A 230,686-nucleotide genomic window follows, 5' to 3' on the forward strand; every position below is an offset into this window, starting at 1 on the left:
GGCTCGAATTCGCAGAAGTCTTCGTAACCGGCCAGCAGATCCGTCAACGCGCGCGACGCATCGCCGCGTTCGCCCGGCAGGAGCAGCCACAAGTCCTGCACCGCGGGCCCCATGCGGCTGTCGTCGAAATCGACGAAATGCGGGCCTCGATCGGTCCACAGCACGTTGCTCGGATGGCAATCGCCGTGCATGCGCAACGCGGCGATATCGCCCGCACGCTCGAACGCACGTTCGACGCCTTCGAGCGAGAGATTCACAACCGTGAGCCACGCTTCGCGCACATCGCTGGGCACAAAGTTCTGCTCGAGCAAAAAGTCGCGCGACTCGTAACCGAACGTGCGGATATCGAGTGTCGGCCGCTCCGTGTAGCGTTGCGTGCGGCCCACGGCATGGATGCGTCCGATAAAGCGCCCGAGCCATTCCAGCGTGTCGCGCTGCTCGAGTTCGGGCGCGCGGCCGCCGCGCCGCTCGAACAGCGCGAAGCGGAAACCGTCGAACGCATGCAGCGTGCGGCCTTCGAACGCGCGTGCCGGCACCGCGGGAATCTCGCGCGCGGCGAGTTCGGCGACAAACGCGTGTTCTTCGAGAATGGCCGCATCGCTCCAGCGTTCCGGCCGATAGAACTTCGCGACGATCGGCGCGCCGTCTTCGACGCCGATCTGATAGACGCGGTTCTCGTAGCTGTTGAGCGGTAGCATGCGCCCGTCGGTGCGCGCGCCCGTGCTTGCCAGCACGCTGTCGATCGCGTCGAGCACGCGTTCCGGCGTGAGCCGGGCGAAGGGGACGGCGGCGCCGTCTCCGATGTCCTGAGTGTCTTCGTTCATGCCCGCATTGTGCGCCGTGCCGCCGTCAAACACGAGTGTTTGCAGCGCAGCATGCGGGCATGAGAACCGCTGGGAACGGGCGAAACCGCGCCGTGTTCAGTGCAGCGGCGCGCCCGACGGACGCACGAGTTCGCCCGTATCGATCAGGTCTTCAAGGAAAAAGGGTTCAGTGTTGAGCTGCTGCGTCGTGCCGGGCTCGCCGGCGTACCACGCCACCATGGCCATGTCGCCCAGAATGCGCATGACGATCCCGCGTGCGCCCGCGGGCACCGCGATATGAACGGATCGGACAATAGAACCGACTTGCATGATATTTCCCCGTTCTGCGTCTGCCGGCTTGGGAGGATTGCGCCGGTCAATGTGACGATTGAAAAACGTCGCTTCGACAGAAAAAGTTGCGTACGCACCTGATCTTCACCAGCGACGTACACATGACTACCACGCCATTGTTACCACATCGAGTACGCAGGCAATAGCAGAAAAAGAGGTACATGTACCGCTGTTTCTATCGATTTGACTTACGAAACGCTAACTGTAACGTGCAGTAAACAGCCCATCATAAACCGTTCGGCGACGAACCCTCGAAAATGGACATGTAGACTACGATACGCGTTATATTCCTGTCGCGCGCGACGCTTACCATTCAGGTTTCAGCCGGGTTTGTGTAGGGTTCAAGCCGGGTCTAAGCCAGATTTCAGCCGGGTTCAAGTGTCACGCATGCGCGCACGCCCGCTGCTTCGGCGGCGCCGTCCCTTTCGGCCCTCATCGGACCGCACCGTAAATGTGGATTGTTCGCCTCGCGCTGCGGCGCCCATACACTTTTGTCGTTTTAGCTCTGCTGCTGCTAATCGTTGGGCCGCTGACGATCCTGCGCACTCCGACAGATATCTTCCCGAACATCGATATTCCGGTGCTGTCGGTTATCTGGACCTTCCAGGGTTTGCCCGCCGACGAGATGGAGAAGCGCATCGTGCTCAACTACGAGCGCGGGCTCTCGACCACCGTCAACGATATCGAGCACATCGAATCGACTTCGCTGTACGGCGTCGCGGTGGTCAAGATCTTTTTCCAGCCGCACGCGAACATTCAGGAAGCGCTCGCGCAGGTCACCGCGCTCTCGCAATCGCAATTGCGCTCGCTGCCGCCGAGCATCACGCCGCCGAGCATCCTGCGCTACAACGCGTCGACGGTGCCGATTCTGCGGCTCGCGCTATCGTCGCCGTCGCTCACCGAGCAGGAGCTGTACGACTTCGGTAATAACTTCCTGAAGACACAGCTCGCCACGGTGCCCGGCGCGTCGGTGCCGCTGCCTTATGGCGGCAAGCAGCGCCAGATCATGATCGATATCGATACGCGCAAGCTGCAGGAGCGCAATCTGTCGCCGACCGATGTGGTGAATGCGATCACCGCGCAAAACCTGATCGTGCCGACCGGCACCGCAAAAATCGGCTCGACCGAGTACGCGGTGGAAATGAACGCGAGCCCCGATTCGCTCGCAGGCCTGAACAACATCCCCGTCAAGACCACCGCCAACGGCACGATCTATATTCGCGATGTCGCGCACGTGCGCGACGGCTTCCAGCCGCAGACCAACATCGTGCGCGTGAACGGCCAGCGCGCGTCGCTGCTCACCATCAACAAGAGCGGCAACACGTCGACGCTCGAGATTGTCAACGACATCAAGAACATGATGCCGACGCTGCGCAACCTCGTGCCGGCGTCGCTGAAGATCGATCCGGTCGCGGACCAGTCGCTGTTCGTGCGCGCCTCCGTGCAGGGCGTGCTGCGCGAGGCGCTAATCGCCGCGTGCCTGACGGGCCTGATGATCCTGCTGTTTCTCGGCAACTGGCGCGCCACGCTGATCATCGCGGTATCGATTCCGCTCTCGATGATCACGTCGATCATCGCGCTATCGGCGCTCGGCGAGACGATCAACATCATGACGCTCGGCGGCCTCGCGCTCGCGGTCGGCATATTGGTGGACGATGCGACCGTCGCGATCGAAAACATCAGCCATCAGCTCGAGCAGGGCAAGAATCTCGAGCAGGCGATTCTCGACGGCGCGCAACAGATCGCCGTGCCGACGCTGGTATCGACGCTGTCGATCTGTATCGTGTTCGTGCCGATGTTCCTGCTGTCCGGCGTCGCACACTATCTGTTCATTCCGCTGGCCGAAGCGGTCGTGTTCGCGATGCTCGCGTCGTACTTCTTCTCGCGTACGCTCGTGCCGACGCTCGCGAAGTATCTGTTGCGGGATCACCATAAGGCAGCGGATTCGCATCACGCGCAGACGCACACGCGCAATCCGTTCATGCGTGTGCATTTCGCGTTCGAACGCGGCTTTGCGAGCCTGCGCGAGCGCTACCGCCGGTTTCTCGTTGCGCGCGTCGCCAAACCCGGCCTGTTCTCGGCGGGCTTTCTTGTGTGCTGCCTGCTGTCGCTGCTGTTGATGCCGTTCCTCGGACGCGACTTCTTCCCGTCGGTCGACGCGGGCACGATCGCGCTGCACCTGCGCGCCAAAACAGGCACGCGCGTCGAGGAAACGGCCGTCATCACCGACCGCGTCGATGCGAAAATCCGCCAGCTGATTCCGCCCGACGAACTGCATTCGATCATCGACAACATCGGCCTGCCGGTGTCGGGTATCAACCTGTCGTACAGCAACACGGGCACGATCGGCACCTCGGATGCGGATGTGCTGATCACACTCAATGAAGACCATCGTCCGACCGCCGACTACGTGCGCAAACTGCGCCGCACGCTAAGCGACGAATTCCCCGGCGTCCAGTTCTCGTTCCTGCCCGCCGATATCGTGAGCCAGACGCTGAACTTCGGCATGCCGTCGCCGATCGATATCCAGATTGTCGGGCGCAACGTGCAGGCGAACCGGATCTATGCGGCGCAGCTGCTGAGCAAGCTGCGCAGCGTGCCGGGACTGGCCGACGCGCGCATCCAGCAGCCGGCGGACCTGCCGCGCATCTTTATCGACGTCGACCGCACGCGCGCGCAGCAGGCCGGCTTCACACAAAGCGACGTCGCGCGCAACCTGCTAATCACGCTGTCCGGCAGCCAGCAAACCACGCCGACGTTCTGGCTCAATCCGCGCAACGGCGTGAGCTACAACGTGATTACCGAAGCGCCGCAGTACACGATGGACTCGCTGCAGTCGCTCGCCAACATTCCGCTCAACGCGAACGGTCATACGAACATTCTCGGCGCGCTGTCGACGATGCACCGCGAAGCCGGCAACGCCGTGCTCACGCACTACAACGCGCAGACCACGATCGACATCTACGGCACGGCCGACGGCCGCGATCTCGGCGCCGTCTCCGACGACATCAACAAAATCATCGAGGAATCGAAAGCCGACCTGCCGCAGGCATCGACCGTCAAGGTGCGCGGCCAGGTGCAGACGATGAACGACTCGTTCAGCGGCCTGTTCGCAGGCCTGATCTTTGCGATCGTGCTGGTGTATCTGCTGATTGTCGTGAACTTCCAGTCGTGGCTCGATCCGTTCATCATCATTACCGCGCTGCCCGGCGCGCTTGCCGGCATCGTCTGGATACTGTTCCTCACGCATACGACGCTGTCGATTCCGGCGCTCACGGGCGCGATCATGTGTATCGGCATCGCGACCGCGAACTCGATTCTCGTCGTGAGCTTCGCGCGCGAGCAGTTGCTCGAGCACGGCGACCCGGTGCGCGCGGCGATCGAAGCGGGCTTTACGCGTTTCCGCCCGGTGCTGATGACGGCGCTCGCCATGGTGATCGGCATGGTGCCGATGGCGATCGGCCTCGGCGAAGGCGGCGAACAGAACGCACCGCTCGGCCGCGCGGTGATCGGCGGTCTGATGATCGGCACGCTTGCCACGCTGGTGTTCGTGCCGGTGCTGTTCTCGATGATTTACCGGCGGCTTGCCGACCGGCGGCAGAGAGCCGCCGAACATGTCGTATCCAGGCCGTAGTGACACGAAGCGCGTTGCGCGCAAGGTCGTTCGATATGGAGCGTTGATGGAAGGGAAGCCTCTTGATGAATCCGCGGTCAGCCGCGGCGCCCCGTCCGCGGCAGCCACGAAGCGCGGGCGCTGGATTGCCGTGCTCGCGGTCATCGTCGTGCTGGCGCTGGCGGCGCAAGGCATCTGGTCGCGCCGCGACGCGCATGCGACGCTCGAGCGCGAAGCCGAGCACACGGCGCAACTCAGCGTCGAGGTCGTGCATCCGCAAAAATCGGATGCCGCGCTCGATCTCGTGCTGCCCGGCAACGTGCAGGCGTACCTCGATACGCCGATCTACGCGCGCACGAATGGCTACCTGAAGAAGTGGTACGCCGATATCGGCAGCCATGTGAAGTCCGGTCAGCTGCTCGCCGAAATCGATACGCCGGAAGTCGACGATCAGCTTCGCGCGGCACGCGCGGACGTCACCAACGCACAGGCGAACTACGAGCTCGCGAAAACCACTGCGGACCGCTGGACCGACATGCTGAAGAACAAGTCGGTATCGAAGCAGGAAACCGACGAGAAGGTCGGCGACATGCTCGCGAAGAAGGGCACGCTCGACGCGGCGCGTTTCAACGTCGCGCGGCTCGAAAAGATGCAGTCGTTCCAGAAGGTCTATGCGCCGTTCGACGGCATCGTCACGGCGCGCAATGTCGACGTCGGCGCGCTGATCGACGCGGGCAGCTCGGGCGGCCCCGCGAAGGAACTGTTCCACGTCGCGCAGGCCGACCGGCTGCGCGTCTACGTGAATGTGCCGCAGGCGTACTCGCAGCAGATTCACGCGAACGAAGCCGCGTATCTGACGCTGACCGAAACGCCGGGCAAGCACTATCCGGGCACCGTCGCACGCACGTCGGGCGCCGTCGATCCGACGCAGCGCACGATGCTCGTCGAGGTCGCGGTCGACAACCGCAACGGCAACCTGCTGCCGGGCGCGTATGCGCAGGTGCATTTCGCGCTGAGCTCGCAAGGCGCGCCGTACACGCTGCCCGGCAACGCGCTGCTGTTCCGTCCGAACGGTGTGAACGTCGCGACCGTGGACGACCAGCAACGCGTGAAGCTCGTGAAGGTGCAGCTCGGCACGGACTACGGCACGCGTGTCGCGATCGCGTCCGGGCTGAACGGCAACGAGCAGGTCATTCTGAATCCGCAGGATTCGATCGTCGATGGCGCGCCGGTGCGCGTCGTGCAAACGAAGGCGGGCGCTACGAAGCCTGCCAGCGGCCCGGATGGCGCGAGCGGGACAAGTGGAACAAGCGGTGGCACAAACGGCGGCACGGCAAACGCGCAAGCCGCGGGAGCGGGCTAGTGCGGATGCGTCATCACGCTCGTATGCACCGGGGCGCGCTTTCTTCCGTCGCGCTGACTTCCGTCCCGCCGTCTTCCGTCGCGCTTTCCCGCGCGCTCGCCGCCGCAGCGGCGACGGCGCTCCTTGCCGCGTGCACGGTCGGGCCCGACTATGTGCGGCCTGCCGCGCCAACGCCCGCGACCTACAAGGAACTCGAGGGTTCGGGCTGGAAAACCGCCCAACCCGCCGACGAAAAATTGCGCGGCGCCTGGTGGGAGGTTTATCAGGATCCCGCACTGAATGGGCTCGAAGAGCAGGTCGCAACCGCGAACCAGAACGTGAAAGCGGCCGAAGCGCGCTTCCGCTCGGCGCGCGCGACCGTGGCACAGTTCCGTTCGCAATTCTTCCCGCTCATCACCTATTCGGGCGGCTACTCGCGTGCGCGCTCGTCGCGCAACATCGAATTCCGCTCGACCGCGGGCAAGACGCTCAACGACTATTCGATCGGCGCGGACGCAACGTGGGAGCCGGACCTGTGGGGCCGCATATCGCGGTCCGTCGAGGGCGCGAAGGCGAACGCGCAGGCAAGCGCGGCCGACGAGCAAAGCGTGTTGCTGTCGATGCAGGCCGAGCTTGCGACGGATTACTTCGAACTGCGCGGCATCGATCGCGAGCAGCAGCTGCTCGACGACACGATCCGTGCGTACAAGGACGCCGTCGAGCTGACGCAGAACCGGCTCAACGGCGGCATCGCAACCGACGCCGACGTGGCACAGGCGCAAACGCAATTGCGCACGACCGAGGCGCAGCAGATCGATCTCGGCGTGCAGCGCGCGCAACTCGAACACGCGATCGCGATCCTGACGGGCCAGCCGCCCGCCGGCTTCTCGCTGCCCGTCATTCCGCTGAACGCGGTGGCGGTCGTCGCGCCGGCAGGCGTGCCTTCGACACTGCTCGAGCGGCGCCCCGATATCGCGTCGGCCGAACGGCAGATGGTCAATACCAATGCGCAGATCGGCGTTGCGACGGCGGCCTTTTTCCCGGACCTGATCCTGTCCGTGACGGGCGGCCTCGAAGCGACCAACTACAGCCAGTGGCTGCTCGCGCCGAGCCGGTTCTGGTCGCTCGGGCCGTCGCTCGCGGGCACGCTGCTCGACTTCGGCGGCCGCTCCGCGCAGAAGGAAGAGGCGCAGGCGAACTACGACGAGAGCGTCGCGCAGTATCGGCAAACGGTGCTGGACGCATTTGGCCAGGTCGAAGACAACCTCGCCGCGCTGCGCGTGCTCGAACATGAAGCGAAGGCGCAGGACGAAGCGGTGTCCGCCGCCGAGCGTTCGCTCGCGATCCTGAACGACCGGTACAAGAACGGCGCGATCACCTATCTCGACGTCGTCGTCGCGCAAACCACGGCGTTGAACAACGAAGTGCAGGCGGTCTCGATCGCGCGCCGCCGGATGGCCGCGAGCGTCGCGTTGATCAAGGCGCTTGGCGGCGGCTGGGATGTATCGCAGCTGCCGACCGGAGATCAGATCGTTCACCCTCCCGAGGGCGACGACAAGCCGGCGAGCGCGGTGCAAGCGCCAAGTGCCGCGCGGTAACAGCTAACGGCTGGCGGCAACGGATCGCGCCGCTTTTCTCTTTTCTGCCTTTTCCCGGACTCGCGCGGCGGTGCATACGATGCATCACAGCGCGGGCCGAGCACGCCGATTGCGCACCGGGTTACGCACATCTCCGTACATCCCGGCGACGCCGTACATAGGATCGGCGTATCGTTTAGACCCAGCTGATTTTCAGGGAGATTCTGTTCGTGACTGCACCGCCGGAACGCAAGCGGGGCGCAGCTTCGGCTGCGCCTTCTCCGTCCGCGTCCTCCACCGCATCCGCCCCGTCCACCCCGTCGTTCAAGCCCGACATTCCGTTCCTCGAACGCGGCACACGCGCTTACTGGCGAGCCAGTCTCGCGTTGCTATTCGCCGGCTACGCCACGTTTTCCCTGCTCTATTGCGTGCAACCGTTGCTGCCGGCGTTTTCGGCAAGCTTCGGCGTGAGCCCTGCGCAAAGCAGTCTGTCGCTGTCGCTCTCCACCGCCGCGCTTGCCTTCGCGATTTTCGCAGCAGGCTTCGCCTCTGAAGGATGGAGCCGTCACAAGCTGATGACGGCGTCGCTCACCGTGTCTTCCGTGCTTACCGTTGCGGTCGCGTTTACGTCGCATTGGGGCACGCTGCTGCTGTTGCGCGCGCTCGAAGGCATCGCGCTCGGCGGCGTGCCCGCAGTTGCGATGGCCTATCTCGCCGAGGAAGTGCATCCCGACGGTCTCGGGCTCGCCATGGGCCTCTATGTCGGCGGCACGGCGATCGGCGGCATGGCCGGGCGCGTGATTACCGGCATCGTCGCGGACCTGTTCTCGTGGCGCGTGTCGATCGGCACGATCGGCGTGCTCGGCATCCTGTCGATGCTCGCGTTTCGCTCGCTGTTGCCGCCGTCGCGCCATTTCGTGCCGCGCCGCGGCCTGAGCTTCGCGCATCATCGCCGCGCGCTGTTCGGGCATCTGAAGCGGCCGGGCTTGCGCCTGCTGTTTCTGATGGGCTTCGTGCTGATGGGCAGCTTCGTCACGCTGTACAACTACATCGGCTACCGGCTGCTCGCGCCGCCGTTCAACCTGAGCCAGACCGCGATCGGCAGCATCTTCGTCGTCTATCTGACGGGCGTGGTCGCGTCGCCGTGGTCGGGACGCATGGCCGATACCTTCGGTCGCGCGCGCGTGCTGAGCGGCGGTCTCGCGATCATGCTGATCGGCGTCGCGCTCACGCTGTTCCATTCGTACGTCGCAATCGCTGCCGGTATCGCGTGCTTCACGTTCGGTTTCTTCGCCGGGCACTCGGTCGCGAGCGGCTGGGTCGGGCGCCTCGCCAAAGAAGCGAAAGGGCAAGCCGCCGCGCTTTATCTGCTTGCGTACTACCTCGGATCGAGCATCATCGGCTCGTACGGCGGGCACGTGTGGGCCGCGCATGCATGGAACGGCGTCGCTGGGCTCGTCGCCGCCCTGCTGCTGATCGGCATTGCCGGCGCATCGTGGCTGCGCGGCCGCGAGCGTGTCGGCGCGGCGTAAGGGACGTCACCCTGAACGGGCAACAAGGGCTTCGACACGCATAATCAGAAAGGTAGGCGTAAGTATTCAACATACTTTTCAAAAGTTGCCTACAACCGCGAGGATCGCGGAAAGCCCCGTCCGGTGGGGCTTCAGTGGCAACACCGCGATGCATTCGATGCGACGTCACCCACTTTGGCATCCGCAACGTCACCTATACTCAAATCGAGCGTTGCAGCCGCATCATAAGAAACAGAACGACCGCGCGGCCGCTCGACACAAGTAATAGAGAAGGAGACGAACATGGGCTACTTCACCATCAGCGACTTCATCCTGGTCATTCCGATGGCGCTGGCCGGCGCGCTTTTTCTGAGCGCCCTACCGTGCAACACGGCTCTGAAGCGCAACTCACTACGCGTCATGGGCGCGCTACTCGGCGTCGTATTCGCGGTGGCGCTCGTCGAGGGACTGCCCGCGCTTGTGTAGCGGTGCAAACCTTCGTTGTCCGCAGCAGCGGTCGATAAAAAAGCCGCCGTGCATCGAGATGCATTGCGGCGGCTCCGATGGTCCGACGGGTCTTGCGATCGCTACGACAGATATCGTTCAGACTTGCTGATCGGTCGACGGCTTCTCCCACAGATTGACCCCGCCTTCGGTCGCATGGCGATCGATTTCTGCCAGCTCATCCTTCGTGAACGACAGATTGCGCAGTGCGCCGACGTTTTCGCGCACCTGCTCGGGCTTGCTCGCACCGATCAGCACCGACGTCACGCGCGGATCGCGCAGCGCCCATGCGAGCGCCATTTGCGCGAGGCTTTGACCGCGACGCTGGGCGATGTCGTTGAGCTTGCGCACGTGATCGATGTTTTGCGCACTCAGATGTTCCGACGTGAACGAATCGCCGCCCGCCTTGTTCATGCGCGCATCCGCCGGGACGCCGTTCAGATACTTGCCGGTTAGCAGCCCTTGCGCGAGCGGCGTGAACGCGATCGTGCCGGCGCCCGCTTCTTCGAGCGCATCGAGCAGCTCATGCTCGATCCAGCGGTTCAGCATGTTGTACGCCGGTTGATGGATCAGCAGCGGCACGTTCAATTCGCGCAGCAGCTTGACCATCTCGCGCGTCTTGCCGGCCGAATACGACGAAATGCCGATATAGAGCGCCTTGCCTTGCTGCACTGCCGTCGCGAGCGCGCCGGCCGTTTCTTCGAGCGGCGTGTCCGGGTCGAAGCGGTGCGAATAGAAGATATCGACGTAGTCGAGGCCCATGCGCTTGAGGCTCTGATCGAGACTTGCAAGCACGTACTTGCGCGAGCCGCCGCCCTGGCCGTACGGCCCCGGCCACATGTCGTAGCCGGCCTTCGACGAGATCAGCAGTTCGTCGCGGTATGGCTTGAAGTCTTCCTTGAAGAGACGGCCGAAGTTGGTTTCGGCGCTGCCGTACGGCGGCCCGTAGTTGTTCGCGAGGTCGAAGTGCGTGATGCCGAGGTCGAACGCCGAGCGCAGGATTTCACGCTGCGTGGAAATCGGCGTCGTGTCGCCGAAGTTGTGCCACAGACCGAGCGACAGCGCCGGCAGCTTGAGGCCGGTCTTGCCGCAAACGCGGTACTGCATGTCGGAATAGCGTGCTGAAGCTGCTTCGTAAGCCATGGCTCGAATCCTTGATTCTCGATGGAAACCGCGGGGGGACTACTGGGAAGAGAACGCGGCACCGCATTTGCGATGCGCTACAGGTATTCGTACGAAAGTTCGTACGACGAATGCGTTATGGTAGCCAATCGGCGTGTACGCTGCACGGGCATCCCGCGGCGGCCCACACTGCGGGATCAGGCAGAATGGCGCGTTTGCTGCAGCCATCAAATCGACATCAAGGAGGATTGTGTAATGACCAAGGCGGTTTCCATTGCATTGCTCGTCGGCGGCATCGTGTTGCTGTATTTCGGCGGACAGTCATTTCATTCGTTCAGCAATGACGTGTCGCGCGTCTTCACCGGCGCGCCGACGAACAAGACGATCTATCTGCTCGCGGGTGGCGCAATTGCGACGATTGCAGGGTTGATCGGACTGACGCTGGGCGGTAGGCGCTAGGCCGCGCAGGCGGCGTATTCGCCGCCGCTTCAAAGCGCAACGTCAGAACGCCACTTCAAAACGCCACTTCGGGCTTCGACGCCGAACGCGAGCCCGGCAGCGGCACATTGCTCGCGCCGTGATACGTGAACACGAGTGAGAACTTCACGTCGTTCGTCAGATTCTTGCCGGCCGAATGCAGCGTGTTGCAGTGGAAAAAGACGACGTCGCCGGCATTCAATTCCGGCGACACCGCGGTTTGAATCAACGCCTGGTTTTCCGGCAGATCGGAGCGGAAGAATTTCGCGTCGTCGAAACGCTCGGAGGTGAGCGCCGCCGTATGCGAGCCCGGCACGAGCCACAACGCGCCGTTATCGACGGTCTCGCGGCCCAGCGCGAACCACACGGAAACCAGGTCGTCGCGCTCGAACGACCAGTAACGCACGTCGCGATGCCAGCCTGTCAGGCTGCCGTACGCGGGATGCTTGGTCATCATGCAGTTGTGGTGCGCACGCGAAAGACGCGGCTCTTCGCCGAAGTACAGTTCCATCCAGCTGCGAATCTCGGATGACGTGGCGGCTTCGCGAAACAACGCGTGACGCGCATAGGCATCGAGCAGGCGCCGCACCGTATGTCCGCCCGGCGCATGCTTCGAGTCCGGTGCGCCCGGATATTTCAGGTCCGCCTCGAATTCGAGCGGCGCGGCCGCTTCGTGCAGCTGCTGTTGCGCGATCTGCTTCAGTTCGCCGCAGCGAGCGGGCGACATCAAACCCGGCACGATGACAAAGCCCTGCTCGCGCAACACCTCGACCTGCTCTTTCTTCGAATGGACGGACATGGACATTTCCGATGGCGTTCGACGGCTAAACCACGATTGTAAAACGCAGCCGATCACATGGGGCAGTATCGGATGAGGGCACGCCGCACGTCGCCGATGCAACAATGCACATCGTTCGAGCCCGGCTTGAAACCTGACAGACGGAAAGGGCGCAATCGATATGCAGCATGCCGTATCAACAGCCGCTTTCGCATCGTACAAACGATGGCCGCAAGGGTAAAAACCCGACTTCCTCGCGTCATCGATCGCGTGTAGCCTGCATGCATGTCGATTTCGACCATCCGTTGTTTCTTGCGCGCGCGGCCCTCTGCGGCACTCTGCGCGGACTTTCACGATTCGTCAGGCTTTTGCAACCGGCGCGCCGGTGCTGTTTACGCGCACCATGCCCGCGGGTCTTATGCGCACACTTATGCGCATATTTACGCGCTCATTTACACACCTGTTCGCAAGCGCATTGTCCAGCACGTTTCCGAATCCAAGCTGGCACGGTTGGTGCACTTCTCGTGCGCGCATCACGCTGCCTGAAAAAACACACGCCATGCATACCTTCCTGAGTACTGGTCTCACTCGCGCCGCATTCAATGCGGCGCGCCCCGCGCGCCGACGTGTCGTGGGCGCGCTGCGTCATCATTCCGCGCGCACGCGCGCGCTCGCCGAACAGTGGCGCGATGCAAGCCCTGTCGATAGCGTGCGCATGTGGTTTCGTACGTTCTTTTCGACGCTGAAAATGCAACGCACGTCGCGTCATTTTTCGCTGCGCACGCTGCTGCTGCGCCGTCCGACGCCGTTGCGCGTCGCGGGCATCGCCGGCGGACTCAATGTCGTGCGTGGCTTGAACGCCGCTGCACGCGCCAGGATGGGCACGAGCCGCAGCCCGCGCCGCACGTCGACGACGAGCACCGGCTGGTTCGTGTTCGCCCGCTAGTTCCCTCGCTCGCACGCCGCTTTCCGGCCGCGCAATGAAAAACACCCTGCAAGCGCGTCGCGCTTGCAGGGTGCGAGAACTACCTTCTACCGGTTCTACTTACGCGATCGCGACGACCGGCTCCGTGCCGGCCGCTTCAGCGAGCGCAAGCGCCTTGTCCGTCGCTTCCCACGTGAATTCCGGCTCTTCGCGGCCGAAGTGGCCATACGCAGCCGTCTTCTCGTAGATCGGACGCAGCAGGTCGAGCATCTGGACGATGCCCTTCGGACGCAGATCGAAGTGCTCGAGCACGAGACGCTGGATCGTCGCATCCGACACCCGGCCCGTGCCGTACGTGTTGACCATCACGGAAGTGGGTTGCGCCACGCCGATCGCGTAGGAAACCTGAATCAGCGCACGCGACGCGAGGCCTGCCGCGACGATGTTCTTCGCCACATAGCGACCCGCATAGGCAGCCGAGCGGTCGACCTTCGACGGATCCTTGCCCGAGAACGCGCCGCCGCCGTGCGGAGCCGCGCCGCCGTACGTATCGACGATGATCTTGCGGCCCGTCAGACCGCAATCGCCCTGCGGACCGCCAATCACGAAACGACCGGTCGGGTTCACGAGGAACTTGATGTCGCCTTTGATCAGATCGGCCGGCAGCGTCGGCTTGATGATCTCTTCGATCACCGCTTCGCGCAGCGTGGACAGTTCGATTTCCGGCGCATGCTGCGTGGACAGCACAACGGTATCGATCGAATGCGGCTTGCCGTCAACGTAACGGATCGTGACCTGCGACTTCGCGTCGGGACGCAGCCACGGCAGACGGCCGTCGCGGCGCAGATTCGCCTGGCGCTCGACGAGGCGATGCGACAGGTGGATCGGCAGCGGCATCAGTTCCGGCGTTTCGTCGCACGCATAGCCGAACATCAGGCCCTGGTCGCCGGCGCCCTGATCGAGGTTGTTGTCGTGTGCGCGATCGACGCCTTGCGCGATGTCCGGCGACTGCTTGTCGTAGGCGACGAGCACCGCGCAGCCGCGATAGTCGATACCGTAATCGGTGTTGTCGTAGCCGATGCGCTTGATGGTTTCACGCGCGACCTGGATGTAGTCGACGTTGGCCGTGGTGGTGATTTCACCTGCCAGCACGACGAGACCCGTGTTACACAGCGTTTCAGCCGCTACGCGTGAGTATTTGTCCTGCGTGAAGATCGCATCGAGAATTGCGTCGGAGATTTGGTCCGCGACTTTGTCCGGATGGCCTTCGGAAACGGATTCGGAGGTGAAAAGAAAGTCGTTTGCCACGTTGCAGACTCCTTGTTATGTGGTTACGGGTTTGAGTTTCACGTAGCCAACTTCTAGAGCCTGAAGCGGCGACGCTTTAGCGGATTTCCTAACCGGCTGCGCCCCTCGAAAACCATTAATGGCCTTTTCAGCCATATTGGTTGACGAAAACAGAACGCTTTCGGCTTCGCCCCGCAAGTTGTCTATTAACTCGGCGAAGCCCTTATTATAGCGACTTCTTCTAATCGTCACAGAGTAACCACGCGTGCTGCATTCCTATCCGCCCCTGGTCCACCCGCGCGCCCGCTTATGCGCAGAGCCGCGCCGCGCGCGCTTTTCCGTCAATTCGAGTCGAGTGTTTGCATGCTGAGCCGCTTCGGGCCGAAGCTGGCCATCGGGCTGCTCAAATTCTTCGCGATCTTGCCCTACGGGTTCGTGGCACGGCTCGGCGACGGACTCGGCTGGCTGCTTTACCAGATTCCGAGCCGGCGCCGCCGCATCGTCCATATCAACCTGAAACTGTGCTTTCCCGAATGGAGTGACGAGGTGCGCGAAGACGTCGCACAGAAGCACTTCCGGCATGCGATCCGCAGCTATCTGGAGCGCAGCGTCCAATGGTTCGGCTCGGCGAAAAAGCTCGAAAAGCTCGTGCAGCTCGAAAGCGACATCGATCTGACCGATCCGAACCTGCCGCCCACGCTGTTTCTCGGCTTTCATTTCGTCGGTATCGAGGCGGGCTCGATCTTCCTCAATTACTCGCTGCGGCGGCCGTGCGGGTCGCTTTATCAGCCGATGTCGAATCCGGAACTCGAAGCCGTTGCAAAAGCGGCGCGCGGCCGTTTCGATGCCGAAATGGCCAGCCGCGCGGACAGCGCGCGTATCGTGCTGCGCTGGCTGCGCGATCGCAAGCCCGTGATGCTCGGCGCCGATATGGACTACGGCATGCGCAACTCGACCTTCGTGCCGTTTTTCGGCGTGCCGACCTGCACGCTGACGGCCGTCGGGCGTCTCGCGAAGGTCGGGCATGCGCAGGTGGTGCCGTTTATCGGCGAAGTGCTGCCGAACTACAAGGGTTACAAGCTTCGGGTCTTCAAGCCGTGGGACAACTACCCGACCGGCGACGACGAAGCCGACGCGCGCCGCATGAACGCATTTCTCGAAGAACAGATTCCGCGCATCCCCGAGCAGTATTACTGGGTGCACAAGCGGTTCAAGACGCGCCCGCCGGGTCAGCCGGGGTTTTATTGACGCGCACACGACACACGGCAGCGGTTCCGCGTCACTTACAATAGCGGCATGAAACTCAAATTCACCAAGATGCATGGCGCGGGCAACGATTTTGTCGTGCTCGACGGCTTTACGCGGCCCGTCAACCTGACGGCCGCGCACGTGCGCGCGCTCGCGAACCGGCATTTCGGCATTGGCGCGGACCAGTTGCTGCTTGTCGAAAAGCCGACCGTCGACGGCGTCGATTTCCGCTATCGCATCTTTAACTGCGACGGCGGTGAGGTCGAGCATTGCGGCAACGGCGCGCGCTGCTTCGTCAAGTTCGTGCGCGACACGGGTCTGACCGACGCACGCAGCGTGCGCGTGCAGGTGCCGAACGGGGTCATCACGCTGACGATGCAGGAAAACGGCGAGGTGACCGTCGATATGGGCACGCCGATATTCGAGCCGGCACGTGTGCCATTCGACGCGAGCGGCCTTGACGGTGAACATCAGCCGCGCCGCGAAGGCGCCGACACGCTCTGGCCGATCGACGTGAACGGCGCGACGCGCTGGGTGTCGGTGGTGTCGATGGGCAATCCGCACGCGGTGCAGGTCGTCGACGATGTCGAGGCTTTTCCGGTTACCACCGACGGTCCCGTCATCGAATCGCATCCGCGCTTTCCGCAGCGCGTGAACGCGGGGTTCATGCAGATCGTCGCGCGCAACGAGATCAGGCTGCGCGTCTACGAACGCGGCGCCGGCGAGACGCTCGCGTGCGGCACGGGCGCGTGCGCGGCGGTGGCCGCGGGCGTGCGGCGCGGCTTGCTGGACTCGCCCGTCACTGTGCACACTCACGGCGGCGTGCTGACCATCTCGTGGGCCGGCGGCGATGCGGCGCTGCTGATGGCGGGCCCGGCTGCAACGGTGTTCGAGGGCGAGATCGAGCTCGCCGACTGATTACCTTGACTGCCGCGCGGCGGGATCGCCTGCGCGGCCTTATGGCTGAAAACATGAACGATCGCGAAGTCGCCGACTACCTGCTCGCCAACCCCGAATTCTTCGCAGACCACGCGGAACTGCTCGCGACCATCCGTCTCGCGAACCCGCATGGCAAAGCCGCGGTGTCGCTGCAGGAAAGGCAGATGGAAATGCTGCGCGAGAAGAACAAGCTGCTCGAGCGGCGCCTCGCCGAACTGCTGCGCTACGGCCACGAGAACGACAGCATCTCGGCGAAGTTCAACCGCTGGACCGCTCGCGTGATGGCGGAGCGCGATCCGTATGCGCTGCCGCGCACGATCTCGCACGGCCTGCGCGAAGTGTTCGATGTGCCGCAAACCGCGCTGCGCGTGTGGGATGTCGCCGAGCCGTATCTGCAAGCAGACTTCACGCGTCAGGTCGGCGAGGAAGTGCGCATTTTCGCGGGCAGCCTCGCTACGCCGTATTGCGGCGCGAACACCGGGTTCGAAGCCGCGCAATGGCTCGGGCCGGCCGGGCCGGCCGTTTTGGCCGCGCCGCCGGGTGAAGGGTCGAGCGCGCCCGACGCCGTGAATGGGGCAAACGGGACGAACGGAGCCCACGGCGCGAACGGCGCGGGCAGCGACGCGATCGAATCGATCTCGCTGATCGCGCTGCGCGACCCGGAGCGCGACGAAACCGGCAACGTGTTCGGCCTGCTCGTGATGGGCTCGGCCGACCCGCGACGCTTTCACGACGGCATGGCGACCGACTTCCTCACGCAGATCGGCACGCTCGCCAGCGCCGCATTGAGCCGGCTGCTGCCGCGCTGATCATGCACCGTCGCTCCGTTCGCCGGGCACGCATCACCGGCCGCTCGCGCGCTAACGGAACACGCTCATCGTGACGCTCGCCGACCCGGTCGCCGCCTATCTGTCGAGTCTCGAACACGAGCGGCGGCTGTCCGCGCATACGCTGCGCGGCTACACGCACGAACTCGACGAGCTGAAGAAGCTCGCGAACGGCCGGCCTCTGGAAAGCCTGACGGCGACCGACATCCGCGGCGCCGTCGCGCGTGCGTACGCGGGCGGTCTCACCGCGCGCTCGATAGCGCACCGGCTGTCGGCATGGCGCGCGTTTTATCGATGGCTCGCGGGGCGCGTCGAACTGCCGGCCAATCCGGTCGCGACGGTGCGCGCGCCGAAGCAGCCGAAAACGCTGCCGAAGGCGCTGTCGGTCGACGATACGCACAAGCTCATGGAAGCGCCCGTCGCCGGCAACACCGAAGGCCTGCGCGATCACGCGATGCTCGAGCTGTTCTATTCGTCCGGCTTGCGGCTCGCGGAACTGGTCGGCCTCGACGTCCATTTCGCCGATGACGACGGTTATCGCTCGGCCGGCTGGCTCAAGCTCGATGCGGCAGAAGTCGAAGTGCTCGGCAAGGGCAATCGCCGGCGCGTCGTGCCGGTCGGCAGCAAGGCACTCGTTGCGTTACGCGCGTGGCTCGCCGTGCGCGGCGAGTTCGTCAAGCTCGATCCGCATCCGCTGTTTCTCAGCGCGCGCGGCAAGCGGATGTCGCCCAATGCCGTGCGCGAGCGCGTCAAGCGCATGGCGCTGCTGGCCGGCATTCCTGCTAATGTGCACCCGCACGTGCTGCGCCATTCGTTCGCGACGCACGTGCTGCAATCGAGCGGAGATCTGCGCGCAGTGCAGGAGCTGCTCGGCCACGCGAGCATCACGGCGACGCAGGTCTATACCGCGCTCGATTTTCAACACCTCGCGCAGGTCTACGATCAGGCGCATCCGCGCGCGAAAAAACGCGAATAGCGAAGGATGCGCGAAGCGCGCCGTGCCGCAAGGCGCGACCGACCGCTTAACCGCCAATCACCGCTGATGGCCGCGAGCTAGCCGCGAACTGGCTTCATCAGGCGCACGGGACGCAAGGCGCGCAGCGCTTCCCGTCATCCGCCCCAACGCACATTGTTCTGCTGAATACACCTAACACTCATGAATACCGTCACGCTCAAACCGTCGAAGGAAAAGTCGCTGTTGCGCCGCCACCCATGGGTCTACGCGAACGCGATCGATCGGGTCGACGGCAAGCCGGGCATCGGCGCGACCGTGCTCGTGCGCGCCCACGACGGCCGCTTTCTCGCGCGCGCCGCGTGGAGCCCGCATTCGCAGATTCGCGCACGCGTCTGGAGCTTCGACGAAGCCGAGCCGATCGACCACGCCTTCTTCAAGCGCCGCGTGCAGCGCGCGCGCGCGCACCGGCAGGCGATGGTGCGCGACACAGGCGCCGTGCGGCTGATTTTCGGCGAAGCGGACGGCTTGCCTGGCCTGATCGTCGACTACTACATCGCCGACGATGAAACCGCGCGCGGCCAGCTCGTCTGCCAGTTCATGGCGGCCGGCGTCGAGGCATGGAAAGACGCGATCGTCGCCGCGCTGACGGGCACGACCGGCTGCCCGAACGTGTACGAGCGGTCGGACGTATCGATTCGCGACAAGGAAGGACTCGAGCCCATCACCGGCGTGATGGCCGGCGACGCTCCGCCCGACACGCTGATTGCGAGCGAAAACGGCGTGAGATATCACGTCGACGTGCGCAATGGCCACAAAACCGGCTTTTATGTCGACCAGCGCGACAACCGCGCGCTCGTTCAGCAGTACGCGCACGATCGCGACGTGCTGAACTGCTTCTGCTACACGGGCGGCTTTTCGCTGGCGGCGCTCAAAGGCGGCGCGAAGCGCGTCGTATCGATCGATTCGTCGGGCGAAGCACTCGCGCTTGCGCAGCAAAACGTCGTAGCAAACGGCTTCGACCCCGCTCGCGCCACATGGCTCGACGCCGATGCGTTCAAGACGCTGCGACGCCTGGCCGACGAAGGCGAGCGCTTCGACCTCATCGTGCTGGACCCGCCGAAGTTCGCGCCCTCGCGCGAGCATGTCGACCGGGCCGCGCGCGCGTACAAGGACATCAACCTGAGCGGTTTCAGGCTGCTGCGTCCGGGCGGCCTGTTGTTCACGTATTCGTGCTCGGGCGCGATCGATGCTGATCTGTTTCAGAAGATCGTCGCGGGCGCGGCAGCGGATGCGCGTGTCGATGCCCGAATCCTCAAGCGCCTCGGCGCCGGCGTCGACCATCCGCTGCTGACGGCCTTCCCGGAAGGGGAATACCTGAAAGGCCTATTGTTGCAAATCACGTGATCGCCCATAGTTCTGACTGTTTCACGAGGGCGAACGGCGCCGGTATGACTTAGCCGAAACCGGGCGTTCGGCAGCGCCCCCGCAGATATGTTTCAATATCCGGCTCGATCCGCCGGGGCAGGGCTTGAATAAAGCTCAACAAGCCGGCGGTTCCCGCCCCCGATTCACACGTGGGTCTTATTTAGTCCGCTCATTGAGCCTATGAGATTCACCCCATACAGGACAGGCGACACGATATGGCGACCAACATGATTCCCGTGACCATCCTCACCGGCTTTCTGGGCAGCGGCAAAACCACGCTGCTCAAGCGCATCCTGACCGAGCAGCACGGCATGAAGATCGCCGTGATCGAAAACGAGTTCGGCGAAGAGAACATCGACAACGAGATCCTCGTGCAGGAGTCCGATGAGCAGATCATCCAGATGAGCAACGGCTGCATCTGCTGCACGATCCGCGGCGACCTCGCGCGCGTGCTGGCCGATCTCGCCGCGCAGAAGCAGGCGGGCAAGCTCGATTTCGAGCGCGTCGTGATCGAGACCACGGGTCTCGCGAACCCGGGCCCGGTCGCGCAGACGTTCTTCATGGACGACAGCATCGCCGACGAATTCCTGCTCGACGCGATCATCACGCTCGTCGATGCGAAGCACGCGAACCATCAGCTCGATGAACACGAAGTCGTGCAGCGCCAGGTCGGCTTCGCGGATCGGCTGTTCGTCACGAAATCGGATCTGGTCGACGAAGCGGCGCTCGGCGACCTGCGGCATCGTCTGATGCATATGAACCCGAAGGCGGCGATCAGGGTCGTGAACTTCGGCGACGCCGAGATCAAGGAAATTTTCGACCTGCGCGGCTTCAACCTCAACGCGAAGCTCGAGATCGACCCCGACTTCCTTGCCGAAGACGAGCACGATCACGACCACGCGCATGATCACGATCACGACCATGCCAGCTGCGATCACGAGCATGGCCATTGCGATCACGAAGGTCACGACCACGCGCATCACCACCACCATCACGCGCATCACGACGACAAGATCAAATCGTTCGTGTATCGCAGCGACAAACCGTTCGATCCGAACAGGCTCGAAGACTTCCTCGGCGGTATTCTGCAGATCTACGGCGAGCGGCTGTTGCGCTACAAGGGCGTGCTGTACATGAAGGGCGTCGATCGCAAGGTGGTGTTCCAGGGCGTCCATCAGATGATGGGCAGCGATCTCGCAGCCAAGTGGCTACCTGCCGAGAAGAAGACCAACAAGATGGTCTTTATCGGCATTGAGCTGCCGCAGGATCTGATCACCGACGGCCTCGACGCGTGTCTTGTCTGAGTTCGCGGCTTGAACTCGCGGCTTGAGTTCGCGGCCTGAATTCGCTGCCGCGCGGCAGGCGATCGTAACGGCCGTTGCGATCGCGCGAAACACGGGGAATTCCTGCGGTCTAACGTACGCAGGACCATCGCTTTTTAACAGTTGCCGCGTTATATTTTGTCGATATCCGGGGTCGTGACAGGGATTGCCCCGGATTGCGGGGCTGCATTGTGATTCAGTTACAATACAGCCCCGCTGGAGAATGAGAACGAATCGCCCGGTCAGCGCGCAACCGTGCCGGGCAAGCAAAGGCGCCGGAAAACCTGATCCGGGGAATACGCCGATATGCCGGCAGGCACGCCGGCTCATTACGCGCGCTGCCAGGGAAGCATTGCCTCAGGAGTAGCTGTATCTGTAGATCGGTTTCCAGAGGAGTTCGGCCCCGCATCGGCGCTTCGGCGTCACGACAGCCCACCGTCCGTGTTCGCCGGCGCGAGAATTGAGCGTCTTCAAAGCGACTTTGAAGCGCCTATGCGGGCAACACGAAAGTGCGGGCAAATCTCACCGTTTGCCTCACATTGAAGAAGCAAGCCAGATGACGACGAAACGACTCTTGACTGAAGCCGAAATCCTGAAGATGAGCGACAAGGATTACATGAACGAGGATCAGCTCGCTTTCTTCAAGAACCGGCTCGAGCAGCTGCAAGCGGAGATTCTCCGCAATGCCGGCCAAACCACCGAAAATCTGCGCGAAACCGTGATCGTGCCGGACCCGGCCGATCGCGCGACGATCGAGGAAGAGCATGCACTCGAACTGCGCACGCGCGATCGCGAGCGCAAGCTGCTGAAGAAAGTGCAGCAGTCGCTCGCGCGGATCGAATCGGGTGAGTACGGCTGGTGCGAAGAAACCGGCGAGCCGATCGGCATTCCGCGCCTTATCGCGCGGCCGACCGCCACGCTGTCGCTCGAAGCGCAGGAGCGCCGCGAGCTGCGCCAGAAGCTGTTCGGCGACTGAACGTCTGTCAGGCGCGGCGCGGGGTCCGCGTCCTTATCGCTGCTTCCTCGTGAGGCGCACGGGTTCGTGCGCCTCTTTTGTTTTCAGTTTCGTCTCCCGTCTCGATCGCAACCGCGTTGCAACCGCAACGACAGGTAAGCTTCACCGTCATCGGCGTTTGAAATCACGCACGATTTACCGGTCATTTCAGATTCTTCTGTCGAAATTCTCGGCAATTGCGCACGCCATTTCTGACGCGCTCATCACCACGGCCCCCTTGATATGGGCTCGTAAGCCCTAAAATAAACCGGATGCGTAGAACGCGCGCGCGTTGAAGAAACGTCGCGCGCCGTCCGCTGTCACGGATTTTCGCGGTGACGCAGCGCCGGCACCGCGTACCACCTGTTTTGCACAAGGAAGGAACGCATATGGAGCAATTTCACGGCACGACGATCGTCTCCGTGCGCCGCGGCGATAAGGTCGCGCTTGGCGGAGACGGCCAGGTCACGCTCGGCAATATCGTCATGAAGGGCGGCGCGAAGAAAGTCCGGCGCATCTATAACGGCAAGGTGCTGGTCGGATTCGCCGGCGGCACGGCCGACGCCTTTTCGCTGCTCGATCGCTTCGAAGCAAAGCTGGAAAAGCACCAGGGCAACCTCACCCGCGCGGCCGTCGAGCTCGCGAAAGACTGGCGCACCGACCGCATGCTGCGCCGGCTCGAGGCCATGCTGATCACTGCCGACGCGCAGACCACACTGGTCATCACCGGCAACGGCGACGTGCTCGATCCTGAAGGCGGCATCTGCGCGATCGGCTCCGGCGGCGCGTATGCGCAGGCCGCGGCCCGAGCGCTCACGGACAACACCGAGCTGTCGCCGCGCGAAATCGTCGAAAAGTCGCTCGAGATTGCCGGCGACATGTGCATCTATACGAACCACAATCGCGTCATCGAGACGATCGAGTAAGGACCCACGATGAGCACCATGACTCCCGCCGAGATCGTCTCGGAACTCGACAAACACATCATCGGTCAGGACCGCGCGAAGAAGGCCGTCGCCGTCGCGCTGCGCAATCGCTGGCGCCGTCAGCAGGTCGCCGACCCACTCAGGCAGGAAATCACGCCGAAGAACATTCTGATGATCGGACCGACCGGCGTCGGCAAGACCGAGATCGCACGGCGTCTCGCGAAGCTCGCGGACGCACCGTTCATCAAGATCGAAGCGACCAAATTCACCGAAGTCGGTTACGTGGGCCGCGACGTCGACAGCATCGTGCGCGACCTGATGGAGATTTCGGTCAAGCAGACGCGCGAGACGGAAATGCGCAAAGTGCGCACGAAAGCGCAGGACCAGGCCGAAGACCGCATCCTCGATATCCTGCTGCCGGGCGCGCGCCCGGTCGGCTTCGGCTCGGGCGGCGCCGAGCATCACGACGAACCGAGCTCGACGCGCCAGACATTCCGCAAGCGCCTGCGCGAGGGCCAGCTCGACGATAAGGAAATCGAACTGGACATCGAGGCGCCCGCAAGCGGCATGGACATCATGGGTCCGCCCGGAATGGAAGACATGACCGAGCAGATCCGTTCGATGTTCGCGAATCTGGGCGGCGGCAAGAAGACGCGCCGCAAGCTCAAGGTGAAGGAAGCGTTGAAGCTGCTGACCGATGAGGAAGCGGGCAAGATGCTCAACGACGAGGAAATCAAGACGCGCTCGGTACAGAACGTCGAGCAGAACGGCATCGTGTTCCTTGACGAAATCGACAAGATCGCGTCGCGCAACGAAGCGGGCGGCGGCGAGGTGTCGCGTCAGGGCGTGCAGCGCGATCTGCTGCCGCTCGTCGAAGGCACGACGATCAACACGAAGTACGGGATGGTGAAGACCGATCACATCCTGTTTATCGCTAGCGGCGCATTCCATCTGGCCAAGCCGAGCGATCTGATTCCGGAACTGCAAGGGCGCTTTCCGATTCGCGTCGAGCTTGATTCGCTGTCGGTGAAGGACTTCGAAGCGATTCTGGTCGCCACCGACGCGAGCCTCGTCAAGCAATACCAGGCATTGCTCGAAACCGAAGACGTGCACCTCGAATTCGCCGACGACGGCATCCGGCGTCTTGCGGAAATCGCGTTCTCCGTGAACGAGAAGACCGAGAATATCGGTGCGCGGCGGCTTTATACGGTGATCGAAAAGCTGCTCGAGGAAGTGTCGTTCTCGGCCGGCAACCATGCGGGCACGAATGTCGTGATCGACGGCGCGTATGTCGACCGCGCGCTCAACGAAGTGGCCGACGACGAAGATCTTTCGCGCTACGTGCTGTAATTCTCAGCGCGCGTTACGCTGCGTGGTCCGTATGTAGTTTGGCGAAATTGAAACGGGCGGCTTCGTGAGAAGCCGCCCGTTTTTCTTTGCCGCTCGCGGCATCCATGACGCTTGTGCGCGCCACGTCGCGCCGACGCCAGCCGAACGCTATTGCTTGACCGGCCGCTTCGCGAGCTTGCGCTGCAAGGTGCGTCGATGCATGTTCAACGCGCGCGCGGTCGCCGAAATATTGCCGCTGTTTTCCGCCAGCACGCGCTGGATATGTTCCCACTCGAGCCGCGCGACCGACAGCGGCGTCGGATGCTCGATCGCCTCTTCCGCCTGCACCGCGCTCGCTTCGCTTTGCAGCGCCGCGAGTATCGTCTCCACATTGGCCGGCTTCGCCAGATAGTTGTCCGCACCGTCCTTCACCGCCTGCACCGCGGTCGCGATGCTCGCGTAGCCGGTCAGCACAAGCATGCGCGCGTTCGGCTGCAGCTCGCGCAACGGCGCGACAAGATTGAGGCCCGAGTCCTTGCCCAGATGCAGATCGACGGTGATCTGGCCGAACTTCTGCTGGTTCGCGAGGCGAATCGCGTCGTCCGCGTTGTGTGCCTCGGCCACCGTGTAGCCACGCCGCGTCAGACCGCGCGCGAGAATGCCGGAGAACACCTCGTCATCGTCGATCACGAGGAAATTCATGTCGCTCATGCTTGTTTCTCCTTGTTGGACGACGCCAGGCCTTTATCGGCCGCGCCGGATGAATCGTAAGCCGCGACCGGCAGCCGCAGCACCGCGCGCGTGCCGCGCGGCGTGACTTCGCGCGGCCTCGTGTCGCGCGCATCGGTGAGCTCGATCGAGCCGCCCAGGCGCGCCGCCGCCGAAAACGCGAGATACAGGCCGACGCCGTGGCCGCCCTGCGTGCTGTCGACCGGCGCCGTGCCGAGCGACGCGCGCAGCGAGGCGGGAATGCCGGGCCCGGCGTCGCACACTTCGAATTCGATCGCGCTGCCGTGTTCGACCAGCGACGCTTTCAGCGTGACGTGATCGCGGCTCGCGCGCGCGGCATTGTCGAGCAGGATGGTCAGGATCTGGCTGACGGCGACCGTGTCGTCGACCACGGCGCCGGCCGGGGCCGCGGCAAGCGTATCGAGCTCGACATGCGGGTGACGCAGCCGCCATTGCTGCACGAACGAATCGAGCCACTCGCCGACCGACTGGCGGCTGCCCGGCGCCGACGCCCGGCTGCGCAGACGCGCGAGCGCTGAAGTGCACATCGACATCTGCTGCTCGAGCAGATCGATATCGGCTGCATACGGTTTGAGCCCCGTGTCGGTGCGCGCCGCGTCGCGCAATTCTTCGGTGAGCATCGCAATCGTGGACAACGGCGTACCGATTTCGTGCGCGACGGTCGCCGCCTGCACGCCGAGCGCGACCGCGCGCTCGTCGCGCAACAGCCGCTGCTGCGCGTCGCCGAGCGCCGCATCGCGCTGGCGCAGCGCCTGCGACATCCGCGCGACGAACCACGCGATCAACCCGACGCTGACCGTGAAGTTCACCCACATGCCGGCGCGGTAGTAGTCGAACAGGTTCGCCGGGTTATCCAGATTGAGCGGCACCGATTCGAAACCGAGCACTGCGTAGCATGCGACCGCGAACGCGGCGAGCCAGATCATCAGGTGCCACGGCAGCACGGCTGCCGCGATCGCGAGCGATGGCAGGTACAGCGAAACGAATGGATTGGTTGTGCCGCCGGACAGGAACAGCAGCGCCGATAGCGCACCGAGATCGACCCACAGTTGCCCGAACAGCTCGAGGTTCGACTCGGGCCGCTGCATCGAGACGCGCAGCCACGTAAAGCCGTTGAAGATCACCTCGAGACCGATCACGAGCAGCATCGCGGGCAAAGGCAGCGTGACGCCGACGAAAGTCTGGACGAACGCGATGGTCAGCAACTGGCCGATGATGGCGAGGCTGCGCAGCCAGAAAAGATGCTCGAGATTGACCCGGCCGGTGTTCATGATGCGGTGCATCGTGTCAGTTTAACCGCTCAAAGGGCCGGTTCGGGCTACGCAGGGTGCGCCGCGTCATTGTGTCACTGACGCAACACGTGGGGCTGCTGAGAGCCTGGCCCGGCCTGGCCCGACCGGACCGCGGCGTCCCGCTTCGGTCAATCGTCCGCGGCCGCGGCTGCCGCCGGATCGTTCTGCGCGCGTGCAATTTCCTCGGCGAGGCACTCGGGGCACAGGCAGCGGCTGCCCGCTCTGAGCTTGTCGGCGGGAAGCGGCGGCATCGCGCGGCACCAGCAGTCGGTGGTTCGCGCTTCCTGTCCGCAGTCGAATGCACGGCCGCAGCGCGGGCAGCGGCCGCTTTTCGGGTCGCGCGCGCTTTTCGGGTCGCGCAATCCGGCCGCGCGGGACGAGGCTGTCGATCGGGGAGCAGACGGATTCATAAACGGCGCGATGAAACCGGTGGGGGACGAGGAAATGATGCCACGTCTGGCCGGTCAGCAGAACCGGCGGCGCCACCGCAGTGTCGATTTCATATGAACGCGCGACGCACGCGGAATGGCGACCGGCGCACGCGTTTTTGCGCTGCAACCGGACCGCGTGCCGAGGCATCGAAACGACCGCGGTAAAGCGCATCGCGCGCCATGAAACGCGCGCTGCCGGCACGCTGCGCACGCCGCAACAACGCTTGCCAAAAACGCTGTTGCAGCGCGCCACGCGTGTACAATTCGCCCTTGTTTTCACTTGTCCCCGCCGAGCCGCCGCCATGTCCGAGCTTTCCGACCTGTCCCAGATCGCGCCCACACTGAAGGCCGAAATTCTGGCCGAAGCGTTGCCGTACATCCGCCAGTACCACGGCAAGACCGTGGTCATCAAATACGGCGGCAACGCGATGACCGAAGAGCGTCTGAAGCAGGGCTTCGCGCGCGACGTGATTCTGCTGAAGCTGGTCGGCATCAACCCGGTGATCGTGCACGGCGGCGGCCCGCAGATCGACCAGGCGCTGAAGAAAATCGGCAAGCAGGGCACCTTTATCCAGGGCATGCGCGTCACCGACGAAGAAACGATGGAAGTCGTCGAATGGGTGCTCGGCGGCGAAGTGCAGCAGGATATCGTCACGCTGATCAATCATTTCGGCGGCCACGCGGTGGGCCTGACGGGCAAGGACGGCGGCCTCATCCATGCGCGCAAGCTGATGATGCCGGATCGGGACAATCCGGGGCAGTACATCGACATCGGCCAGGTCGGCGAAGTGGAATCGATCAATCCGGCGGTCGTCAAGGCATTGCAGGACGATGCGTTCATTCCGGTTATCTCGCCGATCGGCTTCGGCGAAGACGGCCTTTCGTACAACATCAATGCCGACCTCGTCGCGGGCAAGCTCGCGGTCGTGCTGAACGCCGAGAAGCTCGTCATGATGACGAATATCCCCGGCGTGATGGACAAGGAAGGCACGCTGCTCACCGATCTCTCCGCGCGCGAAATCGACGCGCTGTTCGCGGACGGCACGATTTCGGGCGGCATGCTGCCGAAAATCTCGTCGGCGCTCGACGCAGCGAAGAGCGGCGTGCGCTCGGTGCACATCATCGACGGGCGCATCGAGCACTCGGTGCTGCTCGAAATCCTGACCGAGCAGCCGTTCGGCACGATGATCCGCTCGCATTGAGCGAAGGCTGCGCATCTCGCGGTAAATCGGCAGTAGACCCGCAGTAGATCTTTCGGCGGCAAGCAAACCCCGCCGCCGGCCCGGGCGGTTCTCGCCCGGGCAGCATCACCCACCGATACACCACCAGCAAACCTGGACATGCCCCGTGCCGCAATGCGCACAATAAGGGGCATACTGATGACTTCGGTCATCTGACCTTGTTTAACGGCGCAATCGATCGCGTGTTCGTCTCCGCGACCGGCCGGCGCCGACCGCCCGTCCGCCCCACCTATTCCAACAATGCGCCACGCTCACAAGAGACGCCGCCCGAAGATCGAAGCCGGCAACCCGGTCTGGCTGTTCGACCTCGACAACACCTTGCACCGTGCGTCGCACGCCATCTTCCCCGCCATCAACACCGCGATGACGCAGTACATCATCGATGCGCTGCAAGTCGAACACGAAGAAGCCGACCGGCTGCGTGTCGGCTACACGCAACGTTATGGCGCGACGCTGCTCGGTCTTGCACGTCATCACCCGATCGATCCTCACGATTTTCTGAAAGTTGTCCACACGTTCCCCGGCGATCTGCGCTCGATGCTGCGCAGCGAACGCGGCCTCGCGCGGCTGATCGCCGCGCTGCCGGGCCGCAAGATCGTGCTGACAAACGGCCCGCAAGCCTACGCGCACGCGGTGCTCGCCGAATTGCGCATCGGGCGTCTGTTCGAGCGCGTGATCGCCGTCGAGCATATGCGCGACCGGCGCGGCTGGCGCGCGAAGCCCGACCCGGCGATGCTGCGCAAGGCGCTGCGCGATGCACACGTGCGCGCAGCGGACGCGATTCTCGTCGAAGACACGCGCGGCCACCTCAAAAGCTATAAGCGGCTTGGCCTGGGCACGGTCTGGATTGTCGGGCACCTGCCGCGCCGTACCGGCGCGGACGGCGTTCCGGCGCGGTTGCCGGGCACGGGGCGCCCGCATTATGTCGACCGCCGCATTCGTTCGTTAAAATCGCTACGACTGGGCAACCGCTCGGCGCGACTGAAGGGACGACAGACATGCAGCCGATCCGCAAGCATGACGAGGCCGTAACCGAAGACCAGCCCGACCAACCTGGAACGCACAGCATCGCCGCCGACGGCAACGGCCAGGGCGGCCGCGCCACACGCCTGAAGCCGGGCGAGCGCCGCGTGCACATTCTGCAAACGCTAGCGGCGATGCTCGAGGCGCCGAAAAACGAAAAGATCACCACCGCCGCGCTGGCCGCGCGGCTAGGCGTCTCCGAAGCGGCGCTGTACCGGCACTTTGCAAGCAAGGCGCAGATGTTCGAGGGGCTGATCGAATTTATCGAGCAGTCGCTCTTCGGCCTGATCAACCAGATCGTCGCGAAGGAGCCGAACGGCGTGCTGCAGGCGCGCGCGATCGCGCTCACGCTGCTCAATTTCTCCGCGAAGAATCCCGGCATGACGCGCGTGCTGACCTGCGAGGCGCTCGTCGGCGAGCACGAGCGGCTGACCGAGCGCGTCAACCAGATACTCGAGCGGATCGAGACGTCGCTGAAGCAATGCCTGCGCGTGGGATTGACGGAAGCGAACGCGCAGCAGAACGGCGACAGCACGCATGCGGCGCAAGCTGTGCAAACGGCGAGCGCGGTAAGCGTGATCGAAGAAGAAAGTGTCGATGGCGTAGACGGCGAGCGCGCCGCACCGCTCGAGCCGCAAGCCATCGCGCCGGATACCGCGACCGCGGCAGCACCTGAAATAACCGTGCCGCTGCCCGCCGGCTACGACCCGGCCGTGCGCGCCAATCTGCTGCTCAGCTATATCATCGGCCGCTGGCACCGCTATGTGCGAAGCGGCTTCGCACGCACACCCGGCGAGCATGCGGACGCGCAGCTGCTTCTGATCCTGCAATGAGCCGCATGCCATGACCGGGCGGTGCCGATGCACCCCCGTCGACGCTGCCGCTACAGTTTTTCCGCTATACTCATCGCCTGATTGTTGCAGCGGCCGACGCGTCGACGTTGCAACGAAACCACCTGCATTACCCTGAAAACTTGTTGTAGCGCGCCGATTTGCTGACTCGATTGCGGGCGCGCGAACCTGCCGGACTCATGGTCTGCGGTTCACATAAATGCGGCTAAAGAGGTCGTCAGCGCGAAATCGCCTCTCTTGCGCGTCGCCGACACCATTTAGCCGCCCAGCAATCGTCACAGGCGGACATAAATGGAATCGATCGGGATCGTCGCTCCACAAAAAATGCATTTCAACGAGCCGCTGCCACTGCAAAGCGGCAGCTCGCTCGCCGACTACGACCTCATGGTCGAAACCTACGGCACGCTTAATAGCGAGCGCAGCAACGCGGTGCTCGTCTGCCACGCGCTGAACGCGTCGCATCATGTGGCGGGCGTCTATGCCGACAATCCGAAGGACGTCGGCTGGTGGGACAACATGGTCGGGCCCGGCAAGCCGCTCGATACGAACCGCTTCTTCGTGATCGGCGTGAATAACCTCGGCTCGTGCTTCGGCTCGACCGGACCGATGAGCATCGACCCGTCGACAGGCCGCCCGTACGGCGCGAGCTTTCCCGTCGTCACGGTCGAAGACTGGGTGAACGCGCAGGCGCGCGTGGCCGACGCATTCGGCATCGAGCGCTTCGCCGCGGTGATGGGCGGCAGCCTCGGCGGCATGCAGGCGCTCGCGTGGAGCACGATGTACCCGGACCGCGTCGCGCACTGCATCGTGGTGGCGTCGACGCCGAAGCTGTCCGCACAGAACATCGCGTTCAACGAAGTCGCGCGCTCGGCGATCCTGTCGGATCCGGATTTCCATGGCGGCGACTACTACGCGCACGGCGTGAAGCCGAAGCGGGGCTTGCGCGTCGCACGGATGATCGGCCACATCACATATCTGTCGGACGACGATATGGCGGCGAAATTCGGCCGTGCGCTACGACGTGCCGAAGGCGCGCTCGACGTCTACAACTTCAGCTTCGACGTCGAATTCGAAGTGGAGTCCTATCTGCGCTACCAGGGCGACAAGTTCGCCGACTACTTCGACGCGAACACCTATTTGCTGATCACACGCGCGCTCGACTACTTCGATCCGGCCAAAGCCTTCGACGGCGACCTGACCGCGGCGCTCGCGCACACCAAGGCGAAATACCTGATCGCGAGCTTCACGACTGACTGGCGCTTTGCGCCCGCGCGCTCGCGCGAGCTCGTGAAGGCGCTGCTCGATCACAAGCGCCACGTGACGTATGGCGAAATCGACGCGCCGCACGGCCACGACGCATTTCTGCTCGACGACGCGCGCTATCACAACCTGATGCGCGCCTACTACGAACGCATCGCGGCAGAGGTGAACGCATGAACCAGCAAGCCTTCGAATTCCTCTCGTCGCGCGCAGACTTCCGCGCGATCGCGCGCTGGGTCGAGCCGCGCGCGACAGTGCTGGACCTCGGCTGCGGCGACGGCTCGCTGCTCTCGCTGCTGGCCGAAGAACTCGAGGTGCAGGGGTACGGCATCGAGATCAACGACGCGGGCGTGCTGGCCGCCACGAAAAACGGCGTCAACGTAATCCAGCAGAATCTCGAAGACGGCTTGCGCCTCTTCGAGGACGGCAGCTTCGATTTCGCGATCCTGTCGCAGACGCTGCAGACCATTCATCAGACCGCGGCGATCCTGCGCGAGACGGTGCGCGTCGGCAAGGAGTGCATCGTGTCGTTCCCGAACTTCGGCTACTGGTCGCATCGGCTGGCCGTCGTACAGGGTCGGATGCCGGTATCGAAATCGCTGCCTTATCAATGGCACAACACGCCGAACGTGCGTGTGCTGACCATTAAAGATTTCGAAGCGCTCGCACCCGAAGTGGGCATTGAAATTCTCGATCGCGTCGTGCTGCACGGTGGCCAGACCGTACGTTGGGGCGTGAACTGGCGTGGTAGTCTTGCGGTCTATCGCGTCAAGAAAATCTAACGCCACCGCACATGTCGAACCCGCCACACGAGGCGCCCGCACTTAACGCTCACGAAGAACATACCGGCTGGCGCGCGTTCCTGAACACGCGCATGCTGATCTGCGTGTTTCTCGGCTTTACGTCGGGTCTGCCGCTTTTCACGCTCGTCTATCTGGTGCAGGCGTGGCTGCGCTCCGAAGGCGTCAATCTGAAGGAAATCGGCCTCTTTGCGCTGATTCAATTTCCGTATACGTGGAAATTCGTCTGGGCACCGCTGATGGACCGCTTTATCCCGCGTCTGCCGGGATGGCGGCCGGGACGGCGGCGCGGCTGGATGCTCGTCACGCAGATTCTCGTGGCCGGCGCTATCGCATCGCTGGGCATCGTGTCGCCGCGCGATTCGATCTGGACCGTCGCCGCGCTCACGGCCCTCGTTGCGTTCTTCGGCGCGAGCCAGGACATCGTGATCGATGCATACCGGCGCGAACTGCTGCACGACACGGAACAAGGGCTCGGCAACGCGGTGCATGTGAACGCCTACAAGATCGCGGCGCTCGTGCCCGGTTCGCTGGCGCTGATTCTGTCCGACCATCTGCCGTGGGCCACCGTGTTCGCGTTTACCGCGGCATTCATGCTGCCGGGCATGATCATGACGCTCGTCGTACGCGAACCTGAAGTGCACGGCACGCCGCCAAAGAATCTGCGCGAGGCGATCGTCGAGCCGTTCCGCGAATTCATTCTGCGCGACGGCTGGCTCGGCGCGCTGTTCGTGCTCGGCTTTATCTTTCTCTACAAGCTCGGCGATGTGATGGCGACCACGCTGTCCACTTCGTTCTTCCTCGACATCGGTTTTTCGCGCACCGAAATCGGCGTGATCGCGAAAACGACCGCCTTCGGCGCGAGTCTCGCGGGCGGCATTATCGGCGGCATCTGGCTGATGAAGATCGGCATCGGCCGCGGGCTATGGATCTTCGGATTCCTGCAGATGGTGTCGACGCTCGGCTTCGCGTGGCTTGCACAGTTCGGCCATGGCGCAGCCGAAGCGCCGATGTATCAGTTCGTGGCGTCGATCAGCCAGACGGTGACGCAGCTGATGTCGTCGCTTGGCATGAGCGGGAGCGTGCAGCTCGATCCGAAGCTTTTTGCGCTCGCAATCGTCTATGGGTTCGAGACCTTCGCGACCGGGCTGACGCTCGCGGCATTCACCGCGTATATCGCAAGCACGACCGACCCGCGTTATACGGCCACGCAGTTCGCGCTCTTTACGAGTCTGTCTTCGGTGCCGCGCACGCTCGCGTCGGCGGCGAGCGGCTACGTTGTCGCACAGTTCGGCTGGTTCCATTACTTCATTGCATGCACCGTTCTCGCCGTGCCCGGTATGCTACTTTTGTTCCGGATAGCGCCGTGGAGGAGACCGTCGTGACGGAAAACGTTCGGCGACGCACGAAGGGCCGGCTGCATCGGCCCGATGGGCTGCATGGATTTGTGAAGCCCCGGACTGTCGCGCGCCGAAGCTGTTTTCGTCTGATGCAAGTGGTGCGTTTGATGCTCGCGCTGGGATGCGCGAGTGGGGCTTGTGCGGTTTCGTTGGGCGCGGGTGCCGCCGAAACCGGCAGCGCAGGGTCTGCTGTGAACGTGGGTGCAAGTCCGGGGGCTGGCGCGGCGCCTGCTAACGCGGCTCCGAATGCGGCGGCTCCTGGCAATGCAGCACCTAAAACGCCGCCTGCTACGGCACCTAACGCCGCTCCAGGCGCGGCCGGATCGGCACCGAATGCAACTTCAGGTTCGACCACCGCGAAGCCGGCGAATGCGCCGACCAGTCCTGCTACAAGCGCCGCCGGCAGCGCGACGGGCGATACCCCGGGCAGTCCGCCCGCGAATTCAACGAGCACCGCGCCCACCGGCGCCAATGCTCCCGCCACACCGAAATCCGAAGCCGCCGCAGCGAGCTCAGGCGCATCGGCCCCCGCGAGCGCCGCTTCAGTTCCAGCGGCTTCCAGCGCGATCGCCATGTCGACGCCTTTCCAGCCGAGCCAGCAGCTGCGCTACGGCAATTCCGCGGTATTTCGCAATCTGATTCCGTCGTCGATGCTCGAGGGCCAGGCCGCCGAGGAGTTCGATCAGATCGTGCGCGGCGCCGACCACGCACATCGTCTGTATCCGCCGACCGACCCGCACGTGGAACGCGTCCGTACGATCACCGACAAGCTGATCCCATACTCGCTCAAGTGGAGCGACCGCACGAAACACTGGAAGTGGGACGTCGCGGTGATCCGCTCGCCCGATATTCGGATTTACGGCCTGCCGGGCGGAAAGATCATCGTGTATAGCGGGATGCTCGACCGCGTCAAACTCAACGACAACGAACTCGGCATGCTGATCGGCCATGAAATCGCGCACGCGCTGCGCGAGCATGCGCGCGAACGCCTTGGCGAACAGCAGGCCGCGCAACTGGGCTCGGGCCCGATCCCGCAGCTGTTCGGACTCGCTGATCTCGGCGCCTCGCCGCTTGGCATCGGCTCGCAACTGCTCGAGATGAAATACGAACGCGCCGATGAAACCGAAGCGGACGTGATCGGCAGCGAAATCGCCTCGCGCGGCGGATACGATCCGCGCGCCGCCGTCACGCTGTGGGACAAGCTCGCGATCGCGACGCGCAATAATCGCGATCAGGGCTTTATCTACGTGCACCCGTACACGACCGCGCGCCGCCAGGACATCATCAAGCGGCTGTCCGACATGCTGCCGCTGTACGCCAAGGCGATCGGCAAGACGGTCGATACCTTGCCCGAGTATCAGGGCGCCGGCCGTTCGCGCCGGACGGCGGCGCGGGAATAGCGGGCGAGACAGGCACCGGCTGCATGCGCGTGGGCGAGTAGTGCGGTCGGGTCGCCGCGCGGGGCGATGGTCGACGCGTCGCGATGCGATGCGATGCGATGCGTCAACAAACCATGCGTGATCAGCTCGCGAGCGTGTGATCGTAGTCGATCGTCAGCGGCGCATGATCGCTGAACTTGATGTCGCGGAAAATATCGACGCGCTTCGCCTTCGATGCGATCTCCGGCGTCGCGATCTGATAATCGATGCGCCACCCGACGTTCTTCGCATACGCCTGGCCACGATTACTCCACCATGTGTACTGCTCGGGCCGCTGGTCGAGCGTGCGAAACACGTCGACATAACCGACCTCGTCGAACAGCTTCGTGAGCCACGCGCGTTCCTCGGGCAGGCAGCCCGAGTTCTTCTGGTTGCTCTTCCAGTTCTTGATGTCGATCTCTTTGTGCACGATGTTCACGTCGCCGCACAAGATCACTTCGCGCTTTTTACGCAGCGCGGCGAGGTGCGGCATGAAGAGATCCATGAAGCGATACTTCGCCTGCTGCCGGTCCTCGCCGCTCGACCCCGACGGCACATAGACCGACACCACCGACAATTTGCCGAACCGCAGTTCGACGTAACGCCCTTCCGCGTCGAACTCTTCGCTGCCGAAGCCGATCACGACTTCATCGGGCTCATGCCGCGTATAGACGCCGGCGCCGCTGTAACCCTTTTTCACGGCATGCTGGAAATAGCCGGTGAAATCGTGCGGCGCGAGGAATTCGGGCGTCATATCGTCCTGCGAGCATTTGATTTCCTGCACGCACAGCACGTCGGCATTCTGCTCGCCGAACCAGTTGAAAAAGCCTTTGGTTGACGCAGAGCGGATGCCGTTCAGATTGGCGGTGATCACGCGCAACATGTCATTCCTTTATTGTCGATTCAGTGTATGTTTTTGTGGCGTCGATCATGCGACGCTCATTCCACGTTCATTCCACGCTTATTCCACGTTCATTCCACCACTACGCCCTTCAGCGAATCCTTAGGCGGCGGAAATTCCAGCTTCAGCGACTCCATCGTGCGCGCCAGCAAGGCAGCCACCATCACATTCCGATGCGTCTTCGAATTCGCGGGAATCACGTACCACGGCGCGTAGTCGGTCGACGTCGCGGCGAGCGCATCGCTATACGCGTCCTGATACTTGTCCCAGAGCTTGCGTGCGTCGAGATCGGACACGTCGAACTTCCAGTGCTTCGACGGATCGTCGATGCGCGCCTGGAGCCGCTCGCGCTGCTCGTCCTTCGAAATGTGCAACATGCATTTGATGATGGTCGTGCCGGAGTCGGCAAGCATCGCTTCGAAATCGCGAATATGGCGGTAACGGCGTTCGCGCTGCGTTTTGCTCAGTTCGCCGAGCACGGTCGGCACAAGCACGTCTTCGTAGTGGCTGCGGTTGAAGATCGTCAGTTCGCCCGCCATCGGCGCCTGGGCATGCACGCGCCAAAGAAAATCGTGCGCCGCCTCGGTTAGCGTCGGCGCCTTGAATGGCACGATACGCAGCCCGAGCGGATCAACTTCGTGAAACACCGCGCGAATCGTGCCGTCCTTGCCGCTCGTGTCCATACCCTGCAGAACCAGCAACACGCGTTGCAGGCGCTGCGCATGCAGACACTCCTGCTGCGCATCGAGTTTCGTGCCGAACTCGAGCAGAAGCTCGCGATCGGATTCCTTCGAGCCGCTCGAGAACGGCTTCGCGCCCGCATCGAAATCGGACAGCTTGAATGCGCTCTTCTTGCCTTCTTCAAAAAAGGGCACGCGAAAATCGTCGAGTTCCGGCTTCTTTGCCATAAGGTCCGTCTCCTCGTTAGGCACTGGCCAGAACGCGAGCGTCCCGCACCAATGAAAAAGGCTGTTGCCCAGTCCTTTCGATCCGGCAACAGCCCATCATGACCGAAGCGCGCCGTTTGTGCAGCGCTGCTTCGCGCGTCCTCAGGACAGCTTCTTCTTCAGCAACTCGTTGACCTGCTGCGGATTCGCCTTGCCCTTGGTCGCCTTCATCGCCTGGCCGATCAGCGCGTTGAACGCCTTTTCCTTGCCCGCGCGATATTCGTCGACCGACTTCTGGTTCGCCGCGAGCACTTCGTCGATGATCGCTTCGAGCGCGCCAGTGTCCGAGATCTGCTTGAGGCCCTTCGCTTCGATGATGCGATCGGCGGCCGCTTCGTCGGTGGCTTTCTCTTCCCAGATCGCGAGGAAGATTTCCTTCGCGATCTTGTTCGAGATCGTGCCGTCGGCAATGCGCTGCAGGACCAGCGCCAGCTGTGCCGCGCTGACCGGGCTGGCGTCGATGGTGAGGTCTTCGCGATTCAGTTGCGACGACACCTCGCCCATCAGCCAGTTTGCCGCGACCTTCGCCTGCGCGGCGCCCGCTTTCGCGACGACTGCCTCGTAGTAAGCGGCCATCGCCTTGCTCGAGGCGACGACACCCGCGTCATAGCGCGTGAGCCCGTACTGCTCGACAAAGCGCTGCTGCATCGCTTCCGGCAGTTCCGGCATCTCGCCCTTCACGCGCTCGACCCACGCCGGTTCGATCACAAGTGGCATGAGGTCCGGATCGGGGAAGTAGCGGTAGTCGTGCGCGTCTTCCTTCGAGCGCATCGACCGCGTCTCGCGCTTGTCCGGATCGTACAGACGCGTTTCCTGCACCACCGTGCCGCCGTCTTCGATGAGTTCGATCTGGCGGCGCACTTCGTACTGGATCGCTTCTTCAAGGAAGCGGAACGAGTTCAGGTTCTTGATCTCGGCACGCGTGCCAAATTCCTTCTGCCCGACCGGCCGCACCGACACGTTCGCATCGCAGCGGAACGAGCCTTCCTGCATGTTGCCGTCGCAGATGCCGAGCCATACGACGAGGCTGTGCAGCGTCTTTGCATACGCGACCGCTTCGGCCGCGCTGCGCATTTCCGGCTCGGTGACGATTTCGAGCAGCGGCGTGCCGGCGCGATTCAGATCGATGCCGGTCATGCCCGCGAAGTCTTCGTGCAGCGACTTGCCGGCATCTTCTTCGAGATGCGCGCGCGTCAGGTTGATGGTCTTTTCGTACGCGTCCTTGCCGGCCTTTTCATTGGCGGGCACCTGAATCGTGACCTTGCCGCCCTGCACGACCGGAATCTCGTACTGGCTGATCTGGTAGCCCTTCGGCAGATCCGGATAAAAGTAGTTCTTGCGCGCGAAGATGCTGCGCGGCGCGATCGTTGCGCCGATCGCAAGACCGAAGCGGATCGCACGCTCGACGGCGCCGCGGTTCGCAACCGGCAGCACGCCCGGCAACGCGAGGTCGACCGGGCACGCTTGCGTGTTTGGCTCAGCGCCAAACTGCGTCGCAGCGCCCGAGAAGATTTTCGAGACCGTCGACAGTTGCGCGTGCGTCTCGAGGCCGATAACGACTTCCCACTCTTTTGCCATGACTTACACTCCCGCCGGCGACTTGCGATGCCAGTCGGTCACGCGTTGGAACGCGTCCGCAACCTGCAGCATGCGTGCTTCGTTGAAATAGTTGCCGACGATCTGCAAGCCGACCGGCCGCTTCGCATTCGCGCCCGCGCCGAAACCGCACGGCACGCTCATGCCCGGCAAACCCGCCAGGCTCACCGACAGCGTATAGATATCGGCCAGATACATTTGCACAGGATCGTCGCCCTTCGCGCCGATATCCCACGCGACCGTCGGCGAAACCGGCCCCATGATGACGTCGCACTGCTTGAACGCTTCCTGGAAATCTTGCGCGATGATGCGGCGGATTTTCTGCGCCTGCAGGTAGTACGCGTCGTAGTAGCCGTGCGACAGCACGTAGGTGCCGACCAGAATGCGGCGCTTCACTTCGGGCCCGAAGCCTTCGGCGCGCGATTTCTTGTACATGTCGAGCAGATCGCCGTATTGCGCCGCGCGATGACCGTAGCGCACGCCGTCGAAACGCGACAGGTTCGACGAGGCTTCGGCCGGTGCGATCACGTAATAGACCGGAATCGACAGCTCGGTTTTCGGCAGCGATACGCTGACAAGCGTCGCGCCGAGCGACTCGTAGGTTTTGAGCGCGGCGTCGATCGAGGCGCGCACATCGTCGGCGAGACCGTCGCCGAAGTATTCCTTCGGCAAACCGATGCGCAAGCCCGCGAGCGGCTTGTCCGCCGCGCCGGCAGCGCTTGCCGGACCTTGCCATGCTTGTCCAACATGGCGCGTGAAGTCTTCGTCGTCGCGCGTGAGACTCGTCGAATCGCGTTCGTCGAAACCGGCCATGGCGTTGAGCAGCAGCGCGCAATCGGCCGCGCTTTGCGCGAACGGACCGCCCTGGTCAAGCGAAGAAGCGAACGCGATCATCCCGTAACGCGACACGCGGCCGTACGTCGGTTTGATACCGGTGATGCCCGAAAACGACGCCGGCTGACGGATCGAACCGCCGGTGTCAGTGCCCGTGGCAGCGGGTGCAAGGCGCGCGGCGACGGCCGCGGCCGAGCCGCCCGACGAGCCGCCGGGCACCGCCGCGGTATCCCACGGGTTATGCACCGGGCCGAAATGGGAGTTCTCGTTGGACGAACCCATCGCGAATTCGTCCATGTTCGTCTTGCCGACGCACACCATGCCCGCGCGCGCCAGACGGTCGACGACCGTCGCATCGAACGGGCTCGTGTAGTTCTCGAGCATCTTCGAGCCGGCCGTCGCGCGCCAGCCGCGCGTGACGAACACGTCCTTGTGCGCGATCGGCAGGCCCGTCAAGGGGCCTGCATTGCCGCTCGCGAGGCGCGCGTCGGCGGCCTGCGCCTGTTCGCGCGTGCGCGCTTCGTCGACGTGCACGAACGCATTGAGGCTTTCGCTTGCGGCAATTCGCTTCAGATACAGGTCCGCGAGTTCGACCGCGGAGCATTGCTTCGCGTCGAGTGCGGCACGCAGTTCAGTCAGGCTTTTCTCATGCATTGCGGTGTTCCTGTACGGACAATTACTCGATAACCTTCGGCACCAGATACAGGCCGTCCTGCACAGCGGGCGCGGGGCGCTGGAAGTCTTCGCGGCGTACCGTTTCGGTCACCGCGTCGGGGCGCAAACGCAACGCGACGTCTTCGATCTGCTCGATCGGGTGTGCGAGCGGCGCGACGCCGGTGGTGTCGACCGCCTGCATCTGCTCGACGAGACCGAAGAATTCATTGAGCTGCGCAAGCGTATGTTCGGCATCGGCATCGGGTAACTCGAGCCGCGCAAGATGTGCGATGCGTTTCACATCGGTCAGGGTCAAAGCCATACGTTTCACCGGAATGGGAGGCGGCCTGCCGCAACGAGGAAAAACGATGCTGCGGCAGCGGGTTAAATCATTGGAGCGGCCCCTCGAAAAAGGGGCGCGCGGCAGCAAAAAGTGCCGCTCGTTTCCTTCAAATACAGCAAAATTATAAGGTATCATTACGCGTTCGACCGAAACCCGGACCGACTTACCAAGGCCTTTCTGGGCATGCGCTGAGGCAAAGCGCAGAAGTGAAGCTGAAACAGCCTTGTGATCTGGTCTCCGGCAGTGACCGGTTCGTTGCACAGTAGATTCCCCAGCCGCTTCAGTTTTCCGCGTGATTTCCGGTGGTTTCCGTACGTCCGATGTCCTTCGTCTGTCGGTGTCAATGCGAAGCCCGGTTGTGTCACCCCGAATGTGAAGCTGTTAATTTTTCCGCTGCCGCCCTCCCGCGTACGGTGCGAGGCCCGGCCCCAAGCGAGACAGGATTTTGAATGTTTGGTTTTTTGCGCAGCTATTTCTCCAACGACCTGGCCATTGACCTCGGCACCGCGAACACGCTGATCTACATGCGCGGCAAAGGTATCGTTCTCGACGAACCCTCCGTTGTCTCGATCCGCCAGGAAGGCGGTCCGAACGGCAAGAAAACCATTCAGGCCGTCGGCCGCGAAGCAAAGCAGATGCTCGGCAAGGTGCCAGGCAACATCGAAGCGATCCGCCCGATGAAGGACGGCGTGATCGCCGACTTCACCGTCACCGAGCAGATGATCAAGCAGTTCATCAAGACTGCACACGAATCGCGCATGTTCTCGCCGTCGCCGCGCATCATCATCTGCGTGCCGTGCGGTTCGACCCAGGTCGAGCGCCGCGCGATCAAGGAAGCCGCGCACGGCGCTGGCGCCTCGCAGGTCTACCTGATCGAAGAACCGATGGCCGCTGCCATCGGCGCGGGTCTGCCGGTGTCGGAAGCAACGGGCTCGATGGTCGTCGATATCGGCGGCGGCACGACGGAAGTCGGCGTTATTTCGCTGGGCGGCATCGTTTATAAGGGCTCGGTGCGCGTCGGCGGCGACAAGTTCGATGAAGCGATCGTCAACTACATCCGCCGCAACTACGGCATGTTGATCGGCGAGCAAACGGCCGAAGCGATCAAGAAGGAAATCGGCTCCGCGTTCCCGGGCTCCGAAGTCAAGGAAATGGAAGTGAAGGGGCGTAACCTGTCGGAAGGCATCCCGCGCAGCTTCACGATCTCGAGCAACGAAATCCTCGAAGCGCTGACCGATCCGCTGAACCAGATCGTGTCGTCGGTGAAAATCGCGCTCGAGCAAACGCCGCCGGAACTCGGCGCCGACATCGCCGAACGCGGCATGATGCTCACGGGCGGCGGCGCATTGCTGCGCGACCTCGATCGCCTGCTCGCGGAAGAAACCGGCCTGCCGGTGCTCGTCGCCGAAGACCCGCTTACGTGCGTCGTGCGCGGATCGGGCATGGCGCTCGAGCGCATGGACAAGCTCGGCAGCATCTTCTCTTACGAGTAAGCGGGGCTCCATGTCAGTGGCGCGGATCGTACGGCTGGCTTCTCCAGCCGCCGCGCGCTGGGTGTGCGGCCTGTTTGGCCGCACCGCGCGCCCTGTGGCGCGTCCAGGTTTCATCTAACCGCTCACGTCCACGGCGCCGACCATGGAATACAGTCCGCCGCCCCTGTTCAAGCAAGGCCCGTCGGCGCTTGCACGGCTCATCATGTTTGTCGTGCTTGCGCTCGCGCTGCTGATCTCCGACGCGCGCTTCAGGACGCTTGAAATCGTTCGCGGCGTGCTCGGCGCGGGGCTTTATCCGCTGCAGCGCGCGGCCCTCGTGCCGCGCGACCTCTTTATGGGCGCCGCCGATCTCGCGGTGACGAGCGCCACGTTGCGCAACGACAACGCGCAACTGCGCTCACGCAACCTGCGGCTTTCGCAGCAGGCGAACGAATCGGCGCAACTCGCGGCGGAAAACGCGCATCTGCGTGCGCTGCTGCAACTGTCGCAACGCTCGACCATTCAATCGACGCCCGCCGAAATCCAGTACGACACGCGCGATCCGTTCACGCAGAAGGTGGTGATCGGCCGCGGTTCGCAGCAGGACATCCAGGACGGCTCGCCGGTCGTCAATGAAGATGGCGTGGTCGGTCAGGTCACGCGCGTGTTCCCGATGCAAGCGGAAGTCACGCTGCTCACCGATAAAGACCAGGCCGTGCCCGTGCAGATCGTGCGGACCGGCTTGCGCAGCGTGATCTACGGCACGCCGAAGGGCGATACGCTCGACTTGCGCTTCGTGCCGATCAGCGCGGACGTTCTGGCGGGCGACGAACTCGTCACGAGCGGACTCGACGGCGTCTATCCGCCGGGGCTGCCGGTCGCGAAGGTCGTGCGCGTCGACAAGCAGGCCGATACCGCGTTCGCGCACGTCGTCTGCCTGCCGATTGCGCAGGTGCGCGGCGCGCGGCAACTGCTCGTGCTGCACTATCAGAACGAAGTGCCGCCGCGGCCCGCCGACGAGCCCGATGCGGCGAGCGCGGCGAAAGACGCGAAGAAGAAGGGCGCGAAGGCAGCGGATAAAGCGGCTGCGTCCGAGAAGGACAAGGCCGGGGCGAAATCCGATGACCGCAATGCGACCGGTGCTGCGTCAGCGAAAGCGCCGGCTTCGGCTTCGGCATCGGCCACAGCAACCGCAGCAGCCACCGCAAACGCGGCGGCCACGAAGCAACCGTCGTCAACTGAAAAGAAACCGGCCGCGGGATCGGCAAACGAGCCGACCACCAAGCCTGCAACGAAACCGGCTGCCAAGCCGCAAGCGGCCCAGGGGACCCGACAGTGAACCGTCCGCAATACATTCTGCAGCCGGTCAATCCGTACTTCATCGCGTTCAGCCTCGCGGCCGCGTTCCTGTTGAACATGATGCCGTGGGGGCGTCTGGCCGGCGTGCCCGACTTCGTCGCGCTCGTGCTGCTGTTCTGGAACGTCCATCAGCCGCGCAAGGTCGGCATGGGCATCGCGTTCATGCTCGGTCTGTTGATGGACGTGCACAACGCAAGCCTGCTCGGCGAACACGCGCTCGCTTATACGCTGCTGTCGTACGGCGCGATCACGATTCACCGCCGCGTGCTGTGGATGACGCTGCCCGTGCAGATCTTCGCGGTCATGCCGTTGCTGGTGGTCGCGCAGGTCGTGCCGTTCGTGATCCGCTTGCTGACCGGCGCGGCCTTCCCCGGTTGGGGTTATCTGATCGACGGTTTCGTCGAAGCCGCGCTGTGGCCGCTCGCGAGCGTGCTGCTGTTGATGCCGCAGCGCCGCCCGGCCGATCCGGACGACACCCGGCCCATCTGATGTCGAGGCCATCTGATGTCGAGGCCGCCGGCATGACCCAGGGCCGACGCAAAACCGCATGACCGAATTTAAAGACACCCAGCAGCAACTGACCAGGTTCCGTTTGCGCGTCGCCGCAGCGGGCCTGTTCGTGTTCGTCTGCTTCGGGCTGATCGCATTCCGCTTCCTGTTTTTGCAGGTGTGGCACTACAGCAAGTATTCACTGCAGGCGGACGAAAACCGCATCTCGGTCGCGCCAATCGTGCCGAACCGCGGCATCATCACCGATCGCAACGGCGTGGTGCTCGCGAAAAACTACTCGGCGTACACGCTCGAAATCACGCCGTCGAAGCTCAACGACACGCTCGAAAACGTGATCGACAAACTGTCGACGGTGATCACGATCGATGCGCGCGACCGCCGCCGCTTCAAGAAGCTGCAGGAGGACTCGAAGAACTTCGAGAGCCTGCCGATCCGCACGCGCCTGACCGACGACGAAGTCGCGCGCTTTACCGCGCAGCGTTTCCGCTTTCCGGGCGTCGAAGTGCGCGCGCGGCTGTTTCGCCAATATCCGCTCGGGCCGACCGCCGCGCACGTGATCGGCTATATCGGCCGCATTTCACAGCGCGACCAGGAGCGCATCGACGACATCTCCGACCAGAACGACAGCGACCCCGATCACTACGACCCGCGCCTCGACGCGAACAACTACAAGGGCACCGACTACATCGGCAAGATCGGCGTCGAACAGAGCTACGAAACCGAATTGCACGGCCTGACCGGCTTCGAGGAAGTCGAGGTCACCGCGGGCGGCCGGCCGGTGCGCACGCTGTCGCGCACCCAGGCGACGCCGGGCAACAACCTCGTGCTGTCGCTCGATATCGGCTTGCAGCAGGTCGCCGAGCAGGCGTTCGCGGGCCGGCGCGGCGCGCTCGTCGCAATCGAACCGTCGACCGGCGACGTGCTCGCGTTCGTCTCCGCGCCGAGCTTCGACCCGAATTCGTTTGTCGACGGCATCGACCAGCAGACGTGGGACGAGCTCAATAATTCGCCCGATCACCCGCTGCTGAACCGGCCGCTGCACGGCACCTATCCGCCGGGCTCGACCTACAAGCCGTTCATGGCGCTCGCCGCGCTGACGCTGCACAAGCGCACGCCGCAATGGGGCTTCCAGGATCCGGGCTCGTACACGTTCGGCGGCCACACGTTCCGCAACGACGTGCCGCAGGGTCAGGGCTGGATCGACATGAACCGCGCGATCATGGTGTCGAACGACACCTACTTCTACATGCTCGCGCACGATCTCGGCGTGAACGCGATCGCGAACTTCATGAAGCCGTGGGGCTTCGGGCAGATTACGGGCATCGATATCGCGGGCGAGGCGCGCGGCATCCTGCCGTCAACTGACTGGAAGCGCAAGGCGTACCGCAAGCCCGAGCAGCAGAAGTGGTACGAGGGCGAGACGATCAGCCTCGGCATCGGCCAGGGCTATAACTCGTTCACGATCCTGCAGCTCGCGCACGCGACCGCGACGCTCGCGAACAACGGCGTGCTGATGAAGCCGCACCTGGTGAAGGAAATCGAAAACCCGATTTCGCACCAGATGCGGCTGACCGTGCCGAGCGACGAAGGGCACATCAACGTCTCGCAGACCGATATCGATGTGGTCAAGCGCGGCATGGAAAACGTCACGTCGAATCCGTCGGGCACTGCGTATCAGATCTTCCGCAACTCGACGTATCTCGTCGCGGGCAAGACCGGTACCGCGCAGGTGTTTTCGCTGCAGGGACAGAAGTATCACGGCCATGCGCTCGCCGAGAAACTGCGCGACCACGCGCTCTTTATCGCGTTCGCGCCGGCGGAGAATCCGAAGATCGCGGTCGCGCTGATCGTCGAAAACGGCGGCTGGGGCGCGCAGGCGGCCGGCCCGATCGCGAAGCGCGTGCTCGACTACTATCTGATCGACCGCCTCAAGCCCGGCGTCCAGGAAGCCGCGGTGAGCGCGGCGGCTTCGGCAACCGAAGGGGCGTCGGAGCCGGCGATCAGCGATGTGCCGGCGTCGTCCGCGACCGGCATGGCGTCGGCGCCTGTCGGCGTGAGTGCGCCGGACGCCGTGCAGCCCGTGACCATCGCGGCCGGCTATACGCCGTTGCCGCCGCCGCCCGGGGCGGCGAAGCCGGCTGCCGCGCCGGACGCGGCGTCGGATCCGCAGGCGGCGAGTGGGGCTGCGGGTGCGTCCGCGGCGGTGCCCGCTGCGCCAGCCAAGACCCAGCGTCCCGCCAACCCGCATCCGCGGCGCCCGGCCAGCGACGCCGCACCGGTCGCTGTGGCGCCGTCGCGAGAAGATGGCGCGGCGCCCGCGCCGCCTCGCGTGCCCGCCACCGGCGGCATCGACGAATAAAGGAGAGAGGCATGCAAAACGACAAGCGCGCCTGGCTCGACCGCATCAAGAAAATGTTCGCGGGCTTCGACAAGCCGCTCGCACTGATCGTGTTCCTGCTGCTGTGCGTCGGCATCGTCACGCTGTACAGCGCGAGCCTAGACGTGCCCGGACGCGTCGAGGATCAACTGCGCAACATCATGCTGACCTTCGTGCTGATGTGGATTCTCGCGAACGTGCCGCCGAATACGCTGATGCGCTTCGCGGTGCCGGCCTATACCTTCGGCGTCGCGTTACTGATCGCGGTCGCGCTATTCGGGCTCACGCGCAAGGGCGCGAAGCGCTGGATCAACGTCGGTGTGGTGATCCAGCCATCCGAGATCCTGAAGATCGCGACACCGCTGATGCTCGCGTGGTACTACCAGCGGCGCGAAGGCGTGATGCGCTGGTACGACTACCTCGTCGGCCTTGTGATTCTCGCGATCCCGGTCGGGCTGATCGCGAAGCAGCCGGACCTCGGCACCGCCGTGCTCGTGTTCGCGTCGGGTCTTTTCGTGATCTATTTCGCGGGCTTGAGCTTCAAGCTGATCGTGCCGGTGCTGATCGCGGGCGTGATCGCGGTCGCATCGATTGCGACGTTTCAGGACAAGATCTGCCAGCCCGACGTGCAGTGGCCGTTGATGCACGATTATCAGAAGCACCGCATCTGCACGCTGCTCGATCCGACGTCCGACCCGCTCGGCAAGGGCTTCCACACCATTCAGGCGGTCATCGCAATCGGCTCGGGCGGGCCGCTCGGCAAAGGCTGGCTGAAGGGCACGCAGGCGCACCTCGAGTTCATTCCGGAGAAGCACACAGACTTTATCTTCGCGGTATTCGCCGAGGAATTCGGCCTCGCCGGCGGGCTTGTGCTGCTCACGCTCTATATGGCGCTGATCGCACGCGGGCTCTTTATCGCCGCGAACGGCGCGACGCTGTTTGGACGCTTGCTAGCCGGCTCGTTGACGATGGCGTTCTTCACCTACGCCTTCGTCAACATCGGGATGGTGAGCGGGATTCTGCCGGTGGTCGGCGTGCCGCTGCCGTTCATGAGTTATGGCGGCACCGCGCTGACGACGCTCGGCGTCGCGATCGGGCTCATCATGAGCGTGTCGCGACAGAAACGGTTGATGCAAAGCTAGGCGCGCACGACGCTTATTGCGGCTTCGCCTCGTGCGACTCGCGCAACTGCGTGGTCAACTGCTGATACTTGAGCCGCGCCGCCGGATCGCCCTGCGCCGCGGCGGCCGCATAGTACGCGCGCGCAACGTTCAGGTTCTGCTTGACGCCATCGCCGCCGCGCTCATAAAACGAGCCCGTCACATATTGCGCGGTCATATCGCCGCCTTCGGCTGCCTTCTTGTACCAGACGAACGCCTGCTGGTTGTCGCGCGTCGTGCCGCGGCCATCGAGAAACTGATTCGCCAGCGCGAGTTCCGCCTGCACATGCCCTTGCTTCGCGGCCTTCATAAACCACTGATGCGCTTCTGCGGGATCGCGGCCCACGAATTCGCCATCGTCGTACATCTTGCCGTACACGTACTGCGCATGCGACATATTCGCGTCCGCGGCCTTGCGCAGCCATTTCTTCCCTTCGTCGACGTTGGCCGGGCCGCCTTCGCCGTTCAGCAGCATCATCGCGTAGTTGAATTCGGCGAGACGGTTGCCGCGCTGCGCGGCCTTGCGGAATTCAGCAAGCGCCGAGGTCAGATTGCCGGCGTTGTAGTCGGCGACCGCGGTCTGCGTTTCCGCGTCCGCAGGCTTCGGATCGAACGCCTGGGCATCGGCCGCGCGTGCGTCGGTTGCCGTCAGGCCCGTGGCTGCCACGAGCGCGGCTGACGCAGTCAGCGCAAACAGGACACCGGTGCGCGTCACAGCGCGCGCCCAGTGCGGCGAAATCTTCTTCATGACCTGACCTCCTGCAACGACTGCCGCGTCACGCGCAACAGCCACATCACGTCGGCAGCGAGCGAAATAAAGCGAAAACCCGCTTCGCGAGACTGCCGCGCATTCACGACGTCCATCGCGAAGATGCCCGCGGCGATATGCGCATTCTTTGCAACTTGCACGATATGTGCCATTGCTTCCTGCACTTCGGGATGCTTCGGATCGCCGAGATGTCCGAGGCTTGCCGCGAGATCAGCCGGGCCGACGAACAGGCAATCGATGCCCGGCACCGCCGCAATCTGCTCGACCTGCGCGAGCGCGCGCGCCGATTCGATCTGCACGATCGTCGCGATCTGCGCGTTCGCATTCTGCAGATAATCGCGGCGCATGCCATAAGCGGCCGCACGCACCGCGCCGGCCACGCCGCGCAAGCCGTCGGACGATTCCGCCGTCGGGTATTGCGTGAGCCGCACCGCATACGCGGCTTCTTCGGCGGATTCGATATTCGGGAACATCAGCGTGCGCGCGCCCGCATCGAGCACGCGCTTGACGAGCCACGGCTCGGCCGCCGGCACGCGCACGACCGGCTCGCTCGGCAGGTGCGCGGCCGCAATCGCGCGCAACTGCTCGGTGACGTCGACGCTATCGTTCGGCGAATGCTCCATGTCGATCAGCAGCCAGTCGAAGCCCGCGTGCGCGAGCGCTTCGGCGGCACTCGAGCTGCCTAACGACAGCCACAGGCCATACAGCGGATCGGGGTCTTTGAGGCGCAGTTTGAGCGGATTCGTGAACGTGCTCATCAGCGCGTCTCCGCGCGGCACGTTGCGCCGCAAGATGACCGGAAAACCGCGAGGGAACGGCGCGAACGACGAGCGTCGTCGCAAATCTGCTGCGCGGTGAAGGGTGCTGCGGACACTGCGATAGTGGGCGTCGTGGCGGCCGGCATGGTCTCGCTCCGGTGGCTACTGCAATGTGATGGCACGCAATGGGCGCACATAGTGGGCGCACTTGAAGAGGCGCACGTATCTGGCACGCGCTCAGCACGTGCCGGCACGATCATACCGTGACAATAACGCTTGTATCGTCTACAAAGCGCACGCTATTCGCGTACGAAATCGGACCAGCAATTCGGCGTTTCGTACAGACGCACGCGCTGCAGCCGCACGTTCACGCCGTAGTGCGCGTCGTAGACGTTCGCGAGTATGCCGAACGCCACCGCCGCAAGATTTTCGACGGTCGGAATGCGGTCGAGCACGACCGTCTTGTGGCCCGGCATCGAGTCGAGGAAGCGGCGCAACTGCGTGTCGCCTTCGTAGACGATAAACGCGTGGTCCCACTTTTCGACGAGATGCTCCATCGCGAGCGACTTCACGTCGGCGAAATCCATCACCATGCCGCGGTCCGGCGCGCCTTCCGTTTCGACCAGATCACCCTGCAGCGTGATCTCGAGCACATAGCGATGCCCATGCAGATTGCGGCACTGGCTGCGGTGGTCGGGAATGCGGTGGCCCGCATCGAATTCGAGTTTTCGGGTAATGGTCAGCACGGCGATCAGGGGATGTTCAGGTACTTATGGGTTTGCATCGACAGACGCCAGCGCGGATGGCGCTTGCACCAGTCGATGGCGAGCTTCGTATTGATATCGCGCGACGGGCCGTCCATCGGCTGCACGAGGAAATAGTCGAAGTCGAGTTTCTCGTAGTCGGACAGACGCTGATTATCCTGCGGGACCACGACCTTGAGCTCATTGCCCCTGGTCACGACGAGCGGCGCATCGGCCTTCGGACTCACGCAGATCCAGTCGATGGTTTCAAGCACCGGTAGCGAGCCGTTCGTTTCGATCGCGATCTCGAAGCCGGCTGCGTGCAACGCATCGACGAACGGCTGGTCGATCTGCAGCATCGGCTCGCCGCCCGTGCAGACCACGAAGCGCTGGCCTTCGCCTGCGGGCCACAGCGATGCGATCATCGCGACGAGTTCGTCAGCGCTGCGATACTTGCCGCCGTTTTCGCCATCGGTGCCGACGAAGTCGGTGTCGCAGAAACGGCAAACGGCATCGGCGCGGTCTTCTTCCCGGCCGGACCACAGGTTGCAGCCGGCGAACCGGCAGAACACGGCCGGGCGCCCGGCATTCGCGCCTTCGCCTTGCAACGTGTAGAAGATTTCCTTGACCGCGTACGTCATGCTGGTTCTGCCTGATGCGCTGTAATGAAGGTTGCCGCCAAAGCCTCGCTCACACGAGCTCGCTGACCTGCTCGCCCGCGAGATACGCCTCGTATCCACGCTTGCGCAAACGGCATGCGGGGCACTCGCCGCAACCGAAGCCCCACGCGTGCAGTTCCGCGCGCTCGCCGAGGTAGCACGTATGCGTCTCGACGCGAATCAGTTCGACGAGCGGGTCGCCGCCGAGCTCGTGCGCAAGACGCCACGTATCGGCCTTATCGAGCCACATCAACGGCGTCTCGACGACGAAGCGGCTGTCCATGCCGAGATTCAGCGCGACCTGCAGCGACTTCATCGTGTCGTCGCGGCAATCGGGGTAACCGGAGAAATCCGTCTCGCACATGCCGCCGACGAGCACCTGCAAACCGCGCCGGTATGCAATCGCCGCGGCGATCGTCATAAACATCAGATTGCGGCCCGGCACGAACGTATTCGGCAATCCGCTCGCGGCCGTTTCGATTTCGATTTCGCGCGTCATGGCGGTGTCGCTGATCGCGCCGAGCACCGAGAGGTCGATCATGTGATCGTCGCCCAAACGCGCGGCCCACTCGGGGAACGCACCGGCAATCGCCGTGCGAAAGCCATCGCGGCATTCGAGTTCGACGCGGTGCCGCTGCCCATAATCAAAGCCGAGCGTTTCGACTGTGTCATAGCGATCGAGCGCCCAGGCAAGGCACGTGGCCGAATCCTGGCCGCCGGAAAACAGCACCAGCGCGCTGCGCTTCGCGTGTTGACGGGTCACCGTGTTACTCCGTGAGGGCTCGAATGATCAACTGCGGATCGACTGCGGATCGACTTCAGATCAACTTCGGCCTTATTCGCGCCGGCGCGGACGCCGGCTCAAGCAGTATAGGCATGTGTGTCGCTGCGCGAAGCGGACCTCGCCAAGCGGGCCTGCATTATTCCGACTTTCGCCCAGCGATCGGCGCACAAACAAAAAAGGACTTGCGACCGGACAGTGCAAGTCCTTGAATATGTGAAATTTTATCACGCGGCACCGTGCACTGCCGACGGCGCCCCGCTCGCTCGACGACGAGCATGACCGCGTTACGCGTGGCCGCATCGAACAACAGACAGCGGCACATACGCTATAGGGGCAAAAACAACAAGCCCCAGGAATCTTGCGATGTCCTGGGGCCCAAATTCTGGTGGCCTGGGGCGGAATCGAACCACCGACACGCGGATTTTCAATCCGCTGCTCTACCAACTGAGCTACCGGGCCAACGAAGAAGCGAGAGTATAACAAAGCATGACGACCGCCTCAAGCCCCCCGCTGAAATTAGCCGCGGGGCGCTTATTCGTCGCTTATTCGATGGTTCGTCAGTCACTCGCCCTTGTTCTTGCCGAGATCGACGCCGAGCTGCTTGAGCTTGCGATACAGGTGCGTGCGCTCGAGCCCGGTCTTTTCCGCGACACGCGTCATGCTGCCGTTCTCGCGCGCGAGGTGGTACTCGAAGTACGCGCGCTCGAATGCATCGCGTGCATCGCGCAGCGGAATGTCGAACGAGATCGACGTGGTTTGCGCGGGTGCCGTGCCGCCGGCCGCGTTATCGACCGCCAGCATCGGCAACGCCGCAGCCGACGCGACCGCCGACGCATTCGCGGGCAACGCGGGCTTGGCCGCTGCGCCGCCCGGCGCCGGCGCCGCGCTGCCGCGCGCCAGCCCCTGCTCGACGGCCTTCAGCAGCTTTTGCAGCGCGATCGGTTTTTCGAGGAAGTTCAGCGCGCCGATCTTCGTCGCTTCGACCGCGGTGTCGATCGTCGCGTGGCCCGACATCATGATGACGGGCATCGACAGCAGCCCTTGCGCAGCCCACTCTTTCAGCAGGGTGACGCCATCGGTGTCGGGCATCCAGATGTCGAGCAGCACCAGGTCAGGTGCCGCACGTAAGCGGAATTCGCGCGCGTCCTGCGCGTTCTCCGCGGTTTCGACAACGTGCCCTTCGTCGCTGAGGATCTCCGAGAGCAATTCCCGGATGCCCATTTCATCATCTACCACCAGGATGGTTGCCATTTACGCTGCCCTTGTCTGCACTGTTGCTTTTGTCGTTCCCTGCGACGCACTGTTGCGCGCCGTCTGCGATCCGGTCGCCGGTCCTGCATGGGTTCCACTGCCGGGCGCCGCATTGTCTGCGAGCTGAAGAAACAGAATCGAGATCTGCGCGCCTTCGATCACATCGCCCGCCTTGAGGCGGTTGCGAATGTCGATACGCGCGCCGTGTTCATCGACGATCTTCTTGACCATCGCCAGCCCAAGCCCTGTTCCTTTGGCTTTGGTCGTCACATAAGGTTCGAACGCGCGCGTGAGGATGCGCGCGGGAAAGCCGGGGCCATTGTCCGATACAGTGAGGCGCACGGCGATACGTGTTTTACCTTCCGCATCGGGATCGCCATATTCTACTGTCCGCGTCTCGAGCAGCACCCGCGGATGCGGCGCTTCGGAGACCGCGTCCTGCGCATTCTGCAGCAGGTTGTGGATCACCTGGCGAAGTTGCGTCGCATCGCCGCGAATCACGGGCAAATCGCCCATCTCGACGGCGATCGCGCTCTTGCCTTCCTCGATGCCGTACAACGTCAGCACTTCGCTTACGAGTTCATTAAGCTGCAAATTGGCGAGCACCGCGGGCGGCGTGCGCGCATAGTCGCGGAAATCGTCGACCATCTGCTTCATCGCCGCAACCTGATTGACGATGGTCGTCGCGCCGCGTTTCAACACATCGGCGTCGTGCGGCGAGAGCTTGTCGGAGAGCTTCATCTGCAGGCGCTCGGCCGAAAGCTGGATCGGCGTGAGCGGATTCTTGATCTCGTGCGCGAGGCGCCGCGCCACTTCGCCCCACGCGATCGAGCGCTGCGCCGAGATCACGTCGGAGATGTCGTCGAACACGACGACATAGCCGGCCGTCTGCGGATCGTCGATATCCTCCGAGGTGCTGGCCGAAAGCAGCCGTGCGCCGCGCACGAGCAATGTAAGCGGGTCTGCTTCGCCCGGCACCTGCATCGAGAACTGCTGCTGCCAGTGACCATCGTCGTGCTGGTTGTCGCTGCTCGCCGCCTCGCGGTCCGCGAACGCCTTGCGGATCATCACGCCAAACTCGCTCAATACGGCGATGCGGTCGAGCGGCGAACCGAGGGCCGTCACGAACGGCTGGCGGAAGATACGCTCGGCGCCGCGGTTCGCCGTGGTGAGCCTGAACTGCCGGTCGAACACGAAGACGCCCGCCGTGAGGTTCGCGAGAATGCTCTCGAGGTACGTCTTCGAATGCTCGAGTGCGATGCGGTTGTTTTCGACCGCCGCGCGCGCTTCCGAAAGCTGTCGCGTCATCGCGTTGAATGACTGCGTGAGGAAGCCCAGTTCATCGCGCGACTTGATTTCGCGCTTCGGCGTGTAGTCGCCCTCAGTCACTTCCTTTGTGCCCTGCGCAAGCAGGAACAGCGGCCGCGCGAGCTGGTTGCCGAGCGCGAGCGCCAGCATCATCGCAATAAAAGTGGCGAGGAACAGCGCGAGCGTCAACGTGCCGATGTACATCTTGCGCAAGCCCGTGCGGCCGAGCGCCTTCTCCTGGTACTCGCGGTATGCGCGCTGCACCGCATCGGCATTGCGCGCGAGCGACGCCGACACCGGTTGCGTAAGCTGCAGGAAGCGGTCGGACGGTTGCAGCTGCGTCGAGTTGGCATCGGGAATGCGCTGCACGACGCGCAGACGCAGCACGCCCTTGCTGCCTTGCACGCGCGGATCGCCATCCACTTCGCCTTCGATTGCCGCAAAGCCGCGGCCGCGCGCCTGCTCGATCATCAGCGGCGTGGGCAGATCGTTCGGCACGAGCGACGCGTAATTGCCGGTCGCCTGCGCCACGACGTGCATCTCGGGCGACGCGCCCGACATGCTGCGCACGGGCTCGACGATCGTCGCGTCCTGCACGCCGAACTGGTCGCGCAGACGCAAAAGCGTAAGCGTCGTTCCGGCCGAATCCGCGTTCGCGAGCTGCTCGGCCATGAGCCGGCCCTTCGTCTGCAAATCGGATAACGACGCATCGAGCATGCCGCGGCCGAGACTCAGGCCCGACGTCAGCGCGGTCTCGACATTGACGTCGAACCACGATTCGATGCTGCGCGACACAAACTGATACGACACGATGTAGATAATGCCGCCCGGCACGACGCCGACGAGCGCAAAGAAGAACGCGAGCTTGGCGAGCAGCCGTGTGCCGAACTTGCCCCTGCGCAAGCGCGTGATGATCACGACCACGAGCACCGCCACGATGCCCATGAAGATCAGCGCGACCGCGATGTTGGCCGTGTAGAGCCACTGATAATAGCGGTCGAAGAATTCGGTATTCGCGCTCGCGGCTGCAAGCAGCACGAGCAGCAGGACGGCCGTGACCGCCACCGTCGACACCAGCAAACGAACGACGATGCTGCTGACACTGGTGGCGCGGCGCACTTTATTTAGCACGATCGCTCACCGTGAAGGTAAAACGCTTCCAGTCGGAAGCAAGATTCCAGTCGCGGTTATTGACCGCGTCGATCTGGAACGGCTTGGGCATCAGTGCAATATCGAGCTGCATGCGCACCGATGCGGTGTACGTCTCCCCGGTGTGAACCTGATTGCGATCGATCACATGCCATGACGTCACGTGCTTGATCACCGACAGCGCCTCGTTCAGCGAGCTGAAACCCAGTTGCAGGCCGCCCGTCGAGACGCGGTATTCGCGCGTGAGCGGCTGGAACGACAGGCGAATGCTCTGCGACACACTGACCGGCTGCTCGTCGAACCAGTACCAGCGCGGACGGCTCAACTCGAAGTCGGTCGTGAAGTAGAGCGGAATGCCTTTATTGACTGCGTCCTCCAGGTTGCTGTTCAGGTCGAACTCGAACCGTGCATCGAGGCTCCACCCATTGCTATCCGATTGCAGCGACGCTCGCTGGACCGCGATCGAATCGGCGCGCGCCGGCCCGGCTGCGGTCAGGCAAAGGGCCAGCGCCATCCAGAGCGCGACCGCGAGCCGTAGCGGAAATAGGCGTTTGATGATCACCGTTTCTGGAAGCGCGCGTAGAAGAATCCGTCGTGGTCTGGGTTCGCGCCGGTGGTCCCTCCGGCGCGAAAACCGGCCGATGCTTCGGCGGGCGCGCGAGCGACTGCGGGCAGCAGTTGCCCCGGCGCGTCCAATCGTACCGCATCCTGATGGTTGTTTCCAAACCACAGTGCCTGCAACTCGCCCTCATCCGGCAGGATTGAGCATGTGACGTACAGCAATTCGCCGCCGGGTTTCACGAGCGGCCACAGCGCGGCAAGAATGCGCCGCTGCTCGGCGACGAGCGCGGCGATGTCGCCTGCGCGGCGCAACCAGCGGATGTCCGGATGGCGGCGCACGATGCCGGACGCGGAACACGGCACGTCCGCGAGAATACGGTCGAAGAGCGGCTCGTTCGCGTCATGCCATGCGGATGGGTTGCCTGCATCGCCGATGCGGACGTCCGCGGTGAGACCGAGGCGCTGCAGGTTTTCGCCGATGCGCTGTGCACGGGAACGGTCGCTTTCGAGCGCGACGAGGTCGAGGTCGGCAAGCTCGAGCAGGTGGCCCGTTTTACCGCCGGGCGCCGCGCAGGCGTCGAGCACGCGCATGCCGCTCTCGACGCGAAGCGATGGCGCGGCGAGTTGCGCGCCGGCGTCCTGCACCGAGACGACGCCGTCGCGAAAACCGGGGATGCGGTCGACATGCATCGCCGTATCGAGACGCACGGCTTGCGGGCCGATCTGCGTCGCGGCGATCTCGCGGTCGTGTAACGTTTGCACATAAGCGTCGACGGTCGAGCGGCGGCTGTTCACGCGCAAGGTCAACGGGCCTTGCGTGTTGCCGGCTTCGAGCATGCCTTGCCACGTATCGGGCCATGCTTTTCGCACAGCCTCGATCCACCATTTCGGGTAGTTCCAGCGTGCGACTTCGTCGTGCTTCGATTCGGCCAGCAGCGCGCTGCGTTCGCGCAGGAACGTGCGCAATACGGCATTGGTTAGCCCCTTCGCGAATTCGAACTCGCGGCGTGCGCCTATTGCGCCGACAGCCTGGTCGACGACGGTGAAGGGCGTATAGGCAGCTGTTTCTTCTTCGTCGACCAGCAGCGCGAATGCGCAGGCGAGCAGATGCGCGACATGCGGTGGAGGCGGCTTGCGGACCAGCTTAGCGACGAGCCACTCGGCGAGCCCAAGACGCCGCATCGTGCGATAGGCGATGTCCTGCACAGCGCCATGCGATGCGGCGGCGCTACCTTCGGGCAAGGACGCGAAGACCGTGCCGAGCGCGGCCGGCAACGCGGCGCCAAGGCGCACTGCGCCGACCGCTTGCGCAGCGCAGTCGAGCGCGAAACCAAGCGACTCGGGGGCAAGCGGCAGCGTGGAAAGGCGCGGCTCATGAGCGCGCGCGGCAGGTTGAACGGCGCGCGGGGACGGCTTTCGGGTCATGAACAGGGGCTGAGCAGCACATGGCGTGCAAGCAGTCTAAACGGCACATTGTAGCGTGGCATGGTCGGTGGACTGACCGGTGGCCGTGCAGGTGTGCGGGATCAGCAACAGTGGGGGTTGTGCGGCTTGCGTTGTGTTCACGGGGTTAACGGCGGGCCAACGACGGACTAAAGCGGGCTGAGTGCGAAAGCGGAATGTGGAAGCGGAATGCAAATCGGGCGAGCCTTTGGTGGGGCTCGCCCGATCTTATTCACATCGGTATCAGTATCAGCAGCAGCATCGGCATCGGCATCGGCATCGGCATCGACAGCGGTTACAGCAGGGCTGACGCGCTTCGCGGCACGCTAGTTCCGATTCTGCGCGGACGCTATCAGTCGAAGCGGCCCGTGCGCGCCATCTCCATCAGGCGCGCGATGCGCTCTTCGGTCGACGGGTGTGTCGAGAACAGATTCGCGATGCCGCCACCGGACAGCGGATTCATGATCATCATCTGCGCCGTGGACGGATGCGCTTCCGCAGTGGGAAACGGAATGCCGCTCGCGTAACGATGGATCTTGTCGAGCGCTGCCGCGAGCGCTTGCGGGTCGCCCGAAATCTGCGCGCCGCCGCGATCCGCTTCGAATTCCCGTGCGCGCGAGATGGCCATCTGGATCAACGCGCCGGCGATCGGCGCGAGCAGCGCGACAGCGATGCTCGCGATCGGATTCGACGGACGGCCATTTTCGTCACGGCCGCCAAAGAACATCGCGAAGTTCGCCAAAGCGGAAATCGCGCCTGCCATGGTTGCCGAGATGGTCGAGATCAGGATGTCGCGATGCTTCACGTGCGCCAGTTCGTGCGCCATCACGCCGCGCATTTCGCGCTCCGACAGCGCGCGCAGAATGCCGGTGGTTGCCGCGACCGCCGCGTGCTCGGGATTGCGGCCCGTGGCGAACGCGTTCGGCTGGTCTTCGTCGATCAGGTAGACGCGCGGCATCGGCAGGCTCGCGCGCGTGGCAAGCTCGCGCACCATGCGATAGAACTGCGGCGCGGTGGTTTCGTCGACTTCCTGCGCGTTGTACATGCGCAGAACCATCTTGTCCGAGAACCAATACGAAAAGAAGTTCATGCCGAGCGCGAACAGCAGCGCGATAAACATGCCGCGCTGCCCGCCGATCATGCCCCCGATCACGATGAAGAGCGCCGTGATCGCAGCCATCAACATCGCGGTTTTAACCCAGTTGAACATATCCAGTACTCCTTGCCCGGAACGCGGGCCTTTGCGAGACCCATTTCATGCCGTCAATAACGGCGAATGATTGTAAGCGAACTGTTAGATTTGGGCATACCGGAAAAATTCAATCAGCGCGACGCCGTGGCGAGCTTCACGCCAAGTCCGACAAATGCGCTGCCGACAACACGGTCGAGCCACTTCTTAACGCCCGGCTTGCCGGAAAAGCGGCGCGTGACGCTGCCGGCCACCCACGCGACAAAGCTGTTCCACACCGTGCTCATCAGCACGAAGACGACGCCGAGCGCGAGAAATGCGAGGGCTTTCTGATCGGTGCCGGCGCTGACGAACTGCGGAAAGAACGACACGAAGAACAGCACGACTTTCGGGTTCAGCACGTTGGTCATGAAGCCTTGCAGGAACAGCTGGCGCATCGATTTTTCCGCAACGGCTGAGGTGCGCTGCGTGCCGGCGGCATCCGCTGCCGCGCCCGCTGCCGGTTCGGCCGCTGAATGCTTCGCGAAGATCAGCCGCACGCCGAGATAAATCAGATAGATCGCGCCGATGAACTTGATCACCGTGAACGCAGTGGCCGATGCGGCGAGCACCGCCGTCAGGCCAAATGCACACGCAAGCGCATGCACGCAGCAACCAGCCGAAATACCCAGTGCCGACATCAGCCCCGCCGCGCGACCCTGCGCGACACTGCGGCCGACGATGTACGCCGTGTCGGGACCCGGCGTGACATTCAGCAGGAATACGGCAACAAGGAAGAATCCGAAGTGGGTAATGCCGAACATGAAAGCCTCGAAAATTGCACGTTGCGTCGACGATTCTAACGCGCGGCAATCGCGCCGCGCGAGTCGGCCAAACGGACGATGGCGGCGCTCGTCGCCGCCTGTTAGGGTTGGCCAAATTCGCGTTGGCCCGGTTCGCGTTGGCCCGGTTCGCGTTGGCCAAATTCGCGTTGCCCCGATTCGCCGGCCTCGCCCCGCTACTCGAAGCGCTGGCCGACGGCGAGCGTGGAACCCGTCAGGAATTCGCGGGCCGGTAACCGTTTGCCGCCCGGCTTCTGCAGTTGCGTGACGCGCAAAGCACCGTCACCGCATGCGACGACAACGCCGTCCGGCGAGACGTCGATGATCGTGCCCGGCTGCTCGCCAGCGCGCGGGGAAGGCACCGCCGTGGCAGACCAGATCTTGAGTTGCGCGCCGTCGAGTGTCGCCGCGCCGCCGGGGAATGGATCGAACGCGCGCACTTGCCGCGCGAGCTCGGCAGCGGTGCGCCGCCAGTCGAGTGCGGCTTCCTGCTTGCCGATTTTTTCGGCGTAGGTGGTGCCGTCTTCGGGCTGCGGCGTCGCCGGCAACTTGCCATCGCGCTCGAGCTTGACGAGCGCTTCGACGATCAATTGCGCGCCCGCGTCGGCGAGCTTGTCGTGCAGCGTCGCGGTGGTGTCGTCGTCGCGAATCGCGGTGCGCGCTTCGGCGATCATCGCGCCGGTGTCGAGGCCCGCGTCCATCTGCATCAGCGTGATGCCGGTTTCCGTGTCGCCGGCTTCGATCGCGCGATGAATCGGTGCGGCGCCGCGCCAGCGCGGCAATAGCGAAGCGTGAATGTTGATGCAGCCGTGCGGCGGGATGTCCAGCACTTCCTGCGGCAGCAAAAGCCCGTATGCGGCCACCACCATGACATCGTGCGGCGTCTCGCGCAGCAGATCGATCGCGGCCGCCGCTTCGGCGGGAAACTTGCCGTTACGGCGCAGCGACGGCGGCTGCGCCACCGCGAGACCGTGCTCCTGCGCATAGCGCTTCACCGGACTCGCCTGCAGTTTCATGCCGCGCCCGGCAGGCCGGTCCGGCTGCGTCAACACGAGCGGCACAGCAAAGCCGGCCTCGTGGATCGCAGCCAGCGCCGCAGCCGCGAACTCGGGCGTGCCGGCAAAAATAACGCGCAACGAATGGCTCATGAGCGAAAGGGTCCTGACGAAACTGCGCGAAGCAAGCGAAACGGCAAAGTCGAAACGATCGAACCAGGCACGCGCGTTACATCGCGTGCGCGAGCTTCTTCATCTTCGACTTGATGCGCGTCTGCTTGAGCGGCGACAGATACTCGACGAACACGCGTCCCATCAGGTGATCCATCTCGTGCTGGATGCAGACCGCGAGCAGATCCTCGCAGTCGACTTCGTACGTTTCGCCCTTTTCGTTGAGCGCACGCACGCGCACTTTCTCAGCGCGCTCGACGGTGTCGTAAATACCGGGCACCGACAGGCAGCCTTCTTCGGAAATCTTCCTTTCGTTGCTCGACCAGACGATTTCCGGGTTGATGAAGACGCGCAGTTCGTCGTGCGTATCCGACACGTCGATCACGATCACGCGCTCATGCACGTCGACTTGCGTCGCCGCGAGGCCGACGCCGGGCGCGGCGTACATTGTTTCGGCCATGTCGGCGACCAGCTTGCGAATGCGGTCGTTCACGACCTCCACGGGCTTCGCGACCTTGTGCAAGCGCTTGTCCGGGTAATTGAGGATGTTCAGTAAAGCCATGGTCATCAGGTTCAGTGAAGCGCCGCCACGGACGCGGAAGTCGCGCAATTGGCCGTTTGGCTAGCTTGTCAGCCTCCCGGCATGCGCAGAGGATAGATAGCGACAGAAGCCTTTCGATTCAACGAGCGAGGGGCCGAAACGACAAGCGAACGACAGCCGAAATGCGGGCCCGAATCGACAGGTTCATGCGCGAAAACGCGGCGTCACCGTTTGTTTGCGTCGAATTATTTCGGATCATGAAAATTTTAGCATGGCGACCGCGCCCGGTGGCCGCGCTGGAGGTTTGACGTTTCAATGCAATCCATAGTGAAAGCCGATCGCGAAATCGCGGCCTGGCTGCGGCTGACGATGGCGCCGGGCCTGAAGCCCACGGCGCTGCGCACGTTGCTCGCGAGCTTCGGCCTACCCGAGGCGGTACTCGGGCAGTCGTTCGAGTCGCTTGCGCGCGTGACAAACGAAGCGTCAGCGCGCGCCGTGCTCGCCGCGCCCGGCGCGGACTTCACCGCGCAGCTGGATGCCGTGCTTGCGTGGCGCGACGTGCCCGGCAACGCACTGCTCGCGCTCGACGACCCAGCCTATCCGCCTTTGCTGCTGACGATGCCCGACCCGCCGCCGCTGCTATATGTAAAGGGACAACTCGCGCTGCTGCATACGCGCAGCGTCGCCGTCGTCGGCAGCCGCAGCGCGACGCCGCAAGGCGCCGAGGACGCGAAGCGCTTTTCCCGCGCGTTTTCGGATGCGGGCCTCACCGTCGTGTCCGGGCTTGCGCTCGGCATCGACGCGGCCGCGCATCGCGGTGCGTTGTCGGGCCGCACCGGTACGGTTGCCGTGATCGGAACGGGCGCGGATGTCGTTTATCCGCCCGCTCACGAACCGCTCACACGGGAAATCGCGGCAAACGGCGCAATTTTGTCTGAATGGCCGCTGGGCACGCCGGCCCGCCCCGCGCATTTCCCGCAACGTAACCGGCTGATTGCGGGGCTCGTAAACGGCGTGCTGATCGTGGAGGCCGCGATGCGGTCCGGTTCGCTGATTACGGCACGACTGGCAAACGAAATGGGGCGAGATGTGTTCGCGCTGCCCGGGTCGATCCATGCGCCGTTGTCGCGCGGCTGTCACCGGATGATCAAACAGGGCGCGAAGCTTGTTGAGACGCCGGAAGACGTGCTCGAGGAACTGGGTATGCCGACGACGCAGGCGCCGGCCGAAGCGGTCGACGCGGCCAAACGCGCCAGCAGGCCGGCAAAAGCGGGCTCCGTCAAGCAGCCCCGCCAGGCCAGCCTCCCGTTACCACTGCTGGCGCAAGACACCGCGACGCCACCGCTTGCGCCACGTCCCCCGCTGCCGCCCGACGCACAACGGTTACTCGATGCGCTCGGTCACGCGCCCACCACGCTTGAAATCCTCGCCGCGCGCACCGAAATGGACGATTCGGCGCTCCAAAGCGCACTGCTGCGGCTGGAACTGTCGGGGCATCTGACGGCGCTGCCAGGCGGGCGGTACGTCCGCGCGAGCCTCAGCCAGGCCGACGACCGGTAACGCGCCATGCTACATTCGCGCCAAATCACTGACGAAAACACGAGCCTCAAGGAATACCCATGCCCGCGCTGAACCTCGACACCGACTCGGACCGGATCGCAGAGCGTGTCACCGACCGCGAAACATTGTTCGTTGCGTGTCTGTGCGCGCAATGGTGCGGCACGTGCCGGGACTATCAGGTGGCCTTCGACGCGATCGCGGACCGGCATCCCGACATCTGTTTCGCATGGATCGACATCGAAACGCATGCGGACCGCTTCGACGATCTCGACGTGGAGAATTTCCCGACCATCCTGATCGAAGACTCGGTGACGACGCGCTTTTTCGGGACCGTGTTGCCGCAACCGGCCATCGTCGAGCGGATGCTCGTCGATCTGACGGCGCTGCCGGGCGTGACCGGCGCGCCGAAGCTGAGGCCCGCGCTCGCCACTGCGTAAGCGCAGCGCGGCATGCGAATTGCGAAAGGCGCGGGACCGGCTTGTGCGACGCTTGCCCAGTGCCCGGGCACGCAATTATGATGGGCCGCTTTTTTCAGGCTCTGGTTGCCACCGCGTCGGCGTGTGCTATAAAGCGGTCGTTAATCGGTACACAAGCAGGTACACAAGCAGGCCCGCAACCGCCGATACGTAACCGAGAAAGCGAACGAGCGTCAAAAAACAGCGTGCGCTGAAGTTGCACCCGAATTCATTCACTCACAATAGTCATGTCCAAAGCACTGATCATCGCCGAAAAGCCATCCGTCGCGAACGATATCGCGCGCGCTTTGGGCGGTTTTACCAAGCATGACGAGTATTTCGAAAACGACGACTACGTCATTTCGTCGGCGGTCGGCCACCTGGTCGAGATCGCCGCGCCCGAAGAATACGAAGTGAAGCGAGGCAAGTGGAGCTTCGCTCACCTGCCCGTCATCCCGCCGCATTTCGATCTGAATCCGATCGTTAAAAGCGAATCGCGGCTCAAGGTGCTCACGCGGCTGCTCAAGCGCAAAGACGTCGACCGCCTGATCAACGCATGCGACGCGGGGCGCGAAGGCGAGCTGATTTTCCGCCTGATCACGCAGTACGCGAAAGCGAAGCAGCCCGTGCAGCGCCTGTGGCTGCAATCGATGACGCCCGCAGCGATCCGCGACGGCTTCGCGCATCTGCGCAGCGACAACGATATGCAACCGCTCGCCGACGCCGCGCGCTGCCGCTCGGAAGCGGACTGGCTGGTCGGCATCAACGGCACGCGTGCGATGACCGCGTTCAACAGCAAGGGCGGCGGCTTCTTCCTGACTACGGTCGGACGCGTGCAAACGCCTACGCTGTCGATCGTCGTCGAGCGTGAAGAGAAAATTCGTCGCTTCGTGCCGCGCGACTACTGGGAAGTGAAGGCGGAGTTCGTCTGCGCGTCGGGCTTTTATGAAGGACGCTGGTTCGACCCGAAGTTCAAGCGCGACGAATTCGATCCGGAAAAGCGCGACTCGCGGCTCTGGAGCCTGCCGGCGGCTGAAACGATCGTCGCCGCATGCCGCGGCCAGATCGGCGTGGTCAGCGAAGAATCGAAGCCGTCGACGCAGCTTTCGCCCGCACTCTTCGATTTGACAAGCCTGCAACGCGAGGCGAACGGCCGCTTCGGCTTCTCCGCGAAAAACACGCTCGGGCTGGCGCAAGCACTGTACGAACGGCACAAGGTGCTGACCTACCCCCGTACCGACGCGCGCGCACTGCCCGAAGACTATCTGGAGACGGTCAAAAGCACGCTCGACATGCTCAAGGAGAGCAACAACTATCTGCCGTTCGCCAAGCAGGTGCTCGACAAGGGCTGGGTGAAGCCGAACAAGCGCATCTTCGACAACTCGAAGATCAGCGATCACTTCGCCATCATCCCAACGCTGCAAGCGCCGAAGTCGCTGTCGGAGCCCGAACAGAAGCTGTACGACCTCGTCGTCAAGCGCTTCCTCGCCGTGTTCTTCCCGGCCGCCGAATACAAGGTCACGACGCGTATCACGGAAGTTGTCGGCCATCATTTCAAGACCGAAGGCAAGGTGCTCGTCGAACCGGGCTGGCTGCAGGTCTACGGCAAGGAAACGTCCGGCGAAGACGCCAACCTCGTCCCGGTGCAGAAAGACGAGAAGGTGAAGACGGACAAGATCGCCGCCCAGCAACTCGTCACGAAACCGCCCGCGCGCTACAACGAAGCGACGCTGCTGTCGGCGATGGAAGGCGCGGGCAAGCTCGTCGAAGACGACGAATTGCGCGAAGCGATGGCCGCGAAGGGCCTCGGCACGCCGGCCACGCGCGCCGCGATCATCGAAGGTCTGCTCGGCGAAAAGTATCTGGTCCGCGAAGGCCGCGAGCTGATTCCGACTGCGAAGGCGTTCCAGCTCATGACCTTGCTGCGCGGCCTCGACGTCAAGGAACTGACCGCGCCCGAGCTGACCGGCGAATGGGAATACAAGCTGTCGCAGATGGAGCGCGGCAATCTGCAGCGCGACGCGTTCATGCAGGAAATCGCGCGCATGACGCAGACCATCGTCAAGCGTGCGAAGGAATACGATTCGGACACGATCCCCGGCGACTACGCGACACTCGAGACGCCGTGCCCGCATTGCGGCGGCCAGGTCAAGGAAAACTACCGGCGCTTTGCCTGCACGAAGTGCGAGTTCTCGATCTCGAAGATTCCGGGTGGCCGCCAGTTCGAGATTCCGGAAGTCGAAGAACTGCTGCAGAAGAAGCAGATCGGACCGCTGTCAGGATTCCGCAGCAAGATGGGCCGTCCGTTCTCGGCCATTCTCAAGCTGTCGTTCGATGACGAGATCAAGAACTTCAAGCTCGAGTTCGACTTCGGCCAGGATCAGGGCGGCGAAGACGGCGAAGCGCCGGACTTCTCCACGCAGGAACCGGTCGGCGCGTGTCCGAAGTGTCATGCGCGCGTGTACGAGCACGGCATGAGCTACGTCTGCGAGAACTCGGTCGCGAATCCGAAGACCTGCGACTTCCGCTCGGGCAAGGTGATCCTGCAGCAGGAGATCGCGCGCGAACAGATGGCGAAGCTCCTCGAAGGCGGCCGCACCGATCTGCTGACGAACTTCAAGTCGTCGCGCACGGGCCGCAATTTCAAGGCGTTCCTCGTCAAGCAGAGCGACGGCAAGATCGGCTTCGAGTTCGAGAAGAAGGAGCCTAAGGAGCCGAAGGAGCCGTCGGCAAAGGCTGCGGCGAAGTCGGCGAGCGCCAGGGCCGCTGCGGGCGGTGGTGCCGACGCGGCAAACGACGAAGGCGGAGACACTGAAGTCGCAACGGCCGAGAAGCCGCCGGCAAAGACCGCCGCGAAGGGCGCCGCGCTCAAGACGGCTGCAGCCAAGAAGGCTCCAGCGAAGAAGACCGCGACGAAGCCGGCTGCGAAATCGACGACACGGAAGACCGGATCGTAAGCTTAGGTCGCCGGGCCCAGGCGACCATCGAGCGACAAACCTTCATTCGTCGCCCAATCGCACCGCAACAAAAAAGCGCAGCCCGTTCATTCCGGCTGCGCTTTTTCATACAACTACCCTACAAAATCCCACATGCTGGGTGCGTCAACATGTCGCACCCAGCAGGCACCGCTTGCGCTCGATTACCGCACCAACCGCGACGGCAATGCCCCGCGAGCGCGGTGATGTACGCCCGGCGGCTGCTTCTTCGGACCGAGCTCACCGTCGAGCAGCGCGGACAACGGCTCCGCACCGTCAAACGCTTCCGGCGCTACAACCGTCGCGCCGGCGTCATGCATCGCCGACGATAGCGGCACCGGCTCGAGCCCGTCCTTGATCCATTGCTCGCCGAGCAGGCTGTTCGGCGTCTGGCTGAAGTGCTCGACGAGGTGGTCGATAAACGTACGCACCTTGGCCGGCAGATGGCGGCGGCTCGGATACGCGATATTGATCTCGACCTGCGGCAGCCGGTAGTCGCTCAACAGGCGCACGAGCTTGCCGCGCGTCGTGTCGCGGCCGATCAGGTAGCTCGGCAGGATCGCGATGCCCATACCCAGCAGCGCAAACTGCCGCAGCATTTCCGTGTTGTTCGCCACGATCACATTGGTCGGGCGCACACGCACTTCACCGTCCGGGCCCGTGAACACGCGCTCGTCGCCCCAGTACTCGGATGGCAGCGACAGACACGGGTGCTCGAGCAGTTGCTCCGGGCGCGTCGGCGTGCCGTGCTTTTCCAGATACGCGGGCGTCGCGCAGACGGTCATGCAGCCGGTGGTCAGGCGCCGCGTCACGATGCTCGCGCTGCGCAGATTGCGCGCGATCACGACGCCGACATCGAAGCCTTCTTCGACGAGATCGACCTGGCGGTCGACCAGCGTCACGTCCGGGATTACCTTCGGGTACCGTTCCGCGTAGGTTTGCAGCACCGGCGCGAGGTTATGCAGCCCGAATACAACCGGCGCGACGATCCTGAGTGTGCCGACCGGCTCGTGGTTACGCGCGACGACCATCTGCTCGACGTCTTCGAGCTCGTCCAGAATCTGGCGGGCGCGCTCCAGGTACACCTGACCGGACTCGGTCAGCGACAGGCTGCGCGTGGTGCGGTTGAGCAGCCGGGTGCCTAGACGGCCTTCGAGATCCGCGACGTGACGGGTGGCGACTGCGTTCGAAATATCCATCGCGCTGGCTGCGCGAGCGAAACTGCCGAGATCCGCCACTCTGACGAATACTCTCATCGACTGCAAATGATCCATTGACGACTCTCCTGCTGTGTTGCCGCTTCCATCCGAAGGTGAGGCCGGAAGCACATTTGGAATTCTCCTACGACTAGGGAAAACGTGCAGAAGTTGCCCAACTTCGACCATTTTTAATGAAAATTCGCACCATCTTATTCGTAAGCGGAATGCAGGGTGACCAATTGTTCCGCAACTCGAAACAATGTGCTGCGATGCATCGAAGCGGGTTGTATACACGTGAACAGCGAAAGCGGTCGCTTTGTTCCACGAAAGCGCAAAGAAAACAGAGAAATTTCGCAAAGACGAAAAAAAGCCGCCCGAAGGCGGCTTTTGGGTCTGCTTTGGTGACGTAAGTCACGGGTCATGCACCAAAACAGTCATGCCCTATGCCGCAAATTTTCGCTCGAGCGCCGAACGCGTGTCTTTCAATGCGGCCGGCAACCCATGTTGCAGCGTGTCAAAGAGGTCCGAGTGCAGCGCGAGCTCGGCTTTCCACGCCGCGTCGTCGACTGAGATGACCTGGTCGAACTGCTCGCGGGTGAAATCGAGGCCGCTCCAGTCGATGTCCTCATAACGCGGCGAAACGCCGAACGCATGCTCGACGCCGGCCGCCGTGCCTTCGATGCGCCCCACCATCCACTGCAGCACCCGCATGTTTTCGCCGAAGCCCGGCCAGACGAACTTGCCGTCCGCTCCCTTGCGGAACCAGTTCACGCAGAAGAACTTCGGCATCGGCGTATTGAGCTTCGCGAGGCGCGCGCCGGTTTTGAGCCAGTGGCCGAAGTAGTCGCTCATGTTGTAGCCGCAGAACGGCAGCATCGCGAACGGATCGCGCCGCACGACGCCTTGCTTGCCCGCCGCGGCCGCCGTCGTTTCGGAGCCCATCGTCGCGGCCATATAGACGCCTTCGACCCAGTCACGCGCTTCCGTCACGAGCGGCACCGTCGTCGAACGCCGACCGCCGAACACGAACGCGTCGATCGGCACGCCAGCAGGATTCTCCCAATCGGCATCGACCGACGGACACTGAGATGCGGGCGCGGTAAATCGCGCATTCGGATGCGCGGCTTTGCGGCCGGTTTCCTTTGCGATTTCAGGTGTCCAGTCGTTGCCTTGCCAATCGATCAGATGCGCGGGGGGCGTGTCGGTCATGCCTTCCCACCAGACATCGCCGTCGTCGGTCAGCGCGACGTTCGTGAAAATCACGTTCTCCTTGAGCGTCGCCATCGCATTGAAATTCGTCTTCTCGCTCGTGCCCGGCGCAACGCCGAAATAGCCGGCTTCAGGGTTGATCGCGTACAGACGTCCATCGTTGCCCGGCTTGATCCACGCGATGTCGTCGCCGATCGTCGAGATCTTCCAGCCGTCGAGGCCTTCAGGCGGAATCAGCATCGCGAAGTTGGTCTTGCCGCACGCGGACGGAAACGCGGCCGCGACGTAATGCTTGCGGCCTTCCGGCGACGTGACGCCGAGGATCAGCATGTGTTCGGCGAGCCAGCCTTCGTCGCGGCCCATCGTCGAAGCGATGCGCAATGCAAAACATTTCTTGCCAAGCAACGCGTTGCCGCCGTAACCGGAGCCATAGCTCCAGATCTCGCGTGCTTCGGGAAAATGCACGATGTACTTCGTATCGTTGCAGGGCCAGCGCACGTCTTTCGCGCCATCGGCGAGCGGCGCGCCGACCGAGTGCACGCACGGCACGAAGTCGCCGTCTTCGCCGAGCACGTCGTGAACCTTGCGCCCCATGCGCGTCATGATGCGCATATTGGTTACCACGTACGGGCTATCACTGAGCTCGACGCCGATGTGTGCGATCGGCGACCCGAGCGGTCCCATCGAAAACGGCACGACGTACATCGTGCGGCCGCGCATCGCGCCATCGAACAGACCGTCCAGCGTCGTGCGCATCTCGCCGGGGTCGATCCAGTTGTTGGTCGGGCCCGCATCGTCGCGACGCTTCGAGCAGATAAACGTGCGATCTTCGACACGCGCGACATCCGACGGGTCGGAGCACGCGAGATAGGAGTTCGGGCGTTTCTCGGGATTGAGCTTGCGCAGCATGCCCGCTTCGACCATCTGCGCGCACAGCCGGTCGTTTTCCTGCTGCGAGCCGTCGCACCATTCGATGCGCGCGGGCTTCGTCAGCGCGGCGACGCGCTGCACCCATTCGATCAGTTTGCGATTCTTGACCCATGCAGGCGCATGCACGTCGATGTTGCTGGGTTGGCCTGCCTTGAACGCGGGATGATTCATCGAGCTGTCTCCGTTTTAGAAAAGTAGTTGAAAACGGTACAAGCCCAGCGACGCTGCATTCCGCCATGTTCGACACGGCGCAATACCGCAATACCGAACGGAGCGCGATCGACGCATCGGCGACGCATGAAAACCAGCGCATCAGCGCGTCATGCGCGGCGAGCGATCCCGCAGGTCGCGAAGGCCATCAGCGTGTTGCGCCGCATGCGGTCCACCGTCGATCCGTTATCGCGCCGGCGCGATGAAACGGGTTGTAAAGCGGCTTGCGCGGACATGCAACAAACTGTTAAAAACGAGGTCAGTTATGTTTTCCGTCGTATCTAGCCACCACTTGCATCGCATTTGCGTACACCGTTTTCGTAGCTCACTTGCGTACACGATGAACGACGCGCGCGATACGTTTCTGCAAAGGGCGGCTTCTGTACGGTAAAGCATCTAACAAGCCCGGCATGTTCCCTACAGCACATGTGGGACATGCAAGCGCCGGTTTACGTTCCGCACCCCGATGGTGCGCCGCAAAACACTCTCGCCATGAAGATTGCCATCCTCGACGATTACCAGGACGCCGTCCGCAAACTCGATTGCTTTCAATTGCTCGCCGACCACGATGTCAAGGTCTTCAACAACACCGTGCGTGGGCTCGGTCAACTCGCCAGCCGTCTTACGGAAGTCGATGCGCTTGTGCTGATTCGCGAACGCACGCGCATCAACTCGCAACTGCTCGACAAGCTGCCGCATCTGCGCATGATCAGCCAGACCGGCAAGGCGTCGAGCCATATCGATCTCGATGCGTGTACGGAACGCGGCATCGCGGTGCTCGAAGGCGTCGGTTCGCCGATCGCGCCCGCTGAACTGACATGGGCGCTCATCATGGCGGCGCAGCGGCGCATTCCGCAGTACGTCGCCAATCTGAAGCAGGGTGCATGGCAGCAGTCGGGCCTGAAGACGTCGGCGATGCCGCCGAACTTCGGCCTGGGCCAGGTGCTGCGCGGCCAGACGCTCGGTATCTGGGGCTATGGAAAGATCGGACGCCTCGTTGCCGGTTACGGCAAGGCGTTCGGCATGAACGTGCTGATCTGGGGCCGCGAGCATACGCTCGAGGCTGCCAAAGCCGATGGCTACAACGTCGCGGAAAGCCGCGAAGCATTCTTCGAGCAAAGCGACGTGCTGTCGTTGCATCTGCGTCTGCATGACGAGACGCGCGGCATCGTCAAGCAGGAAGATTTGATGCGGATGAAGCCGACGTCGCTGCTCGTCAACACGAGCCGTTCCGAACTGCTCGAAGAAAACGCGCTCCTGAGCGCGCTGGCGCATAACCGGCCGGGGATGGTTGCGATCGACGTATATGAAAGCGAGCCCATTTTGCAGGGCTATAGCCTGCTGCGAATGGAGAACGTGATCTGCTCGCCGCACATCGGCTACGTGGAACGCGAGAGCTATGAGCTGTACTTCAGCGCGGCTTTCAAGAACATTCTCGCGTTCGATCAGGGCGACACGTCGAGTGTCGCGAATCCGGAAGCGTTGCAGCTCGTGCGGCGCAAGTAAGCGCCGTTATCCATCGCGCGCGGCTGCGTCGAGCAGGTCCGGCATGTGTTGCAGGAACTGCTCGCCATCCGCGCGCCCGAGGTTGTACGCGTGCTGCATCTGCGACGGGCTCGTGTAATCCCAACTCGAAATCGGCACCTTGCGCGACGGCTGCACATAGAGGCGCCGCTGGTTGTCCCGCTGGTTGCGGTGCCGCACGACGAACATTTGCGGCCGCGGATACAGGCGCGTGACCATCACGAGCACATCGCCGGGCGTCGCGTCCAGCGCGCCGACCGGCACGTTGTCGACCATGCCGCCGTCGAGCACCGGACGCCCATTGCGCCGCAAAACCGGCGTGAACGGCGGCGTGCATGACGATTGCAGAATCAGGTCGGCCAGATCTTCGACGGTCGCGCAGTCTTGCACGCGCACAAATTCCGGATGAAAGCCGAGTGTCTGACCGAGCGTCGGGTGCAACGTCTTGCGCACGTACTTCTCGATGTTGTACGCGATGAGTCCCGCTGCGACAGCGCTACGCGCGCCAAGCCAACGCGGCAGATGCGACACGCCGACGCGAATCTCCGGCGCATGCGCGAGCTTGCCGAATTTCTCGCCGTAGATGTCGAGCAGCGCCTGCCGATAGATGCGGTAGTGAGGGAACACCGACTCGCCGCGCAGCAGATTGCCCCAATAGGCGTTCTTCGTGTTATCGCGCAGCGCGTGTTCGTAGTAGCGCATGACCCAGTCGGCGTCGCGCGTGTACAGCATGCACGCGGTGGCGGCGCCCGCGGAAATGCCCGCGATCACGCGCGGACGGATGTTCAGCTCGGGTTGAACGATGTCCCAGAATCCGGCTTGCCACCAGCAGCGATTGCCGCCGCCCGCGAATACGACTTGATCGAACATCGGTTGGGTTATTGCGCTGTGCGTGGAATCAATCGAGCAACGCGTAGGTCGTCGTTGCGTGGACCGCCATTTTGCCGTCTTCGTCGGCGAGTTCGACTTCACCGAACACGAGGCTGCGGCCAAGTTTAATCACGCGCGCAGTGACGAGCACATCGCCTTTGCGGACTGCGCGCATGAAGCTGATGTTGAGCGACACGGTGGTCATCGGTTTGAAGCCGCCGAGCGCGGCTGAAATGGCAACCACCATCGCGGTATCGGCGGCCGCCATGAAAACCTGCCCGCAAATGACGCCGCCGCTGTGACGCAATTCCCCGGAGAACGGCAAGCGCAGCGTTGCGCTTTCGTCATCGGCCTTTACCGGAGAGAGGCCGAGCGCGCGCACCCAAGGCGCGAGCACGCGGTTGAGCAATTCCTGAACGGCGCTTTCGTCCATCTTTCGTCCTTGGTCGGGCCCTCGGGATACGCAGTGCAAGCCGCGCGGCGCAAAGCGAGTGGCAAATGATACCGGGACGATTCTGGACGCGCGTTTTTAAGGGCTGACGCCGCTTCGCGCGGGCTTGTAGTGGGTTTGAAGCGCGATGAAGCTGCGCTTAGCGGTTTTTTTGTGTTCGTTCGCGGTAAGGGCTAGGCAAGCGCAGAAAATTCCTGCATAATCTCGCTCTTCGTTGGGGCGTTAGCTCAGTTGGTAGAGCAGCGGACTCTTAATCCGTAGGTCGAGTGTTCGAGTCACTCACGCCCCACCAGTGAATTCAAGCAAAAAGCCCGGTCTATTGGCCGGGCTTTTTGCTTTGTGCGGCTTGGGTGCGGGTCGATATCGCCACTGCACGCGTCGTGCGGTGCGCGCAAACGCACCGCACGTCCAACACGCCTTAGCGGATGGTCTCCTGCGCGGGCATCTCAATTACCCGCTGACCGTTCGGCGTCGCAATGCTGCTCGATGCCTGAGGCTTGAGCGTCGCAGAACCGACCGTAACGGGAATCGAGACCGCATTGCTGCCACGCCCCGTCTTCACAAATACATTCAGAAACGAGGCACCCGCCGAGCCCGCCTTCATGACAACCGTATCGTGCGAAATACCGTTGCTATCGGGAAGCAGTCGCCTGCGTGCCGGACTTTTTAGCGTCAGACTTCCTTCGGTCGCGTAGGAGACGTCGATGTCGCCGCCAAAGCGTGGCACGACGTAGTCGATCCGAACTTCAACGGGTGCATCGGGCGCGCCTCGCACGGACGACGGCGCGCGCACCTCGACGCCTGAATAACTCTTGCCGAAGCTGGAAACCGTGTCAGCCAAAGCATGCTGGACACACAGCGCCAAGGCGGCGCCAAACATAAGCGAAGTCAGTTTCACCAGATGCTCCTTTACTGATTGAGGGCTTGAATCGACAACGCGGCGCATTGGGGAGCCGAGACGGGCTCGGTCTCAGCGCGAGTCGCCGCGCTCGGCGCAACCACGACCACGTAGTCGCCCGGTGCATCGAATTCAAAGTCGTTTGTGTCGGTTGTGCCTGGTATTTCGGGCACTGACTTACCGAAACGATAGACGTTCATCCCATAGCTGCTCGGGTGCACGCCACCCTCAGGCGCGACAGCGATTCCATATCTTCCAGCCGACGGGACCGCAACACGCAAATAACTGTAGTTCCCGAGTTTGTTGCCCGCTCCAAACTGCGTCGTCGAGCACGCTCTTGCACTTACACCTACGGTCAGCGGCACATAAATCGGGAACACCGCCGGGTTGTCGTTCGCCGGATCCTCGGCGCGCGTATGCGTGCCCCACGCGTCCAGTTCAGGGCCAGCCTGCACCTTGATCTGCGTCAGCAACTGATCGAGCGTCGCCTTGCCCACATCGCCCAAGCCTGCACGCAGCGCGGTTGCAAATGAGAAGACACTGGTCAGTGCCGGCGTGCGCTTCTGGCCGTCGAGCATCGCCCGATAGATGGGGTCGAAGCCGATGTCGGGCGACAGGTAGAGCGAATACAGAAAACGCCCGAGGGCGGATTCATCGAACCACGCTTCACTCGCACCGTTGCCGAGTTCGCTGAGGTCCATGATGGCCCCGGCTCGAGCCTGTTGAGGCCCCAGCGTGTCCGTGTAGTCGGGCGTATCACGCATCATCGATGAAAATGCGTTGCCCCACGCCTCGGCGAACGCGGTCCGCATATCAAGCTTATCCCCGATGGAATGGTTACCGCCGATGGTGTCCGAGCGTGAAACCTTGTCTTCGACGTAGTGCCCGAACTCGTGAACGATGACGCTCGAGTCATACTCGTCTGTGTCGACGTCCTGAGCGCCGAGAATGTAGAGGCCGTTAAGAGCGGCGGCCGGCTGGTAATGACTCGTGCTGATCATCCCGTTCCCAATCTCGCCCTCGGCGGGTCGGTTACGGGTGCTCCAGAACACGTTGAGCGCCGGAAGTTTCACGTCCGGCGCCGCGCGATGAAGCTTTTGAGCCGCGGTAACGATTTGATCGAGTATGGCGAAAGGCGCGGCAGCGCGCCGTGCGCCATAACTGCTGCCGGTCCATCCGGAACCAGCGTTCATGTCTATCCGCGTACCGGTTGCCTTCGTCACGAAAACGCTGCCGCGCATCGCGTAAAGCGGAGCGGAGTCCGGCGACTTCTGGAACTCCAGTTCAGTATTGTCCCGCACACGCACTGAATAATCCGGCACATCGGCAGGCCCTTCGGAAACCTGCGACATCACGCGCATATAGACCCGTGCATTCGCCGGCAGACTGATCGAGTACGCACCGGCGTCATCGGTCACACCCGTGCCGAGCACCGATCGGCCATCTTCCGAAACGGCTTCGACGGTCGCGTGACGTACCGGACGTTTTTCCGTCTTCGCGTAGTCAAGACGTGCCGAGCGTGTTCCGTCGGCATTCACGCTCAACGCAGTCGGCACATAGTCGTACGTCACCTTGCCCGAAACGCCTGGCTGTCCGCCCTGCGCGTCGCCGCCGCCACTACCATTCGAATTTTCGCTACCGGCACTGCCACCGCTCTTAAGATCCGTGCTTCCGTCTCCGCCACATGCCGCGAGTAACGCGACAGATGCCGTACAGAGTGCCATGCCAAGAATCTTTAGCGATCCGTATTGATATTTTTTGTTGCGCACGATTTGCTTTTCACCCTTACAGAATAAGGGCGCAATGCTAATGGCCGTCCGCTTTATCAAATATCGGAAAATTCCGAATCGCCCTTCATGTCCGGATTTGCAAGCGCGCGCCAGATGCGGACGCAGTAAAGCAACGGAATTTCAACTGCGTTTGAGATGGCCCCGTCTCGATGTAAAAGCGGGTAAGGTTCATCACCCGTTGTTTCCGTGATGAACAAGAAGGACACCCACCATGCGTACTCTGGCTTCTGCTGTTGTCGTGACGTTGCTGCTCACTGCCCACACTGCCTTCGCCGCGCAACCCGATTGCGCGAACGCAACGGACCAGGCCACGCTAACCCAATGTGCGAACAACAGCCTCAAGGCTTCAGACGCGAAGCTCAACCAGACCTTCCGCGCTTTGCAGGCGAAGGTCAGCAAGCCGGGTAAGGACAAACTGCAGAAAGCGCAGCGTGCGTGGATCGCATGGCGCGATGCGCAGTGCGCGTTCGACTCGTCGGGCTCGAGCGATGGCAGCGTTCACGGCATGGTCCTCGCGTCATGTCTCGACGACCTCACGAAGGCCCAGACGAAACTGCTCGATAGCCAGTTGCACTGTCAGGAAGGCGACACCGCGTGCGGTGGACAATGAAGCTGAAGCGGACCAGCCGTAAGGCCGGTCCGCAAAAGTCGCCGGTCAAACAATCAAGCTTTACTGATCAATCGGCAACGGCGCATTCGCCGCCACCAGCTTCTCCTGCCGCATTTCACGCCAGAAATCCGCCGGAATGACTTCATTCACGGCGGCCTGATCTTCGGCAATCCGCTCGGGCTTGCTCGCACCCGGAATCACCGCGGCCACCGCGGGATTCGCCAGCGCAAACTGCACCGCGGCCGCCTTCACGCTAACGCCATGACGTTTCGCAAGCGCCTTGATCTTCTCGACCTTCGCGATAATTTCCGGCGACGCCTTCTGATATTCGAAGTGGGCGCCACCCGCGAGAATGCCCGAGCTATACGGACCGCCGACCACGATCTCCGCGCCATGCTTCACCGCGGACGACATTAACCGCTGCAACGCACGCTCGTGATCAAGCAGCGTATAACGCCCGGCGAGCAGAAAACCATCGGGCTTCGTTTCGCTCAGATCGAGCGCAAGCTCGCACGGCTCGACGCGATTCACGCCGATGCCCCACGCCTTGATCACGCCTTCCTCGCGCAACTTTGTGAGCGTACGGAACGCGCCCTTGCGCGCCGTTTCGAAAACCGACAGCCACTCGTCGCCGTAAAAATCCTGCGCGATGTCGTGCACCCACACGATCTCGATGTGATCGGTCTTGAGCCGCTTCAGACTATCTTCGATCGAACGCATCGTGCCGTCGGCCGTATAGTCGTTGACGATCTTGTTCGGACGCCCATGCGCGAACACGCCGCCCTTTTCGCCCTGATCGCGCGCGTTGACGTCTTCGATTTCATCGAGAATCACGCGGCCCACCTTCGAGCTCAGCACATACTCGCTGCGCTTATGCTTCGCGAGAATATCGCCAAGGCGGATCTCGGCGAGCCCCGCGCCATAGAACGGCGCGGTATCGAAGTAGCGGATGCCGTGCTGCCATGCCGCATCGACAGTCGCGGCCGCCTCCTCTTCAGGAATCGCACGAAACATGTTGCCAAGCGGCGCGGTGCCAAAACCAAGCTTCGTTCCGGCCGGCAGTTTGTCCTTGATGCTCATCGTTTGCTCCAATCGGTAAAGGTCGTTGACACGCAGCGTAGGACGCCGGGTTGAGGCCGTCCAAGACGGGATCCGACATGGACCGGTCGCTGAAGGTCTGATGCTATCAGCACGCTGGAGCACGCGCTGGCGCTTACCCCGCACTAAACAAGCATATGTCCGCCGTCGACGATGATGACCTGCCCCGTGCTATATCCCTGCTGCATCAGATACAGATACGCTTTGGCGGCCTCGCTCGCTTCACCGACCCGCTCCACCAGCAGCTTGTTCCCCACGTCTTCGTACAGGCTGTTGCGGTCGTCCTCGGTCATGTTGCTCCACAGGTTCGTGCGCAACACGCCAGGTTTCACCGCGTTCACGCGCAGCGGCGCGAGCTCGACGGCGAGCGCGCGCGTCAGCGACTCCATCGCGCCCAGAATGCTCGACGGAATCGCCCACGTCGATAACGGCCGCGACGACGCCACGCCGCTCGTCAGCGTAATCGAGCCGCCCGTACGCAAATAGGGTGCCGCGTATTTGACGGTGGTCACTGCGCCCCAGTAGCGCACGTCGAATGCCTTACGCGCTTCCTCGATACTCAATTCCGCGAGTGTCTGCAGAAACAGCGACTCGCCTGCCGTATAGACGAGATGGTCGAACGCGCCGACGCGCTCGAAGAATGCCTTGACGCGTGTTTCGTCGGTGAAGTCGACGGCTTCGCCGCGCGTGCCCTTCGGCAGCAGTTCGAGCGCATCCTGCACGCGCCGCAGGTTGCTCGATGCAATCGTCACTTCCGCGCCGGCGCGCGCCGCCGCCTGCGCCACCGCCAGGCCAACGCCCGACGTGCCGCCGGCCACGACGACGCGGCTATTCTGCAGAGAGATATCCATACCTTGAGTGGTCTTCATGGCTAATCCGTGAGTGTGTTATGGAAGAACGCTTAATCAGATAAAGCGAGAGGCTCGCGAGTGTACCCGGAGAATATTTTCTTTTTTTCGCAATAAGCTATTACCCGTTTTTCGACGCGCAGCTGATATTGTTCGCCCGATAATTTCTTTTTGATCGGCACGCGTTCATGTCGATGAATGGCGAGTAACTAGAACGAAAAAGGCCGACCGGCTCACGCCAATCGGCCTTACATCGACAAGCAGGCAATCTCTCGAATTACATACAGCCTGCGTATTTAACCCGCCGTCGATCCCGTCAATTGCGCATAAACATCATGCGCAAGCTGCAGCATCACATTGCGATCGAGCCCACCCGACACGGCATATCCGAAATTGCCGTCCACCCAATAAAACACATTCACGGGGCCGTCCTGATACAGCTTGAACGCGGTCGTATTCGAGCTCGTATTCCGATGCGAGATGACGAGCGTCACGCGCTCGCCCTGCGCATTGCGGTACATAAACTGCGCCATCGGGCCGTCCTTACCCGGCAGCATGCGGCCGCCGTCGAGCTGGAAGCCGCTTTTCGTCAACATCGGCGGATGCACGTCGGTACCGAGCCGGCTCGCGAGGATCTGGACGAAGTCTTCCTCGTGGTTTTGACCCATCATCTCCGACGGCCGCGTCACCGCGGGCATGTACACGACATGCGCCACCGCCACCTTGCGCGCGAACATTTCCGTGCTGTCCGCGCTGACCGGCCGCGTATCCGAGGTCGACGCGCCCATCCCCATCCAGCCGCCGCCGGGAACGCTCCGTCCCATATTCGTACCAACGCCGATCCCGACGCCCAGCACGAGCGCCGCCGCCATGCCGGCGAATTGCGGCCAGTTCATCGCGTCGCGCCAGTTGCGCGTCTTGCGCGGACGCAGACGCGCCGGTACCGGCTCGTTGAGCACGCGGTCATAACGATCGTGGAACATGCTGTTCAGCGAGAAGTAATCGCTAACCTTCGACGCGAGCGCCGGATTCTGCTCGAGCGCACGTTCCACCTGGTCGCGGCGCTCTTCGGACAGCGCGCCGTCCACGTAGGCGTGGAGATCCTCTTCGCTGATCGGAGTTTGTTGTTCGCTCATCGCACCACCTGTAATTTCGCGCCGGGCTGTGCGCCCGCCATCAACGCCCTGAGCCGCTCGCGGCCGCGCGACAAGCGCGACATCACGGTACCGATCGGAATGTCCAGCGCAAGCGCGACCTCCGTATAACTCATCTCCTCCAGACCGACCAGCAGCACGACTTCGCGCTGGTCCGCCGGCAAACGCTGCAGCGCATAGTCGAGGTCACGCACCTCGAGGGACTGCGTCTGGTTGGCCGACACCGCAAACTCGCTTTCGACCACGCTTTCGTCATCGACCGACACGTGCACAGCCTTGGTCGACGCCTTGCGAACCTGGTTGATAAACACGTTGTGCATGATCGTGAAGAGCCATGCGCGCAGGTCGCTGCCTTCCTTGAACTTCTCGGTCCGCGACAGCGCGCGTTCGAGCGTGTCCTGGACGAGGTCGTCCGAAAAATCCCGGTTGTTGACCAACGCCCGCGCATAGCGGCGCAGACGCGGTACGTGTTCCATCAGCTCGTCACGGATGTCCATTGTTTATACCCGTCAGGAATCGCGGGCCGCGCACCTGCCAGGCGCACGACGGTTCTACCACTGCGAACAATATTCAAGCGATTCTATTCCCGCGACGATGTAATTTTCGTAAAAGGGAAGGATTCGTGCCAGAGATTGGGGCGGACGATGGACATAAACGGCTCGCAAGGGCCGTGATGCGATGCAATGCGTGCTCACATCCGGCGTCCGGCATCCCACATCAGGTCAGGGCATAACGCTTAGCGGAACGTCGCCGCGTCGGCCGCCCGCATCAGGCCGTGCGTATCGGCGCGGCCCGCCAGCACGTAGCGCATGCCGTTTTCGGTCCACGTGAGCAGCCGCCATTCGCCGACGCGGTGGCCCATCCAGCGCGGCCGGTCGAAGACGAGCGGCGCACTGGTGGTCAGCAGCACGACCGGCTGGCCATCCGCGTTGCGGTAGTCGAATTCCTGCGCCTCCGCGATCAGGCCGAGCCGCAACGTTTTCACCGATTCGAGCCGCCAGCCCAGTTGCGCGAACTCGGTCGAGAACGGATCGCGGTTCGCCGGAACCGGCGGCTGCGCGGTGCTTTGCGCCGATGCCGACGCCCACTGCGCATAGCTCATCACAGCGGCCGCATTCAACTGATGATCGGAGACGAACGCAGTGCCCGCCCAGCCGCACAAGGCCAGCACGATTAAGGCGATGCGCTGCGCGACCGAGCCCGACATGACCCGCCACACACGCTGCAGCCTGCCGCGCCACCCAGGCGGCGCACTGTGGCGCCGCCCGAACTCCATCGAATTCCCGGCGGCAGTCGAAGCGGAAGCGGACGCGGACGCGGATGCGTGCTGCGGCAAGAACGAGCGCTGCATCTGCCCGTTGAGCCGGCGATAGAACGCGATCCGGCTTGCCTCGCCCGGCATCGCGCCCAGGTAGCGTTGCACACGCGCGGCGCGCTCGGGCGACAGCGACCCATCGGCAAACGCCTGGATGTCCGCTTCGGTCAGCGGCGAGTCGGTGGTGAAATCGCTGTGCGCCATGATGTCGACGTGGAAAAAGTTGCCTCTTCCCTTGGGCAAACACCGTCGCGCCCCGCTTTATTCCCGATCCTGACGATTGGCGAACGCCACTGTTGCGGACGGCGGCGCGCACGGGCGGGCACGGGGCACGAGCACAGGCGCACGCACAGGCACGGGCACCACCCAACCCGAACCTATTTCGCCGACACGTCGATATTCCCGAAGTACTTCCGCGCAAGCGCCTTCACCGTGCCATCCGCCTGGATTTTCCCGATGGCGGCATTCAGCTGTTCGCGCAACGCGTCGTCGCCCTTGCGAATGCCGAAGGCAATGCCGCTGCCGAGAATCTTGTCGTCGCGAACCGGCTCGCCAACGAACGCGAAATCCTTGCCTTCGTGACGCGCCAGAAAGCCCGTCAGTCCGGCCGGCGCGAGCACGAGCGTGCCATCGAGGCGCCCCGAGCGCAGGTCCGCATACACCTGGTTCTGATCCTGATACGGCACGATCATCACCCCGGCGGGCTCCCAGTGCACCTTCGCGTACGTCTCCTGAATCGACGCCTGCAGCACGCCGACGCGCTTGCCCTTCAGCGATTCGGGCGTTGGCAGCAGGCCGCTGTCCTTGCGCGCGATCAGCGAGCTCGGCACGCGGTAGATGATGTCCGTGAAGTCGATCGCCTCGCGGCGCTTCTCGGTCGCGTTCATCGCCGAATTGATCGCATCGAACTTGCGGCCCTGCAGCGCGGGAATCAGACCGTCGAACGACGTCTCGACCCAGCTGCACCTGAGCTTCGCGACCTTGCAGACGGCGTCGCCGATTTCGATATCGAAGCCCTGCAGTTCGCCGTTCGGCCCCTTCGATTCGAACGGCGGATACTGCGCTTCGAGACCGTAGCGCAGCGTCTTCGCGTCGGCGGCTTGCGCCGGCGGCGGTGCGAACGCCACGCTTAGCAATGCGAATGCGCACGCCAGCATCAACCCGCCCGGCAACCCGTTTTTAAGCAGCTTCATTTCGATCTCCTCCGTGTTGATATGACTTATTCAGACGAGACTGCTGAAGTTGATGCGACAGATCAGATCGAGCACAAACGGCGAGCGCCTTCGAGCAGCGTCGCGTCGTCTTTCGAGAAGCTTAGGCGGATCAGGCCGGAATCGGTACCGTCCGTATAGAACGCGGACAGCGGAATCGTTGCAACCTTGGCATCGCGAATCAGGCGCAGCACGAAGTCGCTATCGCTTTCGTCGGAGAAATCGCGGAAGCGCGCGAGCATAAAGAAGCTGCCTTCGCTCGGCAGCAGTTCGAAACGCGAATCGCGCAGCGCGTTTGCGAGCAGATCGCGCTTTTGCTGATAGAAGGCGGCCAGGCCGAGATAGCTTTGCGGTTGCGCCAGCGCGGCGGCAAACGCGTATTGCATCGGCGTATCGGCCGAAAACATCATGAACTGGTGCACCTTGCGAATTTCGTCCATCAGCGCAGCGGGCGCGACGCAGTAGCCGACGCGCCAGCCCGTCACGTGATACGACTTGCCGAACGACGACACGATGACGCTGCGTTCCGCGAGCTCCTGATCGCGCGCCATGCTCAGATGCTTCGCGCCGTCGAATATGACGTGTTCGTAGACTTCGTCGGACAGGATCACGATGTCCGTATTGCGCGTGACGGCCTTCAGGCGCTCCATGTCGTGGTCCTTGAACACCGTAGCCGTCGGATTGTGCGGTGTATTGACGATGATCATCCGCGTCTTCGGCGTGATGGCCGCGGACACCTCATCCCAGTTCACGCGAAAATCGGGCAGCGACAGCTTGATCGGCACCGGCGTCGCGCCTTGCAGGCGGACGATCGGCGCGTAGCTGTCGAACGACGGCTCGAAGTAGATCACTTCGTCGCCGGCATGCACGAGCGCGCTGATCGTCGAATAGAGGCCTTCGCTCGCGCTGGCGATCACGGTGACTTCCGACGATGTGTCGTATCGCACGCCGTACAGTGTCTCGACCTTTTGCGCGAGCGCTTCGCGCAAGGTGGCAATGCCGGTCATCGGCGCGTACTGGTTGTGACCGTCGCGCATCGCTTGCGCGACGTCTTCGATCAGCGTCGCGTCCGGCATAAAGTTGGGCGCGCCCTGCGACAGGTTCAATGCGTCGTGTTCGGCGGCCAGCCGGGCGATGACCGTGAAGATCGTCGTGCCGACATCGGGCAGTTTCGAACGGGTTTGCAGCGCGCTTTGCATGGGGTGTCTCCGCTTGAATGGTCCGCTTTTATTCGTCGGCGTTTATTCGTTCCTTATTGGCCCCCTTAATGGCCCCCTTGTTGGCTCCGTTTATTCGTCCATCAGCCGGACCTTCACCTTCTTGCCCTTCAGCTTACCGGCATTGAGCTTGCGCAGCGCCTCGCGCGCGATGCCGCGCTCCACCGCGACATACGTCGAGAACTCGGTCACGTTGATCTTGCCGATCTGCGTGCCGTCGAAGCCGGCGTCGCCCGTCAGCGCGCCGAGCACGTCGCCGGGACGGATTTTCTCCTTGCGTCCGCCGAGAATCTGCAGCGTTTCCATCGGCGGCAACAAGTGCTCGCCGTTCGCGCCGGTCGACTTCAACTCCGCCAGCGGATGCCATTCGACATCACGCCCCTGCGCTTTCTCGATGCTGCCCACCCGGCCCATCTCGTCCATGCTCGCGAGGCTCAATGCCCAGCCGTCCTGATCGGCGCGGCCCGTGCGGCCGATCCGGTGCACGTGCACTTCGGGGTCCGGCGTCACGTCGACGTTGATCACGGCTTCGAGCTGCGCGATATCGAGCCCACGCGCGGCGACATCGGTTGCGACAAGCACCGAGCAGCTGCGGTTCGCGAACTGGATCAGCACCTGATCGCGTTCGCGCTGATCGAGCTCGCCGTGCAGCGCGAGCGCATGAAAACCTTGTGCGCGCAGCACGTCGAGCAGATCGCGGCACTGCTGCTTCGTGTTGCAGAACGCAAGCGTACTGACGGGCCGATAGTGATCGAGCAACAGGCCGACCGCGTGCAGGCGCTCGTCTTCGGTCACTTCATAGAAACGCTGGCGGATCTTGCTGTCGTCGTGGCGCTCTTCGAGCGTCACCTGCTTCGGGTTGCGCAGAAACTGCTGGCTCAGCTTCGCGATACCTTCAGGATAGGTCGCCGAAAACAGCAGCGTCTGGCGTTCCTTCGGGCATTGGCGCGCGACGGTCGCGATGTCGTCGAAAAAGCCCATGTCGAGCATGCGATCGGCTTCGTCGAGCACGAGCGTGTTCAGCGCCTGCAAAGGCAGGCTGCCGCGCTCGAGATGGTCCATGATGCGCCCCGGCGTACCGACCACAATATGCGCGCCATGCTCGAGGCTCGCGGTCTGCGGACGCATCGGCGTGCCGCCGCACAGCGTCAGCACCTTGATGTTTTCTTCCGCGCGCGCAAGGCGCCGGATTTCCTGCGCGACCTGGTCGGCGAGTTCGCGTGTCGGGCACAGCACCATCGCCTGCACGTCGAACTTGCGCGCGTCGAGCCGCGCGAGCAGCGCGAGCGCGAATGCCGCGGTCTTGCCGCTGCCGGTTTTCGCCTGCGCGATCAGGTCGTGGCCGGCCAGCGCAAGCGGCAAGCTGGCCGCCTGGATCGGCGTCATGTCGACGTAGCCCAGTTGGGCGAGATTCGCGAGCGCGGAAGGCGACAGCGGCAGCGTGCTGAAGGAGGCGGAGGGCGTCGGGCTATTCATATGGATGGTTCGGTCCCTTCAATCCTGGTATGGACGGCCATCGAGCTGCTCGTAGACGACGGCGCCGTCGTCCGCCTCGAAGCGTTCGACGTAATTGCGCGCGCCGCACATCGGACAGCGGAACAGCAGCCCCTGGCCTTCATTCTTGATGACAACGTCGGACAGCTCCCACTCGGTGCCGCAGGACTGGTTTCTGCAGGTAAACACGGTGATTCCTTTGGTGAATGCGTTTAATGACGGGAGATTTTAGCGGATGGGAGGCCGCAAACCGTGCGCATCGTGCGTACGGTGAGGAAAAAGTCCCCGCAATCACGCCTGGCGACAGCCAGGAACCGCCGCCCTTCAGGGCAGCGCGAAGTTGACGTGGCGTCAGTGCGCGAGGCGGAATTCGCCGCGAACCGTCTGCGCGGCCTTGAGCGTATCCGACGGTCGCACGCCGAACAGCTTTTTGTAGTCGGTCGCAAACTGGCTCAAATGCCAGAAGCCCCACGCGGCCGCGACGTCCTGCACGGAATGCGCGCTGCCGCGCGACGCATCGCAGAGGTCGCGGCGCGCGCCGTTGAGCCGGATCACGCGCAGATAGCTCGCGGGCGCCATGCCGAGCACGTCTTCGAAGCAATATTGCAGCGTGCGCCGGCTCACATGCAGATGCTCGCAGAGTTCCGGCACGCTCACCGGACGGTCGCGGTTCGCCAGCACATAATCGCGCGACTCGCTGACGACGCGGCGCCGGCGCGGCCGCGACGACGGCGCCTGCAACGGCTCGGCATCCATCGTCGTGCCGCATGCGTCGAGCAGCACATCGAGCACCGACGCATGGAGCTGAGGCCGCGCGCATGTCGCCAGCGCGGCATCGCCCTCGGCCAGAATATGCGCGAGGCGCGCGCAAAGCTGCGCCTTGCGAGCCGGATCGATCTGCAGCACACCCGCGAGCGACGCGCGATCGATCAGCGCATCACCATCACCGTGTCCGGCCAGCGCCGCATGTCGACGCAAGATGCCGCCATGCACGACCACGCCCAGGATTTCATAGCCGGCCGGCGTCACCAGTTCGAACTCGATACCGCCGGGTCTCAACGCAACGGTATCGACGTCGATCAGGCAGCCGTCGATACGCCCCGTCGCACCGCGATTCACAGGAACGCCGAACCAGTATGCGTCCGATTGCACTTCGCATGTCTGGCGCAACGTCTCGCTCGTCGTTTCGCGGAACACGTGCATGTCGTCTACATGCAGGCCCGTGAGCTGGCCGATAAAGCGGCCCGACGTCAGTTGGTCATAGGTCTGCCGCCAGCCGTGCAGATTGCGCGCCTGTTCGTCGGCATCGTGCGCGATGCGTGTTTGCACGCGATATAGCTCGTGCCGCGGCAATGGCGTGGCTGTTTGGCTCGCGGCGGCATCGGGAAGGTCGGTGTCGGTCGTCATGGGGATCACCGGGGAGCAAAGGTCGTGCGATGGATGCCCTCCACACTCTAGCTGCTCAAAAAAGCGCTGTGCACAAGTCGTCGCGGCCGGCGCGTGCGCAACCGTTGTTCAGTTCATGAACAGCGGCCGTGACACTGTTCAGTATCGACGCGCCTCGCGAAGCAGAAGTCTAGGTATGCGAAACGACTATGCAATGCGACGGTGCCGGATGCACCGCGTGCAAACATGATTCGCCGCAATTGGCATGGTTCTGGCGTAACGAGCGCGCGGCTAATGCAGTAAAGCTGCCGACCCAAACGACCGACACATGTGAGGAGCATTCAGATGAATCATGCGGAAATGCAGTTTCTAAGCACCGATTACCCGTACAAGAAGCAGTACGCGAATTTTATCGGCGGCGAATGGGTGAAGCCAGCCGGCGGCGAGTACTTCGACAATATTTCGCCGATCACCGGCGAAGCGTTCACATCGATTCCGCGCTCACGTGAAGCAGACATTGAACTCGCGCTGGACGCCGCGCATCGCGCCAAAGCGAGCTGGGGCAAAACTTCCGCCACCGAGCGCGCGAACATCCTCGCGAAAATCGCCGACCGCATGGAAGCGAATCTGGCCCGTCTCGCGGTAGCCGAAACGATCGACAACGGCAAGCCGCTGCGCGAATCGACGGCCGCCGATATCCCGCTCGCGATCGACCACTTCCGCTATTTCGCGAGCTGCATCCGCGCGCAGGAAGGCTCGATCTCGCAGATCGATGAAGACACGGTCGCGTATCACTTTCACGAGCCGCTTGGCGTGGTCGGGCAGATCATCCCGTGGAATTTCCCGATCCTGATGGCCGTGTGGAAGCTCGCGCCCGCCCTCGCCGCCGGCAATTGCGTCGTGCTGAAGCCCGCGGAACAAACGCCTGCTTCCATCCTCGTGCTGATGGAACTGATTCAGGGCCTGCTGCCGCCCGGCGTGATCAATGTGGTGAACGGCTTCGGCCTCGAAGCGGGCAAGCCGCTCGCATCGAACAAGCGCATCGCGAAGATCGCGTTCACCGGCGAGACGACGACCGGCCGCCTCATCATGCAGTACGCGAGCCAGAACATTATTCCGGTTACGCTGGAATTGGGCGGCAAGAGCCCGAATATCTTCTTCGCCGATGTGATGGATCGCGACGACAGCTTCTTCGATAAAGCGCTCGAGGGCTTCGCGATGTTCGCGCTGAATCAGGGCGAGGTGTGCACGTGCCCGTCGCGCGTGCTGATCGAAGAGAAGATCTACGACAAATTCATCGAGCGCGCGATCAAGCGCGTCGCCGCCATTTCGCAAGGGCACCCGCTCGATTCGAAGACGATGATCGGCGCGCAGGCATCGCAGGAACAGCTCGAAAAGATCCTGTCGTATATCGACCTCGGCAAGCAGGAAGGCGCGCAATGCCTGATCGGCGGCGAGCGCAACACGCTCAACGGCGAACTGAGCAAAGGCTATTACGTGAAGCCGACCGTGTTCCGCGGCAACAACAAAATGCGCATCTTCCAGGAGGAGATCTTCGGGCCGGTCGTTTCGGTCACGACGTTCAAGAACGAAGAAGAAGCGCTCGATATCGCGAACGACACGCTGTACGGACTCGGCGCTGGCGTGTGGACGCGCGACGGCACGCGTGCATATCGCTTTGGGCGGCAGATTCAGGCCGGGCGTGTCTGGACCAATTGCTATCACGCGTATCCGGCGCACGCGGCGTTCGGTGGTTACAAGCAATCGGGTATCGGCCGCGAAACGCACAAGATGATGCTCGACCACTATCAGCAGACGAAGAACCTGCTCGTCAGTTATAGCGACAAGGCGCTTGGCTTCTTTTAAGCGCTGATCGTCTCTCTGGATGTTGGCTTGGTTGTTCGCCTGGTTGTACGCCTGGTTGTCCATATGCAGGCCGCCGCGGTGGTGGCCTGCTTCCTTTTACCGGGGAAACGAATGTCTGTTGAACGTGTAGTCGCGACCGATGCCGCCGTTTCGCTGATTCAAAAACTGGCCGCCGAACACGGCTCGATTCTGTTTCATCAATCGGGCGGATGCTGCGACGGCAGCGCACCGATGTGTTTTCCGACCCGTGAATTCATGGTGGGCGCGTCCGACGTGAAGCTTGGTGCGATTGGCGGCGTGCCGTTCTATATGAGCGAATCGCAGTTCGAATACTGGCAGCACACGCAGTTGATTATCGATGTGGTGCCCGGCAATGGCGGGATGTTTTCGCTTGAACGGCCAACCGGACTAAGATTCCTGACGCGTTCGCGACTCTATGACGATGCGGAAAACGAATGGCTTGCCGCGCACCCGGTGGAGCGGGCCGACGCTTGACCAAGACGTTTTGTTTAGCGCGCGTTGGGTGTGTTGTTGTCTTTATCCTTATGTGTATCGATATCGCTAAGGAGCGTCGCATTGCCAGCCGTCGGTGTGGCTTCAAGCAATGCATCGCTTTCGTCCTTTAGCCCAATGCCGGTCAGTCCGAGTCGACGCGCGTGCGTGAGCAGATAGTGCAGCTTGTGTGCTGCGGCGTCGAAGTTCAGGCCTTCAGGACGCACATTGGAAATGCAGTTGCGTTGCGCGTCGCTGCAGCCGACTTTCGGCGCGTAGGTCAGATAGATGCCGAGGCTGTCCGGTGAGCTCAAGCCGGGCCGCTCGCCGATCAGCATCGCCACCATGCGTGCGCGCAGTATTTCGCCGATTTCATCGCCTAAGGCCACGCGCGACTGACGGGCCACGACAATCGGACCGATTTTCCAATCCTGCTGAAGCCTCGCGTGAATCGCTTCAAGCATCGGGATCGCTTGCTTTGATGCCGCGAATGCGGAAAGTCCGTCCGCGATCACGAACACGACATCGGGCTGACCGAACTTTGACGCAGCCTCTAAAAGCATATCGCGGCTTTCATCGGACAGCCGGCGCCCGAGATCGGGCCGGCGCAAATAGTGTTCGCGGTCAGGCGCCGCGCTATGAACATCGAGCGTTGCCGCGAAGCCATGCGCGCGCAGCTGTTCATGCAGTGCGTCTACGTCGAGCGGACGATGCACCGCGTCGCGCGCTTGCGCATGCGACAGATTAAATGCAAGCAATGGCGCCGTCGGCACGCTGTTGCCTGCGCGGCCCAATGCGATGCGCGCCTGGGTGAAAGCGCGCAACGCGTCCCATGGATTTTTCTCGACGGAATCGCTCATGGCGCAACCCCAACCCATTCGCGCGCGCCTGCGAGCAGCGGCTGCTGCTCGGTTGCGCTATTCAGCAGCGCACCGCGTTGGTCGGTAATCTGCATCGACTCGAGCCATGCTTCGAATTCCGGCGCGCGTCGCAAGCCGAGCACCTCGCGCAAGTACAGCGAATCGTGAAACGACGTGCTTTGATAGTTCAGCATCACATCGTCGGCGCCGGGAATGCCCATGATGAAGTTGATGCCGGCGGCGCCGAGCAGCGTCAACAGGTTGTCCATGTCGTCCTGATCGGCTTCCGCATGGTTCGTATAGCAGATGTCGCAACCCATCGGCACGCCGAGCAGCTTGCCGCAGAAGTGGTCTTCAAGACCCGCGCGCGTAATCTGCTTGCCGTCGTACAGATACTCCGGGCCGATAAAGCCGACCACGGTGTTCGTCAAAAGCGGCTTGAACTGGCGCGCCACCGCGTACGCACGCGCTTCGCAGGTCTGCTGGTCGATGTCGTGATGCGCGTTCGCCGAAAGCGCACTACCCTGGCCGGTTTCGAAATACATCACGTTGTCGCCGACGGTACCGCGCTTGAGCGATAGCGCCGCTTCATACGCCTCCTGCAGCATCGCAAGCGAAATGCCGAAGCTCGCATTGGCTTTTTCAGTGCCCGCGATCGACTGGAAAACGAGGTCGACCGGCGCGCCCTTCTCGATCGCCGCAACCGTGTTCGTCACGTGAGTCAGCACGCACGATTGCGTCGGCATCTGATAACGCTGGCGGAAGTCGTCGATCATCTGCAGCAGCTTCGTGATGGCGGCGAGGCTGTCCGACGCGGGGTTGATGCCGATCACCGCGTCGCCGCAACCGTACATCAGGCCGTCGAGCATCGAAGCGGCGATGCCTTTGACGTCGTCGGTCGGATGGTTCGGCTGCAGGCGCACCGACAGATGGCCCGGCAAGCCGATCGTGTTGCGAAAGCGCGTGACGACCGGCCGTTTGCGCGCCGCCACGATCAGATCCTGATTGCGCATCAGCTTCGACACGGCCGCGACCATTTCCGGCGTGAGGCCCGCCGTGATGCGTTCGAGCGCTTTTGAATCCGTGCTCGCTGCGAGCAGCCAGTTGCGAAAATCGCCGACGGTCAGATGCGAGATTTCGGCGAAAGCATCGGGCGCATGCGTGTCGACGATCAGGCGCGTGACTTCATCGCTTTCATAGGGAACCAGCGCTTCGTTGAGGAACGTGCGCAGCGGCACGTCGGCCAGCGCCATTCTGGCGGCGACGCGCTCCTCTTCGCTCACCGCCGCGACGCCGGCGAGCTGGTCGCCGGAACGCAGCGGGCTCGCTTTCGCGAGCAAGGTCTTCAGGTCGGCGAAGCGGTAGGTGCGCGCGCCGATCGTCTCCGTGTAGCTCATCGTTGCACTCCCTCTCTGGCGTCGGCCGGCGCCGCGCGGTCTGTGCCGCCGTGCATGCCAGCGATGCCGCCACGATAGCGCCAAATACCGGGATCGTCACGTGCGTCACGCGCATCACGCGGGTCACGCGGCTCGCCGGCGAGCTGGCGCAGCGCCGCAAAATGTCCGCTCCCACGCGTACGGATGAAAACCGTTGGAACCGATGCAGCCGATGTTACGTGGCCGGAAATATCCACGTTATCGAAAATCGGCAAAGTTTCGGGTGAGTGTTTCCAGGAACTCAACGGTTCGCGAGAGTCGCTTCGGCACCGCGCATTCATTTTCCTGTCCTTGAAGTGTGCGAGCGTACGTGGGCTTTAGGCTTGACGGACCTGTTTAATCCGCCCGCCATAGCGACCACTCACAAGGAATGCGGCAAATGAATCGAACAATATCAGCCGACGAGGCCGCCAAAGATGCATTGCCGGGGGGCCGGCCATCCGGCGGCCGGCGCTCCGGCGGCGGGCGATCCGGCATCGGGGTTTCGGCCAATCTGGTTTTGATTGCGCTTGTCGTGCTCGCGATGAGTATTGAGCTCGCCGGGATGCCGCTGCTGCTCGAGCATATGGGCTCAGCCGCGCTGTGTCTGATCGTGCCAATCGTGCTGCTCACGCCCACGCACTGGGGCGTCATTCACGAGTCGATTCACGGTCAATTGCTGCCGCGGCGCACAGCCAACGAAAACGTCGGCCGCGCGCTCTCCATTTTGCTCGCGCTGCCGTTCGAGGCGGTTCGCTTCGGACATTTGATGCATCACCGCTTCACGCGCGAACCGTATGACCAACCCGATATCCATCAGGCTGGCGAGCGCTTCTGGCTCGCGCGGCTTCGATATCTGGGCATGCTGTGCGGCGGTCTTTATCTGGGCGAACTGCTGTCACCCTGCATCGCGTTTCTGCCGGTCAAAGTCATTGAACGTCTGGCGAGCCACACGTTCAATGCGGCGGGTGAGCAAGGCGACGAGATTCGCCGACGCTTTGTCGATTTCGCGAGTTCCGCGCGGCGGCGCAAGCAGACGCGGCTCGACTTCGTCGCGACGCTCGCAATCTATGGCGCGGCGTTCGCGTTGTACGGGCGCTGGTGGCCCGTACTACTCCTGATCTGCTATTTGCGCGGCGTATGGATTTCGATTGCCGACAATATGCCGCATTACGGCGTCGCACTCGACCGGCCCGGCCGCGCACACAATTTCAATCTCGCGCGCGGGTGGCGGACCATGGTGATGAACCATCATCTGCACGGCCTGCATCATCTGCATCCGACCTTGCCGTGGTCGGCGCTGCCGCGGCTCGCGGCGGATGCGGAAGATGCGGGTTCAACGGTTGACGGCGGTGGGTACTTCAGCGCATTGGTGCGGCAGTTTCGGTGGCCGAATCATTCTTCGAGCAACGCATCGACGGGCGCCGCTTCACGCTGATGCCGCGTCACGAGGAAATAGCCGTACCCAAGCAGCAGAAAAGCGACGAACACCCCCGCGACCAGGAGATTGAAGTACACCATCGTCGCTAGCGAAATCACCGCGGCGACCAGTGCGAAGGCCGGGAAATACGGAAACAGCGGCGCACGGAACGGCCGCTCCATGTCCGGTTCGATGCGCCTCAGCTTGAACAGCGCCAACATGCTGATGATGTACATCACGATCGCGCCGAACACCGACATCGTCACGATGTTCGCCGTGAGCGTCTGGCCGCCGAACTGGATCAGCTCATCGCTATAGATCGCCGCGATGCCGACCACGCCGCCCGCGAGAATCGCGCGGTGCGGCGTCTTGAAGCGCGGATGCACTTTGGCAAGCCACTCCGGTAAATATCCAGCTCGCGCGAGCGCAAAAATCTGCCGCGAGTACCCGAGGATGATGCCGTGAAACGACGCGACGAGTCCGAATAACCCGAGCCACACGAGCATATGCAGCCAGCCGCTGTTCGCGCCGACGATGTATTTCATCGCTTGCGGCAGCGGGTCGTTGATATTCGCGAGCTTGGTCCAGTCGCCGGCCGCGCCTGCAAACACCATCACGCCGGCCGCGAGTGCGACGAGCGTCAGGATGCCGGTCACGTACGCGATCGGAATCGAGCGCTTCGGGTTTTTCGCTTCTTCCGCGGCCATCGCGACGCCCTCGATCGCGAGGAAGAACCAGATCGCAAACGGAATCGCCGCGAACATGCCGTGGAATGAGCCGAGCGAAAAGTGGTCGGCGCCGGCCCAGCCGCCCTTCACAAAGTTTGCCCACTGAAATCCCGGCGATACGACGCCCATAAACACGAGCAACTCGAAGATCGCGAGCAGTGTCACGCAGAGTTCGAACGTAGCCGCGACCTGCACGCCAACGATATTCAGCGCCATAAACACGAGATACGCGCCCATCGCCGCATGCTTCGGTTCGAGACCCGGAAATTGCACATGCAGATACGCGCCGATCGCAAGCGCAATGGCCGGCGGCGCAAACACGAATTCGACAAGCGTGGCCGCGCCCGCGAGGAAACCGCCAGTCGGACCGAACGCATGCCGTGCGTACGCAAACGGTCCGCCGGCATGCGGAATAGATGTGGTGAGTTCGGTAAAGCTGAAGATGAAGGTCGTGTACATCGCCGCGATAAAGACCGCGGTAATCACGAAACCCAGCGTGCCGGCGCTTGCCCAGCCGTAACTCCAGCCGAAATATTCACCGGAGATCACGAGGCCGACTGCAATGCCCCATAGCTGCCAGGTCCCTAAGGTCTGCTTCAGTTCGTGGTGCGTAACGGCGCCGACATGCGACTTCGACTCGGATTTCATGATGGGCTCCCTGAGATGGGCGTCCGTCGCGGTTCGGCCGGCGAACCGCAGACGCGCACGCATCAGCGGATGCTAGGCAGCCACAAATCCGGGTGTTATCGAAAATCGGCAAATCTGCTCAAGCCGCCGGCGCCACCGATGCGCCGCTAATGCCGTGCCGCGCCAGCGCCGCCGCCACGAACCCGCTGCGCTTCTGGTCTTCGACATACGCGCGAAGAAAAGCGGCAGCGTCGTCGCCGCGGCTTTTCGGCACGCCCATCGCCTGCTGGATCACCATAAAGCGCTCGTTGAGCAGCCGCAGGCCCGACGTACGCGCGGCATCGGCTTCAAGTTGCTGTTTGACGCCCGCCGCCACTTCGAGCTGCTGATCAAGGAAGGTTTGCACGACGGCCGGCGAACTCGGCGCGCGCACGATCGTCGCCTGCTTCAGTTCGCGCGTGAGGAACAGGTCATACGCGCTGCCCAGCCCCACCGCGACGCGATTCGTCGAGACGTCGACTTCGGCGTTGCTGCGAACCGGCGACTCGTTGCGCACCAGGTAATAACCTTCGATCAGCACGTACGGCGCGGTGAATGCGATGCTCGCGCCACGCAGCGGATCGATCGCGAAGAAGCCAATGTCGGCGCGTTCATCGGACACGGCCTCGACGGACTTGCCAGCCGTGTCAAACACGACCAGTTCGATCTCCACACCAAGCCGCTCGGCAAGCGCACGCGCGAGATCGACCGAGACGCCGCCGGCCTCGCCTGTCTGCGGGTTGCGGTTCGCAAGAATCGGATTGCCGAGGTTGATCGACGCGCGCAGTTTTCCTTTGGGCGCGAAAGCGGAACGTACGGTATCTGGGTTCATGGGTCGAATGCGGTTCGTAAGGGAAGGTGGGCGCACGACAACGTGCAACGGCAATGGCTTCGAGTACTACGCATATGCGATGTTACGTTACGCGCGGTATCGCCGTGTTTAAGGAATGCGCGTTTCCAATTTCTAGACAATGAACGTGCGATTCAACTGCCCCTCGCGCGCTTGCGAGTGCAGCAGCATGCACATGCATTCACGCCGCACGAGCACGCGGCACGCAGCAAGCCGCACACCGCACGCAAAGTCCGCAGGATTTGTTAAATCGACTCGTGCTACCTTGCTTTCAACCCGATTACCGCTCGCGTGCCCTTATGAACGATCAGAGCCATCAGTCCCGCTATCTTGCGCGGCTGCAGCGCGTGCTGGACTACATCTACGACCATCTCGACGAACCGCTCGATATCGACCGGCTGGCGCAGATCGCGTGCTTATCGTCATACCACTGGCATCGCATCTATCAGGGTTTGTACGGCGAGACGATCGCAACGACGGTGCGCCGTCTGCGGCTGCATCACGCGGCGGGCCTGCTCGCGAACGGCACGCAGCCGATCGCCGAAATCGCGGCGCAATCGGGCTACGGCAGCTTGCAGTCGTTCACGCGCACGTTTCGCGCGGTGTATGGGATGCCGCCTGCGCGGTATCGGAAGGAAGGCAGTCATCGCCGGTTTCGGCCGGTCATTTCTGGAGGTGCTGAAATGGAACATCGAGACGTGAAAATACGCGACGTGCCGGCAATGGAAGTCGTATCGATCGAGCACGTGGGCGACTATATGCAGATCGGCAAGGCCTTCGATGCGCTCGCGGGCTGGCTCGCCGCACGCGACCTGTTGACCGACGATATGCGGATGATCGGCATCTACTACGACGATCCGGGCGTCGTCGCCAAGGAGCAATTGCGCGCGAAAGCGGGCGCGCTGCTGCCGAAGCAGGTCGAGGTGTCAGCGCCGTTCGGTATCACGCCGGTGCGCGGCGGCCGGTATGCGGTGCTGCGGCACAAAGGTCCGTATAGCGACATGCATGCGGCCTATGAGTGGCTGTTTGGCGAATGGCTCGTCAAGTCTGGGCATGAAGCGGATGACGCGCCGGTGTTCGAGGAGTATCTGAACGACCCGAAGCATACGGCGCCGGCCGAATTGCTAACGGAGATTTATGTGCCGCTGAGGTAAGCGAGGGCTAAGGCTTAAGGCGGATGGCAGATGCGTGGCTGGCGCCGACGCGATTGGTTATCCGCCGACCGGCCCTAGACGGATGCCTAGCACGCAGCCTGCCGCGATGATCGTCAGCACCGTCGCTGCGATCGCGACATATCGACGGTTACGCTGTCGCGCGAAAATCACCAGCATCAGCGTGACACGCAGAACGGGCAACAGCACGAACAGGCCAACACCCGCCGTGATCACGTTCGCGCCCCACGGCGCTTCTCTCGCCTGCAACATCCCGGCACCGGTCGCGGCATTGAGAACGAGACCGGCGCCGATCACCACGCACGCCACCCACGTGCCGTACTGAAGCAACGCCGCGAGCCAACGGTCCAGTTGCGGAAGAGTCAATCGCGGTGCGTTCATCGATGGATCAAAGCCGTGAGGTCGATACCGAATCCTTGCAGCAACATCGCGCACGCGACGAGCACAAGAACGCTCATGAACAGCAGCCGAAGTTTTTCGTTCGACACCTTCATCAAAACGCGCGCGCCGATCACCGCGCCAATGACCGACCCGAGTGCAACGGGCCCTGCGATCGAGCTCACTATCTCGCCGCGCACGAAGTAAGCGCCTGCACTTGCGGCCGCCGTCACGCCGATCATGAAGTTCGACGTCGCGGTGGACACCTTGATCGGCAGGCGCAGCGCGTGATCCATCGCGGGAATCTTCAGAATGCCGCTGCCGATGCCCAACAACGCCGAGACGAGGCCCGCGACGTACATCAGCGACAGACCGGCCGGGACGCGCCGCACTTCGTAGGCCACCTCGCGATTCAGACGCGGATCGCGATAACTCGAATGCAGATCGAGCGCGGCCGCAAGTCCGCCGCGCGACGCAGGCATCGCGCCTGCCACCGGATCGGTGCGGCGCAGATACATCTGCCATGCGGACACCAGCAGAACGACCGCGAACAGAAATTCGAGCGCGGCAACCGGAATCAGTCCCGCCACCAGCACGCCGGTCAGCGCACCGAGCGTCGTGCCCACTTCGAGCACGAGCGCGAGACGCACATTGGTCAGGCCGTGGCGTAGAAAATCGGCGGCGCCGCCACATGAACATGCGATAACCGACACGATGCTCGCGCCAACCGCCACATGCAGGTCGAAGTGAAACAGCACGACGAGCATCGGCACGATAAACAGGCCGCTCGCCATGCCGAGCATGCCGCCGAGCGCGCTGGAGCTGAGGCCCGCGAAGAACAGCCAGAGTGTGGTGGTGAGGTTCATCGTGCGTCGCAGTGGGTTGACGGCATGAGAACGGCGATAGATGGCGCGTCAGCGCCGGGCAACCGATGCCGCTGACTTACGTTCGTCGATCTCATTATAACATGTTATAACAAGCACGAGATGTCGCGCATCTCTCTGGCCGCGTAGCCATCCGGAAGCTGACGCGACAATCAGTTGCTATATCATCGGTACGCAACGACACCGCGCCACACGCCCACCTTGCGACATTCGAAATCCGCCACCGTCAAGAAACGAGCCGCGCTCGAAGCCAGCGCACCGGCGCCGCTTTATTCGCAGATCCGCGAGGCACTGCGCGCCGACATCGAGCGCAAGGCGCTTGAGCCCGGCGCGCAGCTCCCGCCGGAAAGCGCCTTGATGGAGCAGTTCGGCGTGAGCCGCATCACCGTGCGGCAAGCGCTCGCGCAATTGCAGACGGACGGCCTCGTGTTCAAGGTGCCCGGCAAGGGCACCTTCGTCAGCGAGCCGAATGCGACGCAGGAAATCAACCATCTTGAAGGGTTCGCCGAGGCGATGGGTCGGCAAGGGCGCGGCACGACGAACCGTGTGCTATCGCATACGGTGACGCGCTGCAACGACATCGTCGCCGCGAAGCTCGGCATCGAGCCGGGCAGCTATGTAACCGAGATACGGCGCGTGCGTTACCTCGACAGACGGCCGGTGTCGCTCGATATCACGTATCTGTCAGTGGAAATTGGCGAGGCGCTTAGAGGCTCGGAAGCCCTCGTGACACGCGACCTCTTTTCGATTCTCGAAGACGATATGAAGATCCGTCTGCGCCATGCGGACCTCGACATCGCTGCGATTTCCCCGGACGCGGCGATGCGCGAGATCCTCGAGATGCACGACGACAGCCCTTTGCTCAAGATCGAGCGCCTGACGCATAACGCGCAGAACGAGCCGGTCGATTTCGAATACCTGTTCGTGCGCACCGACTATCTGCATTACACGTTACGGCTCGAGCGAAAACGCAAGAGCTGATTGGCGGTCACGTCAGCCGCAGTGCGATCGCCGTACCGCGACGGCTGCGCCGCGGCACGCGATTAGCCAAAGCAGGTCACGACCGCACAACACTTCCTTCCGCGGGCGTATCCATCTCGCCATTCGCCGCGGCCTCGAGCGCGCGATCGTGATGCAGCAGCAACGCCGCCGCCATACCGACCAGTCCCGCGCCCGCCAGGCAAATCAGGCCTGCGCCGAAACCGCCGGTGCTGTCCTTGATCCAGCCCATCGCATACGGGCCAAAGAAGCCCGCGAGGTTGCCCAGCGAGTTGATCGCCGCGATACCGCCGGCCGCAGCGGCACCCGACAAAAACGCTGCAGGCAACGTCCAGATCACCGGCAGGCAACCGAAAATCCCGAAGCCCGCAATCGACAACGCGAGCATCTTCAGCACCGGATTATCGAGTCCCGCCGACGCCGCGATACCGGCAGCCGCAACCAGCAGTGCAATACCGACGTGCCGCTTGCGTTCGAGCTTGCGGTCCGAATGGCGCGCCCAGACGATCATGCTGATCACGCCGACGACATACGGCAGCGACGTGACGAAGCCGGTCTGCACGTTGCTAAGACCGAACGACTTGACGATCTGCGGCAGAAAAAAGCTCAAGCCATAGTTCGTCGCATTCGCACCGAAGTAGATCAACGCGATCGCCAGCACGCGCGGATTGAACAACGCCTGCGTCACGCTGAACGCACGCACCGCCTCGCGATGCTTGCGCTCATCCGCCTGGCGCGTGACGAGCCAGTTGCGCTCGTCGGCGGCAAGCCAATGCGCGTCGGCGGGCTTGTCAGTCAGATAGAAGTACACGACAAACGCGAGCAGCAGCGCAGGCAAGGCTTCGAGCAGATACAGCCATTGCCAGCCCGCAAGTCCCGCGCGCCCATCGAGCGACAGCAGCGCGCCGGAAATTGGCGCGCCGATCACCGTTGAAAGCGGAATTGCCGCCATGAAATAGCCGACCACGCGACCTCGATAAACGGCGGGAAACCACAACGTCAGCAGGAAAATAATGCCAGGAAAGAAGCCCGCTTCGGCGATACCGAGTAAAACGCGGAGCCCGTAAAACACCTCCGTATTCTGAAGACCCGTATATTGGGAAATGTGCGGGATAAAGGCCATCGCCGCCGCGACGATACCCCACGTGAACATGATGCGTGCGATCCATCGCCGCGCGCCGAAACGCTCGAGCAGCAGATTCGATGGGACTTCGAAGAAAAAGTAGGCAATGAAGAAAACGCCTGCGCCAAAGCCGAATTGCGACGCAGAGAAGCCGAGATCCTTGTTCATCTGCAGTGCTGCAAAGCCGACGTTCACGCGGTCCAGATACGCAACGAAATAGCACAGGATCAGGAACGGCACGAGCCGGGACATCACGCGCTTCATGGTGCGAGCTTCAAGATCCATCGGTGTCTCCTCCGAATTGGGATCGAGTGGGGATGCGTTTAGCAGGAGACTACTCTTTGAATGCTCGCGATAGAAGTGCGATCAGGCATTTCATGCGGGAAACCATGAGGTGCTATCCGTGCCGCATGAAACTTGCTCGCGTGCATCGCACAAGCACTTTCAATCTGAAAGAAAGCCGCGATGCATGCATCGTGATTCGTGATGACGGGTTCGGTTTAAGGCAGCGCACCGAGCAGGCGCCACCATAGAAGATCGAGCGGCAGCACCGCAACGATCGTGATGACCGCGAGTACGAGACACAGGCGTGCACCATCCTTCAGCGACACGCCGCCCATATGCATCGCGATCATCATCGGCGGCGACTGGTACGGCAGAATCACCGTCGAGAAGGCGGGCACCTGCAGCATCAATACGGTGTAAAGCGAAAGGCCGCTTGCGTGTGCAAGCTGGCCCGCTAACGGTGTCAGCACCGCGGGCAAGGCGGGCAAGGTCGTGAGCATCGAAATCGCCGAGCCGATCGCGACGATCAGCACGACGTTTTCGATCGGATGTCCAGGCTCCATATGCGTCGCGTCGAGCAGCACATGCGCGGCCCACTGCCCTAACCCGCTTTCGGTGATCAACGCACCGAGGCCCAGAAAACCCGCGACGTAGATCAGCGGCGCGATATGCAGGCCCTGATTGAAGTCTTGCGTCGACATGATGCGGGTTTGCGGCAGCAAGCACGCGACGCCCGCTGCAAGACTGACCCACGCCGGCGAAATGCCATGCCAGAAGTCTGTCGCGTAGAACAGCAGCGACAGCGCAAGCACCGCGGTCAGCATCTTTTCCGAAGACGAAAACGGCTTCACGGATCGTTCCGCGAGCGCCGTTTTATCGATCTTGTCCGGATACAGCCAGCAGATCAGCACGATGATCAACACCGTCTTGAGCGCACCGAGCAGCGGGAAATGAAGCAGCAGATACGGCGCGTATTGCAGCTTGACGCCATAGAGTTGCTCGGCCGCGCCTAACAGCACCGAGTTCGGCACATTGGCGGGAAGCACCGACGTGGACGGCATGTAGCTCCCTGCCGCGACGGCCATCACAATACCGGTGTGGCCGCGACGTCCATGACTCAGGCCAAGCCGGTCGGCGAGCACGAGTGCAATCGGCGTGAGGATCAGGATGCGGCCTGTCGTCGACGGCATCACGAATGCGAGACCCACCGAAGCGAGAACGACGACGGCGACGTAATGGCGGTAGGTGTCCGCGCGCATCGACAACAGCTTGTCGCTCAGGCGCTGCGCAAGCCCTGTCGTGCGCACCGCAACGCCCGTGATGCTGCCGCCGAACACGAGCCACCATGCCGGAGAAGTAAAGCCGCTAAACAGCGTTTCCGGAGGCGCGACGGCGAATAGCACGCCGAACAGAAAGAACAGCAGTGTGGTGACCGGTTCCTTGAAAAGGCCGAGCGCCCAGCTCGTCACCGTGAAGACCACGAGCACCGCGGCGCGAAAGGTGGCGGGCGCAAAGCCATGAATGGGCGACACGTAACGGGTCGCGCCCAACGCCGCAATCAGAACCAGCAGCACGACGGCCGTGCCGATCTGCTCGCCATTCCATCGTCTGTGTTCGACGACGGCTTTTCGCGCGTCGCTCATGGAGGTCTCCTGCTTTATGTTCGATCTGCCAATCGTAGACCGATTTAGAATGGCATCAAATCGTTTCCGGGCCAAAAACTTACGTTTTTATGCCACACCAGCGCACTGCGTACGATCCGTATCCGAAGCACAAGCCGACGCCCGCCGAACCGGTGATCGTGCATCTGCGGGTTCCGCCCGCCGACGGCGTGATCCAGTGGCATACGCATGCGTGGGGACAGCTTGTGTGCCCTCACAAAGGCAGCGTCCGCGTCAGTGTGCCTGGCATGATGTGGATCGTGCCGCGTTATCGCGCCGTCTGGATTCCGCCAGGCATCGAACACGAAGTGGTGATGCTCGGCGAAGTGGACTTCCATGTGATGTATGTGGAACCTCGCGCGCTATCGCTGCCGCTCGATGCGTGCACGGTGATCGAAGTCAGCCCGTTGCTGCGCGAGCTCGCCAACGCGCTCGCGGACGATGCGATGCACCAGGAAAAGCGGCGCCATGCGGCGATGGCACTGCTAATCGAAGAAATACGCGAAGCGCCCACGTTGCCGCTTGGCTTGCCGTTACCGACGGAACGGCGGCTTAGAACCCTATGCGTCGCGATGATGGAGGAGCCCGGTGCGGACCGGACGCTCGCTGAATGGGCGCCACGGGTCGGCGCTAGCGCGCGGACACTTGCGCGGCTGTTTCATACTGAGCTCGATACGAGCTTTGGAACCTGGCGCAGGCAGCTCCGGCTCGCCCGTGCAATCGATCTAATCGGGCGCGGCGTGCCGTTGGCTGATGTGGCGATTGAAGTCGGCTACGCGAACCCGCCTGCATTTACGACGATGTTCAGGAATGCGCTGGGTTTTCCGCCGTCGTATCTGGTGAATGCCGGGACAGCGGAGGACACGTGACTCCACGTCTCCTCCGATCGCCACTGTGGCTCACCTCACGCCGTCACAGATGCTGCACCTGCAAAATCGCATCGGCAAACGCTTTCGGCGCTTCTTGCGGCAGGTTGTGCCCGATGCCGCCGCTAATCGTGCGGTGCTGATATTTGCCCGTGAACTTCTTCGCGTACGCGGACGGCTCCGGATGCGGCGCGCCGTTCGCGTCGCCTTCCATCGTGATGGTCGGCACGGAGATGGTCGGGAAGGCCGCGAGGCGCTTTTCGAGGTCGTCGTATTTCGCCTCGCCCTGCGCGAGGCCCAGACGCCAGCGGTAGTTGTGAATCACGATGGCGACGTGGTCCGGATTGTCGAATGCCTTCGCCGAGCGGTCGTACGTCGCATCGCTGAAGCGCCACTTCGGCGACGCCAGTTGCCAGATCAGCTTGTTGAAATCGTGCGTGTTCGCCGCGTAGCCCGCCTGGCCGCGCTCGGTTGTGAAGTAGAACTGATACCACCACGCGAGTTCGGCCTTCGGGGGAAGCGGCTTGCGGTTCGCTTCCTGGCTGCCGATCAGATAGCCGCTCACCGAAACGAGCGCCTTGCAACGTTCCGGCCACAGCGCCGCGATGACGTCGCACGTGCGGCCGCCCCAGTCGTAGCCGGCGAACACGGCCTGATCGATCTTGAGCGCGTCCATCAACGCGATGATGTCGACCGCGACCACCGCCTGCTGACCGTTGCGCGGCGTATCGGCCGACAGGAAGCGCGTCGTGCCGTAGCCGCGCAGATACGGAATGATCACGCGATAGCCGTGCGCCGTGAGAATCGGCGCGACGTCGACAAAGCTGTAGATGTCGTACGGCCAGCCGTGCAGCAGGAACACGACGGGACCGTCCTTCGGACCGGCGTCCACGTAGCCGATGTTCAGCACACCTGCGTCGATCTGCTGGATCGAATCGAACGACGCATTGCTCGCAGCCGTGTGCTTCGGTTGCGCGGCGTGAGCGAAATCGCCAAGGCCCAGTTCCAGCAGGCTCAAGCCTGCGAGCGTGGTGCCGAGCAGCCGGCGGCGGCGAACATTCACGGTATCGGACATGACCATTCCTCTTATAGCATTTGTTGGAGAGACGCCGTGTGCATCGGGCGGCGCGTCCTGGACTTCGTTAAAGAATCAGCTGCTCGCCAGGACCGGTTCGATGATCGCTGAAGATCATTCGATCGGTGGCAGAAATGTTGCGGTTATAGCCGAAAGAAACGCCCGGTTTATTTCCCAATGTATCCGCGCAATCTTCCGACACAAACCCATCCGAAACTGGCCGTCGCCGCTAGAGCATGCATCTTCGCAGCCCATACCATCGCTAGCAAGAGCAACAAAGTTCACATATCGTTGCTTTGTAAGCAACGCAGCGCACAATAGCCGAAGATTTGAACTTGAATTCGGGGAGGTTCGATGCGAGAGATCAATCAGCAACGGCTGCGGTATTTCAACGAGGTCCTGACGCACGGCACGATTCGCGGCGCGGCCGATAATCTGAACACGTCGCCATCGGTGATCACGCGACAGATCAGGCTGCTCGAGGAAGAGCTCGGCACGCTGCTGTTTGAGCGGCAAGCGCGCGGTGTGCGTCCGACCGAAGCCGCCGCTCATCTGCTCGAGTTCTGGCAGGGGTACCGGTCGCAACAGGAAAAGCTCGAAGATCAGTTGCATGCGTTGAAAGGGCTGCAGACGGGGCATATCGACATCGTCGTTAGCGAGGGGTTCGTCGATACGCTCGTCGACGAAGTGCTAAGCCCGTTTTGCGCGCGCTATCCGAAGCTCGATATCGGCATGCATATGCTCGCCGTCGACGCGATTATCGAAGAGGTCGCGGAGAGCCGCGCCCATCTCGGGCTTGCCTACAATCCGCCGCCGCATCCGCAGATCGCATATCGGGCGAGTTCGGCGCAGCCGGTGGTCTTACTGTTGCGCCGCGATCATCCGCTCGCGCTGCAGAAGCGCGCGGCGACCGTCGCGGATTTGCGCGCGTGGCCGCTTGCGGTGATGCCGTCTACGTTCGGGATCGGGCATGTCGTGAACATGCTGGAGGTCGCGGAGAACATCGAGCTTCGGCCGACGCTCGCGACTAACTCGCTCACCGCGCTGAAACGCGTCGTGATGGCGGGCGAGTTCATCACGTTGATTGGGGAGTTCGCGGCATACCGCGAGATTGCCAGCGGTGAACTGATGACGCTGCCGATCAAGCATCCGCTGTTTCAGGGGACGCACGCACGATTGATCGTCAAGGAAGGACGGCCGCTTGCGGCAGGGCCGTTGGAGTTGATCAGGTGGATTGAGCAAAAGCTGCCGGTGTTTGCCGCGCGCGGACAAAGCGGCGGCCGCACGAAAACGCGCCGCCGTCCCGATCCGCACAGTCGTGCATGAGGATCGGGACGGCGGCTACCTACATGTATTACCTGCACATATTAACTACGCTTTACTCGGTCTGGCTACGCGGCTTCAGCTTGCCCTGGTAGCGCAGCAGCGGACGTTGTACCTGCGGTTGTGCTTGCGGCACCTTCAGCATCAGGCTGCGGGCGGTCGCCGATGATGCAGGCGGCGTGATCGAACCGATCGTCGTCGCGCGCGTCGGATTCGCGAGGCCCGAATTCACGAGCATCTTCGCTTCCATCTGCAGGTTCGTCAGCAGCACCGGGTCGGTGGTCAACGCGCTGCTTTGCGCGAGCAGCTGACTCCACGCGTTATCGCCATAGTTCGTCACGTAGTAGTCGAGTCCGCTCGGGTCCGCAACGACAGCCGAGCAGCCGTTCAGGCGAACCTGCATCTGCGTGTCCTTCAGCGCGACGGTCTTGCGCCGCATGAGACCGTCGCCATACGCGAGCGTCATCGGCACCGTCCATTGAATACCCGGATACTGGTTCTTGTTCGGATACGGCGCCTGCTTCAGCGAAACGACTGTCTGATTGCTGGTCAGGTCGCACTGCGTATCGAGTGTGATCAGCGGGACACCCGTTTGACGGACGAAGCTATCGCCGATATCCCCCATCTGCTGGCCACTCGCCTTCGTTAGCTCGTTCCACAGGCGCTTGGGCGTCGTGTTGCCGAACGAATAGTCGGTCAGGTACGACTGCAGCCCTTTGCGCATCACGCCTTCGCCCAGGTAGTTCTCGAGCATCTTCAGCACGATGCCGCCTTTGTCGTACGTGAACGGACTTGCGCTCAGCACGAAGTCGTTCGATGCCCAGTCATTGAAGTTCGGCTGAACCGGGAACGCGTTGGCGCCGAGATCACGCGACATGACCGCGTACTTCGTTCGCACTTCGTCGACCCAGGCAAAGCGCTCCGGGAAGAACAGGATCTTCGTCTTGTTCTCGAAGAACGTCGCGAACGATTCGTTCATCCAGACGTCGTCCCACCAGTCGAGCGTGACGAGGTCGCCGAACCACTGGTGCGCGGCTTCGTGCGTGAGCACCGTAACGCCGTAGTCGGACATCGGTGTGCCGGGGGGCGGCAGGATGTCATCGGCGAATTCGAGAATGGCGCCCCAGTTCTCCATGCCGCCGAAATTCAGGTCCTTCTGCGCCTTGAACGCATCATTGGCGGCAACCGTGTCGAACTTGGACAGCGGCAGCGAGATGCCCGTGTAGCGATAGTAGAAGTCGAGCGCCTGCTTCGTTTGTTGCATCGCGGGCACGGCCCAGTCGCGCATGCCGGGCGGCGTGAAGATGCGCAGATGCAGGTTCTTGCCGTTCGCGAGCGGGTTTGCGAAGTCGTCTTCGAGCGCGTCGAACTGGCCACCGCCGAAGAACAGCAGATACGACGGCATCGGCGGCGTCTTTTCGAACGACACGCGCTTGTAGCCGCTATCGACGTTGACGGACGGCAGTTCCGCTGCGTTCGACACGACGCGCCAGTTCTGCGGCACCTCCGCCGACACTTCGTAGGTCGGCCGGAACGCGGGCTCGTCCCAGCCGGGGAACCATTGCCGCGCGAGGTTGCTTTCGCCCTGCGTGAGGATTGCGCCGCTCGTCGAACCGTCGGTTGCCTTCAGGTCGACGCGAAACACGCCTTCCGCCGCGGAGCAGCCGGGGTACTTATCGTCGCCGCAGCTGCCGCCGGTTTCGGTCGCGGGGTCGTCGTAGGTCTTGAAGTTGATGATGCCCGACCACTCCATATGCAGCGAGTATTCGCCGGCGGGAATCTGGCCGCTCGCGGGGCGCAACTGGTAGAAGTCGCCGTCGTCTTGCGGCGTGGCGATCAGCTCGATATTGCCGGGCTGCAGCACGGTCTTGCCGTTCACGAACTTGATGCGGTGGCCCGCCACTTCGATGAAGTTGACCTTCTTTTTCACCTGGATATCGACGTCCGCGCGGCCGTCGAACGTGGACAGCGCGGGGTTCGGGCGGAACCAGAGCCGGTAGTTGACCGGCTGCACGGTGTCGGGCAGCTCGACCGGCTTCACGGTTTTCTTGATCGTCTTGTCGGCGGCGACGGGCGCCGCCGGCGCCGGCAGAGCAGGCTGCGACGCGGCGTTCGGGGCCGCGGCGCCGCTTACCTGCTGCGAGCTATTCGACGCAATGCCGCCGCTGTCGTCTCCTCCACATGCACTCAGCGCCAGTGTGCCCGCTAGCAGCAAGCACTCCATCTTTAACCGAAAATGTGTACGCATTGTTCGTCCCTGTCCGAAAAGAACTACTTTGAAATGTGAACTTTCTTTGTCTTTTTGTTATTTAATAAAAATCGGAAAAAAGTCTCCCTCACGCGCCTGATGGCGAATGAAAAATCGGCATTTAAAGGCGAATACGATCCTCGGCCTTTAATCACCGATATCAATGCTTTTGAAACGTTGAACTCTAGAATTGCTACGACGTGACGGCTCAGCACGCCGCGAACGCTGCGTGCCTGTAGGCTCGTATGCCGGTTATGGGCGCGTGCGAACCCTTACGCGCTTATGCTCTGATAACTACCAGCTTACGATTGCGGTAGATTAGTTGGGCAAACGTTAGCGTGTCAACGATTAGTTACAAATTATTTCTCTAATTCTTTACGATATGCGACTTAAATCGGCGCAATTCGGAGTGGATTTATTTGAATTGCATTGCGGAATGGTAAATGGAATTACGCATTGATTCGGGGGATTTGGTGTGATTGGCGTGCCCTGCCATCGCATTCATCGCACGAGCACGTCCATCCCTCTTCGAACAAATCACCCGTCCCAAAAAAGTTCGTTGATATGCTTTGACCCACATCTTCGATGGTGCACGCACGGGACACGCTCGAGCAGACTTATGACGCTTGCAATGGAAGAGTTCTATCGGTCTAACGGTGTCGAGCTGGCGCGAGTGCGCGCCGGCGCGCACGCGTCCTTCCCGCTTCACACACACGCCGAATATGTCGTCAGCGCCAATCTGTCTGGATGCGAAAGCATCTGTCTGGACGGCAAGGAGCTGAGCGCAACAGAAGGCATGGTCACCGTCTATAACCCCGAAGCGATGCAGTCTTCGAGCTTCGATTCCGGTGCAGGCGACGCCGAGTTCATTTCTCTTTATATCGATTGCGCCGCGCTTGTGGGAATTGGACACGATAACGGGTGGCTGTCCCGCTCATCGCCGCCGCAGTTAACGCAGGGCGTCTTTTCCTGTCCGAGTTTGCATCAACACATTCTGGCCGCGTACCAGGCAATGCGAGACAACGGCAATGTGGAGTTTGAAGCAGCGATGATTGAACTCGCAGCGGCGCTGTTGCTGTCGGACGGCCACGTTAGCGACGCCGGCGCTGGTCGATCCGCGCTGTCTGCTCGCGAATTGGGACCGGCGCTCGAGTACATGAAATCGCATCTTTCTGCACCGGCCACGCTGGACGCCCTATCCGCTGTCGCGAGCGTGAACAAGTATCAACTGATCCGCAGCTTTAAGGCTGCGATGGGGATGACGCCGGCCAGATACCATATGCAGCTTCGATTGATCGAGGCCCGAAGCCGGTTGCGTCGTGGTTTCAGCGTGCAAGACGTTGCGTTCGAGCTGGGCTTTTTCGACCAGAGCCACTTCATCAATGCATTCAAGAAGGTGCTCGGCGTAAGTCCGCTGCGGTTTGCTGAGCCCGAGCGTTTCATCAAACCGGCAAACCGAGAATGAGCGTGCGATAGCCTGACGATACGACCTGCCACGCAAAGAACGCGAAAAGCGCGGCGGACGCGAAGTAGCTGACCGACAACGCCTTAACGCCGAAGGCTTTTCCTCCCAGTCTCGCGACGAGGCATACCGCGCAAGTCCACACGACGCCCGCGACAAAAAAGCCCGCGAGAAAGCGGCCGGTCGATTCCCACCCCTGGATGCCCGATTGCGCGATCAAAGCGCCGCCGACCGCGGCGAACCAGACAATCGCCGAGGGCGAGGACAGCGCGAGCAAAGCGCCTTTTAACAGTTGTTGAAAATGCGTGCCGCTGATTTCAGCGTTGCTGCTGGATGCCGAGCGAACTGATCGGAACGCGCTGAGCCCCATTTTTACTGCGAGCACGATAAGAACCACCGTCCCGCCGAGCCACATACCCCATCTGACCGCGGAAAACTGCAATAACGCCGTCATTCCCGCCAAAGCGAGGATCGCGTAGATCAAATCGCCAATACACGAGCCCATTCCGAGCCAGAAGCCCGTCCAATAGCCGCGCTGCATCGCGACCGTCATCATCGCGATATTGACGATACCGATGTCGAGGCATAGCGATAGGGAAAGAAGGAAGCCGTTGGTTGCGGGGCTCATGCTGCGGCAAATTCCTTGATGCTGATAGTTCGAACACGACAAAGCGATATGCTGGCCCAGGTGCAGCGCAAACGATTGGAAGAAATTGACACGAGTGGCGGCTGTGATGCCCCGAATCGGTCCTTGTATCATTGAGCAACAAGCACCCGGACACCCTCTGTCCCGCTTCTTCCCCAAAATACGCGACAGGCCTCCTCTTTCGCCAACCGCATTCGCGACGACCGAGTACATGCCATCATCGATGGAGCTTCGTTTGAGCTTGACACCCCAACCGCTACCCGCCGGGCTGATGCTCGTGCACGGCAATCAGCCCGAGCGCCTGCGCGACCTGATGATCGAATGGATCAAGCAATATCCGCTCGCGCCGCTCGAAAACGAAGTGATCCTCGTGCAGAGCAATGGGATTGCGCAATGGCTGAAGCTCGCGTTCGCGGCGGATGCGGTCGACGGCGGTTGCGGCATTTCCGCCGCGCTCGATCTTTCGTTGCCGGCGCGCTTTCTGTGGCAGGTCTATCGCGCGGTGCTCGGCGCCGATGCCGTGCCGGCCGTCTCGCCGTTCGATAAATCGCGCCTTGTCTGGCGGCTCACGCGCCTATTGCCGGAACTGCTGGACCAGCCCGACTACGCGCCGCTCAAGCGCTTCATGGCCCACGACGACGATCAGCGCAAGCGCTTTCAGCTCGCGCAGCGCGTCGCGGATCTGTTTGACCAGTATCAGGTCTATCGCGCGGATTGGCTTGCGCGCTGGGCCGCAGGCGAAGACGTGATCATCGATGCGCGCGACAAGCAGGCTCCGCTGCCCGACGAGCATCGCTGGCAGGCGGCGCTTTGGCGCGCGCTGCTCGATGACGTGACCGTGAACCCGCCCGCGCAGAAAGGCGCCGATGCATCGACGGCGGGCCGCGCGGCCGTCCACGAAGCATTTATCGAGCGTGCCGCCGCGTTGCCCGATGAAAAGCGGCCTAAAGGCCTGCCACGACGCGTGATCGTGTTCGGCATCTCGAGCCTGCCGCGGCAGTCGCTCGAGGTGCTTGCCGCGCTCGCGCGCTTCACGCAGGTGCTGATGTGCGTGCATAACCCTTGTGCGCACTATTGGGCCGACATCGTCGCCGATCAGGATCTGTTGCGCGCCGAGCGCTCGCGTCAGCAGCGGCGTCAAGGCGCGCCGGCGATCGTCGATGAAGAACAACTGCACCTGTATGCGCATCCTTTGCTCGCCGCATGGGGCAAGCAAGGGCGAGACTTTATCGGCCTGCTCGACGAATTCGATAGCGATTCCGCGCGCGACGCCTATTCGTCGCGCTTTGCGAACATCGGCCAGCGTATTGATCTGTTTGAAGCCGAAAGCACGTCGACGATGCTGCAACAACTGCAGGACGACATTCGCGATCTGCGTCCGCTCAAAGAATCAGGCGAGATCTGGCCTGAGGTCGATCCGCGCGAGGACCACTCGATCCGCTTTCATATCGCGCACAGTCCGCAGCGCGAAGTCGAAATTCTGCACGACCAGTTGCTCGCCGCCTTCGCTAACGATCCCTCGCTGCGTCCACGCGACATAATCGTCATGGTGCCCGACATCGAAGCGTACGCGCCGCACATTCAGGCGGTGTTCGGTCTGCTCGACCGGGAGGATCCTCGGTATATCCCGTTTAGCGTCGCGGACCGTGGACAGCGCGATTTCGATCCGCTGCTCGGCGCGCTCGAGACGCTGCTCGCGTTGCCGCAATCGCGCGTGACCGTCAGCGATGTGCTCGATCTGCTCGAAGTGCCCGCATTGCGCGCACGCTTCAATATCGCCGAAGACGATCTGCCGAAGCTGCATAACTGGATCGGCGGCGCGAATATCCGATGGGGATTGCACGGCGAACAGCGCGCGAGTCTCGATTTGCCGAAGGCCGGCAACGACGATGCGCCGAATACCTGGGCCTTCGGTTTGCGCCGGATGATGCTCGGCTACGCGGTCGGCGACAAGTCGGACGCATGGCGCGAAATCGAGCCTTACGCTGAAATTGGCGGCCTCGATGCGGCGTTGCTCGGGCCGCTCACGCATCTGATCGATGCGCTCGAACACACGTGGAAGACCTTGCGCGAGCCCGCTACCGTCGATGGATGGTGCACGCGTTTGCGCGAACTCAAGAACACATTCTTCGCTTCCATCGATAGCGACGATGCATACACGCTCGGGCGTCTCGACGCCGCTTTGGAAGCATGGCGCGACGCATGCGTCGACGCGGCGCTGACCGGCGAACTGCCGCTGTCGATTGTCGCGGACCACTGGCTGGCACAGCTCGAAGAAGGCAGCCTGTCGCAGCGCTTTTTCGCGGGCGCCGTCACGTTTGCCACGCTGATGCCGATGCGCGCGATTCCGTTTCGCCGCGTCTGTCTGCTCGGGATGAACGATGGCGATTATCCGCGCACGCGCACGCCGCTCGATTTCGATTTGATGCGGCAAAACTATCGTCCCGGCGACCGGTCGCGACGCGAGGATGACCGCTATCTGTTCCTCGAAGCGCTGCTGTCGGCGCGCGAGCATTTGCATGTGTCGTGGGTGGGGCGCAGCGTCACGGACAACACGCCGCGGCCGCCGTCGGTGCTGGTTGGGCAGTTGCTTGAACATTTGTCGGCTGGCTGGCGTCTTGCTGGGGAAAGCGAAAGTGACCGTGATCCTCATGCGCTAGGTCATGCACTAACAATCGTTCACAGGCTTCAGCCGTTTAGCGCGGATTACTTCCCGGCGGATCCTGATCCGCGTGCATCGTCGTCGAAGCTGTTCACGTTCGCGAGCGAATGGCGTGCGGCGTCGACGGCGGCGTCGATCGGTGCGGGTGCGACGAAGCACGCTTCTTCCACGGCCTCCGCGGATACGCTGCTGCCGCCGCTCGAACGCGACGAGCCGTTGTCGTTACGCGAGCTCGCCGATTTCTTGCGAGATCCAGTGAAGAGCTTCTTCCGGCAACGTCTGCGCGTCGCCTTCGAGACCGACGTGATGGCGAGCGAAAACGACGAACCGTTCGACCTCGACGGCCTCAGGTCCTGGCAACTGCAAAACGAGCTGATCCGCGCACAGGTCGCGGCACTCGAACGCGGCGACGACGATTTGCTTCCCGCTGCGCAAGCGCGCCTCGCGCGCATGCACCGCAGCGGCGATCTGGCGACAGGCGGATTCGGCGAACTGCTCGGCGACGAACTGATGGAGCCGATGCCCGATCTTTTCGAGCGCTACAGGATCGCACTCGTGCGTTGGCCGCAGATGCTCGATGAACAGCAGCACGAGCTGATTGTCGAAGAGACGGTCGACGGACGAGCCCGTTCGATCGACGACTGGATCGGCGACATTCGCACGAATGTGGATGGCGAGTTGGGGCGCGTGACGCTCGACGCGAGCGCGCTAATCAAAGACAACAAGTATCGGCGCGACAGGGTGATAGCGCCCTGGGTCACGCATCTCGCCGCGCAAATCGCGGTCGGGCCGCTAACAACGGTTGTGGTCAGCAAGATCGGAAGTATTGAGCTCGCGCCATTGAGCGAAGAGGCCGCCCGCGCGCATCTGCTCGCGTTGCTTCGCGCGTGGGACGAAGGCATGCGCCGGCCGCTTCCGCTCGCGGTCAATGCGGCATTTGCATGGCTCGGCAAGTGGTCGCCCGAGGTTCCCGACGAGCGGACGCAAGCGCGCGAAGCGGCGCGTGCGGCATACGATGGCACGTCATGGCAATCGGGAGAGCGCGATATGAACGCCTATTTGCGGCGCGTATATCCGGACTTCGATGCGCTCGCGGCGAGCGGCGATTTCGAGCGGCTCTCGGTCGAACTGCTGCTTCCGCTGCATCTTGCGATTCCGTCGTCGACGAGGCAGAAAAACGGCGCGAAAGATGATGGAGACGCTCAATGAGTGAGCATGTGAACGTGAACATGACAACTTCATCTGAAGCGGCCGCAGCGCTCGATCCACTGCGGTTTCCGTTGCGCGGCAGCAGTCTGATCGAAGCAAGTGCGGGAACGGGTAAGACTTTTACGATCGCCATGCTTTATGTGCGGCTTGTGCTCGGGCATGCGGGCACCGGCGGCCACGGCGGCGGCGAGGACGCTAAGGATATACGTGCGCTCACGCCGCCGGAAATCCTTGTCGTGACGTTTACCGATGCCGCGACAAAGGAATTGCGTGAGCGGATTCGCGCGCGGCTCGTCGATGCGGCCGGATATTTTCGTGCGGACCCGGACGAAGTCGAGATCGAGGCCGCTGCGCTTTCAACAGGCGCCGATCTGCTGCATGACTTGCGCGCCGAATACGCGCCCGAACACTGGCCTGGCTGCGCGCGTCGTCTGCAACTGGCGGCCGAATGGATGGATGAAGCGGCCGTGTCGACGATTCACGGCTGGTGCAACCGCATGCTCAGTGAACACGCTTTCGACAGCGACAGCCTGTTTTCACAGACACTCGAAACCGATCAAAGCGCGCTGCAAGCCGAGGTTGTGCGCGACTATTGGCGAACGTTTCTGACGCCGCTCGATGCGGAGTCAGCGCACGATGTGCGTCAATGGTTTGCGAGCCCGCTGGATTTGCAGCGCGTCGTGAGCAGATTGCTGGCTCATGCCGATCTGCTGCCGCAAGCTGACGCGCCTGAATCGACGCTAAAAGAAGCGCGCGACAAGCAACGCGCGCACCTCGCGCGGTTGAAAGAAAACTGGACGTCATGGTGCGACGAGCTTCAAACGATCCTCGATGAAGCGCGCGACAAGAAGCAGTTCAACGCGCAGAAGTTGAATCGCGCGAACTGTCAGACGTGGCTTGAAAAACTGCGTGCGTGGGCTGCCGATCCGCTGATGGCCAGACCCGCCTTCGACGATAAGGCTGCCGTATGGACGCGTCTCACGCATGCCGGACTCGCGGAGATCTGGAAAGTCGGTGAGCCGCCTTCTCATCCGGCGCTCGACGCAATGGAAGCACTGCGCGATGCCCTCGCCGCTCAACCGACCGCTTACTACGACCTGCTCTGCCACGCCGCGCACTGGGTCTCGCAACGCTTCGCTGCTGAAGAAAAGAAGCGCTCGCAAATGGGCTTCGACGATCTGCTGACGCGTCTACGCGATGCGCTACGTTCGCCGAACGGTGAGCGTCTCGCGGACATCATCCGCAAGCAGTATCCCGTGGCGCTGATCGACGAGTTCCAGGACACGGACCCGATACAGTATGAGATTTTCGATCGCGTCTATCGAATCAAGGAGAACCATGCCGACACCGCGATCATCCTGATCGGTGATCCGAAACAGGCGATCTACGCGTTTCGCGGCGCCGACATCTATACGTACCTCGCGGCGCGTCGCGCGTGCGCGGGGCGGCTCTTTACGCTGAAGAAGAACTTCCGGTCGACGCGCGCGATGGTGAGCGCGGTCAACCGATGCTTTGAAGCGGCCGAGGAACGGCCGGCCGGTCCCGGCGCGTTTCTGTTTCGTGATTCGGAGACGGGAGACAATCCGCTGCCGTTTGTGGCGGCCGAGGCAGCAGGTCGCCGTGACACGTTGCGGATCGCGGACGGCGACTCGCCCGCGGCCCTGACCGCGTGGTGGATGCCACCGATGGAAAGCGGTATAGCGCTTTCGAAGGACGCGTATATGCGCGGCATGGCTGCGGGTTGTGCGTCGGAGATGGTGCGGTTGTTGAATCTGGGGCAGGCGAAGAAAGCGGGCTTTGTTAGCGACAGCGCCGGTGCCGGTGCCGGTGCGAAAGACGGCGCCGTCGGCGGCACGCTAGGCTTAAAACCGCTGCAACCGGCGGATATGGCGGTGCTCGTCAACAACGGCGAAGAGGCGCGTGCGATCCGCACGGCGCTCGCCGAGCGCGGCGTGCGTAGCGTCTATCTCTCCGATCGCGATTCGGTGTTTCAAACCGAGCAGGCTGTCGAGTTGCGTCATTGGCTTGCCGCCTGCGCAGAACCCGACGACGGACGCCTCGTGCGCGCCGCACTCGCGACCGCGACGCTCGGGCTCGATTTCACCGATCTCGATGCGCTCACGCATGACGAAATCGCCTGGGAAACGCGCGTGATGCAATTCCGCGGCTATCGCGACAGTTGGCGCAACAAGGGGGTTCTGCCGATGCTGCGTCAGTTGCTGCACGATTTTCAGGTGCCGCAGAGGCTGATCGGACGCACGGCAGGCGCGCCGGTGAACGGCGAACGCGTGCTGACGAATCTGCTGCATCTGGCCGAGTTGCTGCAGCAGGCGAGCACGCAGCTCGATGGCGAGCATGCGTTGATTCGCTATGTCGATGAAGAGCTGGCGGATCAGGCCGGCGGTGGTGCGGGTGGCGATGCACGACAGCTCCGGCTCGAAAGCGATGCGGGTCTCGTGCAGGTGGTGACGATTCACAAATCGAAAGGCCTCGAATATCCGCTGGTGTTTCTGCCGTTTGCGGGCAATTATCGGCCGGCGAAAGCGGCGGATATGCCGCTCAAGTGGCATGACGATGAAGGCCGGCTGAAAGTGACGCTAGATGATGTATCCGTCTTGCCGCAAGTCGATCGCGAGCGGCTTGGTGAAGATTTGCGCAAGCTTTATGTGGCCCTTACGCGTGCGCGGTACGCGACGTGGGTGGGGATTGCGCCGATCCCCGGCATCGAGTTGAGCGCGTTTGGATATCTGCTTTCTGGCGGTAGAGCGATCGTGCCGGATGAGCTGGGACAGTTGCTTGAGCAGCTGCGTCTGGATCACGCGGATATTTGCGTGGCTGAGGCGCCGGCTGCCGGCAGTGAGCTTTTCGCGTCGCGCGAATCGCTGGCCGAGCGCGGTGCGGCGCGGACGTTGTCGCGTGCCGTGCGCGAGCATTGGTGGATTGCGAGCTATTCGAGCTTGCGTAAGGTCGATGGGGTGATTGGCGGTGTTTCGGCGCATGAGCCGGCCGTTAGTCCACTCGCCGCGGCCGGCACCGGTGAGCAGCATCCGGCGCCGGATACGCGGGGTCAGGATGTGTATCAGGAACTTGCGGGTGCTGAAACGCCGGATGATTTCGCTGATGCTGCGGCTGCCTGGCAACGGACCGAAGCGGCTGGCGACTATGCGGATGTGCAGGTCGATTCCTCGTTGCATGGGCTTCCGCGTGGGGCGGATGCGGGAACGTTCATTCACGAGTTGATGGAGTGGGCGGCGACTGAGGGCTTTGCTGAAATCGTCAAGAACCGTGAGATGGTGCGGGACACCGTTGCGCGTCGCTGCAGTGTGCGCGGGTGGGCTCGCTGGATTGAGCCGCTTACCGAATGGCTTTTGAGGCTGCTGCGCGAGCCATTACGAATTCCGTCGATGTCGAAGACGGTTATCGCGCCCGTTACGCTATCTGCGTTAGAGACGTATGTGCCCGAAATGGAGTTTTGGGTCGCTACGCATGATGTCGATGCGCAGACGCTGGATCGTCTGGTCTGCGATATGACGCTTGATGGTGCGGTGCGTCCCGCACTCGAGCCTGCGCAGCTCAATGGAATGCTCAAAGGGTTTATCGATCTTGTGTTCGAGCATGACGGCCGCTTTTATGTCGCGGACTATAAGTCGAACTGGCTCGGGCCCGATGATGCGGCATACACGACCGCAAAGATGCGCGCGCAGATTCTGCATTCGCGCTATGAGCTGCAATACGTGTTGTATCTGTTTGCGCTGCATCGGTTGTTGAAGACGCGTCTGCCGGATTACGACTATGACCGACATGTCGGTGGCGCGGTGTATCTGTTTCTGCGCGGTAGTCATGCGGAAAGCCAGGGCGTGTTTGTCGATCGGCCACCGCGTGAGTTGATCGAGCGGCTGGATGCGCTCTTTGCGAACAGTGTCGGCAGGGAAGAACTGGCGGGAGATATTGCATGACGAAACGGCGTGTCACTGACTCCCGGACTGGCGATCTGTTTGCGGATTTGCCGGCGGCGCCTGAGCAGACGGAGACGCGGACGTCTCGCGAGGATGATGCGGTTGTTGTCGGTACTGCAGCTTCTCCGGTTACTGCGGTTTCTGCGGTTGCGCATGTGTCTGCCGCCGCAGCGATTTCCAATGCTGACTCGATGCTTGACGTGCTCGACGAATGGGTCGAGCGCGGTTGGCTGCGCCCGCTCGATGCGGCATTTGCGCGATTTCTTTCTCGTGAGGCGTCGTCGGGTGTTGCGCCGCTGCTGATTCTTGCTGCGGCGCTCGCGAGCCATCAGCTCGGACGCGGTCACGCGTGCCTCGAATTGCAGGCGGCGCTCGACGATCCAACCTTTGTGCTGTCGCTGCCGCCTGACGATGCGATTGATCGCATGGTCGATGCGCCGACGCATGCGCCTACTGATCTGCTTAAGGGCGTGACGCTCGAGCAGTGGCTCGAAGCGCTCGATGATGCCGCGCTTGTGAATTCGGGTGCGGGGAATACGCCGCTGGTTTTAATCGGTACGCGGCTTTATCTGCGGCGGTATTGGCAATACGAGCAGGATGTTTGTGCGGGGATCGAGCGGCGATTGCATGCGTCGCTCGAGCGCGCGGAAGCGCTCGATATCGATGCGGTGCGCGCTACGCTTGATGTGCTGTTTCCGCCTTCCAACCGCGGCGTGGCGGGACAGCAGGCAGCCGACTGGCAGAAGCTCGCTTGTGCGCTGGCTGCGCGTAGTGCGTTCAGCATCGTGACCGGTGGGCCTGGGACGGGGAAGACGACGACTGTCGTTAAGTTGCTGGCTTTGCTGCAGGCGATTGCGTTGAGCGACAGCGCTGCTCGTGGAGCTGGTAGCGTTGGTACTGTTGGCGTGGCTGCCACTTCCGACGCTTCTGGTACTACTGGACGCCGCGTCCGGCCGCTGAGGATCAAGCTTGCCGCGCCGACCGGAAAGGCCGCTGCACGGCTTAACGAATCGATCGCGGGCGCGGTGGCGAATTTGCCCATCGACCGCCTTGCGAATGGCGTGCAAGTGTTAGACGCCATTCCGAAGATCGTGACCACACTGCATCGCGTGCTTGGCACACGCCCCGACAGCCGTCGCTTTCGACACGACGCGAGCAATCCGCTGCCCGTCGACGTGCTCGTAATCGACGAAGCGTCGATGGTCGATCTGGAGATGATGGCCGCGGTACTCGATGCGTTGCCGTCGACGGCGCGGCTCGTTCTGCTCGGCGATAAGGATCAGTTGGCGTCCGTCGAGGCGGGCGCCGTGCTCGGCGAGTTGTGCGAACGCGCGGCTCGCGGGCACTACACGCCGCAGACGCGCGAGTGGTTGCAATCGGCGACGGGTGAGCATGTCGACGACGCGATGATCGATGAGAACGGGACCGCGCTCGATCAGGCGATTGCGATGCTGCGCGAAAGTCATCGGTTCTCGTCGGCGAGCGGGATTGGGGAGCTGGCGCTGCGCGTGAATGACGGGGATGCGGCGGGGGTTGAGCGCGTGCTCGATGAAGACCGTGCCGACCTTGCGATGCTGACTTGCTCGGCGGGACATGATGCGCTGTTTAAGGCGCTGGTGGTCGATGGGGATGTAGGTGGGGGTGACGTCGCGGGTGCTTCAGCGTCAGCGACTGCGTCTGCGTCGGTGCTTCGACATGGTTATCGGCACTATCTCGAGACGATGCATAAGGGGCAGCCCGCTCGGGATGCCGATCCTGCAGCATTGGACAGATGGGCCGCTGAAGTGCTCGAGGCTCACGATGCGTTCCAGTTGTTGTGCGCAGTGCGGCGCGGGCCATGGGGTGTCGATGGGCTCAATAAGCGTATTGCACGGTTGCTGCACGAAGAAGGTCTGATCGACGCGCGCGGCGAGTGGTATGCGGGGCGGCCGGTGCTTGTCACGCGCAACGACTACGAGCTCGGGCTGATGAATGGCGATATCGGCATCACGCTTTCTTATCCGGGCAGCGCCGATGGACGCGGCGCGATGCGCGTCGCGTTTCCGGCCGCGGATGGGTCGGGTGAAATCAAGTGGGTGTTGCCGAGTCGTTTGCAGGCTGTGGAGACTGTGTTTGCGTTGACCGTGCACAAGTCGCAAGGGTCGGAGTTTGTGCATGCGGCACTGGTGTTGCCGGATCGATTTAGTCCGATTTTGACGCGGGAGCTGGTTTATACAGGAGTGACGCGAGCTCGTGCTTACTTGACGCTAGCGGTGCCTGAAGGGAAGGCCGTGCTTGAGGAAGCGGTGACGGCCAAGGTGCAGCGGGCGAGTGGATTGTTGGCGGGGTTTGGTGGCGGAGCTTGAAGCCGACTAAAGCGGAGACACCATGTTCCTGCTTCGGATGTCGATTGCCGCTGTCGTTGTTTCAATCGCCGCGGGTTGCGGGTCGCAGCCCATTGGGCCGGCGATAGCCGTGAAGCCGGGCCCCGGCAAACCCTTCGATGTTTATTTGCAGGACGATGCGCAGTGCAAGCAGCAAGCGAGGGAGCAGTTGGCGAAGCCCGCGAGCGTCGATTCGACGGGCAAGCTTGCTGCGCAAGAAGCGCAGATGAACGTGCAGCAGCGGTATTTCGCTTTCTATCTTCAATGCATGCGCGATCGGGGGAATACGATTTCGCAATAGGGCGGCATTCAGGCGCCCGCCGATTCGCGCGGCTCCACCTTGCGGTCGATCTCTGCGCGCGTCGGCAGCGTCTTCAGGTCATAGGCGATCTGGAGGTTCAGCCAGAATTCGGGCGTTGTGTCGAAATAGCGAGCGAGCCGATAGGCGGTATCGGCCGTGATGCCACGCCGCTCGTTCACGATTTCGTGCAGCCGCGTGGAGGGCACGCTCAGCGCCAGCGATAGCGCATTCACGCTCATTTCCAGCGGGACGAGGAACTCCTCCCGCAGGACTTCGCCCGGGTGGACTGCGCGCATTCCGTTCTTGACCATGTGAATTCCTTTTCAGTGGTAGTCGATAATTTCGACCTCAGTCGCACCGTCGCTCGTCCAGACGAAACAGATGCGCCATTGCCCGTTGATACGGATGCTGTGCCGATTCGTCCGATTTCCGTGCAGCGGCTCGAGCCTGTTGCCTGGCGGTGCGCGCAAGTCTTTTAGCTCATGGGCCGCTTCGAGCATCTGAAGCTTGCGCACGGCAACGGACTCAATCGACCGGAACCGCTTCGGCGACTCGCCCTTGTAAAGGGCTTCGGTATCTTTGCATCGAAACGATTCGATCATTTTGCGTAGCGTATTACGTTTTGCGTAATACGTCAATCGGGGTGGTGAGAAATGGTGAGGTGGATTCGGAGGCTGACGGCGTTGGACCGATTCCGGGCGTTGCGTTGTGGCTTGCTATCAGCTGCGCTCTGTTCACGGATGGAGGTGCGTGCGGCCTCGGGTGACACCATATAGACAGCGTCGCTCATGCGTAAGCTGGCCGAACGGCCAGTAATGGATGAACCGCCTGTGCGTGGGCTCTCGATTGACAGCGCTACTTTCTCTTTTTATATGGAGCGTGGGGAATAGAATGGGACGTCATGCGCACGCGCATTCGCGCCAGTTGTGCAGGCTTGGTTCACGCTCTAAAGCGGGCAAGAGGAGAACTGCATGGAGATGATCCTGGTGAGATCGAGAGCGATTCGCGCGGTTGGTTACGATCCCAGTACGATGCACATGCGGATTCGCTTTAAACAAGGAGATGCCTATGATTTTTGCGGGGTTCCTGCTCACATCTATCAAGGGCTAATGGACGCGTCGTCGAAGGGCACTTACTACAACGATCACATCAGGGACAAATATCCCTGCTAGCTCGACGAGGCAAGTGGCGACGCTTCAATGCCACTAACCAGCGCCCCGATGCGCCTTCCACGCTTCCACATAACGCAGCGCCTGCTCACACTGACTGAGCGTGAAAGCATGGAGACTCGACGGCACCGGATCGAATCCAAGCTCCTGTGCAACCCATCGAACGGCCTTAGCGCGCGCTTCGAAAACGCTGACCTTATCGCGCCGCGACTTCGCTTCCGCTAGCGGTTCAAGCATATCGTGCAGGCGGCTTTTTGCTTCTCGTAACGGCGCATCGGCGAGGCGGCCGAGCGGCACATTATGCTTGCTGCGCGGCCGCACGCCGATCCAGGCTGCGCACGACGTGCAAATCCATACTGCACCGTGGTCGTCGCGGTACGGGTAGTCCGCGTCGCCGAATTGCGCGAGCTGCGCACGCGCGTCGCAATAGTCGCAATGCGGTTGGGGGAGAGCTTTGACGGGGCGGCCGACTCGCACTGGGTCTTTCCTTCTTCGGGAGAAGAGATGTCACAGGATAGCAAGTTCGGGCGGCGGGCCGCAGCGTGCGGCGCACGAGGTGACGCCGAGGCTCTGAGGCGCGTGCTCATGCGTCGAGACGTTGAGCGATGATCGCGAGCAGATCGCGCCGCATGCCGAATTGACCCTCAACATCGTTTCCCGCTGAAGCACCGATCATGTATGCGAGCGCATGAAGCGCGGTATGTGCAGGCAAATCGCCGGCGACAGACCAAAAGCCGGCGCGACGATGTGGAAGCTGCGTTGCTTCACCGGCAAATAATACGATTTCGGGGCGTGTGCCTTCCAATGCGCAAACCATCGCGTGATTCGCGCCGACGCAATTCCAGCAAAACGCATCGTGCGCACGCGGCGACGGTCTGACTACATGCACGACGAGCGCAGCGCTTTCGGCGACACGGTCGCGTGCGATGGTCCAGGTCAGCATGCCGTCCAACGACGGCAGCCCGTCGAGCCACGACTGCATTTCACGTTCATTGAATCCCCACGCGCGCAATGCCACGTGCAAAGTCGATTGGCTGTTCTGCTCAACGTTCAGATCAAATGCGTGTTCACGCGAGAAGCTACCCGTAAGTTTGGTCATGTGACTAGCTTGGTTGTTTAGCGAGCCTCCATCTTGAATCGCGGTTGGGACAAACACTGTCCGATCAATCGATCGGTGCATTAAACCGCTCGTGAGATTTGCAATGTCCAATGGGCACAGCAACTAAGGACCCGTTTTGTCTCAACGGCAAGGCACAATCGATCTGATCTACGGCTTGGTGGCGTCAACAAGAATGCGAATAGGGTACGCAAGAGTCTCTATGGATGACCAGAATCTTGATCTGCAAATCGCTGCACTAAAGAATGCGGGTCGCGAGCGCATCTTCACTGATCAGGGTATCTCAGCAAACGCGGCGTTTTTCAGCGGTCGAGGCGACCGCTGACTTAGACTAAAACTGCTCGACGAGCACGCGTCGTTTGCCCCAGATTACCGATCGGCTGGCCCGATGCAGGAACCGCTCGTTCACGCCCCCATGCGCGAATGTTCTCGATTTGCTCTGGACTCGTCTTCGACAGTGGAACCACATTCTGAAAGCTTCGGCGAAACAGGTCATCAGAGACTGCAGCATCACCGCTCAGAAACGCCTCCTTGACGACTTCGCGAACCGCTGACTCCAAATCTGAGCCTGCAAATCCTTCGGAAAGCTCAACGAGTTCTCCCATCAGGCTTTCGTTGAGCTCGTACTTCAAACCGCGCTGGACATAGATGCTAATGATGTCTCTGCGCTCCTCAGTGCTCGGCAAGTCGACAAAGAACAGCTCGTCGAAGCGTCCTCGCCGGAGCAACTCGGGGGGCAGGCGAGATACGTCGTTGGCTGTGGCGACGACAAAAACCCGCGAACGAGCTTCCTGAAGCCAGTACAGGAACTGCCCCACCAGTCGCGTAGAGGTGCCCCCGTCGCCTGCTCCCGAGGTTGCCCCCGCGAGACCTTTTTCAATCTCATCAATCCAGAGCACACACGGCGCCACGTGGTCCGCCGTGCTCAATGCATCTTTCAGGCGCGATTCACTTTGACCAAGATATTGACCGTGTATCGTCGACAGGTCGAGGCGATAAAGCGGCATCTTCCAGTTCAGCGCAATCGCCTTGGCGGAAAGCGATTTCCCGCAACCCGGGACCCCGACGAGGAGAACGCCGCGAGGAGGCCGGATTCCGCGCTCTCGCAAATCAGCCGTGAGCAGAGGACGCTCCTTTTCCAGCCACGCCTTCAGACCGCCCAACCCTCCAACGTTGAGCTCTGAACCCCGGACCTGAACTCGCTCGATTCCTGAGATGTCCGCAAATATCCGGTCCTTAGCCTGCGTAAGTTCTTCGAGGTCGCTTTTGAGGATACTGCCATTCGCGAGCAGGGTCGCAATGATGTTGTCCGCCTCGATACGCGATACGCCTGTCAGAATTGCCGCTGCTTCGCGTTCGTCAGCATCGTCCCACTCAATTCGATAGTCTGAGCGGTACGCACCAATCTGCTCCCGGATGATTTCAAGCATCTCATCCTCGGAAGGCGCAGACAGTGTCAGCGACATCCCTAGCCGCTGCAACTGCCCCCAAACGGGCTTCGTCGTAATGATGACGATGACCCCGCCGTTATCTGCCGCCAATGTCACCGCGTCGAGCAGTTGGCGCGAGAACGGCGACTCATCCTCCGCGTCGGGTGCCTCGGTCAGAACAAATGTCAGATTCTGACGTTGCGCAATCTGCTGATTCGCATGGTCCAGCGCTCCGACCGTTGACCTGTCCTCGTTAGTAACGCGGTTCGACACAAGATCCCGAGTCCCTTGCGAGATGGAATGCACATACACCGGCGCATTGTTCAACCCTGACGCAATTTCCTTAAAGATGTCGAGCACTCGAGCGCGTTCAGAGCTGCGAACCGAGATGAACGGTACTCGCGCCTTCAGATAGCGGGTCAATGTTCGCTGGAACTCTTTTGTATCACTCATTTATTCAAACCAGAATGTTTCGACGACGCACCGGTCCCGACGGGCGGCCAGCGTCTGGCCTATGCGCCGCGCTGGAAGTGCCTACATCTGTAGGCTGAGGTATAGCCGCTGCGTGTGCCTTGAAATTGAGAAGGCTGCATTGTCTAATCGTGCTGGCGAGCTGACCGCTACGGTCATGCCTTGCACTATCTTCAAGCGAATTCTGCGCGGTTTGCGCGTACTGTGTTAGCTGCTGCTCCAGGCTACCGCGTAATTCCTCCGCGAGGACTGGCAAACTTGCCAACTGATATAGCTGAGCAAGCTTCTTTCGTGCATCGAGCATCGCACGCGCCAACGCATTGAAGTCTGCGCCCAAACGTATCCCACGAGACAGCTCGTCTGCAATGCGCTTTATTCTTGTGTCGAGCGCAGCGCTGACGCGCCTGGCAAACAGTGGCGCGACCCCGCCAGTCCAACTGAGCGTCCCTGAGCCCATCACGCTCAACGCGGCATCATCGTCAATGCCGGCTTCAAAATAGTCCAGGCATTCCGACCAGTCGGCATAAGTCGTTGGCACTTTCAGCGGTGCACTCATCACCTTACTTCACACGGCGTACGAACGGTGCAGCCGGTAACAGATCCCACTCAGGAAGTGCGCCGGCCAACACTTCATTTAGGGTGCGCTCCGCAGTTTGCTCCGCGCTGTCAGCGGGTCGGATAGTCTCTTTTTGGTTGCTCGAGACAGTAGAAGAATCGGCGTTGTCGGTGAGAAATTGACGGCTCATTTGAGGTGCTCCTCAGGCTGCGGACATAACGCGGCGCACACCATCGTGCGATGAAAGGATATGCTGGTCTGGCGAAATCGAGTCGATGAAGGTGGTCACTTCTACCGCGATCGCATCACGCCGTGCCAGGTCCCGACGCCACTCGACGAGTTCCGCAAGCGTAGCCTTGAGCGCTTGACTACACTGTTCCTTCTTTTTCGCCGCTTCGACTTCCACGCGTTTGCGCGCGTCCGCGATTTTCTTCTTCTCAATGAAGAACCAGCCGACAAACGCGGCTCCGATGATCGCGAGTACCCATCCGCTGGTAATACCTGCCAATATCAGCCCAACGCCCAGGATCAAGGCCACCCACTGCTTCGCACCCAGCTTCAGTTTTTCCAGAATCGCGTCACGCTCATGGTCCAGATACGCCCCCAGGCTCTCGATCAATTCTGTCTCGTTACTACCATCGCGAGTCCTGGCCGCCCATCCCTCAATCTCCAGGTCCACCTCGTCCGGTACATGCGAGCGGAAGGTAGCCGTCAAGTCGTCGTGAGCGTCTTTAATCCACGTGCGCGATAGTGCCGTCGCATAACGCTGCGTCGCCCGCGTCGCCTTGCTCAGTTGCGGGTTCATAGCAGCGTTCGTCAGAAGCTGCGTGAAGCTGACGCGCTCGTCGAGCATTTTGCTTTCGAGTGACTGGCGGCGCTGTGCGGCAGAGCGGTCGCCCTGCTCCTCGATAATCAACTGGTTGAGGCGGTCCTCGCGCCGCAACGGCAACTCCTCGTCGTCGAAATTTGTGACCAGCGAGTCGAGCAAATCGTCCACAGCGGCTTCGATGCTCCGCGCTGGCGTCAACGCGCCGTCGAAGATTCCGGTGAAGTGGTCTCGCACGACTTCATGCAGTGCGGCCTCGTTCAGCGAATCGTTGAGTTGCTGCCAGGTCGGGCTGAACCTGGACAGATGGTTGTAGTCCTTGGCTCGGTCAGTCGTGGGCAGCTTGCTAAGCAGACCGTCGCTCCACTGTTCGCGCTGAGTTTCAATGAACCCCACCTCTGCCGCGAGTTCCTCCACCCAAGCCTCGACGCGCTTCGTACACTGAAGGCGGACCTCCGTCCCCAGCGCGCCACTGGCCAGGGCATCGACCAGCACCACCGTCTGACGGTCGAGGCTCTTCGGGTCTTGCATCCCAAAGTAGCGGTCGAGCCAAGTGCGACACGCACTCCCTCGCCCGGCCCGCCGGCTAATAAGAGCAAAGAAGAGCGAGGTCTTTTCATCGTCACGGCGAATTGCCTCTGCGAGTGCGCGCTTGGCCAGTTCCTGGTGGTCGTTCAGCCAAGCGGCCAACGCGACGAGTGCCGGCGCGAGCCAGTAGCGCGGCGCCGTCAGCATCAACTCTTCCGTGGTCGACTTGATTGTCTCCGAGCGCACCACGTTGATGTCGGCCGCTTGCAGAATCCCCGTCGTGTGGCGGCGCACTTCGGCGTAGTAGCCGTAGGTCGACTCCAGTTCCTGCCGCACCTTGATTTGCCGTGTTTCGGCAAGGGCCAACTCTTTCGCGCGCAAATCCGCGGCAACAAACTGCATGAAAGCCTGTTCGAGGCGTGCCAGTTCGGAACGCGTATCGGCAAGCTCGGTCCCAACGCCGTCAACCTGTTGTGAGACAGCCTCGATGTCGCGATTCAGGCTTTTCAGCGCGTTATTGATGAAGGTCAGGTCTGCCGCCTGGATAATCCGCTCACTGGTGCTCATTTCTATCCTTTAACAATGGAAGTGTCGCCGCTCGCTGTGACGGCAATAACCTTGTCTGTGTAGACCTCAACGAACGCATATTGCGCGTGAACGGCTAATGCGCGTCCCCGCGCCAATAAAGGCGGTAACGACTCGAAATGCTTGTAGTGCTGGATGATGTTGCCCATTCGGTCCAGCGTGTGGACCTCGTAAGGCGGACCCAGATAGCATTTCGCCACGATTCCCACCGGATACTGGTCGATGGAGATGTCGGGAAACTCGTCGTTGATTGCAGCAACCAGCGCGTCGATAGCTTGCTGATTGTGTAAATGGCTGCCTGCGTCAAGCTTTAGCATGGCATCCATATAGCTCGCCGAGCGCTTCATTCGCAGCCTTGCGATCAGCTGCTCGGGAGATAGCGGCGTCGCAACCTTCCCGCTTGATGACAATGCCGTGGCTAACGCGGGAGCGGTCGTTCCCGGCGTAAGAAGCTTCCGTACCATAGAAAACTCTGTGGTCTTATGACTGCCGTTCTTTTGATTGTGGCTTCGCGCGCTCCAGCTACTGACATTCCCCCGCCGTAAGGCGCACGCAAAAACCTTCCCCGCTAACCGGACCAATGAGAGACCGGCCGATACATCGAGTAAGTCGAGTCAACTTTATTGAGAGGCATCGATTAAACGCCTTATCAGGTGGACATTCTACTTCTGTTATTTGCCTGATCCAAAGCGTTTTTAAATGCAACGCACGTTATTGAAGGTCATTAGTCCGTCTTCCCGGACTAGTCAGTTACATCCACTACCTTTTCAGTTCGGCTCAGAGAAATTTTATGCGCAACACATCGCCGAACTGTACTTTGTCGATGGGTGCGTTTCTCGCTCCCTTGTCGTTGTTGTCATTGCGTTTTTCTTCAACCCGGCGATAAGGCATCTGCTTCAGCTCCGCTCTACCAAGTCGCATCAACGAGCGCTGGCATGATTACGCCGGCGGCACCAACGAGATTGATCTGTGCGATGCCGTCGAGGGATGTCGGGTTTGGGTTGACTTGCACGACCATCGCCCGGCGCCTCGCGGCTAGAAGCGGCAACCCAGCAGCAGGCTGCACGAGCGACGACGTGCCGACGCTGAACAACACATCACATGCCTCGCAAGCCTCAACCGCCGCATCCCATTGAGACTTCGGCAACATCTCGCCAAACCAGACCACACCGGGACGTACATACCCGCCGCATCGCTCGCATTGTGGCGGCGCGAGGCGCCGGCCGCCTTCGGGCTCGTTAGGGATTCCGGCCGATAGTGTGTGCGGGTGTCCGCACGCGAAGCAAAACGGCCGGTTCAGTCGTCCGTGAAGATGCAGCACCTTGTCGCTACCCGCGCGTTCGTGCAGGTCGTCGACGTTCTGCGTAACCACATCGACGCGCGGCACTTTAGAAGCGATAGCGGCGATCGCCCGATGCGCCGCGTTCGGCTCGGCCTTCATCACCTGCATACGTCGCCATTCATACCAGCCCCAGACAAGCTCGCGATCACGCCTGAAGGCGTCGGCATTCGCCAGTTGCTCCGCGCTATAGCGCTCCCACAAGCCCGTCATCGCATCGCGAAACGTAGCAATTCCGCTCTCGGCAGAGACGCCGGCGCCAGTCAGGAAGACAACATGCTTTGCACCGCGCAGCGCGGTGATCAGTTCAGAGGGAATGGCGATGGACATGACAGTGCTCTCAGACTCCATGCAAGCAGCCGCGCGCAGCGGACAGATCACAGCAATTGACGATGCGTCGACTTTAGCGCGCGTCCAGGACACTTTCTGTCCCGATCGAAACGGAGAATCTCGTCAACGCCAAAGGAGAACCCGATGTATTTCCGTCACCGCCGTCCCCGCTATGCCGGCAGCTCGCTGGACGTTGCACCGACTGTGCGCTTGTGGGTGTTGCGCCTGCTTGTCCCACTTGGCGTGCACCGCGATCTGATTCGGCCTGATGGATTCTCCAATGATACGTTGGCCGAAGCGCTCGGACTCGGGAAGTGGATCGACCCGAAAGACGAAGAATTCGACGCAAAGGCAGTCCGGACCCGGTTGCGAGCACTCCATCAACAGGCGGAGGCGGAGTGCCGCGGAGAACGAATCTCCGAGTGCCTCGACAACAATATCGCGCGCCTTGCCGAGCTCGTCGGTCTTTCCGAAGTGGAATGCCGGATCCTCGAATTCGTTGTGATGCTGAACAACGAGAGGTTGCTCACCGATACGGCCGAGTGGCTTGGACAGTTGTCGTCGGCACGCGTCTTCCATGTGCTGTCCCTGTTGCTCGATATCGCCGAGCCCGACGTTCGTGCGGCGTTGAGCGGACGCGGAGCGCTCGCGAAGTCGGGTCTCGTGTCGCTCGACAGTGGATCGCACCTGATGCTGAGCGGCAAGCTCGATCTGCTCTCGGATAAGTTCGCCGATCATGTCATATCGTCCGACGCCGACCCGATCAGCCTGTTGCGCGATACGGTTGCACCCGTTGCTCGGGCAGAGCTGAAGCTATCTGATTACGCGCACATCGATTCGTCGCTTGCCGTGCTGCTGCCTTATTTGCGAAAAGCGCACATGTCAGCGCGAAAGGGCGTGAATGTGCTGTTGTACGGCGCACCTGGCACGGGCAAGAGCCAGCTCGCGAAAGCGCTGGCCGACAAGCTCGGCTGCGATCTGTTCGAGGTCGCAGCCGAAGACGAAAATGGCGATCCGATTGATGGCGAACACCGGCTGCGCGCGTTTCGAGCGGCCCAGAGCTTCTTCAGGCAACAGCAGGCGATGATCCTGTTCGACGAAGTCGAAGACGTGTTCAACGACACGAGCAGCGTTTTCGGAAGCAAGAGCACGGGGCAAACGCATAAGGCGTGGATCAACCGCATACTCGAAACCAACAGCGTGCCGACGCTTTGGGTGTCCAACTCCATCGACTGCCTGGACGCGGCTTTTATCCGGCGGTTCGACATGGTCGTGAAGTTGCCGGTACCGCCGAAGCGGCAGCGTGTGGCGATTATTGAAAATGCGTGCTCGGGTTTGATCGACACCCGGACCGTGGACCGGCTCGCCGATTCGGAAGTGCTCGCGCCGGCGGTTGTCGCGCGCGCCGCGTCGGTTGTTCTGGCGATCCGTCAGGATCTTGCTGCGCCGGATGCGGCTGCAGCGCTTGAACTGCTGATCAGCAATACGCTCGAGGCACAGGGTCATAAGCCGATTCGAAGCGCCAGCACCGATCGGTTGCCTGAAACCTATGACCCTGCGTTTGTTCATGTGGATGCCGATCTCGTCGCTGTCACTACTGCGTTGATCCGCAATCGCGCCGGACGCTTGTGCCTGTATGGGCCGCCAGGGACAGGCAAGACTGCGTATGGTCATTGGCTCGCGGAACAGCTTGGCGTACCGCTTCATGTGAAGCATGCATCGGATCTGATGTCGAAGTGGGTCGGCGATAACGAGAAGAATATTGCGGCCGCGTTTCGCGAAGCCGAGCAGGACGGCGCGATGTTGCTGATTGATGAAGTCGACAGTTTTCTTCAGGACCGGCGAGGCGCGCGCGCGAGTTGGGAAGTCAGTCTTGTCAATGAAATGCTGACGCAGATGGAGCGGTTTCCCGGTGTGTTCGTGGCTTCTACGAATGTGATGGAGCAACTGGATCAGGCGGCGTTGAGGCGCTTTGACGCCAAGATCCGGTTTGGGTATTTGAAGGTGGAACAGGCGTGGATGCTGTTTTGTCGGCATTGTGACGCGCTTGGGTTTATGAAGCCGTCGGTGGATCTCAAGGCTCGGGTTGGGAGACTCGATCGGGTTACGCCGGGGGACTTTGCGACGGTTGTGAGATGGCATCGGTTTAGTGCGATTGCAAACACTGGTGAATTCCTTGCGGCGATCGAAGCGGAATGTGGGTTGAAGGAAGGTGGGCAGCGGGTGGTGGGGTTTGTGTGAAAACAAAACGCGAATCGCATTTGCGATGCCAAACGCATATAACAAAACGAAAGAAATTAAAGCGCCGAAATAAATAACATGAACCATTTAGAAGATGAATGGAAATGCCGATAACCGTTGTGCGCCGATATGACTGCAGTTGAAGTTGAGATTGGAAGAAATTTGGGAACCCCATGCTGTCAACACTAGATGAAGCCCTCCTGCGCGTCCTCCCGACTGAGCGCGATAGCGAACCGTGGCTGTCAACGTCAGACGCTCTCAAGAGATTGCAGGGACGAGGACACGACGTCTACCGGCGTCTCGTGCTGCGGCATCTGACCGCGCTCCAGAAGAGCAAATTTGTCATCTCGCGCGGAGAGGGTCGTGGCTTTGTCTGGCAACGCAAGCCGTGGCTTCATGGCGTGCGCGAAGGTAGTGGTCTTATGAGCGCTTCGGAAGCCGTTGCATTTCATGTCCTTCAACGGTTCGCCGGGAACAAGCTACCGGAGGCGGTGATGCAGGACATCGCTCCGTTCTTCAAAGCAGCCGAAATTCGGCTTTCACAAGAGAAGGCCGATAGCCGTGTCTACCGCGCCTGGTCCGAAAAGATCGATTCGGTCGATGGGACATTCAAGCTGAATCGGCCTCCAGTGAATGTCGAGACGTTCAAGGTCGTTGCAAGCGCAACGTTCTTTGAGCGTGAAGTGATCGTGCAATATCGCGCTGCATATCGCGGAGAACAGACGGAGGAGCCTGTGCCGAAGACACTTAGGCCTCTCGGGCTCGTGGAATCCGCCGCTGTCATGTACTTGATTGGGGAAGATCCGCGGCATGCGCCTGATCCCGCGAAAGGCAAGCATGAAGCATTGCGTAGCCTCTATCGACTGGATCGTATCGTCAAGGCCACGGACTCAGGCAAGTCGTTTCAATATCCGAAGGACTTTGACCTACGCGAGTATGTGCAGACGCGGCGTGAGTTCGACTTCATGACGGAGGCGCCCGTTAAGCTCGAGTTGGCTTTTATCGATGGCTCAGGGAATCATCTTAGGGATGCGCCTATTTCTCTTGATCAGAAAATCAGCTCACTGAAAGATGGACGGATGAAGGTATCGGGAACGGTTGTACCCAGTCTAAAGCTTAGGTGGTGGCTTCGTTCACTGGGGACTGCGGTAGAGGTGCTCGCGCCCGTGAAGCTGAGGGAGGAGTTTGCGGAGACGTATTGGCAGTTGGCGAAGTTGTATAGGAAGTGATGAGGGGACAAGCCACTTCCACTCCAAGGCTTTTTGTTCCCGCAATTTTCAAGACGTGCGGGCACCCGTCCCATGCATCATCCGTCGAGCGTCGAGTTCCACACCCGACTCAGCAGTCTACGATCGATCCGACAAAGTCGAAACGTAAAGAAAAGGCTTATGGCATCTAATCTCTCTTGGCTCGACCACGACGCCGCAGCGGCGCAGCGTAGCCTCCATATACTTTCATTCTTCGATGAGCGCGAGGCTCGCGACGAACTGGGTATCGGCGGCATCCGTGACTCAATCGCAGATCAGTTGTTCCCCAGAACATCAACGATTCAGACGCGTCTGCGGTATGTGTTTTTTGTGCCTTGGCTCTTCAATCAGCTGGAATCCAAGTCGACCGCTTCGTCGGCGTTTCCGGGTGCCGCGCGGAACGCGGAAATACGCCTATTGAAAGAACTTATAGAAAATACCTCAGCGGACGAGCCTGGCGTAATCGGCCGCGACGCAGGCAAGGCACTAAAGCGGCTACCAAGCTCCGTTTATTGGGCTGCCTTGGGTAGTTGGGACATGCGCAGAACGCGTGTGTCGCTGCAACAGTACTTCTCTTTGGCAGACAGGCGTCACACGATGCAGCGCACGCGGCGCAAGCGTGACGACAACGAAGATCACGACGGCGATCCAGCTAGCAGCGCATGGGATACACAGCTCGTCAAACTGTGCCCCGAAGATTTCCCACTCGGGGTGAATCTGAAGCTCACACGTGAAGAGGCAGAGTTCCTTCTCGACCGCTGGTGCAAACAGCATCCGGATTCGTTACTCACCTGGCTCGCTCGCGATCTCTCGGAAGGCCGTGCGATGACCGAGGTTGATTACATCTGGAATCATCCGCGCCGGCATGACTTTCCACGCGAGATACAGCCACTGATTGACGATGCACGCCGTTTCAACGTACTGATGCACGGCGCCGCATTGCTGTACAACCTGCTCCTTGCCGAGCTCGAACCCCGCCGTGTTGATAGCGTCGATCTCGCTGAACAATATCGCGAACAACTCAACGCATGGGCAGCGAACAAATTGCCCGCCTGTGACGCGTGGGATCTAGATGCGTTCTGGAAACGGGTGATTGATAAAGGCCACTCGATCAGTGGAGCTACTCAGGAATTTGTGCAGACATGGCTAGATCGAGCGCTACGCGAGCATACTCAGATTGATGAGTCGCAAGCTTGTCGAAAGCTCATCGAGGCCCGCGAGATCAAGCTCAAGGATAAGCGGTCACGCTTTACGAATATGGCCGCACGGTCACAGTGGGGTGGTCGAGCCGGACTTGTACCACTGGGTTATCGATGGCCCGTGGCTAGCAACTTTTTGCGTGAATGGCACGAAGGATGGAGCGCGGCATGATCAGTCCCGAACAGCGTAGCATGTTGACCGACGCGCTGACCCCACCCGACGGCTATCGTTTTGACTGTGGCGTAGCGACCACCTACTCCCTCGACCTCATCACATTACTGACGCTACCCCTTCACCTCGCACGTCGCGATACCGAAGACGTTTCGCCTGATCGGCCCGACCCGTTACCGGTCCTGGAGGCACTTCGGCGTATGGGAGATCGACTCACCGTCTTTTGTCAGCGCGGGCGACTCCAGATTCCGCGCAAGGCCAACGCATTACTCGGCCTCCTCGAAAGTATGGTTCACGAAGCGCAAGCCCCACATGGCGGCGTTTTTCACCCGAAGGTCTGGCTGCTGCGCTTCGAGCCTGGCGACGCCAACCATGGGGAGGCAGCCATGTTGCGTATGCTTGTACTCACGCGCAACCTCACCGACGACCGCTCATGGGACCTTTCACTTTGGCTTGAAGGTAAAGTAGGCAAAAAAAAGCTCAACGAAAACAAGTCGCTCGTACGATTCATCGAACGTGTCTGCGAAATGAGCACGAAGGCAATCAGTGCAACACGAAGCGAGCAGATTCAGCTACTTTCTACCGATGTGCATCGTACAGTATGGGAACCGCCGGGACAGTACGAATGGACCCGATTTCATGCGCTCGGCATCGAACAAAAAGCAGCGAAGTGGCTACCCGAAGCGGACGGCGGCCTGCCTTGGGACGAACTCGGTGTCGTGTCTCCGTTTGTCACACAAGACACTTTGAGCGAATTGGCAGCAAGCGCGAAAGAACCGCTCTTTCTCGTGTCGCGAAGCGAAGAACTCGACAAGCTCTCTTCGCTAGAAGACTTTTCAAATGTCCACGTCCTAAGCGACCAAGCGGTCGTGGGCGATCTCGAAGACGACGACTCTCAACGTCAGCGTGGCCTGCATGCGAAGGTCTACATTGGTAGACGTACGTGGTACACGCATCTGTTCGTGGGATCAGCGAATGCGACCGCCGCGGCCCTCAAAGGCAGAAACGTCGAGTTCATGGTCGAGTTGATCGGCCGCACGAGCAAGGTCGGCACACCCGCAGACTGGGTAGGCAATGAGGGCTTGGGTCCATTGCTTGTTCCCTATTCCCGATCCGATCTCGAAGATCCAGAAAGACTTGCGGACGAACGCGAACTCGAGAAGCTTCGTGACGCGCTGGCTCGCGCGGACCTATCGCTTCACTGCAGCAAATGTGAAGAAGGTTGGGCAGTCGATCTGCACGGGCTCAACGTTGTCGACTACTGCGGCGTAAAAGCTCATGCGTGGCTTGTGACGCAAGACGAGGAGCGCGCGGTGTCAATCGGCGGGGAGCCTTCTCATGTCGTCGCGCATCCCGTCGGGCGACTAGGCATATTCGCGCCTCATCACGTTACGTCCTTCACCGGCTTTGGCCTTGCCTTCGGCGCTGCAACCCTGCGATTTGCGATGCAACTTCCGTTGCACGGAGGGCCCGAGGACCGAGACCTCGAAATTCTACGTGCGGCTATTCGTAACCGCGAAGGACTGATCCGCTATTTGATGTTGCTGCTTGGCGATTGGTCGGGAGATGAAGGTAATGAGTATGGCGCAGGTGCGCTCGGTGAAAAGCGTGCTCTTGCACGTAATGAAACGCCGTTATTCGAGATGCTGGCTCGCGCATTTGCGCGCGAGCCCGATCGACTCACCCGGGTTCACGAACTAGTGAAGCGGCTTCGCGATGAAACAACCGAAGATGACCCAATATTGACCGACGATTTCATTGGGATTTGGTCTGTATTCGAACACGCTCTATCCGAAGAGGAAGGCAAATGACGCGTAATTTCCAGGCAAGCACGCTTCTCAGGGGGCTGAAGGACTTCCAGCGCGCGACCGTCGAATATGTATTCGCACGCATGTTCGATGAGAACGATCCTGCCATGCGCTTCCTGGTTGCCGACGAGGTGGGTCTCGGCAAAACGATGATCGCCAAGGGCGTGATTGCAAAGACGATCGACCATCTGGAGCGTACCGGCGAACGTCTTGACATCGTTTACGTGTGCTCTAACGCCGAGATTGCGGCTCAAAACATCAAGCGCCTCATGTTGCCGGGCCAATCGATGATCCCCCACGCCACGCGACTGACGCTTTTGCCGCTCATCACTGATAAGTTGGACAGCCGTCGGGTGAACCTTATCAGCTTCACGCCGGGGACAACGTTCGGCAAGAAGAAAGGCGGCGGCCGTCGCACGGGCCGCAAAGAGGAGCGGCGTCTCATCTATCAAATGCTCCGTGAACTAGATGGTGTTCACGATCGGGGATTCCGACATGCACTGAGGGGCAGCGCTGGTGACTACTGGGACACCGAGGCACAAATTGTCATCAAATATGATAAGGCTATCGAGCAGGAGTACCGCGAGAGGGTCGCTGAAAATTCAACGCTACTCGCGGAACTGCGTGAAATAGCAGTGGTGTACAGCGATCGCCGCATGAAGATTAGCGAAATTAATCAGGCGCGTTGTATGAAGCTAATAGGTGACCTCCGTGCACTACTCGCCCGCGTGTGCTTAGTCGCTCTTAAGCCAGCGCTTGTCATTCTCGACGAATTTCAGCGCTTTAACGAACTCTTTGACGATCCGGAAGCGGGGGAAAATCCAGCCGCCGAACTAGCACACCAGCTCTTCAATTACGAAGGTCGGGCACGTGTACTGCTGCTCTCCGCGACGCCCTATAAGATGTTTGCGCGAGATGACGAAGACGAAGACCACTACGCCGACTTTCTCCACACATTGCGGTTTCTGTTTCCGGGAGATCGAGAAACGATCGCGGCTTTAAAGGCAAATATATCCGCGCTACGCACGGGAATGCTCGGTACGAAGAATATGGCTGGACTCGCCAAGCTTGACCCGGTAAAAAACAGAATCGAATCGGCGCTGAAACGCGTAATGTGTAGAACCGAGCGTGTAGAAGCTACGCAGCACGCCGACTCCATGGTCGTAGAGCGGCCTCTCACACCACAGTTGAGTCAACGTGACTTAAAGGACTTCAGAGCGCTCGAGGAACTCGCAGATGAGCTCAAAGAGCGCGAGACGATCGAATACTGGAAATCGAGCCCTTATCTGCTCAATTTCATGGGCCAATACGCGTTCAAGGACGCGGTTCGTGAACAAACTGGCAGCAAGACCTCGGGCATCCATGCAGCGTTTTCCGAGCGGAACCTCGCATTACTGGAAAAGCGTGACATCAACGGCTACAAAGCAATCGATCCGGGTAATGCACGTCTGCGTGCACTGATTGATCGAATCGATACCGAAGGGCTGTGGAAACTGCTATGGATGCCGCCGTCGATGAAATACTGGGGCGCGGGCGGTGAATACAAGCAGATCGGGTCGGTCAGCAAGCATCTCGTTTTTTCGGCCTGGAATGTCGTGCCCGACGCACTCGCTGCTTTGCTGTCCTTTGAGGCGGAGCGCCGCATAGTAAGTGACATTGATCGCAAGCTCAAGTACACCGAGATGCCACGCCGTTTCGGGCAACAATTGCGCTTCTCAAATTCCCCTGATGGCAGACCGGCAGGCATGTCAGCGCTTTTACTCGCATTTCCGTCACAAGCTCTCGCGCGAATCGTTGACCCCCTCAACCTGCATGATGACGGAATCACCGTCCCGACTTACGCAGCGGCGCGTGAGCACGCAATGAACTTAATCGGGCCGGCTCTCAGACCACTCGTGAACTCCCGCGTTACCGATGGGCCCGTGGACAGGCGCTGGTATTGGGTGGCACTCGCACGGATAGAAGCAGTCCAACACCCCGAGGGCCGCCGATGGTGCTCGGAACGCTGGGCGGAGGCACGCCTTGCCCGTCACGACGATGATGCGGACTCGTCGACCGGATTCGACGCGCACGTAAGATTTTGGCTCGACGCGTGGGACAACAAAATTGAAGAGCTCGGACGCGTGCCTTCCGATCTTATAGAAGTCCTCGCGGACATCGCGCTCGCTGCTCCGGCGACGTGTGCGCTACGGACACTCTCCAGGATTTGGCCACACGGGGAAACGCCCAGCGAGATGTTAGACGCGGCAGCGCGCATTGCGGAGGGCCTGCGTAGCCAATTCAACTCTCCGCGCGCGGTTGCCATGCTAAAGGCCGTAGAGGACGAAGACTCGTACTGGCAAAGCGCGCTTCAGTATGGCGCGGACGGCAACTTGCAGGCCCTGCTGGACGAATACGCACATATCCTATTCGACTCACATGGACTCGGCGAGCGTTCTGCCGCAGAGGGCTACGAAACGCTTGCCAAAGCCATGTTTGAAGCTATGTCGTTGAGAAGCGCAACGTTGCGCCCCGACGAAATCGTAGTGCAAGACGGTAGAGTCAGCGTGGCCCCTCTTGATACAGCAATTCGGACGCATTTCGCATTGCGGTTCGGGACCCAGGACGAGGAGGAAGGCGCTGTCGCGCGAAAGGAGTCGGTACAAGCTGCTTTTAACTCGCCGTTCTGGCCATTCGTACTTGCGTCGACGTCCATCGGACAGGAGGGACTCGACTTTCACTGCTGGTGTCATTCGGTCATTCACTGGAACCTGCCGTCAAACCCAGTCGACATGGAACAGCGCGAAGGTCGAGTTCACCGCTACAAAGGCTACGCGGTGCGCAAGAACGTGGCGAGCTGCCATGGAGAGGCGGCCCTGCGGCGCGCGTCTCACGGGAATTTAGATCTCTGGAATGGTCTTTTCAACCTGGCCGTCGAAAACCGCCCTGCAGACTCAAACGATCTGATCCCGTACTGGATTTACGAAACCGAGGGAGGTGCGCGCATCGAGCGTACGGTGATGGCGCTCCCACTCAGCTGCGACGAAGCACGCTATCGTCGCCTCAAGCGAAGTCTTGCGCTCTATCGCTTGGTCTTCGCTCAACCGCGCCAGGAAGACTTGCTTGCGTGTCTCGAGCAAACCATGAGCGAGAACGATGCAAAGCGCGAAGTAGCGCGCTGGAGGATTTCACTGCGACCAGACTCTACTCCAGGTACTCCAAGGAACTGAGCACCGTTCAAATTTATCCCCACGACATCAAACTCGCGGTAGCCATAGGCTCCCAGCTACGTATTCGGTGTATATATGAGCAAGCAACTGCCAAACTTGATCTACATAGTGAAGCCCGAAGAGGTTCCGCAATCATCCAACGCTGCTGAAACGTATCCGAATTTTACGATTCCGGGAGTTACTCCCACCGTTGATACACAGCCCCACATCAGGCCGGCACCAAGCGATATAGCACTAAGTTCGACGGCTGCACTCGCGGCACGTGCAGCACTAACAACTGTAGCCCCGGTCGGTTTACCAGTTTCACTACTTGTCGCCGTAGCCACATATAGCCCGGCAATTATGCAGCTCTTCACCAAAAACAAAGAAGAGCTACCAAAAGAAATCGAAAGTCAGCTTGAAAAGGTGGGGGATGAGGATGTTCAGGCCTTTATGCGCGAGCATGCGTACTCTTTGCAAATGACTGAGCAAGATGATCTGATGTTTCCCCCGGGACATCCTCAGATTGGGAAGGTCTATCAGCGCCACCCTCTTGCCAAAGTTAAGAGCGCAAACAAGGAGCGCGTGTTCATACCGGCAGAACAGTATGACAAACTGCTTCTTGAAGAACGAGAAGCAGAACTTCTCAGGCTGTTGGTGCATCTAGGTGCGACGAGCATATCCATAGCAAAGAGACGGCGGGTGACGAAGTCGTCAAAGTTTGAGGTAAACGTGTCGGGGTCGGCTCCCATCGCCAGTGCAGATATCGCGGCTACACAAGCGTCCAAGACAGCAATGGATGATGCCGATACCCGTGTGTTCGAACTGGTGGGCAAGGGTTGGCGATCAGGAGAAACGCTCGACAGGTCGCTTTTCGCATGGGCGGCATTCGAACCGTCGTGGGATGCATTGATCGTTGCGAGGGAAATTGGTGGCTGCACGCAAGCCGAACTGGAAGTCCGAGAAACGTCCATCTTCTCGTCGGACCGAAACCTGACTTCAGCAGTCGCAGCAAAGCTCTATAAGGCAAATGCCGGAGGTGGAATTGCGAGTGAGAAAGAGGAAGAAAGCGTCTATATCGTCAAAACTCAGTTTGCCGCTCCGTTGTCAGCAAAAAACGTTTGATTAATTGCGAAGTTAAGGACTTCACTTCCCTCATGTGATGCCTTACTGACAAAATTTATGGCAGCCTAGAGTGATTAGGCCGCACTCGAGAGAGGCAATCCCCTCAGCAACTCGTCATCGAGTTCGTCCACAGTTAAAGGATATTGCAAGAGCAAATGTTCCAGCTGGTCGCGCTCAATCAATTGGACACGATTGGCCTCGGCCTGGGAGTGCGCGCCAGTATTGAAGCGCCGGTTCGTTACGCACACGCGTCTGAAGCGCGTTCCAGAGTAAGTGTTCTGGTACCGCGCAGCGCCGGCTGCCACTTCCTTCACCGCGTCCCAACCAACCTCAACGTTCGCGGATGACTTGCACTGGAGTAACTCACCGTCCTTTCCCCGCAGCGCAATCACATCAATGCCACCGTCACCGCCCCTCTTAGCCGTCACTGACGCGACATATCCACGCTTCTCCCACAACAGTCTGCAGAAGTACTCAAAGCTGCCACCGTCGAGACGGTCGATGTCCTCGAGCGTGAGATACCTAGGCTGAGTTGAGGCGGATGCAGGCAAGTCTCCCAACAGTTCCGACATGCGTACATCTTCGACGTTGCCGTTCAGCATGGCTTCCATCGACGAACTGTTCATGGTGGTTCCCGCGAGTTTTCCCTTGCGCTTCAGCATTTCGTCAAGGCGTACCTCAAACGTCGGAAAGTCCGCAACGACAGTTGGGCAGTAGACAAACACGTCCCTTTCTTGACCGATGCGGTACGCCCGGTCCGTGGCTTGGTTTTCCTTTGCTGCGTTCCACGCGCGGGTGTAGTGGAAAACATGATTCGCCGCCGTCACATTAAGGCCGGCACCAGCGGCTAAGGTTGAGAGAATAATGACGTTGAATCCATCAATACCAGAGAAACGGTCAATGAAGGCTTGGCGGCCCTGCGTATCGCCGTTCACCACTGACGGTTTAAGGCCAAAGCGCTGATGGATGAAATAGGCAAGCGCCGCCTGTACTTCGCGCAATTCGGTGAAGATGATAGCTTTCTCCGAGCGGCACTTAACTTGCCGAAGTTGTTCTAGCAGCCACCGCATCTTCGGCGAATTCTCAAGATGCGCATCAAGACCGCGCTTGTCCGGGGCAAACCGGCTTCCCGGTAGACAATAGGGCTCAGCGCAAACAGCCTTCATCAGATGCAGGGCGCCGAACGAAAGTCTCGCGCGCTGCCGGGCATCCTGCTCCGCTGCGGCGTCCAGAAGCTTTTTGAGACCGCCCTTGTACAAAACCAGCTGGTAGCCCGAAATCGCAACCTCCAAGCGCTCACCGTCCGGTGGATTGATGCTGAGCGAAGCCACTGCTTCCGTCAGTCCTTGAAGGACGAAGTACTTCTTCTTAAGTTCGTCCGCAATGTCTTCCTTGGTTCGACGCAAGGTTTGCGGAGCGATAAGCAACTTGAGCCGGTTCAGGCTGTCATGATGCTCCTCGGTGTTGCACTCAATCGGCCGGCGGTAGGTCCGGCCAAAATTCTCTAGCGCACCCAGCAGACCGGGTTGCACAAAGTCAAAGAGGCACCACAGGTCAACCAGGGAATTTTCCACCGGCGTACCCGTGCAGGAAATACGGAAATCCGCTTTCAGTTTTTTCGCGGCAAGTGTAACTCGCGTACCAGGCGTCTTGATGCGTTGCGCTTCATCGCAGATGACAAACGCAAATTCCTGGCGGGCAAACGAAAATTCATAACCCGTTAATACCTCGTAGGTCGTAACAATGACTTTGTAGTTCCCGAGCCAGTCTGGTTTGAGCAGGTCGGTAATACCGCGGGTCTGCAGTTGCTCGTCGATGAGGTCTATTGGCTGTTTTTTCTCTCGCAGCTCGTCGCCATGTAACACAAGGTGGGCGGGATAAGCGGGCGTGAAGAATCGCTCAATTTCCTGAGACCAATTTTCTAGCAAGCTTTTCGGCGCGACAACCAGTGACGGCTTCCCGGCAGGATTCTGTTCATAGAACCAGCCAAGCACCGCGAGCAACTGAAGAGTCTTGCCAAGGCCCATGTCGTCTGCGAGCAGCGCTCCTCGACAGTCCGAGGGGCTAAGCGCGACGAGATGCTGAAACCAGGCAATGCCCTGTCGCTGATGCAGCTTCAGCGAAACGGATGGTCGCAGGGACGCCGGCAAGATTGCCTTCGCATCGTCAGGAGGCGTCAGGACAGCCCTTCTCGCCTCCTGATAGTCAATCTCGTTGAAGTTGGTCTTGACGAGTAGGCTTTCCCTCCCCCTGCTTGACTTTGACTCTTTGCCAGCCGTTTCCGCCTTAACCTTTTCACTGGCGGCAATCATCGAACCGAAAGCGTCGGCGAGCTGCCGTGCCTGGACAGTATCTATGGCCGTTGGCAGTTCACGGTCTCGCACCTCGTCCATGCCATCCCTTTCTGCCTGCTGAACCGACTGCTCGAAGTTTCGAACCCATTCGGGAGTGAGCGGAATGAACACTTGACCATCGTGTCCGGACAGTGTGACTGAGACCATTGGAGTGAGCTCGTGGGGTACCCAGCCGCCATCATCATCCGCGTCGGAAGAAGCGCTCTGCATGACCGGTACATACATGGGCTTGGCTACACCGATTCCGTGAATCCGCTCGCTGTACCCAGCCAACGTGTAGACATCCGTAAAATCAATACGCGCTGCGGCTTGGCTCCGCCACAAAAACAAAGCTTGTCGGGCGGTCTCAAGTTGGGAGGTAGATTCAGCATCGACGGTAAGGTCGAACTCGTTCCACGGAAACAGCTCCCGCTCCTCGCGGAGGGCACTCTCCAGGGCAGTCACAAATTCCGCGAGTAACGCCGTATCTTCAAATCTGCAATCAAACGTTCGTGCCGTACCATCAGCGTAGTGTTCCGTCACAACAAGTCCTACGGTGTCGATGCGACCATCAGTCACCCGAGTCCCGACCGAGAAGATGGTAGTAAGCGGACCAGCGGAGGCCCTATCCAGTAAGAAGTCGTCTTCGTCGAGCACGTCCATAGCTCTGTCGCCGAGGAAAGCCCACGGGTTGTGGAGAAACTTCTCAGCTCGTGCGCCAGCAACACGACGTCCTGGCATGTCGCGCTTGATGACTTGGAGAACCTTGCGAACGGGTTCGGACAACACGATTCGGACCCGGCCGCCATCGCTACTTACAAGGTCATAGTGTGGCTGAACGGTTTCAAACTGGTCAAAGGCACGTAGCCATCCGTCGGGCGCACGATCAAACGTGGGTATGACCGTGTGAACACGGCCGAATGGGGTGTCTTCCCTCGCTTGAGGAAGGCGAAGCCTGTCTGGTGTCAAGACGTGGGTCGTCGCCAGGTATTGGGATTTGTACAGAGCGCCCGCAACATCCATTTGGGAGCGAATCTTGCCCCAACCCAGTTCATTGAAATGCTGGGTGCGCTGCTCGGCAGAGCGACGCTGAAACTGTTCGATGGCCTCGACCGCTTTCCAGGTTGCCGCCGGGAGCAGGGCCTCCTCATTGTCGGCAATCAGCACTGCGCCTATCCGTCGAGCCGCACGAATGCTCCGTCCGTCCAGCTCCCAGCTTTCGACGGACAGGTCGAAGGATAAATCCGATAACGTGGCTTGATGATTTAGGACAGGCTGGAACGGTCGTTCAGGTGGCACAACGAAGCTCGCAAGCGACGAGTGATGTTCAGGCATCTCCCTCAGCTTGAAAAACTCTGACCAAGGCAAGAGAAGGCAATCGACGTTAACCGACGCGGCGCCTTCCTGAGCCAGCTGAAGGAGGTAGTGAGCAAGGACAAACTCGTGCCGCTCAACGGCATACACCCTTGTGCGAAGCTCGTCGACTGTCCGGGCCGGCAACGGGAAGGCCAGTTTGAACACGATGCCGCGCTCGGTCCACTCCGGCTGAAAGCTCGGGTGCGCGACATTATTCGACGCGCCGCGTTTGAACAGGTTGAAAAATGCCATATTTACCCCGCGTAATACCACGCCGAACGTGAGTTAGCCCACTTGAAGCCCCACGCCCTCAGTTGTCGGCCAAGCGCCATGTCCTGTTGCGGGTCTTCGACCCATAGTCGCCCGCCAGTGGCTTGGCGCCTATCGTCGATGTAGGCACCAATGTATTGCTCGACCTCGGCCTCGAGCGCCGCCATGGAAAACGGCGCTTGGGCGGCGACTCGGGATGGGGCGGTGGGCGACGCCGACGTTGGCCCCCCCGGCCCCGATCGGGGTGGCGTCTTCTCTGGTCGCGTTTCGACTGAGACGTGGCGGGGCAGTCGCGACTGCTTCGCGTCGTCATCGGGCCGTATGCCAAGCCGGCCTAGCTCGTACGCCGCACTGGACTGCCAGCCCGCGTTATGGATGATTCGGCAACGGGCTCCAGCGCGAAATCCGTAGCGCAAATCTTCGGTGCCGCCGTGATAGGTCGGTGAGTATCTGTCGAACTGGAGCGTTGCAGAGTCGTACACATACGCGGCATTGCCCGTTGTACTGAACTCGACAATGATGTACTCGCCAATCTGCATGATGAACGCATCGATGTTCTTGTTCCCGTATAGCGTCGCGTACGCGCCCACCTCACGTGCGATGAGCTCCCGGATTTCGCGGTTGCTCCGCGCGAGTAAGACGGTTTCACTGCTGAAAATCAGGCGGGTCCACGAAATCTGCTGCATATAGCGGCTCCAGAACGCAAGTCGACCCTCGTCGGCGCTATTGCGGGCCGCCAGCACATCGAAGAAGTCGCGCAGATTACCTTCATTGACCCACTGCAAGACCATTCGCCAGACAGTATCGGGTACGCGATTCCATGCTGTCGCAATGCCTGCCGCCTTTAGTTTTGGATTGCGCCAGACGTCCTTGCCCACGACATAATCCCGCAGCTCATGGTGGACGGGATGCCCGGGAATGCGGCAATATCGTTCGAGAAGCGTTTCGAGGGCTTCATCGCGGAACACGGGCCGAGATTTGATGAGTGCGATCAGTCGAGGTATCTGCGCCACGAAACGTTCGTCCGCATAGCTGACGCTCGACTTCACCGCGCTGAGGACCAATGCATGCCAGAACCAGCTGCTCTCCGGGATGCCGACGCTCTCAACAATCAAATCGAGGGTAGTCCGGTCACCGGCAATGTAACGGTCCGCGAACTCGTCCGCAGCCGTTTCACTGATGAGCGCGGGGTGCCGTCGCAAAGCGGCAAGCCACTCGGGGACCGTCGCCTTACCGCTGGCGTTGTCGATGTACGGCCAAGTCGTAACAAGTAACTGTCTCAGCGACAACCACCCGTTATGCTCATTCTCCTGCGCGGAAAGCGGGTCGTACGAGAAATACGAAACTAGCAGCCCGAACCAGGTCAAACGCCACAACGTGCCGGCGGCCGCCTCGTCCTGGTAGTACCCGAGAAGTGCGGCCAGTCTGTCGCTGCCTATGGGCCTCGTTCCCCGGCGCTCGGCAACCGGCTGATTTAGAGCGCTTGCAAGAGTGTCTCTCTGCGATTCGTCGAGTTCTTGTCCGCGCAGGAAGGCGAGTGCAGACGCGTATGCGTCGTGCGCAGAAGGACGTGCACTTGCGTATTCTTGAAAAGCCCGCCGTGCCTGGTCACTCGCCTTTTCCACCAGTGCCGGCTGTCCCAGTCCCGTATAGTCGGAACGGAAAGCGGCAAGCTTCCTGTCAAGCGCCGTCTTCAGTCGGGCGAGCGCGTCGGTACCTAGCTGCATTGCCCGAACTCATTTGAGATGGGTGCGAGCGGTACGGAGGGCTGCTCATCGAGCGCCCAGAAGTCGACCTTCAGTTCGACCCGGCGGCTCGCTTCCTTGGACTCCTTTGTGGAATTAAATGAGTATCCGCCGACAAGGAAGAGGTCACGGATCTGGGCTTTTTGTGCAATGCTCAATGGTATTTCGTCCTGACTTGGTAGAGCGAAAAGCGCGCAAACTACGCGTCGGCTGCGATCAAGGCTCAGCCCCAAGTTGTATAGATAGCTGCCATCCTGGTCGGTAAACCCTTCCACGACGATGCGACGAATCCATTTCCTGCCAATATCTGTCTGTTGCGCCTTCAGAAGAACCGGTACGTAGTTGCGTAGGAATGTCGCCCCGCTGGTTGAGATGTCTGACCTTCCACTATCGAACCGGACGATGTCGCCGAGGTCGATTCGATAAGTGGTTTCGTTTACCTTTACCTCTGGAAACCGCCGCGACACTTCCTTGATTTGGGCCATTAGTTCGCGGATATCCGTTTCGCGCTGTACCTTCCGCTGCTCAACGGACGAAACGCTCCGCGTGACGGTGATAAGTGTGGCGGCCATGACGACCAGGAACAGGGTCATCAGTGCGGACATCAAGTCTGAAAAAGAAATCCAGAAAGGACTTTCGCCATCGGACCTGCCGGGGCGTTTGATTACGATTCGTGGAAACATGGACTCACGCCGCGCGCTTCATGCGCTGAAGGGCAATACCGAGCTCCTGGACGACGCCGGTCAGCTGCTGGACTCCGTGACCGAGATGACGGTCCGTCTCTCCGATGGTCTGACGCAGCTGGTTCGTCATAGCGTTGCCAAACTGCTCGAACGACTCGGTAAGTGTCTCATTGACGCCGTTCAAATATTCGGTGGCCTGCCGTTCCGCCTCGCGGAGCGTTTGCACAATCCGCTCAAGGTCCGTGAGCATGGATTGGGTCAGCCCAGCCTCTTTTCCAGCAGACTCGACGAGCCCCTTCAGGATGCCAACATATTCCTGGACGGTCTCACGGGTACGGTCATACTGCTGGAATGCCTGAGTGACCGTTGCGGACGCCGACTGGAGCACTGAAGTGGCGCGCTGCAAGTCGCTCGCAACGGCCGCTGATTTTTCGAACACGTTAGCAACAGAAGCGCCCGCGGTTTCAAACCGGTTCGCCGCCGAACTCATGGTTGCCGCACCGTTGTTCATTCCATCGATTGCCCGGATACTGACAGTCTGAAGCGCGTCGATATTGGCTTGCGTCCGCGCAGACAGGCCAGTAACCGCTTCGATCATCACTTTCAGTTGTGCGGATAGGTTGGCAACCACTTCTTCGGTGTGGAGAGCAAGCGCCTCGTTCCGAGCCTGTTCCTGAGTGGCGGCCGCGTCCCGTGTTGCCTGTAACTGGGCCACAGAAGCGGATATTTCCTCCAGAACGCGGCCGACTACATCGCTCATCGTCTGGCTGTTGGCCTCCTGCTGTTTCGCGGCATCGACGCCCAGATCGACCGCAAACTGGCGCATCTGCGCAGCCATCATTTCCTGGTGGCCCGAGAGGCCGGTGATGATTTCCTCGGTTCGGCGGCCCAGCGACTCATTGCGCTGCTGTTCCTGCAGCGCTGACCGACTCCTGCTGTCCGCGAGGCTCTGGAGCGTCTCGTTGACACGCTCCATCACCTGACCAACGGTGTCGTCCATCACTCGCCTGGACTTGCTGTGCTCGTCGGCAACCAGTTGTCGGAACTCATTTACGAAGTCCCGCATTTGCGCGGTCATCAGCTCCTGGTTTGCGGATGCGTTTGTAAGGGCCTCCTCAAGCCTTCTAGTGACCTGAGTCGACGCGTGCTCGTTGGTTCTGGAGATGTCGCCCAGCAACTGTTGCATGGAATTCTGAACCGCCTGCATGGCGCCCAGTGACCGCTCAATCTGTTCGCTCGCTCCGCGCATCTGACCGCCAAAGGTGTCTTCGAGCTTGGCCATAAATCCCGCCAGCATCGATTCGAGCATGCTGCTGACAGCCTCCCCGTTTCCACGGCTGGTCTGCTCCATCGCATCGGTCATCCGCTGGAGCGGCGCAGCGAGCGTCCTGTTAATGGTCTCTCCGATGTGTTCCCCGAGCATCGTGGATGCCTTCGCCTGCGCTTCAATCTGGCGCTCAACCAGATTCGTCATCATGCGGCTCAGATCTTCCACCATCGCATCTTTGAGCTGAGCCGCGTGCGCCTCGCTCTTTTCGGAAGCGTGAACAAGTCGCGCGAGATATTCTTCTCCCGCTCCTGTGTTGTAGAGCGAGTCAATCGCATGATTCAGTTTTTCGACCAGACCATATAGGTAAGCGAGCGTCAAACGGCTCAAAAAGGTGACGGCCATGGCACAGCAAATTGCGACGGCCGAGGCAATGAATGCGTGGGAAACTCCGGCAAGGAGCGGCGTGAGACCGGAAACCGCTTTGGTCGGGTTCGACGGGTCAAACCCACTCAAGCCCTGCAGAAGGCCCGCGAACGTTCCAATAATTCCGAGCCCTGTCAGGATGCCCGGAAGGTGCCGCGCGAAATCATCGAACAGTCGAGCATCTACCAATACATCTCGCGTGAAATAGGTTTCCGCTGGCAGCGTCGCCCGGGTCTCTGGGGTCCCATTGGCTGTGCGGCGCAACGGATGAAGGGTGTCCCGATATTCCAGCCAAAGGTGTTTCAGCGGTGCACGATTAAAGTGTTTGCCGACCTCGTCTGGGTCCGGATGCAGGCCCGCGCTCCTGACTCCGCGAATTACCGCGCGGAGTTGCCACCAAACTTGCGAGCCTTTACACACATACCCCGCAACGAACAGGAGGGTAAGCAGCAAGACGAGGCAAAAAACGGCAAGAGGGAAGCCGGACAGCTCGCGCAGAGCTGGATTGAAGGTCGCCAGAAAACTTGCAAGCCCGTCGGTCATTTGGTACCCGTAGGTTTGATCCGGACGCCTCGCGACGGCACTGATCAGTAGTGCAACGCGCGTACTTGCGCCTTATGCGCAGGCGTCCGGTGTCAGTTCTTTCGATTTCCCATGAGTCACGGGTGGGAATCCTTTTTATCGCCTTTTTTCGCGTATTGTTTCTGCTTGCTCAGCAGTTGTCCCGCGCAATCAACCAAGATTCCGAATTTTTAGAACTGTTGGTAGATTCGGCGGCAATTCGACCGTTTGTAGTGGCCGCGCCGAGCGATTATAAGGTGTTAAACAGGCGATGTGATGCCAGGTTATGTCACAAATGAATACGCTGACATTTGCGCCAGTACGTGCCATGAAGAGGAGACTATAGTCGTCACGGACGTATGCAAATCGCATGTAACCCTCAGTACTCACCCGATTGCAGAAATTCGGTCACGGCTTTCCAGGGTTCTCCTCTTGCGACGACGATTCATCGATCTAATTGTCGAAGTTCGAAGTCCATACCGCATCAAAGAGCGTCGACATGATCTCACCGACAGCCCGACAAGATAGAGAACCGCACGACGCGGTCGAAAGTCGTTGAATGTAGTTGATATGCACGATCGTCGCCCGGCGTCATGCGGCAACAAGAATCAAATCAGCAGCAGGTTGAACTTCCGATGACGCGCTGACGCTGGACAATACGTCGCTCGCTTAGACCGCCGTATCCCATTGGACTCCGGCAGCATCTCGTCGAACCAGGTGACACTAGGACGGACCTCCGTTGCATCGGTCATGTTGGGGCAGCGCGCGGAGTTGGTTACCGTCCAGCTCGTAGGGCGTTCGCGGCAGCAGTGCGTAGGACTCTCGACAAAAAACAAAATCGGCGATTCAATCGATCGTAAAAATCGGGCACGGTGCTGCTCCGCCAGTGTTTTCGCAGGTCGTCGACATTCAGCGTGGCTCCTTTGGCGCACACCACTCTTGAAGCGATAGTGGCGATTGCTCGATGCGCGGCATTCGGCTCGGCCTCCACTACTTACATACCTCGCCATTCCTGGCCATCCCTAGACGAGATCGCGATTGCATGTGTCGGCAATCGCCCGCCGCTCTGCGCTGTAGCGCGCAGACGAGCCAGTCATCGCGTCGCGAACGGTCAGGATTTCGTTTGGTCGGAGTTGCCTGTGACGACCGGAAAAACAACGCGCTTTGCGGCCCAAGACAGTGATCCGTTCCGGTGGAATAACGACGGTCATAACTGATGAATCTGATGAAGGCGGTGTGCTCCAATTTAGGAGTGTTTCATCGGAAGGCCTATTTCTTTGCGTCACTGATATCAAGCTCCTCTCGAAAAAAATAATTGCTATCCTCCGAGGGAGAGATCGAGTTCTCTAACCGAGCGACATAAAAACAAGTTGATTTAGGCAACAATCACGATGGATGGAGCGCCTGATCTGTTGCACGGACAGTAGTTAAAAGAGGCCTGCGATGCAGTATCAATCAGTATGGCAATTGACTCTCGCGCCTGAAAGCTTCAAAGATACCGTGACGGATCTAATGCGCCTCGCATCAACAAAGCGATATTGAGCAAGGCGCCAAGTTTTGGTCGCCGCATTGCTAACGAAATATCACACCAGGAGGCTGACGTGCGGTTGATAACGGACAACGCTGACTTGTTCAAACACGTGACTGCCGAAAAAGCACGCTTATACCGCGCCATTCTCGACGTCTTCGCGACAGCAAAAAGGCAATATCGATTGCAATTGCGGCCGGACGAGATAATGGACGAGGCAGCGTGGCCTGATGAAGTGCCGAGATCCGAAGATCTCAACCTGGCGCTTGCCCAGCTTTCCGAATGGGGAAACCTGCAATCGCAGCCAGACACAGCGCGAGTATCGACGCTAAACGATTTCTACAGGGCCCGCTTCCTCTATCGGTTATCCGCAGGCGGCGAAGCCATCGAAGCCGCGCTTGCAACTTTCAGCCAGAGCCTTCGACGAAAAGCTGAACTCCAGACTGTTGCGCTCGAAGACATCGCTTCACGGTTGAGCGCCCTTCTGATTCTGCTCAACGATAGCCATGACGAACTGGACGTGCCAAAGGTTCATGAGATATTGCGTGACCTCGTGCAGGTGTTCGAGAAGCTTGCCGACAATGCACAGGCGTTCATGGCGGGTGTCGCGCGAAGCATGGAACTGCACCAAGCGGAAGCGAATGTCGTGGCCAACTACAAGCGTCGACTCATCGACTATCTGGAACGCTTCCTCGGCGATTTAGTTCACCGCTCGGATGCAATCGCAGCGATGCTTCAGCAGATCGCTCCCCGTATCAACTCCGCCTTGCAGCAGGTAGCAGAACGAGAGGCACGAGACGCCGCGCCTGCGGATGAGCTTGAAGCCGCGGAAGAACGCACACGTCGTTGGCGAGAATGGCTTGACCGATGGAAAGGGCTGCGTGGATGGTTTTTGGCGAGTGGTCAAGTACCGCCGCAAGCAGATCTCCTTCGATCGAGAGCTCGCGCAGCCATCCCGCAATTGCTCGGCGCAATCGCTGCGATCAACGATCGTCGAAGCGGCCGCAGCGACCGTTCTGCCGATTTCCGCACGCTCGCCGGCTGGTTTGCCGCGTGCGAAAGCAACGAGGCAGCACATCGTCTCGCACGTGCGGCATTTGCACTCAACCCCGCACGACACTATTCGATTAATCCGATCGCAACCGAAGATGTGCCGGCAAGCACATCATGGGCTGATGCACCACCGCTTGAAATCACCCCTCGTTTGCGCGAGTACGGGGAAATGGCGCCGCGCGGCCCGTTGCCGAAAGTACGAGATCGAAGCGCCGAACGAGCATTGCTATCAGTGCAATTCGCCGAAGAATCGCGCCAGGTTGAGACCGCTCGACAACGGCTTGCGACGGGCCGGCAAAAGCGGCTCTCCGACCTTGGCGAACTTAACACTACAGAGTTCAGCCTCTTTCTCAATCTTTTGGGCGAGGCTTTGAGCGAGCAGGCCGATCCGGACACTTCAGTCGAGCGGCACACGGGAGACGGACTTTTGCTGATTCGTCTTGAGCCGCTCGAACGAGGCTCATTTGCGCGAATTCATACGCCGGCTGGCACTTTCAGCGGGCGAGATCACCTGATCACCATTACGGAGGTTGACGGCTGATGAACCGTGAAACTCGCAGGCCGCATCGCTCCCAGACGGCAAGCAGCCAGCATATCGGCGAAATGCAAGCCCGTCAGCAACGCGAAGATTTCCAGAGTGCTTTGCGAGCCTTGCTGATGCGGCCGCTCCTCGCGCCTGGGGATCCGGGTTTCACAGCGGTGCGTCGACAGGCCGACAAGCTCCGTGAGTGGTTTACTCGTGAGACCGGATGGGGATTGGTCGTCGAGCGCGACGGCGCCCGGCTGTATAAGCGACCTGCGGACACACAAGATGCGACACGCGGTTTGCCAGACTTCGATCGTCGGCGCTATGTGTTGTTATGTCTCGCATGTGCGGTGCTTGAACGCGCGAATTTGCAGACCACGTTGCGCGAACTTGGCGAGAAGCTAATGGAATTCTCGTTAGAGTTTGACCTTGCTCAACGCGGCTTTTCGTTCACGTTGACGAGCGCTTCCGAGCGACGCGAACTGGTGACGGTTTGTAAACTACTGCTCGACCTGGGCGTTTTGACACGAGTAGCCGGCGACGAAGACGACTTCATTCATTCCCAGTCCCCCGATGGCGATGCGCTTTACGATGTTCAGCGCAGAGCGCTATCGGGCATGCTTGCGGCGGTACGTGGCCCGTCCACCTGGACGCGCGAGGAAGCGCCAGTCAGCTCGCAAGAGCGCCTGAATGCGTTGGTCTCCGAGCACGTACCCGACACGGAAGAGGGACACCGTACCGCCATACGCCACGCGCTGGCGAGGCGCCTCCTCGACGACCCGGTTGTCTACATGAAATCGCTCGATCCCGAGTCGTTGAGTTACTTCACATATCAACGCGGCGCGATGGCAGTGAGATTATGCGAAGCGACCGGACTCGTCGCCGAACAGCGAGCCGAAGGCCTTGCATTGACGGACGACGGAACATTGACGGATATAGCGATGCCGGCCGAGGGCACGGAAGCGCATGTCACGCTATTGGTTGCCGAGTACCTTGCGACACGCGCAAAACACGAACCCGGCTCCGGCGAAACAACATCAGCAGCCGTTGTCGCATTCATCCGCGACGCGAGCGTCCACCATGGCCACTACTGGCGCAAGTCTGCCCGTGAACCTGGTGCCGAGGACGTTCTGGCTGCCACAGCGCTCACCAGGCTGGAAAACCTTCGACTGATCGAGCGCAGCGGCGATCAAGTATTACCCTTGCCAGCCATCTGTCGTTTCGCAATCGGCGACGCGCAGATTCAGTCGAACGTGCGCGAAGCTGGTCCCTCAAACAATACGTTGCTTTAGCATCATGAGTGAACACGATAATTTTCCCGCACCGATTGCGAACGGCGTTCAGACTCTTCCTGAACCGTCTCTGGAACGCTGGCAGCCCTTGCGTGTGGGTGTGCTGGAACTGTTCCATTACGACAGTGAGGAGTTCTGGTTCCACGACGGCCACCTTCTGCTTCGCGGCAACAACGGCACGGGCAAGTCTAAAGTTTTGTCACTTACCCTTCCATTCCTGTTCGATGCGAACTTGCGGCCCAATAGGGTCGAGCCCGACGGAGACAGCGGGAAGAGGATGGCATGGAATCTTCTTGTGGGCAGTTACAAACGGCGCATCGGATACACGTGGATCGAGTTTGGCCGCAGGGATCGGGAAGGCCAAATGCACTATCTCACGCTCGGCGCAGGCCTATCGGCTGTGGAAGGCAAGCCAAGTGTAGACGCATGGTTTTTCATGCTTGCCGGCGGATTGACCGGAGGCTCTCGCATCGGCAGAGATTTCTGGTTGACTAACCAGCAAGGCACCGTACTCACTCGTGATCGGCTACGCGAGACGATCGATGGGCACGGCAAGTTATACGATAACGCTGCCTTGTATCGTCATGCCGTCGACGAGCGATTGTTCAATCTGGGCGAAAAGCGGTACGACGCACTGATGGATACGCTCATTCAGCTGCGGCAACCTCAGCTTTCACGCAAGCCCGACGAGGCCGGGCTCTCACATGCATTAACAGAAGCACTTCCACCGATGCCGCAAGCGCTCTTGACCGACGTAGCAGAGGCGCTCAATCAACTGGAAGAAGACCGACAACAACTGGACAACATCAAAGAGTTGCATGGCGCCGTGCAGCACTTCAATCGTCGATACGAGCGCTATGCACGTATCCAGAGCCGTCGGCAAGCCCGGGAATTGAGACAGGCGCAGACTGAATTCGACAACGCGAGCCAGTCGCGAAACGCTGCGCATGACCACCTTGAAGCCGCGCAAGCGGCGGAGATAAATGCAGTCGAGAAACTCGAGGCGGGTCAGTTGCTAAAAGGGGCCGCACGCGCACGGCTTGAGACCTTGCAATCGAATCCAACCATGCAAGATGCCAACCGGTTGGAGAACGCAGAAAAGGATCTCGAGCGTCGTAACGCCGATGTGACGAAAGAAGAGGAAGCAAGCTCACGGGCGAGCCAGCTACGGGACACCGAGGCGAGACGAACAAACGAATACGTTGAAGAAGTGCGTTCGAAAGGGGCGTTTCTCATCAGGGCGCGCGGCAGCTACCTGACCTATGCGGAGACAGCTCGGCTCGCGCGCGAAGTCATGGGCAACATCCTGTTGACGACCGATCCCGCTCACGTCGCGTCTATCAATGATCGAGAATTCGACCAGGCTGCGGTCGGTCTTCGAAACGCCACAAGCGGGCGGCGCGATGCAATCAAAACCTTGAAAGATCGCATTCGCGATGTGGAAAAGGCACAAGTCCGGTTACGTGAGGTGCAACGAAGCGTTGAAGAAGCCAAGTTCGATGTACAGGAGGCGACCGAACGTCGGGCCGATGCCGATATGGAGGCGGAACGCACCGGGCAGACACTCGTAGATGCTTGGGTCGCTTACAGTGCAAGCCTACAGCAACTGGAATTCGATTCGGACCAGCACATTGCCACCTTGGCCGACTGGGTTGCCAAACCCGACGGCGAGAACCCTGCCAGAAAAGCGCTGCAAGGCGCTTACCAGCATCGCCAGACGCAATTGGCATCGGCGGAGGCCGATCTGGCGAGAGAACGCCAGATGCTCAGGGCTCGAGTCGAGGAACTTGAGAACGAACGCGCAGAGTTGAACGCTGGACGTGACCCGGCGCCTCCCGCGCCACATACGCGCTCCGAGCAAATGCGAACGGCACGCTCCGGAGCGCCTTTTTGGCGCGTGGTCGATTTCAAGGACAAGCTGGACGACGCACAACGGGCCGGCCTGGAGGCCGCGCTCGAAGCGTCGGGATTGCTCGATGCATGGGTAGAGCCTGACGGACAAGTCTCTCTGGCGGATGGAAAGCCGTGGCTTGACAGCCACTGGAGCACGCGGCCCGTTACGCCTGCCGAAAATTTGGCTGACTGGCTGCAATCAGATTGTGGCCCTGAGACGCCTGTGTCTGCCGAAACAGTAGAAAGGCTTCTGCGCGGCGTCGCATGCGGGCAAGACGACGATGCGGCCTGCGAGGCGTGGGTTTCCCCATCAGGTCTATTCCGGCTAGGTCCTCTTAGCGGAGACTGGAGCAAACCACAGGCACTTTACATCGGACAGTCAGCGCGCGCCAAAGCTCGTGACCTACGCCTGGAAGCGATTCGAGCGGAGATCGCCCAGCTCGAATCTATGCTCGCGCGCGTGATGCTTGATCTCGACAATCTTCTGGTACAACGGTCACGCGCAGCGCTCGAATTGTCGAGTGCCCCGGCAGATACCGAATTGCTTGCCGCAATGCAGAGCGTGGCGGTGGCGATGCGCGATTTCATGTCGGCAAGGGCACGCCTGGATCGGGTGGAGGCGCAGTGCCGCGAGGCAGAGGATCATTATCGCGCCGCAAGCGACAGACTGGCTCGAGATGCAGAGGATTCCCGCTTGCCAACTAATGAAGTAGAGCTCGCGAAAGTTGAAGAGGCTCTGGTGTACTGCATGGACTCACAAAATGACATGCTCAGCCTCATAAGAGAATGCCGGAGACTCCAGATGGATCTCGAGCGCCAGCGAGCTCATATGCTGGAATTGGATGACCGATATCAGGAAAGCCTCGAAAAACTGGCATCGGTCCGGCAAGAAGCTGAAGAGCTGCGCACGCGGTTCGAGACGTTAAAGGAGACTATTGGCGTCGTGGTGGCGAGCCTACGCGCCAAGCTAGCTGAAGCACGAAATGCCGTGGACGAAAGCGAGCAGGCGGAAAGGACACTAAGCGATCAGCGCCGCGTGGCTGGCGAACATCGTGCAGCCGCTGTGCAGAAGCTGGAAGACGCGCAAGCGACGCTCGATACTCGCGCGCAAGCGCGTGCGGATGCGATCGCACAATTGCAGCGATTCGCCTCGAGCAACTTGCTGCTATCGGCGCTGCCTGAACTCGAAATTCCCGAGCTGGCGAATGAATGGACGATCGACCCAGCGCTCACGCTGGCACGCAGGGTTGAGCAGTCCCTTAGCGATATCAAGGACGACGACCACACGTGGAACGAAGTTCAGAAGCAGGTCAACGAAGTCTTCATGGACTTGCAGCGGTCGTTGACTGCATTAGGCCATCAGGTCGTTGCCGAAACAAGCGACTGGGGGCTCGTCGTTCATGTCACTTATCACCGAAGGCAGGAAAGGCCGGGACAGCTGGCCGCCAGCCTGGCAGACGAGATTTCCCAGCGCAGCGAGCTGTTATCCGCGCATGAACGATCTGTACTCGAAAATCATCTGCAGGCGGAGATTGCATCCGAGATACAACACATGCTTCGCGCTGCGGAGCAGCAGGTTGTCGCTGTCAACAAGGAACTTGAAAAGCGTCCAACGTCGACAGGGGTGCGTTATCGATTGCTATGGCAGCCGCTCACTGAGGCCGAGGGCGCCCCAATTGGCCTCGAGCTTGCCCGCAAACGTCTTCTCAATACCAGCTCGGATCTTTGGACAAGCGAGGATCGACAGGTCGTCGGCAACATGTTGCAGCTTCAGATCAAGTCTGAACGTGACCGTGCGGACTCGGGCGATATCCTCGGCGGTACCGATACCGGCGTGAGCCTCTTCGATCAACTTTCCCGCGCGCTCGACTACCGCCGCTGGCATCGCTTCCGTGTCGAACGATATCAGGGTGGTCAGTGGAGGAAGCTGAGTGGCCCGGCTTCGAGCGGGGAACGTGCACTAGGATTGACGGTACCATTGTTCGCAGCAATTGCCAGTTTTTATAGCCGAAGCGGCAATCCACATGCGCCGCGATTGATGTTGCTCGATGAGGCATTTGCTGGAATCGATAACCTGGCCCGCGCTCATTGCATGGGACTTATTCGAGAATTCGACCTTGATTTCGTCATTACCAGTGAACGGGAATGGGCATGTTATGCGGAGCTGCCAGGCGTCGCGATCTGCCAGTTGCAACGCCGCGAAGGCGTCGACGCAGTTCATGTTTCAAGGTGGATCTGGGACGGCAAGTCGCGTCGGTCGGCGCCGGATCCGGAACGACATCTATCACCGTCTTAAATCGCGAGCCCTGTAATGAAAGGTGAATCGAACAGGAAGCTTCACAATCTGCTCGGACGCCCGGAACTTGCGGCTTTACGTCAACGATTGCGTGAGCGCTTTTCACGCCTTGCTGCGGATGAGTCACCGCCATTTATCCGGCTCGCGCGACTGCTTCCGGCCGAATACGAAGCGCTGGCGATGATGACAGGGCGGCCAGCGAGCGGCGCACAGTCGATCGTGCTCGATGTCGCTGCCGTTGACGCCGCATTGAACGCGGCCGGCGTTGCGAATTCGCTGAAGGAAGCACTTGAGGAACTCGACGGGCCGATTGCCGCCGCTGTGACGAAGTCTGAACGCGAGGCGGAGTGGACTGCCCTCCGCAACCGTTGCGAAGATCCGCGTATTGCGAGGCTTTTTGATTCGACTGGATCGATTGGTCTGCTCAAGAGGCTCGCCAAAGCCGACCTTCATGCGGCCGGTCGGTTATTGCAACACGCGTCGGCCGTGTTGTCCCGGTTGCCTGCCAAAGGTGTTCCGCGATCACAGCTCGCAGCCGATGTTCTCGGCGACGCGCACGCACTTGACAATGGCCAACCGATAGCAACGCTTGTGCTCGCGGTTTATCGACGGACGCAATCTATCGAAGAAATCGCCGAATCTGGAATTGATGGCAGCACCGAACGCCTAAGTGAATCGGTGAGAGAGGTATGGGCGAAGGCTGGGGTCGTCGTCAATGAGCTTGCTAGACCCGCGCTTATTCTCAATGTTCCCGTGCAATCGGAGAACTTGTTCTGCGACGAAGGTGAGCCGGTGTATCTCTCATTGCGACGTCTGTTGCGGCGTGCACCCACGTGGGATGTTCGAGGCCGGGACGTTTATGTCTGTGAGAACCCCAATGTTGTCGCAATTGCAGCCGATCAATTGGGAGGAGCTTGTGCGCCGCTTGTTTGCACGGATGGCATGCCTGCGGCTGCTCAACGGGTCTTGCTTGATCAGTTAGTGGCATCAGGTGCTCAGCTGCTGTATCACGGGGATTTTGATTGGGCGGGAATCGGCATTGCAAGCCATGTTATTCGGAACTGGGCAGCCAAGCCTTGGCGGTATGGGAGGGCCGAATATGAGGCGGCCGTATCCAAAGTACCTCATGCTGAAGGGAATTTGACGGGATTGTCTGTTACCGCTTTATGGGATCCGCTTTTGACGGAGTCGATGGAGCGTCACAGGATCGGAATTGCGGAGGAAGCGGTTAGCGGTGAGTTGCTCGCGGACTTGGATCGAAGGCTACGCTAAGCTTGGGCGACCATTTGACTCTCACATCGAAACGATACAGCTGAAATCGAGGCGCTCTCTATCCCATGCTCGCGGTGGTCACCCACCTATTGTTGTCGGACCCACAGTAATTTGCGAGACGAGTCACTCCTTTGCAAGTCTAGGAAAGGCACGATACTGATCAAAATTGCGAGTTCGAAAAGCAGCGTCAATTACAATCTGATTCTTTGACGTAGATCGGCCTGAGTTGTCTTGAGACGCGGGTAGACACGTCGTAACACCTGACCGCTGGAAAGATAAAATATGGCCGAAATCACGCGACGACGCACCGGCGAGCTGCTACGCGCACTATTCAAGCTGCTAACGTTGTCGCCTGAAGGGCTACCTGCTCGGCTAGCGTTGCAACAACTCGAACAGCAAGTCGTTCTGTCGGAGTATGAGCAGGGCGAATACGACTCGGGCGGACGACGATTCGATAAGATCGTGCGGTTTGCAACGGTCGACTGCGTCAAAGCTGGCTGGTTAGTTAAGAACAAGGGCACGTGGCTGATTACCGAGGAAGGGAAGACAGCCTACGAAACAATCAAGGACCCGGAAGCCTTCTCTAAACAGGCGGTCAAGCTATATCAGCAGTGGCGCGCGACCCAACCTGATGCGGAGCCGTCGACCCCGGAAGAATCAGACGACACCTCTAGCGGTAAAGCGGCCAGCATTACCCTTGAAGAAGCCGAAGAACAGGCGTGGGATGAGATATCACAGTACCTGCACCAGATGAACCCCTACGATTTCCAGTCGTTGGTGGCTGATCTATTGCGCGCAATGGGATATCACGTGGAATGGGTAGCGCCCCCGGGAAAGGATGGTGGCATGGATATTCTTGCTTGGCCGGATCCGCTGGGCACTAAGCCACCTCGTATTAAGGTGCAGGTAAAGCGTCAGGTTCAACCGGTCAATGTGGACGGCGTGCGCTCGTTCCTTGCCGTGCTCGGAGACGACGACGTGGGTCTTTTTGTAGCACTTGGGGGATTCACGAAAGACGCGGTCGATGCAGCCCGAAATCAAGAGCGCCGACGCCTCACTCTCATCGATATACGGAGGCTATATGATTTGTGGGTGGATCACTACAGAAACCTAAGCGATGAAGCGCGCAGGCGCATGCCGTTGAGGCCGGTTTATTTTCTTTCGCCGGAAGGCTAGTGAACGAAGCCGGTCGCACAATCCATCTCTTCGCGGTTGGGACGGTCGCTCGAGGCATGCTGTGCCCGCATGCCTCGGCTTGGCCGGCTTCAGGCAAAGGCTACCAAAATCTCCGCGGTAGCCGGTTCCGTTTGTTTATGCCGCAACCAGAAATGTCCCTTCGCTTCGAAAGCTTGCCTATAAGCCCATTTCGCAATGGTATTCGTAACTGTCAGATTTGATACAAAGCCGAGTTCCGCAATTGCCGAACCGATGTCCTCATGCCGCTGATAGTTGCGTTCCAGCCAACGATCAAGGTGCGGCTGCCCGGCAAGCAATTCACGTTTATCCGCGTTACATGTTGCGTGTGCGACGACGAAGTTGAGAGCTGTGTCCCGTGGGTAGCGCGACCAAGGAATGAAATGGTCAACCACAGCCTGATCGTACAACCTTCCCTGACAGAAAAAGCAACGATCCTCTTGTAGGGGACGCAAGATCAATGCGACATCCGAAAGGTCTGCCCTTGACGTTCCAAACAGAAACCGTTCAAGTCTCGCGGACCGCCCGATCAATCTTGTATTGCGTCGATTAGCGCTAACGTGGGCGGTCCATCCGGTTCGTGCCAGTTGTTGAAGGAATCCTTGAAACTGCCGGAGATTGTACGAGACACCCGGCAATAGCTCGACCACGTTTCCGATAACGGGCAATGCATAAAGGAACGAGATGGTCGTGCCCGCAACGTTTTGTAGGTATCGGATAGGCATCTCTTTCACCGTAGCCGATATGCTTCGGACGGTTTCGGACCAGTGCGAACTCTCTCTCGCCTGCGTCAAAGTTGTAATGCCTTGAGATCGCAGTCGCTGCAAGCTCGTAATGACAGAAGCTTGCTGCTGCCCCAAGTTCTGGAACAGAACGACAGACTCACCCAAATCGATGTCAACGTATGGCACACTCTGCGGCCAATAAAACTCGATAAATTTCTCGGCGATTCGTTCTATCGGAATTTGTAGCGATGAACCCGTGTCATCGCCCATTTCGACTGCAAGCTCCCCGAGGGCGAGTAGCAATGCGTACTTGTAGGTGGAACTGAACTCGCCTTCATCAAATATGAGTTGTAGCTGCCGCAAAAAGGCAAGTTGCTGATCCGCGGTAGGAGTTAAAAGTTCGGGCATCGCGAGAACGAGCGATCAATTTGGCAAATGCCGAATCATACGCTTTGCTCTGATTCTTCATGCCGCTGCCTTGCGCAGCATTCGGAACGCCTAGAAGCTTGCACAATCATCGAGGCGCCTCGGCTTTCAGCCCCCGTGCCGATGCGCCTTCCACGCTTCTACATATCGTAGCGCCTGCTCGCACTGATCAAGCGTAAAGGCATGAAGACTCGATGGCAACGGATCGAAACCGAGCTCTGCCGCAGCCCATCGGACTGCCTTGGCGCGGGCCTCGAAGACACTCACGCCGTCGCGGCGCGACTTCGCCTCCGCTAACGGTTCGAGCATATCGTGCAAGCGGCTCTTTGCTTCGCGTAACGGCGCATCGGCAAGGCGGCCGAGCGGTACGTTGTGCTTGCTGCGTGGCCGCACCCCGATCCATGCCGCGCACGCCGTGCAGATCCACACTGCACCATGGTCATCGCGGTACGGATAGTCCGCGTCGCCAAATTGCGCGAGCTGCGCACGCGCGCCGCAGTAGTCGCAATGCGGTTGGGGGAGAGCTTTGACGGGGCGGCCGACTCGCACGAGGTCCATCCTTCCACGGACGAAGAGATGTCACAGGATAGCAAGTTCGGACCGCAAGACAGAGCGTGGACCGCTCAAGGTGAGGGCGAGGCTCTTACACGCGCGGTTGAGTCGCACGGCGAGCGCAGCGCTGCGCCCGCCATGTCACATGTTGACCGGACGTCAACACTACGAAGCCGTAGCATCAAGTCGCGCGTTTTGCGGAAACATCTCGCGGCGCGCGGCTTCATCCATTTCGGTCTTGAAAGCGTGGCGCGTTCTCAATGCCGTGGCGCGTTGCGCGGCCGGTCGCGCGTTGATCTCATCGAACAGACGCTTCAGATGGGGCAGCTTCTCCCACGCTTCGGGGTCTCCCGTCAGGAAAGGCACGACGCCGGCCCATCCCCACACCGCCATATCCACGAGCGTGTAGGTGTCACCGAGCATGTAGCGGCGTTGCGAGAGGCGATCGTTAATGATGTTCCAGTGCCGCCATGCCTCAAAGTCATATCGATTGACCGCATAGGTCTTCGGCTCCGGGGCGAAATGCCTGAAGTGCACGCATTGTCCCGAGTACGGACCCACGCCGGTTGCGACGAACATCAGCCATGAGTACATGTCGCCGCGCGCGGCAGGCTCGTTCGCGGGGAGAAACCGTCCCGTCTTTTCCGCGAGATAGAGAAGAATGGCATTGCTGTCAAAAATCACGGCGTCGCCATCGACGAGCGCGGGCGTCTTTCCGTTCGGGTTGACGGATCGGAACGCATCGGTGTGCTGTTCGCCCTTGCGGGTGTCGACCGGCACCATTTCGTACGGCAATTCCGCCTCTTCAAGAAAGAGCGCGACCTTCGCGGGATTCGGCGACGGGTGGTAGAAAAATTTGATCATGAAGTCCCCTCCTTGCAATGAGCGACATACAAACGAGGTTGCCAATGTATCGCAGCGGGTAGGACAATAAGTGACCAATAGTCCTGATTTTTAAACCATCCGTCCCATGATCGATCGCCTGTCCAGTTTGCTAAACCGCTTCGAATTGCGTGCGCGCGTTTTTCGTGGCGGCGGCCTGAGCGGGACGGAAAGCTTCGAAGGGGGCGGCGAGGAATGCCATCTGCATCTCGTGCGCGGCGGCTCGATGGTATTGACGAGCACGACGCTAGGCCGGCACGTTATCGTGACACCTGGCGCGGTCTTCTTGCGGCATCCGCGTTCGTACCGGCTCGATTCCGGCGAGGGCGACACCGCTGAAGTGATTTCCGCCGCTTTCGAGTTGGGACTCGGAGACGAAAACCCGCTGCTGCGCAGTTTGCCCGGGATTCTTTCGATTCCATTTACCTGCGTGCCCTCGCTCGAAGCCGTGCAGGAGGCGCTATTCGCCGAATACGACGCGCGCGCGTGCGGCTACGCGGCGGTCGTCGACAGACTGGCCGAGGTGCTGGTAATTCAACTACTTCGCTTTGCTATCCGGCGCCAGCTCGTCGAGAGCGGCTCGCTCGCCGGCTTGGCTGATACGCGGCTTGCCAAAGCGCTGACCGCGATGCATGCGGATCCGTCGCAGGAGTGGACGCTGGAACTCATGGCCAGAATGGCGGGGATGTCCCGCTCGCGCTTCGCAGCGGCGTTCACGGACACCGTGGGGATGCCGCCTGGTGAATACCTCGCGCAATGGCGTATCGGGTTGGCCAAGAGGTTGTTGCGGCGGGGGTTCGCGCTGAAGCTGGTGGCGCTCGAGGTAGGTTACGGCAGTGCTAGTGCGCTGACGCGGGCGTTCACGCATGGGGTGGGGCTTACGCCGACGCAATGGTTGGCTGGGCAGCGGGAATTATTGGCCGACAGTCAGGTGGGATAACGTCGGTATGTCGTCTTGCAGGCGGGTTCGAGAATCGGACTTCTGTTCAATACGAGTGAAACCGGTTACCGCGATGGCTTGATGAGCGCTGTTCGCGCGGTTTTTATCACCCGCATGGGCGCACCGCGTACCACACGAACGCGGGAGCTTCACGTAAGACGGAGTAGACGTCGCGAACTTGCCAAAATAGCGGATAGCCGCCGCTGACCTCTGCAACACCAAAACGCTTCATCGCCAACATGGCACGCGGCACGTGGAAATACTGTGTCACCACCATAGCGCTCGAATGGCCATGGGCTCGCATCCATTCGCTCGCGTGACGTGCTGTTGCCCACGTGTTGTTTCCGTCTGCATCGACAACGATTTTGTCCGCCGGCACGCCGTTGCGCAAAAGCCATGCGTGCATCGATGTGGCTTCGTTTACGCCAGATAAACCGGTGCCGCCGCTCACGAAGATCATTTTGCATTCGCGGTCTTCGTAGCATTGTTTCGCGCGGCTCAATCTTGCCGCCAGGCTTGGGGCTGGAATGCCGTCTTCGTCAACCGTGTTTCCCAAGACGATCGCGACATCTGAAGCGCGCGTGCGAGACAGCATGCCTGTAGCGGCGACTGTGATGCTGATCAATAGCCATGCGCATGCTACCCACTTTAAAAGCTTCAAGCGTGAATCCTCTTTGATGTCTGTTTGGCAACTGCCTCTGTCGAAGCGGCGGAGAATCATTGAATGCTTTAACGCCGACGTCAAGCTCGCTTTATGCAATCGTCTCAATGGCAAGTCTATTTCTAGGACGCTTGCAGATCTCGCCTAATGATTCGCCGAAGTGCCTCTTAAAAGTTCTTTTTGATTGTTATGTTTTGTCAAATCTTGAAGCGCTCTATGGACATTCTTTAGCAACCCAACAAAACTTCGTTAGCTTGATTGCGCGATAACCGATAAGGAGCGAGCGAAGTGCAGCGATATTTTTTGAGGAGGGGCGACAAATCCTCGGCGGGTGGTGTCGTTCTTGAAGGAGAGGATCGTTACATGTATTTTGACCGCGCTATGACCTATATCGGCGCGAAGGTTCACTGCCCGACCTGCAAAACGGATGGGACAATCGCAGCGAAGGGGCCACGCTGGCGCAGCAGCATCTTCGGAAAAGAACAGGCGCTTGAGGGTGACATCTGCCTGTGCAAGTGCAACCCGTCGCCCGTCATGATTGCGTCGCAGAGAAAAGGCTGCCAAGAGTTCAGCGCGAGTCAGCTGGCTGCGTTCGAAACGCATCGTGCTGGTGCAGGCGAGACCCCTGCATCGCGTGACGGCGATGAGCTCGAGCAGTACTTCGAAATCGTGGATGCACAAACTGAGAAGCCAATCGACGGCATGACGTACAAGCTCTCGAACAATGGGCAGACCGTCATTTACGATGCGCCCCTTGTGGACGGAAAAACACAAGCCGTTCTGGTGAAGCATCATCCGAATCTGCTTTTTGTGGCTTGGTACCAAGGGAGTGTGCGATGACCGACGCAATCGACAAGGAAGTACGTTTGCTCGCCGCCATCGCGTACGGAGAGGCATCAATAGCGAATGACTCGCAGGAAATCGGCGGTATTGCATTTGCTGTCGCAAACCGATGTCGAGCTTGGGGCGGAAAGACTGTTACTGAACTGCGTGCCGCGGACAATGACTATGCCTACGCGTGGAATGGCTCCAACGACCGGTTTAATCGATTGATGCGTGCCAGCGAAGGCGAGATCGAACACGATAAGGGAATGAAGCTAGCGGCCGATTGGGCGCGGAAGGCGTTAGCCAACGACGGACCAGATCCGTCGAACGGTGCATATTGGTGGGACGGCCTTGACTTCAAGACTCGATACGAAACCCGACCCAAGGTGCGAAATGGATTTAAGTGGGGCGATCCTGCGCACAACATCTTTGGTGTACCTGAAAGACGCTGGATGCGGATTGCTCGGTGGAATATCGTAAATAGGAAAACCGGGAAAATCGTCGATGGTGCCGAACGCGGTCGTTACGATTCGGTATGGGTTTCGACGGCTGCGCACGGCAGCACCGTCTTTTGGCAGCACAACCCAGATTATCTAAAAGCCACCGGGGGGAAAGCATACCGATGAAGCTAACGACCATGTATGCTGCGGCCTTGGGCGTTCTTGCTAGCAATGCTTTCGCTGCTAGTGTCTACGAAGACTACGACCCGTTCTATGCAGCGCAGCCCCACGCAGTATTCGCTGCACCGATCAAATTCGATGCCGGGGTTTTGCATTCGATCCGAGGTGAGCCGGGCGTTTTCACTGAACTTCAGTCTCGACTGGACGGAAGATCTTTGCGCATTTGGGTCTGGGAGAACCGCATCACGGTCAACGGCAAGACGTTTCGATTTGCTAACGCGACTCGCTTCCCTGGAGAACATTCGTCGCTTATCTATCCCGACTCCGCTGACGTGTTCCAAGCCTCGCGGGCAAATGGTCGTCCCGCTCTCATTTGCTTGCAAGGCCACGGCAGCGGATCCGGCGAGGCAGGCCGCTACACGCAGATTTACTTGCTCGTTGACCCACTTGCCTCGAAAGGCAAAGCGACATTTCTTCAATTGCCCAGTCTGCTCTCGTCATGCCGCGCTGTCGTGGAGAATGATAGCGGCAAGATCGCTTTTCCGAAGAACAGCTACTTGTACGACGACAAACACGAGGCTCGTGTGGGCCTATTGCTGTCGTACTACACGTTTGAGAAGCGGCGGTTCGCAAAGACTGACGATGAAATCCGGTTGCGTTTTACTGATCCGGAAATACCATTCCGGTTCTCGGTTCAGAGTCGCGACTAAGGGTAGTCAGCGCGACTGGCTGTCTCGAGCGCGCTTCGCCAACCTCGACAGGACCAACTCGATGCGTTCATGCGCTACGCCAACCATTGACCACGCGACTCCATGTCCACACTCGTTTTTGTGCTGCTCACCGGACTGTTCGTGCTTTCGGCGGCAGTCATTCTGATCAACCTCTTCGGACAGGAATCGGGTATCGATTATTGGAACCTAGATGGGGAAAAGAAACGATCGCTGCCGAGTCCATTTGATTTTCTACGCGTGATGCCGGTACTAGTGGTGGCGATCATTGTGATGGCCGGTTGTATCGTCGGCATCCACAGCTTTACCCGCTACGGGTAATGTCTATAGGCAACTGTGCTGACCGAGCAGTCCTATGTCGTCTATCTTGTTCCTCGTGTTGGTAGCACTGTTCGTTCTCTCCGCAGTGCTGATATTGACTAATCTTTGCGGACCGGGGACGGCCATCGACTACTGGAATCTGGATGGAGAAGAAGAAACACCTTTGCCACGGAGCCCGCTTGATTTTTTACGGACAACGCCGGTGATCGTGTTGGCTTTTGTTGGCCTCCTCGGTAGCTATTTTTTCATTCATGTATTTTTTCGCGACTGATAGTGCCCAAGACCATACCCTTCGCCACGGTGTTCGCTCTTTTTCACTATCCGGCCCATGGCTTGGAAGTCGTGACGATCTGTCCGCTGGGCAACGACGGAAGCCATGAGTTGCGACTGTTGCGCGACCACTCGATCGATTCGTCCGCGATCTACTGCGTTAGTGAAGACAGCCGCGCGCCGACGCGCATCTATCCGGGCGAGGAAAATCAATCGCGTGGTGATTCCGCGCAGGCGCTATGCATCGGGAAAAAGGAACGCGTTCTCCTCGTGACGGGGGAATTCGGTTCGAACTATCTGCAAGGCGTTGCGATCCGCTACAACACACAGGCACAGAGAACCGAGCGAATCGATTTCGCTGAACGCGAGCGACCGTCAGCCGTGGATCTGTCGTCGAGAGGAATGCTGGTTGTGATACCCAACACCGGGAGAAACGAATCGTCAAGGCGCTACGTCATCTACCGCTATGTGCGTGGCGAAGGCACACACTCCGAACAAACCTATTCGGATCGGCTGCCGGGCGCGGCGCTAACGCGAATCGCGGTTCCGTCGCCCAAATGAGCAATGCGAAAGCCAAGGGAATTCGATGGGCGCGCTCAATGTCGTTCGGTGTTGCACTGGCGGCGGTTAAACGTATACGTACGCTGGCCGAAATGGCGCGGTGGGTTCGTCCTTCCCGGGGTATGCAATGCGGCCTATTGACCTTTTGCTTTCTTTGCTCGGTCTCGTCATGTCGAGCACGGTGCATCCGGCGACCGTCTATTTGGGCGAGTTCGACTATACGCAGTTTCAGCCATCGGCCGAGTACTTTTCGGGGCACACGGACAGCGAAATTGCACGTCTCTGCACGTCCGACCAACACGCATCGAACGACGATTTGGCGCAATGCGCTCATCGGCAATTCGAACGCGCGGACGCACGACTGGGTAGCAGGGAGATGGCCGCATCAACATTGATCATCCGTAACGACGAAGCGCTCAAAGGCAACAATCAGGAACCCTTGGCGATGTCGTACCTTTCGAAGTCTCACGCTGCATGGATGCAGTACCGCGATAACCAGTGCTACGCCGAAGTTTATATGCTTGGCGAGGCATCCGATCGGTACACGCGCTTTTGGCTATGTATGACTGACATCACAAGCGTACGTACTAAAGAGCTTGAGTCGATCCTTCAAAACTAGCTTAGTCAGCGGTTCCCCAGGAGATCATATGAAAAGGCTGGCGTCGCTTGCGCTGTTCGGGTTGTCCGGTTTTGCCACCGGATTTCCGGTCACAGCTATCCTTCTCCTGTTCGTGCCGCGATGCGGGTACGACTGTGAAAATCACTCGATCGGTGTCGCCTTCCTGTCGATAGTCGGGTGCACCGTCGCGTTCCCATTGATTGGTTATCTGTTCACACGCGGGACAAGGCTTTCTCTGCTTCGCACGGTCGCCATTTCGGGGCCGTTAGCCTGCGTCGCAATCGCCGCAGCGGGTGTCCATTACGTTTTTGAATTGCGCGAACTTTATGGCAGGGCAGAAGCCGCCAGACCGGTTGTCCCTGACTTCGACTTTATGTATATGGCGATAGCGAAGCGAAATGTGCAGACTTACACAAAGACCAAAAGCGGCGTAGTAAAGCGAGCAAGCATCATCCCGCAATGGCAACGCTGTTTGATCGGCGGTGCATGGTGCGATAAGCAACCGAGACTGGCGCACATGCGTTGCAAGAGCGGCGTTGTGTATGTCGCTGAGTCGGACTGGAAAGCGTTTTCACTGATCCCTCAGGAAAACCTGAAAGGCGCTATCGATATGACGTCGATGGATCTTTGCGCGCCCGACAACGTACCCGATCCATAACGGAGCGCCATCGAGACCGCGCGATCCCACCAGAGCTCTGCGGAGATCAAGTGAAGCGCATCGCGGTAACAATGTTGGGCTTTGGAGTGCTTCATTTCGGCGCAACCGGAAGCGGACAGACGCTGGCTACAGCCGTATGAGATAAGAGCCTTCCGCTCCGCGGCTTCTCTCTTCTGAACATCTACGGACATAGCCTACGTTACCCCGATCTGTGCAAGTCCAAACAGATCCTCTTTTGGGAAATCAGGTTGAGCGCTGCGCGATCTTGTTAGGTGGGTTCGCTCGCGTAGTGGCGATGAGCTCTACATGTACCTAAGTCCTATCGATTCGCACTTGTCGTGACTGATCTCTTCCTTTATTCCTAGCTTGATAATTGCGGCTTAAAGCGAAATGCGAATTAACCGTCTGTCATTTAATTCTCGGTTTTGGCTTTAGGACTTGGCACTACCTGCGATTGATCGCTCAATTATTTGCAGTAGGTGACCACAATTCATGTTGCACCAAAGTCGGCAATCGGAGAGAATGAATTGGATATCTAATTAGCGTGTTCGTCGTCGCGAAGAGCCGAACTCGATAGACAGGAGAAGTGGAAGGAGAAGAAGCGCGGGCCGAATGGGCTGCCACCCAAACGACCCGCTGACCACAACCAACTCACACTAGGAGTTGATCATGGCTGATGCCGATAATAAAGCAGTAAAGGACCGTTCGGTTCGAATCTTGACTATATCGAGTCAACGTCGACCGTGGGCTCGTCCCAAAGACTTCCCCTACACGTGGAGCGAACCGCCTGACTATCCGGATGCGCCTTGGATTCGTATGTCGGGGCGATGGCTGGAGAAGGCGGGGTTTGAGATTGGTAGCAAGATTCGGGTAGAGGTGGAGAGAGGGAAGCTCACTATCACGCCTGCCTGATTCGGAAACGCGTGTGCGGAGAGTTCAGCCCCGCCTCGCGCAATGTCATGGACGTGGACGTAGTCCATAATGGGAGGGCTGCATATGCTGCAGTCCTCCCCCGTACGAATATTGCCGGCTCTCTTGAGCCACTCACTCTCCAGCGATAAGCGACCCGCCCATAAAGCGCTCGCGGGTTCGCGATACGCAAGCCCGAAACCTTGGTCATAGGCATCAATCAAGCGGGCGAACGGCCCACGGCCTCTGCTCAGATTACGGCAACTGCACGGACCGATAGCCTCGGGCCCCAGTGCCTTCTGCCGCGCAAGTTTCGGCACGCCTTCCGAAGTATGCCTCGGCGGATCATGGACAGAGACATCGGTGCGGAATTGCAGCATCGCCAGCAAGTTGAAAGAAATTTCGCTTTGCCGCCCCGCAAACGAAAGATGGGATTTCATCCGTCGCGCAATGCAATCCGGATAAACATCGCAATTGTATTGATACTTTTGAGCTAGTAGTCACATAATCTGCGTCGAGCTCCATTGACCTCTTTAAGTCGATGGACTTCGATCAAAAATTCAATGCACCATTACGGGGAAGCGGTCGGCATGAACGATCTGTTCAGTCTAAAGGGTTTGATTACGGTATCCGTCAGCAGTTTTATTTCTATCAAAACGCTGCTGCTTAACGTGAAGATAAGCCGTGACATCAACATCAAAGGCACCGGAAACATTGTTATCGTGAATGAGGCGCTAGCAACCACTCAAAGGAGTTTCAAACTCCTCTGGCAAGTACTTGTACTTGTCATTGCGCTTTCTTATCCGCTACCTGGCGTGCAGTACAACTCGGTCCTTCAGATTCTGGCGATGATTGGAACTCCTCTCGCCGTTATTTCCCTTGTCGTGACATTACGGTCGTATGGACTCTATCGGCTCTCGGACGCATTTTACGTCATCGCAGTAGGGTTCGCGTGTTGGCTGGCGTATTGCGGAAGCCCATATTTTGCGAACACGGCGGCAAACGCTTCTCAAATTTATCCCGTAGCGAGGTCGTCGCTGTGGATGTATGGCGTGCCCGCGGCCGGCCAGTTGTCCAACTGGATCAGCGTCGCATTTTCTCTCGCGACGCATGTGCTCTCGGTCGTAGGTTTTGCGGCGTTGCTTTTGTCTTTACTTTATCTGGCGTTCGCGTACCTCACCGCTAGAAACTTCGATGATTCCGTTCGATTTTCTCTGCGCTATGGCGTAATGGCCGTTATCGGTTTTCTTGCCGCATGCGACGGATTAACCGCGCTCGCATTCCACGATCTACCATACCTTGGGCATTTGATTACCACGGCCCTACCGTTCTGAGGACGAACCTGCCGGCGGACAACGGTTTCCATGTGAACCACCAAGGCAGATCACTCAAAGCTGATTCGTACATGTTAGGCACTGCGTTGCGCGCGCGAGCACTTGGCGCAGCAATGCATGAGTTCCCTAATATGTTAAATTGAAATCCAAACCGTGGTCCGTGCCGTGCTGCAATGGCGACCCATAAAGATCTGAGAGACCAAATCCTATGCCCGTACCCATCCTCGATTCGTCTGCATGGCGAGAATTTCGTGGTGTTCCCAGCAGCGCCGGGATCAATCCCACCACGCACCTTGCCAGCGTGGCTGATGCAAACGGCAAGTTGCACAGTTGCTACGTGAAGTTGCTCAGGCCAAATACTCCGGCGTTACTTTCTGAGGCGATCGGTTGGGCACTTGCGAACCCGGCGGGAGTCCCCGTGACGCCGTTTGGAGCAATCGTTCTTGTGTCGCTTGAACAGTTGCGTACTTGCATACCGTTACCGCCTTGGACTAACGGACAGAGCGTCTGTGCGGCATGGTGCACAGAGATAGTCCCAGGACGGTCCGTCCGCCAGGTTCATAAGTGGGGATTCTGGTTAGCACGCAAAAGGTGCCTTCATAGCAAGGACGTTCGCTCTGTTGCCGCGTTCGACGTATGGGCTGACAACCGCGATAGGAATTACGGCAACGTGGTCCGATCTGCCTCTGGTGGATATGTCGCCATCGATCACGAAACCTTACTTCACGACTTGCTTTGGGTCCCGACAGGTACATCGTATGCACGCCGAAGCCTAGCCGATGAGGCAAAGCGATATCTCTCATCGGACGATTTGAAGCAATTCAACGTTGAACTGGCTATTGCATCTGACAAGCACAGATCCGGTCTGGCTTCGATACAAGCCCCACTGACTCTTTTTATAGATAAGCTTTACCCGCAAGCCGCACCGGCGTTAAGCACGGAGATCATCGGCTACCTGTCTCTTCGATCACAGGCAGGGTGGCTTGCAAATGAGATTGGGGTGATCGCATGAGTTTGACATCGATTTTTGGTGACAGCGCAAATGGGGAGCATTTGCTCAAATTGGCGCAAAAGGTACCAGCGCCAAGCTTTAATGGACTCTGGAGCACTGTTGAACTACAGCCAGACGTTTTCGTTCCCCAGTCCTTCAGCGTTGGAATCGTTGTGCAGCCAGCGAGTGAGCGCTTGCACTTTAGACTTCTAGATGATTTCAAAAAATTTGAATGTGTTTACGGAGATCGATTTCCGCAACGCTCCATTCGTGAGTTGATGACCCATGCGGAAGAGGCTCTACGTTTTGCCGCCCAGAATAAAATTCATATTTCCGAGGTACATTTAGATTCAGATACCTTGCATCTCTCCGAACCCGTGTTTACATCCGGGGAGGATTGTGAGGCTGCAATTGAGCGCCTATTCGCCGATATCATTGTGATGGCGCCACACGCGAATCGGCGGGGACGTGAATTCATCGCAATCGATACACCGCGTGCTCGCACACTCGTGAATCAAGAACTTAAACGTATTGCTCAGATGGATTTCGAGAAAATAGTTGTCGAAGGCGCAAGCACAACCGGCATGCTAATCGACGATAAGGGAATCAAGCATCATCTTGACTTCAACTTACGGACGACACGTGCCTGTGGAAGTGTTGTTTCCGCTGTATATAAAAGTCATGTGTCGGTCGAATTAAATTTACTCAAGTCGAGTCGAGACCTGACAACATACTCGCGGATAAAGAATCTTCGAAATTCCGGCTTGTTTTTGCTATTGCCCGATGAACAGCTTCTTGAGCCAAAGGAATATAAACACATTGTAGATATTATTGATGAGCAAGCGTGGAAGCTCGAGCGTGATGGCTTCCGGGTCGTGAGTTTGTCGTCGGAAGTGCAATTGGCTCAGGAAATTTACGACTGGGCACGACCAACGATAGGCTAATGATGAGTATCAATTCCCAAACCGAACCAAACAATAGGGAACGACATGGCCACCTATCCTAGTGCCAACGGCACTCCCGAATTGATACGGTTTTCCCCAGCATCCACACTTCAGATTTAATACACCGAGCTGTGTGTTAATGCAGTACCGCCCACGTTCAGTTGGCGACGTTCTCCTTTGTCGTGGTCGATCTCTTCGTGACCAATCCGGCGCGCCGCTTTTCGCGTGGTCGGTAACTTTCTGGATTGCAAGACGTGAGCATGATGCAATAACCGGTCAAGCATCGGGGCAGTGAGCGTTGCAGCGTCATGGTGCTAACAGGCGGTGCTCGCGAAAAAATGAACGCCCGAAATTCCAAAACGGAGGAAGGGGTATCGTCGCCCGCAAGCGTCGCACTTCTTTCACATTTAGAAAGGTGACGCCAATGACAGTTAAATCTCAAAGGGCGAGTGACAAGCCTCGCAGGCATGATTCCGCTTACGACTAAATGACTACAGGCCCGCGGTTCTGCTCCGGCTGAACGATGCGTTCGAAGAAATTCGCCTTGGAACTAATCGGATCTCGCTTGTGAAGCAAACGGTAGTTTTCTAGAAACGTCGAAAATTCTCATGCCGGGGTATCGCAACCCTAATTATCCCGTTAATATTCTCGTCAATTTTTCAACGCCCCGGTTGTGTCAATGAATCAGCGGATCGGCTACCACGCTTTACGAGCACGTCGGTGTCGTTGCCCCGCGACACCGATGACCTTCGTTGCGCATAACCACTTGGTAATGGACGGGGGGAAGCAGTGGATTCGTTGAACTTCGGTTTCTTGGGACCGCACAATAAGCAATTAGTGACCCTCGGTGGCCTTGCGGAGAGCTATTTCCCTAGCGATCCCTCTACAGCGATCGTCAAGCTACGCCAGTTTGCTGAATTGATGGCGAAGCTTGTCGCTGCCCATCACGCTGTTTATCGTGATGAGCGTGAAACATTCGAAGAAACTCTGCGGCGCCTGTCATATGACCGCCTGATACCGAAGGAAGCCGCTGATATTTTTCATGCGCTGCGGAAGGCCGGCAACAGCGCGGTGCATGAAGCAACGGGCGACCACTCTACTGCTCTTACGGCGCTGAAGTTCGCTTGGTCGCTCGGCATCTGGTTTCATCGGACCTATGGCCGCGCTGCGAACTTTCGGTCAGGTGCCTTTGTTCCGCCGCGCCAGCCCGTCGATGCGACGGTTGCGCTGCGCGAAGAGATTGAAAAGCTCAAGCAAAGAGTAGTGGAAACTGAGGGCGATGCGGCTCGCGCTCGCCTTGAAGTCGAGGAACAGGCTCACGCGCGTGAGGCGGTAGAAGAGAGATTGGCGCGCGAGGCTGAGGAGCGTGCCGCTTGGGAGAAGATCGCCCAGGACATTGATGCCGAGAAGGCAGAGGTCACAAGCAGGCTCGCCGCACTTCAAGCCGAGGCGGAAACCGCCCCTCGCGCTGAGGCTGCTCAATTGGTGGAGCGGGGTGAAAAGGCTGCGGTAAAGATCGACCTCGACGAGGCGGAAACTCGCGCGCTTATAGACCAGCAATTGCGCGACCGCGGATGGGAGGTCGATACCCGTGACCTTCGATACAGCAACGGTGTTCGCCCAGCCAAAGGCCGTAATCTCGCCATCGCTGAATGGCCAACCGCAAATGGCCCCGCTGATTACGCCTTGTTTGCCGGTACCACCCTAGTCGGCGTCGTGGAGGCGAAGCGGCGGCGGAAGAACGTGTCCGCTGCGATCGACCAGGCTGAGCGCTATTCGACCGGTATCAAGGACAGCGCCGATTTCAGTCATGCCGGTGGCCCTTGGGGTGAGCACAAGGTGCCATTTGTGTTCAGCGCGAACGGCCGATCGTATCTCAAGCAGATTGAGACGGAGAGCGGCATCTGGTTCCGCGACACCCGCCGCGCCGCAAACCATCGCCGTGCATTGGTCGACTGGCCGACACCGGAAGGCCTAACCGGTCAGCTTGAAGTCGATCAGGATGCTGCCGACGCCGCCCTGCAAGCGCAGCCATTTGAGTTCGGATTTCCGCTCCGCCATTATCAGGAAAGCGCGATCCGCTCGATAGAAGCAGCCTTGTCTGCCGAGCAACGCGCCGTGCTGGTCGCGATGGCGACGGGCACCGGAAAGACTAAGCTCGCCATCGCCATGTTGTACCGTTTGCTGTCAGCCAAGCGGTTCCGGCGCATCTGCTTCGTCGTCGATCGCAGCGCCCTTGGTGATCAGACGGAGGGAGAGTTTTCGACCACCAAGGTCGTCTCCGGTAAGACATTCTCGGAAATCTTCGGCCTCAAGGGGCTTGGCGACGTCACACCCGATGTGGAAACCAAAGTCCACATCTGTACGATCCAAGGCTTGGTGAAGCGCGTGCTGTTCGCTGCTGATGCAGCATCCGTGCCACCCGTTGACCAATATGACCTGATGGTCATCGACGAATGCCATCGCGGCTATCTGCTTGATCGGGAAATGTCCGACGCCGAACTCAGTTTCCGGGGGCAGGACGATTACATCTCCAAATATCGCCGCGTACTAGACTATTTCGATGCGGTAAAGATCGGCCTGACCGCCACGCCTGCGCTCCATACCACCGATATTTTCGGCGATCCGGTCTTCACCTATTCCTATCGCGAGGCGGTGGTCGATGGGTTCCTAATCGACCATGAGCCGCCGATCCGCATCGAAACCGCGCTGGCGCGTGCCGGTATTAAGTTCGAGAAGAATGAGGAGCTGGAGCGGCTCAACACCCGGACGGGCGAAGTCGATCTGGCTCATGCGCCAGACGAAATCCGTTTCGAGGTCGAGGCATTCAACCGGCAGGTCATTACGCCGGAGTTCAATCGCGTCGTCGCGGAGGAGCTGACGCGGCACATTGATCCGGCGCTACCCGGCAAAACGCTGATCTTCGCCGCCACCGATGCCCATGCGGACATGGTGGTCAGCGCCATCAAGACCGCATTCGCCGAGGCCTATGGCGACATTGATGACGCAGCTGTGAAGAAAATCACCGGCAGCGTGGACAAGGTGAAAAACTGGATTCGCTCGTTCCGCAATGATGCCAATCCGCAAATCGTAGTGACGGTCGATCTGCTCACCACCGGCATCGACGTGCCGAAGATCACAAACCTCGTGTTCCTGCGCCGGGTGAACAGCCGCATCCTGTATGAACAGATGATCGGCCGTGCGACGCGCCAGTGTCCGGAAATAGGCAAAGAGGTTTTTCGGATTTTCGACGCCGTCGATCTCTATCCGCATCTCCAGAACATGACCGACATGAAGCCTGTCGTCGTCAACCCATCGATCAGCTTCGCCCAGCTTGTCCGGGAAATGACGGAAGCCGAAAGCGATGAACAGCGGGACGCCATTCGCGAACAGCTCGCAGTGAAGCTGCGCCGCCGGATCAAGAAGCTGACCGACGAGGCAAGGCAGCAGTTCGAGGCCGAAGCGGGTGAAACGCCGGAGGCTATGCTGCAACGGGTCGTTTCCGGCGATGCACCGGGCCTTGCCGCATGGCTGAAGGACCGCGCCGCGATCGGCCCGATCCTCGATTTGCAGGGTGATGGCGATAATCCCGTCTATGTCCCGATTTCCAGGCACGCGGATCGGGTCGTCGATGTGTCGCGCGGTTATGGGAGTGCCGCGAAGCCAGAGGATTTTCTGGACAGTTTCGCCGCCTTCGTGCGCGACAATATCAACACGATTGCCGCGCTGAAACTCGTCGTGCAGCGCCCCCGCGATCTGACCCGCGCCGATCTGAAAGCATTGCGCCTTGCTCTCGACTCCAAGGGCTTTTCCGACGCCAATCTGCGCCGCGCCTGGGCCGATGCGCGCAACGAGGAAATCGCCGCCTCGGTCATCGGCTTCGTCCGTCAGGCCGCGCTGGGCGATGCCCTGATTCCATATGAAGACCGCGTGCGGGACGCGATGCGTGCGATCATGGCGAGCCGTGCATGGACAGATCCGCAGAAACGCTGGCTCAAGCGGATCGGCGAACAGATTGAAAAAGAAATCGTGGTGGATCGCGCCGCCATCGACAAGGAGCCGTTCATCGCCGATGGCGGCTTCAATCGCCTTAATAAAGTGTTTGGCGGGGAGCTGGAAAGCATCCTCGCTGGGATTAATGAAGAGTTGTGGAAGAAGACCGCGTAAATGAAAACTACCACTGATATCGTCGCCAAGCTCTGGGGCCTGTGCAACGTCCTGCGCGACGATGGCGTCACCTATAACGAATATGTGACGGAACTGACCTACCTGCTGTTCCTCAAGATGCTAGAGGAAACAGGCAAGGAGGCGCGATTGCCGGAAGGGTGGCGCTGGGGCCTGCTCGCCCAGCGCGAGGGCATGGAACAGCTAGATTATTACAAGGCGATGCTGCTCGAACTCGGCAAGGCGAAGGACAAGCTGGTCAGCGCGATTTTCCTCGACGCCCAGACCCGCCTGCGCAAGCCGACCAACCTCAAGGCGCTGACCTCCAACATCGATCAGCTCGACTGGTTTTCCGCCCGTGAAGAGGGGCTGGGCAACCTTTATGAAGGCCTGTTGGAAAAGAACGCGGCCGACAAGAAATCCGGCGCCGGGCAATATTTCACGCCCCGCCCGCTGATCGACTGCATCGTGCGCCTGATGAAGCCCCAGCCGGGAGAAGTGATCCAGGACCCGGCAGGAGGAACGGCGGGCTTCCTCGTCGCTGCCGATCGCTACATCAAGGATCACACAGACGACCTCTACACGCTGACCGAGCAACAGGCCTTCTTCCAGCGGCACAACGCCCTCTCTGGTGCAGAACTCGTGCCGGACACCCATCGCCTGAGCATAATGAACCTACTGCTGCACGGTATCGAAGGCGGGATGGAGAATATCGACACGTTGTCACCCGATGGCGAGGCGCTGCCCAAGGCCAATCTGATCCTGACTAATCCGCCCTTCGGCACCAAGAAGGGCGGAGGCCGTCCGACCCGCTCCGATTTCTCGATCACGGCGGATACGTCGAACAAGCAACTTGCCTTCGTCGAACATATCGTGCGTGCACTGGCCCTCGGCGGGCGTGCCGCCGTGGTCATCCCCGATAACGTGTTGTTTGAGGATAACACCGGCCGCCGCCTGCGCACTTGGCTGATGGACCTGTGCGACCTGCACACCATCCTGCGACTGCCGACCGGCATTTTCTATGCGCAGGGCGTCAAGACCAACGTGCTGTTCTTTCGACGGGGCAAGAGCGACAAGGGCAATACCAAGGCCGTCTGGGTCTATGACATGCGGGCGAACATGCCGGCCTATGGCAAGACCCGCCCGCTGACCGTCGCCGACTTCGCGGATTTCGAGGCGGCCTATGGCGCTGATTCCAATGGCAAAGCCGAGCGGCAGGATCAGGGCGAAGACAGCCGGTGGCGCAAGTTCGACCGTGCCGCCATTACCCACCGCAACGACAATCTCGACATAAGCTGGCTTCGCGGTACCGAAGCGGAAGCGGAAGAAGCGCTGACGGAGCCGGAAGACATTGCCGCCGCTATCATTGGCCATTTGAAAGCGGCGCTGGAGGAGATCGAAACGCTGTCGGAGGAGTTGGAGCCGGACAGCGTTGAGGAAGCCGCTGCCATTGCGGAGGCAGCCGAATGAGTAATTTGCCGGAAGGGTGGGCAGATGCCCGCCTTCATGACGTTTGTGAACTCATAAACGGTCGCGCGTATAAGCAAGATGAACTGCTTGATAAGGGAAGGTATCCTGTTCTCCGCGTTGGAAACTTTTTTTCCAATAGGCACTGGTATTATTCCGATCTAGACCTCGATCGCGACAAATATTGTGACAGTGGCGACCTGCTGTATGCGTGGTCTGCCTCGTTCGGCCCTCGGATATGGGATGGCGGAAAGGTTATCTTTCACTACCATATCTGGAAAACGCGGCCAGTTGATGCGCTTATCGAAAAGCGTTTTCTCTACCACTGGTTCGAATGGGATAAAGAGAATATCAAGTCCGATCACGGCACTGGGTCGACGATGATCCACGTGACTAAAGGTGATATGGAAGCGCGTAGATTTGCCCTTCCGCCATTACCCGAACAGCGGCGGATCGTGGCGAAGATGGACAGCCTTATCGGCAAATCCAAACGCGCCCGTGACCATCTCGAGCACATCCCCCGCCTCGTCGAGAAATACAAACAGGCCATCGTCGCCGCCGCTTTTCGGGGCAATTGGCCATCTATACAGGTTGGCGAAATCATCCGCGCCGTTGTGGGGGGCAAAAACCTGCGCTGCGAGGAACGTCCGCCACTAGAACATGAACGCGGTGTCGTGAAGGTCAGCGCCGTAAGTTGGGGGGCTTTCGATGCGCAAGCGAGCAAAACCCTTCCAATTAGCTTCACGCCACCCGAAAACACCCGAATTGGGGCTGGGGATTTACTCATATCACGCGCAAACACGCTGGAACTGGTCGGAGCGGTGGTGATTGTGGCGGAAGACCCATCAAACCTTTTTCTCAGCGATAAGGTGCTGCGACTGGACGTTAAGGACGACGACAAACCATGGCTGATGTGGTTCTTGCGCTCTCCTGATGGGCGCGCAGCTATCGAAGCGAGCGCGACAGGCAATCAACTCTCAATGCGTAATCTGAGCCAGTCTGCGCTGAGAGCCATTGAATTGCCGTGGCCGCCCGCTGAGGAACGGCGGCAAATCGTCAGCAAAATTGAAACAGCCTTCCGTTGGATCGATCGCCTCACCACCGACGCCACGAGCGCACGCAAACTGATTGACCACCTCGACCAAGCCGTACTCGCCAAGGCGTTCAAGGGCGAACTAGTGCCGCAAGACCCGTCCGACGAGCCCGCTAGCGTCCCGCTCGAACGCATCAGGACTGAACGCGCTGCTGCGCCGAAGGGAAAGCGCGGTCGCACGAAGGCGGCCTGATCCCATGGCGATTCCCGATTACCAAACATTGATGCTGCCGGTCCTGCGCCTCGCCGCCACCGGCGAACAGCGCGTGGCCGACACCGCCGAACGCATCGCTGACGATCTCGGCCTCACTCCCGCCGAACGCGAAGAGATGCTGCCCAGTGGGCGGCAACGCCTGCTCCACAACCGCATCCATTGGGCAAAATTCTACATGTCCAAGGCCGGCCTTGTCGCCTTGCCGAAACGCGGGCGCTTCATCGCGACCGATGCGGGCCGGGCGCTGCTGGCATCCAATCCCGCGCGGATCGGCGTGAACGAGCTGAAGGACTATGAGGGCTTCCGCGAATTTTACAGCGCGCAGAAATCGGCCGATGACGATGCCCCGTCCGCTGCCATCGTCCCGTCAGCCGAAACCGGAACGCCTGAGGAGCAGATTGAGTTGGCCTATCAGGCCGTGCAATCAGCCCTTCGCGCGGAACTGCTGGAACGCATCATCCAGAACAGCCCGGCCTTTTTCGAGCAACTGATCGTCGATCTGCTGATCGCCATGGGGTATGGCGGATCGCACAAAAACGCGGCCACCCAGCTCGGCCGTTCGGGTGACGGCGGCGTCGATGGCGTCATCAACGAAGACAGGCTGGGTCTGGACCGGGTCTATGTGCAGGCCAAACGCTATGCCGACACGACAGTTGGCCGCCCCGATGTGCAGGCCTTCGTCGGCAGCCTTGTCGGCCACGGCGCCACTAAGGGCGTGTTCGTCACCACCTCCACCTTCAGCAGCCAGGCGCGCGACTATGTCAAACATCTCGCTCAGCGCGTGATCCTGATCGACGGCGATCGGCTGACCGATCTGATGATCGAATATGGCGTTGGCGTCCGCGTCGGCCGTAGGATCGAGTTCAAGCGGCTAGATGAGGATTTCTTCGCGGAAGAATAGCCCGGCAGTTCGCACTCGAAAGAGCTACGGGGAGCGAGACCCAATGAGGGATCACGCCATGCAAGCTGCTGTTGCAGTTATGGTAGTTTCTTTGCTAGATCCTCGGCTCGCGGATGGTAGTAACGCATCAACACGCGTGGGTCTTTGTGGCCGGTTATCTTTGTCAGTTCGTGCATGGGGAAGATCGACGCCAAGCGGGAAGCCGCCTCGTACCGCAGGTCGTGAAAGCGAAGGTCGGTCAAAAACTTGCCATCCGGCTTCAGTTTGGCCGCCCAGCACTCATCGACGTGAATTGTGCGGGCGCGTGCCACTGCGCGCTCGAAGGCTCTGGTAACGGCGTCGCTTCGAATCTCGAACACGCGGTCGGCGTCGCTTTCGCCGTCTTCGGTCGGATTGTCCTTGGCGTCGTAGGAGTCTTTCAATGCTTGGCGCACTCCAATGGCGCGCGAAGACAGTGGCACGTGGTGGGCGTTCCCGTTCTTCGTCGACGGTAGACGCACAACACAGCGATTGAGGTCGACGTGCCTCCACAACAGCGACACAATCTCGCTCCCGCGCATCGCAGTTTCGACGGCTAGCCAAATGATGAGCGGTAGCAGCGCCGAGCCACTAGCCCTCGCCACGCGTTCAAGCTCACCGTCTTGCACGCTGCGTTCTGACTCGGGCTCTTTCACCGCTAGGTGCAACGGTAAGCGCGTCGCCGGCAGCGATGCGACGAGTGCGTGCGTTGTTAGGCTGTGGCTTTCGCACGAGCTCGACCGGATTCGAGAGGCTTTCCACGCCCCATTCTTTTCGGGTGATGTTGAACACGTGGGACAGGACCGCTAAGCGGCGGAGCACAGTCGCGGGCTTGTAGTTCTTCAGTCATTGGTCGCGAAGCTTCGCTATGTCTGCGCTCCGGACCGTGGCTAGCGGCCGCTTCGTTAGATCAACTGCCTAGCAGGTCTTGAGAATGGAAGATTCCTGCGCAGCGCCATTCTTAAATAGCGAGATTTCTTCCTCATAGCGTTTCAATACCTCGAAAGATTCGACCCGAAGGCGGCGACGTTTCGTACGCTGTTATTAGCATTACTATGTAGTTACTCAGGCCCAGCATTCAACAAATCCGGCGCATCGTGGTTAAGGTGAGTCCGCAAAACAAAAAAGGGTTACAGGCGAATCGCTTGTAACCCTTTCAACTTCTTGGTAGGGCGCGGACGACTGGAACAGTCGAGCTACGGACTAAGAGACCACCGCTCTTGCTTGACCTTTCGCCCCGTCTGCCAGTCGCAATAACTGACGTCCGCGTGTGCGGCCACTTAGCTCGATCACAGTGTCAATCGGCGAGTACCAAGGCTCGCGAAAACTTGCCCGATTTTTTCACTATCTGTGGCAGCAGTTTTTCACTTACCTGGCACAGTTTTCACTTTCTGTGGCACCCGACAGCTATTTCGGTTTCCCCGCAATAACGCGAGTTTAAACGTCGATGTTTCCGGCACGCAATGCATTGGATTCGATGAATGCCCTGCGGGGCTCAACTTCGTCCCCCATCAGGGTTGTAAAAATCCCGTCCGCGGCAATCGCGTCTTCAATCTGCACTCGCAACAACCGCCGCACATTCGGATCCATCGTCGTCTCCCAAAGCTGCTCAGGATTCATCTCACCGAGACCCTTATACCGCTGCTTCGAAACATTACGCTCAGCGTCAGCGATGAGCCACTTCATAGCGCTCTTAAAGTCAGTTACAGCCATGCTGCGCTCACCACGCTTGATGACAGCACCAACCCCAATCAACCCCTTAAACGTATTCGCCGTATTGACCAGCTGCTGATAATCCGCGGTCAACTGAAACTCTTCATCAATAACCGAAAGCTTCAGGTTCCCGTGATGCCGCCGCTCAACCCTTAGCGAGCGCAGCTCACGCACCGGGTCATACATCGGATACACGCTAACCTCAGGCTTGAGCGCATCATCCCGCAGCTTCGCCTCAATCGCCTTAGCCGAAGCCTCCGTAGAAGCCTCATTAGAAAGGTCAATCGTGACCCCATCCATCACGGCTTCAAGCGCATTGGCGTCATACAGCTTGCTCAACCGCTCAACCACCGCTTGCGCAAGCAAATACGAACGAGCGAGTTCACCAAGCGCATCCCCAGCAATCGGCGTAGCCCCTTCCGAAGCAATCAGTTCCGACCCATTCAACGCCAACCGCAGCATATGAGCATTAAGCTCCGCCGCATCCTTAAGATACCGCTCATCCTTACCCGCCTTAACCTTATAAAGCGGCGGCTGCGCGATATAGATATACCCGCGCTCGATCATCTCCGGCATCTGCCGATAAAAGAACGTCAGCAGCAGGGTCCGGATGTGCGCACCATCGACGTCAGCGTCGGTCATGATGATGATGCGGTGATACCGAAGCTTATCGAGGTTGTAGTCTTCCTTGCCGATGCCACAACCCAGCGCAGTAATCAGCGTAACGATCTGCTCGGAAGACAAAAGCTTGTCATACCGAGCCTTCTCAACATTTAGCACCTTGCCACGCAGTGGCAAAATCGCCTGGAACTTCCGATCGCGTCCTTGCTTAGCCGACCCACCCGCCGAGTCACCCTCAACGATGTAGATTTCCGACTTAGCCGGATCCTTCTCCTGGCAATCCGCGAGTTTCCCAGGCAGCCCAACGCCATCCAGCACGCCTTTACGACGCGTCATCTCACGCGCCTTCCGCGCCGCATCGCGCGCCCGCGCAGCATCAACAATCTTCCCGCAAATAATCTTCGCGTCGTTCGGCGTCTCGAGCAGAAACTCTTCAAGCGCCTTAGCCACCACTTCTTCAACAGGTGCACGCACCTCAGAAGAAACCAGCTTGTCCTTAGTCTGCGAACTGAACTTAGGCTCCGGCACCTTCACCGACAACACGCACGAAAGCCCTTCGCGCATATCGTCGCCGGACGTCTCAACCTTCGCCTTCTTGGCAATTTCCTGATCGGTGATGTACTTGTTAATCACCCGCGTCATCGCCGCACGCAAACCCGTCAAATGCGTGCCGCCATCGCGCTGCGGAATATTGTTCGTGAAGCAGAGCACGTTCTCGTTGTAGCTATCGTTCCACTGCATAGCCACTTCAACGCCCACGCCATCCTTCTCGCCGACGATATGAAAAATCGTCGGATGCAGCACGCTCTTGGTCTTGTTGATGTACTCAACAAAGCCTTTCACGCCGCCGCCAAACGCAAAATCGTCTTCCTTACCCGAGCGCAGATCCGTCAACCGGATCCGCACGCCGTTATTGAGGAACGACAACTCGCGAATGCGCTTGGCCAGAATGTCGTAGTGGTATTCGACCGTGCCGAAGATCGACTCATCGGCCATAAAGTGCACTTCGGTACCGCGATTTTCCGTATCGCCCATCACCGGAATCGGCGAAACGCGCTCGCCATCCACGTTCTCGATCACACGGTTCTGCGGTACGCCGCGGTGAAACTCCATAAAGTGCTTCTTGCCGTCGCGGCGCACGGTCAGACGCAGCCACGACGAAAGCGCGTTCACGCACGACACGCCCACGCCGTGCAAGCCGCCCGACACCTTATAGCTGTTCTGATCGAACTTGCCGCCGGCGTGCAATTCGGTCATCACGATTTCCGCCGCGCTGCGCTTCGGATCGTGCTTGTCGTCCATCTTCAGGCCGGTCGGAATGCCGCGGCCATTATCGATAACCGAAACCGAGTTATCGGCGTGAATCGTTACGTGAATATCGTCGCAATATCCGGCCAGCGCTTCGTCGATCGAATTGTCGAGTACCTCGAATACGAGGTGGTGCAGACCGGTCCCGTCCGACGTGTCGCCAATGTACATACCCGGTCGCTTGCGCACCGCCTCCAGACCCTCCAGGATCTGAATCGACGAGGCGCCGTAGCTGTTATCGGGTTGGGTATGGTTCAGTTCACTCATGGGTTCCTTCCGGTTCTGCGTACTGCTTCGTTACTGCACGGGGTATTTTCAAAACACCATAAAAACGCCAAAGGGGCGATGCGCCCCTTGGTCTGTTCTTATTGTCGGTCGCGTTAGATGCGCATCGGCATCACCACGTATTTGAACTCGTCGTTCTCGGGTATCGTGATCAGCGCGCTAGAACTCGCGTCGCCGAGGCTCACCTGCAGCATGTCCACCTTCAGGTTCGCCAGTACATCCAACAGGTACGTGACGTTAAAGCCGATATCGACCGCGTCGCCCTGATACGCGATTTCCAGTTCTTCCTGCGCTTCTTCCTGGTCCGCATTCGTCGACATGATCTTCAACTGGCCCGGCTCGATAATGCAGCGCACGCCCTTGAACTTGTCCGACGTCAGAATCGCCGCACGCTGCAGCGAGCGCTGCAGTTCCTCTCGCCCGATCACGAACGAGTTCTTGTGAGTCTTCGGAATCACGCGCTGGAAATCGGGGAATTTGCCTTCCACCAGCTTCGACACCAGTTCAACCTGGCCGAAGCTGAATTTCACTTGCGTCTGCGCAATGTCAATCTTCAGCACGTCGTCGATGTCTTCGAGCAGGCGTTGCAGCTCGAGAATCGTCTTACGGGGGATGATCACTTCCTGGCGCGCGAAGTTGCCTTCAATCTTCATCGACGAAAACGCGAGACGGTGACCGTCCGTCGCAACCGCCATCAGCTGGCTGCCGTCCACCACAAGCAGCATGCCGTTCAGGTAGTAGCGGATGTCCTGCTGCGCCATCGCGAAGTACACCATGCCGAGCAGCTGGCGGAACGTCTTCTGCGGAACCGCGAGGTTCGCGCCGAAATCCTTCGCTTGCGCGACCGTCGGGAACTCGTCCGCGGCCAGCGTTTGCAGCGCGAAACGGCTCTTGCCGGACTGCACCGTCAGACGCTTGTCGTTCAACGTCAAGGTGACTTGCCCGTCGGGCATCGCGCGCAGAATATCGAGGAGTTTTCTTGCTGCTACCGTCGTCGCAACTGATTCGCCGCCGACACCGAAGTCGCCGTGCGTCGTGATCTGAAGCTCGAGGTCCGTAGATAGGAACGACACATCGGGGCCGTTCTTGGTAATCAGCAAATTGGCGAGGATCGGCAACGTATGGCGGCGTTCAACAATGCCACTCACGGTTTGCAGCGGCCTGAGGAGGTTATCTCGTTCGGTCTTGACCAGTTGCATAGAGTTCCTTCGTTGATGTATCGGCCTGCTCGCGTCGCCTGACCGCTTCGATGCGCTGCATATGGCCCCGGCCCCCCGCCGGCGCCCACTATCACCTCAGTGCGCGCCGTCCGGCGTCATTCGTCTTACCCCGCCTGGCGCCCGTTCTTGAGTCAGCGAACGGCCGGGCGGTTAAACCTATATTGTGCCTGAAAACGGTAGCGCTTCCCTAAAATGGGGGCGCTCGGCGAAATAAACAGAACGATTTTGCCAGCCCGTCGCGACGCGCCGATCCTGCTCGCGCGTCGCTTTCCGTGCCGCATAAGCGAGCCCCGCTGGCTTGCCGGCGGTTGCGCCGCAGCGCCGTCACCTCAGCCTTTGAGCGTCTGTTCGAGCACGTGCAGCTCGTGGTTCAGCTGCGCGTCCTTGCCCCGTTCGTCCGCGATCTTGCGCACCGCATGCAGCACGGTCGTATGGTCGCGGCCGCCGAAAAGCTCGCCGATTTCCGGCAGGCTCTTCTGCGTCAATTCCTTCGCCAGGTACATCGCGATTTGCCGCGGACGCGCGATGTTCGCAGGCCGCTTCTTCGAATACATATCTGCGACCTTGATGCTGTAAAAGTCAGCGACGGTCTTCTGAATGTTTTCGACAGAAATCTGCCGGTTCTGAACCGTCAGCAAATCTTTTAATGCTTCCTTCGTCAGCTCGATCGAAATCTCGCGCCCGTGGAACTTCGAGTACGCGAGGATCTTGCGCAGCGCGCCCTCGAGCTCGCGCACGTTCGACCGAAGATGCTTCGCGACGAAGAACGCGACGTCTTCCGACAGACTCACGCCTTCGGATTGCGCCTTGCGCATCAGGATCGCGACGCGCATCTCAAGCTCGGGCGGTTCGATTGCGACGGTGAGGCCCGAGTCGAAGCGCGAGATCAGACGATCGTCGATACCCGAGATTTCTTTCGGATACGTATCGCTGGTGATGATCACCTGCGCCTTGTTCGCAACGAGCGCCTCGAACGCGTAGAAGAACTCTTCCTGCGTGCGCGACTTGCCCGAGAAGAACTGGATATCGTCGATCAGCAGAAGGTCGAGCGAATGGTAGTAGCGCTTGAAGTCGTCGAACGCTTTACGCTGGTACGCCTTCACCACGTCCGACACGTATTGTTCCGCGTGGATGTAGCGGATGCGCGCGCCGGCTTTGTCCATCAGCAGCTGATTGCCGATCGCATGGATCAGGTGCGTCTTGCCGAGGCCCACGCCGCCGTACAGGAAGAGCGGGTTGTACGACACGCCCGGGTTGTCGGCCACCTGAATCGCCGCCGCGCGCGCGAGCTGGTTCGCCTTGCCGGTGACGAAATTGTCGAAGGTCAGCACCGGGTTCAGCTTCGAGCGCTCGTACATCGAGTCCGTTTCGCCGCTGCTGGCCGGCGCGCCGCCTTGCGACGGGCGCCAGGTGCGGCGCGCGGCGGCGGCTTCGTTTGCGTCGAGGCTCGGGAGGTCGAGGTCGGCGGAATCGTCGGCGGTTTGGTGTGACGAATGGTGGATCGCGTGAGCGTGCTGGGCGGCGGCACTATGTGCACTATGTGCGCCATTGGCCGCGGACATGCCACCAGCCGTCGCGCTGCCGCCGAAGCCGCTCGCGCCGACGCGCGCAGCGTGTGCCGCTTGCACCGCGCTCACAGCTGCGTTAACTGCAGCCACGCCGCCATTCAACGCAGACGCGGACGACGGACGTGCTTGTGCAGCCTGCGCCTGCGGAGCACCGCGCATCGATGCTTTGGGATCCAGGACAAACTGCACGTCGACCGGCGTGTGCCAGAAATCGCGTGCGAGGTCGGTGATACGTCCGGAAAACTGGCTCTTGACCCAGTCGAGCTTGAACCTGTTCGGCGCAGCAATGCTCAACGTGTTCGCGTCGGCGTCGAAGGCGACCGGGGCCAACGGTTTGATCCACGTAACGTACTGCTGGGGCGTCAATTCACGCTCCAGCAATGCGGAACAGTGTTGCCAGAATTCGTTCATCAAGTCGCTGTCGTTATGGTTGCACCGCGCATTCGACGCTGCTCTTGTCACTTCACGCGACGAGGCCCGAAGCAGCCGGACGAAACAGCCCCAAACGCTTGCGCCACAAGGCTTTGCGGCAGCGAGCGAAATGGAGCGGCGTGCAGGATTCTTGGGATGTAAGGCGAGATTCTAAACCCAAATCGCGCCGGAAAGTTGAGTTATCCACAGGGCACGATCAACCGCGCGCGACCTGCTTTGCGCGGCCGCAGCGCGCCCGAACGCTGACCTAAACTATTGACGACCAAAAGAAAACCGGTTTAAATAGCGGGTTCCGCAGAAACCAATTTCTCGTGCCGCCCGGCCAGCGTGAATGCCGGGTCGCCAGGCGCCCGCTGAAGACGCAAGACACGCAGTAACCAGGCGGCGCGCCGTACCCGTCCGCAAGCGGTCCAGAGCAGCGGCCCACCGTGGTCATTTCACACAAGAAAGTGAGAGCAACATGAAACGTACTTACCAACCTTCCGTTACCCGTCGCAAACGCACCCATGGCTTTCGCGTGCGCATGAAGACTGCCGGCGGCCGCAAGGTCATCAACGCCCGCCGCGCGAAGGGCCGCAAGCGTCTGGCCATCTAAGGCAGACGCGGTCGTCGTCATCAGCGGTATTGGCGCAACGTCGTCTGCGGTCTTCGTCCATCTTGTCCCGCGCTGTGGCTGATACCCGCGATGTGGCGGGAACGGCAGCAGCGCAGCAGAACGTCACCGTTCCGATGCAGCGAGCGCAAGCCGCCTTTCCCAAAGCCGCCCGGCTGCTCAAAACGGATGAGTTCTCATCCGTTTTTCGTTTGCGCCCGTGGCGGCGTACCGCGCATTTCGTCGTCTATGCGCGGCCCACGGGGAATGACGCGCGGCTTGGTCTCGTCATCGGAAAGAAGTTTGCGCCACGCGCGGCCACGCGGAATCTGATCCGCCGGCTTGCGCGCGAAGCGTTCCGGTTGCGTCGCGGGGAATTCGGCGGGTGGGACGTGTTGATCCGGCTTCATACAAAGATCGACAAGAAGGTTTTCCCCAGCGCGTCGTCGTCGCCGTTGAAAGCGTTGTTCCGCGGCGAGATCGATGGGCTGCTGGATAAGGTGGCGCGCGAGATCGCAAGGCGGGAAGCCGCGCCGCCCGCGGTGGCTGAGACGCCCGCCACACCGCCGGCGGCGCCATGAAGGTCGAAGCGTGTTTGGCGGTCCGGCCGCTGTAGCCATGCAAACGGTACTGTTCGCTTTACTGCGGTTTTACAAAGTTGCCGTGAGTCCGCTGCTCGGCAACCGGTGCCGTTTTTATCCTTCCTGTTCTGATTACGCGCGCGAAGCAATCCAGTATCATGGCGCCGCGCGCGGAACATACCTCGCCGCCAGGCGTCTGTGCCGCTGCCATCCGTTTTCGGCCGGCGGCGTCGATCTAGTCCCGCCACCCAAATCTGAAAAGCGCTGATGCGCTCTCGCCTCGACTGAGACAACGCATGGATATCAAACGCACGGTCCTATGGGTCATCTTCTTCGTATCGCTTGTCATGCTGTTCGACAACTGGCAGCGGTTCCATGGGCACCCGTCGATGTTCTTCCCGAGCGCGACGCCGACGCGCACTGCAACCACCGCCGCGTCCGGCACGACGACGCCCGGCACGCAGACGTCGGATCTGCCGCAGACCACTGACGCAGGCACCGCGCCCGGCACGACCACGCCGGCCGAGCAGAAGGCCCAGCAGATTCCGTTCAGCACGGACGTGTACCGCGGCGATATCGATACGCAGGGCGGCACGCTGTCGAAGCTCACGCTCATCAAGCAAGGCGATGGTAAGCAGCCGGATCTCGTGATCACGCTGTTCGATCACACGAAGGACCACACGTATCTCGCGCGTACCGGTCTCTTCGGCGGCGATTATCCGAATCACAACGACATCTTCACGCCGGTCCCGAACCAGGTGCACGACCTGGCGGGCAACGCGAACACGATGAAGATCAGCCTCGAGTCGCCGGTAAAAGGCGGCGTGAAGGTCATCAAGACCTACACGTTCACGCGCGGCAGCTATGTGATCAACGTCGATACGAAGGTCGAGAACGTCGGCACGACGCCGGTCTCGCCGACCGCGTATATGGAGCTCGTGCGCGACAGCCAGCCGGTCGAAACGCCGCGCTTCTCGCACACGTTCATCGGGCCGGCGGTGTACACGGCCGAGCATCACTTCCAGAAGCTGTCGTTTAGCGATGTCGACAAGAACAAGGACGACTACGCCACCTCGGCCAACAACGGCTGGGTCGCGATGGTCCAGCATTACTTCGCGTCGGCGTGGATTCCGAAAGAGGGCGTCGAGCGCAAGATCTACATCAACAAACTCGACCCGTCGCTGTATCGCGTCGGTGTGACGCAGCAGCTGCCGACCATCCAGCCGGGCCAGTCGTATGACGTATCGGCGCGCCTCTTCGCCGGTCCGGAAGAAGAGCGCATGCTCGAAGGCATCGCGCCGGGCCTCGAACTCGTCAAGGACTACGGCTGGGTGACGATCATCGCGAAGCCGCTTTTCTGGCTGCTCGAGAAGATCCACAGCTATGTCGGCAACTGGGGCTGGGCGATCGTGCTGCTCACGCTGCTGATCAAGGCGGTGTTCTTCCCGTTGTCGGCGGCCAGCTACAAGTCGATGGCGCGCATGAAGGAAATCACGCCGCGTATGCAGGCGCTGCGCGAACGCTTCAAGGGCGATCCGCAGAAGATGAATTCGGCGCTGATGGAGCTGTACAAAACCGAGAAGGTGAACCCGTTCGGCGGCTGTCTGCCGGTCGTGATTCAGATTCCAGTGTTTATCTCGCTGTACTGGGTGCTGCTGTCGTCAGTCGAAATGCGCGGCGCGCCGTGGATTCTGTGGATTCACGATCTGTCGCAACAGGATCCGTATTACATCCTGCCGGTGCTGATGGCCGTCTCGATGTTCATTCAGACGCGTCTGAACCCGACGCCGCCGGACCCGGTTCAAGCCAAGATGATGATGTTCATGCCGATCGCGTTCTCGGTCATGTTCTTCTTCTTCCCGGCCGGTCTCGTGCTGTACTACGTCGTGAACAACGTGCTGTCGATCGCGCAGCAGTACTACATCACGCGGATGATGGGTGCGAGCAAGAAGAAGCCGGCGTGATGTGATTGCGCCGCGCATCCAGCGCGGCTAGTTTTTCCGGCAATAAAACAAAAGCCGTCCTTCAGAATTGAAGGACGGCTTTTTTATCGGCTGCAATCGTCAATGATGGTCAACAACGGTCGACTACCGTCGGCTACGAGCCAGTCGGTTGATCACTCTTCCTCGACGTCGCCGTAGAATTGCGCGACCAGTTCCTGCACCAGATAACGATGGTGCGGCATCAACGATTCGATCTTGTTCGCCAGCTCGAGCGACTCGGCCGAAGTTGGATACTTCTCTTCAGGCGGCGGCGGTGGTGGTGGCTTTACCGGCTTTGGCTTCCTCTTCGTGGTCGTCGTGACTTTCGGCGAAGGCCCGTATTGCAACCAGTGCAGGTCGACGTTGAGCGCGTTCGCAAGCGTCTCGAGCTTGTCGCGTTTCGGGATCGTGCGGCCTTTCAGCCATTTGTCGACCGTTTGCGTCGACACGGGATCGCCCTCGAAGCGCAAATTGAAAAAGCGCGCGAGTTCGGTCGGACCGTCCGGCTTTTCCGGAACGCGTCTTAGCGCGAGCTTGAGGCGATCGGAGAAGGCTCGTTTTTCGTAGGAGGTAGGCATGTCGAGATTGTGCATTTGCAATCTCAAGTCGTAGCCAACCATACAGGCTAAGATTAGCTTAATTGAGATATGAATGACTCGATTCAGAATCGAATCAGAGAATGCTTAAGAAGCTAGCAAGAACGTCAGAATCCATACGTGGAAAGCGAAGCGTCGTAAGATCTTTTGCTCGATCAACTGAGTCAATCTTATGCGCAGCTTATCTCAAATAAGATACGTCTGTACGCCAAACAGCGGAATCAAGACTCACCGCTGGGTCGAAGACCCGCCGCACCGCCGCGCTACAATGCTCGGCGCTTGAAGAACCCACTCCAGACGCGCTGTTTGCGAAATTTCAGATTTTTCGATTTGCCATGCTCTCGACCGACTCCGATCCCATCGTCGCCATCGCCACCGCACCCGGACGCGGCGGGATCGGCGTCGTGCGTATTTCGTTCGGACGGGCCGGCGAGGCAGCCGCCGAAACGTTGATGCGCGCACTCACGGGGCAAGTGCTGAAGCCGCGTCACGCCAGTTACGTCGGGTTCCTTGACGAAGCCGGCAACGTGCTCGATCGCGGCATCGCGCTGTACTTTCCGGCGCCGCACTCGTACACCGGCGAACATGTGCTCGAACTGCAGGGCCACGGCGGCCCGATCGTGCTGCAGCTCGTGCTGCAACGCTGCGTCGACGCGGGCAAGGCCTTCGCGCTGCGCCTCGCTGAGCCGGGCGAATTCACGCGCCGCGCGTTCCTCAACGACAAGCTCGACCTCGCGCAAGCGGAAGCCGTCGCGGATCTGATCGAGGCGAGCACCGAGGCTGCGGCACGGTCGGCGGGACGATCGCTCGAAGGCGCGTTTTCGCGCGACATCCACGCGCTCGTCGAAGAAGTCATCACGCTGCGGATGCTCGTTGAAGCGACGCTCGATTTTCCGGAAGAGGAAATCGACTTCCTCGAAGCCGCGGATGCGCGCGGCAAGCTCAGGCGGATTCGTCAGCGTCTTGCAGCCGTGCTCCGTGATGCGCGGCAAGGCGCGCTGCTGCGCGAAGGGCTGTCGGTCGTGCTGGCGGGGCAGCCGAATGTCGGCAAGTCGTCGCTGCTGAATGCGCTGGCGGGCGCCGAACTCGCGATCGTCACCCCGATCGCCGGCACGACGCGCGACAAGGTCGCCCAGACGATTCAGATCGAAGGCATTCCGCTGCACATCATCGACACGGCCGGCCTGCGCGATACGGAAGACGAAGTCGAGAAGATCGGCATCGCTCGCACCTGGAGCGAGATCGAAAAGGCCGATGTCGTGCTGCATTTGCTCGACGCACGCGCAGGCGTGACGGCCGAAGACGAGCGCATCGCTGAGCGCTTTCCTAAAGGCGTGCCTGTAGTGCGGGTTCTGAATAAGACGGATCTGACGGAATTCCCAGCGGCCGTACGCGAACTCGAAGCCGCAAATGGCAAAGGTGAGGGCGAAGCATCACGCAGCGCCGACCTGCGCGAAGTCCGCCTGTCAGCGAAACACGGCGACGGCATCGCACTGCTGCGCGCGGAACTGCTGCGCATTGCGGGCTGGCAGGCTGGAGCAGAAAGCGTCTATCTCGCACGCGAGCGTCATCTGATTGCACTGCGCGCCGCCGACGCGCACCTGGCGCTCGCCACCCAACACGCCGATCAGAACGCCCAGGCGCTGGATTTGTTTGCGGAAGAATTGAGGCTCGCGCAGGAGCAATTGAATTCGATCACCGGCGAATTCACTTCCGATGATCTGTTGGGGGTGATTTTCAGCCGCTTCTGTATCGGCAAATAGCAAAGCAAGACATCGCGCGAAAACACTAGCACGCGCGAATCCACACACGCAGCATTCAAGCCGACTGGATGGCCTCTTGCGTTCCGTCAGCCGCTTCAATCGGTTGCGGAAACATCACGCCGAGGCCGCCGGCATCGAACTCGTCGAGTTCAATCAGCAGGCTATCGATTGCGCACAACTGCACCTTGGTCAGCATCGGCGCTTCGAGCAGCCGATGCAGCCGCTGTCGCCAATAAGCCGATGTGAGAATAGGACCGCCGAAATCGCCAGTCAGTGATGGACGCATCACACGAGCAATGTGAGCAATATCGCGATCGAGCAACCCGTTCATATGCGCCCCCCGGTGCAATAGTCAGGCCCCTACGTTCTATTACGTCTGATCTTCTGAAGATTAAATGTAGCGCCCTTTTCATCGCCGCGCCACCCTCCAATAACAGGTAGGTCGCATTTAATGCGCAATGGGATTAGACGAATAGATATGCCAAGCATAGGCGCGCGACTGCGATCGCAATCGGGCGAGCAATGCGGCGTTTAAGGGGCAATTCGGAGAGTGATCAGTGAAGTGACGCAGAGTGCGGCGGCGCAATAGACTCACAACGGCTCATCGTCCGCTGTCTTGCCGCCCGGTGGGGACTCCGAGCCGCACAACGTGGTAAGCGCAGGGCTCGGCAAGATCCAGAGCCAACAGCTACACGAAGCACGCTTTCCACGAAACACAAAACAGCGCGAATGAGCGCGAATACTCGCAACAACCGACCCGAACGCCTCCCGCGATCGCGAAAGGAATCCGGAGCCGGGAATGCTCAGTGATGCAGGAAGCTACGGATCGGATGCCGCCAATCCATCCGGCGCGCCGCGTCAAACTCTTCCTCGAGCTGCTGGCGATGTTCCTGCCAAAGCTCATCCGAAAAGAGAAATGCGACGATCAGAAGCGGCACAATCAGAAACGCGCCTAGAACCAGATGCTCGATCACATTAGCCTCCGTGGATCGATGTTGACTCGCAATTTCATTGTAGGCGTCCTACCTGTTGCTGCATGCATTCCGTGTGGGTGAGCACGCACAATCTTCACTGAGATTGCAGACCGTACCTTTTCGCCAAGGTTCACCCTCGCACGGCTCATTGCTACACAACGGTGGCGCAACGCCACAAAGCACTCTAGGCAGCGGCCTTTTTCCAGGCCGCTGCGAGCATGCCGGCCCCGATCAGTAAGGTTCCACCTGTGCGATTTACAGCAAGTTGCACGCCAGGCCGGCGAATTGCGCGACGCGCCACCGACGCAAGCAACGCGTAACCGAGCGCATTGAGCGCGCCGAGCGTGACAAAGGTCGCCTCGAACACCGCAATCTGCGACCACGTCGCGACTTGCGTATCGATGAACTGCGGCACGAACGCGACAAAAAAGACAATGCTCTTCGGGTTGAGCGCCGTTACTGCGTATGCATGGGTAAAAATGCGGCCCGTGCGCGTCTCGGTGCTCGTGTCGAGCGTCGCGTCTTCGGCTTGGACCGGCGCGCGCCACAACTTCACACCGAGATAGATCAGGTAAGCGGCGCCGACCCATTTGAGCGCGGTGAAAAGCGTTGCCGACGCGGCGAGGATCACGCCGAGCCCGAGCATCGACGCGGTCATCGACGTCAGATCGCCAAGCGCGACGCCCGCGGTGGTCGCAAGCGCATAGCGGCGTCCGTGACCGAGCGCGTACGACACGACGAGCAGCACGGTGGGGCCGGGAATGGCGACGAGAATGGCTGATGCAATAAAGAACGGAAGCCAGTGGGCCAGCGTCATAACGGAAGTCTCCCTGGAAAGTCGTTCCGATTTATCCACGAACTTTCTCGAAGTGCAAGACGAACTGCAGCGTCGCACATTCGCGGCAGGGCCGTTGTCGTTCGGGCATGATTTTTATTCGCCGTTTGCCACATGCGACCGTGCTTTTTCGCCAATCACTTCAATGACTTTGTGTGCGTTGCATCAAGTATCGTTAAAGCGTTTAGCCAGTCACTTAATTGCATGTCCGCGTAAACGAGAATATTGGCCGCAGACGATTGTCGGACAAAGCGGTCGAGTCGAATCGGTCCAGCAGTCGCGATTAAATATGCATCTTTTTCCCGGTGGCATTCACGTGCGTCACCGCACGAATGAAGCTGCGACAATCCGCCGCTATTGCAATCGCACACAAGTCATGCTTGTGATTCCACGTAGTTCTTCTAAATTCGAAAGTGCGGGTATCCCCCTGAAGTTAAATACATAGCTAACCTGAGTATTAACCCGCACGGAGGTGTTTATGAAGATGCGCGTCGCGGTTCTCTTTGCTATGGCAGCTTTCGCAGCTGCATCTGCCGCCCAGGCCCAGGACCTGAAGCCTCAACAAACTGTGCAATTGAAGGCCAATGCGTATGGCTGTCTGTCGAAGGACAAGCTCGACGCGGTGCGCCAGCACGAGCAGGCCGGCGAGCAGCAGAAAATGCAGGAGTTTTTCTCAGGCTTCCAATGCCTGTCCACTCCTGAAAACGCGACTTTCCGCATCGTGCGTGTCGATGGACACGACGTCGAATTCGTCAACGCGGCGAATAGCGACACTGAAGGCCTCTGGACCAACGATCATTTCATCAAGCAATAGTGGGTTTTCACCCGACGCTTTGTCGGATAAATCCAGACAGTGACGGTCTTTAGAAGACCGAACAAGGTTTTGCGTACCCGAAAACGGCTGGGCGATAATCGCCCAGCCGTTTTACTTTTGCTCACCTTCACGCAACACCGGAATACCTGTTCGCCACCTGCAACGCGCACGAGTTGGCTTAAATCCTCCATCAGCGCGTAGAACGCCTGGCCGCACTTGCGTTCACGTCTCGCCATCTCGCTGTCATACCGCGTCGGCAGATTCGGTATCATCACGCTCCTCCCGCCTTTCGATCCGGTGTCAAACCGATGCGTCGCGCGGCACGCCCATTGCTTCATCTCACATCATAGGAAGCTGAGTGCGTTGTACGGCAAGCGAAGACATCCGTCCTCGCCGCGCTTCGGCAAAAACCGTTTCATCGGCGAGACGCGCGTGACGCGCGACAGAAGGCAGTATCAAAATGGCACGCTACTACGGCCCCGAATCACTCTTTACTCTCCGGTCCTCGTTTGCGGGACCGGGACTCTCCATGGCGCTCAAATCGACAATCTATAAGGCCGAACTGCAGATCGCCGACATGGATCGGCACTACTACGCCGACCATTCGCTGACCATCGCCCTGCATCCGTCCGAAACCGCCGAGCGGATGATGGTCCGCGTTGCTGCGTTCGCCCTGTTCGCCCAGGAACGGCTCGAGTTCTGCAAAGGCCTCTCTGACACGGACGAACCCGATCTCTGGCAGAAAGATCTGACCGGCGCGATCGAAACGTGGATCGATATCGGCCAGCCCGACGAGCGGCGCATCGCGAAAGCGAGCGGCCGCGCAAACGAGGTCATCGTGATCGCGTATGGCGGCCGGACCTCCGACATCTGGTGGCAAGGCGTGCGCGGCAAGGTCGAGCGGTTGCGCAATGTGACGGTCTGGTCGCTTGGCGAAGATGTCGCAGCGGCGCTCGGCGCGCTCGCGGCAAGAACGATGCGTCTGCAATGCACGGTGCAGGATGGCGCCGCGTGGCTCGGCAGCGCCGACGCCGATGCGGTGCCGATCGAATGGACGGTGTTGAAGGGCGCAGCGGACGCGCGGTCGGTTTCGCAGGGCGCGAAGTGAAATGAAGTAAGTGAGGCTGATCGCCTGGGCACCGGCGCCGACGTGGGCGTCGGCCTTTACAGCGACGTCGTCCGCGCCGCGTCCGGCGGCCCCTTCAGCTCGACCATATTGCCTTCCGGATCAAACAGGTACAGCGACGGCCCGAACCCGTCCGCGCCGTAACGCACCGCTTTTTCGCCGATGCGCGCGCCACGCTCGATCAGATGGGCCTCGAGCGCCGCTTCGTCGAACGGTTCGACGCGCAGACACAGGTGGTCCATATTCCGGCCTGCGGTGGGCGGTCCGCTATCCGGACGGTCGATCTTCGCGCCGACCTGCAACAGATCGATCAGCGAGCGGCCGGCGCGCAACTGGGTCAATCCGATGTCGCGTTGTTCCTTCTCGACGCTGCAACCGAGCGCGTCGCAATAGAAGCGCGTCATCGCGTCGACGTCTTCGACCCTGATTACGACGTGGTCAATCTCGCGGATGTGAAACTTCATGATTGCCGCCTCTTCAACTGGTTTGGAGCCGTGATGAAGAGTGTAGGGGATAGGCGGGAGGGCCGGGCGCAGCAGGGCAAAATGGGAAGATGACTTGCCGGAGAACGCCGCCGCACACGGGACACGACCGCCCGGATACCAGCAACCGCAGGACCGCCACGAAACGTATGGACGAAAAAAAGCCCGCTGATTTGAGCGGGCTGAATCCATATCAGGAGGAGACATGGAGGAGACAGGAATCACTATACACAACGGCCTACCGCGACGCAATAACTTTTTAAGGGAAAACCCGATGTTGTGTCGTTTTGCCACATTGGCATAAGGACGGCGCTTCCGCCCCCAATAATTGGGAAGCGCAGGGAAGCCCCGGCCTGTGTCCAGCCGGGCAGCGACCGCGCAATGACACAGCAAGAAGCGGAGCGTAGTGTGTCGACGTGCGCCGTAATCTGGGAACCGTCGAAACCTGTCCACGAGCGCTAACGATGAAAACCGCATACTCCACCGAATCCGACCGTTGGGCCGCCGTCGCGAGCCACGACGCGCAGGCGGACGGCGCCTTTTTCTACGCCGTGAAGACGACCGGCGTGTTCTGCCGCCCGTCGTGCTCATCGCGCCAGCCGCGCCGCGAGAACGTCGAATTCTTCGCGACCCAGGACGCCGCGCGCGCCGCCGGCTACCGCGACTGCAAGCGCTGTCAGCCGGGCGGTCTGCCGCGCGAGATGGACATCGTCAATCGCGCGTGCGCGGTGCTCGATGCGGACCCGCAGCAGCGGCTGACGCTCGCCCAGCTGAGCGACGCGGTGCATGTGAGCCCGTTCCATCTGCAACGACTTTTCAAGCGCGTGGTCGGCGTGTCGCCGCGCCAGTATCAGGCCGCGCAGCGCGGCGCGGCGCTGCGCGACGCGCTCAAGCGGGGCACCAACGTCACGCGCGCCACGGTCGACGCCGGCTTCAGCTCGCCGTCGCGCATGTACGACACCGCGCCGGCTGAACTCGGCATGGCGCCGTCCGCGTATCGCCGCAAGGGCGCGGGCCTCGTCGTGCGCCATGCGAGCGCATCGACGCCGCTCGGCACCGTGCTCGTCGCGGCCACCGATCGCGGGATCTGCAAGATCGCGTTCGGCGACGACCGGGCCGAACTCGTCGACGGACTCCGTGAGGAATTCGCGAACGCCGAACTCGTCGAGGATGCGGCACGGCTCGCCCCGTTCGTCGCGCAAATCGATGCGTACCTGCGTGGCTCGGAGCAGCGCGTCGACCTGCCGCTCGACATCGCGCCGACAGCGTTCCAGCAGCGCGTCTGGGACGCGCTGCGTCGGATTCCGTACGGCGAGACGCGCAGCTACTCGGAGATCGCGGAAGCGGTCGGCTCGCCGCAGGCCGTGCGGGCGGTCGCCGGCGCGTGCGCATCTAACCCGGTGGCGCTGGCGATTCCGTGCCATCGCGTGCTGCATAAGGACGGGTCGTTGAGCGGCTATCGCTGGGGCGCGGAGCGCAAGGCGGCGCTGCTCGATGCAGAACGGCAGCACGGCGACGGCGCATCGCATGCGGCGCCGGCGAACGGCAAATCGACAAGCGGCGCGTCCACGGCTGCCGCCACTCGCGGCAGGGCAACCTCAAACGCAACCGCAACCCGCCAATCAAACCAAACCGCCGACCTGGGCCACGCCGCTTGAGCACCCAAAACAACATCGAACTCGAACTACCGTTCAAAGCACCGTACGACTGGCCGCGCACGCTGCGCTTCTTCTCGGGCCGCGCAACACCAGGGGTCGAAGCAGTCGAAGAGGGCGCGTACCGGCGCGCGATCGAATGGGCCGGCGACAGCGGCACGCTGCAGGTCACGCAGCATCCGAAGAAGCGCTGCCTCGTCGCGACCATCGACGGCGCCGCCGCGCGCCATGCAGATTCGCTCGTCGAACCGATCTCGCGCATGTTCGACCTGCGCGCCGATCCGCGCGCGATCGGCGCGGCGCTTTCCGCGGATCCGTGGCTCGCGCCGCTCGTCGACGCGGCGCCCGGTCTGCGTGTGCCGGGCGCGTGGTCGGGCTTCGAACTGGTCGTGCGCGCAATCGTCGGCCAGCAGGTCAGCGTGAAAGCCGCGACGACGATCATCGGCCGGCTCGTCGAGCGCGCCGGCAAACGTATCGAAGACCATCCGCACGAACGCACCGCGTGGCGTTTTCCGACACCGGCCGCGCTGGCGTCCGTCGATCTCGCGCAGATCGGCATGCCTGGCAAGCGTGTTGCCGCACTGCAAGGTTTCGCGCAGGCAGTCGCGACCGGCGCGGTGCCGCTCGACGACCCCACCGCCGACGCCGCGGCGCTGCGCGCCGCGCTGCTCGCGCTGCCCGGCATCGGACCGTGGACCGTCGAATACGTCGCAATGCGCGCATGGCGCGACGCCGATGCGTGGCCCGCATGGGATCTGGTACTGATGCAATCGATCGCCGCGCGCGACCCGGCGCTGGTCCGCCCGACCCAGCAGCGCACGCGCACCGATGCGTGGCGGCCGTGGCGCGCGTATGCCGCGATGCACCTGTGGAATGAAGTTACGGACCGGATGGGCGCCGCGCGGGGCGGATAGCACCGGTTAGTTGAGATCGCTAACCGTTGGTATAAAGACGGCATTTATTTGCAAGCTGGCGATCACAGCTCATACCAATCCTAACCATGCCGACCTCAGCCTGACGACCACCGCTCATGGTGCAACGCGAAAACGAGCATAAGCGCGCATAAACGGGTTGCACGCCGTGTAAAACACCCACCTGCGGCGTACAGTAGACGGAGCACGCACGCCCGACCCAGCGCCCGGGCACGCGCTATTCGAACCGAATTGCGCCGCCCGCCGAGTCGCTTCGAAAGCGCGCCAAGTCGGGTCAAGCAGCCGTCGTGGCGAGATGTTAAAGTGCCCGCTACTGAAAATTACGCCGCGCGTGATCAACCGCATCGTGCATGCGGTAGCCGGGTATCACCACCCCGGCAGCGTGCGACATCATTCAATGCCAAACACGAAATCCCCGCGCACGACCGACGCGCTGTTACACCGTCTGTCCGTGCTGACTTCCGGCCCGCAGCGCGACGCGCTGACGACGGGCCTGCGCGGCATCGAAAAAGAAAGTCTGCGTGTCACACACGATTGTCGTCTCGCGACGACGCCGCATCCTCGCGCGCTCGGCTCGGCGCTCACGCATCCGTCGCTGACCACCGATTATTCGGAAGCGCTGCTCGAACTCATCACGCCCGCCGAGCACGACGCCTCGCTCGCGCTCGAGCAACTCGAAACGCTGCATCGCTTCGTCTACGGAAAGCTCGGCAACGAGATTCTGTGGAACAACTCGATGCCCGGGCTGCTGCCCGAAGACGACGAAATCCCGATTGCGCGCTACGGCACATCGAATATCGGCAAGCTGAAGTACGTGTATCGCGTCGGCCTCGCTTTGCGCTATGGGCGCACGATGCAATGCATCGCCGGCATCCACTACAACTATTCGCTGAACGAAGAAGTGTGGCGACTGCTGCACGTCGACCAGCAATCCACTGCGAGCGCGGTCGATTTCCAGTCCGAACGCTATCTCGCGCTGATCCGCAATTTCCGCCGCACGAACTGGCTGCTCATGTATCTGTTCGGCGCGTCGCCGGCGCTCGACAGGCGCTTTTTGCGCAACCGTCCGCATACGCTCGAAGCATTTGACGCCGACACGTTCTATCGCCCGTACGCCACGAGCCTGCGAATGAGCGATCTCGGCTACTCGAACACGACCGGTCAGTCCGCGCTTCATGCGGACTACGACACGCTTTCCGGCTACCTCGATGCGCTCGCCGAAGCGGTCAGCCAGCCTTATCCGCAGTACGAAGCAATCGGTACCAAGCGCGACGGCGAATGGGTGCAGATCAACACGAACGTGCTGCAGATCGAAAACGAGTTCTACTCGACGATCCGGCCGAAGCGCGTCACGTATTCGGGCGAGCGTCCGCTGCATGCACTCGCGGCGCGCGGCGTGCAATACGTCGAAGTCCGTTGCATGGATATCGATCCGTTCGAACCGACCGGCCTGTCGCTCGAAGCCGCGCGCTTCCTCGATGCGTATCTGCTTGTCTGCGCCCTCGAGGACAGCGCGCCGCTGCCGCCGCTCGCGTACACAGAAGCGAACCGCAACTTCTGTCTCGTGACAACGGAAGGCCGCAAGCCGGGCCTCGAACTGATGCGCGATGGTCAGCCCGTGGCGATGATGGATTGGGCGAACACCTTGCTTGATCGCATCGCCATCGCGGCGACCACGCTCGATGCGGTTCAAGGCGGTGACAGTCATACGCGTGCGGTCGCGGCGCAGCGCGCGAAGCTCGCGGACCCGTCGTTGACGCCTTCGGCGCGCGTGCTGCAAACGATGCGCGACAAGCAGCAAGGCTTCCTCGCCTTTGGGCTCGAGCAAAGCGAAGCGCACGCGGCGTACTTCGGCGCGCGGCCGCTCGATGCTGCGTCGGAGAAAGAGTTCGAGACGCTCGCCGTGGAATCGCTCGCCGCACAAGAAAAACTCGAGCGCGAAGAAACGGGCTCATTCGATGCGTTCGTCGCCGCGTATCGCGCGTACACGTTGAACCGCTTCAGCGTCTGACGTCGGCATTCAGAAACTGCGAAAAGTCGCGCGTACGTATCGCGAGGTAACGTCTACCCGCCTGGACCTCGCGCGCGTGCGCGATCAGCAAGAATTCCACCGCCGCCGCCGCGCATCGAGTGAAAGCATCGAAGCGTGGCCCCAAACGTACCCGATCGCATTCAATCGCATGAAACACGCTCGGCGCGCGCGGGTCCAACCTGTATTGCAGTATTGCAGACCGGCCTGCGAAACAGCCTGCGAAGCGCCTGCAGACCGGCGCGCGAAGCTCGCGACGAGGGCGTGCATCGTTCAGGGAGGAAGGATGCGATGAAAAAAGGTCTATTGGCCGTGTTGTGCGTGCTCGCCGCCGGATGCTCGACGCGCGGGCAGGTGAACCCCGACGTGATGCAGATCGCCACGGCGCCGCTCACGTGCTCGACGAAAGCCGAATGCGACATGTGGTGGCAGCGTGCGCGAACCTGGGTGACCGATCATTCGCGCTTCGACGTGACGACCGCCACCGATTCGCTGATCCAGACCGCGGGCCCCGACGGCGGCAAGCGCGACCTCGCTTATCAGATCACGAAGGCGTCGAACAACGACGGCACATCGACGATCGGCTTCTCCGCGCATTGCGACAGCTCGCTCGGGTGCAAGCCGAATCCCTGGGAAGCGGGCGCGGACTTCAAGCAGTACGTGCGAGGCGGCAACACAAACGCGAATGCGAATGTCACGACGCCGGCAGGCACGTCGACGCCACCGGCAACCCATCCCGCCGACGCGATGCCCGGGCAAACGATGCCGTCGCCTACAGGCGAGCCGGTCTCGCAGTAGTCAGCGAGTCCGTCACGCGGCTTTATAGGGATGCTTTAAGACTTCTCCGATTGGACATGTCGATGACCGAATTTATCGTTCGGTCACCCTCAATTCCATCGAGAAGCTCCCATGTACATTCGACTTTTCTTCGCGGCCGCCTGCGTCGCACTCGCGGCTGGTTGCACCACTTCATCCGGTCTTACCTATAACAACGACGTGATCACGTTGGCCAACGGCACGCAGGCGCATCGCGTGCAGTGTCTGGGCCTCGCCGAAACCACGGAAAGCTGTATGGACCAGGTCCGCAAGGTTTGCGGCGACAAGCAGGCGTTGCGCGTGTCCGCTACCGATCGCGCGATCTCCGGCTATAAGCCCGAAAACGATCCGCGTGAAATTCTCTTCACCTGCGCGACGCCGGTCGTTCAGCAGCCTGCTCCGCAAGCGGCGCCGCAACCGGCTCCGCAGCCCGCACCGGCACCCGCGCCGGCTCGCAAGGTCACGCTGCAAGGCGACGCGAACTTCGCCACCAACAGCGCGACGCTCACGCCCGCCGCCAAGGCGAACCTCGACGAATTTATCGCGGCCAATCGCGGCGTCGATGTCCAGCAACTGACGATCGCCGGCTACACCGATTCGACCGGTTCCGCCGCGCTCAACGAGCGGCTGTCGACAGCCCGCGCGCGCTCGGTTCAGGCATATCTCGGATCGCACGGCTTGCGCGCCGCGAATTACAGCGTGAATGGCTACGGCAGCGCATCGCCGGTCGATACGAATGCGACGGCTGCAGGCCGCGCGAAGAATCGCCGCGTCGAAATCCAGGTCGACGGCCAGTAATACCTTTCCGCGGTTTCTTTTCCGCCAGAAAAAACGGGCCGTCGTTCCCCGGACCCGTATTGTGCGGCGGCATCGGCATTGAGCCGATGCCGTTTTTTTTTCGTCCATACCGTTTGCATCGGGCGCGTCGCGAGCACCCTCGCGAATTTCAGCATCCATCGATAGGATGCGCAAATACGCCCGATAGCATTCATGCCTAGGCAACTAAAACGAGCCGTGTCCTCAAGCGTTGGTCACTTTACGTCGCTGCACTTTTAGGTGGCGCAAAGCGTAAAACTCTTTTGCGCCAACGGTTCCATTTGCGGTCGACGACGGCCATTCCCGGATGCCTTATCGGCCCGCGCTGTTAGCAAGCACTCACCTTCAGCGCGCCGTTATTTGCATCTGGCGAGAATAATCGGGTCACTCCTTGCTTAATGAGCACGAAATGCACAGATTTGGTGTGCGTCAGCTCATCTCCTACATCAGACAAAACGCAGATCTTCCTCAAAGCGCCTGCTCGAAAAACAACACTCGATCAGGGGTTGCGCGCGGACTATGTTGAAACTTAATTGCATAGTCAATATTATGTCAGTCAACGAGTTACGCGCGATTCGCGCCATTCGAGACCATGTTCTGACCGCTTCAAAGCGTGCCCGCCCGTGCCGGCCGCAGAGGAAATCCCGCGATGCTGTACCTGAAAAACACCCTTGGCGGCCTGAGCCGCTCCCTGATCGATTCCGCGCTGCTTAATTTTCAGAAGCCGTATCGTTGGTGGAAATTCGCCCTTTATGCAGTCGTTTTCGTGCTGCCGGGCGGATCGCTTGGGGTGTTATTTCTCGCGTGGATCGATCATCGGCGCGCGCGCCGCAGCGCGAAGCCCGCCGCTACGGTCAAGCCGGTCGCGTTGCTGGCCGTAACATCGATGAAAGCAAAGGCGCCGTCGGCCATGAAAAGCATCGCGCCGGGCGCGGTCATCTGCCAGACGCGCTCCGACGCGCCCGCGTGTCGCGCCGCCGCCGGCAAGCAGGCCCGCCAGGGCTCGGCTGACCTTCGCGCGTGAATCGCGTCCAGCGAATCGCAAATCGCCTGATCAGCCTTGCGTCCACGCATACGTTACGGAACCGCCGGTTCAACGTTGACTGACGCTTGAGCCCGCGGGGCCGTTTTGTCGAGCCGCATCCGTCGGGCGCCCGTTTCCCTCGCACATCTGATCAAACACACTGCAGTTCCGGGCAGCGCTGCCTGCAGCAAGGCAGCGCGCGACAGCCCCACCGCCGGGTCGTATCCGCCGACCGCCCAAACATCCTCCTGGCCCTCCGCGTCCGCCGCAGTAACGACACGTAACCTTGCGAACACCCTCCGTAACACATCTGCAAGGCTCACCGCATTACTCTTCTGTCTCCGGGCGAGGCGCAGTAAGCTAGCGGTCGCGCGTCGCGGCACAACCACCTGGCTCACGCGGCAGCTTCGTTCACGCCCGATTTTCATCATCAGCAGCAGACCACGCGCAACCGCCGGCCTTTTGCATTGTCCACGGGCCGAATCGACAGGAATTCAAGGAATTCATTTGCATGCAGTCCGATTTCACGACGCGCCGTAGCGCCACCGCGCCCCGCGCCATGACGATCGCCGTCGCGGCGGCGCTCGCCGCGATGCTGGCCGGCTGCGCGGTCGGCCCCGACTACAAGCGGCCGACAACCGAAATTCCGGCGTCCTACAAGGAAGCCGCGGAAGGCTGGAAGGTTGCGCAGCCGAACGATCAGCACGATCGCGGCCCGTGGTGGACCATTTATAACGATCCGCAGCTCAACGCGCTTGAAGACAAGCTCAACGCGTCAAACCAGTCGATCGCGCAATTCGCCGCCGCCTACCGGCAGGCGCGCGCGCTCGTCGCCGAAGCGCGCTCGGCCTATTTCCCGGTGGTCACGCTGAACGGCAGCGGCGAGCGGCAGCAATCGCCGGCACGCAGCGGCGGCTTCGTCACGGGCACCGGCTCGGTCGGCTCGTCGGGCTCGATTACCAACAGCTTCCGCCTGTCCGCCGACGCGACATGGGAGCCGGATCTGTGGGGCCAGGTGAGCCGCACCGTGGCGGCGCAAAAAGCCGGGCAGCAGGGCGCCGCCGCCGATCTCGCGAACGCGCGCCTGTCGGCACAAGGCACGCTCGCGCAAACCTACTTCGCGCTGCGCTCGCTCGATTCCCAGCAAAAACTGCTCGACGACACCGTCGTGTCGTTCGAAAAGTCGTTGCAATTGACGCAGAATCGCTATGCGCAGGGCGTCGCCGCGCGCTCGGATGTGATCCAAGCGCAGACGCAACTGCAGTCCGCGCAAGCCGCCGCGATCGACAACGGCGTCGCGCGCGCGCAGAACGAGCATGCGATCGCAGTGCTGGTCGGCGAACCCGCTTCGACGTTTTCGCTGCCGCCGGCGCCGCTCGATGCGACGCCGCCCGACGTACCCGCGCAGCTGCCATCGGCACTGCTCGAGCGGCGCCCCGACATCGCGTCGGCCGAGCGCAAGGCCGCGGCCGCGAACGAACAGATCGGCATCGCGATCGCCGCCTACTTCCCGACACTCTCGCTGTCCACGAGCGGCGGCTTCGAAAGCTCAGTGTTCTCGCAGTTGCTGCAGGCGCCATCGCGCTTCTGGACGGTGGGCCCGCAGCTCGCCGCGACGCTCTTCGACTTCGGCCTGCGCGGCGCGCAGACCGACGCGGCACGCGCGGCCTACGACCAGAACGTGGCCACGTATCGGCAGACGGTGCTGACGGCGTTCCAGGACGTCGAGGACAACCTCGCATCGCTGCGTATTCTCGGCAGGGAAATCGTCGTGCAGCAGCAGGCCGTGCAGTCGGCGCAGCAGGCGCTCGCGATCGTCACGAACGAGTACAAGGCCGGCACCGTCGACTATCTGAACGTGCTCGCCGCGCAGACCACGGCGTTTAACGCGGAGCAGAAGCTCGCGAGCATCGCGGGCCAGCGCATGGTGTCGTCGGCTGGACTCGTGAAGGCGCTCGGCGGCGGCTGGGATGTCGCGCAGATGAATCGCGAAGATGGCGGGGTCGCGGCGCCGGCGCCCGCCCCGGCGGAAGGTGCGTCGGCGCCGCAAGCGGCAGCTGGTTCAGCGCCGGTCGCGCAGAAGGGCGCCGCCGCGGGCGAAGTGCGCAACGACTAACCGGTCGGGAACAAGCGGCGCGGCCAACGACCCTACCCACGCCTCAATGCGTGAAATCGAGCGAAACCGTCCCTTTCCCCACCGGCGGCCCGATCAGATTTAACAGTCCCGCGAGATTGTCGAGCTGATCCGGCGTCGCGCTCGCGGTGCCCTGAAACGACGTCGACTGCCCACCGAACGACCCACGCCCATTCAGCAGCAACGGTCCCTTCAGCGTCGACAGATCGACCGTCGCCGCCGCGCCTTGCGCCTGAATCACGACGCGATACGAGCCGAGCGGCTTCACACGCGACACGCTCGAACTCATTTCGTTGAGCAGCACTGAGAGCTGCCCGAACGCGTCGCGGCCGAAGCTGCGCCAGTCGGTCCACGACAGCCGCACATCGCCTTGCAGGTTCAGCGTATTGAACGGCGCGCCGAGACCCGCGAGCAGCGACGCCGGCACCTGAATCGCGCCCGCCGTCATGGTGGCGCCAAGGCGCGACACATCGACCTGAACCGCGTCAGGCATCGCATCGGTCTGGCGCATCCGCATGCGCACGCGGCCCGTGAAAAGCGGCCAGAACGACGTCTGCCATTCGATACGCCCCGGCAGCAGCGTCGCGCCGGCGCCGTCGGGACCCGCGGCCAGCATCAACACTGCGGAGCCCTGCCACAGCGATCCATCGGGTTCGATCAGATTCACGTGCCCATGCGTCGCCTTCGCGAATTGCGGCGTAATCCATGCGGCCGGCAGCGTGACGAGCAGCACCGCGCCGCATGAAAACAGCGCGACGATCACCCACGGCAACGCAGCGCCGATGCGGCGCATCCAGAGATTCTTCACAGGGGTTATCCGCGCCGGGTCACTTGATCGTCGCCGGCTGCAGCGACGCGGTCAGATCGACCTGGCCGTCTTCCTTCAGCGCGGTCACATGCGCTTCGGACACCTGCACCTTGAACTGGCGGCGCACCTCGTCGAGCCACGCGGTCCACGCCGGAAACGACGCGTTTTTCAACTGGATCTGCACCGCATTGCCAATGACCTGCACCTGCGTCGCGTTCAGGCCGTGATCGCTGAGCGACGCGGTCAGCGCGTCCTTGAGCGCACCGCCGGTCGGCGCGACGCCTTGCGCGATGCCGGCGAGCGCGCGCGCCTCGTTGGCCTGCCCCGTCATTTGCGCGAGCTGCCGCTGCAAGCCGGGCAGCGATTGGAGCAGACTCGAGCGGCCTTCCTGCGCGGGCGACCACAACACCGACCACGCGATCACAATAGCCAGCACCACCGAGCCCCATGTCAGCAGCGCTTTTTCGCGCGTGTTGCGCGCGCCCCAGAAGCCGGCCCACGCTTCGAGCAGTTGTTCTTTCATTGTCCGCTCCTGATGGTCCACTTGCCCGTATTGCTGTCGATGGCGCCGGAGAGCCCGTTGCGCGCGAGGCGCTGGCCGAAGTCGGCATCGACCTTCACGGTCGGCTTGAACGTCACGTCGAGGCGGTGGTTCTGATAATCGAGCGCGGCAAGCCCGTTGACGGGCAACGGTCCGAGCGAGCGCGCGAGACCGTCCGCGAGCGACAGGAAGTCTTCCGGCGACAATTCACCCGCGGCGACGCGCAACTGCTGCAATTGCCGCGTCATCTGGCCCGGCGCGTCGAGCACGACGGTCGTCTTCGGGAATGCGTTGAGCAACGCCTCGGTCATCTGCGCGTTGATCGCATCGCGCTCGCGCGCGAGGATCAGCCACTGCACGTTCGCACCGATGACCGCCACGAGCGCGGCAGCGGCGACGAGTGCGAGCGGCGCGCGCAGGCGGCGCAGCGTCGCACGGTCAAGCCGCCACGGCTGCGACGTGAATTCGAACTGGCACAAATCGAAGCGGCATTCGAGCGCGCGCTGCGCGAGCGTCTCGAACGTCAACGGATGCGCGGTCACCTGATGCGCGGCGCTGTCGATGGCGCGCTGCATCGGCGCGTCGGCCGCTGCGAGAGACGTGACGTGCGGCTCGCGGCCGGGCAAGCCGGTCAGCGCATAGAACGTGAGCGGCGTATCGCCGGCGAGGGCGGTAAGCGTCGCGCCGACCGCGCTCGCCGGCACCGCGTAGCCTTCGCCGATACGCCCGCGTGCGATCGCCAGTTCGACGCGCGGCGCGGGCGCTTCCTGCGGCACATCGCCGAGCAGCACGGCGGGCGAGGACTGCACGGCCTCGCCAAGCAATGCTGCAACAATCGGCTCGTGCGACGGCGCGGAAGCATCGGCCGCGGCGTCACCGTTGCCGCCGGCCGCGCCGGAAGCGGAAGCACCGGAAGCGGCGCCAGACCCGGCATCGGAAGCTGGCGCCCCCCGCGCCGCAGTCACCTCGGCATGCGCATCCGACATCGCCTCGGCAAGCGCGTCGTCCACTGCCACAGCCGACAGCGGCCGCGGCAAACACGCCGTGACCGGCACCGCGCGCAAATTCCGGTGGCCCGCGCCGACAAACGCCTCGTGAATAAACCGGAACCACCCGCGATCGACGATCGCCAGCAGACGCCGTCCATCGGCAAGCGGCTGCGCATCGATCGCGATATGGCAGGTCTGCGGATCCTGAATCAGTTGATCCTCGACGACGTTCGGCAATGCCTGGCGCAAGCGCGGCCCTTTCAGCGCGGGCACGGCGGCCGCCATCATCAGCAGGTCGCGCGCGGCGACCATCAGCACCGTCGACGACGCGCGCGGCAACAGCGCAAGCGACGCCTCGCCGGCGCGCATCGTGCGCCCCGACTTGTCGATGAGCAGAAACGGCATCTCCGGCAGTTGCCATTCCTGCGACGGCACCGCCGGATCACGCGGCGGCAATAGAACGATCAGCGTGCTCAAGGCCCACTCTCTCCGGGAAAAGCGTTATTCATAGTTGGTCCCGCTCCCGTACGATACGCGTCGTATGAGTCAGCGCGTCGCGATAGACGAGCGTCGTGCGATCCACCTCGGCACGTTCGTGCTGTACGCGCCCGTGCACGACGAAGTAGCTCGAATTGACATCCATCTGGCTCGGGTCGAACACCGTAGCCGGCACACCCGCCGCGCTGAGCGCGAGCTGCACATCGGCGATATTGTGGAAGAACACGGTTTCGCGGCGCGCGACAAGCGCCTGCGCGCTCGACACGTTCATGCCCGGCACGATTGCGGCGATCACTTCCGCGGGCGCGGTGTTCATGTTGACCGCGGTCACCGTCGGCAGGATCGTGACGAACGGACGCAACCGCTGGACCATCTCGGACGTGAAGCCCGGTACGTCGAGCAGCGAATCGACACTCGTCATTTGCAGCGGCACGACCGAAGGGTTCGAGTCCGAATCCGATAACCCCGGGTTGTCCGTGTACTCGCCGCCCGTCGCGCCGCCCGCCACAACCGGGCCGCTGGCGGCGCCCGGCACGCTAGTCGGATTCGTCGGGTTCGTCGACTGGAAGCGCGTCGCCGAATGCTTGAGGCTCGCCCGCATCTGCAGCGCCGCATTTTTCGCGAGCTGGCCGTTCAACCCAAGCGTGGAAAGCAGCCGCGCAAACACTTCGATCTGCTGCAGGTTCAGTTGCAGCACGCCGGGCGTCGCATTCGATACAAGATTGCGCAGGTTGAACTTCGCTTGCGCGTCTTCGATCGAGCCTGAGAGGAACGTATCGGAGCCTTCCGAACCGTGCGCGTCGCCGATCTGCCCGAGAAAATCGGACAGGCGCGTCTTTGCGATCGGCACGCCCCAGATGCCGCCGAGATACGTGATGCCGGCCGACGTATCGGCTTCCGAGCGCAAAATAAGCCGCGTCCAGTCGAGCGCGCCGCGGCCGACCCACTGCGCCTGCGCGAGCAGCCGCTGGTTTTCGATGCGGCGCACCTGTACCTGCTGCCGCCACAAAATGCCCGACACGAGAATCGCCGACAGCGCGACGACGAGCAGCGCGCTGATAATCGCGACGCCGGATTCGCGCGATCGCGCTCGCGACCTGCTTGTCGACCCTTTTTGCGGCTCTGGTTCCGGACATGCGCGGCACGCGCGCGGCAGGCGGTTCACGGCCATCACTCCCCGACGAGAAACACCCGCGTCACCGGGCGCTTCAACGCAGCCGCGCCGATGCTGATCTCGAGCCCGGTCACCGCGCGCGGAATCGGCGCATTGCCGAGCTGCGGCACTTTCAGGTTGTTCAGGTTCTCGCTCATCGCGGATTGCACGTCCTTCATCTCCGTCGTCCAGCCGGCCTTCGTCACAAAGATACGCGCGGTAATCGTGCCGATGCCGCCCATCAGCGGCACCGCGCTCCAGTTGCCGTTCTCGTCGCCGGACAGCGCGCGCCGCACTTCGCCGATGTTTTTCAGCGCCGGCGATGCATAGCGCGTGATGCGTCCATCCGACACGCGGTAACGCACGACCTGCAGCCGCGGCGGCGAACCCGGCGCATACAGCTCGCGCACGATCTGCAGCCCGCTCGACGCGACCGACACCGACGGCTCGCCGACTTCGTCTTCAGTCGCCGCCTGGCGCGCGTCGATGCGCATCTGGTCGAACAGCTGCGCGAAGACGCGCTCGTCCTCCATCGCATTCGTGACCGTCTGCCGGCCGCGGATGATCTGATCAAGCCCGCGCCACGACAGCACGGCGATCACCGCGAGAATCGCGATCGCGACGAGCAGCTCGATCAGCGTGAAACCGCCCACCGTGCGCCGCCGCTTCATCGCGCGTTCGCGTTCGGCCCGACGTGTCGCGCCGCGCGCCGTGCCACAGGCCACGCGACGTTCAAAGCGGCCGGTTCGATTCATTCGGGACCACCGTCACCATCTGCGCGAGCGCGCCAGCCCGGCCCGGCATCTTCACCACGACCTCGACGCGTCGAAACACCGGATTCGGCGTCGTCGACACATTCTCCGTGCAAATCAGCTGCAGGTTGCCCTGCGAACAATCGAAACTTTGCGAACCGATTTCGGGAAACGAGTGCGTAAGCCGCAATTGCGCCAGCGTGTTGTCCGCGCTCCAGCCGGCCAGCAGCCGCCGATGCAGATCGGCTTCGCCGGTCGCCAGCGCGCCGACCGCGCGCAGCGAGGCCGCCAGCGCAACCGCGATGATCGCGAGCGCGACAAGCACTTCGATCATCGTGAAGCCGCGATTGCCACGATCGCCACGACTGCCGCCGCGTACGCGACGGTTGCCACGAACACCGCGATTGCAAAAACCCACGCGCCACATCATCAACGCACCTCATACCGGCCATTCCCGGTACCGACGATCGTCGCGCTGCCGACGCCCGAATACAGCGTCACCGTGACCGGCGTGTCGATGCTCTCGGTGCCGAACACGATGCGGTCGCCCTGTTTATCCGAACCCGGGTAATTGATCGATACGCCGGTTACACCGCCTTCCCAGTTGCGCGGGCCGAGCAGATCGTCGCGCAGCGTGCGCCAGCCGTCTTCGGTATGGATATCGAAGCGAAAACCGTTTTCGAGCGGCATCCACGCGATCGGCCGCGCACGCACCTGCGCCTCGTCGCCGGCCGATTCGAACAACAACGCGAGACGCTGCGCTTCCTCGTTCAGATCGGTGCGCGGATTGCGCGACAACGACAGCGACGCCAGCGAAACCAGCAAACCGACGATCACGAGCACGACCATCATCTCGAGCAGCGTGAAGCCGTGCTGGCGCCGGCTCGCGTACGGCAAGCGCGCGCCGCCGGAAGCAGCGCGACGCGCAAAAGCCGGGCAGGGAAGTGAACGCATGATGCGCGACGAAACTCGACTACCGAACCGTGAGAATTTCAGCGCCCGTCACTGCCACGAACCGACATCGGCATCGTTGCCTTCGCCGCCCGGTTTACCGTCCGCGCCATAGCTGAACACGTCGATTTCACCGTGCACGCCGGGGTTCAGGTACTGATACTGATTGCCCCACGGATCGTTCGGCAGGCGTTCGAGATAGCCGCCGTCCTTCCAGTTGTTCGGTACGGGGTCGGTAGTCGGCTTTTCGACGAGCGAGCGCAAGCCCTGCTCCTGAGTCGGATAACGGCCGTTATCGAGGCGATACAGCTTCATCGCCTGCATGATCGTGCCGATGTCCTGCTTCGCGGCGACACGGCGCGCCTCGTCCGGCCGGCTCATGATCTTCGGCACGATCAGCGCGGCGAGAATGCCGAGAATCGCGATCACGACCATGATTTCGATCAGCGTGAACCCCCGTTGACGACGGGCGCGGGCACCCACGATTTCCGTGCGGCGATTCGTCCACATTTGCATAGCTTGCTACCTCATTCCAATTGATTTGTTCGCTGTTGCACCGGCCCGGCGGAACTCGCCAAAACCGGCGCATATGGTGCGCCTTTCAGTGTGAACGGCGCATTTTCCGCAGTCCCTTTCAACACACTTTCCGTGGCGCGGCCGCTCATTCTAAAGGGATGCCATCGTACCGCTTCGATACATCGCAACTTTCACATTTATCCGTACAATGTCGCGCATGACAGCCCTCCAAGTTCGCCTCATTTCGCTCCTGTGCTTCGCGGTGTTCTGCGCGACGGCAACCTATTGGGTCGTCACGCTGACGTCACATCGCGGTCCCACCGTGCCCGCCGCCGCGGCGCGCCCGCCGGTCTCGGTCGATCAGGCAGCCACGCTGTTCGGCGGACAGCTCACCCGCACCGTCAATCAGGACGTGCGCCTCTACGGCATCCTCGCGCTGCACGACGGCGCCGCCGCGATCGTCAGCGTCGGCGGCGAACCGCCGCATACGGTGTCGCTCGGCAACGCGATCATGGAAGGCGCGAAACTCTCCGAAGTGCGCGCCCGTTCGATCATCATCGATCGCAACGGCTCGCATTCGGAAGTGTTCCTGCCGGCCAACGCGCCGGGGCCCACTATCTACGTGCGCTGAACCTGCGCCGGTAAATATCCGACGCTGCTGCATCGCGCGGATTCTTCGCCGGCGCGGCTCGCCGCGCACTGCCTCGCGCTTACTGCACGAGGTTATTCAGTTCGATGATCGGCATCATCACCGCCAGCACGATCACGAGCACGACGCCACCCATCGCCAGAATCAGCAGCGGCTCGAGCAAGCTTGTCAGGAACATCGTGCGGCGTTCGAGTTCGCGCGATTCGCCTTCGGATGCGCGGTCGAGCATCGTCGTCACGTCGCCGGTCGCTTCACCTGAACGGATCAGGTGCACGAGCACCGGCGGGAATGTCTTCGTATTGCCAAGCGCGCGCGACAATGACGTGCCTTCGCGCACGCGCACGATCGCATCGTCGATATTCGTGCGCATTGCGCGGTTGCTGAGCGTTTCGCCGGCCGCCTGCAGCGCGCGCAGAATCGGCACGCCGGCCGCGGTCAGAATGCCGAGCGTGCTCGCGAAACGCACCGTGTTATAGCCGCGCACGAGCTTGCCGAGCAGCGGCGCAGTAAGCAGCCACCGGTCGAACGCGAGGCGCGGCCCGGGCTGCTTCAGAATCGTGCGCACCACGTACACGACCACGACAACCGCGATCAGCGCCGCCCACCAGTAGCTTCGAACGAAACCGGACAGCGACATCATCAGGATCGTCAGAAACGGCAGTTGCTGTTTCGTGCTGGCGAACACATTGACGACCTGCGGCACCACATAGCTGAGCAGAAACGTCACGATACCGAACGCGATGAGCGTGACGATCGCCGGATACGTGAACGCGAGCACGATCTTCTGCTTCAGCGCATTGCGCTGTTCGATGTAATCCGCGAGGCGCGACAGCACGAGACCGAGCTTGCCCGTATGCTCGCCGGCCGCAACGAGGGCGCGATAAATGTCGGGAAAGTCCTTCGGATGCTGCGACAGCGCATTCGCGAGCGAATGGCCGCCGAGCACTTCCGCGCGAATCGCAGCCATCAGTTCGCGAATGTAGTCGCGTTCCGATTGCTCGGTCAGCACCGCGAGCGCTTCGTCGAGCGGCAGGCCCGCGATCAGCAGGCTCGCGAGCTGGCGCGTCAGAATCGCCTGCTCGCGCTGCGACAGCTTGCGGCCGAGCGACAGACGCTGGCTGCGTTCGCCGCGCGTACGCGTCGCGGCGGGTTCGACGACGAGCGGCGTCAGTCCTTGCGTGCGCAATTGCGAGCGAGCGCCGCGCGCGCTGTCCGCATCGAGCACGCCTTTTTGCGCCTTGCCCGCTGCGTCGATCGCTTCGAAACGAAAAGCAGGCATTCGCTTACACTCCGCCCGTCACGCGAATCACTTCTTCGAGCGACGTGAGGCCGGTCGAGAGCCAGCGATCGCCGTCCTCGCGCAGCGTGCGCATCCCTTGTTTGCGGCCCGCGTCGAGAATTTCGGCGTCGGCGGCATTGCGGTGGATCAGCGTGCGGATCGACTCATCGACGAGCAACAGTTCGTAGACGCCGCGGCGCCCCGCATAGCCCGAGTGTCCGCACTTGTCGCAGCCGACGGGATGCCATTGCTTGTGGCCGTCTTCTTCGCGCTCTTCCTTGCAGACCGGACACAGGCGGCGGATGAGACGCTGCGCGAGCACGCCGAGTAACGACGACGCCAGCAGATAGGGCTCGACGCCCATATCGGTGAGACGCGTCACCGCTGACGCCGCATCGTTCGTATGCAGCGTTGCGAGTACAAGGTGGCCCGTCAGCGAGGCCTGCACCGCGATCTGCGCGGTTTCGAGGTCGCGGATTTCGCCGATCATGATCACGTCCGGATCCTGACGCAGAATCGAACGCAAGGCGCGCGCGAACGTCATGCCGATCCGCTCGTTGACCTGCGTCTGGCCGATGCCCGAGAGATCGTATTCGATCGGGTCCTCGACAGTCATGATGTTGGTCGTGGCCGTTTCGAGGCGCGACATCGATGCGTAAAGCGTCGTCGTTTTACCGGAGCCGGTCGGGCCGGTGACGAGCACGATGCCGTGCGGGCGTCCGATGAGCTTGTCGAACTGACCGAGCGTGTCCTGTGCCATGCCCAGCGCTTCGAGATTCAAACGCGCCGCGTCCTTTTCGAGCAGACGCAGCACCGCGCGTTCGCCGTGACCGGTCGGCAGCGTCGATACGCGCACGTCGACTGGGCGGCCGCCGACGCGCAGCGTAATACGGCCATCCTGCGGCAGGCGTTTTTCCGCGATATCAAGCTGCGCCATGATCTTGATCCGCGAGATCAGCGCGCCGTGCAGCGCTTTCTTGGGCCGCACGACATCGCGCAGCGTGCCGTCGACGCGAAAGCGCACGACCGATGCATTTTCAAAGGGCTCGATATGAATATCGGAAGCCTGCTCGCGCGCCGCCTGTGTAAGCAGCGCGTTGATCATGCGGATGATCGGCGCATCGTCTTCGGACTCGAGCAGATCCTCGACTTCCGGGATGTCCTGCATCAACCGCGACAGATCGACTTCGCCTTCCACTTCGCCGACCACCTGCGCCGCGCTGCCGTCCTGGCGCGAGTACGCGGCGTTGATCGCCTGCGCGAGCTCGTCGGCCGGCATCCGCACGACCGACAGTACGCCGAAATTTCGCGCCACTTCAGCCAGCGCCGCGTCGCTCGTGCGGTCGCTGATCCACACTTCGAGCGAGTCCGAATGCTGATGCGCGACGAGAATCTGGCCGCTTCTCGCGAAGCCGTACGGCACGAGCCGCGCGGCCAGCGCCGAGGGTCCCTCGCGGGTCCCGGCCGGCAACTCCTTCGCATCGCGCGCGCCGTCCGCGCCTACCGGCGCGTGCGGCGCGGCTATCGGATGCGTGCTCACGGCTGCGCTCCCGGAGACTGGACGCCTTGTCCCGTGCTGGTGCCGGGCGGAGCCGCCGGAATCAACGCGGGCGCCTGAACCGGTGCCTGATAAGGCGTCGGGGCCTGCATTGGCGTCTGGGTCGGTACCGGATTCGTAGTCGCCGGCGGCTGGACCTGAGCAGGCGGCACGTAACCTTGCTGCGGCGGCGCCATCTGCTGACGCCGCATCTTGTCGAGATCGAACAGGTTCAGCGCCGAACCGCCTTCGCTCGGGCCCACCGGCATCGGCGGAACCACCGGATCGTCCTTATCCCGCATGATGTTGTTGTCCGACTTGTACGCACCCTGCAAATTCTGGATGTAGTCGTAGCGATTGGCCGACACAGCCTGCGTCGTCGCGGCGTCGCTCAGAATCACAGGCCGCAGGAACACCATCAGGTTGGTTTTTTCGCGGGTCTTCTGTTCCGAGCGGAACAGCTGGCCAATCCAGGGGATATCGCCGAGCAGCGGCACCTTGCTGTTGTTGACCTGATAGTTGTCCTGCATCAGGCCGCCCAGCACGATGATCTCGCCGTTATCGCAGAGCACGGTCGACTGCACCGAACGCTTGGTGAACTCCGGACCCGCCGGGTTGGTCGCCGCGTTGTTGGTGCCGGTCACGATTGCCGAGTCTTCCGTGTAAAGCTGCAGCTTCAGAATGCCGCCGTCGGTGATCTGCGGCTTCACGTGCAACGTCAAACCGACGTCGACACGATCGAACGTGTTGAATGCGTTGGCCGTGTTGCCGCTGGTCAGATTCGAGAACGAACCCGTCGTGATCGGCACGTTCGTGCCGACAACGATCTTCGCTTCCTCGTTATCCAGTGTAATCAGGTTAGGCGTGGACAGCACGTTCGCGTCGGAGGTCTGCGACAGCGCTTGCAGCAGGGCGCCGAGCCCCTGCACGCCGAAAATATTGTGGATCCAGCCGACGTTCAGGCCCTGTTGGAGGTTCGAAGCCGCAAGCCCCGCGGCGAGACCGGGAGGCGTCGTGCTAAGACCGGCGGCCGTCAGATTGATAATGCTGTTGCTGTTGCCGGTCTGGAGGTTGGTGCCGGCAAACACCGCATTGTTCGCGACCTGCCACTGAATGCCGAGATTGCCGCTCGTATTCGAATTCAGCTCGACGATCAGCGCCTCAATATAGACCTGCGCGCGACGCGCATCGAGTTGCGAGATCACCGCGCGCAGATTGCGGTAGACCGGGTCCGACGCGGTAATGATCAGCGAATTCGTCGCGGCATCGGCCTGGATCATGCCGCCCGGCTGATTGTCGTCGTCATTCTTGTCGCCGCTGAGAAACGGCGAGCTGCTGCCGGCGCCGCTGCCATATGAACCGCCACCGCCGCCGAACGAGCTGCCGCCGCCCATCGACGAAGACCCGCCGCCAAACGAACTCGACGAGCCGCCCGGCAACGGCGGCGTGCCCGACGTACCGGTCGAACTGTTGCCGAACCCGCCGCCGCCGCCCTGACCTTGGCTGAACGAGTTCGCGCCGCCGCCACCGCCGCCGGCGCCACCGCTCGACGAACTGTCACCGCCTTTACCGAGCATGCCGCGCAAGGTCTTCGCAAGTTGCACCGCATTGGCATTGCGCAATTGCACGACGTGCATGTTGCCGGGGTCGGCGGTCGGCGCATCGAGTTCTTTTGCGAGCGTCTTCGCCGCGTTCAGGCGCGCGACATTCGAGGCGCGCAGCAAAATCGAATTGGTGCGCGGATCGGCCGACACCGACACTTTCAGCGTCGCGTCGGTGCTGCCGATCGAACCCGGGTCCAGCGCCTTCGTGAGCTGCTGCGCGACGTCGAGCGCGTTGGCATTTTTCAGCGGCACGACGACCACCTGCTGACCGGCCGCCGTATCGACGCCCGCGATGATCTGCGCGAGGCGGCGGACGTTATCCGCATAGTCGGTGACGACCAGCGTGTTGTTGGCCGGATACGCGGCGATGGTATTGTTCGGCGAGATCAGCGGCCGCAGGATCGGCAGCAGATTGTTGGCCGACTCGTTTCTCAGCTGGAAAACCTGTGTGACCACCTGGTCGCCGCGCGCGGTCGGCGCGTTGCCGACGTAGGTCGGCACGCCCTGCAGTTTCGCGTCCGCCTCCGGTACGACCTTCAGCACTCCATGATCCTGCACGAGCGAAAAGCCCTGCATCCGCAGGGCGGCCTGCAGCGTTTTGAGCGCCTGGTCTTCCGGTACCGGATTTTCGGATACCAGATTCAACTGACCTTTGACACGCGGGTCAACGATGATGGTCTTGCCCGTTGCGGCGCCGATGGCCTTCGCCACCTGATCGATATCGGCATTGACGAAGTTAAGCGTGACCTGCGCATACGCAACTTGCGCGGCGAGCAGGCCAGCCAGTACCAGCGCCGTTGCCGAGCGACGCAATACAAAACGGTTTCTTCTCATGGATCTGAAATGGATGCCGGCGTTTTACGCCGACTGTTCGCAGCGAATACCGCGGTAAGACATTGCCCCCGTCATGACTGGCACACTCGATGGGTCTCAATCACCACGCGGGTGCCAGCGGTCCGGTATTCGGAAAAGCAGCAACAGTAACAGCTTTTCGTGTCGGAAATGTCACAAAACTAAGTGACTGCGTAAGATCTCACAGACGGTTTGCAGGCTCCGTAAGGTGTTGAAAGCATTCGATCTTGTTGCGTGCCCAATGACACACGGACGCCACGGTTCGTGCGCTATATGTCGGCCTGGCAACATTGACGCGCGATCGTCTGCCGGTATGATACGGGCGGTTCGAGGCGACGAAGACGCCTGGCTAGAGCGGGTTTTCCCCGATGGTGTGCACGATTGCGCATGATCGACCACGCTGCCAGGCATTTTTTGTGAGCATGCGCACCGTCTTTATTTTTTGTTTTTGGTTTGCTTAGTCATCTTGATGGTCGCCGCCGGCCATCGCGCATCGCCTGGTTGGGGTGCTCGCGGGTTGCTCCTTGTGTCGCTGTTCCGTTGCCGGTCCTTTTATCCCGGTCCTTTTATCCGATTGCACCTGATTTCCTGCCATTCAACTGTTATAGCCCGATGAAGCCGACCTTTCTGACCGTCACCGCTGCACTTGCCGCGCTTCTCGCGGCGAGCACCGCACGGGCGGACTGCTTCGACGAGGCCGCACAATACCAGAAAGTGAATCCACTGATTCTGCGGGCGATCGCATGGCAGGAATCGCATAACCGGCCGGACGCGCTGCATAAGAACGCGAACGGCTCGACCGACTTCGGCGTCATGCAGATCAACTCGGTGCATCTGCCCGTGCTCGCCCAATATGGCATTTCCAGCAGCACGCTGATGGAGCCGTGCAAGAACGTCTATATTGCCGCGTGGCATCTGCGCCAGAAAATGAACAAGTACGGCAATACGTGGCAAGCGGTCGGCGCCTACCATTCCGAAACGCCGGCACTGCGCGACAAATACGCGCAGCAGATCGTCGCGATCCTGCAGAAGTGGAAGCTGATGCCGGCTTCGAAGGAAGCGACAAAGGAAGCTACAACGCAAGCTACGAAGGAAAATTCGAAGCAAGCTACAACGCAAGTTGCGAAGGAAGTTTCAAAGCAAGCTTCGAGGTAAGCGCGGCAGAGCGGGGCGGCCAACGTTCCGATGCGCCCCTCACATTAGCTTCCACCGTTTTGCTCTAACCGCACGTCCGACGGTTTCCCGCCATTTGATGCACAATGCGGCTTCACGCCGCGCGCCGGCCGCTCACGTCTCGCATCTACGTTAGGCCCTCCGCCCGCGACGCTTTGCCAACACCGGTAAAACGCGCCAGCCCAACCCGGCGCTGCCGCATACTGCGTTTTTCCGCTCACGTTTTCCGTACCGCAATGAACCAGCCGCCACTGCCCGTCACGGTGCTCTCCGGTTTTCTGGGTGCCGGCAAGACCACGCTCCTCAATCACATCCTCGCCAATCGCGCGGGGCTGCGTGTTGCCGTCATCGTCAACGATCTCGCCGCGGTCAATATCGACGCCGCGCTGGTCCGCGACGCCGCCGAACTTTCGCATGTCGAAGAGCAGCTCGTCGAAATGTCGAACGGCTGCATCTGCTGCACACTGCGCGACGATCTGCTCGCCGAAATCCAGCGCCTGGCCGCCGAAAAGCGATTCGATGCAATCCTGATCGAATCGACCGGTGTCGCCGAGCCGATGCCGATCGCCGAAACCTTCACCTTCGTCGATGACGACGGTGCATCGCTTGCCGACATCGCGCGGCTCGACACGATGGTAACGGTTGTCGATGCGTTCAATTTCCTGCGCGACTACGCATGCGCCGACGGTCTCGCCGAGCGCGGCATCGCAGCCTCGGAAGAGGACGATCGGACGCTCGTCGAACTGCTGATCGACCAGATCGAATTCTGCGATGTGCTCGTCGTGAACAAGGCCGATCTGGTCAGCGCCGACGAACTGGCGAAGCTGCAAAGCATCCTCGCGCAGATCAATCCGCGCGCCGCGCAAATCGTGAGCCGCTTCGGCGAAGTGCCGTTATCCGAAGTGCTCGACACGAAGCGCTTCGATTTCGACAGCGCGTCGAATGCGCCGGGCTGGCTCGCGTCGCTGCATCACGAACATGACCACGGTCATTCGCATACCGGCGAAGCCGACCAGTACGGTATCGGCCATTTCGTCTATCGCGCGCGGCGGCCGTTTCATCCTGAGCGGCTGTGGGCGCTGATGCACGAAGAGTGGCAAGGAATCCTGCGTACCAAGGGTTTCTTCTGGCTCGCCACGCGCAACGACATGGGCGGCATGCTGTCGCAAGCGGGCGGCGCATGCCGGCATGGACCGGCCGGCATGTGGTGGGCGGCCCAGGATCGCAGCGAATGGCCGGAGGGCGACGACGAGCTGATGGCCGAAATCGCCGCCGACTGGCACGGCGACGCAGACGACACGACGATCGGCGACCGCCGCCAGGAGCTCGTGATGATCGGCGTCGACATCGATCGGGCGCACTGGCAGGCGAAGTTCGACGCGTGCCTGCTCACCGACGACGAGTACGCGCTCGGTCCGGACGGCTGGCAGCAATTCGCCGATCCGTTCCCGTCGTGGGATGCGAATTTCGAAGACGACGAAGCGCATGACCATGATCATGATCACGGCGACGACGGCCACGATCATCGCGAAGGTCAGATCGTGCATCGCCATTGAGCGATATAACAGAAACGCCTGCGATAAAAGCGCAGGCGAAAAAAAACCCGCCTAACGGCGGGTGCCAACAAATGCAGCGAAGCTAGAACGACATTCGCTTAACGCTTGTTGACTGCGTCCTTGAATGCCTTACCGGCCGTGAACTTGACCGTCTTGGCGGCCGGAATCTTGATGGTTTCGCCGGTCTTCGGGTTACGGCCCGTACGTGCCGCCCGCTTGCCCGAACCGAAGCTGCCGAAGCCGATCAACTGAACTGCGTCACCCTTCGACACTGCCTTCTTGATCACTTCGAGGAGCGTGTCCAGCGTTTCGCCGGTTTGAGCCTTGCTGGCGCCCGTCTGCCCTGCTACGGCGTCGATCAGTTCCTGTTTGTTCATTAAGGTTCCTTTCTGGTTTAGGTTGACACGAACAGCGCGAACGCGCCGATTATACGTGCGCGCACCGCGCCGTCGAGCAGCGACGGCTTGGGAATTCCCCGACCTAAGCAGCGCGCTGCCGCACTGCATCGAACGCCGTGCTGCCGCTTCCCTCGCGGCGCTTGCTATGATAGCTCAGCGCAAACCCAATCTGGACAAGGGTTTCGAAGAATTACATCGCGCTGCGCCTGATCCAGCATGGAAATCGGCTATTTGCGCTCCTTTGGCGTCGTATTCGCGTCCCAGACAGGGTTTCGAGGCGCTTTAGCGTTGGTTTTTGCCAACGTTTTGCGCGAGCATAGGCGCCGCTTTGCACGTGTAACGGCGGTTCGAGCGCTGTCGGGACGGTCTTCGAGCCTGTGCAAAGCGCTCGCTGCAAGCGATTCCAGCCGGCTCGGCGCAGCATCGCATCCGAACTGCCGGACCGTTTTTCACTTCGCATGACCGCCACGCTCACACCCGCCACGCTCGTTTTTCGCGCGGACGGCACGCCGTACTCGCCGCGCCACGACGACATCTATCACAGCGCCGCCGGCGCCTTTGCGCAGGCCGACCATGTGTTTCTGAAAGGCAACGCGCTGCCCGAGCGGTGGCGCGGCCGCCGGATATTCAGCATTCTTGAGATTGGCTTCGGACTCGGCGTCAATTTTCTGACGACGTGGGCGCAATGGCGCGCCGACCCCGCGCGCTGCGAGCGACTTCACTTCGTCTCGATCGAGAAGCATCCGTTTTCGGCAACCGATTTGCGCACTGCACACGAAGCGATCGTTGCGGATGCATCGATCGCGCGGCTGTTCCAAACTTTGTCAGGTTTGCTTGCCGATGCTTGGCCGATGCTCGTGCCCGGCATGCACCGGCTCGAATTCGAAGATGGGCGCGTCACGCTTACGCTCGTATTCGGCGATGCGATCGACACGCTGCCGTCGCTATCGATGCGTGCCGACGCGTTTTACCTCGACGGCTTCGCGCCAGCGAAAAATCCCGAGCTCTGGAGCCCGCAGGTTTTCAGATCGCTCACGCGCGTCGCGGCCGACGACGCCACCGTCGCCACCTATTCAAGTGCCGGTGACGTCAAACGCGGGCTCGCGCAAGCCGGCTTCGAATGCACGAAGGTCGACGGTTTCGCGAGCAAGCGTGCGATGCTGGTCGGCCGCTTCGCGCCGCGCTGGCGCGTGCGACGTTACGAACCGCCGCTGCCGCTTGCGCTGAGCGACCGGCACGCAGTCGTGATCGGCGCCGGACTAGCCGGTTGCGCGATAACCGAACGGCTTGCCGCGCGTGGCTGGCGCGTCACGTCGCTCGAGCGGCATCACGCGGCAGCGCGCGAAGCATCGGGCAATCCGGCGGGTGTGTTTCATCCGATGCTCTCGCGCGATGACAGCGTCGCTTCGCGCATCACGCGCGCGGGTTTTCTGTATGCGCTGCGGCGCTGGTCGATGCTCGCCGATCTTGCTCCGTCATTCGCGCATCGCGCGAAAGGCTTGTTGCAAATTGCCGAATCCGAAGACGAAGCGCAGTCGTTCGCGCAGGTGCTTGCATCGCTCCAGTATCCGGCCGACTTCGTGACTGCCGTGTCGCGCGATGAAGCCGCGCAAATCGCCGGCATGCCGGTTACACGAGGTGGCTGTTTTTTTCCGCACGGCGGATGGATCGATCCCGCGCAACTGTGTGCGGCGCAATGTGCGAGTGCCGGAGATTTGCTCGAGCGGCGCTACGGTGTCGAGGCCGCTCGCGTCGAGCGCTCGGGCGACCAGTGGACGGTATTCGATGCGGCCGGACAAACGCTGGTTCGCGCACCGGTCGTGATTTTTGCGAATGCACATGATGCAGCGCGCGTGGCCGGCCTGAACCATACGCCGACGCGCAGTGTGCGCGGGCAGTTGACCCTGCTGCCGAACAAGACGTTTGATACGTTCGGCTCGCTCGAAGGCCTGCGCCTTCCCGTAATCGGCGAAGGCTACGCAGTGCCGCTCGCCGATGGTACGAAACTCGTCGGCGCCACCTACGACATCGACGATGCCGACACCGCGCTGCGCGCCGCCGCGCACACCGAAAACATCGAGCGCGTTGCGCGGATGCTGCCGTCGCTTGCCGGCCAACTCACAAGCGTCGCAAGCCCATCGAATGAAACCGGCAGGCGCGACGCTTCGCATCCGCTCACCGGCCGCGTCGCATTTCGCTGCGTGACAAGCGACCGGCTACCGATGATCGGCACGCTCGCCGACGAAGCCGCAGCCATCGCCGATGCCGCGAAGCTGCGCGGCGCATGGCCGCGCGACCTGCCGCGCGCGAACGGACTGCTCGGCGCGTTCGCTTACGGCTCGCGCGGTCTTGTCTGGGCCGCGCTCGGCGCCGAACTGATCGCCTCGCAACTCGAGGGCGAACCATGGCCGATCGAGCGTGAGTTGGCCGAAGCGATCGATCCCGCCCGTTTCCTGCTGCGCGCGTTGCGGCACGACGAATTCGACTGAGCGCAATTGCGCCGGACAGCAGAAACCGGTTATCCACCCGAGTCTGTGGATAACCGGTCGAATTCGAAGCGAAACGCGTGTGGAATCGATGTGGACGTAAACGGGGTAACTCGACCACCCCCGTTTGACGCGCGAAAGTTACCAGCGGAAGCCACCCCTACACGCACACGCTATGCGTCCAGTTATGCGTGTTTCAAAACGATGATTTCTTTCGGTAAACCGGCGTTGTCCACAAAAGGGGCGTGCCCTTGTTAACTGCTACTACGTATACATACAGGTAAACATATGGGTAGAAGACCCGTATCGGCTCCGTTGATTGACCGAATGCATGACGCCGCAAACTTTCGGTCCTAAACCAGGCCAAACGGGAAACCGAAACCCGCTCCCACCCGTTTCAAACGCAGACGCTAGAGGCAAGCCGAACGCACGTTTCAAAACGCTTGCACACGCAACCTTTCGACGGAAGAACCGCCCCCGGTGCATGCCGACCAAGGTCGCTTTTTCCTTTTGCCATCCAGATGGCGTACGTTTTACCTCTTTGACGGTAAGTTCGACGCTTTTGCCAGCTGGTAAAGGAAAGCTATGGCACAATCGCCGTTCTTCACGCGTCGAGTGCCGCTCAAGGTGGCGCAGCGCACCTAAGGAACGGTTGCCGGTTCATCAGAATCTGATTCGAAAGTCGACGGCGTTCTATCACCCGTGACGATGCCGCCTGCAGTGACCGCGGCGTCGGCATGTTCGTCCTGTTTTTCACCCGATCGTTGACAAGCGCAACACAGGTCGGCTGAAGCGCTCGTTGCGACGAGCCCGCTTCTCCGAGTCCGGGATTTGCTCAGGGGTTTGCTCGTCAGCCGCTCCCTTTGGGCAGGTTCCGGCCATTCCGGCTTATTCCGGCCTGCCGCGGTTGTCACACAAGGAGAACCCACCACGATGAAGTCGGCGTTTTCATTTTTTCCCGCCTGGCCTCTGACGCCCGATGCCATTTTTTGGGCAGGTCTCGCGCTGCTGGCCGCGGGCCTGTGCGGCGAGCTGTGCTATCGCGCCTGGCATTTGCCGCGCATCTCCGGTTACGCGGTAATCGGATTGATCGCGGGCGCGGCGGGGTCCGGCGTGATCGACGCCGAGTCGGCCAGCGCGGCCCGGCCGTTGCTCGATGTGGCGCTCGGCCTTTTGCTGTTCGAGCTCGGCAGCCGCCTCGACTTGCGCTGGATCCGGCGCAATCCGTGGCTGATCCTGTCGAGCATCGCGGAGGCGACGCTGACCTTCGTGCTCGTGCTGACCGTTCTGCTAGTCGTGCACGTGCCCGTGATGACCGCGATGGTGCTCGCATCGATTGCCATGGCGACCTCGCCGGCCATGGTGATCCAGCTCAAAACCGAGTTGCGCGCCGAAGGCCAGGTCACGCAGCGTCTGATGACGCTGACCGCGCTGAACAGCATGTACGCGGTGGTGATCGAGAAGCTCGCGTCCGGCTGGCTGCATCAGGAAATTTACGGCAACGTGTTCGCGACGATTCTCCAGCCGCTTTATCTGCTCGTTGGCTCGCTGATCCTTGCGTATCTGCTTGCTCGTACGTGCACGTTCTTCTATCGCCGCGTCAACATGCAGGACGAGCATTCGTTCGTCGCGCTGTTCGGGCTCGTGCTGCTGGCGATCGCCATTGCGCACGTCTTCAAGCTGTCGACCATTCTCGCGCTGCTCGCGGCCGGCATCATCGTCAAGAATCTCGAAGCGCGGCCGCAACTGTGGCCGCAGCATTTCGGCACGGCCGGCTGGCTGCTCACCGTCATTCTGTTCGTGCTCACGTTGACCACGTTCGAATGGCGCGATATCGCGCTCGGCGGTGTCGCGGCATGCGGACTTATCGTGGCGCGCCTCGTCGGCAAGATGGTCGGCGTGCTCATTTTCGCGAAGCCGAGCGGATTGAACTGGAAGCAGGGCGCGGCGCTCGGGCTGTCGCTCTCGCCGATGTCGGCGCTCGCCTATCTGCTCGTCGACGACACCTACACGCTGTACCCGAATTTCGATCCGATGCTGCGCGCGGTCATCATGTGCTCGATCGTCGTGCTGCAGCTGGTGGGTCCGTGGCTCGTTTACCGCAGCCTTGCGCTGGTCGGCGAACGACGCGATAACGCTCGAACCTCGTAAAGGACGCCATGTCACTCGAACCCTTCGTCGATTCGAAACCGTTCACCTTCGGTATCGAACTCGAGATGCAGATTGTGAACACGCATGACTATGATCTGACCAAAGCCGGGTCGGACTTGCTGCGTCTGATCAAGGACGAAAAGATTCCAGGCAATATCACGCCGGAAATCACCGAAAGCATGATCGAGCTGTCGACCGGCATTTGCACGTCGCACGAACAGGCCGTCGCCGATCTGCACACGATTCGCAATACGCTCGTCGCCGCGGCGGACCGCCTGAACGTCGGCCTGTGCGGCGGCGGTACGCATGCATTCCAGCAATGGAGCGAGCGGCAGATCGTCGATACGCCGCGCTTTCAGTATCTGTCGGAACTCTACGGTTACCTTGCCAAGCAGTTCACGGTGTTTGGTCAGCATGTCCATATCGGTTGTCCCGATTCGGACAGCGCGCTGTTTCTGCTTCATTCGATGTCCCGATTCATTCCGCATTTCATTGCGCTGTCGGCTTCGTCGCCGTTCGTCCAGGGCGTCGACACCGGTTTTCATTCGGCACGGCTGAATTCGGTCTTCGCGTTTCCGCTATCGGGCCGCGCGCCGTTCGTGCTGACCTGGGACAGCTTCGAAGAATACTTTTCGAAGATGGTCCACACCGGTGTCGTTAACAGCATGAAAGATTTCTATTGGGACATCCGACCAAAACCGGGTTTCGGCACGATCGAAGTTCGCGTGATGGACACGCCGCTCTCGGTCGATCGCGCAGCCGCGATTGCCTGCTACATCCAGACGCTCGCGCGGCATCTGCTTCTGGATAAACCCCTTACGCCAAAAGAGGACGACTACCTCGTCTACACGTTTAACCGCTTCGAAGCGTGCCGTTTCGGCCTTGCCGGCACGTGTATCGATCCGCAAACCGGAGAACGCCGGACCATCTCCGAAGACATCATTCAAACGCTTGAGCGGATCGCGCCGCATGCCGAAGCATTGGGTTCGACGAAGGCGCTCGACGAAGTCGGCTCGATTGCGCGTGGCCAGATGAACGATGCAACGTGGCTGCGCACGGTCTATCGCGACGAAAAATCGCTGCATGAAGCAGTGCGTCAGCAATGCCTGCAATGGCGCGCATAGGCAAACAGATAAAAGCGCCGTCAAATTCTGTCATCTTGATGAACCCGCTTTTAGCGGGTTTTTTCGTTTAAAAAGCCCCGGCTTCGGGCTCCCAGCTTCTTTCCAATGTTTACATATACAAACGTAGTAGTAGTTAACAAGCATTGCACTTGTCTGTGGACAACAGAATAATCTCCTGAAAAGTCAAAGCACTGCGAAAACCATAACCATGCGCAGCACCGCTGGATCAACGCTTGCAACGGCTGACAACCTGGAGCCGGCTTTGTCGGGGTCGCGCGTTATCAAGAATTCACGCACAGGCAGTCAACTGTCTTTTCCCGTGGTTATCCACAGATTGCGTTGGACAACTTAGCTGTACGATTTGCCGCTCTCGCATAGAATGACGACTTCGCCGCAGCGAATGGTCCCGCTGCTCCCGGTTGAAGTGATTCGAAGGGTCCAGGTGTTGGGTTTTTCGCCAGGTCTTTTGGCGGGTCCGTCGGGTCTTTCGGGTCGAACGGGTGCAATGGTCGCTGCGGACATAAAGAGAGTGTGCGACTCTCCCACTAACGCGCCGGGACAGGCGTGCAAAGCAGGAAATTTTTGAGATAGTAGGAATCGGCTCGCCGGTTTTTTTCCGGCGGGACAACCCCACACGGCTGCCGGCGGTTTGCATTGCTGCCAACACGCTGAGGCACGTCGTCAATAACCAACGAATGACTATGAGCGAAGGCGTTTACGGAGAACAGGCTACCGGGCGGGTGACCCACAGCCTGTTACGACTCAGCACGGCAATGCGTAGCCAGGCATGGGAATGGGCGGAAGGCGCAGGCCTCACGCCGACCCAGGGCGAAATTCTTGTGCTGCTGATGGGGCGCAAGGGCCCGATGCGTCTCGGCGAGATCGCACGCGAAACGGCGTTGACCGCCGCGACGACGAGCGATGCGGTGAGCACGCTGGAAGGCAAAGGTCTTGTCGAAAAGCGGCGGGCGCTCGATGACGGTCGCGCACTCGCGGTCCGTTTGACGGCCCGCGGTCGCACGGCGGCCAAGCGTGCGGCGCAGTGGCCTGACTTCCTGGCAAAGGCAGTCGGCACGTTGCGCGACGATGAACAGGCCATGTTCTATCGCACGTTGCTGAAGACGGTCCGGCAACTCGAAGTGCAAGGCCAGATTCCCTTGCACCGGATGTGTGTAACCTGCACGCATTTCGAACCGAGCAAAAATCCGAAGAAGGCGCTGCATCGCTGCGCGCTGCTCGACATCACGATGTCGGATACGGACTTGCGGCTCGATTGCTCGGTCCACGAAACCGCGGATATCGCGACGCAAAAGAAAACCTGGAAGATCTTCGCGCAGCAGGCCTGACTCCGCTAAACTGCGGAGCCGGCTCGCCAGCAGCGCTTGCGCTGCGTGAAGAAGCCAGTGTCAGCAACGTAGCGGGGCGCGACGCTCCGCCCGTTTGCAATGCGGTTGCCATGCAGTAACGGTCCGTAGCTGCAGCAGCTTGCAGCGCATTTTCCCGCGCCGGCGGGAAGGCGCCTCTTTTGTCAACGTGATGTGAGATATGCCGATGAATCACGAAGTTCTGGCCATTCGCCATGTGCACTTCGAGGATCTGGGCAGTCTCGAACTCGTGCTCGGCGAGCGCGGGTGGCCTGTCCGTTATCTCGACGTCGGCTTTGCGCGCATCGAGGCGCCCAATCCGGTCGCGCCGTCGCTGATGGTCGTGCTCGGCGGCCCGATCGGCGCCTATGACGACAACCGCTATCCCACACTCAGCCCGCTACTTTCGATGATCGAAAAGCGCGTGGCGGCCGGCTTGCCGACGCTTGGCATTTGCCTCGGCGCGCAGCTGATTGCGCGCGCGATGGGGGCACGCGTCTATCCGGCCGGGCATGCGGAAATCGGCTGGTCGCCGCTGACGTTGACCGAAGCCGGTCGTGCGTCATCAATTCGTCATCTTGACGGTCGATCGACGTCGATGCTCCATTGGCACGGCGATACATTCGACTTGCCGGCGGGCGCGACGCGGCTAGCGTCTACGTCTCTTTGCGAAAACCAGGCGTTTTCGTTCGGCAATCACGTACTCGGTTTGCAGTGCCATCCTGAGATTCGCACCGAACGCTTCGAACCGTGGCTGATTGGCCATGCGAGCGAACTCGTGACGCATGGCATCGACGTGCTGCAATTGCGCGACGACACGGCGCGTTTCGGTCCGGCGCTCGAAGCCGCTGCATCGCGAATGTTCGGTGAATGGCTCGATCAGCTCGACGCGCAGCAGTCGTAAGACCATCGTGAGAAGGGCTGCTGTTTTCGCTTGTTAAAAACAGCAAAAAACATCGACTTCGCGAGCGAATGCAGAGCTTCGGACCCGGTGCTATTCTCGAACGCTCCTCCTCACGTTCGACCGAGTCCCATCCCATGAGCGCCCTGTTTTCTCCGCTCACGCTGCGAAGCGTGACGCTGCCGAATCGCATCGTCGTCTCGCCGATGTGCCAGTACTCCGCCGAACGCGGTGAAGCGACCGCGTGGCACATGATCCACCTCGGGCATCTCGCGCTATCGGGCGCGGGCATCCTGTTTATCGAAGCGACTGCCGTGGAGCCGGACGGCCGCATCACGCCGGGCGATCTCGGCTTGTGGGACGACATGACCGAAGCCGCACTCGTGCCGGTGCTCGCGGCCATTCGCAAGTATTCCGACATTCCGGTAGCGATGCAGCTTGCGCATGCGGGCCGCAAGGCGTCGAGCCATACGCCGTGGGACGGCGGTCAGCTGATTCCGGTAGCCGACGGCGGCTGGTTGCCGCACGCGCCTTCCGCATTGCCGCACAAGGCCGGCGAAGAGCCGCCGCTCGCACTCGACTATCCGGCCTTCAACCGGATTCGCGACGCATTCGGCGCCTCGGCGCGACGCGCGGCGCGGCTCGGTGTCGATGCGCTCGAGATCCATTGCGCGCACGGCTATCTGCTGCACGAGTTCCTTTCGCCGATCGCGAATCAGCGCGGCGACGAATATGGCGGCTCGCGCGAGAACCGCATGCGCTTTCCGCTCGAGATTTTCGATATCGTGCGGGCTGCGTTTCCGGCCGATAAGCCGGTCGGCGTGCGTATCTCGGCCGTCGACTGGGTCGACGGCGGACTGACGATCGACGACACGATTGCCTTCGCGCAGGAGCTGAAAAAGCGCGGTTCTGACTGGATCGACGCATCGAGCGGCGGCGTATCGCCATTACAGAAAATTCCGCTCGAACCCGGCTATCAGGCGCCGTTCGCCAAGGCGATCAAGCAAGCGACGGGCTTGCCGACCATCGCCGTCGGTTTGATCAGCGATCCCGAACACGCGAACCGGCTCGTCGAGGAAGGCGACGCCGATCTGATCGCCATGGCGCGCGCCATACTGTACGATCCGCGCTGGCCATGGCACGCGGCCGCGCAACTGGGCGCGTCGGTGAAGGCGCCGCCGCAATACTGGCGTTCGCAGCCGCGCGATCAGAAAGCGTTGTTCGGCGATATTTCGTTCGGGCAGCGCTGATCTTCCGAGCGAGGCACAGGAAGCGGCTTCGCCTGCATGCCGACGCTTGAACGAAGTCACATCGACCGTGTACGATGCCGGTTGTGATGCGGTTGCGCATCAACTGTCGACGCGGCGCCAGCAGGGCGCCGCGTTTGCTATCCGGACCAAAAAAAACAGTCGGAAAGCGGACGGAAAGTCCACCTTAGTTTTTCACAAGGATTCATTCAATGAGTTCACGCAGGATCGCCGTGCGCCAATCGGGCGTCCATGGCAAAGGCGTGTTTGCGCTCGAACCGATCGCAGCGGGCGAACGCCTGATCGAATACAAGGGGGAGCGGATCTCGTGGAAAGAGGCTTTGCGGCGCCATCCGCATAATCCGGACGAACCGAATCACACCTTTTATTTCGCGCTCGATAACGGCGGCGTGATCGACGGCAAGGTGAAGGGCAATAGCGCGCGCTGGATCAACCATTCGTGCGCGCCGAATTGCGAAGCCGAAGAGATCGACGGGCACGTGTTTGTCGACGCGCTTCGCGATATCGCGGCCGGCGAAGAGCTGTTCTACGATTACGGCTTGGTGATCGACGCGCGCCAGACGAAGAAGCTCAAGCGCGAATACGAATGCCGCTGCGGCGCGCGCAAGTGCCGCGGCACGATGCTCGCGCCGCCCGAAAAAGAAGAGAAGGAAAAGAAGAGCAAAAAGAAAAAGAAATGAGCGGCGGCAGCCGTGTTCAGGCTGCCGCGTCAGTCATCCATTCACAGATCGATCGGCGCGTTATGCGCCGATTTTTTTGCGTCTTGCGGCGGCGTCGCTTCATGCTCGCCGCGCTCTGTGCGTTCGCTGTCTTTCTCGCTGCCTTTCCCGCTATCGCGCTCGTTGCCGAGCGTTTTGTCGTCTGCGCGCCGTGTCGCGCCGATCACGACCGGAATGCGCACAATGAAGCGCGCGCCGCCTTCGGGTGCATCTTCGTAATGCACGCTGCCGTGATGCAGCACCATGATGTCGTGGACGATCGCGAGCCCGAGCCCGGCGCCGCCGTCGACACCGGTTAAGGATTCACGATGCCGGTCGCCGCGAAAGAAGCGCTTGAAGAGGTCGGGTTGCTGCGTACCCGGTACGCCGGGCCCGTTGTCTTCGACGGTGAGCTCGGCCATGCCGACACCGTCGATCGTCGTTTCCTCGACCGTCATCGTGATGCGGCCGCCGTGCAGGCGCGCGAGCGGCACATACTTGAGCGCATTGTCGAGCAGGTTCGCGATCACTTCGCGCAGCAGCACGGGGTTGCCGCGCGCAATCAATGGGCGGTCGTTCGACGGATCGTCGAGGCGCTGGAAGCCGAGGTCGACGTGCACCGCGAGCGCACGCGGCACCCATTCGGCGCCGGTGTCGAAGGCGAGCGCCGCCATGTCAATATTGACGAAACGCGCAGCCTGTTCGCCCGGCTCCGCGCGCGCCAGCGAGAGCAGCTGGTTCGAGAGCCGCACCGCGCGATCGGCGGCGGCGCGCAGTTCGCGAACCGCCGCTAGCGTTTGTTGCGGATCGCGCGCGACCGCAGCCTGTTCGGCGTGCAGCTTCACGGCGGTCAGCGGCGTGCGCAACTGATGCGCCGCATCGGCGATGAACTTGCGCTGCGAATCGAGCGCGGTTTTCAGGCGGTCGAGCAGACCGTTCAACGCGCCGGTCAGCGGCCGGATCTCGACAGGCACATAGGTTTCGTCAACGGGCTCGAGCGACGTGTGGGTCTGCCGGTTCAGCGAGTCGGCGAGATCGGTGAGCGGATTCAGCTGCTGGTTCACGACGCGCCAGACGATCACCCAGCCGGCGAGCAGCAACAGTAGCAACGGCATCATGATCGCGATCAGAAACTCGGCCGCGATCCGGAAGCGATGACGCACGGGCTGCCCGACTTCAATGACGATCGGATTGCCGACCGGCTGATCGACGCGCACCTGCGCGACGCGTACCGTCACGCCCTCGTGCTTGGTTTCGAATACGTATGCATAGTGCATCCGCCGCACGCTCGTGCCTTGCAGCGGCAGGTTCGGATCGCCGGCAATTTCCGTTTCACCGGTGCTGATGCGGTAGACGAGATGTTCGACGGGGTCCGAGAACATCGCCTGGGCAAGCGGCGGCACCGCGATGCGCGCATTCGGCCCGGCGATCTGGATCTGCTTCGAGATCGCGGTGGCGAGATCGGCCAGCGACCGGTCGACGACATGCTGCGTGTATTGCCACGCGAGCCAGTACGCGATCAGGCCGCTCATCAGCGCGAGCAGCGACAAGGGAGCGGCCAGGCGGCGCAGCAGCGAGCGGCGCAGACTGTTCGCGGCCGGATAGGACATGCTCGAACCCGTGAAAAGGGAAAACGGCGAAGAACCGCGACGCATGCGCCCGCGGACGTCGACCGCAGGCAAAGCGCGATGCCGGAACGCCGCAGCGGCTTCACGTTGCACATCGGGCCGATGTGGCCGATCGCACGCCAAGCGGCGCGGCGCATTCGTGCCGGCATTCGAAGCAATCGCGCGGGGACGGGTTTCTCCGTCGCCGCGCGCGATGCTCCGTCAAACCGTCATCCGACTGCGGTCATACGACCATTATGCAGCCTGACGGATCTCTTGCAGCAAATAACCGAAACCGCGCACCGTCACGATTTCGACACGGCAGTTCTCGAGCTTTTTGCGGACACGGTGCAC

193 protein-coding genes, 2 tRNA genes and 3 pseudogenes (2 of these 198 cut by a window edge) are annotated in these 230,686 nt (G+C 61.0%); 100 read left to right on the forward strand and 98 right to left on the reverse strand.

Annotated elements, in window-relative coordinates; genetic code table 11:
* On the reverse strand, positions 1-824 hold the 5' portion of the coding sequence (locus KZJ38_RS00490) for a serine/threonine protein kinase (protein WP_219798297.1). It extends 199 nt beyond the left edge of the window; only the first 824 of its 1,023 coding nucleotides appear in the window; its start codon is at positions 822-824; its stop codon lies off the left edge, out of view.
* 96 nt (positions 825-920) lie between these two features.
* Entirely contained in the window at positions 921-1,133 is a 213-nt protein-coding gene (locus tag KZJ38_RS00495; RefSeq protein ID WP_219798298.1) for a hypothetical protein, read from the reverse strand.
* 472 nt (positions 1,134-1,605) lie between these two features.
* On the opposite strand from KZJ38_RS00495, the gene KZJ38_RS00500 reads away from it, so the two are divergent.
* The 5 genes from KZJ38_RS00500 to KZJ38_RS00520 all read left to right on the forward strand — a co-directional run bounded on the left by KZJ38_RS00500 (position 1,606) and on the right by KZJ38_RS00520 (position 9,683).
* Positions 1,606-4,788 carry an efflux RND transporter permease subunit gene (locus KZJ38_RS00500; protein WP_219798299.1) on the forward strand — a complete coding sequence of 1,061 codons (3,183 nt, stop codon included), beginning with the start codon at positions 1,606-1,608 and terminating at the stop codon, positions 4,786-4,788.
* 46 nt (positions 4,789-4,834) lie between these two features.
* A complete protein-coding gene (locus tag KZJ38_RS00505; RefSeq protein WP_219798300.1) occupies positions 4,835-6,130 on the forward strand; it encodes an efflux RND transporter periplasmic adaptor subunit in 1,296 nt (431 codons plus the stop codon).
* 5 nt (positions 6,131-6,135) lie between these two features.
* Complete coding sequence (locus tag KZJ38_RS00510; RefSeq protein ID WP_246641591.1) at positions 6,136-7,707, forward strand: efflux transporter outer membrane subunit; 1,572 nt, start codon at positions 6,136-6,138, stop codon at positions 7,705-7,707.
* 209 nt (positions 7,708-7,916) lie between these two features.
* Entirely contained in the window at positions 7,917-9,218 is a 1,302-nt protein-coding gene (locus tag KZJ38_RS00515) for an MFS transporter (RefSeq protein WP_219798301.1), read from the forward strand.
* Between the two features lie 282 nt (positions 9,219-9,500).
* Positions 9,501-9,683 (forward strand): hypothetical protein, encoded by a 183-nt coding sequence (locus KZJ38_RS00520; RefSeq protein WP_219798302.1) that lies wholly within the window; start codon positions 9,501-9,503, stop codon positions 9,681-9,683.
* Positions 9,684-9,800: 117 nt separating this feature from the next.
* Here KZJ38_RS00520 and mgrA read toward each other — a convergent pair whose 3' ends face one another.
* A complete protein-coding gene (mgrA, locus tag KZJ38_RS00525) occupies positions 9,801-10,844 on the reverse strand; it encodes an L-glyceraldehyde 3-phosphate reductase (protein WP_219798303.1) in 1,044 nt (347 codons plus the stop codon).
* A 234-nt stretch (positions 10,845-11,078) separates the two neighbouring features.
* Here mgrA and KZJ38_RS00530 point away from each other — a divergent pair, with 234 nt between their 5' ends.
* Complete coding sequence (locus tag KZJ38_RS00530; RefSeq protein WP_219798304.1) at positions 11,079-11,282, forward strand: DUF3185 family protein; 204 nt, start codon at positions 11,079-11,081, stop codon at positions 11,280-11,282.
* A 55-nt stretch (positions 11,283-11,337) separates the two neighbouring features.
* Here KZJ38_RS00530 and KZJ38_RS00535 read toward each other — a convergent pair whose 3' ends face one another.
* Complete coding sequence (locus KZJ38_RS00535; protein WP_219798305.1) at positions 11,338-12,099, reverse strand: phytanoyl-CoA dioxygenase family protein; 762 nt, start codon at positions 12,097-12,099, stop codon at positions 11,338-11,340.
* A 538-nt stretch (positions 12,100-12,637) separates the two neighbouring features.
* Here KZJ38_RS00535 and KZJ38_RS00540 point away from each other — a divergent pair.
* The gene (locus KZJ38_RS00540; protein WP_219798306.1) at positions 12,638-13,024 is read left to right on the forward strand and encodes a hypothetical protein; all 387 of its coding nucleotides are present in this window, start codon (positions 12,638-12,640) and stop codon (positions 13,022-13,024) included.
* A gap of 99 nt (positions 13,025-13,123) precedes the next feature.
* Here the strand turns inward: KZJ38_RS00540 and metK are convergent, their stop codons facing one another.
* Positions 13,124-14,311 (reverse strand): methionine adenosyltransferase, encoded by a 1,188-nt coding sequence (gene metK / locus KZJ38_RS00545; protein ID WP_075155495.1) that lies wholly within the window; start codon positions 14,309-14,311, stop codon positions 13,124-13,126.
* Between the two features lie 342 nt (positions 14,312-14,653).
* Between metK and KZJ38_RS00550 the strand changes: the two genes are divergently transcribed.
* The 9 genes from KZJ38_RS00550 (at position 14,654) to hslU (ending at position 24,276) form a co-directional block, all read left to right on the forward strand.
* A complete protein-coding gene (locus tag KZJ38_RS00550) occupies positions 14,654-15,538 on the forward strand; it encodes a lipid A biosynthesis lauroyl acyltransferase (RefSeq protein ID WP_246641592.1) in 885 nt (294 codons plus the stop codon).
* Between the two features lie 48 nt (positions 15,539-15,586).
* On the forward strand, positions 15,587-16,456 hold the full coding sequence (gene dapF, locus KZJ38_RS00555) for a diaminopimelate epimerase (RefSeq protein ID WP_219798308.1): 870 nt from the start codon (positions 15,587-15,589) through the stop codon (positions 16,454-16,456).
* Positions 16,457-16,509: 53 nt separating this feature from the next.
* Positions 16,510-17,286, forward strand: coding sequence for a DUF484 family protein (locus KZJ38_RS00560; protein ID WP_219798309.1), 777 nt, complete (start codon positions 16,510-16,512; stop codon positions 17,284-17,286).
* 70 nt (positions 17,287-17,356) lie between these two features.
* Positions 17,357-18,280: a tyrosine recombinase XerC gene (xerC, locus tag KZJ38_RS00565; RefSeq protein ID WP_219798310.1), complete on the forward strand. Its 924-nt coding sequence runs from the start codon at positions 17,357-17,359 to the stop codon at positions 18,278-18,280.
* A gap of 180 nt (positions 18,281-18,460) precedes the next feature.
* On the forward strand, positions 18,461-19,663 hold the full coding sequence (locus tag KZJ38_RS00570; RefSeq protein WP_219798311.1) for a class I SAM-dependent rRNA methyltransferase: 1,203 nt from the start codon (positions 18,461-18,463) through the stop codon (positions 19,661-19,663).
* 248 nt (positions 19,664-19,911) lie between these two features.
* Positions 19,912-20,988, forward strand: a complete 1,077-nt coding sequence (locus KZJ38_RS00575) for a CobW family GTP-binding protein (protein WP_219800047.1) — start codon at positions 19,912-19,914, stop codon at positions 20,986-20,988.
* A gap of 574 nt (positions 20,989-21,562) precedes the next feature.
* Positions 21,563-21,982, forward strand: a complete 420-nt coding sequence (gene dksA / locus KZJ38_RS00580; RefSeq protein ID WP_175226179.1) for an RNA polymerase-binding protein DksA — start codon at positions 21,563-21,565, stop codon at positions 21,980-21,982.
* Positions 21,983-22,389: 407 nt separating this feature from the next.
* Positions 22,390-22,926 (forward strand): ATP-dependent protease subunit HslV, encoded by a 537-nt coding sequence (gene hslV / locus KZJ38_RS00585; RefSeq protein WP_219798312.1) that lies wholly within the window; start codon positions 22,390-22,392, stop codon positions 22,924-22,926.
* 9 nt (positions 22,927-22,935) lie between these two features.
* Positions 22,936-24,276 (forward strand): ATP-dependent protease ATPase subunit HslU, encoded by a 1,341-nt coding sequence (gene hslU, locus KZJ38_RS00590; RefSeq protein WP_219798313.1) that lies wholly within the window; start codon positions 22,936-22,938, stop codon positions 24,274-24,276.
* 147 nt (positions 24,277-24,423) lie between these two features.
* Here the strand turns inward: hslU and KZJ38_RS00595 are convergent, their stop codons facing one another.
* From KZJ38_RS00595 to KZJ38_RS00605, 3 genes are all read right to left on the reverse strand, one after another.
* Positions 24,424-24,966 (reverse strand): response regulator transcription factor, encoded by a 543-nt coding sequence (locus KZJ38_RS00595; protein WP_219798314.1) that lies wholly within the window; start codon positions 24,964-24,966, stop codon positions 24,424-24,426.
* Positions 24,963-26,288, reverse strand: coding sequence for an ATP-binding protein (locus KZJ38_RS00600; protein WP_219798315.1), 1,326 nt, complete (start codon positions 26,286-26,288; stop codon positions 24,963-24,965). The genes KZJ38_RS00595 and KZJ38_RS00600 overlap by 4 nt, the downstream gene beginning before the upstream one ends.
* Positions 26,289-26,425: 137 nt before the next feature.
* Positions 26,426-26,659: a cysteine-rich CWC family protein gene (locus KZJ38_RS00605; RefSeq protein WP_425518278.1), complete on the reverse strand. Its 234-nt coding sequence runs from the start codon at positions 26,657-26,659 to the stop codon at positions 26,426-26,428.
* Between the two features lie 371 nt (positions 26,660-27,030).
* On the opposite strand from KZJ38_RS00605, the gene argB reads away from it, so the two are divergent.
* The 7 genes from argB to KZJ38_RS00645 all read left to right on the forward strand — a co-directional run bounded on the left by argB (position 27,031) and on the right by KZJ38_RS00645 (position 34,703).
* The gene (gene argB, locus KZJ38_RS00610) at positions 27,031-27,930 is read left to right on the forward strand and encodes an acetylglutamate kinase (protein WP_175226173.1); all 900 of its coding nucleotides are present in this window, start codon (positions 27,031-27,033) and stop codon (positions 27,928-27,930) included.
* A gap of 279 nt (positions 27,931-28,209) precedes the next feature.
* Positions 28,210-29,001 (forward strand): pyrimidine 5'-nucleotidase, encoded by a 792-nt coding sequence (locus tag KZJ38_RS00615; RefSeq protein ID WP_219798317.1) that lies wholly within the window; start codon positions 28,210-28,212, stop codon positions 28,999-29,001.
* Entirely contained in the window at positions 28,968-29,825 is an 858-nt protein-coding gene (gene slmA, locus KZJ38_RS36315) for a nucleoid occlusion factor SlmA (RefSeq protein WP_246641593.1), read from the forward strand. Before KZJ38_RS00615 ends, slmA begins: the two co-directional genes overlap by 34 nt.
* A 309-nt stretch (positions 29,826-30,134) precedes the next feature.
* Positions 30,135-31,280, forward strand: coding sequence for a homoserine O-succinyltransferase MetX (gene metX / locus KZJ38_RS00630; protein WP_219798318.1), 1,146 nt, complete (start codon positions 30,135-30,137; stop codon positions 31,278-31,280).
* On the forward strand, positions 31,277-31,885 hold the full coding sequence (gene metW / locus KZJ38_RS00635; protein WP_219798319.1) for a methionine biosynthesis protein MetW: 609 nt from the start codon (positions 31,277-31,279) through the stop codon (positions 31,883-31,885). Before metX ends, metW begins: the two co-directional genes overlap by 4 nt.
* 11 nt (positions 31,886-31,896) lie before the next feature.
* On the forward strand, positions 31,897-33,288 hold the full coding sequence (locus tag KZJ38_RS00640; protein WP_219798320.1) for an AmpG family muropeptide MFS transporter: 1,392 nt from the start codon (positions 31,897-31,899) through the stop codon (positions 33,286-33,288).
* Positions 33,289-33,392: 104 nt separating this feature from the next.
* Positions 33,393-34,703: a M48 family metallopeptidase gene (locus KZJ38_RS00645; protein WP_246641820.1), complete on the forward strand. Its 1,311-nt coding sequence runs from the start codon at positions 33,393-33,395 to the stop codon at positions 34,701-34,703.
* 121 nt (positions 34,704-34,824) lie between these two features.
* On the opposite strand, the gene KZJ38_RS00650 is transcribed toward KZJ38_RS00645, so the two are convergent.
* The 5 genes from KZJ38_RS00650 to gatC form a co-directional block, all read right to left on the reverse strand.
* A complete protein-coding gene (locus KZJ38_RS00650) occupies positions 34,825-35,604 on the reverse strand; it encodes an exodeoxyribonuclease III (protein ID WP_219798321.1) in 780 nt (259 codons plus the stop codon).
* An 89-nt stretch (positions 35,605-35,693) separates the two neighbouring features.
* Positions 35,694-36,530 (reverse strand): PPK2 family polyphosphate kinase, encoded by an 837-nt coding sequence (locus KZJ38_RS00655; protein ID WP_219798322.1) that lies wholly within the window; start codon positions 36,528-36,530, stop codon positions 35,694-35,696.
* Positions 36,531-36,671: 141 nt separating this feature from the next.
* On the reverse strand, positions 36,672-38,147 hold the full coding sequence (gene gatB, locus KZJ38_RS00660) for an Asp-tRNA(Asn)/Glu-tRNA(Gln) amidotransferase subunit GatB (protein ID WP_219798323.1): 1,476 nt from the start codon (positions 38,145-38,147) through the stop codon (positions 36,672-36,674).
* Positions 38,148-38,150: 3 nt separating this feature from the next.
* Positions 38,151-39,653 (reverse strand): Asp-tRNA(Asn)/Glu-tRNA(Gln) amidotransferase subunit GatA, encoded by a 1,503-nt coding sequence (gene gatA / locus KZJ38_RS00665; protein ID WP_219798324.1) that lies wholly within the window; start codon positions 39,651-39,653, stop codon positions 38,151-38,153.
* 22 nt (positions 39,654-39,675) lie between these two features.
* Positions 39,676-39,975 (reverse strand): Asp-tRNA(Asn)/Glu-tRNA(Gln) amidotransferase subunit GatC, encoded by a 300-nt coding sequence (gatC, locus tag KZJ38_RS00670; protein ID WP_219798325.1) that lies wholly within the window; start codon positions 39,973-39,975, stop codon positions 39,676-39,678.
* 470 nt (positions 39,976-40,445) lie between these two features.
* Between gatC and KZJ38_RS00675 the strand changes: the two genes are divergently transcribed.
* The 5 genes from KZJ38_RS00675 (at position 40,446) to rodA (ending at position 46,856) form a co-directional block, all read left to right on the forward strand.
* Positions 40,446-41,489: a rod shape-determining protein gene (locus tag KZJ38_RS00675; RefSeq protein WP_017772379.1), complete on the forward strand. Its 1,044-nt coding sequence runs from the start codon at positions 40,446-40,448 to the stop codon at positions 41,487-41,489.
* A 142-nt stretch (positions 41,490-41,631) separates the two neighbouring features.
* Entirely contained in the window at positions 41,632-42,807 is a 1,176-nt protein-coding gene (mreC, locus tag KZJ38_RS00680) for a rod shape-determining protein MreC (RefSeq protein WP_219798326.1), read from the forward strand.
* Positions 42,804-43,316 (forward strand): rod shape-determining protein MreD, encoded by a 513-nt coding sequence (gene mreD, locus KZJ38_RS00685; protein ID WP_219798327.1) that lies wholly within the window; start codon positions 42,804-42,806, stop codon positions 43,314-43,316. Before mreC ends, mreD begins: the two co-directional genes overlap by 4 nt.
* Before the next feature lie 58 nt (positions 43,317-43,374).
* Entirely contained in the window at positions 43,375-45,696 is a 2,322-nt protein-coding gene (mrdA, locus tag KZJ38_RS00690; RefSeq protein ID WP_219798328.1) for a penicillin-binding protein 2, read from the forward strand.
* Between the two features lie 11 nt (positions 45,697-45,707).
* Positions 45,708-46,856 (forward strand): rod shape-determining protein RodA, encoded by a 1,149-nt coding sequence (gene rodA / locus KZJ38_RS00695; protein ID WP_219798329.1) that lies wholly within the window; start codon positions 45,708-45,710, stop codon positions 46,854-46,856.
* A 13-nt stretch (positions 46,857-46,869) separates the two neighbouring features.
* Here the strand turns inward: rodA and KZJ38_RS00700 are convergent, their stop codons facing one another.
* The 14 genes from KZJ38_RS00700 to def form a co-directional block, all read right to left on the reverse strand.
* Entirely contained in the window at positions 46,870-47,622 is a 753-nt protein-coding gene (locus KZJ38_RS00700; protein ID WP_219798330.1) for a tetratricopeptide repeat protein, read from the reverse strand.
* Complete coding sequence (locus tag KZJ38_RS00705) at positions 47,619-48,401, reverse strand: HpcH/HpaI aldolase family protein (protein WP_219798331.1); 783 nt, start codon at positions 48,399-48,401, stop codon at positions 47,619-47,621. The genes KZJ38_RS00700 and KZJ38_RS00705 overlap by 4 nt, the downstream gene beginning before the upstream one ends.
* Before the next feature lie 299 nt (positions 48,402-48,700).
* Complete coding sequence (queD, locus tag KZJ38_RS00710) at positions 48,701-49,147, reverse strand: 6-carboxytetrahydropterin synthase QueD (RefSeq protein WP_219798332.1); 447 nt, start codon at positions 49,145-49,147, stop codon at positions 48,701-48,703.
* A gap of 5 nt (positions 49,148-49,152) precedes the next feature.
* A complete protein-coding gene (gene queE / locus KZJ38_RS00715) occupies positions 49,153-49,785 on the reverse strand; it encodes a 7-carboxy-7-deazaguanine synthase (protein ID WP_219798333.1) in 633 nt (210 codons plus the stop codon).
* Positions 49,786-49,834: 49 nt separating this feature from the next.
* Positions 49,835-50,566, reverse strand: coding sequence for a 7-cyano-7-deazaguanine synthase QueC (gene queC, locus KZJ38_RS00720; RefSeq protein ID WP_219798334.1), 732 nt, complete (start codon positions 50,564-50,566; stop codon positions 49,835-49,837).
* Between the two features lie 404 nt (positions 50,567-50,970).
* Positions 50,971-51,046, reverse strand: a tRNA-Phe gene (locus KZJ38_RS00725).
* Positions 51,047-51,148: 102 nt separating this feature from the next.
* Positions 51,149-51,838 (reverse strand): response regulator transcription factor EsaR, encoded by a 690-nt coding sequence (gene esaR / locus KZJ38_RS00730; RefSeq protein WP_219798335.1) that lies wholly within the window; start codon positions 51,836-51,838, stop codon positions 51,149-51,151.
* Entirely contained in the window at positions 51,839-54,277 is a 2,439-nt protein-coding gene (locus KZJ38_RS00735) for a sensor histidine kinase (RefSeq protein ID WP_219798336.1), read from the reverse strand.
* A complete protein-coding gene (locus KZJ38_RS00740) occupies positions 54,267-54,857 on the reverse strand; it encodes a DUF4390 domain-containing protein (protein WP_219798337.1) in 591 nt (196 codons plus the stop codon). Before KZJ38_RS00740 ends, KZJ38_RS00735 begins: the two co-directional genes overlap by 11 nt.
* The gene (gene rsmB / locus KZJ38_RS00745) at positions 54,854-56,281 is read right to left on the reverse strand and encodes a 16S rRNA (cytosine(967)-C(5))-methyltransferase RsmB (protein WP_219798338.1); all 1,428 of its coding nucleotides are present in this window, start codon (positions 56,279-56,281) and stop codon (positions 54,854-54,856) included. Before rsmB ends, KZJ38_RS00740 begins: the two co-directional genes overlap by 4 nt.
* A 370-nt stretch (positions 56,282-56,651) precedes the next feature.
* Entirely contained in the window at positions 56,652-57,509 is an 858-nt protein-coding gene (gene htpX / locus KZJ38_RS00750) for a zinc metalloprotease HtpX (protein ID WP_219798339.1), read from the reverse strand.
* Positions 57,510-57,622: 113 nt separating this feature from the next.
* Complete coding sequence (locus KZJ38_RS00755; protein ID WP_219798340.1) at positions 57,623-58,291, reverse strand: LysE family translocator; 669 nt, start codon at positions 58,289-58,291, stop codon at positions 57,623-57,625.
* Positions 58,292-58,485: 194 nt separating this feature from the next.
* Positions 58,486-59,457, reverse strand: a complete 972-nt coding sequence (gene fmt, locus KZJ38_RS00760) for a methionyl-tRNA formyltransferase (RefSeq protein ID WP_219798341.1) — start codon at positions 59,455-59,457, stop codon at positions 58,486-58,488.
* Between the two features lie 76 nt (positions 59,458-59,533).
* Positions 59,534-60,037, reverse strand: coding sequence for a peptide deformylase (gene def / locus KZJ38_RS00765; protein WP_219798342.1), 504 nt, complete (start codon positions 60,035-60,037; stop codon positions 59,534-59,536).
* Positions 60,038-60,331: 294 nt separating this feature from the next.
* On the opposite strand from def, the gene dprA reads away from it, so the two are divergent.
* The 3 genes from dprA (at position 60,332) to KZJ38_RS00780 (ending at position 64,988) form a co-directional block, all read left to right on the forward strand.
* Entirely contained in the window at positions 60,332-61,576 is a 1,245-nt protein-coding gene (gene dprA, locus KZJ38_RS00770; RefSeq protein WP_219798343.1) for a DNA-processing protein DprA, read from the forward strand.
* Positions 61,577-61,635: 59 nt separating this feature from the next.
* Complete coding sequence (locus KZJ38_RS00775) at positions 61,636-62,013, forward strand: thioredoxin family protein (RefSeq protein WP_219798344.1); 378 nt, start codon at positions 61,636-61,638, stop codon at positions 62,011-62,013.
* Positions 62,014-62,279: 266 nt separating this feature from the next.
* Complete coding sequence (locus KZJ38_RS00780; protein ID WP_219798345.1) at positions 62,280-64,988, forward strand: DNA topoisomerase III; 2,709 nt, start codon at positions 62,280-62,282, stop codon at positions 64,986-64,988.
* Positions 64,989-65,170: 182 nt separating this feature from the next.
* On the opposite strand, the gene KZJ38_RS00785 is transcribed toward KZJ38_RS00780, so the two are convergent.
* Both KZJ38_RS00785 and KZJ38_RS00790 read right to left on the reverse strand, forming a co-directional pair.
* A complete protein-coding gene (locus KZJ38_RS00785) occupies positions 65,171-66,280 on the reverse strand; it encodes a LysR family transcriptional regulator (protein ID WP_219798346.1) in 1,110 nt (369 codons plus the stop codon).
* Positions 66,281-66,646: 366 nt separating this feature from the next.
* A complete protein-coding gene (locus tag KZJ38_RS00790) occupies positions 66,647-68,515 on the reverse strand; it encodes a phosphoenolpyruvate carboxykinase (GTP) (RefSeq protein WP_219798347.1) in 1,869 nt (622 codons plus the stop codon).
* 126 nt (positions 68,516-68,641) lie between these two features.
* Here KZJ38_RS00790 and KZJ38_RS00795 point away from each other — a divergent pair, with 126 nt between their 5' ends.
* Together KZJ38_RS00795 and KZJ38_RS00800 are read left to right on the forward strand one after the other, a co-directional pair.
* Positions 68,642-68,839: a hypothetical protein gene (locus KZJ38_RS00795; protein WP_219798348.1), complete on the forward strand. Its 198-nt coding sequence runs from the start codon at positions 68,642-68,644 to the stop codon at positions 68,837-68,839.
* 207 nt (positions 68,840-69,046) lie between these two features.
* Entirely contained in the window at positions 69,047-70,060 is a 1,014-nt protein-coding gene (locus tag KZJ38_RS00800; protein WP_219798349.1) for a D-2-hydroxyacid dehydrogenase family protein, read from the forward strand.
* A 6-nt stretch (positions 70,061-70,066) separates the two neighbouring features.
* On the opposite strand, the gene KZJ38_RS00805 is transcribed toward KZJ38_RS00800, so the two are convergent.
* Together KZJ38_RS00805 and KZJ38_RS00810 are read right to left on the reverse strand one after the other, a co-directional pair.
* The gene (locus tag KZJ38_RS00805) at positions 70,067-70,948 is read right to left on the reverse strand and encodes a patatin-like phospholipase family protein (protein ID WP_219798350.1); all 882 of its coding nucleotides are present in this window, start codon (positions 70,946-70,948) and stop codon (positions 70,067-70,069) included.
* Positions 70,949-70,976: 28 nt separating this feature from the next.
* The gene (locus KZJ38_RS00810; protein ID WP_219798351.1) at positions 70,977-71,381 is read right to left on the reverse strand and encodes a PaaI family thioesterase; all 405 of its coding nucleotides are present in this window, start codon (positions 71,379-71,381) and stop codon (positions 70,977-70,979) included.
* Between the two features lie 234 nt (positions 71,382-71,615).
* Between KZJ38_RS00810 and KZJ38_RS00815 the strand changes: the two genes are divergently transcribed.
* Positions 71,616-71,691: transfer RNA gene (locus KZJ38_RS00815), tRNA-Lys, on the forward strand.
* Positions 71,692-71,817: 126 nt separating this feature from the next.
* Here KZJ38_RS00815 and KZJ38_RS00820 read toward each other — a convergent pair.
* Both KZJ38_RS00820 and KZJ38_RS00825 read right to left on the reverse strand, forming a co-directional pair.
* Positions 71,818-72,297: a hypothetical protein gene (locus KZJ38_RS00820; RefSeq protein WP_219798352.1), complete on the reverse strand. Its 480-nt coding sequence runs from the start codon at positions 72,295-72,297 to the stop codon at positions 71,818-71,820.
* Positions 72,298-72,308: 11 nt separating this feature from the next.
* Positions 72,309-74,126: a hypothetical protein gene (locus KZJ38_RS00825; protein ID WP_219798353.1), complete on the reverse strand. Its 1,818-nt coding sequence runs from the start codon at positions 74,124-74,126 to the stop codon at positions 72,309-72,311.
* 172 nt (positions 74,127-74,298) lie between these two features.
* Here KZJ38_RS00825 and KZJ38_RS00830 point away from each other — a divergent pair, with 172 nt between their 5' ends.
* Positions 74,299-74,697, forward strand: a complete 399-nt coding sequence (locus tag KZJ38_RS00830; RefSeq protein WP_219798354.1) for a lysozyme inhibitor LprI family protein — start codon at positions 74,299-74,301, stop codon at positions 74,695-74,697.
* 60 nt (positions 74,698-74,757) lie between these two features.
* Here KZJ38_RS00830 and KZJ38_RS00835 read toward each other — a convergent pair whose 3' ends face one another.
* The 10 genes from KZJ38_RS00835 to KZJ38_RS00880 form a co-directional block, all read right to left on the reverse strand.
* Positions 74,758-75,777, reverse strand: a complete 1,020-nt coding sequence (locus tag KZJ38_RS00835) for an aldo/keto reductase (protein WP_219798355.1) — start codon at positions 75,775-75,777, stop codon at positions 74,758-74,760.
* 143 nt (positions 75,778-75,920) lie between these two features.
* On the reverse strand, positions 75,921-76,664 hold the full coding sequence (locus tag KZJ38_RS00840) for an SDR family oxidoreductase (RefSeq protein ID WP_246641594.1): 744 nt from the start codon (positions 76,662-76,664) through the stop codon (positions 75,921-75,923).
* 275 nt (positions 76,665-76,939) lie between these two features.
* Entirely contained in the window at positions 76,940-77,779 is an 840-nt protein-coding gene (locus KZJ38_RS00845) for an anti-sigma factor family protein (protein WP_219798356.1), read from the reverse strand.
* Positions 77,776-78,294, reverse strand: a complete 519-nt coding sequence (locus KZJ38_RS00850) for an RNA polymerase sigma factor (RefSeq protein WP_219798357.1) — start codon at positions 78,292-78,294, stop codon at positions 77,776-77,778. The genes KZJ38_RS00845 and KZJ38_RS00850 overlap by 4 nt, the downstream gene beginning before the upstream one ends.
* Positions 78,295-78,533: 239 nt before the next feature.
* Entirely contained in the window at positions 78,534-79,316 is a 783-nt protein-coding gene (locus KZJ38_RS00855; protein ID WP_246641595.1) for an anti-sigma factor family protein, read from the reverse strand.
* A 173-nt stretch (positions 79,317-79,489) separates the two neighbouring features.
* Positions 79,490-80,305 carry an ABC transporter substrate-binding protein gene (locus KZJ38_RS00860; protein ID WP_219798358.1) on the reverse strand — a complete coding sequence of 272 codons (816 nt, stop codon included), beginning with the start codon at positions 80,303-80,305 and terminating at the stop codon, positions 79,490-79,492.
* Positions 80,306-80,367: 62 nt separating this feature from the next.
* On the reverse strand, positions 80,368-81,522 hold the full coding sequence (locus tag KZJ38_RS00865; protein ID WP_219798359.1) for a pyridoxal phosphate-dependent aminotransferase: 1,155 nt from the start codon (positions 81,520-81,522) through the stop codon (positions 80,368-80,370).
* Positions 81,523-81,612: 90 nt separating this feature from the next.
* Positions 81,613-83,016 (reverse strand): ATP-dependent RNA helicase DbpA, encoded by a 1,404-nt coding sequence (dbpA, locus tag KZJ38_RS00870; protein ID WP_219798360.1) that lies wholly within the window; start codon positions 83,014-83,016, stop codon positions 81,613-81,615.
* Between the two features lie 18 nt (positions 83,017-83,034).
* A complete protein-coding gene (locus KZJ38_RS00875) occupies positions 83,035-83,223 on the reverse strand; it encodes a hypothetical protein (RefSeq protein WP_219798361.1) in 189 nt (62 codons plus the stop codon).
* Positions 83,224-83,385: 162 nt separating this feature from the next.
* Positions 83,386-84,441, reverse strand: coding sequence for a helix-turn-helix domain-containing protein (locus KZJ38_RS00880; RefSeq protein WP_219798362.1), 1,056 nt, complete (start codon positions 84,439-84,441; stop codon positions 83,386-83,388).
* A 324-nt stretch (positions 84,442-84,765) separates the two neighbouring features.
* Here KZJ38_RS00880 and adh point away from each other — a divergent pair, with 324 nt between their 5' ends.
* Together adh and KZJ38_RS00890 are read left to right on the forward strand one after the other, a co-directional pair.
* Positions 84,766-86,286: an aldehyde dehydrogenase gene (adh, locus tag KZJ38_RS00885; RefSeq protein ID WP_219798363.1), complete on the forward strand. Its 1,521-nt coding sequence runs from the start codon at positions 84,766-84,768 to the stop codon at positions 86,284-86,286.
* A gap of 63 nt (positions 86,287-86,349) precedes the next feature.
* On the forward strand, positions 86,350-86,781 hold the full coding sequence (locus KZJ38_RS00890) for a DUF779 domain-containing protein (protein WP_425518279.1): 432 nt from the start codon (positions 86,350-86,352) through the stop codon (positions 86,779-86,781).
* Between the two features lie 14 nt (positions 86,782-86,795).
* On the opposite strand, the gene eutC is transcribed toward KZJ38_RS00890, so the two are convergent.
* Together eutC and KZJ38_RS00900 are read right to left on the reverse strand one after the other, a co-directional pair.
* Entirely contained in the window at positions 86,796-87,638 is an 843-nt protein-coding gene (eutC, locus tag KZJ38_RS00895) for an ethanolamine ammonia-lyase subunit EutC (protein WP_219798364.1), read from the reverse strand.
* Entirely contained in the window at positions 87,635-89,035 is a 1,401-nt protein-coding gene (locus KZJ38_RS00900; RefSeq protein WP_219798365.1) for an ethanolamine ammonia-lyase subunit EutB, read from the reverse strand. The genes eutC and KZJ38_RS00900 overlap by 4 nt, the downstream gene beginning before the upstream one ends.
* A gap of 418 nt (positions 89,036-89,453) precedes the next feature.
* On the opposite strand from KZJ38_RS00900, the gene KZJ38_RS00905 reads away from it, so the two are divergent.
* Complete coding sequence (locus KZJ38_RS00905) at positions 89,454-90,491, forward strand: fatty acid desaturase (RefSeq protein ID WP_219798366.1); 1,038 nt, start codon at positions 89,454-89,456, stop codon at positions 90,489-90,491.
* On the opposite strand, the gene eat is transcribed toward KZJ38_RS00905, so the two are convergent.
* Both eat and KZJ38_RS00915 read right to left on the reverse strand, forming a co-directional pair.
* Positions 90,449-91,849 (reverse strand): ethanolamine permease, encoded by a 1,401-nt coding sequence (gene eat / locus KZJ38_RS00910; protein WP_219798367.1) that lies wholly within the window; start codon positions 91,847-91,849, stop codon positions 90,449-90,451. The two genes, KZJ38_RS00905 and eat, sit on opposite strands and share 43 nt — an antisense overlap.
* A 118-nt stretch (positions 91,850-91,967) precedes the next feature.
* Positions 91,968-92,699, reverse strand: coding sequence for an ABC transporter substrate-binding protein (locus KZJ38_RS00915; protein ID WP_219798368.1), 732 nt, complete (start codon positions 92,697-92,699; stop codon positions 91,968-91,970).
* A gap of 317 nt (positions 92,700-93,016) precedes the next feature.
* Between KZJ38_RS00915 and KZJ38_RS00920 the strand changes: the two genes are divergently transcribed.
* Positions 93,017-93,871 carry an AraC family transcriptional regulator gene (locus KZJ38_RS00920; RefSeq protein ID WP_219798369.1) on the forward strand — a complete coding sequence of 285 codons (855 nt, stop codon included), beginning with the start codon at positions 93,017-93,019 and terminating at the stop codon, positions 93,869-93,871.
* A 57-nt stretch (positions 93,872-93,928) separates the two neighbouring features.
* On the opposite strand, the gene KZJ38_RS00925 is transcribed toward KZJ38_RS00920, so the two are convergent.
* Positions 93,929-94,270 (reverse strand): DUF1634 domain-containing protein, encoded by a 342-nt coding sequence (locus KZJ38_RS00925; RefSeq protein ID WP_219798370.1) that lies wholly within the window; start codon positions 94,268-94,270, stop codon positions 93,929-93,931.
* Positions 94,267-95,133: a sulfite exporter TauE/SafE family protein gene (locus tag KZJ38_RS00930; protein WP_219798371.1), complete on the reverse strand. Its 867-nt coding sequence runs from the start codon at positions 95,131-95,133 to the stop codon at positions 94,267-94,269. Before KZJ38_RS00930 ends, KZJ38_RS00925 begins: the two co-directional genes overlap by 4 nt.
* A gap of 219 nt (positions 95,134-95,352) precedes the next feature.
* On the opposite strand from KZJ38_RS00930, the gene KZJ38_RS00935 reads away from it, so the two are divergent.
* A complete protein-coding gene (locus tag KZJ38_RS00935; protein ID WP_219798372.1) occupies positions 95,353-96,132 on the forward strand; it encodes a GntR family transcriptional regulator in 780 nt (259 codons plus the stop codon).
* Between the two features lie 76 nt (positions 96,133-96,208).
* Here the strand turns inward: KZJ38_RS00935 and KZJ38_RS00940 are convergent, their stop codons facing one another.
* Positions 96,209-97,558: an MFS transporter gene (locus KZJ38_RS00940; protein ID WP_219798373.1), complete on the reverse strand. Its 1,350-nt coding sequence runs from the start codon at positions 97,556-97,558 to the stop codon at positions 96,209-96,211.
* A gap of 215 nt (positions 97,559-97,773) precedes the next feature.
* Entirely contained in the window at positions 97,774-99,201 is a 1,428-nt protein-coding gene (locus KZJ38_RS00945; protein WP_219798374.1) for an SLC13 family permease, read from the reverse strand.
* An 89-nt stretch (positions 99,202-99,290) separates the two neighbouring features.
* Here KZJ38_RS00945 and KZJ38_RS00950 point away from each other — a divergent pair, with 89 nt between their 5' ends.
* Complete coding sequence (locus tag KZJ38_RS00950) at positions 99,291-100,088, forward strand: AraC family transcriptional regulator (protein ID WP_219798375.1); 798 nt, start codon at positions 99,291-99,293, stop codon at positions 100,086-100,088.
* 43 nt (positions 100,089-100,131) lie between these two features.
* Here KZJ38_RS00950 and KZJ38_RS00955 read toward each other — a convergent pair whose 3' ends face one another.
* Positions 100,132-101,160, reverse strand: a complete 1,029-nt coding sequence (locus tag KZJ38_RS00955; protein WP_219798376.1) for an alpha/beta fold hydrolase — start codon at positions 101,158-101,160, stop codon at positions 100,132-100,134.
* Between the two features lie 354 nt (positions 101,161-101,514).
* Here KZJ38_RS00955 and KZJ38_RS00960 point away from each other — a divergent pair, with 354 nt between their 5' ends.
* On the forward strand, positions 101,515-102,486 hold the full coding sequence (locus KZJ38_RS00960) for a LysR family transcriptional regulator (protein WP_219798377.1): 972 nt from the start codon (positions 101,515-101,517) through the stop codon (positions 102,484-102,486).
* Between the two features lie 52 nt (positions 102,487-102,538).
* Here the strand turns inward: KZJ38_RS00960 and KZJ38_RS00965 are convergent, their stop codons facing one another.
* The gene (locus KZJ38_RS00965) at positions 102,539-104,731 is read right to left on the reverse strand and encodes a M1 family metallopeptidase (RefSeq protein ID WP_219798378.1); all 2,193 of its coding nucleotides are present in this window, start codon (positions 104,729-104,731) and stop codon (positions 102,539-102,541) included.
* Positions 104,732-105,350: 619 nt separating this feature from the next.
* Here KZJ38_RS00965 and KZJ38_RS00970 point away from each other — a divergent pair.
* The gene (locus KZJ38_RS00970) at positions 105,351-106,196 is read left to right on the forward strand and encodes an AraC family transcriptional regulator (RefSeq protein ID WP_219798379.1); all 846 of its coding nucleotides are present in this window, start codon (positions 105,351-105,353) and stop codon (positions 106,194-106,196) included.
* Here the strand turns inward: KZJ38_RS00970 and KZJ38_RS00975 are convergent.
* On the reverse strand, positions 106,174-107,127 hold the full coding sequence (locus tag KZJ38_RS00975; protein WP_343223843.1) for a LysE family translocator: 954 nt from the start codon (positions 107,125-107,127) through the stop codon (positions 106,174-106,176). The genes KZJ38_RS00970 and KZJ38_RS00975 overlap by 23 nt on opposite strands.
* Here KZJ38_RS00975 and recC point away from each other — a divergent pair.
* The 4 genes from recC (at position 107,075) to KZJ38_RS00995 (ending at position 117,330) form a co-directional block, all read left to right on the forward strand.
* Entirely contained in the window at positions 107,075-110,710 is a 3,636-nt protein-coding gene (recC, locus tag KZJ38_RS00980; protein WP_246641596.1) for an exodeoxyribonuclease V subunit gamma, read from the forward strand. The two genes, KZJ38_RS00975 and recC, sit on opposite strands and share 53 nt — an antisense overlap.
* A 20-nt stretch (positions 110,711-110,730) precedes the next feature.
* The gene (gene recB / locus KZJ38_RS00985; RefSeq protein ID WP_219798382.1) at positions 110,731-114,666 is read left to right on the forward strand and encodes an exodeoxyribonuclease V subunit beta; all 3,936 of its coding nucleotides are present in this window, start codon (positions 110,731-110,733) and stop codon (positions 114,664-114,666) included.
* Between the two features lie 191 nt (positions 114,667-114,857).
* A complete protein-coding gene (gene recD / locus KZJ38_RS00990) occupies positions 114,858-117,011 on the forward strand; it encodes an exodeoxyribonuclease V subunit alpha (protein ID WP_246641597.1) in 2,154 nt (717 codons plus the stop codon).
* A gap of 22 nt (positions 117,012-117,033) precedes the next feature.
* Positions 117,034-117,330: a hypothetical protein gene (locus tag KZJ38_RS00995; RefSeq protein ID WP_219798384.1), complete on the forward strand. Its 297-nt coding sequence runs from the start codon at positions 117,034-117,036 to the stop codon at positions 117,328-117,330.
* Between the two features lie 8 nt (positions 117,331-117,338).
* On the opposite strand, the gene KZJ38_RS01000 is transcribed toward KZJ38_RS00995, so the two are convergent.
* Positions 117,339-117,641 carry a HigA family addiction module antitoxin gene (locus KZJ38_RS01000; RefSeq protein WP_219798385.1) on the reverse strand — a complete coding sequence of 101 codons (303 nt, stop codon included), beginning with the start codon at positions 117,639-117,641 and terminating at the stop codon, positions 117,339-117,341.
* A 12-nt stretch (positions 117,642-117,653) separates the two neighbouring features.
* Positions 117,654-117,932 (reverse strand): type II toxin-antitoxin system RelE/ParE family toxin, encoded by a 279-nt coding sequence (locus KZJ38_RS01005; RefSeq protein ID WP_219798386.1) that lies wholly within the window; start codon positions 117,930-117,932, stop codon positions 117,654-117,656.
* 369 nt (positions 117,933-118,301) lie between these two features.
* On the opposite strand from KZJ38_RS01005, the gene KZJ38_RS01010 reads away from it, so the two are divergent.
* The gene (locus KZJ38_RS01010) at positions 118,302-118,502 is read left to right on the forward strand and encodes a KTSC domain-containing protein (RefSeq protein ID WP_219798387.1); all 201 of its coding nucleotides are present in this window, start codon (positions 118,302-118,304) and stop codon (positions 118,500-118,502) included.
* Between the two features lie 33 nt (positions 118,503-118,535).
* Here KZJ38_RS01010 and KZJ38_RS01015 read toward each other — a convergent pair whose 3' ends face one another.
* Both KZJ38_RS01015 and KZJ38_RS01020 read right to left on the reverse strand, forming a co-directional pair.
* Entirely contained in the window at positions 118,536-118,976 is a 441-nt protein-coding gene (locus KZJ38_RS01015; RefSeq protein WP_219798388.1) for a zinc-finger-containing protein, read from the reverse strand.
* 106 nt (positions 118,977-119,082) lie between these two features.
* Positions 119,083-119,679, reverse strand: a complete 597-nt coding sequence (locus KZJ38_RS01020) for a hypothetical protein (RefSeq protein ID WP_219798389.1) — start codon at positions 119,677-119,679, stop codon at positions 119,083-119,085.
* A 112-nt stretch (positions 119,680-119,791) separates the two neighbouring features.
* Here KZJ38_RS01020 and KZJ38_RS01025 point away from each other — a divergent pair.
* Positions 119,792-119,902: pseudogene (locus KZJ38_RS01025) on the forward strand (recombinase family protein); the annotation flags it as partial.
* A gap of 40 nt (positions 119,903-119,942) precedes the next feature.
* On the opposite strand, the gene KZJ38_RS01030 reads toward KZJ38_RS01025, so the two are convergent.
* From KZJ38_RS01030 to KZJ38_RS36320, 7 genes are all read right to left on the reverse strand, one after another.
* Complete coding sequence (locus KZJ38_RS01030; protein WP_219798390.1) at positions 119,943-121,499, reverse strand: AAA family ATPase; 1,557 nt, start codon at positions 121,497-121,499, stop codon at positions 119,943-119,945.
* Between the two features lie 4 nt (positions 121,500-121,503).
* A complete protein-coding gene (locus KZJ38_RS01035) occupies positions 121,504-122,073 on the reverse strand; it encodes a hypothetical protein (protein ID WP_219798391.1) in 570 nt (189 codons plus the stop codon).
* 4 nt (positions 122,074-122,077) lie between these two features.
* Complete coding sequence (locus KZJ38_RS01040) at positions 122,078-122,263, reverse strand: hypothetical protein (protein ID WP_219798392.1); 186 nt, start codon at positions 122,261-122,263, stop codon at positions 122,078-122,080.
* 12 nt (positions 122,264-122,275) lie between these two features.
* Positions 122,276-123,994, reverse strand: a complete 1,719-nt coding sequence (locus KZJ38_RS01045) for a hypothetical protein (protein ID WP_219798393.1) — start codon at positions 123,992-123,994, stop codon at positions 122,276-122,278.
* 2 nt (positions 123,995-123,996) lie between these two features.
* Positions 123,997-124,476, reverse strand: a complete 480-nt coding sequence (locus KZJ38_RS01050; protein WP_219798394.1) for a hypothetical protein — start codon at positions 124,474-124,476, stop codon at positions 123,997-123,999.
* Between the two features lie 443 nt (positions 124,477-124,919).
* Positions 124,920-125,681 carry an SIR2 family NAD-dependent protein deacylase gene (locus KZJ38_RS01055; RefSeq protein WP_219798395.1) on the reverse strand — a complete coding sequence of 254 codons (762 nt, stop codon included), beginning with the start codon at positions 125,679-125,681 and terminating at the stop codon, positions 124,920-124,922.
* Between the two features lie 123 nt (positions 125,682-125,804).
* Positions 125,805-126,419, reverse strand: a complete 615-nt coding sequence (locus KZJ38_RS36320; protein ID WP_246641825.1) for a hypothetical protein — start codon at positions 126,417-126,419, stop codon at positions 125,805-125,807.
* Positions 126,420-126,560: 141 nt separating this feature from the next.
* Between KZJ38_RS36320 and KZJ38_RS01060 the strand changes: the two genes are divergently transcribed.
* From KZJ38_RS01060 to KZJ38_RS01085, 6 genes are all read left to right on the forward strand, one after another.
* Complete coding sequence (locus KZJ38_RS01060; RefSeq protein WP_246641821.1) at positions 126,561-127,922, forward strand: AAA family ATPase; 1,362 nt, start codon at positions 126,561-126,563, stop codon at positions 127,920-127,922.
* A 173-nt stretch (positions 127,923-128,095) separates the two neighbouring features.
* Entirely contained in the window at positions 128,096-129,151 is a 1,056-nt protein-coding gene (locus KZJ38_RS01065; RefSeq protein ID WP_219798396.1) for a helix-turn-helix transcriptional regulator, read from the forward strand.
* Positions 129,152-129,310: 159 nt separating this feature from the next.
* Positions 129,311-130,540, forward strand: coding sequence for a DUF6361 family protein (locus KZJ38_RS01070; RefSeq protein WP_219798397.1), 1,230 nt, complete (start codon positions 129,311-129,313; stop codon positions 130,538-130,540).
* Positions 130,537-132,351: a phospholipase D family protein gene (locus KZJ38_RS01075; RefSeq protein WP_219798398.1), complete on the forward strand. Its 1,815-nt coding sequence runs from the start codon at positions 130,537-130,539 to the stop codon at positions 132,349-132,351. Before KZJ38_RS01070 ends, KZJ38_RS01075 begins: the two co-directional genes overlap by 4 nt.
* Entirely contained in the window at positions 132,348-135,557 is a 3,210-nt protein-coding gene (locus KZJ38_RS01080) for a helicase-related protein (RefSeq protein ID WP_219798399.1), read from the forward strand. The genes KZJ38_RS01075 and KZJ38_RS01080 overlap by 4 nt, the downstream gene beginning before the upstream one ends.
* Positions 135,558-135,632: 75 nt before the next feature.
* Positions 135,633-136,661 carry a hypothetical protein gene (locus KZJ38_RS01085; RefSeq protein ID WP_219798400.1) on the forward strand — a complete coding sequence of 343 codons (1,029 nt, stop codon included), beginning with the start codon at positions 135,633-135,635 and terminating at the stop codon, positions 136,659-136,661.
* Between the two features lie 74 nt (positions 136,662-136,735).
* Here the strand turns inward: KZJ38_RS01085 and KZJ38_RS01090 are convergent, their stop codons facing one another.
* From KZJ38_RS01090 to zorA, 4 genes are read right to left on the reverse strand one after another with little or no spacing between them, the layout of a single operon-like run.
* On the reverse strand, positions 136,736-140,602 hold the full coding sequence (locus KZJ38_RS01090) for an SNF2-related protein (RefSeq protein WP_219798401.1): 3,867 nt from the start codon (positions 140,600-140,602) through the stop codon (positions 136,736-136,738).
* Between the two features lie 2 nt (positions 140,603-140,604).
* Positions 140,605-142,347 (reverse strand): EH signature domain-containing protein, encoded by a 1,743-nt coding sequence (locus KZJ38_RS01095; RefSeq protein WP_219798402.1) that lies wholly within the window; start codon positions 142,345-142,347, stop codon positions 140,605-140,607.
* On the reverse strand, positions 142,338-143,048 hold the full coding sequence (locus KZJ38_RS01100) for an OmpA family protein (protein ID WP_219798403.1): 711 nt from the start codon (positions 143,046-143,048) through the stop codon (positions 142,338-142,340). The genes KZJ38_RS01095 and KZJ38_RS01100 overlap by 10 nt, the downstream gene beginning before the upstream one ends.
* Positions 143,049-143,052: 4 nt before the next feature.
* Positions 143,053-145,284: an anti-phage ZorAB system protein ZorA gene (zorA, locus tag KZJ38_RS01105; RefSeq protein ID WP_219798404.1), complete on the reverse strand. Its 2,232-nt coding sequence runs from the start codon at positions 145,282-145,284 to the stop codon at positions 143,053-143,055.
* 1,646 nt (positions 145,285-146,930) lie between these two features.
* Between zorA and KZJ38_RS01110 the strand changes: the two genes are divergently transcribed.
* The 5 genes from KZJ38_RS01110 to KZJ38_RS01130 all read left to right on the forward strand — a co-directional run bounded on the left by KZJ38_RS01110 (position 146,931) and on the right by KZJ38_RS01130 (position 156,338).
* Positions 146,931-148,424 carry a TIGR02677 family protein gene (locus KZJ38_RS01110; protein WP_246641598.1) on the forward strand — a complete coding sequence of 498 codons (1,494 nt, stop codon included), beginning with the start codon at positions 146,931-146,933 and terminating at the stop codon, positions 148,422-148,424.
* Positions 148,424-149,701, forward strand: coding sequence for a TIGR02678 family protein (locus KZJ38_RS01115; protein WP_219798405.1), 1,278 nt, complete (start codon positions 148,424-148,426; stop codon positions 149,699-149,701). Before KZJ38_RS01110 ends, KZJ38_RS01115 begins: the two co-directional genes overlap by 1 nt.
* 4 nt (positions 149,702-149,705) lie before the next feature.
* Positions 149,706-153,890, forward strand: coding sequence for a TIGR02680 family protein (locus KZJ38_RS01120; protein WP_219798406.1), 4,185 nt, complete (start codon positions 149,706-149,708; stop codon positions 153,888-153,890).
* A gap of 15 nt (positions 153,891-153,905) precedes the next feature.
* Complete coding sequence (locus KZJ38_RS01125; protein WP_219798407.1) at positions 153,906-155,162, forward strand: TIGR02679 family protein; 1,257 nt, start codon at positions 153,906-153,908, stop codon at positions 155,160-155,162.
* Positions 155,163-155,444: 282 nt separating this feature from the next.
* On the forward strand, positions 155,445-156,338 hold the full coding sequence (locus KZJ38_RS01130; RefSeq protein WP_219798408.1) for a restriction endonuclease: 894 nt from the start codon (positions 155,445-155,447) through the stop codon (positions 156,336-156,338).
* 89 nt (positions 156,339-156,427) lie between these two features.
* Here KZJ38_RS01130 and KZJ38_RS01135 read toward each other — a convergent pair whose 3' ends face one another.
* From KZJ38_RS01135 to KZJ38_RS01145, 3 genes are all read right to left on the reverse strand, one after another.
* Positions 156,428-157,489 carry an HNH endonuclease gene (locus tag KZJ38_RS01135; RefSeq protein ID WP_219798409.1) on the reverse strand — a complete coding sequence of 354 codons (1,062 nt, stop codon included), beginning with the start codon at positions 157,487-157,489 and terminating at the stop codon, positions 156,428-156,430.
* 126 nt (positions 157,490-157,615) lie between these two features.
* Complete coding sequence (locus tag KZJ38_RS01140; protein ID WP_219798410.1) at positions 157,616-158,056, reverse strand: zinc-finger-containing protein; 441 nt, start codon at positions 158,054-158,056, stop codon at positions 157,616-157,618.
* A gap of 168 nt (positions 158,057-158,224) precedes the next feature.
* Positions 158,225-158,923, reverse strand: coding sequence for a glutathione S-transferase family protein (locus KZJ38_RS01145; RefSeq protein ID WP_219798411.1), 699 nt, complete (start codon positions 158,921-158,923; stop codon positions 158,225-158,227).
* Between the two features lie 106 nt (positions 158,924-159,029).
* On the opposite strand from KZJ38_RS01145, the gene KZJ38_RS01150 reads away from it, so the two are divergent.
* Positions 159,030-159,881 (forward strand): AraC family transcriptional regulator, encoded by an 852-nt coding sequence (locus KZJ38_RS01150; protein ID WP_219798412.1) that lies wholly within the window; start codon positions 159,030-159,032, stop codon positions 159,879-159,881.
* A 106-nt stretch (positions 159,882-159,987) separates the two neighbouring features.
* Here KZJ38_RS01150 and KZJ38_RS01155 read toward each other — a convergent pair whose 3' ends face one another.
* The gene (locus KZJ38_RS01155) at positions 159,988-160,542 is read right to left on the reverse strand and encodes a YdcF family protein (RefSeq protein WP_246641599.1); all 555 of its coding nucleotides are present in this window, start codon (positions 160,540-160,542) and stop codon (positions 159,988-159,990) included.
* 288 nt (positions 160,543-160,830) lie between these two features.
* Between KZJ38_RS01155 and KZJ38_RS01160 the strand changes: the two genes are divergently transcribed.
* From KZJ38_RS01160 to KZJ38_RS01210, 11 genes are all read left to right on the forward strand, one after another.
* Positions 160,831-161,382, forward strand: a complete 552-nt coding sequence (locus tag KZJ38_RS01160) for a PAAR domain-containing protein (protein WP_219798414.1) — start codon at positions 160,831-160,833, stop codon at positions 161,380-161,382.
* Positions 161,379-161,993, forward strand: coding sequence for a hypothetical protein (locus KZJ38_RS01165; protein WP_219798415.1), 615 nt, complete (start codon positions 161,379-161,381; stop codon positions 161,991-161,993). The genes KZJ38_RS01160 and KZJ38_RS01165 overlap by 4 nt, the downstream gene beginning before the upstream one ends.
* Entirely contained in the window at positions 161,990-162,697 is a 708-nt protein-coding gene (locus tag KZJ38_RS01170; RefSeq protein ID WP_219798416.1) for a hypothetical protein, read from the forward strand. The genes KZJ38_RS01165 and KZJ38_RS01170 overlap by 4 nt, the downstream gene beginning before the upstream one ends.
* Before the next feature lie 102 nt (positions 162,698-162,799).
* Positions 162,800-163,036 (forward strand): hypothetical protein, encoded by a 237-nt coding sequence (locus tag KZJ38_RS01175; protein WP_219798417.1) that lies wholly within the window; start codon positions 162,800-162,802, stop codon positions 163,034-163,036.
* A gap of 34 nt (positions 163,037-163,070) precedes the next feature.
* Positions 163,071-163,307, forward strand: coding sequence for a hypothetical protein (locus KZJ38_RS01180; protein ID WP_219798418.1), 237 nt, complete (start codon positions 163,071-163,073; stop codon positions 163,305-163,307).
* Between the two features lie 2 nt (positions 163,308-163,309).
* Positions 163,310-163,867: a hypothetical protein gene (locus tag KZJ38_RS01185; RefSeq protein WP_219798419.1), complete on the forward strand. Its 558-nt coding sequence runs from the start codon at positions 163,310-163,312 to the stop codon at positions 163,865-163,867.
* Between the two features lie 127 nt (positions 163,868-163,994).
* A complete protein-coding gene (locus tag KZJ38_RS01190; protein WP_219798420.1) occupies positions 163,995-164,486 on the forward strand; it encodes a lysozyme inhibitor LprI family protein in 492 nt (163 codons plus the stop codon).
* Between the two features lie 28 nt (positions 164,487-164,514).
* Complete coding sequence (locus tag KZJ38_RS01195) at positions 164,515-165,144, forward strand: hypothetical protein (protein WP_219798421.1); 630 nt, start codon at positions 164,515-164,517, stop codon at positions 165,142-165,144.
* A gap of 816 nt (positions 165,145-165,960) precedes the next feature.
* Complete coding sequence (locus KZJ38_RS37055; RefSeq protein ID WP_425518379.1) at positions 165,961-166,056, forward strand: SymE family type I addiction module toxin; 96 nt, start codon at positions 165,961-165,963, stop codon at positions 166,054-166,056.
* A 587-nt stretch (positions 166,057-166,643) separates the two neighbouring features.
* A complete protein-coding gene (locus KZJ38_RS01205; RefSeq protein ID WP_219798423.1) occupies positions 166,644-167,387 on the forward strand; it encodes a hypothetical protein in 744 nt (247 codons plus the stop codon).
* Positions 167,388-168,395: 1,008 nt separating this feature from the next.
* Positions 168,396-169,322 carry a hypothetical protein gene (locus KZJ38_RS01210; RefSeq protein WP_219798424.1) on the forward strand — a complete coding sequence of 309 codons (927 nt, stop codon included), beginning with the start codon at positions 168,396-168,398 and terminating at the stop codon, positions 169,320-169,322.
* A gap of 157 nt (positions 169,323-169,479) precedes the next feature.
* Here KZJ38_RS01210 and KZJ38_RS37060 read toward each other — a convergent pair.
* Positions 169,480-169,630 (reverse strand): annotated as a pseudogene (locus KZJ38_RS37060) (ATP-binding protein); the annotation flags it as partial.
* Positions 169,631-170,120: 490 nt separating this feature from the next.
* Between KZJ38_RS37060 and hsdR the strand changes: the two are divergent.
* Genes hsdR through KZJ38_RS01230 form a run of 4 tightly spaced genes read left to right on the forward strand, consistent with a single transcriptional unit; the run spans position 170,121 to position 177,161 of the window.
* Complete coding sequence (gene hsdR, locus KZJ38_RS01215) at positions 170,121-173,489, forward strand: type I restriction-modification system endonuclease (RefSeq protein WP_246641600.1); 3,369 nt, start codon at positions 170,121-170,123, stop codon at positions 173,487-173,489.
* Positions 173,490-174,956 (forward strand): class I SAM-dependent DNA methyltransferase, encoded by a 1,467-nt coding sequence (locus KZJ38_RS01220; protein ID WP_219798426.1) that lies wholly within the window; start codon positions 173,490-173,492, stop codon positions 174,954-174,956. It begins immediately after the preceding gene.
* Positions 174,953-176,239: a restriction endonuclease subunit S gene (locus KZJ38_RS01225; RefSeq protein ID WP_219798427.1), complete on the forward strand. Its 1,287-nt coding sequence runs from the start codon at positions 174,953-174,955 to the stop codon at positions 176,237-176,239. Before KZJ38_RS01220 ends, KZJ38_RS01225 begins: the two co-directional genes overlap by 4 nt.
* Before the next feature lie 4 nt (positions 176,240-176,243).
* On the forward strand, positions 176,244-177,161 hold the full coding sequence (locus KZJ38_RS01230; RefSeq protein WP_219798428.1) for a restriction endonuclease: 918 nt from the start codon (positions 176,244-176,246) through the stop codon (positions 177,159-177,161).
* 77 nt (positions 177,162-177,238) lie between these two features.
* Here the strand turns inward: KZJ38_RS01230 and KZJ38_RS36325 are convergent, their stop codons facing one another.
* From KZJ38_RS36325 to dnaA, 4 genes are all read right to left on the reverse strand, one after another.
* Positions 177,239-177,721: a site-specific integrase gene (locus tag KZJ38_RS36325; RefSeq protein ID WP_246641822.1), complete on the reverse strand. Its 483-nt coding sequence runs from the start codon at positions 177,719-177,721 to the stop codon at positions 177,239-177,241.
* An 895-nt stretch (positions 177,722-178,616) separates the two neighbouring features.
* Positions 178,617-181,088, reverse strand: coding sequence for a DNA topoisomerase (ATP-hydrolyzing) subunit B (gene gyrB / locus KZJ38_RS01240; RefSeq protein ID WP_219798429.1), 2,472 nt, complete (start codon positions 181,086-181,088; stop codon positions 178,617-178,619).
* A gap of 113 nt (positions 181,089-181,201) precedes the next feature.
* Positions 181,202-182,305 (reverse strand): DNA polymerase III subunit beta, encoded by a 1,104-nt coding sequence (dnaN, locus tag KZJ38_RS01245; protein WP_219798430.1) that lies wholly within the window; start codon positions 182,303-182,305, stop codon positions 181,202-181,204.
* 350 nt (positions 182,306-182,655) lie between these two features.
* On the reverse strand, positions 182,656-184,305 hold the full coding sequence (gene dnaA / locus KZJ38_RS01250) for a chromosomal replication initiator protein DnaA (protein WP_219798431.1): 1,650 nt from the start codon (positions 184,303-184,305) through the stop codon (positions 182,656-182,658).
* Between the two features lie 481 nt (positions 184,306-184,786).
* Between dnaA and rpmH the strand changes: the two genes are divergently transcribed.
* The 4 genes from rpmH to yidC all read left to right on the forward strand — a co-directional run bounded on the left by rpmH (position 184,787) and on the right by yidC (position 187,463).
* Positions 184,787-184,921 (forward strand): 50S ribosomal protein L34, encoded by a 135-nt coding sequence (gene rpmH / locus KZJ38_RS01255; protein WP_004198824.1) that lies wholly within the window; start codon positions 184,787-184,789, stop codon positions 184,919-184,921.
* 134 nt (positions 184,922-185,055) lie between these two features.
* A complete protein-coding gene (rnpA, locus tag KZJ38_RS01260) occupies positions 185,056-185,499 on the forward strand; it encodes a ribonuclease P protein component (protein WP_219800055.1) in 444 nt (147 codons plus the stop codon).
* 37 nt (positions 185,500-185,536) lie between these two features.
* A complete protein-coding gene (gene yidD, locus KZJ38_RS01265; protein WP_219798432.1) occupies positions 185,537-185,767 on the forward strand; it encodes a membrane protein insertion efficiency factor YidD in 231 nt (76 codons plus the stop codon).
* A 28-nt stretch (positions 185,768-185,795) separates the two neighbouring features.
* Positions 185,796-187,463: a membrane protein insertase YidC gene (gene yidC / locus KZJ38_RS01270; protein WP_219798433.1), complete on the forward strand. Its 1,668-nt coding sequence runs from the start codon at positions 185,796-185,798 to the stop codon at positions 187,461-187,463.
* 152 nt (positions 187,464-187,615) lie between these two features.
* Here the strand turns inward: yidC and KZJ38_RS01275 are convergent, their stop codons facing one another.
* Positions 187,616-188,059, reverse strand: coding sequence for a helix-turn-helix domain-containing protein (locus tag KZJ38_RS01275; RefSeq protein WP_219798434.1), 444 nt, complete (start codon positions 188,057-188,059; stop codon positions 187,616-187,618).
* Positions 188,060-188,412: 353 nt separating this feature from the next.
* On the opposite strand from KZJ38_RS01275, the gene mnmE reads away from it, so the two are divergent.
* The gene (mnmE, locus tag KZJ38_RS01280) at positions 188,413-189,840 is read left to right on the forward strand and encodes a tRNA uridine-5-carboxymethylaminomethyl(34) synthesis GTPase MnmE (RefSeq protein ID WP_219798435.1); all 1,428 of its coding nucleotides are present in this window, start codon (positions 188,413-188,415) and stop codon (positions 189,838-189,840) included.
* Positions 189,841-189,895: 55 nt separating this feature from the next.
* Here mnmE and KZJ38_RS01285 read toward each other — a convergent pair whose 3' ends face one another.
* The 3 genes from KZJ38_RS01285 to KZJ38_RS01295 all read right to left on the reverse strand — a co-directional run bounded on the left by KZJ38_RS01285 (position 189,896) and on the right by KZJ38_RS01295 (position 191,631).
* Positions 189,896-190,171 (reverse strand): hypothetical protein, encoded by a 276-nt coding sequence (locus tag KZJ38_RS01285; protein ID WP_219798436.1) that lies wholly within the window; start codon positions 190,169-190,171, stop codon positions 189,896-189,898.
* A 472-nt stretch (positions 190,172-190,643) separates the two neighbouring features.
* The gene (locus KZJ38_RS01290; RefSeq protein WP_219798437.1) at positions 190,644-190,814 is read right to left on the reverse strand and encodes a hypothetical protein; all 171 of its coding nucleotides are present in this window, start codon (positions 190,812-190,814) and stop codon (positions 190,644-190,646) included.
* A 184-nt stretch (positions 190,815-190,998) separates the two neighbouring features.
* Positions 190,999-191,631 (reverse strand): LysE family translocator, encoded by a 633-nt coding sequence (locus KZJ38_RS01295; protein ID WP_219798438.1) that lies wholly within the window; start codon positions 191,629-191,631, stop codon positions 190,999-191,001.
* Positions 191,632-192,127: 496 nt separating this feature from the next.
* Here KZJ38_RS01295 and sap1 point away from each other — a divergent pair, with 496 nt between their 5' ends.
* The gene (gene sap1, locus KZJ38_RS01300; protein ID WP_219798439.1) at positions 192,128-192,463 is read left to right on the forward strand and encodes a surface attachment protein Sap1; all 336 of its coding nucleotides are present in this window, start codon (positions 192,128-192,130) and stop codon (positions 192,461-192,463) included.
* Here sap1 and KZJ38_RS01305 read toward each other — a convergent pair.
* Entirely contained in the window at positions 192,445-192,735 is a 291-nt protein-coding gene (locus KZJ38_RS01305; protein ID WP_219798440.1) for a hypothetical protein, read from the reverse strand. The two genes, sap1 and KZJ38_RS01305, sit on opposite strands and share 19 nt — an antisense overlap.
* A 257-nt stretch (positions 192,736-192,992) precedes the next feature.
* Here KZJ38_RS01305 and KZJ38_RS01310 point away from each other — a divergent pair, with 257 nt between their 5' ends.
* Positions 192,993-193,571: a YaeQ family protein gene (locus KZJ38_RS01310; protein ID WP_219798441.1), complete on the forward strand. Its 579-nt coding sequence runs from the start codon at positions 192,993-192,995 to the stop codon at positions 193,569-193,571.
* A 56-nt stretch (positions 193,572-193,627) separates the two neighbouring features.
* On the opposite strand, the gene KZJ38_RS01315 is transcribed toward KZJ38_RS01310, so the two are convergent.
* Positions 193,628-194,053: a VOC family protein gene (locus KZJ38_RS01315; RefSeq protein WP_219798442.1), complete on the reverse strand. Its 426-nt coding sequence runs from the start codon at positions 194,051-194,053 to the stop codon at positions 193,628-193,630.
* 482 nt (positions 194,054-194,535) lie between these two features.
* Between KZJ38_RS01315 and ada the strand changes: the two genes are divergently transcribed.
* From ada to KZJ38_RS01350, 7 genes are all read left to right on the forward strand, one after another.
* The gene (gene ada / locus KZJ38_RS01320; protein WP_219798443.1) at positions 194,536-195,729 is read left to right on the forward strand and encodes a bifunctional DNA-binding transcriptional regulator/O6-methylguanine-DNA methyltransferase Ada; all 1,194 of its coding nucleotides are present in this window, start codon (positions 194,536-194,538) and stop codon (positions 195,727-195,729) included.
* The gene (locus tag KZJ38_RS01325; RefSeq protein WP_219798444.1) at positions 195,726-196,640 is read left to right on the forward strand and encodes a DNA-3-methyladenine glycosylase family protein; all 915 of its coding nucleotides are present in this window, start codon (positions 195,726-195,728) and stop codon (positions 196,638-196,640) included. Before ada ends, KZJ38_RS01325 begins: the two co-directional genes overlap by 4 nt.
* A gap of 415 nt (positions 196,641-197,055) precedes the next feature.
* On the forward strand, positions 197,056-198,669 hold the full coding sequence (gene gshA, locus KZJ38_RS01330) for a glutamate--cysteine ligase (protein WP_219798445.1): 1,614 nt from the start codon (positions 197,056-197,058) through the stop codon (positions 198,667-198,669).
* A gap of 309 nt (positions 198,670-198,978) precedes the next feature.
* Positions 198,979-199,485 carry a hypothetical protein gene (locus KZJ38_RS01335; RefSeq protein WP_219798446.1) on the forward strand — a complete coding sequence of 169 codons (507 nt, stop codon included), beginning with the start codon at positions 198,979-198,981 and terminating at the stop codon, positions 199,483-199,485.
* Positions 199,486-199,596: 111 nt separating this feature from the next.
* Positions 199,597-200,301, forward strand: coding sequence for an OmpA family protein (locus tag KZJ38_RS01340; protein ID WP_219798447.1), 705 nt, complete (start codon positions 199,597-199,599; stop codon positions 200,299-200,301).
* Between the two features lie 667 nt (positions 200,302-200,968).
* Positions 200,969-201,343 carry a hypothetical protein gene (locus tag KZJ38_RS01345; RefSeq protein WP_219798448.1) on the forward strand — a complete coding sequence of 125 codons (375 nt, stop codon included), beginning with the start codon at positions 200,969-200,971 and terminating at the stop codon, positions 201,341-201,343.
* A 511-nt stretch (positions 201,344-201,854) separates the two neighbouring features.
* Positions 201,855-203,459, forward strand: a complete 1,605-nt coding sequence (locus KZJ38_RS01350; RefSeq protein ID WP_219798449.1) for an efflux transporter outer membrane subunit — start codon at positions 201,855-201,857, stop codon at positions 203,457-203,459.
* Between the two features lie 43 nt (positions 203,460-203,502).
* On the opposite strand, the gene KZJ38_RS01355 is transcribed toward KZJ38_RS01350, so the two are convergent.
* The 8 genes from KZJ38_RS01355 to gspG form a co-directional block, all read right to left on the reverse strand.
* Complete coding sequence (locus KZJ38_RS01355) at positions 203,503-204,270, reverse strand: type II secretion system protein N (protein ID WP_219800056.1); 768 nt, start codon at positions 204,268-204,270, stop codon at positions 203,503-203,505.
* Positions 204,271-204,304: 34 nt separating this feature from the next.
* Positions 204,305-204,808, reverse strand: coding sequence for a type II secretion system protein M (locus tag KZJ38_RS01360; protein ID WP_219798450.1), 504 nt, complete (start codon positions 204,806-204,808; stop codon positions 204,305-204,307).
* Positions 204,805-206,292 (reverse strand): type II secretion system protein GspL, encoded by a 1,488-nt coding sequence (gspL, locus tag KZJ38_RS01365; protein ID WP_219798451.1) that lies wholly within the window; start codon positions 206,290-206,292, stop codon positions 204,805-204,807. Before gspL ends, KZJ38_RS01360 begins: the two co-directional genes overlap by 4 nt.
* 28 nt (positions 206,293-206,320) lie before the next feature.
* Positions 206,321-207,484, reverse strand: coding sequence for a type II secretion system minor pseudopilin GspK (gspK, locus tag KZJ38_RS01370; RefSeq protein ID WP_219798452.1), 1,164 nt, complete (start codon positions 207,482-207,484; stop codon positions 206,321-206,323).
* A complete protein-coding gene (locus tag KZJ38_RS01375; RefSeq protein ID WP_425518291.1) occupies positions 207,484-208,221 on the reverse strand; it encodes a PulJ/GspJ family protein in 738 nt (245 codons plus the stop codon). The genes gspK and KZJ38_RS01375 overlap by 1 nt, the downstream gene beginning before the upstream one ends.
* Complete coding sequence (gspI, locus tag KZJ38_RS01380) at positions 208,199-208,552, reverse strand: type II secretion system minor pseudopilin GspI (protein WP_246641601.1); 354 nt, start codon at positions 208,550-208,552, stop codon at positions 208,199-208,201. Before gspI ends, KZJ38_RS01375 begins: the two co-directional genes overlap by 23 nt.
* A gap of 95 nt (positions 208,553-208,647) precedes the next feature.
* A complete protein-coding gene (locus tag KZJ38_RS01385; RefSeq protein WP_219798453.1) occupies positions 208,648-209,172 on the reverse strand; it encodes a GspH/FimT family pseudopilin in 525 nt (174 codons plus the stop codon).
* 48 nt (positions 209,173-209,220) lie between these two features.
* Complete coding sequence (gene gspG / locus KZJ38_RS01390) at positions 209,221-209,685, reverse strand: type II secretion system major pseudopilin GspG (protein WP_219798454.1); 465 nt, start codon at positions 209,683-209,685, stop codon at positions 209,221-209,223.
* A 217-nt stretch (positions 209,686-209,902) separates the two neighbouring features.
* Here gspG and KZJ38_RS01395 point away from each other — a divergent pair, with 217 nt between their 5' ends.
* A complete protein-coding gene (locus KZJ38_RS01395; RefSeq protein ID WP_219798455.1) occupies positions 209,903-210,316 on the forward strand; it encodes a type II secretion system protein N in 414 nt (137 codons plus the stop codon).
* Between the two features lie 79 nt (positions 210,317-210,395).
* Here KZJ38_RS01395 and gspF read toward each other — a convergent pair whose 3' ends face one another.
* The 3 genes from gspF to gspD form a co-directional block, all read right to left on the reverse strand.
* Positions 210,396-211,613, reverse strand: a complete 1,218-nt coding sequence (gene gspF / locus KZJ38_RS01400; RefSeq protein WP_219798456.1) for a type II secretion system inner membrane protein GspF — start codon at positions 211,611-211,613, stop codon at positions 210,396-210,398.
* Positions 211,614-211,617: 4 nt separating this feature from the next.
* Positions 211,618-213,084 (reverse strand): type II secretion system ATPase GspE, encoded by a 1,467-nt coding sequence (gspE, locus tag KZJ38_RS01405; RefSeq protein ID WP_219800059.1) that lies wholly within the window; start codon positions 213,082-213,084, stop codon positions 211,618-211,620.
* A gap of 65 nt (positions 213,085-213,149) precedes the next feature.
* Positions 213,150-215,588, reverse strand: a complete 2,439-nt coding sequence (gene gspD, locus KZJ38_RS01410) for a type II secretion system secretin GspD (protein ID WP_219798457.1) — start codon at positions 215,586-215,588, stop codon at positions 213,150-213,152.
* A gap of 630 nt (positions 215,589-216,218) precedes the next feature.
* Here gspD and KZJ38_RS01415 point away from each other — a divergent pair.
* Positions 216,219-216,662: pseudogene (locus KZJ38_RS01415) on the forward strand (lytic transglycosylase domain-containing protein); the annotation flags it as partial.
* A 353-nt stretch (positions 216,663-217,015) separates the two neighbouring features.
* Positions 217,016-218,335: a GTP-binding protein gene (locus KZJ38_RS01420; RefSeq protein ID WP_219798459.1), complete on the forward strand. Its 1,320-nt coding sequence runs from the start codon at positions 217,016-217,018 to the stop codon at positions 218,333-218,335.
* A gap of 98 nt (positions 218,336-218,433) precedes the next feature.
* On the opposite strand, the gene KZJ38_RS01425 is transcribed toward KZJ38_RS01420, so the two are convergent.
* Positions 218,434-218,712 (reverse strand): HU family DNA-binding protein, encoded by a 279-nt coding sequence (locus KZJ38_RS01425; RefSeq protein ID WP_074262967.1) that lies wholly within the window; start codon positions 218,710-218,712, stop codon positions 218,434-218,436.
* A gap of 479 nt (positions 218,713-219,191) precedes the next feature.
* Between KZJ38_RS01425 and mnmC the strand changes: the two genes are divergently transcribed.
* From mnmC to KZJ38_RS01460, 7 genes are all read left to right on the forward strand, one after another.
* Positions 219,192-221,222 (forward strand): bifunctional tRNA (5-methylaminomethyl-2-thiouridine)(34)-methyltransferase MnmC2/FAD-dependent 5-carboxymethylaminomethyl-2-thiouridine(34) oxidoreductase MnmC1, encoded by a 2,031-nt coding sequence (gene mnmC / locus KZJ38_RS01430; protein WP_219798461.1) that lies wholly within the window; start codon positions 219,192-219,194, stop codon positions 221,220-221,222.
* 930 nt (positions 221,223-222,152) lie between these two features.
* Complete coding sequence (locus KZJ38_RS01435; RefSeq protein ID WP_219798462.1) at positions 222,153-223,370, forward strand: cation:proton antiporter; 1,218 nt, start codon at positions 222,153-222,155, stop codon at positions 223,368-223,370.
* A gap of 8 nt (positions 223,371-223,378) precedes the next feature.
* Positions 223,379-224,494 (forward strand): YbdK family carboxylate-amine ligase, encoded by a 1,116-nt coding sequence (locus KZJ38_RS01440; protein ID WP_219798463.1) that lies wholly within the window; start codon positions 223,379-223,381, stop codon positions 224,492-224,494.
* Between the two features lie 701 nt (positions 224,495-225,195).
* Positions 225,196-225,840, forward strand: coding sequence for a MarR family winged helix-turn-helix transcriptional regulator (locus KZJ38_RS01445; RefSeq protein WP_219798464.1), 645 nt, complete (start codon positions 225,196-225,198; stop codon positions 225,838-225,840).
* Between the two features lie 205 nt (positions 225,841-226,045).
* Complete coding sequence (locus KZJ38_RS01450; protein ID WP_219798465.1) at positions 226,046-226,762, forward strand: glutamine amidotransferase; 717 nt, start codon at positions 226,046-226,048, stop codon at positions 226,760-226,762.
* A gap of 134 nt (positions 226,763-226,896) precedes the next feature.
* Positions 226,897-228,009 (forward strand): NADH:flavin oxidoreductase/NADH oxidase, encoded by a 1,113-nt coding sequence (locus KZJ38_RS01455; protein WP_219798466.1) that lies wholly within the window; start codon positions 226,897-226,899, stop codon positions 228,007-228,009.
* 209 nt (positions 228,010-228,218) lie between these two features.
* Positions 228,219-228,707 carry an SET domain-containing protein gene (locus KZJ38_RS01460; protein ID WP_219798467.1) on the forward strand — a complete coding sequence of 163 codons (489 nt, stop codon included), beginning with the start codon at positions 228,219-228,221 and terminating at the stop codon, positions 228,705-228,707.
* A 41-nt stretch (positions 228,708-228,748) separates the two neighbouring features.
* Here KZJ38_RS01460 and KZJ38_RS01465 read toward each other — a convergent pair whose 3' ends face one another.
* Positions 228,749-230,335 (reverse strand): sensor histidine kinase, encoded by a 1,587-nt coding sequence (locus tag KZJ38_RS01465; RefSeq protein ID WP_219798468.1) that lies wholly within the window; start codon positions 230,333-230,335, stop codon positions 228,749-228,751.
* Positions 230,336-230,587: 252 nt separating this feature from the next.
* Positions 230,588-230,686: the final stretch of a response regulator transcription factor gene (locus KZJ38_RS01470; RefSeq protein ID WP_074262960.1), read on the reverse strand. 588 nt of this gene lie beyond the right edge of the window; 99 of the gene's 687 nt are visible here — the last part of the coding sequence; the start codon falls outside the window, past its right edge; its stop codon occupies positions 230,588-230,590.

The sequence above is a fragment of the Paraburkholderia edwinii genome, assembly GCF_019428685.1.
GTDB lineage: Bacteria > Pseudomonadota > Gammaproteobacteria > Burkholderiales > Burkholderiaceae > Paraburkholderia > Paraburkholderia edwinii.

What these genes read in the sequence shown, in the direction of transcription:
- KZJ38_RS00495 (WP_219798298.1), bottom strand. Translation starts at nt 1,133, where the DNA reads ATGCAAGTCGGTTCTATTGTCCGATCCGTTCATATCGCGGTGCCCGCG.
- KZJ38_RS00500 (WP_219798299.1), top strand. Translation starts at nt 1,606, where the DNA reads ATGTGGATTGTTCGCCTCGCGCTGCGGCGCCCATACACTTTTGTCGTT.
- KZJ38_RS00505 (WP_219798300.1), top strand. Translation starts at nt 4,835, where the DNA reads ATGGAAGGGAAGCCTCTTGATGAATCCGCGGTCAGCCGCGGCGCCCCG.
- KZJ38_RS00510 (WP_246641591.1), top strand. Translation starts at nt 6,136, where the DNA reads ATGCGTCATCACGCTCGTATGCACCGGGGCGCGCTTTCTTCCGTCGCG.
- KZJ38_RS00520 (WP_219798302.1), top strand. Translation starts at nt 9,501, where the DNA reads ATGGGCTACTTCACCATCAGCGACTTCATCCTGGTCATTCCGATGGCG.
- mgrA (WP_219798303.1), bottom strand. Translation starts at nt 10,844, where the DNA reads ATGGCTTACGAAGCAGCTTCAGCACGCTATTCCGACATGCAGTACCGC.
- KZJ38_RS00530 (WP_219798304.1), top strand. Translation starts at nt 11,079, where the DNA reads ATGACCAAGGCGGTTTCCATTGCATTGCTCGTCGGCGGCATCGTGTTG.
- KZJ38_RS00535 (WP_219798305.1), bottom strand. Translation starts at nt 12,099, where the DNA reads ATGTCCGTCCATTCGAAGAAAGAGCAGGTCGAGGTGTTGCGCGAGCAG.
- KZJ38_RS00540 (WP_219798306.1), top strand. Translation starts at nt 12,638, where the DNA reads ATGCATACCTTCCTGAGTACTGGTCTCACTCGCGCCGCATTCAATGCG.
- KZJ38_RS00550 (WP_246641592.1), top strand. Translation starts at nt 14,654, where the DNA reads ATGCTGAGCCGCTTCGGGCCGAAGCTGGCCATCGGGCTGCTCAAATTC.
- dapF (WP_219798308.1), top strand. Translation starts at nt 15,587, where the DNA reads ATGAAACTCAAATTCACCAAGATGCATGGCGCGGGCAACGATTTTGTC.
- KZJ38_RS00560 (WP_219798309.1), top strand. Translation starts at nt 16,510, where the DNA reads ATGAACGATCGCGAAGTCGCCGACTACCTGCTCGCCAACCCCGAATTC.
- KZJ38_RS00570 (WP_219798311.1), top strand. Translation starts at nt 18,461, where the DNA reads ATGAATACCGTCACGCTCAAACCGTCGAAGGAAAAGTCGCTGTTGCGC.
- KZJ38_RS00575 (WP_219800047.1), top strand. Translation starts at nt 19,912, where the DNA reads ATGATTCCCGTGACCATCCTCACCGGCTTTCTGGGCAGCGGCAAAACC.
- dksA (WP_175226179.1), top strand. Translation starts at nt 21,563, where the DNA reads ATGACGACGAAACGACTCTTGACTGAAGCCGAAATCCTGAAGATGAGC.
- hslV (WP_219798312.1), top strand. Translation starts at nt 22,390, where the DNA reads ATGGAGCAATTTCACGGCACGACGATCGTCTCCGTGCGCCGCGGCGAT.
- hslU (WP_219798313.1), top strand. Translation starts at nt 22,936, where the DNA reads ATGAGCACCATGACTCCCGCCGAGATCGTCTCGGAACTCGACAAACAC.
- KZJ38_RS00595 (WP_219798314.1), bottom strand. Translation starts at nt 24,966, where the DNA reads ATGAGCGACATGAATTTCCTCGTGATCGACGATGACGAGGTGTTCTCC.
- KZJ38_RS00600 (WP_219798315.1), bottom strand. Translation starts at nt 26,288, where the DNA reads ATGCACCGCATCATGAACACCGGCCGGGTCAATCTCGAGCATCTTTTC.
- argB (WP_175226173.1), top strand. Translation starts at nt 27,031, where the DNA reads ATGTCCGAGCTTTCCGACCTGTCCCAGATCGCGCCCACACTGAAGGCC.
- KZJ38_RS00615 (WP_219798317.1), top strand. Translation starts at nt 28,210, where the DNA reads ATGCGCCACGCTCACAAGAGACGCCGCCCGAAGATCGAAGCCGGCAAC.
- slmA (WP_246641593.1), top strand. Translation starts at nt 28,968, where the DNA reads ATGCAGCCGATCCGCAAGCATGACGAGGCCGTAACCGAAGACCAGCCC.
- metX (WP_219798318.1), top strand. Translation starts at nt 30,135, where the DNA reads ATGGAATCGATCGGGATCGTCGCTCCACAAAAAATGCATTTCAACGAG.
- metW (WP_219798319.1), top strand. Translation starts at nt 31,277, where the DNA reads ATGAACCAGCAAGCCTTCGAATTCCTCTCGTCGCGCGCAGACTTCCGC.
- KZJ38_RS00640 (WP_219798320.1), top strand. Translation starts at nt 31,897, where the DNA reads ATGTCGAACCCGCCACACGAGGCGCCCGCACTTAACGCTCACGAAGAA.
- KZJ38_RS00645 (WP_246641820.1), top strand. Translation starts at nt 33,393, where the DNA reads ATGCAAGTGGTGCGTTTGATGCTCGCGCTGGGATGCGCGAGTGGGGCT.
- KZJ38_RS00650 (WP_219798321.1), bottom strand. Translation starts at nt 35,604, where the DNA reads ATGTTGCGCGTGATCACCGCCAATCTGAACGGCATCCGCTCTGCGTCA.
- KZJ38_RS00655 (WP_219798322.1), bottom strand. Translation starts at nt 36,530, where the DNA reads ATGGCAAAGAAGCCGGAACTCGACGATTTTCGCGTGCCCTTTTTTGAA.
- gatB (WP_219798323.1), bottom strand. Translation starts at nt 38,147, where the DNA reads ATGGCAAAAGAGTGGGAAGTCGTTATCGGCCTCGAGACGCACGCGCAA.
- gatA (WP_219798324.1), bottom strand. Translation starts at nt 39,653, where the DNA reads ATGCATGAGAAAAGCCTGACTGAACTGCGTGCCGCACTCGACGCGAAG.
- gatC (WP_219798325.1), bottom strand. Translation starts at nt 39,975, where the DNA reads ATGGCTTTGACCCTGACCGATGTGAAACGCATCGCACATCTTGCGCGG.
- KZJ38_RS00675 (WP_017772379.1), top strand. Translation starts at nt 40,446, where the DNA reads ATGTTTGGTTTTTTGCGCAGCTATTTCTCCAACGACCTGGCCATTGAC.
- mreC (WP_219798326.1), top strand. Translation starts at nt 41,632, where the DNA reads ATGGAATACAGTCCGCCGCCCCTGTTCAAGCAAGGCCCGTCGGCGCTT.
- mrdA (WP_219798328.1), top strand. Translation starts at nt 43,375, where the DNA reads ATGACCGAATTTAAAGACACCCAGCAGCAACTGACCAGGTTCCGTTTG.
- rodA (WP_219798329.1), top strand. Translation starts at nt 45,708, where the DNA reads ATGCAAAACGACAAGCGCGCCTGGCTCGACCGCATCAAGAAAATGTTC.
- KZJ38_RS00700 (WP_219798330.1), bottom strand. Translation starts at nt 47,622, where the DNA reads ATGAAGAAGATTTCGCCGCACTGGGCGCGCGCTGTGACGCGCACCGGT.
- KZJ38_RS00705 (WP_219798331.1), bottom strand. Translation starts at nt 48,401, where the DNA reads ATGAGCACGTTCACGAATCCGCTCAAACTGCGCCTCAAAGACCCCGAT.
- queE (WP_219798333.1), bottom strand. Translation starts at nt 49,785, where the DNA reads ATGACGTACGCGGTCAAGGAAATCTTCTACACGTTGCAAGGCGAAGGC.
- esaR (WP_219798335.1), bottom strand. Translation starts at nt 51,838, where the DNA reads ATGGCAACCATCCTGGTGGTAGATGATGAAATGGGCATCCGGGAATTG.
- rsmB (WP_219798338.1), bottom strand. Translation starts at nt 56,281, where the DNA reads ATGACCCGAAAGCCGTCCCCGCGCGCCGTTCAACCTGCCGCGCGCGCT.
- htpX (WP_219798339.1), bottom strand. Translation starts at nt 57,509, where the DNA reads ATGTTCAACTGGGTTAAAACCGCGATGTTGATGGCTGCGATCACGGCG.
- KZJ38_RS00755 (WP_219798340.1), bottom strand. Translation starts at nt 58,291, where the DNA reads ATGTTCGGCATTACCCACTTCGGATTCTTCCTTGTTGCCGTATTCCTG.
- fmt (WP_219798341.1), bottom strand. Translation starts at nt 59,457, where the DNA reads ATGAGCCATTCGTTGCGCGTTATTTTTGCCGGCACGCCCGAGTTCGCG.
- def (WP_219798342.1), bottom strand. Translation starts at nt 60,037, where the DNA reads ATGGCTTTACTGAACATCCTCAATTACCCGGACAAGCGCTTGCACAAG.
- dprA (WP_219798343.1), top strand. Translation starts at nt 60,332, where the DNA reads ATGCAATCCATAGTGAAAGCCGATCGCGAAATCGCGGCCTGGCTGCGG.
- KZJ38_RS00775 (WP_219798344.1), top strand. Translation starts at nt 61,636, where the DNA reads ATGCCCGCGCTGAACCTCGACACCGACTCGGACCGGATCGCAGAGCGT.
- KZJ38_RS00780 (WP_219798345.1), top strand. Translation starts at nt 62,280, where the DNA reads ATGTCCAAAGCACTGATCATCGCCGAAAAGCCATCCGTCGCGAACGAT.
- KZJ38_RS00785 (WP_219798346.1), bottom strand. Translation starts at nt 66,280, where the DNA reads ATGGATCATTTGCAGTCGATGAGAGTATTCGTCAGAGTGGCGGATCTC.
- KZJ38_RS00790 (WP_219798347.1), bottom strand. Translation starts at nt 68,515, where the DNA reads ATGAATCATCCCGCGTTCAAGGCAGGCCAACCCAGCAACATCGACGTG.
- KZJ38_RS00795 (WP_219798348.1), top strand. Translation starts at nt 68,642, where the DNA reads ATGAAAACCAGCGCATCAGCGCGTCATGCGCGGCGAGCGATCCCGCAG.
- KZJ38_RS00800 (WP_219798349.1), top strand. Translation starts at nt 69,047, where the DNA reads ATGAAGATTGCCATCCTCGACGATTACCAGGACGCCGTCCGCAAACTC.
- KZJ38_RS00805 (WP_219798350.1), bottom strand. Translation starts at nt 70,948, where the DNA reads ATGTTCGATCAAGTCGTATTCGCGGGCGGCGGCAATCGCTGCTGGTGG.
- KZJ38_RS00810 (WP_219798351.1), bottom strand. Translation starts at nt 71,381, where the DNA reads ATGGACGAAAGCGCCGTTCAGGAATTGCTCAACCGCGTGCTCGCGCCT.
- KZJ38_RS00830 (WP_219798354.1), top strand. Translation starts at nt 74,299, where the DNA reads ATGCGTACTCTGGCTTCTGCTGTTGTCGTGACGTTGCTGCTCACTGCC.
- KZJ38_RS00835 (WP_219798355.1), bottom strand. Translation starts at nt 75,777, where the DNA reads ATGAGCATCAAGGACAAACTGCCGGCCGGAACGAAGCTTGGTTTTGGC.
- KZJ38_RS00840 (WP_246641594.1), bottom strand. Translation starts at nt 76,664, where the DNA reads ATGAAGACCACTCAAGGTATGGATATCTCTCTGCAGAATAGCCGCGTC.
- KZJ38_RS00845 (WP_219798356.1), bottom strand. Translation starts at nt 77,779, where the DNA reads ATGAGCGAACAACAAACTCCGATCAGCGAAGAGGATCTCCACGCCTAC.
- KZJ38_RS00850 (WP_219798357.1), bottom strand. Translation starts at nt 78,294, where the DNA reads ATGGACATCCGTGACGAGCTGATGGAACACGTACCGCGTCTGCGCCGC.
- KZJ38_RS00855 (WP_246641595.1), bottom strand. Translation starts at nt 79,316, where the DNA reads ATGGCGCACAGCGATTTCACCACCGACTCGCCGCTGACCGAAGCGGAC.
- KZJ38_RS00860 (WP_219798358.1), bottom strand. Translation starts at nt 80,305, where the DNA reads ATGAAGCTGCTTAAAAACGGGTTGCCGGGCGGGTTGATGCTGGCGTGC.
- KZJ38_RS00865 (WP_219798359.1), bottom strand. Translation starts at nt 81,522, where the DNA reads ATGCAAAGCGCGCTGCAAACCCGTTCGAAACTGCCCGATGTCGGCACG.
- dbpA (WP_219798360.1), bottom strand. Translation starts at nt 83,016, where the DNA reads ATGAATAGCCCGACGCCCTCCGCCTCCTTCAGCACGCTGCCGCTGTCG.
- KZJ38_RS00880 (WP_219798362.1), bottom strand. Translation starts at nt 84,441, where the DNA reads ATGACGACCGACACCGACCTTCCCGATGCCGCCGCGAGCCAAACAGCC.
- adh (WP_219798363.1), top strand. Translation starts at nt 84,766, where the DNA reads ATGAATCATGCGGAAATGCAGTTTCTAAGCACCGATTACCCGTACAAG.
- KZJ38_RS00890 (WP_425518279.1), top strand. Translation starts at nt 86,350, where the DNA reads ATGCAGGCCGCCGCGGTGGTGGCCTGCTTCCTTTTACCGGGGAAACGA.
- eutC (WP_219798364.1), bottom strand. Translation starts at nt 87,638, where the DNA reads ATGAGCGATTCCGTCGAGAAAAATCCATGGGACGCGTTGCGCGCTTTC.
- KZJ38_RS00900 (WP_219798365.1), bottom strand. Translation starts at nt 89,035, where the DNA reads ATGAGCTACACGGAGACGATCGGCGCGCGCACCTACCGCTTCGCCGAC.
- KZJ38_RS00905 (WP_219798366.1), top strand. Translation starts at nt 89,454, where the DNA reads ATGAATCGAACAATATCAGCCGACGAGGCCGCCAAAGATGCATTGCCG.
- eat (WP_219798367.1), bottom strand. Translation starts at nt 91,849, where the DNA reads ATGAAATCCGAGTCGAAGTCGCATGTCGGCGCCGTTACGCACCACGAA.
- KZJ38_RS00915 (WP_219798368.1), bottom strand. Translation starts at nt 92,699, where the DNA reads ATGAACCCAGATACCGTACGTTCCGCTTTCGCGCCCAAAGGAAAACTG.
- KZJ38_RS00920 (WP_219798369.1), top strand. Translation starts at nt 93,017, where the DNA reads ATGAACGATCAGAGCCATCAGTCCCGCTATCTTGCGCGGCTGCAGCGC.
- KZJ38_RS00925 (WP_219798370.1), bottom strand. Translation starts at nt 94,270, where the DNA reads ATGAACGCACCGCGATTGACTCTTCCGCAACTGGACCGTTGGCTCGCG.
- KZJ38_RS00930 (WP_219798371.1), bottom strand. Translation starts at nt 95,133, where the DNA reads ATGAACCTCACCACCACACTCTGGCTGTTCTTCGCGGGCCTCAGCTCC.
- KZJ38_RS00940 (WP_219798373.1), bottom strand. Translation starts at nt 97,558, where the DNA reads ATGGATCTTGAAGCTCGCACCATGAAGCGCGTGATGTCCCGGCTCGTG.
- KZJ38_RS00945 (WP_219798374.1), bottom strand. Translation starts at nt 99,201, where the DNA reads ATGAGCGACGCGCGAAAAGCCGTCGTCGAACACAGACGATGGAATGGC.
- KZJ38_RS00950 (WP_219798375.1), top strand. Translation starts at nt 99,291, where the DNA reads ATGCCACACCAGCGCACTGCGTACGATCCGTATCCGAAGCACAAGCCG.
- KZJ38_RS00955 (WP_219798376.1), bottom strand. Translation starts at nt 101,160, where the DNA reads ATGTCCGATACCGTGAATGTTCGCCGCCGCCGGCTGCTCGGCACCACG.
- KZJ38_RS00960 (WP_219798377.1), top strand. Translation starts at nt 101,515, where the DNA reads ATGCGAGAGATCAATCAGCAACGGCTGCGGTATTTCAACGAGGTCCTG.
- KZJ38_RS00965 (WP_219798378.1), bottom strand. Translation starts at nt 104,731, where the DNA reads ATGCGTACACATTTTCGGTTAAAGATGGAGTGCTTGCTGCTAGCGGGC.
- KZJ38_RS00970 (WP_219798379.1), top strand. Translation starts at nt 105,351, where the DNA reads ATGACGCTTGCAATGGAAGAGTTCTATCGGTCTAACGGTGTCGAGCTG.
- recB (WP_219798382.1), top strand. Translation starts at nt 110,731, where the DNA reads ATGACAACTTCATCTGAAGCGGCCGCAGCGCTCGATCCACTGCGGTTT.
- recD (WP_246641597.1), top strand. Translation starts at nt 114,858, where the DNA reads ATGCTTGACGTGCTCGACGAATGGGTCGAGCGCGGTTGGCTGCGCCCG.
- KZJ38_RS00995 (WP_219798384.1), top strand. Translation starts at nt 117,034, where the DNA reads ATGTTCCTGCTTCGGATGTCGATTGCCGCTGTCGTTGTTTCAATCGCC.
- KZJ38_RS01000 (WP_219798385.1), bottom strand. Translation starts at nt 117,641, where the DNA reads ATGGTCAAGAACGGAATGCGCGCAGTCCACCCGGGCGAAGTCCTGCGG.
- KZJ38_RS01005 (WP_219798386.1), bottom strand. Translation starts at nt 117,932, where the DNA reads ATGATCGAATCGTTTCGATGCAAAGATACCGAAGCCCTTTACAAGGGC.
- KZJ38_RS01010 (WP_219798387.1), top strand. Translation starts at nt 118,302, where the DNA reads ATGGAGATGATCCTGGTGAGATCGAGAGCGATTCGCGCGGTTGGTTAC.
- KZJ38_RS01020 (WP_219798389.1), bottom strand. Translation starts at nt 119,679, where the DNA reads ATGCACCGATCGATTGATCGGACAGTGTTTGTCCCAACCGCGATTCAA.
- KZJ38_RS01030 (WP_219798390.1), bottom strand. Translation starts at nt 121,499, where the DNA reads ATGAGTGATACAAAAGAGTTCCAGCGAACATTGACCCGCTATCTGAAG.
- KZJ38_RS01035 (WP_219798391.1), bottom strand. Translation starts at nt 122,073, where the DNA reads ATGAGTGCACCGCTGAAAGTGCCAACGACTTATGCCGACTGGTCGGAA.
- KZJ38_RS01040 (WP_219798392.1), bottom strand. Translation starts at nt 122,263, where the DNA reads ATGAGCCGTCAATTTCTCACCGACAACGCCGATTCTTCTACTGTCTCG.
- KZJ38_RS01045 (WP_219798393.1), bottom strand. Translation starts at nt 123,994, where the DNA reads ATGAGCACCAGTGAGCGGATTATCCAGGCGGCAGACCTGACCTTCATC.
- KZJ38_RS01050 (WP_219798394.1), bottom strand. Translation starts at nt 124,476, where the DNA reads ATGGTACGGAAGCTTCTTACGCCGGGAACGACCGCTCCCGCGTTAGCC.
- KZJ38_RS01055 (WP_219798395.1), bottom strand. Translation starts at nt 125,681, where the DNA reads ATGTCCATCGCCATTCCCTCTGAACTGATCACCGCGCTGCGCGGTGCA.
- KZJ38_RS36320 (WP_246641825.1), bottom strand. Translation starts at nt 126,419, where the DNA reads ATGATCGGCGAACTTATCCGAGAGCAGATCGAGCTTGCCGCTCAGCAT.
- KZJ38_RS01060 (WP_246641821.1), top strand. Translation starts at nt 126,561, where the DNA reads ATGTCAGCGCGAAAGGGCGTGAATGTGCTGTTGTACGGCGCACCTGGC.
- KZJ38_RS01065 (WP_219798396.1), top strand. Translation starts at nt 128,096, where the DNA reads ATGCTGTCAACACTAGATGAAGCCCTCCTGCGCGTCCTCCCGACTGAG.
- KZJ38_RS01070 (WP_219798397.1), top strand. Translation starts at nt 129,311, where the DNA reads ATGGCATCTAATCTCTCTTGGCTCGACCACGACGCCGCAGCGGCGCAG.
- KZJ38_RS01075 (WP_219798398.1), top strand. Translation starts at nt 130,537, where the DNA reads ATGATCAGTCCCGAACAGCGTAGCATGTTGACCGACGCGCTGACCCCA.
- KZJ38_RS01080 (WP_219798399.1), top strand. Translation starts at nt 132,348, where the DNA reads ATGACGCGTAATTTCCAGGCAAGCACGCTTCTCAGGGGGCTGAAGGAC.
- KZJ38_RS01085 (WP_219798400.1), top strand. Translation starts at nt 135,633, where the DNA reads ATGAGCAAGCAACTGCCAAACTTGATCTACATAGTGAAGCCCGAAGAG.
- KZJ38_RS01090 (WP_219798401.1), bottom strand. Translation starts at nt 140,602, where the DNA reads ATGGCATTTTTCAACCTGTTCAAACGCGGCGCGTCGAATAATGTCGCG.
- KZJ38_RS01095 (WP_219798402.1), bottom strand. Translation starts at nt 142,347, where the DNA reads ATGCAGCTAGGTACCGACGCGCTCGCCCGACTGAAGACGGCGCTTGAC.
- KZJ38_RS01100 (WP_219798403.1), bottom strand. Translation starts at nt 143,048, where the DNA reads ATGTTTCCACGAATCGTAATCAAACGCCCCGGCAGGTCCGATGGCGAA.
- zorA (WP_219798404.1), bottom strand. Translation starts at nt 145,284, where the DNA reads ATGACCGACGGGCTTGCAAGTTTTCTGGCGACCTTCAATCCAGCTCTG.
- KZJ38_RS01115 (WP_219798405.1), top strand. Translation starts at nt 148,424, where the DNA reads ATGAACCGTGAAACTCGCAGGCCGCATCGCTCCCAGACGGCAAGCAGC.
- KZJ38_RS01120 (WP_219798406.1), top strand. Translation starts at nt 149,706, where the DNA reads ATGAGTGAACACGATAATTTTCCCGCACCGATTGCGAACGGCGTTCAG.
- KZJ38_RS01125 (WP_219798407.1), top strand. Translation starts at nt 153,906, where the DNA reads ATGAAAGGTGAATCGAACAGGAAGCTTCACAATCTGCTCGGACGCCCG.
- KZJ38_RS01130 (WP_219798408.1), top strand. Translation starts at nt 155,445, where the DNA reads ATGGCCGAAATCACGCGACGACGCACCGGCGAGCTGCTACGCGCACTA.
- KZJ38_RS01135 (WP_219798409.1), bottom strand. Translation starts at nt 157,489, where the DNA reads ATGCCCGAACTTTTAACTCCTACCGCGGATCAGCAACTTGCCTTTTTG.
- KZJ38_RS01145 (WP_219798411.1), bottom strand. Translation starts at nt 158,923, where the DNA reads ATGATCAAATTTTTCTACCACCCGTCGCCGAATCCCGCGAAGGTCGCG.
- KZJ38_RS01150 (WP_219798412.1), top strand. Translation starts at nt 159,030, where the DNA reads ATGATCGATCGCCTGTCCAGTTTGCTAAACCGCTTCGAATTGCGTGCG.
- KZJ38_RS01165 (WP_219798415.1), top strand. Translation starts at nt 161,379, where the DNA reads ATGACCGACGCAATCGACAAGGAAGTACGTTTGCTCGCCGCCATCGCG.
- KZJ38_RS01170 (WP_219798416.1), top strand. Translation starts at nt 161,990, where the DNA reads ATGAAGCTAACGACCATGTATGCTGCGGCCTTGGGCGTTCTTGCTAGC.
- KZJ38_RS01175 (WP_219798417.1), top strand. Translation starts at nt 162,800, where the DNA reads ATGTCCACACTCGTTTTTGTGCTGCTCACCGGACTGTTCGTGCTTTCG.
- KZJ38_RS01180 (WP_219798418.1), top strand. Translation starts at nt 163,071, where the DNA reads ATGTCGTCTATCTTGTTCCTCGTGTTGGTAGCACTGTTCGTTCTCTCC.
- KZJ38_RS01190 (WP_219798420.1), top strand. Translation starts at nt 163,995, where the DNA reads ATGCGGCCTATTGACCTTTTGCTTTCTTTGCTCGGTCTCGTCATGTCG.
- KZJ38_RS01195 (WP_219798421.1), top strand. Translation starts at nt 164,515, where the DNA reads ATGAAAAGGCTGGCGTCGCTTGCGCTGTTCGGGTTGTCCGGTTTTGCC.
- KZJ38_RS37055 (WP_425518379.1), top strand. Translation starts at nt 165,961, where the DNA reads ATGTCGGGGCGATGGCTGGAGAAGGCGGGGTTTGAGATTGGTAGCAAG.
- KZJ38_RS01205 (WP_219798423.1), top strand. Translation starts at nt 166,644, where the DNA reads ATGAACGATCTGTTCAGTCTAAAGGGTTTGATTACGGTATCCGTCAGC.
- KZJ38_RS01210 (WP_219798424.1), top strand. Translation starts at nt 168,396, where the DNA reads ATGAGTTTGACATCGATTTTTGGTGACAGCGCAAATGGGGAGCATTTG.
- KZJ38_RS01220 (WP_219798426.1), top strand. Translation starts at nt 173,490, where the DNA reads ATGAAAACTACCACTGATATCGTCGCCAAGCTCTGGGGCCTGTGCAAC.
- KZJ38_RS01225 (WP_219798427.1), top strand. Translation starts at nt 174,953, where the DNA reads ATGAGTAATTTGCCGGAAGGGTGGGCAGATGCCCGCCTTCATGACGTT.
- KZJ38_RS01230 (WP_219798428.1), top strand. Translation starts at nt 176,244, where the DNA reads ATGGCGATTCCCGATTACCAAACATTGATGCTGCCGGTCCTGCGCCTC.
- KZJ38_RS36325 (WP_246641822.1), bottom strand. Translation starts at nt 177,721, where the DNA reads ATGCGCGGGAGCGAGATTGTGTCGCTGTTGTGGAGGCACGTCGACCTC.
- gyrB (WP_219798429.1), bottom strand. Translation starts at nt 181,088, where the DNA reads ATGAGTGAACTGAACCATACCCAACCCGATAACAGCTACGGCGCCTCG.
- dnaN (WP_219798430.1), bottom strand. Translation starts at nt 182,305, where the DNA reads ATGCAACTGGTCAAGACCGAACGAGATAACCTCCTCAGGCCGCTGCAA.
- dnaA (WP_219798431.1), bottom strand. Translation starts at nt 184,305, where the DNA reads ATGAACGAATTCTGGCAACACTGTTCCGCATTGCTGGAGCGTGAATTG.
- rpmH (WP_004198824.1), top strand. Translation starts at nt 184,787, where the DNA reads ATGAAACGTACTTACCAACCTTCCGTTACCCGTCGCAAACGCACCCAT.
- rnpA (WP_219800055.1), top strand. Translation starts at nt 185,056, where the DNA reads ATGCAGCGAGCGCAAGCCGCCTTTCCCAAAGCCGCCCGGCTGCTCAAA.
- yidD (WP_219798432.1), top strand. Translation starts at nt 185,537, where the DNA reads ATGCAAACGGTACTGTTCGCTTTACTGCGGTTTTACAAAGTTGCCGTG.
- yidC (WP_219798433.1), top strand. Translation starts at nt 185,796, where the DNA reads ATGGATATCAAACGCACGGTCCTATGGGTCATCTTCTTCGTATCGCTT.
- KZJ38_RS01275 (WP_219798434.1), bottom strand. Translation starts at nt 188,059, where the DNA reads ATGCCTACCTCCTACGAAAAACGAGCCTTCTCCGATCGCCTCAAGCTC.
- mnmE (WP_219798435.1), top strand. Translation starts at nt 188,413, where the DNA reads ATGCTCTCGACCGACTCCGATCCCATCGTCGCCATCGCCACCGCACCC.
- KZJ38_RS01285 (WP_219798436.1), bottom strand. Translation starts at nt 190,171, where the DNA reads ATGAACGGGTTGCTCGATCGCGATATTGCTCACATTGCTCGTGTGATG.
- KZJ38_RS01295 (WP_219798438.1), bottom strand. Translation starts at nt 191,631, where the DNA reads ATGACGCTGGCCCACTGGCTTCCGTTCTTTATTGCATCAGCCATTCTC.
- sap1 (WP_219798439.1), top strand. Translation starts at nt 192,128, where the DNA reads ATGAAGATGCGCGTCGCGGTTCTCTTTGCTATGGCAGCTTTCGCAGCT.
- KZJ38_RS01305 (WP_219798440.1), bottom strand. Translation starts at nt 192,735, where the DNA reads ATGATACCGAATCTGCCGACGCGGTATGACAGCGAGATGGCGAGACGT.
- KZJ38_RS01310 (WP_219798441.1), top strand. Translation starts at nt 192,993, where the DNA reads ATGGCGCTCAAATCGACAATCTATAAGGCCGAACTGCAGATCGCCGAC.
- KZJ38_RS01315 (WP_219798442.1), bottom strand. Translation starts at nt 194,053, where the DNA reads ATGAAGTTTCACATCCGCGAGATTGACCACGTCGTAATCAGGGTCGAA.
- ada (WP_219798443.1), top strand. Translation starts at nt 194,536, where the DNA reads ATGAAAACCGCATACTCCACCGAATCCGACCGTTGGGCCGCCGTCGCG.
- gshA (WP_219798445.1), top strand. Translation starts at nt 197,056, where the DNA reads ATGCCAAACACGAAATCCCCGCGCACGACCGACGCGCTGTTACACCGT.
- KZJ38_RS01335 (WP_219798446.1), top strand. Translation starts at nt 198,979, where the DNA reads ATGAAAAAAGGTCTATTGGCCGTGTTGTGCGTGCTCGCCGCCGGATGC.
- KZJ38_RS01340 (WP_219798447.1), top strand. Translation starts at nt 199,597, where the DNA reads ATGTACATTCGACTTTTCTTCGCGGCCGCCTGCGTCGCACTCGCGGCT.
- KZJ38_RS01345 (WP_219798448.1), top strand. Translation starts at nt 200,969, where the DNA reads ATGCTGTACCTGAAAAACACCCTTGGCGGCCTGAGCCGCTCCCTGATC.
- KZJ38_RS01350 (WP_219798449.1), top strand. Translation starts at nt 201,855, where the DNA reads ATGCAGTCCGATTTCACGACGCGCCGTAGCGCCACCGCGCCCCGCGCC.
- KZJ38_RS01355 (WP_219800056.1), bottom strand. Translation starts at nt 204,270, where the DNA reads ATGCGCCGCATCGGCGCTGCGTTGCCGTGGGTGATCGTCGCGCTGTTT.
- KZJ38_RS01360 (WP_219798450.1), bottom strand. Translation starts at nt 204,808, where the DNA reads ATGAAAGAACAACTGCTCGAAGCGTGGGCCGGCTTCTGGGGCGCGCGC.
- gspK (WP_219798452.1), bottom strand. Translation starts at nt 207,484, where the DNA reads ATGGCCGTGAACCGCCTGCCGCGCGCGTGCCGCGCATGTCCGGAACCA.
- KZJ38_RS01375 (WP_425518291.1), bottom strand. Translation starts at nt 208,221, where the DNA reads ATGAATCGAACCGGCCGCTTTGAACGTCGCGTGGCCTGTGGCACGGCG.
- gspI (WP_246641601.1), bottom strand. Translation starts at nt 208,552, where the DNA reads ATGATCGAAGTGCTTGTCGCGCTCGCGATCATCGCGGTTGCGCTGGCG.
- KZJ38_RS01385 (WP_219798453.1), bottom strand. Translation starts at nt 209,172, where the DNA reads ATGCGTTCACTTCCCTGCCCGGCTTTTGCGCGTCGCGCTGCTTCCGGC.
- gspG (WP_219798454.1), bottom strand. Translation starts at nt 209,685, where the DNA reads ATGCAAATGTGGACGAATCGCCGCACGGAAATCGTGGGTGCCCGCGCC.
- KZJ38_RS01395 (WP_219798455.1), top strand. Translation starts at nt 209,903, where the DNA reads ATGACAGCCCTCCAAGTTCGCCTCATTTCGCTCCTGTGCTTCGCGGTG.
- gspF (WP_219798456.1), bottom strand. Translation starts at nt 211,613, where the DNA reads ATGCCTGCTTTTCGTTTCGAAGCGATCGACGCAGCGGGCAAGGCGCAA.
- gspD (WP_219798457.1), bottom strand. Translation starts at nt 215,588, where the DNA reads ATGAGAAGAAACCGTTTTGTATTGCGTCGCTCGGCAACGGCGCTGGTA.
- KZJ38_RS01420 (WP_219798459.1), top strand. Translation starts at nt 217,016, where the DNA reads ATGAACCAGCCGCCACTGCCCGTCACGGTGCTCTCCGGTTTTCTGGGT.
- KZJ38_RS01425 (WP_074262967.1), bottom strand. Translation starts at nt 218,712, where the DNA reads ATGAACAAACAGGAACTGATCGACGCCGTAGCAGGGCAGACGGGCGCC.
- mnmC (WP_219798461.1), top strand. Translation starts at nt 219,192, where the DNA reads ATGACCGCCACGCTCACACCCGCCACGCTCGTTTTTCGCGCGGACGGC.
- KZJ38_RS01435 (WP_219798462.1), top strand. Translation starts at nt 222,153, where the DNA reads ATGAAGTCGGCGTTTTCATTTTTTCCCGCCTGGCCTCTGACGCCCGAT.
- KZJ38_RS01440 (WP_219798463.1), top strand. Translation starts at nt 223,379, where the DNA reads ATGTCACTCGAACCCTTCGTCGATTCGAAACCGTTCACCTTCGGTATC.
- KZJ38_RS01445 (WP_219798464.1), top strand. Translation starts at nt 225,196, where the DNA reads ATGAGCGAAGGCGTTTACGGAGAACAGGCTACCGGGCGGGTGACCCAC.
- KZJ38_RS01450 (WP_219798465.1), top strand. Translation starts at nt 226,046, where the DNA reads ATGAATCACGAAGTTCTGGCCATTCGCCATGTGCACTTCGAGGATCTG.
- KZJ38_RS01455 (WP_219798466.1), top strand. Translation starts at nt 226,897, where the DNA reads ATGAGCGCCCTGTTTTCTCCGCTCACGCTGCGAAGCGTGACGCTGCCG.
- KZJ38_RS01460 (WP_219798467.1), top strand. Translation starts at nt 228,219, where the DNA reads ATGAGTTCACGCAGGATCGCCGTGCGCCAATCGGGCGTCCATGGCAAA.
- KZJ38_RS01465 (WP_219798468.1), bottom strand. Translation starts at nt 230,335, where the DNA reads ATGTCCTATCCGGCCGCGAACAGTCTGCGCCGCTCGCTGCTGCGCCGC.